This is a genomic window from Oerskovia enterophila, assembly GCF_044748475.1.
Taxonomy (GTDB): domain Bacteria; phylum Actinomycetota; class Actinomycetes; order Actinomycetales; family Cellulomonadaceae; genus Oerskovia; species Oerskovia enterophila.
The window spans coordinates 724,529-953,180 of the sequence record NZ_JBIVFZ010000002.1 but is presented as its reverse complement, the minus strand read 5'-3'; the positions used below and the strand labels follow the sequence as shown (position 1 = coordinate 953,180).

The window sequence follows — 228,652 nt, the reverse complement described above, 5'->3', positions numbered from 1 at the left end:
TCGCGGGGCTGGCCGTACCGGGCAGCCCCGCAGCGGCGCGCGCGAGGGCGCGTCTCGCACTGCTGGACCGCGCGCTGGGCTGAGGCGCGCGCTCGTGCGCGTGTGCCGTGAGGCGCTGACCCGACGCGCAGCGACGAGTGTCGCATCGTCGATCGGTTGTCAGAACCGGGCCGGTCGATACCCCGGTGCGCTTCTGACAGCTCGCCGGACCCGCCACCCGTGGCGTCGACACGCAGGACCGGCGACCCGCGCTCGAGCTGACACCGTGACTGCAACCCTCCTGCAACCCTGGCGCCCGTAGCGTCCTGACCAGCCCGGCGCAACGGTGCGCCACGGGCTGCGGACCGCGTCGGCCGGCAGGCAGCCGACACCACGCGGGCCGCGCACGGCACGGAGCACTGCAAGGAGGCAGACGCACATGACCGTCTACGCAGCACCCGGTACCCCCGGGGCGATCGCCGAGTACAGGTCTCGCTACGACCACTGGATCGGTGGCGAGTACGTCGCCCCGGCGAGCGGCCGCTACTTCGAGAACCCGAGCCCCGTCACGGGCCGCACCTTCACCGAGGTCGCGCGCGGCACGGCCGAGGACATCGACCGCGCGCTGGACGCCGCGCACGGCGCCGCCCGCACCTGGGGGAAGACCACGGCGACCGAGCGCGCCGTGATCCTCAACAAGATCGCCGACCGCATGGAGGCCAACCTCGAGGAGATCGCGGTCGCCGAGACGTGGGAGAACGGCAAGCCCGTGCGCGAGACGCTCGCCGCGGACATCCCGCTCGCGATCGACCACTTCCGCTACTTCGCGGGCGCGATCCGGGCGCAGGAGGGCTCGATCTCCGAGATCGACGAGGACACCATCGCCTACCACTTCCACGAGCCGCTGGGCGTGGTGGGGCAGATCATCCCGTGGAACTTCCCCATCCTCATGGCGGTGTGGAAGCTGGCCCCCGCGCTCGCGGCGGGCAACTGCGTGGTCCTCAAGCCCGCCGAGCAGACGCCCGCGTCGATCCTGTTCCTGATCGACATCATCGGGGACCTGCTGCCCCCGGGCGTCCTCAACGTGGTCAACGGGTTCGGGGTCGAGGCGGGCAAGCCGCTCGCGTCGAGCCCGCGCATCCGCAAGATCGCGTTCACGGGCGAGACCACGACGGGCCGGCTCATCATGCAGTACGCGAGCCAGAACATCATCCCGGTCACGCTCGAGCTGGGCGGCAAGTCGCCCAACCTGTTCTTCGAGGACGTGGCGCGCGAGAAGGACGACTTCTACGACAAGGCCCTCGAGGGGTTCACCATGTTCGCCCTCAACCAGGGCGAGGTGTGCACGTGCCCGTCGCGCGCGCTCATCCAGTCGTCGATCTACGACTCGTTCCTGGGCGACGCGATCGAGCGGACCAAGGCGGTCAAGCAGGGCAACCCCCTGGACACCGAGACCATGATCGGCGCGCAGGCGTCGAACGACCAGCTCGAGAAGATCCTCAGCTACATCGACATCGGCAAGGCCGAGGGCGCCAAGGTCCTCACGGGCGGCACGCGGGCGGAGATGAGCGGCGACCTCGCGGGCGGCTACTACGTGACGCCGACGATCTTCGAGGGCAAGAACTCGATGCGCATCTTCCAGGAGGAGATCTTCGGGCCCGTCGTCGCGGTCACGGACTTCGCGGACTTCGACGACGCGATCACGGTCGCGAACGACACCCTGTACGGCCTGGGCGCGGGCGTGTGGTCGCGCGAGGCCAACATCGCCTACCGGGCGGGCCGCGAGATCCAGGCGGGCCGCGTGTGGACGAACTGCTACCACGCGTACCCCGCAGCGGCGGCGTTCGGCGGGTACAAGGGCTCGGGCGTGGGCCGCGAGAACCACAAGATGATGCTCGACCACTACCAGCAGACCAAGAACCTCCTGGTCAGCTACTCGGCCTCGAAGCTCGGCTTCTTCTAGGCCTGGCGCAGGCCACCGCGTGCGGGTCCCGGGGAGTCCCTGGCCCGCACGCGGTGGTGCGCACCGTCCGGACCGTCCGCCACGAGGGAAGAAGGAACCATGCCCGACGACGTCACGCCCGCCCCGCATTTCGCCACACCGGGGGCGGTGGGGATCGTGCCGGGCGGGGCGGTGGGCGTCCCGGCCGGCGAGCCGCCCGAGCGGGTGACCCTCACCGAGGGCGCTGCCGAGCTCCTGGCACGGCTGCGCGTGCAGTACGGCGAGCTCATGTTCCACCAGTCCGGCGGGTGCTGCGACGGCTCGTCGCCCATGTGCTACCCGCAGGGGGAGTTCCTCACGTCGGACGCCGACGTGCACCTGGGGGACCTGGTGGTCACGGACTCGTACTCGGCCCTGGCCGACGTGCCCGACGCCCTGCCGCTCGGAGGACTGTCGGACGACCCTGCGCTCGTGGTGCCGCCGGGTCCCGCGGCGCCGGACCCCGGGCCGACGGCACCCCGAAGGGCGACGACGGTGCTGTCGGCCGCCGTCTCGGGGCACGTGCTGTCGGAGCCTGCGGGGGCACCGGGTCTCGCGGGCGACGAGACGCGGGCCGGGGGACCCACGTTCACCGTGCCGTTCTGGATGAGCCGCAACCAGTTCGAGTACTGGAAGCACACGCACCTGACGGTCGACGTTGTCCCGGGGCGGGGGTCGGGGTTCAGCGTCGAGGCGCCCGAGGGCGTGCGGTTCATGATCCGCTCGAGGCTGTTCTCGGACGAGGAGTCGGCGGCGCTCGAGGGCCAGGTTCTCTGACGGGTTGGCGGGCCCGAGTGCTCCGACGAGTTGTCAGAACTGATCCGGGCCATGCACTTGGCAGGTTCTGACAGGTAGCACGACCGAGGATTCGTTGTCAGAACTGAGCCGGGGCATACCCCGGCTCAGTTCTGACAACTCATCGGCGCCCGTGCTCCTCGTGGCTCATCAGGCCCGCGGCCCTCGCGACGCGCCCGGCGCCCAGGGCCGTACGTCCCCCGCGGACGGCGCCCGAACCCACCGCCCGGCGCCCCGGACCGTACGTCCCCCGCGCACGCCGCTCGCACCCGCCGCGCATCACACCTCGCCACCGTGCCCCTCCACCCGTCGCATGGCAGGGTTCCGACCATGACCCCCGAACCACCCGTGGCCTCGCCCGTCCCCGCCCGCGTCCCCGGCCGGGTCGTGCTCGCGTGCCTCGCGGCGGCCCTCGGCGGGCTCCTGTTCGGGTTCGACACCTCGGTCGTCAACTCGGCCGTCGGTGCGCTGAGCGAGCACTTCGAGCTGACCGCGAGCATGCGGGGCATGGTGGCCTCGCTGTCGCTGCTGGGCTGCGCGGTGGGGGCGTGGTTCGCAGGGTCGGTCTCGGAGCGCCTCGGGCGCGTCAAGGTCATGGTCCTCTCGGCACTCCTGTTCGGGGTCTGCGCGGTGCTCGCGGCCTTCGCCCCGTCGGTCGCTCTGCTGCTGCCCGTGCGCCTGCTCGCGGGGGTCGGGATCGGCGCGGCCTCGGTCATGGCCCCGGCCTACATCGCGGAGGTCGCCCCGGCGCGGGCCCGCGGGCGGCTCGGCGGGCTCCAGCAGCTCTTCATCACGATCGGGATCTTCGTGGCGCTCGCGGCCGGGCTCGCCATGGCCCGCGCGGCCGGCGGTGCGGCGCACGAGCTGTGGGGCGGCCTCCCGGCCTGGCGCTGGATGTTCCTCGCCGAGCTCGTCCCTGCTGCGCTCTACGCGCTCGCCGCGTTCCGCCTGCCCGAGTCGCCTCGCTACCTGGTGTCCCAGGGTCGCGAGGACGAGGCCAAGGCGGTCCTGCAGCGCCTCACGGGTGTCGGTGACCGCGAGGTCGACGACACGGTGCACCAGATCCGGGCCTCGATCGGTGAGCACGCGACGACGTCGCTGCGCGACCTGCGCGGCTCGGCGCTGGGTCTCAAGCCCATCGTGTGGATCGGGCTGGGCGTGGCCGCACTCATCCAGCTCAGCGGCATCAACGCGGTGTTCGTCTACTCGACGTCGCTGTGGGAGTCGGTGGGCTTCACCGAGTCGCGGGCCCTGACCATGTCGCTCGTGACCGCGGCGGTCAACATCGCCGTGACGGTCGTCGCGATCGGGCTCGCGGACCGGTTCGGGCGCCGCCCCATGCTCGCGGCCGGATCGGTCGGGATGGCGGTCTCGCTCGCGGTCACGGCCTTCGCGTTCGGGCACGCGACGACGTCGGCCTCGGGCGAGCTGGTCTTCCCGCAGGTGTGGGCCATGACCGCGCTCGTGGCCGTGAACCTCATGGTCGTCTCGTTCGGCCTGACGTGGGGGCCGCTCGGCTGGGTCCTGCTCGGCGAGATGTTCCCCCACTCGATCCGCGCGACGGCGCTCGCGGTCGCGACGGCCGTGCAGTGGTTCGTGAACTACGGCGTGACGCGCTCGTTCCCCGTCGTGAGCGAGTCGTGGGGGCTGCCCGCGACGTACGGGACGTTCGCGGCGATCTCGGCGTTCGCGGTGTTCTTCGTGCTGCGGTTCCTCCCCGAGACCAAGGGCCGGACCCTCGAGCAGATGGGGGACGGTGCCCGGGCGGGGTGACGTCCAGGATCTCACCCTGTCGGGCGCTTCCCGGGGCCCCGGCGGGAACCGTAGCGTTGGATCGGATACCTGGGGAGGGCCGCCGATGTTCACGCAGGTCATCGTGCACCGCCCCAAGGACGAGTTCCGGGGGGCGACCGTGGCGTACCTCCAGCGCGTGACCGGGGCCGCGCGGGAGCTCTCGGGCATCGTCGAGGCCGTGGTGTGGTCCGAGGGCGACGGCGAGCGGATCGTGGTCACCACCACGTGGGAGTCCCCCGCGGCCTTCGCAGCGGGCGAGGACGCGTTGTTCGACCTGATCCATGGCGTCCCGTTCACGGAGTGGATGCAGGAGCCTCTCGACGTCCTGCTCCTCGACGAGATCCCGCCACCCGCGGCCTGAGCACCGGGCAGGGGTTCGCGCCCGCCGGGCGCGGGCCTACCATTCCGTGCATGACGACGTCGCCCGCCCCGCCCGCCCCGCAGGACCCCACGGGGATCACCCCGGACACCAAGGACTGGACGTGGGTGCTCGAGCGCCCGTGCCCCGAGTGCGGATTCGTGTCGTCGAGCGTGGACCCGGACCAGGTGGGCCCCGCGGTACGCGCAGCCGTCCCGCGCTGGCAGGAGGTCCTGGAGCGTCCCGACGCGACGCTGCGCCCGGACGAGCACACGTGGTCCCCGCTCGAGTACGCGGCGCACGTGCGCGACGTGTTCGGCATCTTCGACGTGCGGCTCGCGTCGATGGTCGAGGGCGACGACCCGCAGTTCGCCAACTGGGACCAGGACGCCGCCGCGATCGCTGGCGACTACGCGAGCCAGGACCCGCAGGTGCTGTCGCGCGAGCTCGCGTTCGCGGGCGACCGGGTCGCGGGCCGGTTCGACGCCGTCGGACCCGACGACTGGGAGCGCCCGGGACGTCGCTCGAACGACTCGGTCTTCACGGTCCGCACGCTCGGGCAGTACTTCCTGCACGACGTGGTCCACCACCTGCACGACGTGGGCGCGCCGACCACCTGACGTCCGCCCGCGCGACCGTCAGGCCACCCGGCCCGCCCAGGCCAGGACGAGCCCCGTCGGCCCACCCGGCGTCCCGCGCACGACCCACGCCCGTAACCTCCCGGCATTCTTGGCGGTCGTCGCCCCGTCTAGCGTCACGTCATGACGCTTCCTCTGACGGGGTCGGTCCCCGAGATGTACAGCAGTGACCATCTGCTCGCGCTGCCGCGCTCGCGTGGCGTGGCGCGTCCGGGGATCGAGGCGCTCGCCACGGCCTGGTTCCCGGAGGCGGGGTGGGTCAGCGAGCCGTCGAGCGGTCCGGCGGAGCGTCCCATGGCGGGCGCCCGCTTCCGCGGCGTGGTGCCCGACGACGTCCGTCGCCCCGGGGTGCTGCGGCTCACCGAGGGCGTGGAGGTCGTGGGGCCGTTCGTGGTCCCGGCGCCGCAGTCGCTCGCGCTGGACCTGGCCTCGTCGGTCGCCGAGCTGTGGGCCGTGCGCGTCGCGCGCAGGTCGCGCGACCGGCTCCCGGCCGAGGTCGACGACCGCGACGGCCTTGCCCGGGTCTTCGCCGCGGGGCTCCCGGACGACGTGGAGCTGCGGGTGCTGCGGTGGATGGTGGCCGCTGCGCGCAAGGTCGGGGGCACGCTGTTCGTCGACGGCGCGGTGCCGCTCGCGCCCGAGCCCGCGGCCGCGGTCGACCTGACGCTCTACAGCGCGCAGGCCCTGACCCCTGATGCCGCGCTCGGCTCGTTCCAGACCGTGGTCCCGGGCGCGCGCGTCGTGGAGGTCGTGGAGCGCCCGGACCGTCTGGTCGACTACGCGCTCGACGGGGAGACGGCCTACGACGGCGCGCTGCGGGTCGTGGTGCGCAAGGTGGACGTGGTCCCGGCGGTGCTCGGTGCCCTGGACTGGCGCGAGTACGGTCCGTTCGCGTACCGCATGAGCTGGGTCCCGGCGGACCCGTACGAGCTCGAGGTCGAGGAGCCGTCGGGCCTGCACCTCATCGCGCGCTCGCGGATGCGGGCCTCGGTGGCCCGGCTCGCGTCGGTCCTGCAGGGGCGGGCGGCCGGCGTGCTCGTGGACGACGGCGGCTTCGAGGTGACGTCCGCGGAGGTGGACGAACGCATCGCGGCGGTGAGCACGGCCCGCTTCTGGGTGTGACCCGTCCCCAGAGTTGTCCACAGATTCTGTGCACAAGCCTGTGGGTAACTCCGTGAGACCGGGCCTCCGGTTGTGGACGAACCTGTGGTCTCGGCCCGGGCAGAAATACCTCGTGCGGAGGTCTTGCCGCGGGCCCCGGCACAGGACTAGAAACGACAGTGTTGGCTCCGACGGGTACGGACGAGGCAGCCCCGACGACGCTCTCCCGCACGGGAGGACGGACCGGCAAGGACGCTGGAACCACAACCCCGAGGGACCCTGGTCGACCGGAAAACGGTGGGACGTCTCGTGGCCGCAAGGCCCCGAGCTGCGGGTGACGACGCAGGTCTCCAGCGGACCGGAAGACCGATCGTGAGAGACACCTCCCAAGGAGACCGGGACGGACTTCGGTACGTCGCGGGGGAGGCGTCGAGCCGCGACGTCGACGCGGAGCCCGGCCGGCCTACCCCTGCGGCCGACCGCACAGGGCACACGGTCATCAGCGAGGCCCCCGGCAGCTGCCGGGGGCCTCGCTGAGTCCTGGCCCCCTCCCGCCGGGTGGGCCCCGGTCCGGGCGCGCGCCTACGCTCGACCCATGAGCAACCTCGAGACCCGGCCCCGCGAAGAGTTGTGCGCCGCGGGGAGCCACGCTCCGTCGTCGGGCACCCCCGGAACCTCGCCGCGCGTGGAGATCCTCGACCACCGCCAGGTCCCGCTCGGCGGGACCCGCGCCATGGACGTGCGCCGCACCCTGCCGCAGCGCGCTCGCTCGCTCGTGGGTGCGTGGTGCTTCCTGGACCACTACGGCCCCGACGACGTCTCGACCTCAGACGGCATGCAGGTGCCCCCGCACCCGCACACGGGCCTGCAGACCGTGAGCTGGCTCTTCGAGGGCGAGATCCTGCACCGCGACTCGGTCGGCTCGCTGCAGACCGTACGGCCGGGCGAGCTCAACCTCATGACGGCTGGGCGGGGCATCTCGCACTCGGAGGAGTCGCCCGCGGGCCTCCGGCCGCCTCTGCTGCACGGGGTGCAGCTGTGGGTCGCGCTGCCGGGGGACCGGCTCGGCGACGAGCCGTTCTTCGAGCACCATGGCGACCTGCCCCTGTGGAGCGGGCCGGGGGGTGAGCGGGTCCAGGTGCTCGTGGGTTCGCTGAGCGTGGGCGGCGTCGAGCTGCGGTCGACCGCGACGGTCTTCACGCCCCTGGTCGGGGCACAGGTCGACCTGCCCGCGGGGGCCTCGGTCCAGGTCGAGGTGGATCCGCGGTTCGAGCACGCGCTGCTCGTCGATGCGGGCGACGCGTCGTTCGAGGGCGTGCTGGTGCCTGTGGCCTCGCTCGGATACGTCGAGCCGGGGCGCTCGGTGCTGACCGTCTCGGCGGGCGAGCGCCCCGTGCGCGCCGTGCTGATCGGCGGCGAGCCGTTCGCCGAGGAGATCGTCATGTGGTGGAACTTCGTGGGGCGCTCGCACGACGACGTCGCGGCCGCCCGCGCGGACTGGATGGCGCAGGTCGAGGTCGTCCAGGACGACGGGGCGGACGTGCCCGTGCCCGGGGAGGGCGGCACGCGGTACGCCGCGGGGGCGTCGGGCCGCCGGTTCGGAGAGGTCGTGGGGTACGACGGCGGTCCGCTGCCCGCCCCCGTGCTGCCGGACATCCGGCTCGTGCCGCGCAGGCGGCCAGTCTGAGGTCGTCGACGAAGACGGCGGACGCCGCGATCAGGGCTGAGAGGTCAGACCTCGTTGGCGTGGCGTCGGATGAAGTCGGCCATGAGTGGGACCGTGAAATCGAGGATGCCTCGGTCGGGCGAGTAGATCAGCCCCTTCTTGATGAGCTCATCACGGAAGACGCTCAGGTCTGAGGGCTTCTTCTTGCCCATGCGGGACACAATGTCCGGCAGTGCGCTGGGGCCCGGATCTTCGGCCATCGCGGCCATGAGTTGCTTCTGCTTAGGCGTGGCCCGCTCCCAGCGTGACGCGAAGAGGCTCCGGTCGAGTTCGTCGGTGCCCAGCGTGATCGCGACCTCAGCATCGATCATCTGGATGGGGGATTCGGCCGCGCACTGCCAGACCTGGTCGCCGTAGACCTGGAGGAAGTAGGGATAACCGCGAGCCGATTCGAGTATCCGGGCGAGCGCCACTGGCAGGAAGTCCACACTTGCTGCGGCGGCTGGACCAGCCAGCGCTTCCTGCGCCTCTGCCGGGCTCAAGCGGTCGATGTTGCGGTAGTCGAACTGTCTCTCTGCATACGAACGCGCCTCGGCCAGGACCGCGGGTACGACAGGAAGGCCTGCCCGAAGACATAGAACGGCCAGTCGTTCTGAGCAGCCCGGTGCTGGGCCGCCAGGAGTGCAGTGAGCGTCGAGGAGTCGAGGTCCTGAATCTCGTCGACGAACAGCGCCATCCCGATGCTCTCGTCGCGTAGAGCCGGCACGACGTCGGCCACCAGGTCTTCGAGATCCATCTCGATGTTCCCGGAGTCAGCGCGTCCGGAGGTCTTGACGGTGAGGTCACCGCTGACCGGCCCGACACCTGCCTTGATGGAGAAGGACTCGATGGTGCTCAGCGCTTCCCTAACTATCAACGAACTCCTTATACAGTCAGATAGTTCCTGAGAAAGAGTCGGAGCTCATCATGTCCGGGCCAAGATCTCCTCGGTGACAGCAGGGCCGACGCCGCAGACCTACCGCTTCGCTCCTGGCCGCTCCGACGGGTCCCAGCCGGGCCGCGGCTCACGGGACGCCACGGCGGCGTCGCGCGAGCGGTACACGATGTAGGGCCGGAACATGTACGGCACGGGCGCCGAGAACGCGTGCACGAGCCGGGTGAAGGGCCACAGGATGAACAGCAGGTTGGCCGCGACGATGTGGAGCTGGAACGCGGCGGGCACGCCTGCCATGAGCTCTGGCTGCGGCTGGAAGTACCAGAGCGAGCGGAACCACGGCGAGATGGTCTCGCGGTAGTCGTACCCGTGGTTCGCGGCGAGGAGCTGGGTCTGGACGGTCGCCCACGTCCCGAGCACGATCGACGCCGCGAGGAACACGTACATGACCTTGTCCATGCGCGTCGTGGCGAGGAACACCGGGCCCGTGGTCCGCCGGCGGTAGATCAGGATGAGCAGCCCCGCGACGAGCACGAGCGCGGCGAGCGCCCCCATGTACGTCGCGACGAAGTGGTAGGCGCCCTCGCTAATCCCTACGGCCTCGGTCCACGTCTTGGGGATCACGAGGCCCATGAGGTGCCCGAGGATCACGAACAGCAGCCCGAAGTGGAACATGGGCGACCCGAGCCGCAGAAGCTTCTTCTCGTAGAGCTCGCTCGACCGCGTGGTCCAGCCGAACTTGTCGTAGCGGTACCGCCACACGGACCCGACGACGAACACCGCGAAGGTCACGTAGGGGAAGACCACCCACAGCAGGATGCTCCCCGTGCTCGCACCGTTCATCGTCGTACCTCCTCGGAGGGCGCCCCCGCGGGGGCGAAGGGTTCGAGCGGTCCCATGGCCGACAGCCCGACCATCTCGGTCGGCGGCCCGGAGGTCACGAGCTCGAGGTACCGCCGCTCGGTCTCGGCGTCGAGCGGGGGCAGGGTCAGGCACACGGCCTCGACCACGAGCGCGTACGGGCTCTCCATCGCGGCGAGCGCGGAGCGCAGCACCTCGATGCCCTGGCGGTGCGAGCCGAGCAGGCCCGCGGCGATGCGCTCCTCCTCGCGGGACCGGGCTCGCGCGGAGAACTCGAGGGCCATGGGGAGGTAGTCGGGCAGCTCCTCGCCGTCGACCTCCCACCCGGCCGCGCGGTAGGCCTGCACGAACCGCACGAGCGCCATGCCGCGCTTCCGGGTGTCCCCGGCGGCGTAGTACGAGAGGTACATCGAGCACTTGCGCTTGAGGTCGAACGTCGCGACGTAGCGCGCCTCGAGCGCCGCGGGGTCGCCGGCTTCGAGGTCGTCGAGGAACGCGCCGAGCCGCGCCCGGACCTCGGGAGGAAGCTGCCCGACGACGTCGCGCACCTCGCGCGCGGCGGCGAGCGTCCCGGCGTCGGGGTAGTCGAGCAGGAGCGAGGCGGCCATGTGGGTGGTGCGCCGCTGCGCGGGCGTGGCCCGGACCGGGGCGAGGGGCTCCAGGAGCGGGGTGCGCGCCGTCGGGCGGGGCAGGAACGTGGTCGAGGGCGACTTCGTGAACAGTCCCATCATCGGGCCGCCGTTCCGTCGTCGGACGTGTCCCGCCCGGGGCCCTCGGCCCCGTCGGGAGTGCCCGGCGGGAACAGGCCCGCGGGCCGGCCGTTGCCGTCCCAGTTGAGGAGGTTGACGCGCCCCGAGGTCGACGGACCGTTGGGGGAGTCGGCCGTCTGGCGTGCCTGCAGGACGTGGAAGTTCTCGACCGCGACGGGCACCGGTGTCCCGCTCGACGAGCCGAACGGCCCGGCGCCGCCCATGCCGCCCATCCCGGGACCGCCGTCGAAGTCGAGCGAGCAGCTGATCTCCTCGAGCTCGCGCGCGATCTCCTGGTGCGCCGTGGGGATGACGTAGCGGTCCTCGTACTTGGCGATCGCGAGCAGGCGGTACATCTCCTGGATCTCGGTGCCCGTCATGCCGACCGCGCGGGCGATGGCCTCGTTGGGCTCCTCGCCCAGGTTGATGTCGCGCATGTAGGAGCGCATCGCGGCGAGTCGGCGCAGCGTGCGCTCGACCGGCACGGTGTCGCCCGCGGTGAAGAGCCCCGCGAGGTACTCGAGCGGGATGCGGAGCTTGGAGATCGCCGCGAACAGGGTGCGCGGGTCCTCGCCGTCGTTGCCCGACGAGCCGACCACGTCGACCACGGGCGACAGCGGCGGGATGTACCAGACCATGGGCATGGTCCGGTACTCGGGGTGCAGCGGCAGCGCCACGCGGTACTTCTGGATGAGGGCCCAGATCGGGGAGGCCTGGGCGGCCGCGATCCAGTCCTCGGGGATGCCCTCGGCCCGGGCTGCGGCGACGACCTCGGGGTCGTGCGGGTCCAGGAACACCGAGCGCTGGGACTCGAGGAGCTCGTGCTCGTCCTCGACCGACGCGGCCTCGGTCACGCGGTCGGCGTCGTACAGGACCAGGCCCAGGTAGCGCAGGCGCCCCACGCACGTCTCGGAGCAGACCGTGGGCAGGCCGACCTCGAGGCGTGGGTAGCACAGCGTGCACTTCTCGGCCTTGCCGGTCTTGTGGTTGAAGTACACCTTCTTGTACGGGCAGCCCGTGACGCACATGCGCCACCCGCGGCACTGGTCCTGGTCCACCAGGACGATCCCGTCCTCGGCCCGCTTGTACATGGCCCCCGACGGGCACGACGCGACGCACGCCGGGTTGAGGCAGTGCTCGCAGATGCGGGGCAGGTAGAACATGAACGTCTGCTCGAACTCCGAGGCCACGTGCTCGCTCATGTGCTGCAGGATGGGGTCGTCCTGCATGGTCTCCTTGGACCCGCCCAGGTCGTCGTCCCAGTTGGCCGACCACTCGATCTTCATGTCCTCGCCCGTGAGCAGCGACTTGGGCTTCGCGACGGGGGTGTGCGGGCCCTGCGGGGCCGAGAGCAGCATGTCGTACTCGTACGTCCACGGCTCGTAGTACTCGTGGATCGAGGGGAGCTTGGGGTTGGAGAAGATCGTCGCGAGCTTCTTGGCCCGCCCGCCCGCGCGGAGCTTGAGCTTCCCGCGCCTGGTCCGGACCCAGCCGCCCTGCCACTTCTCCTGGTCCTGGTAGGTCCGGGGATAGCCGAGGCCGGGCCGCGTCTCGACGTTGTTGAACCACACGTACTCGACGCCCGTACGGTTCGTCCACGCCTGCTTGCACGTGACCGAGCACGTGTGGCACCCGATGCACTTGTCGAGGTTCATGACCATCGACATCTGAGCCATCACGCGCACGGTGCCACCTCCTGGTCGGATCGGTACGTCAGCGGACGGCGACGAGGGCCGGGACGCCTCTGCGGGGCGCCCATCAGTACGTCACGTCCTGCGAGCGGCGACGGATCGTCGTGACCTCGTCGCGCTGGTTGCCCGTGGGGCCCAGGTAGTTGAACGCGAAGGCCAGCTGCGCGTAGCCCCCGACGAGGTGGCTGGGCTTGAGCAGCACACGTGTCAGCGAGTTATGGATGCCGCCGCGCAGCCCCGAGGTCTCGGCGAGCGGGACGTCGATCGTGCGGTCGGTCGCGTGGTGCATGTAGACCGTGCCCTCGGGCATGCGGTGCGAGACCACGGCCCGGGCCACGACCACGCCGTTGCGGTTGTACGCCTCGATCCACTCGTTGTCGCGGACCCCGATCTTGTCGGCGTCGCGCGGCGACATCCAGACGTTCGGCCCGCCGCGCGAGAGCGAGAGCATGAACAGGTTGTCCTGGTACTCCGAGTGGATGGACCACTTGGAGTGCGGGGTCAGGTACCGCACCGCGACCTCGGCCTGGCCCTCCGAGCCGGGGTACCCGCTCGGGGAACGGTCGCCCAGGGGCGGGGAGTCGGGGAACAGGCGGTGCATGTCGAGCGGCGGCCGGAACACGGGCAGCTGCTCCCCGAGCTCGGTCATCCAGTCGTGGTCGAGGAAGAAGTGCTGGCGCCCCGTGAGGGTGTGCCACGGCTTGAGCCGCTCGACGTTGATCGCGAACGCGGTGTACCGGCGACCCCCGTGCTCCGAGCCGGACCACTCGGGAGAGGTGATGACCGTCGTCGGGCGGGACTGGACGTCGGGGAACGTGACGCGCTTGCCCTGCTCGTCGCGCGCGAGGTCCGCGAGCTCGACGCCCGTGCGCTTCTCGACGTGCTCGAACCCCTGGACCGCGAGGCGACCGTTGGTCGTGCCCGACAGCGCCAGGATCATCTCGCACGCGTGCGTGTCCTTGTCGAGCCGCGGGCGTCCCGCCGCGGGGCCCGAGGGCACGAGACCGTTCTTCTGCCCCAGGACCCGTACCTCCTCGCCGGGCGAGAACTGGACGCCCTTGGTGACCATGCCGAGCTTCTCGGTGAGCGGACCGAGCGAGGCCATACGGTCGGCGAACGCCGGGTAGTCGCGCTCGACCACGATCAGCTTGGGCATGGTCACGCCCGGGACCAAGGGACGGGACGCCGACCCCGCGCCCGAGTCGACGATCGTGCCGTGCGGCACGGACATCGCGTCCGGGGTGTCGTGCAGCAGGGGCGCGGCCACGAGGTCCCTGCGCACGCCCAGGTGCTCGACCGAGTACTCGCTGATCTTCCTCGCGATCGTGTGGAAGATGTCGAAGTCGGTGCGGGTCTGCCACGGCGGGCTGATCGCGGGGTTGAACGAGTGCACGAACGGGTGCATGTCGGTCGTGGACAGGTCGTGCTTCTCGTACCAGGTGGCCGCGGGCAGCACGACGTCGGAGAACAGCGTGGTGCTCGTCATGCGGAAGTCGAGCGTCGTGAGCAGGTCGAGCTTGCCGCGCGGCGCCTCCTCGGCCCACTCGATCGACTGCGGGCGCCGCCCCGGCGCGGACTCGTCCGCGAGCACCGCGGAGTCCGTCCCGAGCAGGTGCTTGAGGAAGTACTCGTTGCCCTTGCCCGAGGACCCCAGGATGTTGGCCCGCCACACCGTGACGCAGCGCGGGAAGTTCTCGGGGGCGTCGGGGGCCTCGACCGCGAACCTGAGCGCGCCGCTGCGCAGCTCGGAGACCACGTAGTCCGCAGGCTCGGCCCCGGCCGCCTCGGCCTGGTCCACGAGGTCGAGCGGGTTGCGGTCGAACGTCGGGTAGCTCGGCATCCAGCCGCGCTGCGCGGACTCGACCAGGCAGTCGGCCGTGGTCCGGCCCGCGAACATGCCCGAGCCCAGCGGTGTCGCGAGCGCGTCGGCGGGCAGCCCGTCGTAGCGCCACTGGTCGGTCGCGACGTACCAGAACGCCGTGCCGATCATCTGGCGCGGGGGCCGCGACCAGTCCAGGCCGCCCGCATACTGGGCCCATCCCGTGACGGGCCGGCACTTCTCCTGCCCGACGTAGTGCGCCCACCCGCCGCCGTTGACGCCCTGGCAGCCCGTCATGGTCGTCAGCGCGAGCATGGCCCGGTAGATCGTGTCGGCGTGGAACCAGTGGTTGGCGCCGGCGCCCATGATGATCATCGAGCGCCCGCCCGACCTCTCGGCGTTGTCCGCGAACTCGCGGCCGATCCGTGCGGCCGCCGCCGCCGGTACCCCCGTGAACTGCTCCTGCCACGCCGGGGTGCCGGGGGAGTCCGCGTCGTCGTAGCCCGAGGGCCACTCGCCGGGCAGGTCCAGGTCCTCGCGGTTCACGCCGTACCGGGCGAGCAGCAGGTCGAACACCGTGGTCACCAGGTGCCCGCCCACGCGCCGGACCGGCACGCCGCGCGTGACCGAGCCCGCGCCCCCCGTGTGCATGCCCTCGTCGCCCTGGTCGGGGTCGGGCGAGAGGTCGAAGCGCGGCAGGTCCACGCGCACGGTCTCGACCCGAGTGCCACCCGGGCCCGACGGCGCCGCTCCCGTCAGCGGGTCGGGCCCGGCGGACGTGTGGCCGTCCGCGACCGACAGCAGCGGTTCGACGCCCTCCAGGTCGAGGTTCCACTTCCCCTCGTCGGCCTCGCCGAACCGGTGGCCCAGCGTGCCGTTCGGGATCACGGGCGAGCCGTCGGCGTCGAGCAGCACTGGCTTGAAGGCCGCGTTCGCGGCGCTCGCGGCGCCCGGCAGGACGTCGTCGGCCAGGTCGGCCGCGGTGAGGAACTTGCCCGGCACGTAGGTGACGTCCCCCGCAGGGCGAGCGGCGCCGTCGGGCGCCGACGACGCCGGGCTCGGCGTGAGCGTCACGAGGAACGGCGAGTCCGTGAACCTCGTCAGGTAGTCCACGAACGGCGCCGTACGACGTTCCACGTGGAACTCCCGCAGGATGACGTGACCCATCGCGAGAGCCAGCGCGCCGTCGGTGCCGGGGTGCACCGCGAGCCACTCGTCCGCGAACTTGGTGTTGTCCGCGTAGTCGGGCGAGACCACGATCACCTTCTGGCCGCGGTAGCGCGCCTCGGCCATGAAGTGCGCGTCCGGCGTGCGGGTCACGGGGATGTTCGAGCCCCACATGATGCAGTACGAGGAGTTCCACCAGTCGGCCGACTCGGGCACGTCGGTCTGGTCGCCGAACACCTGCGGCGAGGCGACCGGGAGGTCCGCGTACCAGTCGTAGAACGACAGCATCGCGCCACCGAGCATCGAGATGAACCGGGACCCCACCCCGTGCGAGACCATCGACATCGCCGGGATGGGGGAGAAGCCCGCGATGCGGTCCGGGCCGTAGGTCTTGATCGTGTGGACGTGGGCCGCCGCGACGATCTCCGCGGCCTCGTCCCACGACGCCCGGACCAGGCCGCCCTTGCCGCGCGCCTGCTTGTACGCGCGCGCGGTCTCCGGGTCGCCCGTGACCTCGGCCCACGCCCTCACGGGGTCGCCCGTGCGGGCCTTGGCGTCCCGGAACGCGCGCAGCAGCACGCCGCGCACGTACGGGTACCGGACCCGCGTCGGCGAGTAGGTGTACCAGCTGAAGGCCGCTCCGCGCGGACAGCCGCGCGGCTCGTACTCGGGCGAGTCCGGGCCGACCGACGGGTAGTCCGTCTGCTGCGTCTCCCACGTGATGATGCCGTCCTTGACGTACACCTTCCACGAGCACGAGCCCGTGCAGTTCACGCCGTGCGTCGAGCGCACGACCTTGTCGTGCGACCACCGGTCCCGGTAGAAGACGTCGCCCTCGCGGCCCCCCTGGAGGAACAGCTGCCGCAGGTCGGGCGAGACCTCCCCGCGGCGCAGGTGCTTGCCGAGCCGGAGCAGCGCGTCCTCACCACCACCTCCGGGGGACTCAGGGCGTGCGGCGCCCGCAGCGCGGGCGGCGGTGCCCGGGCCGGGGACGGTGGACTGCGACATGCGACCTCCTGGGGCGAGCAGGACCGTGCGTGTACGTTCGTCTGCCTCGCAGTATGCCCAGGTCCGGTCGCTTCCGCCCGACGAGCACGGTTCCGTCGCCCCGCGCCGCGCGATTGTCTACGGTGCTCTCATGACCTCGTTCGACGGGCCCTCCGCGGGCTTCCCCCTCGCCCACCTGCCGGTCACCGTCGTCACGGTCTCCGACCGCGGCTCGCGCGGCGAGTCGACCGACCGGTCGGGCCCGCTCCTGGTCTCGCTCCTGGAGACGGGAGGTTTCGAGCGCGTCACGCTGCGTCTGGTGCCCGACGGCGTCGACTCCGTCCGCGACGCCCTCACCTCGGCGCTGGTCGAGGGGGCGCGCCTCGTGGTCACCACGGGCGGGACGGGCATCGGCCCACGTGACCACACGCCCGAGGGCACGGCCGAGGTCGTCGACCAGGAGCTGCCGGGCGTCGCCGAGGCGATCCGGCGTCGGGGCGCGACCGTGGTGCCCAGCGCGGTGCTCTCGCGCGGGATCGTCGGGACCGCGCCCGCCGCGCACGGGACGCGCGCGCTCGTCGTGAACCTGCCCGGGTCGCCGGGCGGGGTGCGGGACGGGTGGACCGTGCTCGAGCCGCTGCTGCCGCACGTGTTCTCGCAGCTCGCTGGCGGGGACCACTAGCTTCCCGCGACCGATCCTGGCCTCGAGCGCTGCCCCCGCCCGTGAGTGCGGAGAACTTGTCGTCCGGAGGCGTGATCGACGACAACTACTCCGCACTCAGCGCGTGGCCGAAGGCGGGTGGCCGTCAGCCGCCCGCGAAGGGCGGTAGCACGTCGACCTGCTGGTCGTCGGCCAGCGCGACGCCGTGGTCCGCCGTCCGCACGCCGCCCACGAGCACCGAGCAGCGCGGCAGCACCTCGGCGAGCGCGGGGTGGCGCGTGGTCATCGCGGCGAAGAGCTCGCCGACCGAGGCGCCCGGGAGCGACTCCGCCTCGATCCCGGCCGCCTCAGCGGCCCCCGCGAAGTAGCGGACCTGCGGCACGTCACGCCCTCTCGAGCGAGGGATCTGCCGGGCTCGCTGCGCCTTCGGCTCCAGTGGTCCCGGCGGGGTCGGCGGTCTCCTCGACGACCTCGTCGAGCGTCGCCTCGACGTCCCACGCGAGCGCGAGCTCGGTCGCCCGTTCCATGGCGTCCAGGCCGGGGTGGTCTGCCCCCTCGCCCGCCGAGAGCCCGGCGACGTACCCCGCGATGAACGTCGTCAAGGGTGCAGCGGGCCGTTCTACGCGGTGCGCGGCGTCCCGGGCCAGGTCGAGGATCGCTCCGATGTCCACCGCCTCGCGGTCCAGGTCGAACTCGTCGACGAGGGCGTCCACCCAACGCTCGAGGTTGCTCATGCCATGCCTCCCGATGATCCGTGCAGGTCGTGACTCGGAGTACTGCTCTGCGCGCGACGGTGCGCGTATGACTCCGCATCCTGCCACGTGTCGACGTCGGTGCTCAGGCCGTCCACGTCCTCGACCTCCAGGAGTCTCAGCCCTGAGACGAGGCGGCGGACGGGAGCGCCGTGCAGGCCAGACGAAGAGGGACCGCTCGCCGTCCCCGTGCGAGGGCCACCGGACGGGTCCCCACCGGACGGGTCCCCATCGGACGGGTCGCCGACCGGCACGTCGTGCGCGACGCGGGCCACCGCGGCGTCGAGCGCCTCGCGCCGGTACAGGCCCACGAGCCACTGGGCCTTCCCGCCTGCCGCGAGGTGCACGCCGTCGACCACGTCGCCGCTCGTGCCCGCCCGGGGCGCGCCGGCCACGCTCGCCACGAGCAGCGGCACGGCCTCCGCGGCGCGCGGGACGTCGCAGGCGAGGAGGAGGACCCAGGGGGCGGCGCCGTCGGGCAGGGCGGCGAGGCCCGCCGCGGTGCCCGCGACCGGACCGCCGAACGGCGGGTCCTCGCGCGTGAGGACGTACGCGTCGGAGGCCAGGTCGGCAGGCCCGACGACGACCGTCGCCCGCGCGTCGCGGGTCGCCGCGAGCACGTGGTCGAGCAGGCGGGCGCCGTCGACGACGAGCTGCGGCTTGGACGTGCCCAGGCGCCGGGCGCGACCCCCCGCGAGCACGACGGCGTCGAACGCGAGGACCTCCGGCGGTAGGGGGGTGCTCACACCGAGCGCACCCAGTCGCCCGACTTGCCGCCCGTCTTGGCCTGGAGGCGGACGTCGCTCAGCTCGACCGACTTGTCGAGCCCCTTGACCATGTCCACGACCGCGAGGCCGGCCACCGCGACGGCCGTGAGCGCCTCCATCTCGACCCCCGTGCGGTCCGCGGTGCGCACGGTCGCGCTGATCTCCACCCCGTGGTCCTGGACGTCGAGGTCCACGGTCGCGCCGTGCACCCCGATGATGTGCGCGAGCGGCAGCAGCTCGGCCGTCTTCTTGGCCCCCTGGATGCCCGCGATGCGCGCGACCGCGAGCACGTCGCCCTTGGGGACCTCGCCCGAGCGCAGCGCCGCGACGATGTGAGGGCCGCAGCGGACGACGGCCGTCGCGGTCGCCGAGCGGACGGTGGGCTGCTTGAGGGTGACGTCGACCATGCGGGCGTGGCCGCGCTCGTCGAGGTGCGTGAACTCGCTCATGCGATCACCATGACACGCACGGTGTCGCCCGGCCCAACCGCCTCGACCTCGGGCGGCACGACCGCGATCGCGTCGGCCCGGGTCAGGGCCGAGACGTGGTGGGCGCCGGGCCCGACCGGGGCCACGCCGTCGTCCCCGACGAAACGCACCGGGAGGAACTGCTGGCGCCCCGCGGGCGATCGCCACCCCTCCGCGGCGACGCGTTCGACGAGGGGCTCGGCCGGGTCGGGGTGACCCGCGAGCCGGCGAACCGCGGGACGCACGAACGCCCGGAACGACACGTACGCGCTCACGGGGTTGCCCGGCAGCCCGAGCATCGGGGTCCCGCGCCAGCGCGCCGCGGCCTGAGGCTTGCCGGGCTGCATGCCGACCGCGACCAGCAGGACGTCGGAAGGGCCCTGCGCCGGGGTGAGCGCCGCGTCCTGGGTACCGCTCAGGACCTCCTTGACCACGTCGAACGCGCCCGCGCTGACCCCGCCCGACGTGACGATCAGGTCCACGTGGGGAGCGACGTCGTCGAGCACCGCGCGCAGCGCCTCGGCCGTGTCCGGGACCGCCCCCACCCGCACCGGGACGCCTCCCGCGTCGCGCACGCACGCCGCGAGCAGGAGCGAGTTGGAGTCGGGGATCTGGCCCGGGCCGGGCGCGGTCCCCACCGGGACCAGCTCGCTGCCCGTCGACAGCACCGCGACGCGCGGGACGCGGTGCACGGCGAGACTCGCATGGCCCGCCGAGGCCGCCGCGGAGACGAGGCGCGCGGTCGTCGGTGCGCCCGCCGCGGCGACGAGGTCCCCGATCGCGACGTCCTCCGCACGGCGGCGGATGTTGGCGCGCGAGGGGGCGTCGACCTGGATGGTCGGGTCGAGGGGCGCACCGGGTGTGAAGCGACGCGTCGAGGTCCGCTCCACGGGCACGACGGCGTCGCACCAGTCGGGCACGGGCGCGCCCGTCATGATGCGGGTCGCCTCGCCGGGTGCGTGGGCGGGGCGGGTCGTGGGTGGGGCGTCGGCGGGGGTGGCGGGCGAGCCGGCCTCGGTGAGAGGGGAACCTGTCGGGGGCGTGGTGGACTGTCCGGCGGCCGGCCCGGGCGTGGGCACGGTCGCCGTCGGAGCCGCCGCGATGTCGCCCACGACCCGGAGCGTCACGGGTGACGCGGCGCTCGCGGTCGCAAGGTCCGCGCTGCGGACCGCGTACCCGTCCATGGCCGAGGCGTCGAAGCGGGGCACGTCGAGGAGCGAGCGGACGTCGTGCGCGAGCACGCGCCGCGCGGGGGTCCCGGTCGCGAGCGCGTCGAGGGCGACCTGCTCGGCGGCCAGCGGCGCGACCAGCGTCAGGACGTGGTCGCGGTACTCCTCGACCGAGTGCACTCGCCCGGCAGCCGTGTGGTCGGTGGGCGAGCGGCCCTCGGGACGGCTCGTCGAGCCCGTCGGCGGGTCACCGCCCGGCGTGGACGTGTTGTCAGAACGTGGCCGGTCTGGAGCCCGGTGGGCTTCTGACAACTCATCGGAGGGGTCCATGGGGACACCGTAGGCCGACGCGCCGGGTGAGGGGCCACGCCTGGCGGCACGGCGGACGAGGACCGTCCGAGGAGCGGGCCGTGCCGCTCGTCAGCCGCGCGTGCCGCGCCGCACCGGTCCCAGCGTGAAGAGCAGCGTGACGAGTGCCGTCACCGCGAGGGCCGCGAAGCCCAGGCCGTAGTCCCCGTTGAGCTGGTACACCGCGCCCATGATGAGCGGAGGGATGAACCCGCCGAGGCCGCCCGCCGCGCCCACGAGGCCCGTGACCGCGCCGACCTTGTCCTGCGGGGCCACCTTGGCCACGAGCTCGAACGTCGCACCCGACGACGCGCCGAGACCCGCGGCGAGCCCGAGGAACGCGACGGTCCCGAGCGGCACCAGGTCGGGCTGGAACGCGACGACCGCCGCGAGGACCGTCACGACCGCGAAGCACACGACCGACACGGGGATGCCGCCGAACCTGTCCGAGAGCGTGCCTCCCACGGGCCGCATCGCGACGGCGAGGACCACGAACCCCGCGGTCCGCGCGGCGGCGTCGGCGGCCGTCAGGTCGTAGGCGTTCACCAGGAAGGTCGGCAGGTAGACGCTGAACGCCACGAAACCGCCGAAGCCCACGGCGTAGAGCCACGAGAGCTGGAGCGTCGCGGGCAGCTTGAACGTGGCCCAGGTCCGCGCGAGGAAGTTCCCGTGCGCGGCAGGGACGCGGCCCGGGGCGTCGCGCACCAGGAGCCACGAGACCACCGCGTAGACGGCCAGGACGCACGCCACGAGCACGAACGGTGCGGTCTCGCCGTACGTGTCGGAGATCCGCACGGTCGTGAACGCCGAGATCGCGGTGCCGCCCATGCCGATCCCGAAGATCCCGATCGCCGTCCCTCGCCTCGCCGGCGGGTACCAGGCGTTGACGAACGGGACGCCGACCGCGAACGCCGTACCGCCCAGGCCCAGGAAGAAGCCACCCAGGATGAGCATCGGGTAGCTGTCCGCGACGAAGCCGATGAACAGCACCGGCAGGATCGTCGCTGCGCTGACCAGCGGGAACATGATCCTGGCCCCGTACCGGTCCGTGAGCGCACCGACCGGGATACGGCCGAGCGAGCCCACGATGACCGGCACCGCCACGAGCACCGACTGCTGCACGGCCGACAGTCCGAGCGCCTTGCTGTACGCGCCACCGAGCGGGCTGATGAGAGCCCATGCCCAGAAGTTCACCGCGAAGCCGATCGTCGCGAGCGTGAGCATCAGGGTCGCTGAGCCGCCGGGTGCGGCGCCCGTGGGCGTCGGGGTCCCGGCACCCCCTGCCGCGGGCGTCGCGTCCTTCCCGGGGCCGGGAGCCGCCGGCGGCGTCGCTGCTTCGTCGTGGTGCGTCACTGTGACTCCCGGGGTTCGGTCGCCCGTCCTTGGACGAATCGGTGGAGCTCGAGATTCCCGCGCGACCCACGCTAGCCGCGAGGGGGACGTGTCGCGCGGGCTGGCGGAGGCGCCGTCGGGCCCTACCGTGGTCTACCTGACCGCGGCCCGGCCGCTCGGTCCCCGCCCGCGCGGCCCGAGCGGCACCCGCGCCTCACCTGCCCGCACCGCACCACGAGAGCCCACCATGAACCTGCTGTTCCTCGGCGTGATCCTCCTGAACGTCTTCGCGTTCGCGCTCGTCCTCCTGCGCGCCCCGCTGTTCCGCACCGAGGTCTACCGGCCCATGCTGCTCAACATCGGGCTGTCGGTGCTGCCGGTGTTCGTGCTGACGTTCTGGATCGTCGGCGACCTGGCGCTCAGCGCGGCCGGTGCGTCGACGTGGCTCGTCGTGACCGTCGCGGCCGCCGGGCTCGTGGTCTGGCTGCTGCTCCTGCCCAACGCCGGGTACCTCGTGACCGAGCTCAACTTCAGCCACCGCAAGGACGGCGAGGACGTGCCGCTCTGGTACGACATCGTCGCGGTCCTGTCCCTCGCGATGTCCGGGGTCCTCAACACCGTGGTCAACATCTTCCTGGTGCAGATGTTCTACGCCGTGCTGCGCTACCCCGACGACCCCAAGCCGTTCGAGCGACCGGCATCCTGGTTGGTGGTCGCGGTGGTCCTCGTGCTCGTCTCGTTCGGCATCTACCTGGGTCGGTACATCCGGTTCAACAGCTGGGACCTGGCGCACCCGGTCGGCTTCCTCCGGAAGTTCCTCGGCTACTTCCGCGCCCCGGGCAAGGTGCGCGACGCGCTGCTCTTCAGCGGTCTGCACACGGTGTTCTTCGCACTCATCTACCTGGTCGTGATCGGCTCTCTCCTGGAGACCCTCACCGCTGTGGCGGGGTGAGCCACGGCAGCTCAGCGGGGAGGCTCGTTGCCGGGCTTGGGCGGTGAGTACGGTGCCGGACCCGTGTAGCGCTCGCCAGGGTTCCGGGTCAGCGCGCGCACGGTGAAGGCCGCCGCGACGAACCCTGCGCCCAGGTAGTGGGCCACCGACACGAGGGACGAGACCGGTTGGAGGATCGTCTGGAAGACGGCGCTCCCTGACGAGTAGACGAGCTCGGCGACGAGCTGCGGGAGCACGAGGTTGCCCACGACTCCGGCGACGATCAGTCCCACGCCCCACCAGAGGAGTGCGGTGGCGCTGAGCCTGGGGGGCATGGGCGGTCCTCTCGACGGGCGGGCCCGGCGGCGTCGCCAGGACGGGGCCGGCTCCGCCTCGACGCCGAGGTGGGTATCACCGGTGCGTGGACACTATCGGACGGGGTGCTGCACAGGGGCGCGCCGCGCGTCGAGGGCAGGACGTCAGGCCGACGGCGGCGCGACCGAGCCGCGGATGACCAGGTGGAGCGGGAGGACCGTGCGTGCGGGCTCGAAGCCGGTGGCAGCCCCTCCTGTGCCGGCCGACTCCTGCGCCTCCCGGCGGGCCATGGCCCGTTCGAGCGCGTCGACCGCGGAGAGCGCGAGCGCCGCGACCGGCTGCTCGAGGGTCGTGAGCTGCGGGCGCAGCCACTGGCCGATGCGGATGCCGTCGCAGCCCACGACCGACAGGTCCTCGGGGATGCGGATGCCGTGGAGCTCGGCCGCGCCGAGCATGCCGACGGCCACGATGTCGCTGCCGACGAACACCGCGGTGGGCGCGCTGCCCGGTCGGGTGAGGTACGGGAAGGTCGAGGCGCCGAACTGCTCGGTGTACGGGCCGTGGCGGATCAGGTCGGGGTCGGCCGTCAGCCCGGCGTCGGCCAGCGCGTCGAGATAGCCACGCTTGCGCTCCTGGGTCGTCGAGAGCTCGGACGGGCCCGCGACGTGCGCGATGCGGCGGTGCCCCTGCTGGATGAGGTAGCTCGTGGCCTGGTACGCGCCGCCGTAGTTGTCGACCGTGACGGTGTCCACCGCGAGGTCCAGGTCGATCTCCTCGTCGATCACCACGACCGGCAGGCCGTCCGCGACCGCGCGGGCCAGGCGCTCGTCGGTGCGGCTCATCCCGAGGTAGATGAGGCCGCCCAGGACGTCGGTCCCGCCGATGAGCGGGCTGAGGCCGCCGTTGCGCTCGCCGTGCTTGCCGGAGACGGCGACGACGAGGGGGATCTGGCGTGAGGCCGCGAGGTCGGCACACTCCTCGGCGAGCGTCGTGAAGAACGGGTTGGTGAAGTCGGGGACGACCAGGGCGACCACGCCCGTCCCGCGCGCGGGCGATCCCTGCGGGGGCGTGACCGACCGGGAGCCGCGCGCGGCCCGTCCCGGTGTGGCGCCGCGGTAGTCGAGCGCGGCCACCGCGGCGTCGATGCGCGCGGCGGTCTCCGGCTGGACGTTGAGCTGGCCGCGCAGGTAGCGCGAGGCCGTCGAGGTCGAGACTCCCGCGTGTTGCGCAACTTGCGTCAACGTCATGGTGTCCACCCCTCTGCTCGTGCGCCCGGCCGTCGGATGCTCCCAGAGCCTATCGCTGCGCTGGTCGTGGGCGCGTCCGCTGTCCAGGGAGCCCTGTGATCGTGCGGCGTCTCGCGGGGCCCGCGGGGTGGAGGGGCTCGTCCGACGGGTCGTCGGTTGACACGAGCCTGACGCACACCTAGGTTGTTGCGCAACAGCAACACAACATTGCGCAACGTCGCCGATGTGCGGCCGAGCCCGAACCGTCTTGAGGAGAACCGCATGAGCCGCGTGCTGCTTGCCGGAGAGTCGTGGATCAATGCCGCGACGGACTACAAGGGCTACGACGCCTTCCCGCACGCCCAGCTGGAGATCGGCTGCGCCAAGCTGCTCGAGGCGCTCGCCGCCGAGGGCCACGAGGTCACCCACCTGCCCTCGCACCTCGTCGCGACCGACTTCCCGTCGACGCTCGAGGAGCTCGACGCGTACGACGTCGTCCTGCTCTCGGACATCGGCGCCAACACCCTGCTCCTGCCGCCCGTCGTGTTCTCCGAGGGGCGCCCCTTCCCGAACCGCATCAAGCTCCTCGCCGAGTGGGTGCGTCGCGGCGGCGGCCTCATGATGGCCGGCGGCTACCTCAGCTTCCAGGGCTTCCAGGCCAAGGCCAACTACCACGGCACCGCGGTCGAGGCCGTGCTGCCCGTCGAGATCCTCCCGTACGACGACCGCGAGGAGACCCCCGAGGGCATCGGCGGCGTCCTGACCGAGGTCGAGCACCCCGTGACCGCGGGCCTCGACGCCGAGTGGCCCATCCTGCTCGGCTACCAGAAGCTCACGGCCAAGGCCGACGCGACCGTCCTCGCCACGATCGAGGGACGCCCGCTCGTCGCCGTGCGGACCGAGGGCGAGGGGCGCACGCTGGCCTTCGCGTCCGACATCTCCCCGCACTGGGCCCCCCGCGAGTTCATGGAGTGGTCCGGCTACCCGAAGCTCTTCGGCCAGGCCGTGACCTGGCTCGCGGGCTGATGAGCGCCGTCCCCGGGGGCGCCCCCGCTCATGCCCCCGAGATCACGGTCGTCGGCAGCCTCAACATGGACGTCCGGCTGACCGTCGACCGGATCCCGCGCTCGGGCGAGACGATCAGCGCGACCGGGCTCAAGCGCTCGCCGGGCGGCAAGGGGGCCAACCAGGCCGTCGCCGCCGCGCGGCTCGGCCGCCGCGTCGCGATGGTCGGGGCCGTCGGGGACGACGACGCGGGCCGCGAGATCACGGCCCGGCTCGTGGCCGAGGGGCTCGACGTCACGTCGGTCGGGACGTCCGAGGAGCCCACCGGCACGGCCGTGATCCTCTGGGAGCAGCCCGAGTCGACCATCGTCATCGAGGCGGGCGCCAACGCCGACGTGGACGAGTCGTTCGTCGACTCGCGGGACCCCGCGGTGCGAGCCGTCGCCGACGCGCAGGTCGTGCTGTGCCAGTGCGAGACGCCGCTCGGCTCGCTCGCCGCGGTCACGCGTCTCGCGACCGGGACCACCATCCTCAACCCGGCCCCCGCGATCCCGGTCCCCGCCGAGATCCGCGACCGGTTCGACGTCCTGGTCCCCAACCGGTTCGAGCTCGCGACCCTCGCGGGAGCGGACGAGGCCCCCGAGTCCCTCGCGGACGTCGTGGCCATGGTGCGCGGGCTCGCCTTCCCGGGCGACGTCGTCGTGACCCTCGGGGCCGACGGCTCGGTCGTCGTCCCCCGCGACGGGCTCCCGACGCCCGTGCCTGCGGTACGCGTCGACGCGATCGACACCACGGCCGCGGGCGACAGCTTCTGCGCAGCACTCGCCGACGGGCTGCTGCGTGGTGAGGACCTCGTCGGGGCAGCCCGCTGGGCTGCCCGCGTCGCGGCCGTCACGACCACTCGCGACGGGGCGATCGAGTCCCTGCCGCTCGCCGACGAGGTCCCTGCAGCCCTCCCGGAGGACGTCGCACCGGGGCAGTGACCCGCTCGGCCCAGCACGACCCGCACGACCGCACGACCCCCACCCAGCCCGACCACTCAGCGTCGACCCAGGGCTGGCCGTTCGATCGGTCCACCGATCCGACGTACCGTCGAAAGATGAAAGGCACGGCCAAGCAATGAAGCACACCACGCCGGAGACCGCCTCCCGCTCGGGAGGCGCCCAGACGGTCGCCCCGTCGTCCCAGCGCAGCAAGGTCAAGAGCACCGCGACCGCGCTCCTCGTCCTCGCGACCGTCCTGGCCGGGGCCCTGGGCCCCATGCAGGCGGCGGTCAACGGTCAGCTCGGCAAGACGATCGGCGACGGCCACGCGGCCGCCCTCATCTCGTTCGGCACGGGACTGGTCCTGATGTTCGTCATCGTGTTCGCGCGTCCCGTGACGCGTCGCGAGGCGCTCGCGATCCCGCGCCTCATCAAGGGCCGCACGATCCCGTGGTGGAACTTCCTCGCGGGCCTGTGCGGTGCGGTCATCGTCCTGTCCGAGGGCGTGACGGTCGGCGTCCTGGGTGTCGCGACGTTCCAGATCTCGCTCATCTCGGGTCTCGTCATCTCGGGCGTGATCTGTGACCGCCTGGGCGTCACCGCCTCGGTCAAGCAGCCGCTCACGTTCTTCCGCCTCGCGGGCGCGGTCCTCGCGATCGTCGCGACCGTCATCGTCATCTCGCCGAACTTCTCGGCCCCGCACACGATCGCCCTCGCGATCATGCCGTTCGTCGGTGGCCTCCTCGCCGGGTGGCAGCCTGCGGGCAACGCGGCCGTGGCCGACGCCACGGGCTCGATGCTGGTCTCGATCGGCTGGAACTTCCTGGTCGGCTTCACGGCCCTGGGCATCGCCTACGCGATCCGCGCCATGACCTCGGGTGTCGACTTCCAGCTCCCCGGCTCGTGGTGGATGTACCTGGGCGGACCGCTCGGCCTGCTCTCGATCGCGCTCATGGCGCTCCTGGTCCGCGGGCTGGGCCTGCTGCTCCTGGGCCTCGCGTCCACCGCAGGTCAGCTCGTGGGCTCGCTCCTCATCGACGCGGCCATCCCCTCGCTCGGTCACACGATCTACGCCGCCACGATCATCGGCACCGTGATCGCGCTGATCGCCGCGGTGATCGGCATGATCCCGTCGGGGAAGTCGCCGGAGACGACCGCGGACACCGCAGTGGCCGCCGCCGTCGGCGGTGGTGAAGCAGGAGAGGTGAGCCCGCGATGAACGTCACGCCGGTCGGGTTCGTCCAGACGGTCACCGGACCCGTCGCCGCGCAGGACCTGGGGCTGACCCTGCCCCACGAGCACCTGTTCAACGACCTCTCCGGTGTGCTCGACGCGCCGAGCTACGAGTTCTCCCAGGCCGTGGTCCGCGAGCCGGTGTCCGCATCGGTCGCCTGGGCGCTGCGCCAGGACCCGTACTGCTGCGCCGACAACATCGCCGACAAGCCGGTCGCGGCCGTCGAGGCCGAGATCCGCAGCTTCGCGGCCCTCGGCGGCCGGACCGTCGTGGACGCGACGTCGAGCGAGTCGATCGGGCGCAACCCCGAGCGCCTGGCGGACGTCGCGAGCCGCACGGGCCTCAACGTCGTCATGGGGGCGGGCGCCTACCTCGAGAAGTTCGAGGGCGAGCGCATCACGGTACAGGCCGTGGACGCGCAGGCCGCAGCGATCTCGCGCGAGCTCTCCGACGGCGTGCGGGACACGGGCATCCGCCCGGGCGTGATCGGCGAGATCGGCGTCTCGCCGGACTTCACCGCGGGGGAGCGGGCGTCGCTGCGGGCCTCGGCCCTGGCGCAGCTCGAGCACCCGCAGGTCGCGATGCAGATCCACCTGCCCGGGTGGCAGCGTCGCGCGCACGAGATCCTCGACCTCGTGCTCGACGAGGTGGGAGTGCGGCCGGAGAAGGTCGTGCTGTGCCACATGGACCCCTCGGCCGAGGACCCCGAGTACCAGCGGGCCGTCGCGGAGCGGGGCGTGTGGCTCGAGTTCGACATGGTCGGCATGGACATCACCTACCCCAAGGAGGGTGTCTCGCCCGACCCGCACACGACCGCGGGCGCGGTCCACCGGCTCGTCGACCTGGGGTTCGCGGGGCAGGTGCTCCTGAGCCACGACGTGTTCCTCAAGCAGATGTGGGTGCAGAACGGCGGCAACGGCTTCGCGTACGTGCCGACCGTCTTCACCGAGATGCTCGCCCGGCGCGGCGTCGAGCGCGAGGTGCTGCGTCGGCTGACGCACGACAACCCGGCGGCGATGCTGACGGCGTGACCGGGGGCGACGGTGTGACCAGGTGACCGCGAGGTAGAACGTGCTGCGCGAGGTAGTGCGCGGTGCGTTCTACCTCGCGCAGCACGTTCTACCTCGGCCCAGGCGTCCCCGCCCCCGTTCCCCGTCCCAGGCTTCCAACCCGGCCCGACGGCGGGGCGAGCGTCGAGCGGTCGGCGCGCGACGTCGTCGGGCCGTTGGAAAACTCGGCCCATGCGATTCCGGACGACGATCCTCCAGAGCGGCAAGACGGCCACCGGCATCCCCGTGCCCGACGACGTGGTTGCCGCGCTCGACGCGGGCAAGCGCGTCCCGGTGCGCGTCACGCTCGGCGGGCACACCTACCGCAGCTCGGTCGCGCCGTACCAGGGGCGGTTCATGATCGCGCTCAGCGCGGAGAACAGGGAGGCCGCCGGGGTGTCGGGCGGCGACGAGGTGGACGTCGAGATCGAGGTCGACGACGCACCGCGCGAGGTCACCGTGCCCGACGACCTCGCGGCAGCGCTCACCGCCGAGGCGCGTGCGGCGTTCGACGGGCTGTCGTTCAGCCGCCGGCGCGCGCTCGTCGAGCCGATCGAGGCCGCGAAGACCCCCGAGACCCGGCAGCGGCGGATCGACAAGGCCGTCGCGGAGCTGGCTCCCGGCGCGTAGGCCCCACGACGGAGATCCCGGGCAGGGCCGGGGCCGGGGCAGGACGACGGTCAGCCCCGGTCCCCGGGTGACCGCGAGGTAGAACGTGCTGCGCGAGGTAGTGCGCGGTGCGTTCTACCTCGCACAGCACGTTCTATCTCGGCCCGGGGGCCCCGCGCAGCACGCCCTACTTCGAGCCCGCCCCGCCACCCAGCAGCGCGAACGCGCTCTCCGCGGTGTCGACCAGCACCATCGGGTTCGCGAGCACGGCCGGGTCCGTGGCCGCGAGCTGCACGGTCACGACGTACGTGTCGCCCTCGGCGTCCTCCGCGAGCCACGAGCCCGCCAGGACGCCGGGCGCGCTGCCACCCTTGAACGCGACGTAGGGCCACGCCGTCGTGTCGACCTCGATGCCGGGGTTGGCCGAGAGCACCTCGCGCACCACGGGGTCCTGCTCGCCGCGGTCGTGCAACCAGACGTGCGCGGCGCACAGGTCCGACGACGTCGCGAACCAGTCGACGTCGTCCTGCCACACGGGCGTGGTCACTCCCGCGGGGTCGACGGCGAGGGGCCCGCCGGGCAGCGCGTCGAGCATCGCGCGCCGTCCCGCGGTGTCGGCCGCCGCCCACCCGGTGGCCTGCGACGGCGAGCCCCAGGCGATCGCGAACGCGTCGCGGGTCGTGAGGAACGGGGTGTTGAGCGACGGGTCGGCGTGCCCCAGCGTGGCCTGCGCGCGTTCGACGGCGTCACGCCCCACGGCCTGGACCAGCAGGTCGGTCGCGGTGTTGTCGCTGATCGAGATCATGAGCTCGGCCGCCTCGCGCACCGTGACCGCGGTGCCCGTGGGCGCGTCCTGGAGCTGCCCCGAGGGCAGGGACCGCACGTCGTCGGTCACGGTCAGCTCGTCGTCCCAGGTCAGCGTCCCGGCCTCGACGGCCTGCGACACCGCGCCCAGCACGTAGAGCTTGAAGATCGAGCCCAGCGGCAGCACCTCGTCAGGGTCCGAGCCGCCAGGGACCCCGTCGACCGCCTGGCACGTCCCGTTGTCCAGGACCTGGGCCACGAGCAGCGAGCTCTGCGCGTCCACGGCGTCGAGGCGTTCGCCCAGCTCGTCCCAGCTCGCCGCGGGGTCGCGGTGCGGGTCGTCGCCCGGGCCGAAGAACAGGGTCTCGATGCGGCTGTCCGCGTCGACACCGATCTGCATCGTGAAGAACTGCCCGCTCGCCCCGACGATCGTCAGCGCGGCCTGCTTCTCGCCCGCGTCGACCACGTCGACCGAGACCGGCACCCACTCCCGGTCCGCGCGGAGCTGGTCCAGCACGGGCACGAGCTGGGCGGCGGGCACCTGGTCCAGGAACGACCGGGCGAACCGCCGATCGAGCGCCGCGGCGTCGGGGGACGCGTCCGCGTTGAGCACCTCGAGCACCCAGGTGGCCGCCTTGCCGACCGTGCCGCCCGGCAGCGCGACCGCGGTCGGGGCCACGCTCGGCGTGGGCGACACCTCGGAGCCGTTCCCGGACGACGAGCACCCGGTCAGTGCGAGCCCCACGACGAGGAGGCCTCCTACGAGGGGTGAGCGACGGCGTCGGGCGGCAGGAGAGGAGGGCATCGAGACACCCTACGGAACATCCGTCACGCGGCGGGCGCTGACCCGCCGGAGCCGCCCGACCCCGGCCTCAGGACGCGCGGGCCGCGAGCCGCGTCACGACGCGCTTGGCCTCGCGCCCCGCGAAACGGCGGGCGAACACGCTCGCGGCCGCAGCGGCCGCGGCGAAGGTGACGGCGCTGATGATGCCGACCTCGGGGTCGTCCAGGTCCTTGGGGGCGTCGTGCCCCGTGGCCTTGGCCCACGCGAAGCTCACGACCTTCTGCGCGACCCAGCCCGCGGCCAGCGTCAGGGCGACGGTCGCGACCTTCTCGGTGAGGGTCTGCTCGTTCTCGGCCATGTGGACCTCCAGGTGAGGGTGAGGCGGGCGGGGCGCGCCGCGCGTCGTGAAGGTGCCCGACGGCGGAGCTCAGGTCCCACCGTAGCCGTCGCCCGGGGCGGGGCGCGCCCCGGGCGAGACCACACGCCGGACCCCTGCCTGCGCCGTCGGACCGCGGTGTAAAGTCGCAGGTGAACGACAGGGGAGCGCCGACCGCCCGGAGACAACGGGCAACAGGCGCTGAGAGTGCGGACCACCGCAGACCCTCGAACCTGATCCGGTTAGCACCGGTGGAGGAAGTCGGGCTTCTCCAGCCTCGCTCACGGGACCTCCCGTGCGCGAGGTCCCCCTCCTGTGACGTCCAAGGAGGACACATGAACACCATCAGTACCCGCCGCGGCACCGCCCGCACGATCGGCCTCGGCCTCGTCGGCGGGCTCAGCGCGCTTGCCCTCACGGCCTGTGCCGGCACGACCGACACGGGCGCGGGCGACACCTCGTCGAGCGCCGAGGCGAGCACCGTCACGCTCGTCACGCACGACTCCTTCAACGTGAGCGAGGACGTCCTCGCCGCGTTCGAGAAGGAGTCCGGGCTGACCGTCAAGCAGGTCGCTCCCGGCGACGGCGGAGCGCTCGTCAACCAGCTGATCCTGACCAAGGACGCGCCGCTCGGCGACGTCGTGTTCGGCATCGACAACTCGTTCGCGACCCGCGCGATCGACGAGGGCGTGCTCGAGCCCTACACGCCCTCGGGCCTCGCCGACTCGGCGACCCAGTACGCCGTGGGCGACGGCGAGCTCACCCCCGTGGACCTCGGCGACGTCTGCGTCAACGTCGACCACGCCTGGTTCACGGCAGCGGGGATCCCCGAGCCCGTGACGCTCGACGACCTGACCGAGCCCGAGTACAAGGACCTGCTCGTCGTGACCAACCCCGCGACGTCGTCGCCCGGGCTGTCGTTCCTGCTCGCGACCGTCGGCGCCTACGGAGAGGACGGCTGGGAGGGCTACTGGAGCAAGCTCAAGGACAACGGCGTCAAGGTCGCCGACGGATGGTCCGACGCCTACTACGTCGACTTCTCCGGCTCCGAGGGCAAGGGCCCGCGCCCCCTCGTGCTGTCCTACTCGACGTCGCCCGCGTTCACGGTCACCGAGGACGGCACCGAGACCACCACGGGCGCGCTGCTCGACACCTGCTTCCGCCAGGTCGAGTACACGGGCGTGCTGGCCGGGGCCAAGAACCCCGAGGGCGCCAAGAAGCTCGTCGACTTCCTCGTGAGCGACGCGTTCCAGGCCGACATCGCCGACAACATGTACATGTACCCGGCGGACGCGGACACCGAGCTGCCCGAGGGCTGGGCCGAGTTCGCGCCCCTGTCCCCGTCGCCCTTCGAGGTCGCCCCCGCCGACATCACGGCCCACCGTGACGAGTGGATCAAGGCGTGGACGTCGACGGTGATCGGCTGAGCACGATGCCCGTGAGCCGCGGCCTGCCCGCGGCCGTGCAGCGCGGCGGGCGGGTCCTCCTGTGGGGGCTCGCCGCCGGGCTGCCGCTGCTGTTCCTCGGGGTGTTCTTCGCGTGGCCCGTCGCGACGCTGATCGCGCGCGGGTTCGTCAGCAACGGCTCCCTCGACCTCTCCGGCTTCGCCGAGGTGTTCTCCGAGCCGCGGACCTGGCGGATCATCGGGCTGACGCTGTGGCAGGGCGTGCTCGGCACCGTGATCTCGGTGCTGCTCGGCGTGCCCGGCGCGTACGTGCTGTACCGGTGCCGGTTCCGGGGGTGCACGTTCCTGCGCGCGTTCGTGACCGTGCCGTTCGTGCTGCCGACCGTCGTGGTCGGGGTGGCTTTCCGCTCCCTGCTGGTCGAGGGCGGGCTGCTCGGGTTCCTGCGGCTCGACGGGACGTTCGGGGCGATCGTCCTGGCCCTCGTGTTCTTCAACTACTCGGTCGTGGTGCGGACCGTCGGCGGGCTCTGGGAGCACCTCGACCCGCGCGCCGAGGAAGCGGCTCGCGCCCTGGGCGCCTCGCCCTGGCGTGCGTTCCGGTCCGTGACGCTGCCGTCCCTGGCCCCGGCCATCGCGTCGGCCGCGTCGATCGTGTTCCTGTTCTGCGCCACGGCGTTCGGGGTCGTGCTCGTCCTGGGCGGGGTCCAGTACGGGACCATCGAGACCGAGATCTGGATCCAGACCACGCAGTTCCTCGACCTGCGCGCGGCCGCGGTGCTCTCGGTCGTGCAGCTCGTCGTGGTCGTGGTCGCGCTGAGCGTCGCCAACCGGACCCGCACCCGCCGCGAGCGCGCGCTCCACCTGTCCGCGGCGACGTCCGCCGCCCGGCCGCTGCGCCTGCGGGCCGACGCGGCCCCGCTCGCGGTGACCGCCGTCGTCGTGCTGGGCCTGATCGCCCTGCCGCTCGTCAACCTCCTCGTGCGCTCGTTCCAGACCCCCGACGGCTGGAGCCTCGCGAACTACGCGAACCTCGGCACGACCGGCGGCCGCAACGCCCTGAGCGTGACCGTGTGGGAGGCCACGGCCAACTCGCTTCGGACCGCCGCGATCGCGACGGTGCTCGCGGTCGTGATCGGCGGGCTCGTCGCGCTCGTCGTCTCGCGGCGTCCCCGGTCACGAACGGGTCGGCGGGCGATCAGCGCGCTCGACTCGGTCTTCATGCTCCCGCTCGGCGTCTCGGCGGTGACGGTCGGGTTCGGGTTCCTCATCACGCTCGACAAGCCGCTCGGCATCGACGTGGACCTGCGGACCTCGGGGCTGCTCGTGCCCATCGCGCAGGCGGTCGTCGCGATCCCGCTCGTGGTCCGGACCGTGCTGCCCGTGCTGCGCGCGATCGACCCGCGGCTGCGCGAGGCCGCAGCGACGCTCGGGGCGTCGCCCGCTCGCGTGTTCGCCGCGGTCGACGGACCCATCGCGGCCCGGTCGCTGGGCCTCGCGATCGGGTTCGCGTTCGCGGTGTCGCTCGGCGAGTTCGGGGCGACGTCGTTCCTGGCCCGGCCCGACGCGGCCACGCTCCCCGTGGTCATCTTCCGGCTCATCGGGCGGCCCGGGGCGGAGAACTACGGCATGGCACTGGCTGCGAGCGTCGTGCTCGCGGTCCTCACGGCAACGGTGATGATGGTGGCGGAACGCCTGCGCGGCGACCGCTCGGCAGGAGAGTTCTGATGGACGGAGCCACGGTGGTGGAGCGAACGACGGACGGCTCGGCTGAGCCGCACGTGCCGCACGACCCGAGCGGGAGCACGGCGGGCCGAGGACTCACGGTGCGCGACGTCGTCGTGCACTACCCCGACCCGGCCTCCTCGAAGGGCCCCGGGACGACGGCCGTGCGCGGCGTGAGCCTCGACCTCGCACCGGGCGAGGTGCTCGCCCTGCTGGGGCCGAGCGGCTGCGGCAAGTCGAGCCTCCTGCGCGCCGTCGCGGGGCTGGAGCCCGTCGCGGGCGGGAGCATCGCGTGGGACGGGCGTGACCTCGCGGGCGTGCCCGTGCACCGGCGCGGGTTCGGGCTCATGTTCCAGGAGGGGCAGCTCTTCCCGCACCGGGACGTCGCGGGGAACGTCGCGTTCGGGCTCCAGATGGCGGGCGTCAAGCGGTCCGCGGCGGCGGGCAGGGTGACCGAGCTGCTCGACGTCGTCGGGCTCGCCGGGTACGCGCAGCGGCCCGTCGCGACCCTGAGCGGTGGAGAGCGGCAGCGGGTCGCGCTCGCTCGCGCGCTGGCGCCCGAGCCGCAGCTCCTCCTGCTCGACGAGCCGTTGTCGGCGCTCGACCGGGGGCTGCGCGACCGGCTCGCAGGCGACCTGCGCGCAGCGCTCGTCGCGACCGGGACCACCGCGCTGTTCGTGACGCACGACCACGACGAGGCCTTCACCGTGGCCGATCGCGTGGCCGTCATGGACGCCGGCCGCCTGCTCCAGGTCGCGGCTCCCGAGGACCTGTGGCGCGCTCCCGCGTCGCGGCGGGTCGCGGAGTTCCTGGGGTACCAGGCGTTCGTGGCGCTGGGGTCGTCGCGGTCGCTGGGAGACTCTGCGGCGGACTTCGAAGCGGCTGATCCGTTGTCAGAACGTGGCCGGGGTATGGAGCGGCGTGGTTCTGACAACTTCTCGGCGGCGGGCGGCGAGCTGCTCGCGATCGGCCCGACGGGGCTCGTGCTCGTGCCCGGTGCCCACGCCACGGCCGCACCCGGTGCCCACGCCACGGATGAGTTGTCAGAACGTGGCCGGGGTACGGACCGGGGTGGTTCTGACAACTCATCCAGGGCGTGGTCCGGCACGGTCGTCCGCAGCGCCTTCCGGCGTGGGCGCACCGAGGTCACGGTCGACGTCGACCTGGGGGCCGGCCCGCAGCGCGTGGTCGCGCTCGGCATGCCGTCGGCGACACCCGTGCCCGACGGCGCCACGCACCACTCGTTCGCCCCCGCACCGGGGGAGTGGGTCCGGGTCGCGCTCGACCTCGCGGGCTGTGCGGTGGTGCCGACGGACTCGTAGCCCGGCGGACGTGGTCTGTCGCCATGAACCCGGCATCAGCACCACCCACCCTGCGACCACCCGTCCCCCGCGTTAGCGTCGAAGCATGAGCGATGCCACGATCGACCACGTGCCCGACCGTACCGAGGAGCACGGCGGCAAGGCCGCGAAGATCCTGTACAGGCCGTTCGGGCTGATCAGCTCGATCATCGGCGGCCTGGTCGCGGGCCAGGTCTTCAAGCAGGTCTACAAGCGGGTGTCTCCTGGCCACCGCAAGGACGCACCTACGCCGCTGCAGTCGGAGTACCCGCTGCGCGAGATCCTGATCGCCGCACTGATCCAGGGCGCGGTGTTCTCCGGGGTCAAGGCCCTGATCGACCGTGGCGGGGCGCGTGCCTTCCAGAAGTGGACGGGGGAGTGGCCGGGGGACTGAGCCACCCCGGCGCGTCGGCCCGGAGCACGCCTGGACGACGGCTCACGCGCCCCCGGCGTCCCGCACCAGCACGGCGAGCTGCGTCCGGTTATCGAGCCCCAGCTTGTCCAGGACGCTCGACACGTGCGCCTTGACGGTCGGCACGCTGAGGTAGAGCTCGCGCCCGACCTCGGCGTTGCTCGCGCCGCGCCCGACGGCGAGCGCGACGTCGCGCTCTCTCCCGGTCAGCCGGTCGAGCGACGCCCGGGCCCGCGCCCGCGCCTCGCCGACCGAGGCGGCCGAGGCCATGAGCCGCCGCGCGACGTCGGGGGACAGCACCGGTTCGCCGGCCGCGGCCGCGAGGACCGCTGCGGCGATCCGGGCCGGAGGCATGTCCTTGAGGAGGTAGCCGGCGGCGCCGGCGCGGAGCGCTCCGAGCACCTCGTCCTCGGTGTCGAACGTCGTGAGCACGACGACGGCGGGCGGGTTCGTCCGGGCGCGCACCCTGGCGGTCGCGGTGATCCCGTCGACCCGTGGCATCCGCAGGTCCATGAGGACCACGTCGAGGGGGTGGGCGTCGAGGAGGCCGGAGACCTCCGCGCCGTCGGCGGCCTCGCCGACGACCTCGATGCCCAGCGTGCCGTGCAGCATCATGCGCAGGCCGGACCGCACCAGGGCGTCGTCGTCGACGATGGCGATCCGTACGGGTCCGGTCATGAGCCCCACGGTAGCGACACCGTGAGCCGGAACCCGGCACCCTCCGGGAGCGGCCCGGCGAGCACCTCGCCGCGCAGCAGCCCGGCCCGCTCGCGGAGCCCGACGAGCCCGGTCCCCGTCCCCTGGAGCGAGGGCAGGTGCCCGGGGGCGGGACCGTCGTCGGACACGTCGACCCGGACCTCGCCCGGCACGACCACGACCGCGACGCGGACCGCGCTGCCGGGAGCGTGCCGTCGGGCGTTGGTCAACCCTTCCTGGACCGCGCGGAAGGTCGCTGCCTGCACGGTGGCCGGGACCGCGGTGAGGTCGCCGTCCAGCTCCCAGTCGACCGCGACGCCCGCGAGCCGGGACTCGTCGACGAGCCGTGCCACGTCGGCCGGCCCGGGAGCCGGGCGCAGGGCGTCGGGCTCTGCGCGCAGCACGCCCACCACGTCCCGCAGCTCCTCGAGAGCGGCGCTCACGCCCTCCCGGACCAGGCCGGCGGCACGGGCGACCTCCTCGGGCGGGGAGTCGGGCCGGAACTCGAGCGCCCCCGCGACGGTCGCGAGCAGCGACAGCCGGTGCGCGAGCGTGTCGTGCATCTCCCGGGCGATCCGCGTGCGCTCGGCGGCGCGGGCCTCCCGCACGCGCAGCTCCTGCTCACGCTCGGCCCGCCGTGCCCGCTCGCGCAGATCGGCGACGACCTGAGCCCTGGCCTGGGCGAACGCCCCCCAGCCGACGAGTGCGGCGTGCACCGCGGCGTCGCACAGCAGCCACCAGCCGAGCGGGAGGCCCGTCGGGCGCCACAGCGCCTGGACCGCGTGGCCCGCGAAGCCCGCCGCAGCGACGAGCACCGCGACACGCAGGGGCCGACGGCGGGCGACCTCGAGCGTCGCGACGGTGGATGCGGGCGTCGCCGCGGGGGACAGGGCTGCAAGTGCCGCCAGCACGAGGGCCGGCACCACGGGGTCGCCGAGCGCCGCCCCCGCGCCGCCCCGACGCCCGCGCGGTGTCCACCACAGGAGCGGGCTGAGGGCCACAGCGACCAGACCGACGACGACGTCCAGCACGACGCGCGGCCCGGGCTCGCCCGGCAGGGCTCCCCACAGCATCAGGGCGGTGAGGGCGCCGACGGCGAGCACGGCCCCGGTCAGCACGCCCCGGGAAGGGGCCCGCGGCGGAGAGCATTTTTCGGTCGGGTAGCTGTTCATGCCGCCACCCTAGGAACGGGCGCGCTGCTGTCACCACCGACTTTCGGAGGGGGGAGCGGGCCGTCGGTCGTGAGGGGGCGAGCCGTCGGGAGGGTCCGGCGAGGGAGGCCCGGGAGACACGGTGAGGACGTCGGCCGAGGGGTCGGCGCGGGCCCGGACGGGGCCCGATCGATCGGAGGGAGACGTCATGGATGCGTACCGGACAGCAACGAGCGGGGCGGCCGAGCGCACGGGCCAGGGGCGCACGAGGAAGGTGCCCGGATGGAGCGTGCCGCTGCTCGCCGCGGCGGCAGGGGTGGTCGTGTGGGGTGCCGGGACGGCGCTCGGCGTCGAGGCCGTCGTGCGGGGCGGAGCCGGTGACACGGTCATCGGACCGGTCTCCGTGGTCGTGACCGCACTGCTCGTCGGCCTCGCGGGCTGGGGCGTCCGTGCGGTGCTCCGACGGTTCGGCACGCCGCGGGCCGGGAGGACCGCAGGTGAGCGGACCTGGATGGTGACCTGCGGCGTCGTGCTCCTGGTGTCCCTGCTCGGTCCGCTGGGCGCGGCGAGCGTGTCCGCGACCGTGCTCCTGGCCGCGCTCCACCTCACGGTCGGGGCCGTGGTCGCGACGGGCCTGCGGCGCTGAGCCCACGTGGCCTGCGGCGCTGAGCCCACGTGGCCTGCGGCGCTGAGTCCACGTGGCCTGCGGCGCTGAGCCCACGCGGCCTGCGGCGCTGAGCCCACGCGGCCCGACGACGGCACGCCCCCCGCGCGCGCGACGCGCCGGGGTGCGTGCCACGGTGGGGAGGCAGGGACCGATGAGTTCGGCAGCGTCGCCCGGTCTCAGCAGACGTACCCGCAGACCCCCGAAGGGACCTCATCATGGCGAAGCTCGTCTCCACCTTGTTCAGCTCGCTCGACGGCGTCGTCGAGATCGACCCGACGTGGCACTTCCCGTACTTCGACGAGCACATGGGCGCCGCGGTCGACGAGGACTACACGGGCGTCGACACCCTGCTGCTGGGCCGCGTCACGTACGACAGCTTCGCGGGTGCCTGGCCCGGTCGCGAGGAGGCCGGCGAGGAGGACGCGGTGTTCGCCAAGCGGCTCGGCGACCTGCGCAAGGTCGTCGCGACCCGGGGCGACGCGGACCTCGGCTGGCGCAACGTGGAGAGGATCGACGGTGACCTGGTCGAGGCCGTGACCACGCTCAAGGAGACTCCGGGCATCGCCAAGGTCCTGGTCGCGGGGTCGATCTCGGTGGTCCGCCAGCTCCTCGCGGCCGGGCTCGTGGACGAGCTGAGCCTCCTGGTCCACCCGGTCGCGGCTCGCAAGGGCGAACGGCTCTTCGACGAGGGCGACACGATCTACCCCCTGCGGCTGCTGCGCTCCGAGGTCTTCCCCACGGGCGTGGTCCACCTGGTCTACGGGCCGGCCGAGCTGCCCGGGAGCGAGGGGTACGACGAGGCCAAGGAGCACGTGCCGGGCGAGGCCTGAGCCTGCTGGAGGGGTGCCGAGCACGAGGTTGCGGTCGTTCTGGGCGTCGGAACGACCGCAACCTCGTGCTCGGCCGTGTGCCTCGTCGGGCTGGATCGCCGGACGACGCCGACCCCATGGTTTGATTCGTCACGTGAACTCACAGTGGAGGTCCCTCCTCACCGTCGCCCTGCCCGGACTGCTCAGTGTGATGATCCTCGGTGGCTGCGCGTCACCGACCGACGATGACACCCAGACCGTCACCCCGAGCGAGGCGCCGGCCGCGGAATCCCCCGTGACCTCGGCGGCAGACGTCGCTGCCGCACCCGAGGACTGCGACCTGCTCGGGGCGGAGCAGGTCACGGCACTGGCAGGGCGGGCGTTGGACGGTCCACGCAGCGTGACGGTCGCAGGAGCCGACGGGATGCCGGCTTGCTTGTGGGGCGACTTCGAAGCGACGGCCGTCCAGGTCGCGCGCGTCCCAGCCGAGGACTGGGCCCAGCAGCTGCCCGCCGCGCTCGAACAGGCCGAGGCATCCGGGATGCTCGACGACGCCGAGAACACCCGCAAGATCCGTGAGGCGTCCGAGCTCATCAGCGCAGGTGGCAGGCTCGACGCGGGGCAGGCGTGCGCCATGTTCTCGACGATGCTCGAGATCTCGGGGACCGAGGCCGGGCTGAGCACGACGATCAACCTCGTGCTCGGCACCAGCAGTCCGAGCGTCAGCTCCGCTGCTCGAGGTACCACCCGATGAGCGCCTGCGTCGACGGGTCCTGCGCGGCCAGCGCGGCGGCGTCGCCCGTGACGGCCGGGGCGATCTCGTTCGCGAGCTTCTTGCCGAGCTCGACGCCCCACTGGTCGAACGAGTCGATGCCCCACACGACGCCCTGGACGAACGTGATGTGCTCGTAGAGCGCGATGAGCTGGCCCAGCACCGAGGGCGTGAGCGCGGGGGCGAGGATCGACGTCGTGGGGCGGTTGCCCGAGAACACGCGGGCGCTCACGAGGTCCTCCGCGGTCCCCTCGGCCCGGACCTCGTCGGCGGTCTTGCCGAACGCGAGGGCCTTGGTCTGCGCGAAGAAGTTCGCGAGGAACAGCGAGTGCACGTCGACGGGCTCGTCGCCCGCCGCGGTGTCGACGAGCGGGTGCGCGGGGTTCGCGACGGCGATGAAGTCCGCGGGGACCAGGCGCGTGCCCTGGTGGATGAGCTGGTAGAACGCGTGCTGGCCGTTGGTGCCCGGCTCGCCCCAGAAGACCTCGCCGGTCTCGGTCGTGACGGGCGACCCGTCCCAGCGCACCGACTTGCCGTTGGACTCCATGGTCAGCTGCTGCAGGTACGCCGGGAAGCGGTGCAGGTACTGCGCGTAGGGGAGCACCGCGTGCGTGTGCGCCCCGAGGAAGTTGACGTTCCACACGTTGAGCAGGCCCATGAGCGCGGGCACGTTCTGCTCGATCGGGGTGGTGCGGAAGTGCTCGTCGATCGCGTGGAATCCGGCGAGGAACTCCTCGAAGCGCGCCGGGCCGATCGCGATCGCGAGCGACGTCCCGATCGCCGAGTCGACCGAGTAGCGCCCGCCGACCCAGTCCCAGAAGCCGAACGCGTTGGCGGGGTCGATCCCGAACGCGGCGACCTTGTCGAGGGCCGTGGAGACCGCGACGAAGTGCTTGCCGACCGCGGCCGTCCGCGCCTCGTCCGAGTCGTCGAGAGCGTCGACCGCCGCGAGCTCGGTCCAGAGCCAGTCGCGCGCGAGGCGTGCGTTGGTCAGGGTCTCGAGCGTCCCGAACGTCTTGGACGCGACGATGAACAGCGTGGTGCGCGGGTCGAGGCCCGCGGTCTTCTCGGCGACGTCGGTCGGGTCGATGTTGGACACGAACCGGACGTCGAGGTCCTCGGCCTTGTAGGGCAGGAGGGCCTCGTAGGCCATGACGGGGCCCAGGTCCGAGCCGCCGATACCGATGTTCACGACCGTGCGCACGCGCTCGCCCGTGACGCCCGTCCACTCGCCCGAGCGGACCTTCTCCGCGAACGCGTAGACCTTGGCGAGCTCGCCGTGCACGTCGGCGTCCACGTCCTGGCCGTCGACCGTCAGCGCCGGCGAGGCTCCGGACGGCCGCCGGAGCGCGGTGTGCAGCACGGCGCGGTCCTCGGTCACGTTGATGTGGTCGCCGCGGAACATGGCGTCGCGGCGTCCGGCGAGGTCGACGTCCTGTGCGAGGCGCACGAGGAGCGCGATCGTCTCGTCGGTCACGAGGTTCTTCGACAGGTCGACGTGGAGGTCCGCGGCGTCGAACGTGAGGCGCGCGGCGCGGCCCGGGTCCTGGGCGAACCATGCGCGCAGGTCCGGGGTCAGGGTGGCCTGGTGGGCCGTGAGGTCGGCCCAGGAGGGAGTGGTGGTGGCGTCGATCGGCGGTGTGCTCGCAGTGCTCACGATGGTCTCGCTGCTCCCTGGTCGGTGGGGGTCTTCGGGGGTCGCCCGGGGTCTTGGCCGGACCCGACAACCGTAGGCTGCGACCTGCGGGGTTGTCCTGGTGGCTCACGGTGCGAGCGGTTGTGAGGTGCGGTGCCGGACAGTCGGGCGCGCCCGACGGCGGAGCGTCCGCCGGGCGCGCCCGTCGCCTCACGCAGGTGGCAGGGTCCGAGACCCCGCCGCGAGCGTCAGCCGAGGCGCTTCTGCCAGACGGCCGCGACGCCGACGGGCTCGAAGCCGAGCGCGACGTTGATCGCGAGCATGTGCTCGTTCTCCTGGGCGTTCCACGTGTTGATGCGGCGCTCGCCGGGGCGGCGTTCGGAGTAGGCGCGCAGGTTGGCGATCTTGACGAGCATCCCGAGCCGGTGGCCGCGGTGCTCGCGGAGCACGAGCGTGTCCTCCTGGAACGCGAAGGGCACGTCGGGGACGGGCATCTGCACCACCGAGAAGGCTGCGAGCGTGCCCGTGTGTGCGTGCTCGGCGACCGTGATCAGCACGTGCTGGTGCCGGCCGGCGAGGTCGCGCAGGTGGCTGCGGACGCGTGCGGCGTCCCAGGGGCTCTCCGCGACGTCGAGGCCCGCGTTGGGGATGTCGGTGCTCATGCGTGTCCACAGGATCGCGACCTGGTCCTCCCACACGGTGGGCACCTCGTCCCACCAGGTGTGCAGCCGGTAGTCGTCGTCGGCCGCCTCGGTGGACCGCGCGTGGAGCGCGTCGAGCAGGGTGGGGTCGACCGGGAGCCTCAGCACCGAGGCGCGCTCGACCTGCTCGAGCGTGAAGCCCCGCCCGAGCGCGAAACGTGCCGGGCGTGACGCGACGGGCACGCGGCCCGCGCCCGTCGGTGCGTCGAGGGCGTCGGGACCGGGGGAGGGCTCGGGAGAGTGGTTGCTGAAGGTGATGACCGTGGTCCGGTCCGCGGCGCGCGCGATCTCCTCGACCCGTGCCAGGAGGGTGTCGCCGATGCCCTGGCCCTCGAGCCCGGGGCGCACCATGAGCGTGACGTACGCGAGGTGCGTGTTGCTCACGGTCGCGAGGTTGACGATCGCGGCCCCGCCCACGTCGCGGGGGGCCGGGGCGGTGCCGTCGGTGAGCGGCCCGCCGTCGCCGGGGCCGTCGCCGCCGCCGTCGTCGTCGGCCGTCCCCGGAGCCTCTCCCGGAGCCTCTCCGGGGAGCGCGACGACCAGGATCTTGCGGTGGTACTCCTGCTGCTGGAGCGCCCCGTGGATCACGGGCAGGGGAGCCCACCAGTCGGTCCAGCCCCAGGTCGCGAGCTGCACGTCGTGCTCGATCTCGCTGTACGCCTGGTACGCCCAGATGTCGGGGTGCTCGAGCGTGGGCGGGACGGGAGGGGCGTCGACCGCGCGCCAGGTCGTGCCTGCGGGGGCCGCGGCCCCGGGAGAGGTCTCGGTGCTCGTCATGCGCCCACTCTTGCGCCCCGGGGTCCGCTCGGGCCAGACAATAACGACACATCGCCCCGTCGGTCAGGCGAGCCGCAGCTGCCACTCCGCGTCGACGCTCGCGACCTCGAACCCGAGCGCCTCGTTGATCGCGAGCATGTGCCGGTTCTCCTGCGCGTTCCAGGTGTGGATGCGCCGCGACGAGGGCCGCACGCGCGCGAGCTCGTCGAGCACCGCGATCTTGACGAGCATCCCGAGCTGGTGGCCCCGGTGCTCCCGCAGCACCAGGGTGTCCTCCTGGACGACGACCTCGGGCCGGTCGTGCGGGTAGGAGACCATCGAGAACCCGGCGAGCCGTCCGGTCGCGACGTGCTCGGCGACCGCGATGAGATACCCCTGCCCTCGGTCGGCGAACGACCGGGAGGCCGCGCGGACGCGGTCCGCGTCCCACGGGTCCTCCTCGAGGTCGAGCCCGCCCGAGGGGGCGTCGGTGCTCATGCGGGTCTCGAGCACGGCGAACTCGTCGATCCAGTCCTCGGGGACCGTGTCCTGCCAGAGGTGGACCCGGTACCGGTCGGCGGCGGCAGCACGGGCAGCCTCGCGCAACCGGGCCACGACGTCCTGGCGAGGAGGCAGCGAGATCGCCGAGTGCCGCATGACCTGCTCGAGCGAGAACCCGCGAGAGAGCGCGAAGCGGGTGCCCGGATCGTCGAGCGGGACGCGTCCGCTCCCGGTCGGCGACTCGAGCGCGCCGGGCCCCGCAGGGGGTTCGGGCGAGTGCGACGAGTCCGACAGGATCACGGTGCGTCCGGCCTCTCGCGCGATGCGCAGGCCCTCCTCCCAGAGCGCTGTACCCACGCCTTGGCCACGGTGGTCGGGGTCGACCCCCGCGTACACGATCGCGACGTGCGTGTTCCCCTTCTGGGGAAGGCCCACCATGCCGCGCCCGACGACGTCGCTCGCCGCCGGGGTCCGGTCCGGTCCGCCGCCACGGGGGCCGCGGGCTACCGCGACGAGCCGGACGGTCTTCTTGTACTCCTGCTGGGCCGTCATGCTGACGAGCGTGGTCGCGGCGTCGAGCGCGAGGTCGGTGTGCCCGTGGATCTCCCGGTCGACGGCCTCTCCCACACGGACGGTGCCGTGCACGCCCCACGCCTCGGGTGCGTCGAGCGAGTCCGGGACGGGCACGCGCAGGACGCGCCACGCCGTCGGGCCGGAGACCTGGTCCTCCGCAGGGGCCGCGGTCTGCGACGGGCCGCTCACGCGCCCACCCGCTTCTGCCAGCCCGCGTAGCCGCCGGCAGGCGTGAAGCCCAGGTCGATGTTGATCGCGAGCATGTGGTCGTTCTCCTCGGCGTTCCAGGTGTGGATACGTTCGGTCGCGGGTCGGCGCACGGCGAGCTCGTCGAGGTTCACGACCTTGACGAGCATCCCGAGGCGGTGGCCTCGGTGCTCGCGCAGCACAAGGGTGTCCTCCTGGAACGCGAACGCGGGGCGGTCCTTGGGGTAGGCGAGGACCGAGAACGCGGCGAGCGTGCCGGTCGGGACGTGCTCGGCGACCGTCATGAGCAGGCCGTGCTCCTTGCCGAGCAGCTCGTCGACCCAGATGCCCACGCGCTGCGCGTCCCACGGGTCCTCGCGGAAGTCGATGTCGCCCACCGGGGCGTCGGTGCTCATGCGCGTGAACAGCGTCCCGACCTGCTCGCGCCGGTCCGGGGGGACGTCGTCCTCCCACACGAGCGTGCGGTAGTCGGGTCCGGCTGCCTCGACAGCTCCCGCACGCAGGCCGTCCAGCAGGGTGGTGTCGACCGGCAGCGCCAGGATCGAGTGCCGCTCGACCTGCTCGAGGGCGTAGCCCTTGCCGGCGACGAAGCGCGGCCCGGGGGCGTCCGCAGGGACGCGCCCGGCGCCCGTGCGCGCCTCGAGGGCGCCCGGTCCGGGCGGCGGCTCGGTGCCGTGCTGGGTGTCCGTGAACAGGGTGGTGCGGCCCGCGTCGACGAGGATCTTCTCGCCCGTCTCCCACAGCGCGCTCCCGATCCCGTGGCGTCGGTGCGCGGGTCGGACCTGCACGGACAGCTCGCCCAGGTGCGTGTTGCTGCTGGCCGGCAGCGCGACGGCCAGGTGGCCGAGCACGTCCTGCGGTCGCGGGGTCTCGGGTGCGTCGGCGCGGACGGCGACGACGCGCTGCTTGGTCGTGTACCGCTGGCTGTTCATCCCGGCGAGGACGTCGCGCGCCTCGTCGGCGAGGTCGTCGTAGCCGTGGGCCTCGGTCGTGACCTCGGCCTCGACCTGGGCGATGCCGAGGTAGCCCCAGGCGTCGGGGGCGTCGAGGCTCGTGGGGTGCGGGGCCTCGAGGACGCGCCAGGTCGCCGTCGACTCGGTGGGGGAGCTCATGGTCCCAGCGTCCTCCGCGGGGTGGGAGCGGTCCACGGTATTTCGAGGGGTGCGTCCGCGTCACCGGACGGCCCGGCCCGTCGAGGGGCCGGGCCGTCCGGGGTGGTGCGGTGCGCCGCGGGGAGCCGCCAGGTGCCCGACGGCGGAGCGAGTGTCAGGCCTTCGACCTGCGGCCCGAGATCAGGCCCCAGATGAGCAGCACGACGAGCGAACCGATGAAGGCCCAGAACCACGTCGAGAAGGACCAGAACTCCTGGTTGGGGTCGGAACCGAAGGCCCTGCCGATGAATCCACCGACGAACGCCCCGACGACGCCGACGATCAGCGTCACGACCCAGCCTCCACTTGCCCTACCAGGCATGATGGCGCGAGCGATGGCTCCCATGATGAGGCCGATGACGATCCAGGACAGAATCCACATAGCCACTCCGTTCTCCGGGCGACGACCCGGACGGTGCGAGTGCGGCCGGGTGGCGTCGGTTCCCGTTCACCGTGGCACGGTTGCGCGGGGTTCGCACGCCCAAAGGCGACATTCGCCGCAGTGGCGCTCGGCGCCGTCGGGCGTGACGACCGGTCCCGCGCGGGACGGGAGCCGCCTACGCTGGGGTGGTCCGACGTCGGGAAGGGAAGTGACCATGCGGGTCGACAGCTGGCTCTGGGCGGTCCGCCTGACCAAGAGCCGATCGGTGTCCACGGCCGCGTGCCGCGCCGGGCACGTCAAGGTGAACGGGACGCGGGTCAAGCCCGCCGCGAACCTCAAGGTCGGCGACACCGTGACCTACCGCGGTGAGCGCGAACGGATCGTCGAGGTCGTCCAGCTCCTCACCAAGCGCGTCGGTGCGCCCGAGGCCGCGAAGGCGTACGTCGACCACAGCCCACCGGTGCTGCCGCGCGAGGCGGTGCCGTTCGTGCCGGTGCGCGACCGCGGGGCAGGGCGCCCGACGAAGCGTGAACGACGCGAGATCGACAAGCTGCGCGGGCGCGACCTGCCCCCGGTGGGCTGGGTCGACGAGGACGACTAGTCGACCCCGAACTCCATCGCGGCGCGGTCCAGCGCCTCGTCGAGCTCGGACGAGGACGTGCCGCGCGACGCGATGGCCTCGGCGCCGCCCTCGGGCATCTGGCCGATGAGCTCGGTCTGCCCCGTCCCGATCAGGGCCGCGTGCTGCGCGCCGACCATGCCGAGACCCGCGTACTGCTCGAGCTTGGCGCGCGAGTCGGCGATGTCGAGGTTGCGCATGGTGAGCTGGCCGATCCGGTCCGTGGGACCGAACGCCGAGTCCGTCGTGCGCTCCATCGACAGCTTGTCGGGGTGGTAGGAGAAGTTGGGGCCCGTCGTGTCGAGGATCGAGTAGTCCTCGCCGCGACGCAGGCGCAGCTTCACCTCGCCCGTGATCGCGGCACCGACCCAGCGCTGCAGGGACTCGCGGATCATGAGGGCCTGCGGGTCGAGCCAGCGGCCCTCGTACATGAGGCGGCCCAGGCGACGGCCGTCGTTGTGGTAGCTCGCGACCGTGTCCTCGTTGTGGATCGCGTTGACGAGACGCTCGTAGGCGATGAACAGCAGCGCCATGCCCGGGGCCTCGTAGATGCCGCGGCTCTTGGCCTCGATGATCCGGTTCTCGATCTGGTCGGACATGCCGAGCCCGTGGCGGCCACCGATCGCGTTGGCCTCCATGACCAGGGCGACGGCGTCGTCGAACTCCTGACCGTTGATCGCGACCGGGCGACCCTTCTCGAAGCGGATCGTGACGTCCTCGGTCGCGATCTCGACCGAGGGGTCCCAGAAGCGCACGCCCATGATGGGCTCGACGTCCTCGAGGCCCGTGTCGAGGTGCTCGAGGGTCTTGGCCTCGTGCGTCGCACCCCAGATGTTGGCGTCGGTCGAGTAGGCCTTCTCGGTGCTGTCGCGGTACGGCAGGTCGTGCGCCAGCAGCCACTCCGACATCTCCTTGCGCCCACCGAGCTCGGTGACGAAGTCGGCGTCGAGCCACGGCTTGTAGATGCGCAGGTTCGGGTTGGCGAGCAGGCCGTAGCGGTAGAACCGCTCGATGTCGTTGCCCTTGAACGTGGAGCCGTCGCCCCAGATCTGGACGTCGTCCTCGAGCATGGCCCGCACGAGCATGGTGCCGGTCACGGCGCGACCGAGCGGGGTCGTGTTGAAGTAGGAGCGCCCGCCCGAGCGGATGTGGAACGCGCCGCACGTGATCGCGGCCAGCCCCTCCTCCACGAGCGCTGCGCGGCAGTCGACGAGACGGGCCAGCTCGGCACCGTAGGCCATGGCGCGGCCCGGCACGGAGTCGATGTCCGGCTCGTCGTACTGCCCGATGTCGGCGGTGTAGGTGCAGGGCACCGCACCCTTGTCGCGCATCCACGCGACGGCGACGGAGGTGTCGAGACCCCCGGAGAAGGCGATGCCGACGCGCTCGCCGGCCGGAAGTGAAGTGAGTACCTTGGACACGACTCAAGTATATGCAGACGATTGCATATTCATGCAATTGGAACGGGGAGAGGGCCCGCCCGGGGCCGCCTGCTGATCCAGGCGGGCTCCGGACGGGCCCTGGCGATGCTCCCGCCGCCACGTTCTCCAGCGCGTCGACGGGACGGTCGTCACCTCAGCAGGCGCCGAGGTTCTTCCACACGCCCCACTGGCCGCTCGTGCCCGGGTTCTCGCCCGTGGTCCACCACTTGGCCTCGTACTTCGTGTTGTTGTAGGAGACGCGGGCGCCGCCCGTGTAGACCGAGCCCGCCGACCAGGCCGGGTCCGTGCACGTGCCGTTGCCGGTCGTGCCGCCGGTGGTGCCCGTCGGGTCGCCGCCCGTGGGGTTGCCACCGGTCGGGTCGCCACCCGTCGGGTTGCCCGTGGGGTCGCCGCCGACCGAGATGTCGACGCAGTTGTAGAACGCGTTGACGGTGTTGGACACGTTCCACCGGGCGAGCACGGTGTGGTTGCCCGCGGGCAGGTTCGTCAGGGTGTGCGAGATGTTGCTCGGCGGCTGTGCGCCACCCTGGCTGAACGTCTGGTGCAGCTTGCCGTCGACGAAGTACTCCCACGTGCTCGTGTTGTGGGCTGCCGTGAGCTTCCACTGGAACGTCACCGTCGAGCCGACGCTCTTGCGAGGCCAGGCCTTGCTGTTGTCGTCCAGGACGGTGAACCCGCTGCCGCCCGAGCACTGCATGGACCCCTTGGGGGCCTCGACGCTCTGGGGCTCGTACTGCACCCCGCCACAGCTGAAGGACACCGCGCCGGTCGCACAGTTGTCCTGCCGGCTGGGCGGGGACGTGATCCACCCGTGCGCCGAGGCGCTGGGTGCCACGATGATCGGGGCTGCGATCGCTGCCACTCCGAGGACGGCGGCGATCATCGCCGCGCGTAGTCGTCTCATGTTTCTCTTCTCGCTCTCCATGGAAGTCGGTAGGCCCCATTGCCGGGCGACCTACTCATGTCGAATCGGACATCTTCGACGCTAAGGAAAGAAACAGGCAGGCACAATCCGGTAAAGCACGTAGGGGGTCCTACGTATCGGGCATGCAAAGAAGTGGCGCCGTGCCAGGAGAATTCCTGGCACGGCGCCACTTCTGTGCGCTTCGTGCGCGGTACCTCACGCCCTCACGGGCATCGGGTCTCAGCAGGCGCCGAGGCTCTTCCAGGGGCCCCACTGCGCGCCGGCGCTGGGAGCCTCACCCTTGGTCCACCACTTGGCCTCGTAGACCTGGCCGTCGAGCGACACCTTGGTGCCGCCCGTGTAGACGGCGTTGGTGTCCCAGGCCGCGTCGGTGCACGTGCCGGGCGTGCCGCCCGTGGTGCCGCCGGTGGTTCCACCGGTCGTGCCGGTCTCGCCGCCCGTGGTGCCGCCGGTCGTGCCGGTCTCGCCGCCCGTGGTGCCACCGGTCGTGCCACCCGTGGTGCCGCCACCCTCGACCGTGATGTCGATGCAGTTGTAGAACGAGTTGACCGTGTCGGCCACGTTCCAGCGCGCGAGGATGGTGTGGTTGCCCGCCGGCAGGTTCGTCAGCGTGTGCGAGATGTCCTTCGGCGGCTGGGCGCCACCCTGGTCGTAGGTCTGGTGCAGCTTGCCGTCGACGAAGTACTCCCAGGTGCTCGTCGCGTGGTTCGCGGTGAGCTTCCACTGGATCTTGACCGACGAGCCGACCGTGGTGCGGGGCCAGGGCTTGCTGTTGTCGTCGAGGATCGCGTAGGCGCTGCCGCCGCTGCAGGTCGTGCCGCCGTGCGGGGCCTCGACGCTCTGCGGCTCGTACTTCAGGGTGCCGCAGTCGAAGGACACGGCGCCGGTCGCGCAGTTGTCCTGACGGCTCGGCGGGGAGGTGACCCAGCCGTGTGCAGAGGCGGCGGGCGCCAGCACCACGGGGGCGACGATGGCGGTCGCGCCGAGAACGGCGGTGATCATTGCCGCGCGAAGTCGTCTCATGTGCATCTCGCTTTCTTTGTGGCGGACGGCGAGACGCAGAGCCTCGGTCCACCTCGACCAGAACGGTGCGACGTTAGGTCAGCGGTCGTCGCGTCTTCAAACGGTCGGCAGGCGTACGGGAAACCACGTACCTGAACCCCCGTGCCGCGCGGAACGGCGACCTGGCGCGGCTGGTGAGCGGCGCCGTCGGGCAGATGAGAGGCGCATGAGAAGGAAATGGCCCCGAATCGTGTGGAGAACACCTATATGGAAGGAACGCCCGATATCGCGTGCCCCGACCTTTCACCCGCACCGTTCCCGTCATGAGAATGCGGCCCGGCGGTCTTAGCCAGTGCACGTGTCCCACGGCGCGTGCTCGGACGACGAGGGGACGATCATGTCGGGTGCACACACACGGGCGAGGAAGCCCAGGGCAGGGAGCCGGCTGCGCAAGAGTCTCGCGACCCTGCTCGCGCTCGTGCTGGGACTGGCGTCGGCGCTCGTCGTCGTGACCCCGGCAGCACAGGCCGCGACGGGCCCGACCGGGACGTCCGTGCGCGGCGCGCAGACCTTCTACACGTACGTCCGGGCCGGAGAACGCTTCACGGCCAGCTTCGCGAAGCTCTCGGCCGAGACCAGGACCTGGAACCCCGTCATCGTGGTCACCAGCCCGCAGGGCGAGGTCTCCCGATGCACCGCGATCACGCTCGCCGCCGCCGTGGGCACGACGTGCAACGTGAGCCAGGTCGCGACCTCGGCGACGGCCGGCGTCTGGAAGGTCGAGATCGCCAAGTCGGCCCCGGCCCAGACCGACCCGGCCGGACAGGTGCAGATGTCGTGGTCGATCACGGCCTCCACGGCGGGCGGCGCGGTGATCCCCGGGCGCACCTGGACCGAGTCCTTCCGGATGACCGACAACCTCAACCTGCCGATCCGCACGGCCGACCTGACCCTCTGGTACCAGACCGAGCACGGGTACACCTACAAGGTGGACCGTCGAGGGATCATGGGCATCGACTCCGAGTACTCGGCCAACGCGTTCGGCAACATCGACACGACCACGTGCGCCTCGGCCTACCGCAGCATCTTCACGAGCTCGAGCCTGATCCCGGCAGACCAGGGCCTGCCCTACCGGACGTCGTCCGCGGCGCGCGCCATGGGGTGCGACTTCTCGGCCTACAAGCTGTTCTTCGAGGCGCCCGCGACCGACCTGCCGGCGAGCGTGACGCTGCCGGGAGGCCAGACCACCTGGCTGCGGCTGGCCGCACCCGTGGCGCCCAGCATCGACGGGCCGACGTTCGTCCCCGCCGGGCCGGGCGCGCGGTCGGGCACGATCGACTTCAGGATCGACGACTTCGAGGGCAACGCGACGGTCCGGGTCGACGTGGACGACGACGGTGTGTTCGACGGCCCGCTCGACCGGGTGTTCCCCGTCGCGGCGCTCGACGCGCCGCAGTCCGTCGCCTTCGACGGCCTCGACGCCTCGGGTGCCGTGATCCCCACGAGCAGACCCCTGGCGTTCCGGGTGGAGATCGACCGCGTGGGAGAGATCCACTTCGTCGACGAGGACATCGAGATCTTCAACGGGGGCATCGCGGTCAACCGCATCAACGGCCCCCCGCAGAACGACGTCCGGCTCTTCTGGAACGACACGCCCGTCACCGACGTGCAGAACGACCCGCGCGCGAACGTCCGGTGCTCGACGACGCCCGTCGTCCAGGCGCTCGGCGGTCTCCCGAGCAGCGCGGGCGTCCACGCCTGGGGCGTCGGCACCTGCCCGACCAACACCATCTTCGGGATCAACCCGCCTCCCACGGACACCACGAACGGCGGCACCTGGGGCAACAACCGCGCGATCGACAACTGGGCCTACGCCGACACCGCGATCACCACGACCTCCGACCACCCCGGCTTCCTGCTCGCCAAGTCCTCGGACCCCGCGACGGGCTCGATCGTCAACCCCGGGGACGAGATCCGCTACACCGTCACGACCAGCCCGGTCGACTACGCCCACCCGGAGGAGGTCACCGACGCCCTCGAGGCGACGACGTGGTCGGGGCGCTACTCCGACTCGGTGAGCTCGGTCCGTGACGACGCCGACGTGCCGCTCGACGACCTCGTGTCCGCGCCTGCCTCGGGCAGCTCGACGACGGTCACGGGGGACGCCTGGACCTGGACGGGCACCGACATCCCGCTGTCGACGACGTCGGTCGCGACCACCTACACGGCGACGGTCAAGGCCGTCGGGAGCGGCGACGGCGAGCTGCGCAACGTGGCGTTCACGCACACGCCCCCCGAGCCGCCGAACCCTCCGACGACGTGCGAGCCGGGCACCTGCGGCACCACGGTGCACGACGTCCCCGGCTACCAGTTCACCAAGACCGCCGACCCGGTCTCGGGATCCTCGGTGCAGCCCGGCGACACCGTCACGTACTCCCTCACGGGTCGCAACAGCGGCGACACCCCGCTGACCGTGACGATCGCCGACGACCTCGCCGACGTGCTCGACGACGCGACCTACGTCGCCGGCTCGCTCGCGGCGTCGATCGACGGGGGAGCCCCCGTGCCGCTGGCGCTGGTCGGCTCTTCGTTCAGCTGGACCGGCGACCTGGCCGAAGGACAGACGGTCGTCGTCAGCTACCGGGTCACAGTCGATGCCGGCACCCAGGGCGAGACCCTCGACAACAGCGCGACCTCGACCGCCCAGCCCCCGACGGGGCCGGCGATCACGCCGCCGCCCGTCGTGACGACCCACCCGATCCCGGGCTTCGAGGTCTCCAAGACCGCGGACCCCGCGTCCGGGACCGACGTCCGACCGGGCGACACCATCACCTACACGGTCACGGGCACCAACACGGGGGCGACCCGTCTGGACCCGGTCGTCCTCTCGGACGACCTCGGCCGGGTCCTCCCGCTCGGGAGCCTCGGCGCCGTCACGGCCGAGGTCGACGGCGCGGCCGTCGCAGCCCCGGTCCTCAGCGGCACCACGCTCACCTGGACCGGTGCGCTCGACGTCGGCCAGGAGGTCGTCCTGACCTACGCCGTCACGGTCGCCGACGGCCTCACGGGCGGTCTGCTCCACAACGTCGTGACCGGCACCGCCCAGCCTCCGACCGGGCCCCCGATCACCCCGCCGGCCGTCGAGACCCAGCACCCCGTCCCGGGGTTCGCTCTGACGAAGAGCTCCGACCCCGCGTCGGGCAGCAGGGTCGCGGCCGGTGACCTCGTCACGTACACCGTGACCGGCACCAACACCGGCGACACCGTCCTGGATCCCGTCGAGATCACCGACGACCTGTCCGCGGTCCTGGACCGCGCTGCGGTCGAGGGAACCCCCAGCGCCTCGCTGGGTACGGCACCCGAGGTCTCGGGGACGACCCTGACCTGGACCGGGACGCTGCAGCCCGGCGAGTCGGTCGTCCTCACGTACGCGGTGCGGGTCGATGCCGACGCGCCGGCCGGGACTCTCCTGCACAACGTGGCCGACGGCTCCGCGACCCCGCCGACCGGTCCGCCGCTGACCCCTCCGGCGGTCGAGACCGAGCACCCGATCCCCGGCTTCGTGATCTCCAAGTCCTCGGAGCCGACCGCCGGGTCGACGATCCGGGGCGGCGAGTCCATCACCTACACCCTCACCGGGGAGAACACGGGGGCGACGACGCTCGACCCCGCGACCCTCACCGACGACCTCTCGGCCGTGCTCGGGCACGCGACCCTCGTCCCCGCCTCGATCACGTCCACGGCCGGCGACCTTCCCGTGCTGGACGGGACCACGCTCACGTGGACCGGCGCGCTCGCCCCGGGCCAGAAGGTCACGGTCGGCTACCAGGTGATCGTCGACCTCGACGTCGCCGCGGGAACGATCGTGCAGAACACCGTGACGGGCTCCGGCCAGCCGCCCACAGGACCGCCGATCGTCCCTCCGCCGGTCGTGACCGAGCACAGGGTGCCCGGCTTCACGCTCGAGAAGAGCTCGGACCCGGTGTCCGGGACCACGGTGTCTCCCGGTGACACCGTCACCTACACGCTGCGCGGCACGAACACCGGTGCCACGGTCCTGGACCCCGTCGTCGTCACGGACGACCTGGCGGCCGTGCTCGATCATGCCGACCTGGTCCCCGGGTCGATCACCTCGAACATCGGCGTCGTGCCGGAGCTCACCGGGACGACGCTCCGGTGGGAGGGCGTGCTGAACCTCGGCCAGCAGGTCGTCATCCAGTACACCGTCACGGTCGACACCGACGCCCCGGCAGGATCGGTCCTGCACAACGTCGCGACAGGCACCGCCACGCCGCCCACGGGGCCGCCGATCGTCCCGCCCCCGGTCGAGACCCAGCACCCGACCCCCGGGTTCGCCCTGACCAAGACGTCGGACCCGGCGTCGGGGACCACCGTCCGCGGCGGTGACACGATCACCTACACCGTGACGGGCACCAACACGGGCGAGACGCTCCTCGACCCGGTCGTCATCTCCGACGACCTCTCGGGTGCGCTCGACGACGGCGCGCTCGTCGAGGGCAGCCTCGAGGCGTCCATCGGCTCACCGGCCCTGACCGCGGACGGGTTCACCTGGACGGGACAGCTCCAGGTCGACGAGTCGGTCGTCATCACCTACCAGGTCGTCGTCGACGAGACGCACGACGACGGCGCGATCGTCCGCAACGTCGTCTCCGGGAGCGCGACCCCTCCGGGGGAGCCGCCGCTCACGCCTCCGGACGTCGTCACCGAGCACCCGACCCCGGGGTTCACGGTCGCCAAGTCGGCCGACCCGGCCTCGGGCTCCGACGTCCGGCCCGGTGACACGCTCTCCTACACGATCACGGGGACGAACACGGGAGCGACCACGCTCGACCCGGTCGTGATCGTCGACGACCTCTCGAAGGTCCTCGACAGCACGACGCTCGTCGACGGGTCGATCACCTCGAGCCGAGGAGCCGCGCCGACCCTGCAGGGGAGCTCTCTCACCTGGTCGGGCGCGCTCGGTGTCGGGCAGGACGTCGTGATCACCTATCAGGTCACGGTCGACGAGGACGCCGCCGGTGCGACGGTCCTCAACACGGTCGACGCCGGAGCGCAGCCCCCGACGGGGCCGCCGGTCACGCCGCCCGAGGTCACGACGCAGCACCCGGTGCCCGGGTTCTCGCTGGCCAAGGCCTCCGACCCGGTCTCCGGCCGGTCCGTCCAGGGCGGGGACTCCATCACCTACACCGTGACGGGCACCAACACGGGCGCCACGGTCCTGGATCCCGTCGCGATCTCGGACGACCTCTCGGACGTCCTGGACGACGCAGCGCTCGTCGAGGGTTCGCTCGCCGCGACGATCGACGGGCAGCCGGCCACGGCGCCGTCCCTGACGGGGACCGAGCTCCTGTGGACCGGCGTGCTCCAGCCGCAGCAGGTCGTGGTCGTCACCTACCGGGTGACGGTCGACGCGGACGTCCCCCCGGGGGCGCTCGTGAAGAACGCCGCCTCGGGAACGGCGACCCCGCCCACGGGTCCGCCCATCACCCCGCCCGAGGTCACGACGCAGCACCCGGTGCCCGGGTTCGAGGTCGCCAAGACCTCCGACCCGGCGAGCGGGACCGCCGTCCGCGCGGGAACCGTCATCACCTACACGGTCACGGGCACCAACACGGGTGCGACGCCGCTGAGTCCTGTCACGCTCCTCGACGACCTGTCGAAGGCGCTCGACAAGGCCACGCTCGTCGCGGGCTCGCCCACGGTCGCGATCACGGGCGACGGGAGCCAGGGCACGCAGCCCACGACCCCGACGCTCGTGGGCGCCGCGCTCTCCTGGCAGGGCGAGCTCGGCGTCGGGCAGACGGCGACCCTGACCTACCAGGTGCTCGTGAACGCGGACGTCCCTGAAGGGGCGCTCGTGCAGAACCGGGTCACGGGGACGGCCACGCCCCCGGTCGGGCCGCCGATCGCACCGCCCGAGGTCACCACCGAGCACCCCGTCCCGGGGTTCGTCGTGGCCAAGACGGCCGACCCGGCCGACGGGTCGACGGTCCAGCCCGGGCAGACCATCACGTACACGGTCACGGGCACCAACACGGGGGCCACGGTCCTGGACCCGGTCGTCGTCACGGACGACATGTCCGCGGTCCTGGACCACGCCGCGTACGTGGACGGCTCGGCGGCCGCGACGGTCGGCGGGGTGCCGGTCGAGGCTCCTTCGCTCGACGGCACGACCCTCACCTGGACGGGCGCGCTGCCCGTGGGGGCCGCGGTCACGCTCACCTACCAGGTGGTGGTCGACCAGGACGCCCCCGCGGGGACGACGCTCCGGAACCGTGCGAGCGGTCAGGGCACGCCTCCGACGGGTCCGCCGATCACGCCCCCGCCGATCCTGGTCCAGCACCCGACCCCCGGTTTCGCGCTGACCAAGGTGTCCGACCCGGGGTCGGGGGCCGACGTCCGGCCCGGGCAGACCATCACCTACACCGTGACGGGGGCCAACACCGGGGCGACGGTCCTGGCGCCGGTCGAGATCTCGGACGACCTGTCCAAGGTCCTGGACAGCGCGACCTTCGTCGAGGGTTCGCTCGCGGCGACGGTCGACGGCCAGCCGGCCACGGCGCCGTCCCTGGCGGGGACCGAGCTGACCTGGTCGGGGACGTTGCAGCCTCGCCAGGCCGTGACGCTCATCTATCAGGTGACGGTCGCCGAGGGCGCCGCGGGTGCTCTCGTCGAGAACACCGTGCGCGGTCAGGCGACACCGCCCACGGGTCCGCCCGTCACGCCGCCCGAGGTCACGACCGAGAACCCGGTCCCCGGGTTCGAGGTCGCCAAGACCTCCGACCCGGCGTCGGGCTCGACGGTCCAGGCCGGGCAGACCATCACCTACACGGTCACGGGTACCAACACGGGTGCGACGGTCCTGGACCCGGTGGTCCTGTCCGACGACCTCGCGAAGGTCCTGTCGGGCGCGACGTTCGTCGAGGGGTCGATCGAGGCCACGGTCGCGGGTGCTCCGGTCGACGGGGCGACGCTCCAGGGGACGGCGCTCACGTGGTCGGGGGCGCTGCGGCCGGGGCAGGCCGTGACGGTCACCTACCAGGTGAAGGTCGACGCAGGCGTCGGGGCGGCGACGGTCCTGAAGAACGTCGTGACGGGTACCGCGACGCCCCCCGTGGGGCCGCCGCTCACGCCGCCGCCGGCGACGACCGAGCACCGGACGCCGCCGCCCCCGGCGCCGGTCGCACCCCCTACGACTCCCGGGGAGTGGCTCGCGACCACGGGATCCACGGTGGGTCCGGTGCTCGCGGCGGCGTTGCTCATGACGCTCCTGGGCCTGGTGCTCGTCAGGGCCCGACGGCGCCGCTCGCCCGAGTGATCGGGTCCGCCCGGTAGCGGGTGCGGTGCGGGCGGGCGGGGTGCTCCCGAGAGGGGGCCCCGCCCGTCGTCGTGCCCGGCGGTGCCCTGGGAGAGCGGCGCGGCCCGCCCTGGGCGAGCGGCGCCGTCGGGCGGGGGACGAAAGTCCCTGACCCCCGGGACCGTCGTCCGTGGCCCGGGGCGGGCCGCGGACGCGAGGCTGGGAGCATGACGAACCGTGGAGAGAACCTGACTGCTGCCGTCGTCTACGAGTCGATGTTCGGGAACTGTGAGAAGGTCGCCCGCCAGATCGCCGCGGGCATGGCGACGGGCGTTCCCGTCAAGGTCGTCGACGTCGCGGACGCCGTGGCGGACCCCTCGCTCCTCGACGACGTCGACCTGGTGGTCGCGGGCGGTCCGACGCACTCCATGTCGATGAGCCGCCCGGGGACCCGGGCCGAGGCCGTCCAGCGCTCGGGCGGCACGGTGCCGGCCCGCAACGTCGGGCTCCGCGAGTGGTGCGTCGCGCTCCCCGACCACGCCGAGGGGACCGGCCCGCGCTGGGTCACGACGTTCGACACGCGCACCGCCCTGGGTCGCGCGATCCCGAGCTCGGCGTCGCGCGCCGCGGCCAGGATCATCACCCGCAAGGGCTACGAGATGCTCGTCCCGCTCAAGTCGTTCCTCGTCGAGGACGCGGCGGGGCCGCTGGTCGACGGGCACATGGAGCAGGCGTACGTGTGGGGCGAGTCGATCGCCGCGGCGCTGCGCGCGAAGGCGCCGCTCACGGTCTGAGACCGTGCGTGCAGGACGGCCCCACCAGCAGCCGAGCCCGGCCGGGGAAGACGGGCTCAGCCGCCGGTGGGGCCGTCGTGCTGCTGGAGCAGGCCCGTGACGACGTCGAGGATCACGGAGTCCTCCATGCCGAGCGCCCGTCCGTGGGCCACGAGCTCGGTCGCGTGCGCGGCGAACGAGCGCTGGTCGGCCTCCGAGGTGCCGTGCTCGGGCACGGCGACCACGGTCCCCGTGCGTCGCCGCGAGACGACGGCCCCGGTCGCCTCGAGCTCGCGGTAGGCGCGCTGGACCGTCCCGACCGAGATCCCCAGGTCGCGCGCGAGGTCGCGCGACGAGGGCAGGCGGTCGCCCGGGGTCAGGGCCCCGAGCGAGACGAGCGCGGTGATCTGGCTGCGGATCTGCTCGTAGACGGGGACGGGTCCTTCGAGGTCGACCGTGAGGGTCTTCATGCGGGGGACGGCTGGGGCGCCGCGGGAGCGGCCGGTGCGGGGTGGCGCGCGAGCACCGAGAGACCCGCGACGACCGAGGTGATCCCGATCGCCGTGGCGACCGCGAAGGCGACGAACGCGGCGGGGCTGCGGTCCGCCGAGAACAGGGCGAGGGACGCGAGGAGCATGACCGCGGCCGTGCCCAGCCCGACGAGGAGCTGCACGCCCGCGAGCACGTGCGCGGCGCTGAGGCGGCGCAGCGCGTCGTCCTCGGCGGCGGTCGCTCCGCTCACGACCGAGCGGCGCGAGACCAGCTTGAGGACGCCCAGCGTCGCGAGGGTCACGACGGCCAGCGCGACGAGCAGCGGCACCCCGTAGGGCCAGCCCGGGTACGGGCCCGAGCTCCCCGTGGACCAGCCGTCGGGCGAGACCTGGATGGGGGCGTCGACGGCGCGCCCGCCCTCGCCCGCGGTCAGACCGAACACCACGAGCCCGACGGCGGAGACCGCCACGGTCACGAGGAAGAGCGTCAGGCGCCACTCGCCCAGGGAGCGGACGCTGCGACGAGAGAGGGCCGCGGTCCGCACCGCGCCCTGGGTGCGGGGCCAGGTCAGCTCGCCCACGGCGCGGACGGCGAGCAGGAGCACGGCCGTGGCGGGCGGTGCGACGGCGAGCAGCAGGCCGGGGGTGTGCGTGCTGCTCGTGAGGTCCGCGGCGCCCACGGGGGAGAGGGCGTAGGCGATCACGAGCAGCGCGAGCAGGCCCGCGACGGCCGAGGTCGTCCGTTCGTGGGTCAGGGCGGCGTCGAGCACCTTGCGGGTCGGGTGCCGACGGACGCGGACGGAGCCGGCCAGGATCAGCACAGCGGCCGAGACGGCGCAGAGCGCGGCCAGGGCGGCGACGGGCGGACCGAACATGGGCACTCCTCCGACTGGATCAATGAATCATAGTATTGACTCATTGACGCCCAGGTGTCCACCCCGCCCGTCGTGGTCCCGACCGCGGGGTGCGCCTCGCCGCGTGGCTCGGCGCACCCCGCGGGCGTCACCAGGTCGAGGGCGCCGGGGGCGCGACGACCGGGGGCCGGTCGTCGCACGTGATGGTGTTCGGCAGCTCCCACGGCGCGAGCCACGGGCCGGTGGTCCCGCCCCCGTCGTTCCCGCCGAGGTCGGTCACCGTGAACTCGGAGCCCGTCGCCGGGAAGTTGAACGAGCCGCAGTTGTTGATGCCGACCGCCCCGACGTTCCGGGCGTCGACGTTCTCGAACGTCGCCGAGCCTGCGACCCGCGCGCTCAGGACCGAGGTGCCGGTCCCGTCGATCCGCGTGTCCTTGAAGTGGACGCCACGGATCGCGACCTGGTCCTTCACGGGCCAGTCGGAGACCAGCATGATCGCGTTGTAGGTGCTGTCGAGGAAGTGGTTGCCGACGACCTGGACGTCGGCGTCGATGTCGCGGTCGAGCGCGTAGAACCAGATCGCACCGAGCCCGATGTTCCAGTTGAGCTCGTACGTCCCGGACCGCACGGTCGTGTTGTCCGTGATCCGGAGGCTGCCCGTGAAGGGCTCGGCGCCGAACCGTGACCCGACGTGGAGCGCGCTGCCCTCGCGGACGGGGTCGGCGACCAGGTTCCTCGACACGGTGTTGTCGGTGCCGCCGTAGACCGCGATCCCGTTCGCGAGCGTCGGGGACTGGATCGTGTTCCGGTCGAACGTGTTGTTCGCGTTGGCGAGCTTCTCCGACCACATGGCCAGGCCGTCGTCGCCCGTGTTGCGGACCAGGTTGTTCGAGACGACCGAGCCGGTCACGCCGCCGTGGAAGTTGAGACCGTCGGCGATCTGGTCGGTGATGACGTTGTTCGTGACGCGCAGGTTGTCCATGGGGCCGTCGAACCACAGCCCCACCTTGGTCCGGTGGATGTAGAGCCCGTCGATCGTCGAGTCGCTCATGGCCCCGCCCACGCCGTTCACCTGGTCGGTGTCGATGCGCTCGCGGACGTCTCCCTCGATCGTGAACCCGGACAGGTGGACGTTGCGGCTCCCGCCATCCGCCGCGTCCTTGCCGTAGAAGCCCACCCCCGTGTGCACCGAGCCGTCGGGCGCGGGCGTCGCGAGCGCCGTCTCGCGGCCCTTGACGATCGTGTACCAGCTGCCCGCGCCCTGGATCGTCACGTCGTCGACCATGATGTGGCGGTTCACCTGGAAGGTGCCCGGCGGGACGTAGACGGGGAGCCTGGCCTTCTTCGCGAACGCGATCGCCTTGTCGAACGCGGCGGCCGAGTCGCGGCGACCGAACGGGTCGGCGCCGAACGCGAGCACGTTCGCGGCGCGCAGCGTGAGCTTCGGAGGGGCCACGACCTGCGAGTCGAGCAGGTCGATCACGGTCCAGGCGGCCTGGCTCCCGGCGGGGACGGTGAGCCGGACGGTCGAGCCGGCCGGGTAGGTCCTCGTCAGGAGCAGGCGCTGCTCGTCGTAGAAGTGCGTGGGCCGGAACGGCTTGGTGATCTCGGGGGCGGGGGTCGTGGCGGCCGGGACGCACGCGCACTCGGTGATCCACCAGTCGGGGTGCAGGAGGTCCGCGTCCGGGTCGTTCGTGAACGGGTACTGGTTGTAGAGCCACGAGTACTGCGAGGTGAGCGTCATGGTCCGGCTCGGGCCCCGGTCGACCGACACCGCGAGCGGCGCGGTGATCCCGCCGCCGCCCGGCGCGTCCGGGATCGAGTACCGAACGGTCAGAGCGTTGGCGGCCTTCGGCAGCGTGAACTCGACGTGCTGGCCCGGTGTGAGCCGGACGCCCGAGCGTCCCGAGGCCTCGGACGCGAGCGTGTAGGCGGTCCGGTCGGGGGTGAGGACGGTGCCGTTCGTGACGGCCGACTCGGCCTCCTGCTCGACGATCCCGAGGTCCGCGCCGCGGCCAGCGACGAGGTCCGGGGCCAGTGCCGCACGGGTCGCGGCGGGGCTCGGGGGGCGCGGGTCGCGGCCATGGGCGGACGCGCCGGCCGCGGTGCCGACCACGAGGCCGAGTGCGACGGTGAGCGCGGTGAGCGAGGTCAGGGGGGATCGGGTCCGCGCTCGTCCCCCGAGGGGGAGAGTGGGGCTGAGGTGTGTTCGTGTCATCGTCGACTCGACTTCTCTCGGGAAGGCGCTGCCTTCGCGGTGCAGGGCGTCCTCGCCCTGACGGTGAGCCCGAATCTATGGCCGAGCGCTCACCCGCGCAAGGGTTCTGCGAGAAGTTTTCGTGCTTCTGTCGATTTCTTGCGTCGATGCGGTGGTGACTACCCGCGACGGGTGATGCCCCGACCACCAGGTGCCGGGGAAGGTGGGGAGCACGATCCCTCGGCCACAGGAGACCACCATGAGCGACACCACCCCGCCGACCGCCCCCGACACCGTGGTCCTCGTCCACGGCCTGTGGATGACGCCTCGCAGCTGGGAGCACTGGGTCCCGTACTACGAGGCCAAGGGGTTCCGCGTGCTCACGCCCGGCTACCCGGGGTTCGAGATCGAGGTCGAGGCGCTGCGCGAGAACCCCGAGGTCATCGCGAGGCTCACGGTCCCCGAGACCGTCGACCACCTCGCCGGGATCGTCGAGGGCCTCGACAGGCCGCCCATCATCATGGGCCACTCGTTCGGCGGCACCCTGACCCAGCTCCTGCTGGCCCGCGGCCTGGGCGCGTCGGCCGTCGTGATCGACGCGGCGCCGACCGAGGGCGTGCGGGTCAACCCGCCGTCGCAGATCAAGTCGCTCTTCCCCATCCTCAACAACCCCGCCAAGGCGCACCGCGCCGCGGGGTTCACGCCCGAGCAGTTCCACTACGCGTTCACCAACACGCTCACGGCCGAGGAGTCCCGCGAGGTCTACGACCGCTACCACATCCCTGCTCCCGGGAGCTGGGTGTGGGCCTACGGGCTCATCGCCAACTTCAAGCCGGGCAAGCAGGAGACCTGGGTCGACTACGACGCCGACCGTGCACCGCTCCTGTTCATCACGGGCAGCGAGGACCACATCATGCCCGCGTCCGTGAACCGGTCGAACGCCCACAAGTACCACCGCTCGCCCGCGGTGACCGAGGTCCTGGACCTCGAGGGCCGTTCGCACTGGACGTGCGCCGAGCCCGGCTGGGAGGCCGTCGCGGACGCCGCCCTCGACTGGGCCGTCGCGCACGCCCGGGCGCCCCAGGCCGCGGGGGAGCCGGCCTGAGACGACCGACCACCTGCGCGAGGCCCCCGCCCGGCACGGGCGACGGCTACCGCCGGACCGTCGCTCCGAAGTCGGGCGGGCGCAGCGCGCGCGCGAGCTGACGGCGCGAGGAGACCCCGAGCTTCCGGAACGCCTTGCGCAGGTGGTAGTGCACGGTGTGCGGGCTGATGAACAGGTGCGCGGCGATCTCCGCGTTGGTCGCGCCCGTGGCGGCGAGCTCGGCCACGCTCTGCTCCTGCGCGGTCAGACCCGTCGTGGGGCGGTCGAGCGGGACCTGGGCCCGCCCCGTGACCGCAGCCAGCTCGCGGCGGGCGCGCGCCGCGAACGGCTCGGCGCCCATGCGCTCGAACAGGTCGAGCGCGGCGCCCAGGGCGACGGTCGCCTCGCGCCGGCGACGCCGTCGCCGCAGCCACTCGCCGTGCAGGAGGTGGGTCCGTGCGAGGTCGGCGACCGCGCGTGTCCGCGACAGGTGCCCGACGGCGTCACGGAAGTGGGCGTCCGCCTCACCGTCCTCCGCGAGGAGGGCTCGCGAGCGGGCGAGCACGCCCAGGCCCCACAGCGCCCCGCTCGCCAGGGTCACGTCGGCGAGCCGGGCGAGCGCGGCGCGGGCCGTGTCGTCGTGACCGCTGCGTCGTGCGGACTCCACGAGGTCCGGCAGGACGCGGATCCCGACCTGCAGGAACCCCTCGCGGGCGATCGCCGACGCAGCGTCGAACGCGGCGGCGTGGTCGCCGGCCGCGAGGTCGAGCAGCATACGGGCGGTCCGCGCCAGGCTCGCGGCCCCACCCAGGCCCAGGTGGTCCGCGGCCCCCTGCGCCTGGTCGATCCGCTCGCGCAGCGCGGGGGAGTCGGGACCGTGCCACGCGAGCAGCTCGACGTTGGCGAAGATCCGGGCTTGCTCCGGGCTGAGCCCCACGGCCTCGCGGAGCTCGTGGACCTCGGCCAGGAGGCGGTCGGCCGCACCGAGCTGACCCATCACGGTCTCGCACAGCGCGAGCACCCACAGGGCCGAGTCCAGGGCAGGGATCGCGCCGGCGGCCCGGGTCTGAGCGGCGGCCTGGCGCACGAGCTCGTCGCGAGCAGCGTCGTCCCACAGTGCCGTGGTCACGGCGACGGCCAGGAGGCCGTGCCGCTGGAACGTCTCGGAGGACGCCGCGCCGGGCGCACGCATCGACTCGACGGCGGCCCGCAGCGCGGGGACGCACCGGGCGTCGGGCGTCGTCGCGAGCGCTGCGAGCGCGCCCAGCAGGGTCGAGGCCATGTCGCTCGGCCGGTCGAGAGTCGTGTCGTCGGTGCTGTCGACCTCCTGGGCGCGTGCCTCGCGCGCGAGGTCCGCGAGGGTGTCGTCACCCGCCGCGCGCTCGGCGCCGAGGATCTCGCCGAACGCCGTGAGCAGCGCGTCCTGGGCAGCCGCCGGGTCCGTCGCGCGCAGCGTGCGCGCGGCGCGCAGGAAGAGGCCCGGGCTCTCGGCCGCGGCGTGCGGAGCCCCGGAGTACTTGCGGGCGACGGCCCGAGCGGTGAGGCACCGTGCGAGGACCGCCGGGGCGATGAAGTTCTCGTCCACCCCGTCCAGGAGGGCCAGCGCACGGACCGGCGACCCGGCGAGCGACGCGGCCTCGGCGGCCGAGACCGCGCGTCCGTCCCGCCGCGGACCTGGTGCGGTGAGCTCGACCGCGCGGGCGAGGAAGGCCGCGCGGGCCGCGTAGCCGCCTCGGGCGCGGGCACGCTCGGCGCCCTGCTCGAGCGCTGCCGCCACGCCCTCGTCAGGGCCGAGGGCTGCTGCCGAGAGGTGCCAGGCACGCTGGTCGACGTCGGCCGGCCTGTTCGTCACGGCGGCGAGCGCGGCGTGGGCGGCCCGGCGCTCGCTGCCGGTCGCGCCGCGGTAGACGGCCGACCGCACGAGCGGGTGGCGGAACGCGACGTGGCTCTCGACCGTCACGAGGCGGTCGCGCTCGGGCGCGTCGGAGGCGTCGTCGGGCAGGCCGAGGGCCTCGGCGGCGGCCCTGACGTATGCCGTGTCGCCCCCGGGCTCGGTCGCGGCGAGCAGGAGCCAGCGCTGGGTCGGGCGAGCGTACGCGCGAGTGTGCCGCTGGTAGTGGTCCTCGAGGTGGCTGCCGACAGGGAGGGGCGCGGAGAGCACCGCGCCGCCCGCGAGCTGAGCGGCGCTCAGCTCGCCGCTCAGGTCGAGCAGCGCGAGCGGGTTGCCGCCCGTCGCGGCGACGATCGAGTCGGCGACCTGCGGGTCGAGGGCCGTGCCCACCCGGGAGCGCAGGAGCGAGAGCGCCGCGTCCCGCGGGAGCCCTGCGAGGTCCACCGTGGGCAGGTCCGACACCGCGGCCGCGCCCGGCGTCCCGGCCCGGACCGAGAGGACCAGGGCCACCCGCTCGGCGCGCAGCCTGCGGCCCACGAACGCGAGAAGGTCGAGGGACTCGCGGTCGAGCCACTGCGCGTCGTCGGCGAGCACGAGGACGGGGGCGTCGTCGGACAGCGCGGCCAGGAGGGACAGCACGGCGAGGCTCACGAGGAACCGGTCCGGTGCGGGGCCCGACGACGTCCCGAGGGCCGTGCGGAGCGCGTCCGCCTGGGGAGCGGGGAGGCCCGCGATGCGCGACGCCCGGGGGAGGAGCGCGCGCTGGACGGCCGCGAAGGGCAGGTCCGTCTCGGTCTCGGTCCCCGTGAGGCGTAGGACGTCGAGGTCGCCCGCCGTGGCGGACAGCCGGTCGAGCAGGGCGGTGCGGCCCGATCCGGGCTCCCCCCTCAGGACCAGCACCCGGCTCGATCCCTGACGCACGGAGACCAGCAGGTCGTCGAGGACCTGCTTCTCGCGCTCGCGGCCGATCAGGGTCACGTCGCCCGGACGCGCGGACATGGCACCACATCCCTCGAGCCCCGCCGGAGGGCTCCGTCCACGGCACGGCGGGGGTCGGGACGCCCCTCAGCGGGACACTATCGGGTGAAGCGGGCTACGTCACCGGGAAGGGGTCGACGGGGCGCCGCGGGCTACCGGCGAGGCGGGGCGCCGAGCCCGGGGCGACTGCCGATCTCCTGGTACTCGGCAAGGACCCGACGTGCGGTGAGCTGCATCCACAGCCCGTAGGCGCTCGTGACGAGTGCCGCACCGAACCCGACGACGCCCCACGTCGTCTGCCACGGCGCTCCAAGGCTTGTGAGGTAGAGACCGATCCCGGCGACCACGAGCATCACGGTCCCGAGGTAGTAGTCGATCGTGCGGCCGAAGATCGCGGGCATGGGGTAGAAGTGCAGCGCGACGACCAGGACGACGGCCGGAAGAACCCACTCCCACCGTCCCAGCAGCCCCAGGACGACCACCGACGTGAGGATGAGGCCACCCTGGATGCTCCCGACGATCGTCATGCCCCGGGTGATGCGCGTGTCGACGGCACCGGTCGCGTGCGGGAGCTCGCGACCGAGCCGGACGAGGCGGGCCGCGCTCCGCGCGAGATGGACCGACCACGCGACGGCCGCGAGGAAGAAGACGAGGCCGGGCACGCCCCACGCGACCACAGGCCAGATCGCATAGACGGGGGTGAAGATCGCCATCGGGACGAGCCCCGACGCCGTGCCGGTGAGGATCGTCCCCACACGGTTCTCGAGATCGTCGTGCACTGCGGCCCCCTCGTCGCTGGATGATGTCCGTCGCAGTCTGTCGCATCCCGGTGCTCTGACGACGGCTCGACCACCCACCGGTCCGCGCGGCCCGGCATGGTCGAACCGCCGCGACGGCTGCAGGCTGCGGGGTTCGGACCTGTTTGTGCGGAGCCACCACCATTGTGGTGGCTCCGCAGAAACACAACCCGCCCCCGCAGGGTCGCGGACTCCGACGCCGGTCGTCGGTGCGAAGCTCTGACGCAAGCCGGGCGGCCCGGGCGGCCCGGGCGGCCCGGGCGACCCCGGCGACCCCGGCGACCCCGGTCGTCGGTCGACCGTCAGTCGACCGTCACGGCGTCGAGCACCGGGAGCCGCGCCGCGCGCAGCGCGGGCCAGCCCGCGGCCAGGACGCCGACGAGCACCGCGATGCCCACCATGGTCCCGAGCCCGGCCCACGGGATCGCGAGGGCGGTGAAGCCCGTGCTCGCGAACACGGTCGGCATCGCAGCGGCGAGCCCCACGCCCACCGCGAGCCCGAGGAGTGTCCCGAACACGGCCGTGAGCACCGACTCGATGACGATCGTCCCGGCGAGCTGCGACCGTCCGAGCCCGACGGCCCGCAGCAGCCCGATCTCACGCGTCCGTTCGATCACCGACAGCGCCAGGGTGTTGACGATGCCGAGGACCGCGATGACGATCGACAGCCCCAGCAGGGCGTAGAGGATCGTGAGCATCTGGTCGATCTGGCTCGCGAGCGCCGAGACGTACTCCTCGTCGTCCATGACCGACACGATCATGTACGGCTCGGCGGCCGCTGTGACCGCGGCGTCGAGCTCGGCCTGGGACACGCCGTCGGCCGCCTTGACCAGGAGCATGGTCGACATCTCCGCGGGGGCGACCGAGAGCTGCGCGAACACCGCGTCGGGCACGACGACCGGGACGCCCAGCGCGGGCGAGTCGAAGATCGACCCGATCGTGACGTCCACGCTGCCCTGCTGGGAGCGGAGCGTCAGCTCGTCACCCAGACCCCAGCCCTCGTCGGCCGCGGTCGCCTGGAGGACGCTGACCTGCCCGTCGGCGAGCGAGTCGAGGCTGCCCTCGACCGTCTCGGTCTGCCACGTGCGGCCGAACACCCCCGGGTCCACCCCGAGCACGAACAGAGGAGACGCGTCGGCAGCGTCCCCAGAGGACGACCCGACGAAGTACTGGTCGGCCGTGAGCGAGTCAGCCGCACCGACCTCGGGCAGCGTCGAGATGTCGCTCACGGCCCCCGAGGGGACCGTGCCCGTCGCGGACTCCACGACCAGGTCGGCCAGCGACTCGTCGGCCACGATGGACTTCATCGACGCCTGCATCGACACGGCCAGGACCGAGGCAGCACCGACGAGGGACATGCCGATCATGAGGGCGCTCGCGGTGCTCGCGGTGCGGCGTGGGTTGCGCGTCACGTTGCCGCGCGCCAGCGTCCCGAGGGGCTTGGCCCACGCGACGAACGGCGCCGACATGACGTGCAGGACGCCGCGCGCGACGACGGGCGCCAGCAGGAGCGTCCCCACGATCACCCCGACGGCCCCGAGACCGAGGAGCGCCCCGGTGCCCGCGGTCTCGTCGGCCGCCGCCTGGACGACCGCGACGACCACGGCGCCCACGCCCGCACCGGCGACGACCGCGCCCGCGATGCCACGAGCGCGGAGCGACCCGGCCTGGGCGGGGGAGTCGTCGCGCATGGCCTCGACCGGGGCGACGAGCGCTGCGCGTCGGGCCGGGAGGGCCGCCGACGCGACCGAGACGACCACGCCCAGCACGAGAGAGACCACGACGGTCGTCGCGTCGAGCGGGATGTCGCCCGCGAGCTCCATGCCCATCGACCCGAACATCGCCTTGAGCGCGGTGACGAGCCCCAGCCCGCCGAGCACCCCGAGCGTGCCGCCGAGCGCCCCGATGACCGCGGCCTGGACCAGGATCGAGGCGAACACCTGGAGCGGGGACGCCCCCACGGCGCGCAGCAGGGCGAGCTCGCGCTGCCGCTGCCGCACCGTCATCGCGAACGTGTTGGCGATGATGAACCCGCCGACGAACAGCGAGATGCCCGCGAAGACCAGCAGGAACGTCTCGATGAACCCGAGCTGCGACGCGATGTCCTCGCGGGCCTCGTCGCGAGCCGTATCGCCCGTGACGGCCTCGACGGGGGAGGTGCCGGTGACGGCGGACGCAGAGCTGTCGAGCGCGACCGTGATCCGGTCGGCGAGCTCCTGCTCGCCCACGCCGTCCTCGGCCAGGACCGAGATCGTCGAGACCATGCCGTCGGGCGCGAAGGCCGCCGCGGCCGTCGGCTCGTCGAAGAACACGATGCTCGCGCCCGCCATCGAGGCACCCATGTCCACGATCCCGGTCAGGGTCGCCTCGGCGACCTGTCCTGCGACGACGAGCGTGGTCGAGTCCCCTACCGTGAGGCCGCTGGCCTCGGCCGTGCCGGCCTCGAGCAGGAACTCCCCGGGGCCCGACGGCGCCGCGCCCTCCGCGATCGGCGTCGAGGGGTCGGTGGCCCGCCACGCGAGGCCGAACGTCGGCGCGCCCGTGGTGGGCGGCGGGGTGCCGTCCGCCCCGACGAGCACCAACGGACCGGTGTAGTCGGCGAAGGCGTGCGCGACGCCGTCGACCCCCTGGACCGTGTCCGTCAGGTCCGCCGGGATCGTGGTGCGGACCTCGCCCGCGCTCGCGTTCTCCTGCGTGAGCGCCGCGGAGTCCTCGCCACCGCGCAGGTAGACGTCGAACGAGGACCCGGCGTCGACGATCCCGTCGAACGTCGAGGAGAGCATCTCGCGCAGCGAGAACGTGCCCGCGACGAACGAGACGCCGAGCACGACCGCGAGGATGGACAGCCCGAGGCGCACGAGGTGCGCACGGACGTTGCGCAGGGCGACGCGCAGCATCAGGCGGCCGCCTTCTTGCGCGTGAGCGAACCCAGGACGGCGAGCACCGAGTCGGGCGTCGGGTCGGTGACCTCGTCGACGATCCGGCCGTCGGCCAGGAACAGGACGCGGTGCGCGTAGCTCGCCGCGACGGGGTCGTGCGTGACCATGACGACCGACTGGCCCAGGTCGTCGACCGACTCGCGCAGGAACGTCAGGACCTCGCGCGAGGACGTCGAGTCCAGGTTGCCCGTGGGCTCGTCCGCGAACACGACCGCGGGACGGGAGACCAGGGCGCGCGCGCACGCGACGCGCTGCTGCTGGCCGCCGGACAGCTCGCTCGGGCGGTGCGTGAGGCGGTCCGTGAGCCCGACGGCGTCGACCACCTTGGCGAGGTACGCCCGGTCCACGGGCTTGCGGGCGATGTCGAGGGGCAGCGTGATGTTCTCCTCGGCCGTGAGCGTCGGGACGAGGTTGAACGACTGGAAGACGAAGCCGAGCTGGGTGCGCCGCAGCTTCGTGAGCTGTCGCTGGTTCATGCCCGAGACCACCAGGTCGTCGACCACGACCGTGCCGGCCGTCGGGGAGTCGAGCCCCGCCATGCAGTGCATGAGGGTCGACTTGCCCGAGCCCGAGGGGCCCATGATCGCGGTGAAGCGGCCTCGCCCGAAGTCGACGTCGACGCCCGCGAGCGCGTGGACGGCCGTCGGGCCCTTGCCGTAGGTCTTGACCAGGCCACGGGCGGACGCGATGGTCGGCGCTGCCGCGCTCGGCGCGGCCCCGCTCGGCGCGGCCCCGCTCGGCGCGGGATCGCCCGAGACGGCGGTGGGGGACGTCGTGGTGCGGGACGGGGAAGGCATGGCGGGCTCGTCTCTGGAGGGTGCGCTGGGCTGTGCAGCGCCCCTGACGGAGCGAGCCGACGGGGCGATGAGCCCTGTCCGCGGTCACCCCTCCGAGCCGCTGGCACCATGCTGGCGCGCACGGCCCGTGCGGGGCATCGGGGATGCCCCTGAGACGAACCCTGAGAGTTTCCTGGGGATGGGCCTGGGCCGGACGTGCGGCGAGGCTCGGCTCAGACCCGCGGCCTACGGCGTCGGCGGGACCACCGGGTCGGCAGGCGGGGCGGGGTCCGCGGGCGGGGCCGGGTCGGCAGGCGGGGCCGGGTCGGCCGGGGCGTCGTTCTTGGGCGTCTTCTTGGGCGGCTTGGGAGCGGGCGCCTGTCCCAGCATCGCGGGGTCGGGGCCCGGGAAGCCGACGACCGGCGTGCCCTCGAGCGCGGTCTCCATGTAGGACCGCCACGTCGGTGCCGCGAGCGTCGAGCCGTACCACCGCTTCTCGTAGCGGCCGTTGATGCGCATGTAGCTCATCGAGACGTCGTTCTCGGCGTTGCCGATCCACACTGCCGTGACGAGCTGGGGCGTGTACCCGATGAACCAGGTGTGGTGGTTGTTGTTCGCGGTCCCCGACTTGCCTGCGCTCGGGCGGGAGAGCTGGGACTTCTTGGCCGTCCCCTGCGTCATGACGTTCTCCAGCGCGAACGTCACGGTGTTCGCGATCCGCGGGTCGACCGCGTTCGGGGTGCAGTTCGCCGAGGGGACCGGGAGGTCTGTGCCGTCGGCGCCGACGACGCGCGTGATCGCGATCGGTGCGCAGTAGGTGCCGCCGCTCGCGAACGTCGCGTAGGCCGCGGCCATCTGGAGCGGGGACGAGTTCTGGGTACCGATCGTCATGGTGGGCATGACGTGGATCGAGGACGCGTCGCCCTTGAGCTCGGACGTGATCGAGGGGCGCAGCCCGGCGTTCCATGCCATGTCCCGGACTCCGCACAGGTCCAGCTGCGACTCCATCGACGCGTACGCGGTGTTGACCGAGTTGAAGGTCGCACGCAGGACCGGGATCGACCCCTGGTCGGTCGACCCGTCCGAGTTCCCGGGGGACCACGGGATGCGGTCCAGGCGGGCGCACGAGGCGCTGAAGTCCCGGTTGGGCACGAACGTGCGCTTGTTCGCGTTGACCGTGTCGTTGAGCGTGTGGCCCGAGCGCAGCCACTCGGCGAGCGTGAACACCTTCCAGGTCGACCCGGGGGAGAAGCCCCGCGACGAGCCGTGGAGCTGGTCCGCGGAGTAGTTGATGGCCGTGGTCCCGGGGGCGGGTTCGCGGGCGACGTCGTAGGGCCGGTTCTGGGCCATCGCGAGGATCTTCCCGGTGCCGGGCTCCACCGTCACGAGCGCGTCCTCGAGGCCGCTCGGGTCCAGGGCGGGGACCGCTGCCGTGATGTTGGCCTCCGCGGCGGCCTGCAGGCGGGGGTCGAGGGTCGTGGTGATGTCCAGGCCGCCGCGGTAGAGCAGTGCCTGACGGTCCTTCTTGGTCTCGCCGAACGTGGGATCCGACGTGATGACCTTGGTGACGTAGTCGCAGAAGAACGCCGCACCGGCCGCTGTCTGGCACCCGGCCGAGATGGGCTGGACGTTGAGCGTCGCGGGCAGCGGGGTCGCGACCGCCTCGTCGTGCTCCTGCTGGGTGATGTACTCCTGCTCGAGCATCCTGTCGAGGACCCGGTTGCGACGCGCCTCGGAGTTTGCCGGGTTCGCCACGGGGTCGTACCTGGTCGGCGCGTTGGTCACCCCGGCGATGGTCGCGGCCTCGGCGATGCCGAGCTCGGAGGCGTGCTTGCCGAAGTAGTGGAGCGAGGCCGTCTCGACGCCGTAGACCCGGATGCCGAACTGCGCGATGTTCAGGTAGCCCTGGAGGATCTCGTCCTTGGTCATGACCGTCTCGAGCGAGATCGCGAGCTTGGCCTCGCGGGCCTTGCGGCCCAGCGTGTCGTCGCGGGCAGCGCGGACGGCGATAGGGTCCTCGTCGCGCACGGCCTGCTCGATCAGGACGTTCTTCACGTACTGCTGCGTCAGGCTCGACCCGCCCTGCGTGTCACCACCGGTGAAGTTGTTGATCGCGGCGCGGCTCACGCCTTCGGGGTCGAGCCCGCCGTGCTCGTAGAAGCGCTTGTCCTCGATCGCGACCACGGCGTGCTGCATGTGCTGCGAGACCTGGTCGAGCGGCACCACGATGCGGTTCTCCGTGTAGAACGTCGCGAGGAGCGTGGTCCCGTCGTTCGCGAAGACGCGTGACTTCTCGGAGAGCGGGCCGGGCTGCAGGTCGTCGGGGAGGTCGTCGAACAGCTGCGTGACGTCCTTGCTCACCGCGCTCGCGCCGGCAGCCAGCGGCAGCAGCAGGCCGGCCGCGAGGACTCCCCCCACAGCCGACACGAGCAGGAAGGCCAGGAGGAGCGCGAGCGCCTTGACGGCGTGCGGCTGCTGGCGGGGTCGTGTGGACTGGCCCATCTGCCGACTGTACGTCCGGCGGTGCGCCACGGCTCGGCGACATCACGGTCGTGACCTGGGCGTGACATGGGCGGTGCTGAATCGTCGGGCCGCACCCGGCCCGATCCTCCCCAGGCAGCGGACGACTCGTCGCCCTAACCTGGAGGTCGACCCGGGAGACGACATGCTCACGTCCCGCACGCCCCGAGGCCTCGACCGGCTCGTCAACTTCACGGACGCCGCGGTGGCCATCGCCATCACGCTCCTCGTCCTGCCCCTCGTCGATCTGGTGACCGACGGCAAGGAGCACCCGCTCCGCACTCTCCTGGAGGACGAGCGGGGGACGTTCCTCGCGTTCGCGATCAGCTTCGTCGTGATCGCGAGCTTCTGGACCGGGCACCACCGGGTGTTCGAGCACCTGCAGGACTACTCCCCGGCCATGCTCTGGGCCAACTTCCTGTGGCTCGCGAGCATCGTGTTCATCCCGTTCACGACCCAGCTGCTCGCCGACCAGGGCACCGACACCGCGCCCGTGAACGCGCTGTACATCGGGACCATGATCGTCACGACCGGGAGCCTGGCCCTGATCGAGGCCCTGGCGGTCCGGGACCCCTCCCTCCAGCGCGCCGAGATCCGCGGGCAGCTCGACGCCCGCGGCGCGCTCGTCGCGATCGCGCTGCTGCTCGTCGCGCTCGTGCTGAGCATCGTCGCGCCGGTCGTCGGGCTGTACTGGCTGTTCCTGCTCTTCCTCTCCGGGCCGCTGACGCGGTTGTTCCGGTCACGACGTCCCACGGAAGGGGCGGGCGTCGCGCAGGACGCCTCGGAGGAGCCCGGCCGCCAGGACTGACGAGCCGACGCCCCGGGCGCTAGCGTGACCTCGTGCCACTCACGCTCTGCGTCCTCCTCTGGGCCGTCGACGGTCAGGTCCGCTCCCTCGCACGCTACGAGGACGAGGTCCTCGCGCTCGTCCCGCGCCACGGCGGGCGCGTGCTGTCGCGGGTCCGGAGCATGCCGGGCGAGGACGCGGCCCGGCCCACCGAGGTGCAGGTCATCGAGATGCCCGACGACGCAGCGCTCGCCGCGTACATGGCGGACCCGGACCGCGTGGCGCTCGCGGACCTGCGGGACCGGTCGGTCGCACGGACCGAGATCGTGCGGGTCGAGCAGGTCGTCGGCTGACGGCCGGGAGCCGACGGCGACGGCTCGCTGTCGTCAGGCCCGGACCTGCGACGTGTCGCGGCGCAGGTAGCCCCATGCCAGGACCGCGCACACGACGCCGTTGACGAACCCGGCGAGGACGTCGGTCAGCGAGTGCATGCCGCGGTACAACCGGGCGAAGCCGACCGCGAACGGGACGAGCACCGCGAGGACCGTCAGCACGACCCGGAGCGCCGGGTTCTGCACGCGCTGCGCGAGGAGCGCGAGCGTGAGGTAGAAGGCCGTGGAGGCCCCCGTGTGGCCGCTCGGGAAGCTCGAGGTGGGCGGGGCGTGGTCGAGCATCTCGACCTCGGGGCGCGAGCGGCCCACGACGAGCGAGGACGTCAGGAAGACCAGGGCCTGCAGCGACACCGCGAGCGCGGGGACCAGGGCGAACCACCACTGCCGTGTGCGCCACCAGATCAGGGCGACCGCGAGCACGCAGGCGCCGATGATGAACTCGGTCGTCCCGATCGCGGACAGCATCTCCGTGACCGTGTCGAGGAAGGGGGTCCGCGCCGAGACGAGGGCCTGGTTGACCCTGGCCTCTCCCGGCAGGTTCTCGAGCGGGCCCTTGATGAGGAACCCCAGACCCACGACGGCGAGCCACAGCGCGGCGCCGGGAAGGAACGCCCGGAGGGCCAGGTCGCGGGCGACCTCACGGCCGGTCGGCCGAGAGGTGTCGAGCTCGTAACGGTGGACGAACGGGTGCACAGGGCCTCCAGCGGTGGTCGGCACGCGACGACTGAGGATCGGCGCGCGAGCGTCACCGGACATTACGTGCAGACCGGGCGACTCGCGCGTCGGGAGCGATCACGACGGCCGACGTGGCGGTGGGCGGTGGGCGGCGTTCGGTGCCGAGCATGCGGTTGTCGTCGTGATCCGGCGGGTTCTGGACGGCAACCGCATGCTCGACCCACGACAACCGCATGCTCGTCGCGCAGCCGGCTCCTGGGTAGGGTCGTCCGGTGCAGCCACCGAGCGAGGTCCTGGAGGAGTTCGGCGCCGTCGGCCCCGCGGTGAGGCTCGACGGCGGGCGGGGCGCCGCGTGGCGCGCAGGCGACCTGGTGCTCAAGCCGCTCGACGTGCTCCCGGCCGAGCTCGACTGGCTGCGGCGCCACGCGCCGGCGGGCAGCGACGACCTCCGGCTGAGCCTGCCCGCGCGGAGCCGGACGGGCGAGCTCGTCGTCGACGGCTGGACCGCGTTCCTGGTGCTCCAGGGCGAGCACGTCGCGGGACGGTGGGCGCAGATCGCCGACGTGGCGTGGCGGTTCGCGGAGGCGTTCGACGGCGCTGAGCGGCCGCCGTTCCTCGACGAGCGGACGCACGCCTGGGCTCGTGCGGACCGCCTCGCCTGGGGCGAGGACGCGGTGGAGGTGCCCGACGACGTCCCGCACCTCCCGGCGCTGCTCGCGGCCCGGCGGGTCGTCGCCGAACCGTCGACGATCGTTCATGGCGACCTCACGGGCAACGTGCTGTTCGCCGCCGGCCTGCCGCCTGCGGTCATCGACCTCACGCTCTACTGGCGGCCCGCGCGGTACTCGGTGGCGATCGTCGCCGTCGACGCCGTCTGCTTCGAGGGAGCGCCGCTGTCTCTCCTCGAGACGATCGACCCGGGGGAGGGCTTCGCCCAGCACCTCGTGCGCGCGCTGCTGTTCCGGATCGCGACGGACTGGTTCAACACGCTCCCGCTCGATGCGCACGACGTGTACGCGGCGACCGTGGAGCGGGTGCTCGACCTGGCGTCGCAGGGGCGCCGACCGTCGGGCAGGTCTGGAGTGCGGCCCGCGCCGCTGCGAGGATGCGTGGATGGCTGACGCGGAGACGTGGGACCTGCTCGACGAGCAGGGCAGTCCCACCGGGGAGGTGCACCGCCGAAGCGACCCGGGATGGCCCCTGGGCCGCTTCCACCTCATGGTGGCGACGTGCGTCGTCCGGTCCGACGGCCTGGTCCTGCTCACACGTCGCGCCGCGACCAAGACCTTTCCGTTCGCGTGGGAGATCCCCGGCGGCAGCGTGCTCGCGGGCGAGACCGGCGTTCAGGCGGCCGTGCGCGAGGTGCGCGAGGAGACGGGGCTCGTGATCGACGGGGAGGCCCTCACGCGGGTGGGCAGGGGGCCGCTGCCCACAGCGTTCCTCGACGTCTACGTCGCGGCCGTGCCCGGTCGCCCGCGGCTGGTCCTCGACCCGGCCGAGGTCGACGACGCAGCGTGGGTCAGCTGGGCCGAGGTCGAGGCGCAACGCGCCGCAGGAGGGATGCCTGCGCCCTGGGTCGGGAGCTTCGCCCCGCTCTGGCCCGAGCTCACGCGGGTTGTCGCGGAGGTGGCAGGCCGAGGGTGAGCCGCCGGGCCACCGAGGCGCGACCGGTCCACGAGCCAGTCGGTGGTGCAGGGGATCGGGGGAAGGGCGCGGTGGTGCGTCGGTCGTGGCCATGGCCGCACGTTCGGGCCTCGACCGGGTCGAGGGTCGAGGGACCCAACGGTCGGCGGTTCCGACCGGGGGGACAATAGGAGACAGCAATGTCTACCGAGATAGAGGAGTCCCCAGTGCCCCAGGGAACTGTCCGATGGTTCGACGCCGACCGAGGGTTCGGATTCATCGACCTCGGGAACGACGCCGAGGACCTGTTCGTGCACGCGTCGGAGATCGTCGGAGACGACGGAACGAGGCTGCTCCGGGAGGGGCAGATCGTCGAGTTCGAGATGGGCGAGGGCGACCGCGGCCCGCAGGCGCGTCGTGTCCGTGTCACAGGCGACCGGGCGGCAGACGCGCCCCTGGGCGTGCTGGGCACCGTCACCTGGTACGAGCCGACCAAGGGCTACGGCTTCGTCACGCCCGACGGCGGCGGCGCCGAGATCTTCGTGCACAGCTCGGCCATCGTCGGTGGCGGTGTGGTCTCGGAGGGGCAGCGGGTGGCGTTCCTCATCGTCGACGGGGAGAAGGGGCCGCAGGCGGACCACCTGCTGCCGCTCGCGGCCGAGGCCGCGCGGCCCGCGTCGGACGGCGCCGACGGCACCGTGTCCTGGTACGACGAGGTCAAGGGCTTCGGGTTCGTCGCGCCCGACTCGGGTGGCGGCGACGTCTTCGTCCACGTCAGCGCGCTCGGCTCGGGACTGACCGAGCTCTCCGAGGGCGATCGTGTTACGTACGACGTCGTCGACGGTGACAAGGGCCCCAACGCCCGCAACGTGCAGCTCGCGCGCGGCGGCGCGCGCGGCGCAGACCGCGGCCGGTCGAACGGCCCCGGGTCGTCCGGCGGGCCCGTGCGCGGCGGCGAGGGCACGGTCGCTCGCTACGACGAGGAGCGCGGCTTCGGCTTCATCACCCCCGATGACGGGGGCCTGGACCTGTTCGTGCACGTGTCGGTCGTGCGGGGTGACGAGGTCCTGGAGGAGGGCGACCGGGTCCGGTACAAGGTGCGTCAGAGTGACCGGGGACCGCAGGCGGACGCCGTCGAGCTGGTGTGAGCCGGGTGAGGGCGCCGCGAGCGGGGGGATGAGCGGCTCCAGGCGACCGGCCCCCTCGAACGACCACGGCGACCACCCCTCGCCGTGGTCGTTCGCGTGCGACACGACCTGCGTCGCCTCCTGGACGAGCCGTTCGACCCTGGGAATACTCCCCTCCAGGCCAAGGTTGAGCCTAGTGGACTCAAGTTCACGCCCCCGCCGCTTGCGTAGCGGCACGGACCGGCATAACTTGAGTGAGGACGACTCAACCGGCAGCCGGGTGGCGACACCCATCACCGGGCAGGGGAAGGTCCGGGCGAGCGCGCCACGACGCGCCGTCGGGCAGTGAACCGCCACGGGCTGCCGATCGAACGACACACACGTAGCAGCACACAGCAACACAACGGAGGCACGAACATGGCACGAGCGGTCGGAATCGACCTGGGCACCACCAACTCGGTGGTTGCCGTCCTCGAGGGTGGGGAGCCCACCGTCATCGCGAACGCCGAGGGCGCTCGCACGACCCCGTCGGTCGTCGCGTTCTCGAAGACCGGCGAGGTCCTCGTCGGCGAGATCGCCAAGCGTCAGGCGGTCACCAACGTCGACCGCACCATCACGTCGGTCAAGCGCCACATGGGCACCGACTGGTCGGTCGAGATCGACGACAAGAAGTACAGCGCGCAGGAGATCTCCGCGCGTGTGCTCGGCAAGCTGAAGCGCGACGCCGAGGAGTACCTGGGCGAGCCCGTCACGGACGCGGTCATCACGGTCCCGGCGTACTTCAACGACGCCGAGCGCCAGGCGACCAAGGACGCCGGGCAGATCGCGGGCCTCAACGTCCTGCGCATCGTCAACGAGCCCACCGCCGCCGCTCTGGCCTACGGCCTGGAGAAGGGCAAGGAGGACGAGCTCATCCTCGTCTTCGACCTCGGTGGTGGAACGTTCGACGTCTCCCTCCTCGAGGTGGGCAAGGACGAGGACGACTTCTCGACCATCCAGGTCCGCGCGACCTCGGGCGACAACCGCCTCGGTGGTGACGACTGGGACAACCGCATCGTCGAGCACCTCATCGCGCAGGTGAAGAACAGCTCGGGCGTCGACCTGTCCAAGGACAAGATCGCGCTCCAGCGTCTGCGTGAGGCTGCCGAGCAGGCGAAGAAGGAGCTCTCGTCCGCGACGAGCACCAACATCTCCATGCAGTACCTCTCGATGAGCGAGAACGGCCCCATCCACCTGGACGAGAAGCTCACGCGCGCTCAGTTCCAGCAGATGACGCAGGACCTCATCGACCGGACCAAGGCGCCGTTCCACGCCGTCATCCGTGACGCAGGCATCTCGGTCAACGACATCGACCACATCGTGCTCGTGGGTGGTTCCACCCGCATGCCCGCCGTGACCGAGGTCGTCAAGGAGCTCACGGGCGGCAAGGAGCCCAACAAGAGCGTCAACCCGGACGAGGTCGTGGCCGTCGGTGCCGCGCTGCAGGCAGGTGTCATCAAGGGCGAGCGCAAGGACGTCCTCCTGATCGACGTCACCCCGCTGTCCCTGGGCATCGAGACCAAGGGTGGCGTGATGACCAAGCTCATCGAGCGCAACACGGCCATCCCGACCAAGCGCAGCGAGGTCTTCTCGACCGCCGAGGACAACCAGCCGTCGGTGCTGATCCAGGTCTTCCAGGGTGAGCGCGAGTTCGCCCGCGACAACAAGCCGCTGGGCACGTTCGAGCTCACGGGCATCGCCCCGGCCCCGCGCGGCCTGCCGCAGATCGAGGTCACCTTCGACATCGACGCGAACGGCATCGTCCACGTCGGCGCCAAGGACCGCGGCACCGGCAAGGAGCAGAAGATGACCATCACCGGTGGCTCCGCGCTGCCGAAGGAGGACATCGACCGCATGGTCAAGGAGGCCGAGGAGCACGCGGCCGAGGACAAGAAGCGTCGCGAGGAGGCGGAGAACCGCAACCAGGCCGAGGCGTTCGTGTACTCGACCGAGAAGCTCGTCGCGGAGAACAAGGAGAAGCTCCCCGCTGAGGTCGTCACCGAGGTCGAGGCCGACATCGCGTCGGTCAAGACGGCGCTCGAGGGCACCGACGCGGAGGCCGTGAAGTCGGCCCACGAGAAGCTCCTGGCCTCGAGCCAGAAGATCGGCGAGGCGCTCTACGCCGCGGCGGAGCAGGAGCAGGCCGCGGGCAACCAGGGCGCGGCTGACGCCGACGCCGCTGCGGCCGCCGGAGCCCCGTTCGCGCCCGACGAGGACATCGTCGACGCGGAGATCGTGGACGAGGACGACAAGAAGTGACGAGCGACGCCCAGGGCCCCGAGGAGCTCGGCTCCGAGGACCAGCCCTTCCACTTCACGGACAAGCGCAAGGTGACCCCGGAGGGGCAGCCCAAGGAGGCTGCCCCCGAGGGGGCCGACGCCGGCTCGGCAGGGAACGAAGCCGAGCAGGACCCGCTGGCGGGGCTCGACTTCGAGCCCACCGGCGAGGCCGGGGACGACGCAGCCCTGCTGGCTGCGCAGTCCGAGGCGGCGGCCCACCTCGACGCGCTCCAGCGCGAGCGGGCCAGCTTCACCAACTACCGCAACCGGTCGCTGCGTGACCAGGAGGCCGCGCGCGTCAAGGGCGTCGAGGACGTCCTGGCCGCGCTCCTGCCGGTCCTCGACGACATCGACCGGGCCCGCCAGCACGGCGAGCTCGACGGGCCGTTCGTCGCGATCTCCGAGAAGCTCGACGCGAGCCTCGCGAAGTTCGGCATCGAGCGGTACGGCGTCGTGGGCGAGGAGTTCGACCCGAACGTCCACGAGGCGCTCATGCACCAGGTGGACCCGCAGGCCACGTCGGCCACGGTCAACATGGTCATCGAGCCGGGCTACCGGATCGGCGAGAAGGTCGTGCGCGCCGCGCGCGTCTCGGTCGTCGGGCCGGAGTAGGACGGTCGTGGGTGCCCGGTCCTCCGGGGCCGGGCGCCCACGTTCCCGGATGCCCGACGACGGAGCGCACCTTCCACGCGAAGGTGACGCTCCGCCGTCGGGCAGGCCGGGAGAGCAGGTCCCCCGGGGCCTGACGCACGACAGAACGACAGAACGAGCGAACGACTGAACGAACACCAAGACTTCAGAGACGAGACGACCACCGGCCCCCGGCCGGTGACACCACGAGAGGAGGCGCCTTGACCGGTCAGGACTGGATCGAGAAGGACTTCTACGCCGCGCTCGGCGTCCCCAAGGATGCCGACGACGCCGCGATCAAGAAGGCGTACCGCAAGCTGGCCCGTACCTACCACCCCGACCAGAACCAGGGTGACGCGAAGGCCGAGGCGAAGTTCAAGGAGATCGGCGAGGCCTACGCGGTCCTGTCCGACGCCGAGCAGCGCCAGCAGTACGACGCGATCCGTGCCATGGCCGGCGGGGGCGCCCGCTTCTCCGCAGGAGCCGGTGGACCGGCCGGTGGGGCCGGAGGGTTCGAGGACATCTTCGGCGGCATGTTCGGCGGCGGCGGCGGTAGCGGGGGAGGCCGCGTGCGGTACTCCACGCAGACCGGCGGAGGCGGAGGCTTCGAGGACATCCTCGGGTCGATGTTCGGCGGCGGAGGAGCCCAGACGGGCTTCCGCCCCAACGCGGCAAGGCCGCAGGCCGGTGCCGACGTGCACTCGTCCGCGACGCTCGGGTTCCGGCCCGCCGTCGAGGGTGCGACCGTCACGGTCTCGACCGAAGGTCGCACCGTCACGGCCCGCATCCCTGCCGGTGTGCGTGACGGCCAGAAGATCCGCCTGCGCGGCAAGGGCCGTCCGGGCGTCGCGGGCGGAGCGCCGGGCGACCTGGTCATCACGGTGCACGTCACGCCGCACCCCGTGTTCTCGGTCGACGACAAGCACAACCTGCGGCTCACGGTCCCCGTGACGTTCGCCGAGGCCGCGCTCGGCGCGACCATCGAGGTCCCGCAGCTCGACGGCAAGCCCGTCAAGGTCAAGGTCCCCGCGGGCACGCCCTCCGGGCGCACGCTGCGCGTCAAGGGCAAGGGTGTCAAGACCGCCAAGGCCACCGGAGACCTGCTCGTCACGATCCAGGTCGTCGTGCCGCAGAAGCTCTCGAAGGCCGCCAAGGAAGCGGTCGAGCAGCTCGCGGCAGCGACCGACGGCGAGAGCGACGTGCGTTCGGACCTGTTCGGACGCGCCGCGGAATAGCAGGACCCGCGCTCGACGAGGCCCCGCAGGCCTCGTCGAGCGCCACCCCCAGGAGCAGAATGGTGAGAGGAGGACGCATGGTCAGGAAAGAGTCCGGAGCGGCAGCGGCACAGGTGCCGTTCAACGCGTACGACGACGCCCCCGTGCTCGCCATCTCGCAGGCGGCGGCGCTCGCAGGGATGCACCCGCAGACCTTGCGCCAGTACGACCGGCTGGGGCTCGTGACCCCGCGCCGCACCATGGGGCGCGGGCGCCGGTACTCCCAGCGCGACGTCGCGAAGCTCCTCGAGGTGCAGCGGCTCTCCCAGGAGGAGGGCGTCAACCTCGCCGGGATCCGCCGCATCCTCGCGCTCGAGGAGCAGGTCGACCGGCTCGAGTCCCGGCTCGACGCGCTCTCGGCGCGGCTCGAGGGCGGGCGAGTCTTCGCCGCGGGGGTCAGCGGCGACGTGGTCATGGTCCCTCGCGGACGACGGGTCCGGCGAGGCAGCCCGGAGGACGCCGGGCGAACCGTCGCAGGGCAGGGCACGGAGACCCGGGCACTCGTCCTCTGGCGGCCCGGGCGCGGGGACTGACCGCGCCGAGACCCGCGTCGCGACGCGAGAGATGCCGAGCCGAACGCGATTCCCTTCGCATTTACGCGCGGTTCGTGTGACGTAAAAATGGCGGAATTCCGCCGAAGCGAGTGAGGCCTTGCTTCCTATACAAGGGCTGCATCAAGGAATACCGTGAAGGAAATGCACGGTTGATCTGCCCCTGTCCCTCGAGCAAGGAGAAGTCCCATGAGCAGCCTGATGGAGTTGCCCCAGGTCGTCGAGTGTTCGATCGACGGCTGCGGATACAACCACGAGCACGGCTGCCACGCCGGTGCCGTGACGATCGCCGCCCACGGCGGCGAGGCCGAGTGCGCCACGTTCATCCCGCTCACGGCCAAGGGCGGCCTCGAGAAGGTCATCGCCCACGTCGGCGCCTGCCAGCGCGGGGAGTGCGCCCACAACGAGTCGCTCGAGTGCAACGCCTCCTCGATCCGCGTCGGAGCCGGCCCCCTGGGCGCCGACCACGCGGACTGCCTCACCTACGCTCCTCGCTGAGCGAGTCCCAACCCCTCGCGCGACGTCCCCCCATCGCGCGATCCCCCCTCGACGCCCTCCTCGTCCCTCGCCGGACGACGGGGCGTCGAGGTGTGTCCGGGGACGCGGCACCTCGCGGGGGAACGTCTCTCAGCGCCCGAGCGCCTGGAGCAAGGACGCGGCTCCCGCGTGAGCGGTCGGGAGCGGCTCGACCCAGACGCGCGGAGGGCGCCGGAGCACCGCGGTGACGCCGTAGGAGAGCGCGGTGCGCTCGATCCGGTGCCGCAGCTCGGAGCGCAGCGGCTCGAGGTCCGCGCCGCGCTCGCACAGCGCGGCGTAGACGCCCCCGCCGAGCGTCGCGACGGGATGGCCCGTGCCGAACACCTCGGTGAAGATCTTGCCCATCGCTGCCGCGCGCGCGACCTTCTGCCAACCGTCGATCCGGTCGACCGCGACGTCCACGAGCAGCAGGCAGTGGGTGCGGGACGCGGGGCGCCCGCTGCGCTCGCCCGCGCCGTACGTCTCGCGCAGTCGTTGCACGAGGTACTCGGGGGTGGCCAGGCCAGAACGCGGGTCGGTCGTGAGCGGGACCAGGAGGCTCGGCTCGTTGCCTCGGACCCAGCCGGTGCTCAGAGCGCGCAGGGTGTCGAGCTCGGGCTGGGTGCCCCAGGCGCCGAACAGGCACGCGAGGTCGTCGATCGTCTCGCCCATGCTGATGCCGACGTGCCCCCGCGCCTCACCGAGCCGGTCGGCGGCAGGGGCCGTGGGGCGTCCGTCTGTCAGTGCCTCGGCCAGTGCCTCCACCGCAGGGTGGTACCAGTCGCCGGGGCGCAGCCAGACGGAGCCCATGCTCGCCGCCTGCCACTCGGCGAGCAGCGAGTCGACGGCTGGCTGGGGGTAGCCAGGTCGTAGGTCCATACCCATGAGACCCCTCAGGCCGACACTCATGACGCGATACCGACCGAGCACTTTGGTTTCATCCGCTCGGAGGTCCGGGCGGTTCGCGAGGATCGCCCCTCCGAGGATAGGACAAGCAACGCATATCGCCCGTGAGACGTTGAAAACACTGGGGTTCGTGACGTCTACTATGAGCGAGAGGAGCCTCAACTGCACGAGGCGCAGTCAGGGGCGAGGGAATGACCCAGGTCGAGACGTACGCGGACGGCGCTTCGACGAGCGACGCCGAGCTGATCACCGCCGTGCGCGGTGGTGACCACTCCGCGTTCGGTGCGCTCTACGAGCGGCACGCTGCTGCCGCCCGTACCGTGGCGCGCCAGTACGTCCACTCGTCCTCGGACGCGGACGACGTGGTCTCCGAGGCGTTCGCCAAGGTCCTCGGCATCCTGCAGACCGGCGGGGGACCCGACGTCACCTTCCGTGCCTACCTCTTCACGGTCGTCCGGCGCCTCTCGTACGACCTGGTCAACGGAGTCAGGCGCACCCAGCCGACCGACGACGTCGAGACCTTCGAGACCGCGTTCGGCCCCATGGCCTCGACCGAGGACCCGACGCTGCAGGGCTTCGAGCGGTCGATCGTGACCAAGGCCTACCGGGGCCTGCCCGAGCGGTGGCAGGCCGTCCTCTGGTACACCGAGGTCGAGGAGATGAACCCGGCTCAGATCGCGCCCCTGCTCGGGCTGTCGGCCAACGGAGTCTCGGCCCTCGCCTACCGTGCGCGTGAGGGCCTGCGTCAGGCCTACCTCCAGCAGCACCTGACGGGAGCGGCGAGCGAAGGGTGCGAGGTCGTCAACCCTCTGCTCGGCTCCTACGTCCGGGGAGGGCTCGCGAAGCGGGAGAACGCCAAGGTCGACGCGCACCTCGAGGGCTGTGGCGAGTGCCGAGGCCTCGTGCTCGAGCTCGGAGACGTCTCGCACGGCATGCGTGCGGTGATCGCGCCCCTGGTGTTCGGGGTCGCGGGACTCGGGCTGGTGGGGCACGCGCTCCCGGTCGTCGGGGGCGGTGCCGTCGCCGGCGGTGCGGGCGGAGCCGGCGCGGGTACCGGGGCCTCGGCGAGCGCCTCCGGGACGACAGCAGGGACGTCCGGGGGAGCCGCGGCAGGGGGGAGCGGCGCCGTCGGGGCTGGGGGAGGCGCAGCGGCGACGGCCGGGGCCGCCGGTGGAACCACTGCTGCAGGTGCCGGAGCGGGCGGGGCCGTGGCAGCCGCCGCCGGTGCGACCGGAGCCGTCGCTGCCGGATCGGGGGCGGCCGTGGCCGGCGCGACAGGGATCGCCGCCTTCATCGCAGCGTCACCGCTGATCGCAGCGGCCGTCGGCGTCGTGGCCATCGCGGCCGTGGGCGCAGGCGTCGTCGCGTTGAACGGCGGATTCTCGCCCGACACGCCGCCCAGCGCGGGAGCGAGCCCCGACCCGTCCTCGTCGCCGACCGACACGCCGTCCGGATCTCCGACGACCGCACCCACGCCCCCGAGCGCGGACCCCACGTCCCCCGCCAACCTGGCCCCCCTCGAGGAGGGCGACACCGGCTCGACGCCGCTGGCCGCGGGTGGGAACACCGGCGGAGGCGCAGCAGGCGGGACCGGCGGCGAGGCAGGTGGCGGCACAGGTACCGGTGGCGACCTGGCCGGCCCGGGGACGACCATCCCGGCGACCCCCCTCACCCCGGTGGACCCGGCGGACCCGGTCGCCCCGGCACCGGCCTCGCTCGACCTGGCCTTCGCGCCTCTCCAGCTCGCGCCCCGCGACCCGGAGGACCTGACGCTCACGGCCTCGAACACCGGGGGGACATCCGCCCAGGAGGTCGTCGTCGACGTCACGCTCCCGGCCAACGTCTCGGTCGTGAGCTCCACGGTCGTTGCCGGGCGGGGCGTGGTGCCCGTCCTGAAGGCCGCGGCGCTCCCGTGCGGCACGGCCGTGCCTCAGGGCGACGGGACCTCGCTCGTGATCTGCTCGGTCGGCGTGCTGGCACCGGGGGAGAAGAAGGAGCTCGTGGTCACGGTGCAGGCCTCCCGCGGAGGCACGTACAGCTTCGGCGGGTCGGTCCGGGGCAAGGGCCTGGCTCCGGTGACGAAGACCTACGCGCCGGCGCCGGTCCAGTCCTACGGTGCCGAGGTGGACCTTGCGGCGCCCGTCGTGGGAGAGCTGCTCAACCCTGGTGCTTCCGCGGTGCGGCTCTCGGCCCGGAACACCGGTGACGTCGACGCCCACGGTCTGACGTTCTCGGTGGGCAACCTCCCGTCCGGGAGCTCGGCCCGCGCCCTGACACCTGGCTGGTCCTGCGCACCGACCGGGTCGTCGACGACCTGCGCGGCGGGCGAGGGCGCTCCGCTCCCGGCTCCTGACGCGAGCGCGAGCGCCGGACCGGCCGTCGTGCTCGACGTCCAGCTCGTCGCCGACGGGAAGGCCGTGGCCTCGACGAGCAGCCTGACGTTCACGGCCTCGGCGAGCTCCGACGGGAAGTCCCCCCAGGACGCCGCGAGCGCACAGCTGCGGGTCGGCTCTCCGTGGGCCGGCGCGAGCGACGCGATCCCCGCGGGGGGCGGCGCGGCACCCCAGTGCGTCGGCGAGGGCGCGAGCACGGCCTCGGTCGTCCTGGCGGGCGTCACCAACACGACCGCGTACGACGACCTCCGGGTGCGTCTCGACGCTGTCGGTTCCGCGTCGCCCGTGGTCGCGCTGGCCCGCGGCACGAGGGCCGACCTGGCGCTGGAGGACGGGTACCGGTTCCCCGCGGGCACGGCGACCCTGACACTCACGACCACCGTCGCGGGGGCCGAGTACACCCGCACGGTCCCGGCGGGTGAGTTCAAGGCCCTCGACTGCTACCGGGTCCCGGACGGTGACTGGTTGGCCACTGCGACGGTCTCCACGGAGAACGTCGGGGGCACGGTCCGCCTCACGGGCTCTGCGACCAACACGTCGACGACCCCGATGGACGTGTGGATGCTCGCTCCGGCGGGGCTGGGGGACGTCGAGGACTCGGAGAAGGTGACGCTCGCGCCGGGCGCTACGGGCACGTTCACGATCGACACCGGGCGCGCCGCGATCGACGCCGGCAAGGTCAGCTTCCGGCAGTACCGTTGGGTCGAGGACAGCGACCCCGGCGACGGCAAGGGGTACGAGAACCCCGTCCCGCTCGTCGTGGAGTTCGGCAGGGCCGCCATCGCGCCCACGCACCCGGCGCCCGCCGTCGGCCAGTGCGTGTTCGACCCGAAGGCGCACTCGTCGTCGGCCCCTGTGACGCTCACGTTCGACAACTCGGCCTCGACGCTCCCCGTACCGTTCACGGTGACGGGCCGCGACGACCTCGCCCGGACGGTCGCCGCCGGACGGACCGAGACGGTCAGGACGAGCGTCGGTCCTGCGGGCGCGACGTTCACGGTCCTGGCCGACGGCGTCCAGCTCGCGAGCCACGCCGTCGCGGGCGTGAGCTGCTACGTGCCCGACTGGACGGTCAAGGCCTCCGCGACCTCCGGCGTCGTCGACCGCACGGTCCGCCTGACGGGCCGACTGACCAACTCCTCGAACGAGTCGATGCAGGTATCGATGGTCACCCCGTACGGCGCTGCCGGTGCGCCTGTCACGGTCGAGCCAGGGGCCACGGCCACGTTCACCCAGGACACGGGCAAGACCGAGGTCCCCGCGGGGAAGGTCGAGCTCCGGCAGTCGCGCACGGTCGACGGCAAGGCGTACACGAGCACCGCGACCGCAGGCTACGAAGCGGCTCGCTACGTGCCGGTCGTCATTGCCCCCGTCGTCGGTGCGCCCACGGTCGGTGCGTGCTGGTTCGAGGACAACGAGCAGCGCTCGTACCAGCCCGTCACGTTCGTGTACGACAACACCGCGTCGACCCAGGCCGTGACGTTCCACATCGAGGGTTCGGCCGCGGTCGTCCGCGACTCGACCCGCACGGTGCAGCCCGGGACGAGCATCCAGGTCAAGGCGCCCAGCGCGGGTGAGGGCGGCGCGACCTACCGCGTCGTGACCGACGCGGGGACGTCGTGGACCTTCCAGGTCGCCGGGAAGTCGTGCCTGCCCGCCTGGCAGTACGGGCAGTTCTACGTCAAGGGCGACCGCGTCGTGAGCCACGGCACGAACTACGTCGCGACGGTCTCCCATCTCTCCCTCTTCACCCCGCACACCCTCCTGGGGAGTGCGACGTGGGACGCGGAGTAGGCCCTCAGCCGCGCGGCCTCGCGGCCTGGGGCTCGCCGTCCACAGGCACTGCGAGCGGCGCCAGGTGGTAGGAGGCCAGGTCGGTCGCGGCCGTCGGTGCGCGTCCGTCGCCGAACGGTGACCCACCGAGCGCCTCGCGCCCGTGCGGGGTCAGCCATCCCGACAGGTCGGGGCCGTCAGGCACGATCCCGCTCGGGTTGAGCTGCGTGTGCACGCGGTAGTAGTGATGCTTGATGTGGTCGAAGTTCACCGTGTCGCCGAACCCCGGCGTCTGGAACAGGTCCCGCACGTAGGCCCACAGGACGCGGTCCTCGGTGATCTTGTTGCGGTTGGTCTTGAAGTGCCCGTGGTAGACCGCGTCGAAGCGCACGAGCGTCGTGAAGAGCCGCACGTCGGCCTCGGTGATGTGGTCGCCCACCAGGTAGCGGCGCTCCGACAACCGGTCCGACAACCAGTCGAGCCGTTCGAAGAGGATCCCGAACGCCGTGTCGTACTTCTCCTGCGAGTCCGCGAACCCCGCCCGGTAGACCCCGTTGTTGACGTCGAGGTAGACCTTCTCGGCGACGTCGTCGATCTCGTCGCGCCACGCCTCGGGGTACAGGTCGGGCGCGCCGGGGCGGTGGTACGCGGTCCACTCGGTCGACAGGTCGAGCGTGATCTGCGGGTAGTCGTTCGTGACGAGCAGCCGGGACGGGACGTCGACGACCGCCGGCACGCTCACCCCGCCGTCGTCCTCGGGGTCGCGCGCGAGGTAGTGCTCGGCGAGGAAGTGCGAGCCGAGCTCGGGGTCGATCCCGTCACGGTCGAGCGTGAAGCGCCACGACCGGGAGTCCTGGATCGGGTCGACGATCCCCAGCGAGATCGCGCCCTCGAGCCCCAGCAGCCGGCGCACGATGATCGACCGGTGCGCCCACGGGCACGCGAGGCTCGCGACGAGCCGGTAGCGGCCCGGCTCGACGGGCCAGCGCCCTCGGTCGTCGCCCTGACCGCCGGGCTGCGAGGTGCTGCTCGCCGCGATCCGGTCGGTGAAGTGCGGGCCGCGGCGCTTCCAGCCGCGCGGTACGGGGTTCGATCCGGTCGAGTCGCTCATGCTCCGAACCTACGTCGGTGGCCGGGGACGTGCAGCGATCCGGGTCACGGGGCGGGTGTGACGTCCGTCCGGACCGGGCGCAGACCGGACCCGACCACCCGGGACGTGCCGTCGTCGTGCACCTCGACGAGGACCGTGACCGACTGCGAGACCGTCCACCCCGACAAGCGGGCCCCGACGGGGACCGTGCCGATCGTCCCGGTCGTGGGCGTCGGCGCCGTCCAGCCTCCCGTGAGCGCGACGCTCTGCGTGCACTCGACCGACGCCATCGCGAAGATCCCCTGGGTGGACGAGGCCCAGGCCGGGGCGGGCTCCTCGAGCGTGCAGGCGCGCTGCTCGGTCCCGGCGTCGGGCGAGAGGTCGGGCAGGGGGAAGCCCTGGGTGTGCGCGGTCGCGAGCTGGTCGGCATCCGTCACGTCGAGCGTGGGGGCGGGCTGCCCGGTGCTCGCGTACGCGACCACGTCCTGGAGGGCGAGGCCCCCGCGGGCACGCGCGTCGTCGTCGGGCACGACGGCGGAGCCGCCCGAGAGCGCGGGCTGCGGCAGGGCGACGGCCGGGTCGGTCGCCAGCCGGTAGGTCAGCAGCCAAGGGTCGCCCTCGCCCGCGCGCATGAAGAACGTCGACTCGACGTACGCGCCCGTGGTGTCGCCGACCGCCGCGTCGCCCGGTGCGCTCAGCGAGTAGAACCAGTCCGCGGTGCCACGCTCCGGGGCGGCGAGCGTGCCCGCGGTCGAGGTGTAGGGCGCGACGGGCGCGGCCCCCTGCGCGGCCTGCGCGGCGTAGGCGAAGGTCGAGGCGCGCAGGCTCGGCCCCGTCTCGACGAGCGAGAGAGCAGCCGCGTCCCGGGCCGCGTTCGCGGTGTTCCGTGCCGAGGTGAGTCCCGCGAAGAGCGTGTCGGCCTCGGCGCGGGTCGTGACGGGTTCACGCACGGCGACAGAGGGCACAGCCGGTACCGCGGTGGCTCCGGTCCCGGTGCACCCCGTCAGGAGCACGAGCGCGACGCCTGCACCGAGGAGGGCGACGGACGGTCGGGCGGGCGGTGGGAGGACGGGCACGGCGGAGAGGACCTCGCGGGGACGGAACGGATGAACCGGTCCATCCAACCCCGGCCGGACGTCCCGGCCAAACCGGTCGTCGAGGCCCGGACGAGCTCCGGGGTGGTCTCTCGCACCGGAGCCGTGCTGCCGGGCCGCGCCGATCCCCCCACGGAATCACGAGCGCCCGACCCGGCAGCACCTGTCCTCAGGCGGCGTCCCCCGAGCCGCTGAGGACGACGTGGGTCTGCGGGTCGAACCGGTAGCCGAGCCCGCGGACGGTCGTGATGACGTGCTGGAGGCCGAGCTTCTCGCGCAGCCGCCGCACGTGGACGTCGATCGTCCGGCTGCCGTCGCGCACTGCGTCGGCTCCCCAGACGGTCGACAGGAGCTCCTCGCGGGTCACGACGCGGTGCGCCGAGCGGTAGAGGTGCGACAGGAGCTCGAACTCCTTGTACGTGAGGCGCTGGACCGAGCCGTCGACGGTGACCCGCCGACCGACCGGGTCGATCACGACGCGCGGGAACGGCGACAGGGCCGCGAGGCGGTCGCGGAACGCGTTGACGTCTCCGAGCGGGGCCAGGTCCGGTGCCGGGGTGGGCACCTCGGCGCGGCGGGCCGCGCTGCGCCCGCGCACCTTGCGTCGACCGTGGTCGACGAGCGGCTCGTGCGAGTCGGTCGCCGGTTCGGAGAGCGTCAGGGCCGTGTAGGTCTCGGCGGCCGGCAGCCATTCCCGGGCGAGCTCTCCGAGGGCCTCGGCGAGCTCGACGAGCTCGGCCTGCGGGTGCTCGCCCGACGCCGCGTCGACCCCGACGTACAGGACGAACCCGGGGTGGTTGCGGCGGTGCGCGGCGTGGGGCTGGGCGGTCTTCTGGGTCAGCGTGGTCATGCGAGGCTCCGTGGGTCTTCCCGCTCGACGGCGAGGAGCCGGAGCGGCGCCGACGAGGGTCGGCAGGGTTGTCAGGGGACTGAGCGAGTCAGGCCGGACAACAGACGCAGGAGGACATGCTGACGCTCGGGCGCCGGGTGGCACCGCGGAAGCTCAGCGAGGGGGTCACCAGGTGAGCATGGCAGCGGCACCGAGGGGCGCCAAGGGGAAGAACCGAGAATCTCACTCGGTGAGACACGAAAATGGGACGGATGTGGCGCCGTCGGGCATCGTCACGCAGGACGGGGCCGCCAGGTCCTCCCGGCGGCCCCGCTTCGTGCGCTCGGACGACGAACTGGTCAGACGACGCCGTACAGGCGGTCGCCCGCGTCACCCAGGCCGGGCACGATGTAGGCCTTCTCGTCGAGCCGCTCGTCGACCGCGGCCACGACGAGCTGGACGTCGACCCGGTCGCCGATCGCCTTCTCGAGGACCTCGATGCCCTCCGGGGCCGCGAGCAGGCACACCGCCGTCACGTCACGGGCGCCACGCTCGAACACGTAGTCGATCGCCGCGACGAGCGTCCCGCCGGTCGCGAGCATGGGGTCGAGCAGGAACACGTGGCGACCCGTCAGGTCGTCCGGGAGGCGGTTGGCGTACGTGACGGCCTCGAGCGTCTCCTCGTCGCGCTGCATCCCCAGGAAGCCCACCTCGGCGGTGGGCAGCAGGCGGGTCATGCCCTCGAGCATCCCCAGGCCGGCACGCAGGATGGGGACGACGAGCGGGCGGGGCTCGGCGATGCGGACCCCGACGGTCGTGGTGACCGGGGTCTCGACCTCGTGGGGCTCGACCCGGACGTCCCGCGTCGCCTCGTAGGCCAGCAGGGTCACGAGCTCGTCCACCAGGAGGCGGAAGGTCGGGGAGGCGGTGTCCTTGTTGCGAAGGACGGTGAGCTTGTGGGCGACCAGCGGGTGGTCGGCGACGTGCAGGCGCATGGTTCGAGGGTACCGCCCGGTAGCCTCGGGAGCATGGTCCCCGACGACGTCGCCCCCACCGCAGAGCCCGGCCCAGGAACGCCCGGCCCTGCGGGGCTCGACCTCCCCTGGGCGAGCGGGACCTTCCCGCCCGACACGGTCGCGGCCCGCCGCGCGGTCTGGGACGAGCTCATGGGGCTCGCGCTGCACGAGGCGACCCACGCGCTGGCGACGGGCGACGTGCCCATCGGGGCGCTCGTCGTCGGGCCCGACGGGCGTCTGCTCGGCCTCGGGCGCAACCGGCGCGAGGAGATCGGCGACCCCACGGCCCACGCCGAGGTGCTCGCGCTGCGTCAGGCCGCGGCGACGCTCGGCTCGTGGCGCCTCGAAGGGTGCACGCTCGTCGTGACGCTCGAGCCGTGCGCCATGTGCGCCGGGGCGACGACGCTCGCGCGGGTCGAGCGCCTCGTGCTCGGCGCCTGGGATCCCAAGGCGGGCGCGTGCGGCTCGGTGTGGGACATCGTGCGCGACCGGCGCAACCCTCACCGTGTCGAGGTCGTGGGAGGCATCCGCGACGTCGAGTGCGGCGACCTCATCCGGGAGTTCTTCGAGACGCAGCGCTGAGAGGCGAAGCGGGGCCGGCTCGTCCGGAGCCGGTGATGTTTACGTTGCCACGAATGCGGATGTTTACGTTGACATCGGTAATTCGTCACCCTAGCCTGACCGGATCAGGTCGCGGGGCGCGTCCCTCCAACGGTCGGCCGAGCCTCACGAACACGCAGAAGACGAACAGAGAGGTTCGCAGCATGCAACGTCGCATCACGCGGCTCGCCGTGGCACTCGTCACGGTCACGGCAACGATCGGGCTCACGACCACCGTCGTGACCCCGGCGACCGCCACGTCCACCGAGGAGCCCATCCCCGTGCTGACCGGCCCGGAGCTGTCGGCGTCGTGGGACGCGCCGCTCAGCACCCGCGGTCGGTACGTCGTCGACGCCGACGGGGACCGGTTCAAGCTCAAGTCCGCCAACTGGGACGGCGCTCAAGGGCACTGGAACGGCAGCGGCGACAAGAACGATCCCGCCAACCACAACAGCGGTATCAGCTACGACATCCCCATGGGCCTCGACCGGGTGCCGATGGCCACCCTCATGAGCGACTTCCACGGGCTCGGGCTGAACAGCATCCGGCTGTCCTTCTCGAACGAGATGCTCGGCATGACGGCCCCTGTGCCTGACGTCGCCGTGACAGCCAACCCCCAGCTGAGGGGCATGACACCGCTGCAGGTCTTCGACGAGGTCGTCGAAGCGCTCACGGCCGACGGGTTCGCCGTCATCCTCAACAACCACACGACGACGTCACGCTGGTGCTGCGGCGCCGACGACGGCAACTCCAAGCCCTACAGCAGCCAGACGATCGAGAAGTGGATCGGTGACTGGGTCATGCTCACCGAGCGCTACGCCGACAACCCCCGCGTCGTCGGCATGGACCTGCGCAACGAGGTGCGTCGCGACATCCTCGACGACCCCAACTGGGGCATGGGCGACAAGAACGACCTGTACAAGTCCTACCAGCAGGCCGGCATCGCCATCCAACGCGCGGACCCTGACGTGCTCGTCATCATGGAGGGCATCAACTTCCAGGGCATCCCGACCGACGTCACCTTCCACGACCGGCCGCACCTGAAGCCCGTGCGCAACCTGTCCAACACGCTGCTCTACCCCGACAAGATCGTCTACGCCGCGCACATCTACGGGTTCACCGGACCCCAGCACACGGGCGCGACCGGGCTCGGTGAGACCACGGACCTGCGGTACCGCGACATGACGGCGGCACAGCTCAAGGCCTCCGTCACGGAAGCAGCGCTCTTCGTCAACACGACCGGTCAGCACTACACGGCCCCCGTCTGGTTCAGCGAGTTCGGCACCACCGGTGCCGGACAGACGAACGAGAAGGAGAAGGCGTGGTGGGTCAACTTCACCGACATCCTCGTCGAGAACGACAGCGACTTCGCGGCCTGGCCCCTCGTGGCCCACGCCACGGACGACGGCAGCTTCGTCGACACCTTCTCGCTCCTCGCCTACAAGGCCGACGGCACCCGGCTGAGCATCGCCGACGACTGGCGCTACCCGCAGTGGAAGAAGCTCGTGACCTCGGACGGCAAGACCGGTCCCGTCGCTCCCGAGGTGCGCTGGAACATGCTCGGCAGCGGGAGCCACTCGCCCGACACGAACGCCTCGGCCCTCATGAACGACCGGCCCGACTGGGACCCGGGCCGGTGGAAGGGCAGCTGCCCCGACACGCAGCGCCTCGTGGGCGTCGCACGGAGCACCAACCGTGCGCTCTGCACCGACAACCTGCAGCCTGCGCTGACCACGACCCGCACGGTCGTGAGCAACGAGGCGTACGTGCAGGACGACTGGGCGAGCGGCTACGACAAGCTGCAGTGCCCCGCCGGGCAGATGGCCGTCGGCTACAGCCTGACGATCGGCACGGTCAACAAGTGGTCGACGTCGAAGCTGCTGTGCGCGCAGCCCGAGACCGCGCTGCCGTCGAACCAGGGCCGCAACGTCTGGTTCGACCAGGGCGACAACCGGCCGGCAGGCGGCGGCTCGACCGCGAGCGACTGGGCACCCGGCAGCTACAAGGGCCAGTGCCGCGACGGCGAGTACATCGCGGGCGTCGCGTTCACGTGGCGCTGGAACCACGGGGGCACGCCCGACGCGCTGCTCTGCAAGCCGCTCGGCTGATCGACGGCTGAGCAGCACGGGGACGACGTGGGGGCGTCAGGCGAGCGGTGGCAGACGGACCTCGTGCAGGACCTCGCCTGCGAGGTCGCGCATCGTGAGCACGAGCTCGTCGGCGCTCGCCTCGCCGTCGATCCACGCGGCCGCCTCGTCGGAGGCCGTGTCGGCGTCGGGCCCGCCGCTGATGAGCTGCGCGTACGGGAACTCCTCGGTCGCGGGGAGCGAGGTCTGGTAGTGCGTGTGCCCTGACACGACGATCTGGGCGCCCCACCCGACGAGCGCGTCGTGCCACGCGTCGCGGCTCATGCGGCTGAACCAGTCGTAGCCGTCGGCGTCGTAGTCGACGACGGTCTCGTCGATCCACCGCAGCGGGATGTGGCAGAACACCACGCGGTAGGGAGCGTCCGCGATCTCGGGACGAGCCGTGACCTCGCGCAGCCACCTGGCCTGCTCGGCGCGCAGCGGCTCGAACGCGACACGTCCCTCGAAGGTCGGGTGGGCGTCGGGCTTGTCCTCGCCCGTGTGCAGCACGACGCATGCGACCGGACCGATGCGGAAGGCCGTGAACGGCCGCCCCTCCGGCGTGGCGACGAAGTCCTCGAGCTGGTACGCCCACGTGCCGCGCACGTCGTGGTTGCCCACGACGACCGCGAGGGGGCGGCCGTCGCTCACGTCCAGGCCCGCAGGGTTCAGGACGGTCGTGGTGAACTCCGCGGGGTCCGTCCAGTCGTTGCAGAGGTCGCCGTTCCAGACGAGCACGTCGACCTCGGGCGTCGCCTCGTGCAGTGCCCTCAGGGTGTCGTCGCGCTGGTGGGTGTCGTTCCACACCGCGAAGCGCGCGTCCTCGGACGAACCGTCGAGCGTGCGCACCGACTTCCACGCGCTCTCGTGCCGAGGGGACGAGGCGTCGACGGCCTCGGTGACGGTCCTGACGCGCAGGCACGAGCCGTGCGGCAGGCCCTCGACCCGCACGCGCAGCACCCGGGCCCCCTGGGGCACCATGCCGAACGCGTCCCCCGACGCGGTGCCGCGCGAGCCGTCGTCGGACTCCCACTCGACCCAGCCGCGGCACAGCCGGCTCACGCCCCAGACGACCTCGAAGCCGTCGGAGCGTGGGGCCATCACGACGGGAGGGCTGGTCACGAGCGCGCCGGTCATCGTGCGTCCCCGAGGGTGAGCACGAAGCGGAAGCGTAGGTCGTCGTCGAACCACATGGTGAAGTTCGTCCCCCAGACGTTGTTGTGCAGGTTCACGTGAAGTCCTTCGTCGGGATCGGGCAGTGAGTTGTCGAAACGGAGGAGCGCGGGGCGCCCGACCGCGACGAGCGCCGCGTCGAGCGGGCGCAGCGAGAAGGTCCGCGCCGCGGTGTGGGTGACCTCGGCCACGGCGTGCAGGCTGCGGTTGCCGTTGCGCACGACCGACCGCGGGTCGACCGGCGTGTCGATCTTGGTCAGCCGCCAGTCGCCGGGCTCGGTGCGCGGGCGGAAGCCCAACCACCCTGCCTCGGGGAGACGGGAGGCATCCTTGCCGCGCAGGTCGAGCGTGATGCCGACCGGTCCGGGATCGCCCGGGAAGCGGTACGTCAACCGGATGTCGCGTGGCCCTCCCCACGTGTCGCACGCCGCGTCGGGCAGGGCGAGCTGCAGCGTCACGACCGTGCCCGTGCCGTCGGCCGAGCGTTCGCCCGCCACGACGCGCGGGGCGAAGGTCGTGGCCGGCAGCCTCTCGGCGATCGCGAGGCCGGGCTTCGACTGGTCGGGCACCGCCCACAGGGCGTTCTCGTCCATGTCGCGGCAGTACTCGCGCATCCACCGGGCCTCGTCGCGCTCGTCGAACGTCTCGTAGCGGTAGGCCGCGAGCGGGTGCTCGGGTCCCGCCCAGTCCGTCCCCGCGGGGTCGACGAGGGAGACGAGCGAGCCGTCGGGGCCGAAGCGGACCCGGTAGGCGCCGACGTCGAGCGTGGCGTCGAGGTCGACGTGCGTCCCGCTCGACCCCGTACCCGTGCCGAGGGCCGGGCGGGTCTCGGCGATCGCGGCCTCGGCCTCGGCCCGGCGCTCGGGCGAGAGGGCGGCGAGCGCGCGGTCGACGTGGGCCCGTTGCTCGGCCCACGAGCGTTCGAACGCCGAGTAGGCGAGGCCCTGCGGGCTCGGGTGCTCGGTGTACGCCCAGGCGTACTCGTCGAACGCGGCCGGGTTCCCGGACGGGTCGACGACGTCTGCCGCGCGGGCGCGCTCGAAGTCGGCCTTCTCGTAGCTCACGTAGTCGGGCAGGTAGGTCTTGAGGTCCTCGCCCCAGGTGTGCTCGGGCACGAGCAGCAGTCCGTCGCTGAACGCGTCGCACTCCTGGGTGCCCGGTACGAGCGCGCCCGAGGCGACCCACTCGGTGCGCAGCCGCAGCAGCGCCCGCAGCCGTGCGGTCTGCACGGGATCGCTCGCGACGCCGTGGATCCAGGAGTCGCCGATCTCCTGCTCGAGCACCGGCAGGGTCGCGCGGGCCGCGACCGCCTCCCGGCTGAACGCGTCGAGCGTCGAGGCGATCACCCGGGCGCCCGGGTACGCGGCCTGGAGCTCGGCGAACAGCGCCTCGACCTCGTCGACGGGCGGCGGTCCGAAGTTGTCGCCCGTGTGCGCGAGGTGGAGGGCCTCGGTGCCGCCGGGCACGACGGCCACACCCAGCTCGGTCGCCCCGTAGCTCTGCGCGTAGTTGACGACCACCTCGCTGCCGTCGGGAGCGCGCCAGACGAAGAACTCCGGCACCTCGGGCACCGCGGAGGCCCCGTTGACGCCCAGGTGCAGGAAGTCGAGCCCGCCGCGGGCGAGGAAGGGGACGAGGCCGATCGTGTGGCCGGGGACGTCGGTCATCTTCGCTGCTCGGGTGCGGTGGCCGAAGCGCGCGTCGAGCGACCGGCCGATCGCGATGCCGTGCTCGACGAGGCCGGCGTCCATGAGCTCGGTGTGGGTCGTCATCGGGAGCCCGTGCCAGGTCACGTGACCGGCCCGGACCGCTCGTTCCAGGGCTGCTCGTCCGTCGGCGTCGCCGAGCCGGAGCGCCTCGTGGATCAGCCAGGAACCGGTGGTCCAGACGAAGCGGGCCGCCCCGCCCCTGCGCGCGAGCTCCTCGGCCAGCGCGATGGCGCGCGGAAGGTACTCGTGGACGTACCGATCGGTGACGTTCGCGGCGGTGTCGGTGAACCCCAGGTCGAGGTGGGTCTTGAAGACGACGTGGACGGTGGTGATCGGTCCGTCGGTCGGGGGTCTGGTGCCCGGTTGGGCGAGGGGGGTCGCCAGCATTCGTTACTCCTTCGTGACGTGCGGTGGCTCCATGCTGTTTGCGTAAACATACTAGGTCCCACTATCTTCCTGGTAACGCAAACACCCACGAAGGAGTGCGGCCGCGCATGTCGAAGAAGTCATCCGTTCAAGAGGTGGGCGCCAGAGCGCACATCGCTCTGGCGCAGGGACCGGTCGAGCCGTCGACCGTGACCTCCGTGCACGTGCCGACGGCAAGAACCACAGCACCTCCACGGCGGCGCGTCCGCCGGGACTGGGCCGGCTGGTGGTTCGTCGGGCCGTTCATGCTGGTCTTCGCGCTCGTCTTCCTCGCGCCGTTGTTCTACGCGATCTATCTCAGCCTCTTCCGCGAGACGCTCATGGGTGGCAACTCGTTCGTGGGGGTGGAGAACTACGCACAGGCCCTGACCGACCCGAAGTTCTGGGAAGCCATGGGCAGGGTCGCGATCTTCCTGCTCGTGCAGGTGCCGATCATGCTCCTGCTGGCGCTGTTCGCAGCCCTCGCCCTCGACAGCGCCCGACTGCGCTGGGTGCCGTTCTACCGGCTGTCGATCTTCCTGCCCTACGCCGTGCCCGGGGTGGTTGCGGTGATGATCTGGGGCTACATGTACGGCTCGCAGTTCGGCCTCGTCGCCGACCTGAACCACTTCTTCGGGGTCGAGCTCCCGTCGCCGCTCGCGACGAACCTGATCCTGGTCTCGATCGGCAACATCGTCACGTGGGAGTTCGTGGGCTACAACATGCTCATCTTCTTCTCCGCGCTCAAGTCCGTGCCGCAGGAGCTCTACGAGGCCGCGGAGATCGACGGCGCCGGGACGTTCCGCACGATCTTCTCGATCAAGCTCCCGTCGATCCGAGGAGCCCTCGTCATCGCCACCGTCTTCTCGGTGATCGGTAGCTTCCAGCTCTTCAACGAGCCGTCGATCCTGCAGACCCTCGCGCCGAACTCGATCCCGTCCTACTACACGCCGAACCTCTACGCCTTCAACCTGTCGTTCGCCGGTTCGCAGTTCAACTACGCGGCAGCGATCGCGATCATCTCGGGAGTCATCACCATGGTAGTGGCCTACCTCGTCCAGCTCGGCGGCGAGAAGAAGGGGGCGGGGGCATGAGCGCCGTCAGTACCGGGCGCAGGCAGGGCCGCACGCCGAGCCGTCTCGCCAGCGGTCGGATCCCGGGGGACGAGTCGCGCCGTGCGAGGCCGAAGCCTCGGCACAAGCGTCCCTCGCTGCTTCTCGGCGTCCTCATGACGCTCATGCTCCTGTACTGCCTCGTGCCGCTGTGGTGGCTCGTCGTGAACTCGACCAAGACGATGGACTCCCTCTACGGATCGTTCGCGTTCTGGTTCAGCGGTGAGTTCTCCCTGTTCCAGAACATCGCCGACACCTTCACCTACCAGGACGGCATCTTCCTTCGCTGGCTCACGAACACGCTGTTCTACGTGGTCGTCGGCGCCGGGGGCGCTACGCTGCTCGCGACGCTCGCCGGCTACGGCCTGGCGAAGTACAGGTTCCCCGGTCGCAAATGGGTGTTCGCGATCATCCTCGGCGCGATGGCCATCCCCGGCACGGCGCTCGCGGTCCCGCAGTTCCTGCTCTTCAGCGGCCTCGGGCTGACGAACACGCCGTGGTCGGTGATCATCCCGGCGATGGTGAGCGCGTTCGGCCTCTACCTCGTGTGGGTGTACGCCCGCGACGCGATCCCCGACGAGCTGCTCGAGGCGGCACGCCTCGACGGTGCCGGGGAGATCCGCATCTTCTTCGTGATCGCGCTGCGACAGCTCGCGCCGGCGCTGATCACGGTGCTGATGTTCACGGTCGTCGCGACCTGGAACAACTACTTCCTGCCGCTCATCATGCTGAGCGACGCCCAGTGGTACCCGCTCCCCGTCGGGCTGGCGCAGTGGTCCGCGCAGTCGAGCTCGATCGGTGGCCAGGCCATCCCCCACCTCGTCATCACGGGATCGCTGCTCACCGTCATCCCCATCTCGGCGGCCTTCCTCTACCTCCAGCGCTACTGGCAGTCGGGGCTGACTGCCGGGAGCGTCAAGTAGTCCGGTTCATCCGGTACCAGAAATCGAACAACCAACCGCAAAGGAATCACCTCAATGAAGAGAATCTCCACTCGCCGGTGGGAGCGCCTCGGAGCCGTCGTCGGCACCGGTGCACTGCTCGTCGGAGTGCTGGCCGGCTGCAGCACCGGCACGGCCGGGACCGACAGCGGCTCGACCGACACCGACAAGGCGCTCGAGGGCGATGTCACGCTCACCTGGTGGACCTGGTCGGACGACACCCAGGTGATCGCGGACGGCATCTCGAAGGCCTACCCGAACGTCACGTTCGACGTCGTCAAGCTCGAGAACCCGGATGCGGTGGTCACGAAGCTGCAGAACGCGATCAAGGCGGGGAAGGGTGCCCCCGACCTCGTGCCGGTCGAGTACCAGACCCTCCCGCAGCTGACCCTCGGCAAGGCGCTCGCCGACCTGAACGGCTACGGTCTCGACACGTACGAGGACGGGTTTACGGCCTCGACGTGGAACGCCGTCAACGTGCAGGACAAGCTCGTCGCGCTCCCCATGGACTCGGGCCCGATGGTCATGATCTACAACAAGGACATGTACGACAAGGCCGGCGTGACGGCCGCACCCACGACGTGGGACGAGTTCGCTGCGGCGTCGCAGGCGATCCACGCGGCGGACCCCGAGGCCTACATCGCGAACAGCGGTGACGCGGGCTTCTTCACCAGCATGATCTGGGCCTCGGGCGGTCAGCCGTTCCGGACCGACGGCGAGAACGTCACGATCGATCTGCAGGACGAGGGCACCAAGAAGTTCGCCGACTTCTGGGGCGAGCGGCTCACCGCCGGCGAGCTCTCCGGCCTCTCGACCTGGTCGGACGAGTGGTCCAAGGCGCTGACCCAGGACAAGCTGGCGACGCTCCTCATGGGCTCCTGGATGATCAGCGGGATGGACGACTACGGTCCTGCGGGCAAGTGGCGCGTCGCCCCGGTCCCGTCGTGGGACGGTCAGCCGGCCTCGGCCGAGAACGGCGGCAGCGGACTGGCCGTGACCGAGCAGAGCGCGAACAAGGCCGCCGCGGCGGGCGTCCTCAAGTACCTCGCCGACGGTGAGGGTCGCGCGCTGCTCAACACGACGGGCTTCCCGTCGACGGTCGCGGACCTCGCGAACCCCGAGTTCCTCGACTTCCCGTTCGAGAACTACGCGGGCCAGCCCGCCAACCAGGTCGGCGCGGCCTCGGCGGCGTCGGTCGTCACCGACTGGCAGTACCTGCCGTACCAGGGCTACGCCAACAACGTGTTCGGCGACTCGGTCGGCAAGGCCCTGGGCTCGAACGGCGACCTCAACGCGGCCCTCCTCGAGTGGCAGGAGACGCTCGTCGCGTTCGGCAACGAGCAGGGCTTCAACGTCAACGAGTAGCGCACCGACCGCACCATCCCGCGGGGCTGTCGCCGTCACGGCGGCCGCCCCGCGGGCCATTCCACGACCTACAGGATGATGCATGCCCAGCTTCGCCATCGGCGAGACGGACTTCCTTCTCGACGCCGTCCCCTTCCGCGTCCTCTCGGGCGCGCTGCACTACTTCCGCGTGCACCCCGACCAGTGGGGCGACCGGATCCGCAAGGCACGCCTCATGGGGCTGAACACGATCGAGACGTACGTGCCGTGGAACGAGCACGCGCCGGTCCGAGGCGAGTTTCGCACCGGCGGACAGCTCGACCTCGGCCGCTTCCTCGACCTCGTGCACGCCGAGGGAATGCGCGCCGTCGTGCGTCCGGGCCCGTACATCTGCGCCGAGTGGCACGACGGGGGACTCCCCGGATGGCTCGTCGCCGACCCGGCGATCACGCTGCGCTCGAGCGATCCCGCGTACCTCGAGGCGATCGGTGAGTACCTCGAGAAGGTCTACGCGATCGTCGGGCCGCGCCAGGTCCAGCACGGCGGGCCTGTCGTCCTCGTGCAGATCGAGAACGAGTACGGGGCCTACGGTGCCGACCACGAGTACCTGCGGCGTCTGACGTCGATGACCCGCGCCCTGGGGATCGACGTGCCGTTGACCACGGTCGACCAGCCGACCGACGAGATGCTCGCGAACGGCGGTCTCGACGAGCTGCACCGGACGGCCTCGTTCGGTTCGCGCGCGACCGAGCGTCTCGCGGACCTGCGCCGCCATCAGTCGACCGGACCGTTGATGTGCTCGGAGTTCTGGTGCGGCTGGTTCGACAGCTGGGGCGAGATCCACCACACGACCTCGGCCGAGGAGTCGGCGCGCGAGCTCGACGAGCTGCTCGCGACGGGAGCCTCGGTCAACATCTACATGTTCCACGGCGGCACGAACTTCGGGTTCACGAATGGCGCGAACGACAAGGGCACCTACCGGCCCATCGTGACGTCGTACGACTACGATGCACCGCTCGCCGAGGACGGCACCCCGACCGAGAAGTACTGGCGCTTCCGCAAGGTGATCGCGAAGTACGCGCCCGTGCCCGACGAGGTCCCCGAGGAGCGGGTCGACGCCCCGGTGCTCGAGGTGCGCTTCGACCGTTCCGTGCCGCTCTGGTCCGTCCCGGTCATCGACGCGCAGACCTTCGACCACCTGCCTGATGCGACCGAGCTCGGCTCGACGCGGGGGTTCACCTGCTACTCGACCACGGTCGAGCACGGAGGGCTCCTCACGTTCACCGAGGTGCGGGACCGCGCCCAGGTCTTCCTCGACGGCGTGCCGGTCGGGACGCTCGACCGTGAGCTCCACGAGAAGATGACCCCCTTGCCCCGCGAGGACGGCGGCCGGATCGCCGTCCTCGTCGAGAACCTCGGCGGCGTGAACTACGGCCCGCGGCTGGGCGAGCCCAAGGGGCTCATGGGCCCGGTGACGCTCGACGGCGTCGAGATCGCGGAGTGGGTCGCCGGGCGGGTCCGTCTCGACGACCTCGGGCCGATCCGGGAGGCGCTCTCCCGCGCGGGTGACGGGACAGGAACGGACGCCCGTCGGCGCGGGGACGGGAGCCCGGCGGTCTGCGGACCGGCGTTCGTGCGTGGTTCGTTCGTGCTCGACGAGCCGGCAGACCTTCACCTCGACCTGCGCGGGTGGGGCAAGGGCGTCCTGTGGGTCAACGGCGTGAACCTCGGCCGCTACTGGAGCCGTGGGCCGCAGCGCACCTCGTACGTCCCGCTGCCTGTGACCCGGGCCGGGGAGAACGAGGTGCTGGTCTTCGAGACGATCGGCGCCGCCCCGGCGACCGCGCAGCTCGTCGCCCGCCCCGAGCTCGGACCGACCGAGGCGTGAGGATCCCCGTGGGGCTAGCTGCGAGCCGGCCCCGTGCTCGCGCGGACCACGAGCCGCGTCGGTACCAGGACCTTCTGCGTACCGTTCGGGTCGCCGTCGATGATCGAGAGCAGCAGCTCCGTCGCCTGCCGACCCACGGCGTCGAAGTTCTGGTGCACGGTGGTCAGCGCCGGCCAGTATGCGGCCGCGTCGTCGGTGTCGTCGAAGCCGACCACGCTGACGTCGTCGGGCACCTTCCAGCCGTGCGCATGGATGGCGTGCATGGCTCCGAGCGCCATCTGGTCGTTGCCCGCGAACACGGCTGTCGGTGGCTGGGCGGAGCCGAGGAGGTCGCGCATGCGCTCCATCCCCGAGGTCGCCGTCCAGTCGCCGACGACCACCGGGCGCGGCTCGAGCCCGGCGTCGGACATGATCTGGCGGTAGGCGGCAGCTCGGCGCTTGGCCGAGAAGGACGTCGCCGGTCCGGAGATGTGCGCGATGTCGCGGTGCCCGAGGCCGAGCAGGTGCTCGAGCGCGATCCGAGCACCCTGCTCCTGGTCGGTGTCGACGATCGTGTACGGCAGCTCGGCGTCGGAGTCGACGATGACGAGGGGGAGGTCCGCCGTGAGCTTCAGCTCGTCGAGCGAGTCGAGCTCGGCCGACATCACGAGGATGATGCCGTCGACGGCCTGCTCCTCGAGCCGGCTGAAGGCGCCCGCGACCTCGAGCTGCGTCGGGTCCTCGACGGGCAGCAGCGTGGTCGTGTAGCCGGCGGCCTCGCAGGCCTCGGCGATGGCGTTGAGCGTGCGCTCGGTGCCGAGCGTGGCGAGGTTGAAGGTGACGAACCCGATGCTGCGGAACCGGCCCGACTTGAGGATGCGAGCAGCGCTGTTGGGCCGGTAGCCGAGCGCCTGCATCGAGACGCGTACGCGCTCTCGCGTCGAGGCCCGGACGTTCGTCTGCCCGTTCGCGACGCGCGAGACGGTCTGTGCGGAGACCCCCGCGTGCTTGGCGACGTCGTTGATCGACGCACGCGGTCTGGACGAGGGCTCGGCACTCGGCGATGTGTTCGATGAGGACGTCATGGTGGCGCAAACACTAGCGGAATTCTGCCGTTCCGTCCTCCCTCGTCCTGAAACTGCCAACAACCTGTACGACCACCCGAAGAGAGGTCCCCGATGACCACCGACCGACCCGTCCATGGCCTGCTCCTGCGCTCCGGCGGAGTCGCCCTCGCGCTCGATCTCGCCGACGGCGCCCTTCCCTCCGTCGTGCACTGGGGGGCCGACTGTGGCCCCCTCGACGAGCGCGGCTTCGACTCCGTGCGCAGGTCCGCGGTCCTGCCCGTGGGTGCGAGCGAAGTCGACGTCCCCGTGCGGGTCGCGGTCCTGCCGGAGCACACGCGCGGCTGGATGGGCCGCCCGGGCCTCAGTGGGTCGCGCGCGGGCACGGCCTGGTCGCCACGCTGGCGCACGACGTCGGCGCTGCTCGACGGGCGCGAGCTGCTCGGGCCCGCGGCCCACGCGGTCGTCGACCACGGCAGCGGGACGCTCGTCGTCACGGCCGTCGACGACGACGCCGAGCTGAGCCTCGAGCTCACCGTCGAGCTGTCGGTCGCAGGGACCGTGCGCCTGCGCGCGGAGGTCGAGAACACGGGTGAGGGGCACTACCAGCTCGACGAGCTGCTGCTCTGCCTGCCCACCCCGACCGAGGCGAGCGAGATCCTCGACCTGGCCGGACGGTGGGGCGGCGAACGGGCGCCCCAGCGCAGCACGGTGACGGTCGGTGCGCACCGCAGAGAGGGCAGGCGCGGCCGGACCGGGCTCGACGCGGCGACCGTGCTCTCGGTCGGCACGCCGGGGTTCGGCTTCGGTCACGGCGAGGTCTGGGGGGTGCACACCGGGTGGTCCGGCAACCACGTCCACCAGGTCGAGCGGGTCCTGAGCGGCGAACAGCTGATCGGCGGAGGGGAGCTGCTGCTGCCGGGCGAGGTGCGCCTCGCCCGCGGCGAGCGGTACACGAGCCCCTGGGTCCACGGCTTCTACGGGGCAGGCCTGGACGACGCGGCACGGCGCACGCACCGGTACCTGCGCTCGCGCCCGCAGCACCCGACCTCGCCCCGCCCCGTCACGCTCAACGTGTGGGAGGCCGTCTACTTCGACCACGACCTCGACACCCTGCGGGAGCTCGCCGACCGTGCGGCCGAGCTCGGCGTCGAGCGCTTCGTGCTCGACGACGGGTGGTTCGGCGGGCGGCGCGACGACCGCGCGGGCCTGGGGGACTGGTACGTCTCGCCCGACGTGTGGCCCGACGGGCTGCACCCGCTCGTCGACCACGTGCGTGGCCTCGGCCTGCAGTTCGGGCTGTGGTTCGAGCCCGAGATGATCAGCGTCGACTCCGAGCTCGCACGCGCGCACCCCGAGTGGATCATGGCGACCGGAGGCCGGTTGCCGGTCGAGGCGCGCCACCAGCAGGTCCTGAACCTTGGGATCCCCGCGTGCTACGCCCACGTCCGCGACGCGATGTGCGCGATCCTCGACGAGTACGACATCGCGTACATCAAGTGGGACCACAACCGCGACCTGGTCGACGCGGGCTCCGGGCCCGACGGGCGTCCGGGGGTGCACGAGCAGACCCTCGCCTTCTACCGGCTCGTGGACGAGCTGAGGTCCCGCTACCCGGGCCTGGAGATCGAGTCGTGCTCCTCGGGCGGCGGCCGGGTCGACCTCGGTGTGCTGGAGCGCACCGACCGCGTCTGGGCCTCCGACGACAACGACCCCCTCGAACGTCAGCAGATCAACCGGTGGACGGGCCAGCTCGTGCCCCCCGAGCTCGTCGGGGCCCACGTCGCGTCGGGCGCCTCGCACACCACGGGCAGGGTCCAGGCGCTGTCCTTCCGGGCGATCACCGCGCTGTTCGGGCACCTCGGGGTCGAGTGGGACCTGCGGGCGGCGAGCGCGGCCGAGCTCGCCGAGCTGGCCGGGTGGATCGCGTTCCACAAGGAGCACCGCGCGCTGCTGCACGGAGGAGAGGTCGTGCGCCTCGACCATCCTGACGCCTCTCTCGCACTGCACGGCGTCGTGGCGGCCGACGGCTCGGAGGGGCTGTACTCGTACGTCTCGCTCACGCGGGCCGCCGTGGCGAGCCCGGGGCGGATCCGGCTCCCGGGGCTCGACGCTACCGGGACCTACCGCGTCGAACCGGTCCTCGTCGGCGGGGTCCCGCACGGCGCCGACCCGGCACCCTGGTGGGACGGCGGGCCGCTCACCCTGAGCGGTCCGGTCCTGGCCACCGTGGGCGTGGTGATGCCCGCGCTCCGGCCCGAGCAGGCCGTCCTGCTCCACGCGGTGCGCGTGGCCCACGGCGCCGGCCCGGTCGGTGCCGGCTCCGAGGGCGGGGACGTGCCGGCGGAAGCGGAGTGACCGGGTCGGTCGTCGCCGTCGTCCTCGGTGCTGCGGTCCTGCACGGCACCTGGAACGCGATCGCCAAGGCCATCCCCGCCCGGCTCGTCTGCTCGACGCTCATCGCGCTCGTGTACCTCGTGGTCGGAGGAGCGGCCTGCCTGGTGCTGCCGCTCCCCGACCGGGAGGCGTGGCCGTACCTCCTGGTCTCGGCCGCCGTGCAGACGCTCTACCTCCTGCTGCTCACCGCGGCGTACGCGAAGTCGGAGTTCGGGAGCGCCTACCCCCTCACCCGCGGCATCGCGGTGCTCGGCATCACCCTCGTCTCGACGGTCTTCCTCGGGGAGGTGATGACCGCGGCGCAGCTCGGGGGCGTCGCGGTCGTCGCGCTGGCGCTGCTCACGCTCGCGTGGGCGCCCAAGGGCCGCGCGAGCGCGACCGGCACGCTCATCTCGGTCGTCGTCGGCCTCACCATCACGGCGTACTCGGTGCTCGACGGCGTCGGGGTGCGCCTCTCGGGCGAGCCGCTCGGCTACGCAGCATGGCTGTTCCTGCTCCAGGGGGTCTCGATCCCGCTCACGTGCCTGCTGCTGGCGCGGGACAAGGGCGAGTTCGTGCGAGGGCTGCGCACGCACGCACCGATGGGGGTGCTGGGCGGCGTCCTCTCGCTCGCGGCCTACACGATCGTGGTCTGGGCGCAGTCGATCGCACCGCTCGCGGTCGTCTCGGCGCTGCGCGAGACGGGCGTGCTCGCGGCCGGAGCGATCGGCTTCCTCGTGTTCCGTGAACCGCTGAGCGCACGGCGCGTCACGGCGACGGTCTGCGCCGTCGTGGGCATCGTGGCGATCCGGCTCGGTGCCTGAGGGGACCTCCGGCCGAGAAGTGAGCAGATGCCCCTGGATCGAGCGATCCAGGGGCATCTGCTCACTTCTCGGCGCGGGCTCCACGCGAAGCCCCCGGCGCGAGACGGCCCGTCAGAGCCTGTCCGCGAACTCCTCGAGCGTCTCGGAGACGCCGGCCTCGAGCTTGATCGTCGCGAGCGGGTCGCCCCGGGTCGCGCCGCGGTTGACGATCACGACGGGCTTGTCGGTCTTCACGGCGTGCTTGACGAACCGCAGCCCGCTCATGACGGTCAGCGACGAGCCCGCGACGAGCAGCGCGTCCGCGGCGTCGACCATGGCGTAGGCCCGCTCGACCCGCTCGCGCGGCACGTTCTCGCCGAAGTACACGATCTCCGGCTTGAGCATGCCGCCGCAGAACTCGCACGCGGCGGGTACGAAGTGCGCGGTCGACTCGATGACCGCGTCGGCGTCGGGAGCGGTCTCGACGTCCTCGAGGTCGCCGATGCTCTCGAGGAAGTGCGGGTTGAGCTCGGTGAGGCGGTCGGCCAGGTGCTCGCGCGAGACGACGCGCGCGCACGACAGGCAGATCACGCGGTCGTAGCGCCCGTGCAGGTCGATCACGTTGCGCGAGCCCGCGTCCTCGTGGAGCAGGTCCACGTTCTGCGTGATGATCCCCTCGAGGATGCCGCGTTCCTCGAGCCGCACGAGAGCCTTGTGCCCGCCGTTGGGGTGCGTGCGGTGCACGCGCTGCCAGCCGACGTGGTTCCGCGCCCAGTAGTGACGGCGGAAGGCCTCGTCGCCGACGAACTGCTGGTACGTCATGGGGTTGCGCGGGGGAGAGTCGGGGCCGCGGTAGTCGGGGATGCCCGAGTCCGTCGAGATGCCCGCGCCGGTCAGGGCGGTCAGCCGCTTGCCGCGCAGGAGGTGCAGGACGTCGTCGGTCGTCGGGGTCGTGGCAGGGGTCTCCGGTAGCACCGTTCGAGCGTACGACGCGTGCCTGAAGATCGGGTGAATCTCCCGAACGGGCCTCGGTGGGGCGAGGTGTAAAACACCTGTTGACGGGGCAAAAGGGACGCCTCGGGGACCGGTAGGAAACTTATTGGTTAAGGGTCTTGGCAAAGGTTCTCAGCACGGCTAATGTGCGAGGCGTCCGAACAAAGTTCCGGGCGTGCCCGGAGGAGAGCAACGAGGCCCTTCATGCAAGACACACCCACGCGCCGGCTCGCGCCGGTGGCGATCGCCGCAGCAGCGGTGCTCGCGGCATCCGTCCCGGTGGCCCCCGCTGCCCAGGCCGTCGCGACCCAGTCCGTCGCTTCTGCCAAGCCCGCTGCGACGACCGCGGGCCCCGACGACATCAACGGCTACCGCAGCGTCGGCTACCTCATGGCCGACAGCCCCGTCACGCGCGACTTCCACGTCGCGAACCTCGTGTCCTCGGGCGCGATCAAGGACCTGACCCACCTCAACTACGCGTTCGGCAACGTCACGACCGACCTGGTGTGCGACATCACCGAGGAGCCCGGCGAGGGTGACGCGCAGAACGACTTCCTGCGCCTCGTCCCCGCCAAGAGCTCCGTGGACGGCAAGGCCGACAAGCCCGGCCAGGCGCTCGCGGGCAACTTCAACCAGCTCCGCAAGCTCAAGGAGGTCAGCCCGGACACCAAGATCCTCGTGTCGCTGGGTGGTTGGACCTGGTCGGACAACTTCTCCGAGGCCGCCTCGACGGCCGAGGGGCGCACCCGGCTCGTCGACTCGTGCCTCGACATCTACATCAAGGGCAACCTGCCCCAGATCGGTGACAAGGGCGGCCCGGGTGCTGCGGCCGGCATCTTCGACGGCATCGACATCGACTGGGAGTGGCCTGTCACGGGCGGCGAGACCGCCAACGCACGTCCCGAGGACAAGGAGAACTTCCTGCTCCTCATGGAGGAGTTCCGCTCCTCGCTCGACGCGCTGGGCGACCAGGACGGTGAGGACTACCTGCTCACGGCGTTCGCGCCGGCCGGCGGCTGGAACGCGGGTCAGGGCGGCTGGCTCGACAAGCGCTTCTTCGCGTCGGTCGACTTCCTCAACGTCCAGGGCTACGACTTCCACGGCGGCTGGGTCCCCGACAAGACCGGGCACCAGGGCAACCTGCACCCGGACGGCACCGAGAACTGGGGCCTGGGCCTCGACGGCGCCATGGGCATGTACGTGAACGCCGGGGCGGACCCCCAGCAGCTCAACGCGGGTCTCGCGGCGTACGGCCACGGCTGGTACGGCGTCGAGGACGGCAGCGCGGCCTGGAAGCCTGCTGAGGGCTACGTCGGCACCAAGACCTACGCCGAGCTGCGCACGTTCGGCAAGGCGTTCTTCGACCCGACGGTCGGCGCGTCGTGGCGCTACGACGGCGACCAGTGGTGGAGCTTCGACGACCCGGCGTCGGTCAACGCCAAGGCAGAGTGGCTCGCGGTCCAGGGGTACGGCGGGGCCATGTGGTGGGACCTGAGCGGTGACTACAAGAACGAGCTCGGCGGGACGCTCGGCTCGACCCTGCGCGCCTCGACGCCCGGACCCGGGGTCGACGCGCAGTGCGCCGCGCCGTGGTTCGGCTCGGGCGTCTACAGCTCGGGTGACGTCGTCTCGCACGACGGCGCCGAGTACAAGGCCAAGTGGTGGACCCGCGGTACGGCTCCGGCAGCGACCTCGGGCAGCCCGTGGCAGAAGATCGGCCCGTGCGGCACGGCCCCCGTGGTCGAGGTCGTCAAGTGCGCCCCGGCGTTCTCGCTCGAGGCGACCTACACGGGCGGCGCCGTCGTCTCCCGTGCGGGCGTCAACCACACCGCCCAGTGGTGGACCCGTGGCGAGGTGCCCGGGAGCAACGTCTGGGGTGCGTGGGACGCGGGTCAGCCCTGCTCGGCATGACCTGCGTGACGGCGGTCTGACCGCCGCGCTGCACCGCAGCACCGTGTCGTGGGCCGTTCCATGACAGGGGGAGAGGGGTGCCGCACCGTCGGGTGCGGCACCCCTCTCGTGTCGTCCTGTCGGGTGTCCCGTGCCTACGGCCTGCGGACGCGCGTGCCCGACGGCGTCACGTGCCGCTCGTCGTCGCCTCGCCCGTGGCGTCGGTCGAGTCGCCGGCACCGGGTCGGCGTCCTCCGCCACCCATGCCTCCCGTGCCGCCGCCCGCGAACTCACCCGCGGTGGCCGTCGCGACCTGCGTGGCGCCGTCGGTGCTGCCGTCCGACGAGAGGCCCGTCGTGTCGGGCGAGCCGAGCGTGCCGCCCGCCTGGACGACGTACGCCGCCCCCGTCGTGATCTCGGGCGACGAGTAGACGATGTTCTCCGTGTCCTTGGTGACCTCGTAGGACACGAGGGTCGTGCCGTCGTCGGACAGGACGTGGACCACGGTCCCGGCCGCGGCCGTCTGGTCGAGGTTCGCCGCGACCCAGCCCTGCGACGAGTCGGTGTCCGGGGCGACCGCCATGCCCGAGCTGCCCGCGGCGAGCAGCGTGCCGCCCGAGACCGTGAACGCCCCGGCGGTGTCGAGCGCGCCGTTGCCCGCGTTCGTCGGGCCCTGGACGACGGTCGTGCCGCCCGTGATCTCGATCGTCCCGTTGCTGTCGAGGCCGTCTCCGCCCGCGTCGACCACGAGCGTGCCGCCCGTGATCTTGAGCCAGTAGTCGCCCGTGTCGGCGCTCTCGCCTCCGGGTGCACCGCCCTGGCCGCCGGCCTGACCACCCGGGGCTGCGCCGTCGGGCATCTCGCCGTCGGGCATCGCGGGAGGCTCGCCCGCCGTACCGTCGCCCGGGGCGGCGCCGTCGGGCATGGCCGGCATCTCGCCGTCGGCCGGGGGAGTGAAGTCGTCGGGCATCTCGCCGTCGCCCGCGGGAGCGCCCTGGGGTGCGGTGCCGTCCTGGGTGGTGCCCGCCGCGGTGTCCGACGTGCTGCTCGTCCCGCCTGCGGCGTTCACGCCGTCGTCGGACGACGTGATGTCGACGTCGCCGCCCGCGAGCGTGATGGTCGCCCCCTCGAGGCCCTCGACCGACTCGGTGACCGTGAGGTTGCCGTCCGCGACGGTGACGTCGCCGTCGGCGTGGACGCCGTCGTCGCCCGAGGCGAGCGTGATGTCCCCACCGGAGACGGACACCGCGCCGTTCGAGTGCAGGCCGTCGTCCGCGGCGTCGACGCGCACGTCGGCGCCGCCGCCGACCACGACCCCCACGTCGCCCTTGATGCCCTTGGCGGACGCGTCCTCGGCCACCTCGGCGCCCGCGCCCCCGGCGGCGGCGATCGTCACGGTCGCGTCGGAGACGATCGCGTCGGTCTCGGCCTGGATGCCGTCGTCGCCCGCCGTGAGGTCGACCGTGCCGCCGAGGACCGCGACGTAGCCCATGGTCTCGTCGTCGGCGTTGGTCGACTTGAGACCGTCGGCGACCGCAGTGACGGAGACCGACGCGTCGCCCGTCACGACCAGGTAGTCCTTGCCGCGGACGCCGTCGTCGGCCGCGTCGACCGTAAGGACGCCGCCCGCGATCACCAGGCCGTCCTTGCTCACGATCCCGTCGGTCGAGGCGCTGACCACGTCGAGCGACCCGGTGCCGCCGATCGTCAGGTCGGCGGAGGAGAACAGGGCGCCGTCGGGCTCGTCGGTGCTGCCGTCGCCATCGGCATCGACAGCCGCCCCCGTCGCCTCGAGGTGGTTCGTCGAGCCGTCGGCCAGGACGACGACGGCGCTCGCCGCGTCGTCCACGACCAGGGCCGAGGTCGTCGAGCTCGTGACGCTCGCGCCGTCGAGCACGAGGCGCACCACGCCGTCGCCCGACGAGGCCACGACGAGCTGCCCGTCGGTCAGGTCCCCCGTGACGCGGTAGGTGCCGGCCTGGGTGATCGTGACGGTCGAGCCGTCCACGCTCACGCCGTCGCCGTCCGCCTGGGCCGAGTCGCCGTCGAGCGAGATCGCGACCTCCTCGGACTCGTCCCACGCGAGGTCCTCGTCGTCGGCTCCCGAGGAGTGCGGCTCGGCGTTCGCGGCCATGGCCTCCTCGGGAGTCAGGCCCGCGACGGCGGACGACGCGGTGGTGGCGGACGCGGCGTCGCTCGTGGTGGCGCTCGTGCTCTCGCCGGCGTCGGCCGAGCAGCCGACGAGCGCGGCGGCGGTGAGCGTGGCGGTCAGGACCGCGGTGGTGACGGTGGTCGGTCTGCGAAGTCGCATCAGGTGCTCCTGTCGTGAGAGGTGGTCAGGGAGGGCTCGACGTAGCGGCGGATGACGCGCCGCCACGGCGTGCCCGGCAGGTCGGGGCGGAGGACCGCCAGACCCGTGCCGTACTTGGAGATGCGCTGCGGCCGGTGGCCGCTGCGCCAGAGGAGGTGGTCGAGGCACGACGGCGTCGACCCGGTCTTGGTCTCGACGACGACGAGGTCGGGGACCGCCGCGGTGCGACCCGAGGGCGTGCCCTCGTCGAGCAGCCACGTGAGGTCGCTGTCGAGCGTCGCGCGGGCGGCTGGTGCTCCCTGCGCGCCGCCGGGGAGGAAGAGCGTGGTGCGCCGGTAGCGGGTCACGAGCCCGGCCGCGAGCGGCAGGTCGGCGGCCGCGGGGATCGCGGCGTCGTCGAGCGTCGCGGACACGAAGCGGCGGCCGTCGCCGAGCGCGCACCTGGCGTCGGGCTCGTGCTCGACGCGCTCCTTGACGGTCGACCCGCGGGCTGCACGCGTCTTGACCTCGAGCCACGCCTCGCCCGAGTCCAGGTAGGTCCGGGTGCGGACCTTGAACCGGCGGCGGCGCCGGTGGGCCGCCAGGTGGTAGCTCGTGAGATCGGGGGTGTCGAAGTACACCGACTCGTACGCGAAGTCGCGGCGGCCGTCGATGTCGAGGACCCGCACGCCCGGCTCCCGCTCGACCAGGTCGGCGAGCACCGCGCGCGCCTCGGCCCGGTGCAGGACGTACTTGCGGTCGATCCGGGTCTGGAGCGAGGCCGACTCGACGAGCTCGTCGAGCGAGATGGGGGCGAACCCGGCGTGAGGTGCGGCGAGGGTGTCGGGCGTGGCGCCGTCGGGCAGGAGCGTGGTCATGCCGGCACCTGCCCTGCGCTCGCGGCGCCCGGGAGGGAGGCCGCAGACGGTGTGGCGTCGCTGCTCGCGATGACGCCGCCGCCCGGGGCGACCTCGTAGCGGACGTCGACCAGGGTCGTGTCGTTGACCAGGTCGAGGCGCTGGACCGAGGCCGAGTGGACGTGCGCCCCGAGGAGCTGCTCGAGGTAGGCGACGAGGCCGACCTCGTCGGGAAAGGCGCGGTCGAGCAGGATGACCTGGCTGCGGTGGCGGCGCAGGAGTCGCGGGTGGTCCGCGACCGCCATGACCACGAGGATCAGGGCGCTGCCCGCGACGCCGAGCCAGCCCGCGCTGGTGCCGAGCCCGCCCAGGAGACCCAGGGCGAGGGCGGCGAAGTAGTAGGCGACCTCGTGCTGGGACAGTTCGGTCGACCGCAGGCGGATGATCGACAGGACACCGAAGAGGCCGAGTCCCAGGCCCGCGCCGACCGTGCTGCTCGCGAGCGTCGCGGCGACCGCGAGGACACCCACGTTGACGCCCAGGTAGGCGACGACCAGGTCGCGGCGCCGGTGGCGCGGGAAGTAGAGGCCGAACGTCAGGACGAGCACGGCGACCAGGTCGACGAGGTACAGCGCGAGCTGTGGGGGCTGGGTCACGGGTGACCTCCAGTTGACGGGGAAGTGAGCTCCTCCAGTGAGCCGTCCGAACCTGTGAGGTCCCTATGACCCGGGGTAGCCGGGGATATGAGTTCGGGACGCGGCGTCGGTGCCCGACGGCGGGCCCGGCGTCGGGCGTGCGACGGCGCCTCCCTCGGGTGCCGGCAGGCGCGCGGGGTGCCCGATTCGGTCCAGGCGCCGCGAGCGGGTATCCTTCTGCAGCCGGGACTTCCCGGCTGGGTAGCGTGTCCGAGTGGCCTAAGGAGCACGCCTCGAAAGCGTGTGTGGGTGAAAGTCCACCGTGAGTTCGAATCTCACCGCTACCGCAGTGACGAAGGGCCCCGACCAGTGGTCGGGGCCCTTCGTCGTTGGTGCTTGCCTGGCCCGCGATCTCGCGCCACCTGCTGCGTGTCGTGGCGGCGCGTGCGGGACGCTCGTGCCCTGTCCGTCTCCCGGGGGAGGGTGTGTTGTTCGTGCAGTCACCACAATTGTGGTGGCTGCGCGAACAACACACCCCACCTCCCCGGCCATCGCCCGGACTCACCCCGTCGGAGCCCGTCCGGACCTGGCGAGTCGTGCGCACCACGCCATCGGGTCGAGGCCCGTCACCGTCCGCGGCGCCAGCCCCGCCGAGACCGACCGGCCCCACGGGCCCATTGGTGGAAGAGTGTCCCCGTGACTTCGAATGACGCCGAGCGCCCAGACGACCAGCCGAGACCGTCGGGCGCCTTCCCTGGCGCGCCCGACGTCGAGTCGGTCTTCCCCGAGGGCCAGGCGCCCAGCGGCGAGCCCGGCGACGGCTCCGCGGGGGCCCCGGCTCCGGGCGCAGCCGTGAGGACTCGCCGCCGCTGGTCGTTCGCGCGCGAGGTCGGCGTGATCGTCGTCGCGGCCCTGGTCATCTCGTTCCTCATCAAGACCTTCGTGGTCCAGCCGTTCGTCATCCCGAGCGAGTCGATGGAGAACACCCTCATCAAGGACGACAGGGTCCTGGCCTCGCGGTTCGTCCCGCGCTTCCTCGACATCAACCGTGGCGACGTCGTGGTCTTCAAGGACCCGGGCGGCTGGCTCGCGAGCCAGCCGCAGCAGGAGTCGACGGGCCTGGTCAAGGCGGGCGAGACGTTCCTGACCTTCATCGGCATCCGTCCGGTGGACGCGGGCGAGCACCTCATCAAGAGGGTCATCGGGCTGCCCGGGGACCACGTGACGTGCTGCGACGCGCAGGGCCGCGTCTCGGTCAACGGCGTCGCGATCGACGAGACGTACATCAAGCCCGGCTCGATCCCCAGCGAGATCGAGTTCGACGTGGTCGTGCCCGAGGGCTCGCTGTTCGTCCTGGGCGACAACCGGCAGAACTCGGGCGACTCGCGCTACAACACGGACAAGCCCGGGAACGGGTTCGTGCCGATCGACAACGTCGTGGGCACCGCGGTCGCCAAGGTGTGGCCGCTCGACCGGGCGTCGCTCATGCGCAACCCGGGGAGCGTCTTCGAGGACGTCCCGGAACCCTGAGCAGACTCACCCGCTCAGGCCGAGCGCCGCGGCACGTCCTCCCCTAGCGTGGTGGGACGGCCCACGCTCGGAAGGACTCTTCGTGTCACTGCGTTCTGCTCGTCCTGTCGGAACGGTGCGCCGGGCGGCGCTCGGCGCGGGGGCGGTGGTCGCGGCACTGGCGCTGGTCGCCGGGTGCACGGGATCACCGGGGCCCACGGAACCGGGCCCGACGGCGGAGCGCCCCACCGGGGACGTCTCACCCTCGGAGGAGCCCACGCCCGAGGAGCCGACCCCCACGCCCACGCCGACCCCCACGCGGGCGGCGTCGAACGTCCCGCTCACGAAGCTCGCGCCCGGCGAGAACCCGCCGCAGTTCATCATCTTCTCGTTCGACGGCGCCGGGTGGCACGACCGGTGGACCGAGTTCCGTGAGGCAGCGGCCCAGGTCGACGCCCGGTTCACGGGATTCCTCACGGGCATCTACCTCCTGACCGACGAGCACCGCGACGCCTACACCGGACCGGGGCACGCGCCGGGCAAGGCGTCGGTGGGGTTCGGCGGGGACGCGGCCACGGTCACGACCCTCGTGGGCGACCTCAACGCTGCCTACCTGGAGGGCCACGAGATCGGCACGCACTACAACGGGCACTTCTGCGCCGACAACCCGCCCGGTGGCGGGGACTGGACCACGGCCGACTGGAACAGCGAGCTCGACCAGTTCTTCGGCTTCTGGAACGACTGGCAGGAGATCAACGGCCTCCAGGACACGCCACCGCTCGAGATCCCGGCCTCCGAGGTCACGGGCGGCCGGACACCGTGCCTCGAGGGCAACTGGGACCAGATCGCCCCGGCGTGGGCCGCGCACGGGCAGACGTACGACTCCTCGATCCCCGGCAGCGGCATCGCGTGGCCCAAGCAGGAGTACGGCGTGTGGGAGTTCCGGATGCAGACGACGAGCTCTCCGACGCTCGGCAACGTCATGGCCATGGACTACAACTTCTGGTACAAGTTCAACAAGGCGCAGAACCAGCCCGAGCGTGCCCCCGAGATCCGCGCCGCGGTCCTCGAGACGTACCGGCACATGTACGACGTCGCCTTCAACGGCAACCGCGCGCCCGTGCTCGTGGCCAACCACTTCAACCAGTGGAGCGGCAACGCGTTCAACCCGGCGGCCAAGGACTTCATGCTCGAGGCGTGCGGCAAGCCCGAGACCATCTGTGCCACGTACCAGGACGTCATCGCGTGGATGAACGTCCAGGACCCGGCGGTGCTGGCCGAGCTCCAGGCGCGTCCCCCGGTCTCGTAGGGCGCGGGTCGTGGCGAGCAGCGCGGGGCTCCTCCTGCACCGGGTCGGTGACGGGGGAGAGGTCGAGGTGCTCGTCGGGCACATGGGCGGTCCGCTGTGGGCGCGCAAGGAAGAACGCGCCTGGACCATCCCCAAGGGCGAGCACGACCCCGACGAGGACCCGCACGCCGCGGCGGTCCGCGAGTTCACCGAGGAGCTCGGGTCCGCTCCGCCCGAGGGGCCGGAGATCGACCTGGGGCAGATCAGGCAGCGCGCGGGCAAGACCGTGCGCGCCTGGGCGCGCCGCGCCGACTTCGACGCGAGCACCGCGACGAGCAACACGTTCGAGATGGAGTGGCCGCCGCGGTCGGGCCGGACGGCGTCGTTCCCGGAGCTCGACCGGGTCGCGTGGGTGCCGCTCGCGCGGGCGCGCGAGCTCGTGGTCGCGGGGCAGGTCGAGCTGCTCGACCGCCTCGCGGAGGCGCTCGCCCGGTCCTGAGGCGAGACCGTGCGAGCCGGCTCAGGCGTGGTCCGGCAGCGTCCGCAGCAGGTACCGCTCGGCCGAGCCGGCGTGCTGGGCCAGGTCCCACAAGGTCGAGGACGCTGCGCCCGAGGTCTCGGGGGCCGTGCCGTCGGCCCCGTTCCCGCCCGTCGGGTCGTCGGGGCTCAACGCCTGGAGGACCTGGTCGAGCTCGCCGCGGTTCAGCTGCGCTGCGTCGGCCAGGACGGTCAGGTCGCGCAACCCGTTGCGCAGCGTGTCGAGCTCGGCGAGCTGCCTGTCGTCGAGCCGGTCGCGGTCGGGCACCAGCTCGTCCTGCAGGCGGACGGCGTCCCGGAGCAGGGCGATCTCCTCAGGCTGCTGTGGACCGGACCTCTCCGACGAGGCACGGAGCGCGGTCGCGGTGGCCTCGGTAGCGGTCTCGATACGTCGTCGCAGAGGTGGGGGCCGGAAGCCCGGGATCACGGCGAAGCCGAGGACCACTCCGACCAGCACCGCGCTCAGGGTGAGCACCACGTACTGCGTCAGGAGGTCGACCGCGTTCAGGTCACGGGTCACGGAGTTGAAGCCGACGCTGACGACGACCATGAACGCGCCGCCCAGCGCCGGGCGGGTGACGATGTACCACAGCCCCAGGCACAGGGCGACGACCGCGACCAGGGTGAGGTAGCGCGACGGGACGACCAGCAGGACCACCGCGACCGTGAGCGAGCCGGAGACCAGACCGACGATCTTGTTCCTCGTCTTGGCCACGGTGCCGCTCCAGCTGGTCTGAAGGATGCTGAAGGTGGTCAGCAGCGCGGTCGAGACCAGGGGGTCGCCCCGCTCCAGGCCGGACGTGATCAGCAGCATCAGCAGCACTGCGAGCGCAGTGCGGAACGCGTGCCGGAACTGGATGGACTGCAGCCTGGCCGCGGGGTGCAGCACCGCGTCCTGGAGCTGGTGGCGCCGGTCCCGATCGAGCGTGACCGTGGCGGTGTCACGCTCCTGGATCGCCTGCCCGACGGAGTCCAGGGCGCGCGCTGCGTCGGTGAAGGGGGGCTCGGTGACGGCTGATGCCTGCGAGGGCGACGGTGCCTTGACGGGCTCGCCCCGCCGGGGCTTGGCCTTCATCTCCTCGGCCAGCTCGTGAGCCCGCTCGCGGAGCACGGTGTCGTCGGGATCGCCCGCCGCGGTGAGGTGTGCCGTGTGCAGGGCGAGGCGGTAGCGCGAGGCACCCTCGAGCGCGTCCGCGAGCCAGCGCTGCCTGCCGTCGCTGAGCCAGGTGCTGAACGCGGTGGCGGTGGCGCTGCTCGGATCGTCGGCGACGAGCACCGCGGCGACCTGTTCGCGGGTCTGCTTGGACGGGTCCGAGATCCCCATCAGGATGCGCAGGACGAGCGCCACGGCGACCCCCGCGACGGCCGCCGCGATCACCTGCCGATGATCGGCCCCACCCATCGGTGCGTAGCCGTAGCCGAACACCGTGGTCATCCCGAGCCCCATCCCCGCGTTGCCGAAGCGTGGGCCGAGCAGGGGGAGGAGCGCGGCCACGAACACGAGCACCACGACGAGCGCGATCGCCGCGGGGCGCGAGGTCTCGGCCACCAGGCGCGGGACGGCTGCTGCGAAGATCAGCAGCGGGCCCATCACCGCAGCGATGCGGAGGTCGGCCCGGAGCGGACCGCCCATGAAGGCCACCAGCGCGAACATGCCCGTCAGGCCGCCGATGATCCCCACCGGGCCGGCTCCCCACGCGTCGGCGAGCAGCACGGAAGGGAGGACCACGATGATCATCAGCACGATCAGCATCGGGCTGCCCGGGGGACGCTTGGGCGCCTCGGCCTTGTTCGAACCCTTCACGGGCCCTCCTGGAAGGTCGGTCGGGCGGTTCTCCCCTCGACGGTACGGCGGAAGTGCAAGGGCTGCCTGGGCGGAAGAGGCGCTCGCCCGCCTCTGAGGGGCCCGACGACGCAGCGCGCCCCGGGCGACCACCTCACCGCGCGAGGTGGTCGCCCGGGGCGCGCTGCGCCGTCGGGCAGGAGGTCACTCGGGGAGGCCCGAGACCCCCGTCAGCTCGTTGGGGACCACGTCGAGCGTGGTGCTCGCGTAGACCTTGCCCGACTCGACGTCGACCGCGTGCACGGCCTTCGTGGCGGGGTCCGTCACGTAGGCCGTGTGGTCGAGCACGAACAGCGTGGGGCGCGGGGCCTGCCAGTCGTCGGGCTCGGTCCACGCGTCGATCACCGCGATGGTGCTGGTGACCGCCCCCGAGGCGGGGTCGATGACGCGCAGCGCGCCGTCGGTCCCCAGGACGAGCGCCTCGCCGTGCGGGCCGCGGCCGAGCGAGCGGAACGTGTAGCTCGCGCCCGTGTCGACCAGGGTGATCTGCCGGCTCACGGTGTCGACGAGCGAGACGCGGGTGGGGCGCTCGAGCTCGGCGTCCGGGTCGGACTTGTAGTCGCCCAGGACCACGGGCGACTCGTCCGAGCCCGCCTGGTTGCCGATCCGGCCGTAGGCGTCGGGCGACGCGATCTTGGTCAGCTCCCCGCCCGCGTAGACGACCACGCCGTCCTCGCAGCCCACGACCACGGCCTCGTCGGACGCGACGGCCTCGCCGTGCACGCCCGGGCAGGCGTCGGTGCGCGCGACCTCGTGGCGACCGCTGTCGAGGACCACGACGCTCGACCGCGAGTCCTCGGTGCCGTCGGTGACGAGCAGGTCGCCGCTCTCGAGCTCGACCGCGACGCCGTGGTGCGGGGACGGGGTCGTGTACGTCGTGGTCTCGGGGTCGCCGTCCGCGAGGTCGTGCGGGTCGAACGACTCGACGAGCCCCGAGCCGTCGTTGAACAGGACCGTGCGGCCCGCGTGGCGGACCACGTGGCCGGGGTGGTTCGCGGCGAACTCGGTCTGCGTGAAGGCCGGCTCGGAGGTGTAGAAGTGCGAGTGGTTGCCGTGCGGCTCGCCCCACGTGCCGAGGTCGAGGACCCGGAAAGCGTCACCTGCGGAGACGATCACGTGGCGCTCGTCCCCCGCGGGGTTGATGCGCGTGAAGCCGTCGACCGGGAGGTCGGCGACCTGCTCGAGGCTCGTGCCGTCGAGGACGACGATCCCGCCGTCGTAGGTCAGGGCGATGCGCGGGGTGTCGGTCGCGGCCTCGGTGCCGTGGCCGCCCTCCTCGTGCTCGTCGTGGTCGTGGCCGTGCTCGGACGCGTCGGACGACGCGGCGGGGGAGGCCTCGTCCGTGGCGCAGCCGGCGAGCACGGCGGCGGGCAGGGCGAGGGCGATCCCCAGGGCGAGGTGGCGGTGTCTGGTGCTGGTCATGGCGTCACGGGACCCCGGCGGGTCCCACCGTCCTTCCGGTAGGTGTGGGCTGCGGCGCAGGGAGCGCGCCGAACTCGCACACCGTAGCAGAGAATGAGAACCGCTCTCATTATCAACTAGAGTGGGTGCTACCGGGGTGGGGCGCTGGGGCCCGACCCGCCCGCGCCTCGACCTCGTCATGCGTCCCGCGTGAGGAACCGCCACGAACCCAGGACGCCGACGACCGCCACCCAGGCGAGCGCGACGAGCGTCGCCGTCGGCCCGTCGAGCGTGCTCGGGCCCGCGTCGTACCAGGCCGACGCGGCGCGGTCCGGCAACCAGCGCGCGTGCTCGGTCGCGCCCGCGAGCAGCGGGGACACGACGAGCACCAGCGCGAGGACGCCGACGAGCGCGGGCACGAGGTGACGCACGACCAGCGCCACGGCGTGCGAGAACACCCCGATGACGACCAGGAACGCCGCGGCCCCCAGGAGCGGGCCCGCTCCGGCGCCGCCCGTCGCGGCGGGTGCGTCGAGGAGGTGCTGCGTGACTGCGGACGCGGCCAGGCAGGCGCCGAGCACCGAGACCGCGGTGAGCCCGACGGCGCAGATCGCCGCGACGCTCTTGCCCGCGACGAGGAGCCCGCGCCGCGGGACTGCGGTCAGGGTCGTGGCGACCTGGCGACCGGCGTGCTCCTGGGAGACCGGCAGCACGCCGACGAGCACGAGGCCCGCCACGGCGAAGGGCACCGTGCGGAGCGTGGGATCGAGGGCCGTGACGGGCAGGCCCTGGTCGGCGGCCGCACCCGCCTGCGCGGCGGCGATCAGGGCTCCGACCACGGTGGTCCCGACGACCGCGAGGACCGCGCCGGGCAGCGTGCGGAGCTTGTCGAGCTCCGCGGCGACCACGGACGCCAACCCCCTGGCGCTCACGCGTCCCGCCGTGAGAACACGGTGCCCGCGACCGCGAGGAGCGCCAGGGCCCACGCGGCCATCACGAGCGCACCGGGACCGGGCGACAGGCCGCCCGCGACGGTGTCGACGTCCCCGAAGAGCCTGCGGCCGGCCATGTCGGGGAGCCAGTGCGCGAGCGGCGTGAGCATCGTGAGCAGGAGCGACACCGACACCAACGAGCTGTTGACCACGAGCACCAGGAGAGGGACGACCCCGCTGCGCGTGAAGACCGTGACCGCCAGGGCCAGGAGCGCCGTGAGGGTCCAGTAGAGGGCCGCGCCGAGGCAGCGCCGGACGGCCTCGGCGAGCGGGACGGTCGCGGTCGCGGCGTCGGCGATGATCGCCTCGGCGAGTGCGACGCTCGCCGGGACCGCCACGACCGCCGTGGCGATCACGAGCAGGACGACCGCGGTCACCTTCGCGACGAGGACGCTCGCGCGCCGCGGGACGGCCACGAGCGTCGTGCCGATCTGCCGACCGCCTCCGGCGTCGGGGCTGTTCGCGGTGTACTCGCTGCTCACCGCGATCACGCCGATCACGACCGCGCCCACGGTCCCGATCGGCATCGCGGCGAACGCCGTGTCGAACGCGGAGCCGTAGCCCGTGTCCTCGGGACGTCCGGCGACGAGCGCGTCGCGGACGCCGACCGCGTTGAGCAGGGTCAGCGCGGCCGTCCCGAGGACGGCGACCGCAGCCCCGGTCCACACCCCGGGCAGCGCCAGCATCTTCTGCAGCTCGGCGACGAACACGTTCCACCCCCTCACCGGACCGTCCCCTGTCCGTCGCTCGTGAGCGCGAAGAAGGCGTCCTCGAGCGTGTCGTAGCGGTGGGTCACGTCGGCGAGCGTCCCGTCCGCGACGACCCGACCGCCCGAGATGACCACGAGGTCGTCGGCGATGTCGGCCACCTCGCCCATGAAGTGGCTCGACAGCAGGACCGTGCCGCCGTGGTCCGCGTGCGCACGGAGCAGGCCACGGATCCACCGGATGCCCTCCGGGTCGAGCCCGTTGACGGGCTCGTCGAGGACGAGCGCCTCGGGTTCGCCCAGGAGCGCGCACGCGAGCCCCAGGCGTTGTCCCATGCCGAGGGAGTAGCGCCCCACCCGTGTCCGGGCGGAGGCCGTGAGCCCTACCTGCTCGAGCACCTGGTCGACGCGCCTCTGCGAGATCCCGTTGCTGCGCGCGACCCAGGAGAGGTGGTTGCGGGCCGTGCGGGAGCGGTGCGCTCCGGAGCCGTCGAGCATCGAGCCGAGGGTGCGCAGCGGGTCGCGCAGCGACCTGTACGGCTGCCCCCCGACGAGGGCACGACCCTCGTCGGCCCGGTCCAGGCCGAGGAGGATGCGCAGGGTCGACGACTTGCCGGCTCCGTTGGGCCCGAGGAAGGCGGTCACGCGGCCCGGCCGGGCCTCGAAGGCGACGCGGTCGAGGACGGTGCGGGGACCGTGGCGTTTGACGAGGTGCTCGATCTTCAACATGCCCACAGTCCAGCCGCCAGGAGCGCGCGGGGCATCGGACCGGAGGCCGGACCTGGGGTCCGGGCCTCGGCCCGCGGTCTCTCGGACCGTGGGCCGATGTGCGTCCGGCGGCGCGTCCCTAGACTCCGGTGGATGGAGACGACCGCCCGACCCGTGCTGCGATCCCGCGTCTGGCCGATCGCGGGCGGTCTCGTCGCGGCCCTCGTGCTCGGCCTGGCGACGCTCGGCGTCGGTCGCCCTGTCGAGACCCTCGCCGTCCTGCTGGGTGCGACCGCGGTCGCGGCGGGCGTGCTGGCCTGGGCCCTCGTCCGTTCCCGGCGCGAGCGACGTGCCTTCGAGGACGACCTGACGGGCTGGGCGGCGGAACGGGCCGCTCAGGCCGAGAGGCTGCGCATCGCACGAGACCTGCACGACCTCGCCTCGCACGGGCTGGGGCTCATCACGGTGCGTGCGGCGTCGGCGCGCACGGTGCCAGGGCCGGGCGGCGATGCCGAGCGGGCCCGCGCCCTGGCCGACATCGAGCGCGCGGGCCGGGACGCGACCACCGAGCTGCGCAGGATGCTCACGGTCCTGCGCGGACCGGGCGACGAGGTCCCGCTGTGTCCGGCGGAGACGCTCGCCGACCTCCCGCGCGTCGTCGCGACCGCGCGGGGCGCGGGCCTCGACGTCGCGCTCGACGCCGAGGAGGTCGTGGCCTCGGCAGGGGCGGGCCTCTGCGTGTGCACGGTGGTCCGTGAGGCCCTCGCCAACGTCCTGCGTCACGCGGGGCAGACGCGTGCCTCGGTCGTCCTCGGCCGCGACGCCGAGGGCTTGCGGCTGGTCGTCGAGGACGACGGGCCCGTCGTCGGGTGGGAGCCCCACCCGGGGGCGGGGATGGGGCTCGCAGGCCTGCGCGAGCGGGTCGAGTCGCTCGGCGGCTCTCTCGTCGCGGGGCCCTCCTCCCGAGGTTTCCGCGTGACGGTCGTGCTGCCGGACCCGGCCCCGCCGGCCGCCGGCCTGCTGGGACGAGCGCAGTCGTGACGGTGCCGGTACGGGTGCTCGTCGTGGATGACCAGCCCCTGATACGTCACAGCCTGCGGCTCGTGCTCGACGGTGCCGACGGGCTCACGGTCGTGGGCGAGGCGGGCTCGGGCGAGGCCGCGGTGGAGGCCGCGCGCCGGACCCGCCCCGACGTCGTCCTCATGGACGTCCGCATGCCCGGCGGTGACGGGATCGATGCGACGCGCCGGATCGCGGCCGACCCCGACCTCACGTCGACCCGCGTCCTCGTGCTCAGCATGTTCGAGCTCGACGAGTACGTCCACGGGGCCCTGCGCGCAGGCGCGAGCGGGTTCCTGCTCAAGGACGCCGAGCCCACGAGCCTCGTCGACGCCGTCCGGCGTACGCATGCCGGCGAGTCGCTGTTCGCCCCGGCCGTCCTGGCGCGGATCGTCGGGCACTACCTCGACGGTGGGCCGCAGCGCGGGGCCGTGGCGCCGGAGCTCCTCACCAGCCGGGAGGTCGAGGTGCTCGCGCTCGTGGGCCGTGGGCTGTCCAACCAGGAGATCGGGCGGAGGCTGACGATCTCCATGGGCACCGTCAAGACGCACATCGGCAACCTGCTCGCCAAGCTCGTCGCCCGCGACCGTGCCCAGCTCGTCATCGCGGCGTTCGACCACGGCCTCGTGACCGCCGAGCGCCCTGCGCCTGGGAGAGGCCCCGGTCCCGCGTGAAGGGGCGGTCGGCCATCAGCGGTCAGGCGTTCGCCACGGGCCCGGGGTCTGGCTGTGGCGCGTGCGGCTCGGCCACGACGGTCGACGCGACGGTTCCCGCTGCCCCTCGCCCCAGCCGCACGAGCTGGACCACGGCCCCGACGAGCAGGACCACGAGCGCGAGGTTGCGCACGGCCGCGACCAGGACGACCCAGGGCTCCCCGACCATGAACTCGTCGTACGCGACCGGGTAGAGGAGCTGCGTCAGACCAGCGGTGCCCAGGACTGCCAGCGCGGGCGCCGACCAGACGGAGCGGGCCCCCGGCCCGGCGAGCGCGATCGCGACGGCTACGGGAGGCCCGATCCACGCGACGAACTGCGGCGATCCCACCTTGTTGAAGACGATGAGGCTCAGCAGCAGCGCCGTCACGGACAGGAGGAACACGTCGGTGCGGACCTCGGGGCGCCGCCGCACGGCCCACCAGGACAGGGCCGCGATCGTGAGCACCGCGACGGGCAGCAGCACGTCGAGCAGCCGTCCCGTCACCGCGGTGCCGGGGCCGTAGATCTCGAGCGTGCGGATGTCCTGGTTCATCCAGACCCGGAACCGGGGGTCTAACAGCCGCAGGACGCTGAACGGGGTCGCGAACACCGACTCCGACTGGAGGCCCCGCGCGTCCTGGGTCCCGAACACCCCGAGCACCCGTTTGCCCGCTCCGCCCGCGAGGGCGAGCGCGACGACGACCGCGCTGACCGCCGCGCCCGGGAGCACGACCGTGCGCAACGGGCGCTTCGCGGTCGTCAGGAGCGCCACGACCACGGCCCCGGGGGCGATCTTGACCCAGGCGCCGAACGTCGCGATCGCGGTCGCCACGGCCGGGCGGCGTACCGCGAGCGCGAGCGTGATCACGAGGAGGGCCGCGGCGACGCCGTCGAGCCTGCCCAGGAAGATGGGGCCGAGCGCGACGAGGAACGCGAGCCACCACCAGGCCGCGACACGGCCACGCCCCGGCAGCCGCGCGAGGAACCACAGCGCGAGCGCGTCCAGCGCGACGATCAGCACGAGGAACTGCGCGTAGTACGCCTCGAACGACGTCCCCACGAGAGCGGGGGCAGAGACCGGCACGAGCGCCCCGACCGGGTAGACCCAGTCGTAGTCGAGCACGGGCCAGATCCCGCGGTCCCAGCCTGCGCGCGCCCAGACCCGGTAGAGCTGCACGTCGCCGGAGATCCGGTACCCCCAGCTCAGGGCATCGACGACGAGCCAGGCGTGCACGAGCACGAAGCCCGCGACCAGGGCCCACGGCGAGCGCAGGGCCCAGGCGAGGAACCGGCGTCCGGTCGAGGCGGGCCGGGCGGCGGAGGTCTCGGGCACGGGCTCATCGTCGCACGACGGCGCCACTCACCCGGGGGGCGCGACACGCCCTGGACGCCGCACGCCGTCGGGCACGAAGAAGCGGCCCGGCCGGAGGCGAAGGGGACCTCCGGGCGGGCCGCCGGTCGCGCGATGAGGCAGCACCGCGCGACGCGAGGGGAAGGACTCAGGCGCGCAGGATCAGCGCGTCCCCCTGGCCGCCGCCGCCGCACAGCGCGGCGGCGCCCACGCCACCCCCGCGGCGCTGGAGGGCGAGGGCCAGGTGCAGGGCCAGGCGCGCGCCCGACGCGCCGACCGGGTGACCCAGGGCGATCGCGCCGCCGTCGGCGTTGACGACCGCGTGATCGATCCCGAGGTCCTCGACCGACTGGAGCGCGACGGCCGCGAAGGCCTCGTTGATCTCGACCAGGTCGAGCTCGTCGGCCTTCATGCCCTCGCGCTCGAGCGCATGCTCGATCGCGCGGGCGGGCTGGGAGTGCAGCGAGCTGTCGGGGCCCGCGACCTGGCCGGCCGACCGGATCTCGGCCAGCCACGTGAGGCCGCGCGAGACCGCGAAGGCCTTGCTGACGACCACGACCGCCGCGGCGCCGTCGGACAGCGGGGACGACGAGCCGGCGGTGATGGTGCCGTCCGCGACGAACGCGGGACGCAGGCGGGCGAGCGCCTCGACCGTGGTGCCGGGACGGATGCCCTCGTCGTCGGCGACGACCACGGGCTCGCCCTTGCGCTGCGGGACCGTGACCGGGGCGATCTCCTCGGCCAGGCGCCCTTCCGTGCGGGCCGCGGCCGCGAGGGCGTGCGAGCGGGCAGCGTACTCGTCCTGCTCGGCGCGGCCGATGCCGCGCGTGGTGCAGCCGCGGTCGGTGGCCTCGCCCATGATCTGACCGTCGAACGGGTCGCGCAGGCCGTCGTGCGTGAGCGAGTCCGCCATGGTCACGTCTCCGAACGCGAAGCCCTTGCGCGAGCCGAGCACGAGGTGCGGCGCGTTCGTCATGGACTCCTGGCCGCCCGCGACGACGACCGACGCCTCGCCGGTGCGGACCAGGCGCGCCGCGTCGATGATCGCGGTCAGGCCCGACAGGCACAGCTTGTTGATCGTGACCGTGGGGACGTCCCAGCCGATCCCGGCCGCGATCGCGGCCTGACGGGCCGGACCCTGGCCGCCGCCCGCCTGGATGACCTGGCCCATGATCACGGCGTCGACGTCGGAGGCCGCGACGCCCGCGGCGTCGAGCGCGCCGCGGATCGCGTGCGCGCCCAGCTCGTTCGCCGACAGGGACGCGAGCGCACCCTGGAAGCGCGTGAACGGCGTGCGCGCACCGTGCAGGAGGACGGGGACGTGGGCGTCGTTGCTCATGAGGTGCTCCGTGGGGGAAGGGGACCCGGCGCCGTGCGTGTCAGGTGAACGAGGAGGTCCGGTACGGCGCCGGGTGGTCTTGTGGTGTCGACGGGTGGCCGCTGCGGGCCAGGTGTGGCAGGAGAGGGTGCGGCGCTCCCGGTACGGGGAGCGCCGCCGGTGAGGGGCTACACGAACGCCGAGACGCCCGTGATGTCGCGACCCACGATGAGGGCCTGGACGCTCTCGGTGCCCTCGTAGGTGTGCAGGGCCTCGATGTCCGCGAAGTGCCGCGCGACGCGGTTCGCGAGGAGGATGCCGTTGCCGCCCAGCATGTCGCGCGCGCTCGCGGCGATCTCGCGCGCGCCGCGCGTGCTCGTGTACTTGGCGATCGACGCCTGCGGGCCGGAGAGCTGCCCGGCCTCGTCGAGGCGGGTCATCTGCGCGACCAGGAGCTGCATCTGGGTGAGGGTCGAGAGCATGCGGGTCAGCCGCTCCTGGACCATCTGGTTGGCCGCGAGCGGGCGGCCGAACTGGACGCGCTGCGTGGCGTAGGCGACGGCCGTCTCGTAGCAGGCGGTCGCGTGCCCGACGGCGGACCAGGCCACCCCGAGACGGGTCGCCTGGAGCACGCGGCCGGTGTCCTTGAACGACCGCCCGCCCGGGAGCATGGCCGAGGCCGGGACGAACACGTCGGTCAGGACGATGTGGGCCTGCCAGATCGCGCGGAGCGAGACCTTGCCCTCGATGGTCGTGGCCGCGTAGCCCGGGGTGTCCTGGGGCACGAGGAACCCGTGCACCTGGTTGTCGCCCTCGTCGCCGACAAGTCGCGCCCAGAGCACGGTGATGTCACCGCACGACCCGAAGCCGATCCACTTCTTCTCGCCGTCGATCACGAAGCCCTCGACGCCGTCGCGGGTCTCGCGGCGGGCCGTGGTCTCGAGCGAGACCGAGTCCGAGCCGTGCGTGGGCTCGGTCAGGGCGAACGCGCCGAGCTTCTCGCCGCGCGCGAGCGGGCCGAGCCACTCGGCCTTCTGCTCGTCCGAGCCGAGGAGCTGGATCGAGCGCAGCGCGAGGCCGCCCTGGACACCGCAGATGGTCGCGACCGAGCCGTCGCCGCGCGACATCTCCATCTCGGCGAGACCGGCGCCCATGAGGCTGATCCGCGGCGCACCGGGGACGTCGACGCCGTCGCGCAGGAAGTCGAGCTCGCCCATGCGCTTGGCCAGACCGAACGGCACCTCGGCGCGCTCCCAGTACCCGTCGATCACGGGCAGGACCTCGTCCTGGACGAACGTGCGGACCCGCTGCTGCAGGTCGCGGTCGGCATCGGTCGCGTCCGAGAACGCGCCGGCGTAGTCGATGCCGAGCGGCTGCGAGAGGTCGTAGTCCGGCTCGGTCACGTTCTGGCGGACGGGGTTCTCGATCGTCATGGGGGATGCTCCCGGTGTCGGGCCGGACGTCGGTGTCGGGCGATTCCCCCCATGGTGCGTGATATCCCGTCTCAGGTCAAGAGACGGGGTATCACGGGCGGGCCCGGTGCCCGGCCTGACCAGGGGGAGCGCTCAGGCCCGCGCAGCCCCGGCGATGTTCACGAGCCAGCTCACGCCGAACCCGTCGACGCACATGCCGAACGCGTCTCCCCACGGCGCGACCTCGAGCGGCACGGTCACGCTCCCGCTCGACGAGAGCTTGTCCCAGTAGCCGCGCAGCTCGGCGTCGTCGGACTGCTCGCCGCTCAGCGAGATCGAGAAGCCGGCGCCGGTCGGGACCTCCATCGAGCTCGGGGTGTCCGCGGCCATGAGGACCAGGCCGGTGGGGGACTCGAGCTGGGAGTGCATGACCTTGTCGGCGTCGGCAGGGTCCTCGGAGGCCTGGAAGTCGGCGAACGTGCTGATCGTCACCTCGCCGCCGAACACGTCGCGGTAGAACTCGATCGCCTGCCGTGCCTCGTCGCGGAAGTTCAGGTAGGGGTTGAGTCGCGTGACCATGATGGTGTCGCCTTTCCCGTCGCGTCCTCGCGTCATCGGGCCGGAAGTGGTGCGCCCGGCGCGAGCAGGGCGCACCTTCGAGTATCCGCCCGGCCCACCCGGACGCAAGGGGTGGCTTCAGGGGGGGGTGGCGGGGGCGCTCGCCGTGACCTCCAGGGCCTTGGAGCGCCGGTCGATGCGCCACCACACGAAGAACCCGACGAGCGTGAACGCCCCGTAGAACACGTACATGAACGCGGACGCGTAGAAGCCGGCGTCGACCAGCAGGGGCACGCCCACCACGTCGACGGCCACCCAGATCAGCCAGAACTCGACCCATCCCTTGGCCATGCCGTACGTCGCGAGCAGCGAACCCATGAAGATCCAGGCGTCGGCCCACACGGGCTCGTAGGACTCGAGCATCCGGAAGATCGGGGTCAGGACGAGCGTCCCGCCCACGAGCGCCACGACGAGGAACGTTCGTTGCCGCCACGTGGCCCATCGTGGTTCGACCGACACCCCGTGGCTGTCCGCGTCGAGACCGGCCGCGTCCTGGTCGAGGCGCGCACGGGTGCGCCGCCACTGGACCCACCCGTACACCGACACGACGACGAACATGACCTGGCGCCCGGCCTGGCCGAGGAGGTTGACAGGGTTGGGCGTCGCGAACACCGCTCCGAGGAACACCGTGAGGAGCAGCAGGTTCCCGACGATCCCCACGGGCCATGCCCAGATCTTGCGCCGCATGCCGCCGAGCGCGGAGGCCAGGCCGAACCCGTTGCCCACGATCTCGCGCCACAGCAGGTGCTGGCCGCCGATCGTCAGCTGCGCGTCGAAGAGCGCGTGGAGCAGGTCCATCGATGTTCCCTCGTCCCGGGCACGTCGGCTCCGGGGTGAGGGCGGGCGTCGGGTCGGGGGAGCCCTGTCCGGGCTGCCCGACGGCGGCGCTCACCACGGCGAGACCGGTCCGGACGGTCGGGGGTGGGCACGACGATCACGTCGCGCTCAGCCCGGCCGGGGACGGCCGCGCCGCACGTGCTTCCTCCCATCCGGACTTTCACCGTCGGTCCTGGAGTTCCACCAGGTCAACCGCGCGTGGGCGCGGGTCGCGGACTGTCACCGCCGGCTCGGAATTGCACCGACCCCGGAGCACGTTCGTGCGTACTGCTTGCTGTGTGCTGCAACCGCAGATGCTACCCGTGCATTCCCGGGCTCATCGGTGCTGAGCCGAGTGCGTGGTTCGGCTGCGACACGCCCGGCGAGTCGCAGCCGAATCAAGCACCCAACGCGTCGCGCACGGCCTGGGCCACCTCGTCGGGGTCGGCGTCGCCGTCGAGCACGGTCACCACGACGCGGCGGGTCGGTGCGGTGCCGGCAGCAGCGGGGGCAGCCCGGTCGGCCTCGCCCGCCGTGATCTCGGTGCCTACCGTGCCCACCCTGCTCTCGGCACCTGCCGTGCGCGCCGGTGCAGGCGACGTGGACGCGGTGGTGGGCTCCGCCGTCGGGCCCGCGGGGTTGCGCGCCGCGCGGCGCAGGTCCGCGAACGCCTCCTCGAGCTCGGGGCGCAGGTCCTGGTCGGGGTCGCGCAGCCAGCGGCGCAGGATCGCGTTGTGCACCGCGACGACCGACGCCGCGAACGCGACCGACGCGGTCGAGTGCCGGGTGTCGGCGGGCAGGGTGTCGCGCAGGTAGGACGTGAACGCGCGCTCGTAGCGGTGCGTGGTCACGAGCTCGCGGTCGCGCAGCGCCGGCACGTCCTGCAGGAGGCGGTGCCGTGCGACCGACGTCTCGCGCTGGCCCACGTGGTGGTCGAACACGAGCCGTGCCGCCTTGCACACCTCGACGTACGGGTCGACGTTCTCGAGCTCCTCGGGGGTGACGCCGCGGGCGGCGGGCCGGGTCTCCCCGAGGAGGACCACGACGGCGTCCAGGAGCAGCTCGTGGTCCGCGAAGACCACGTCCTCCTTGGAGCGGAAACGGCGGAAGAACGTGGCCCGGCTGATCTGCGCGGCGTCGGCGATGTCCTCGACGGTCGTCTGCTCGTAGCCCTTCCGGGTGAACAGCTCGATCGCCGCGTCGACCGCCTGCGCGTGGGTGTTGCTTCGTGCGGCACTCATGAACGGGACGGTACACCGCGCGCAGCGGGCGGGGCATGCTGCGGCGGGGCCGTGGGAGAGCGCTGCTCGTCAGTCGGTCGGTGGGGCACGTCGCCCGAGGATCGGCGGTCGGTCGCCGCGCGCGGTGCTGGCGGGTTGGCGGCTGTCGCCGCGCGCCGGGCCCGACGGCGTCGCTACAGTGACGAGAGAGGCGGCGACAGGCCGACGCGACCCGGAGGCGACGCGGATGACTGACGGTGACGAGACGCGGGCAGCCGGCTCCGACGACGGAGCCGAGGGCGGCGCGGGCGAGCAGGCCGCGCGGTCGTGGAAGAGCGTCGACCACCACGCCCAGCGCGACAACCTGGGCGACCGGTTCGCGCGTGGTGGTCCCGCCGACTTCCTGTACGGGGCCGTGGTCTCGGGGTTCATGCTCGCGGTCTCGAGCACGCACGACGCGTCGAGCGACTTCGTGATGCTCGCGGTGGCCGGTGTGCTCGTGGGGTACTGGGCAGCGCACGTGTACGTGTCGGCGATCGGCGGGCGGTTCCGCGACACCGACCACACCATCACCGAGCGCCTGAGGCTCGCGTCGTCGGACGAGGTGTGGGTGCTGATCGGCGGGGTGCCCGCGCTCGGGGTCTTCCTCGTGGGGAGGGTGTTCGGGCTGGACGTGGTGGACGCTGCGCTGATCGCGCTGTGGTTCACGGTGCTGATGCTCGCGGTCGTCGGCCACCTCGCGGCGCACCGGGCCGGCGTCCGGGGGTGGGCGCTGACGGTCGAGACCGTGGTCGCTGGTGCGTTCGGCCTGCTCATCATCGGGTTGAAGACGCTGCTGCACTGAGGTGCTGCCGGCGAGGCCGGTCGTGTGCCTGGAGGTCTCGCCGGTCCGAGCGACGCCCGGGCCTCGGTGCTCCCGAGGTCGTCGTCTGCGCAGCCACCACAATTGTTGTGGCGGCAGAGAAAACACACCCGGGGGTAGCGCCTGACGTACCCGGCGCACCTGCCCGGCGCACCCGTCACCAGCGCCCGGGCGGACGCTACGCCGCGGCCCGCACCAGCTCTCCGCACGCCAGCTCGACCGCGAGCGTGTTCCCCGGTGGGGCGAGCGGGCACGCCCACGCCGGGTCGTAGGCGCACGACGGGTTGTACGCGAAGTTGAGGTCGACGACCAGGGGTGCGTCGCCGTCGGGCACGGGACGGGACGACGCGGAACCCAGGTCCGCGCCCTTGATCGTGTCCAGCAGGTACCGCCCGCCGCCGTACGTCGCGGGCGAGCGGTCCTTGACCGGCACGAACAGACCGCCCCCGTACGACCGCAGCGCCCACACGTCGAGCGACCCCAGGCCCGGGAGGTCGAGGCGCCCGACACGCTCGAACGGCACCACGCCGTCGGTGCCCGTGGGGACGTCGAGCCGTGCGGCGTCCGGCGTGCCCCGCGCTGGGTCGGGCACGAGCGGCACCTCGAACCGCATCGCGGCGTCGTACGGACCGACCGGGAGACCCGTGAAAGCGGCACGGTCCTCGGGCAGGAGCGGCGAGGCCGGGTGCTCGGCCAGGAGGTCGTCGCGCGACGCGACCCAGTACTCGTGCGCGGCGGCGGGGTCCTCGACCGCCAGGTCGCGGACGCGCGCGTACAGGTGCTGGACGCGGCGGCGCCAGTCGACGACGTGCAGCTCGGTGATCATCTGGCCAGGGTGCCAGGCCGCGCAGGGACCGGCACGCCGTCGCCCCCGGTCGCCCCGGCCTAGAAGACCGGCAGGAGTCTCAGCCACCCGAACGTGAACCGGAACGGCGAGCTCACCCCGGCCCACAGCACTCCCCACGCCCCCGCACGGTGCCGGACGGCCTCGACGACGTCGAGCGGCTGCCACACCGGCAGGGGTGCTCAGTGGTGCAGCCGGTAGAACCGGAAGAAGCTGAACCCCTCGATCGGCAGGACCTCGACGCGCTCGAACCCGGCGTCGAGCGCGTACCGCTCGAGCGTCGCGGGCCGCATGACCGTGCCCGTGCCGACCGACGGCGACGACGACAGGCCGTCCGGCAGGCACACGAACTGGCTGAACCCGTACATGAGCCGCTCCACCTCGTCCCCCGGCGCAGTGAACTCCTGGGCGACGGCCTCGTCCATGACGACCACGGCGCCGTCGGGCAGGACGGCCCGACGGACCGCCGACAGGACCTCGACCGGGCGCGGCATGTCGTGCGTGCACTCGAACGCGAAGGCCGCGTCGAGCGGGGCGTCCGCGGGCAGGGCCGCGGCGTCGGCGGCGTGGAACGCCACGCGGTCCGCGACGCCCGCCGCCTCAGCGTTCGCGCGCGCCATCTCGACCGAGGGGCCGTCGATGTCGTACCCGTCGAACCGGGCCTGCGGGTAGGCGCGCGCGAGCGCGACCGTCGACCACCCGGCGCCGCAGCCCACGTCCGCGACCCGCGCGGTGGGCCGCGACAGGATCGCGTGCAGGTCAGGGACCCGGCCGAGCGCGCCCGCGAGCTCGTGCTCGAACCACGGCCGGTTGAGGTCGGCCTGCGCCTCGCGCGCGTCCGGCCCGAGCCGCCCCCACGAGACCCCGCCGCCGTCGCGGTACGCGCCGAGCAGCTCGTCGAACGTGCGCCCCACGGCCGCGAACAGCCGGGGCAGCGGCGCCAGGTACGCGAGGCTGTGCTCGTCCGTCAGCACCTCGGCCGGGCCGGGCGGCAGGGCGTAGCGGCGGGCCGCCGCCTCCGTGACGAGAGGGCCCGACGACGGAGGCACGCCCTGCGAGGAGCGGTCCGGCTGGGTCGTGGGCTCGGCCGAGGGCTCGCGCCCGGGAGCGACGGTGAGGACGCCCGCGACCGCCTGCCCCTCGAGCCACTCGCGCGCGTAACGCTCCTGCGTCCCCGTCCGGGTCGCGAGCTCGGCCGAGGTCGCGGGCCCGTCCGTCGCGAGGGACCGGTACCAGCCCAGCCGGTCGCCGAGGTACACCGAGAAGACGTCGAGAGCGCCGAGCGCCGACGCGAACAGCCGCTCGGCGAACTCGTCGGCTCCCGGACTCTCTCCGGTCGGCTCGCCGGAGGTGCCGAGCGGGACCTGGGGTGTCGTGGACATGAGTGCTCCGTCCGTCGAGGACACGGCGCTCGCGGTCGTCGGCGACGCGCGGACGCACGGACCACCTCCAGCCTAAATCCGTTGCGCCCCCGTGGGAGCATGCACAGCATGCTGGTCACCCTCACGACGACCGCCGGCGCGCCGGCCGGGTCCGCCCTGCCCAGGATCGCCCCGCCCGGAGACGCTGCGCCAGCGATGCCCGTAGAAGGGACGCCCGCACCACCGATGACGGACGCGACCGACCTCGGGTACCTGCTGCACAAGCACCCCGCCCGGGCCCAGTCGTTCGACCTCCCCGTCGGCACGGCGCACGTCTTCTACCCCGAGGCCGACACCGCGCGCTGCACGGTCGCGCTGCTCCTCGAGGTCGACCCCGTGGGGATCGTGCGCAACAAGCGGTTCGGCGGACGCGACGCGTTCTCGCTCGCCCAGTACGTCAACGACCGCCCCTACGCCGCCTCCTCGATGCTCGCGGTCGCGCTCGGCGCGGTGTTCCGGACGGCGATGACAGGCCGCTGCGACTCCCGGCAGGCGCTCGCGGACTCCTCGATCCCGCTCGAGATCCACGTCCCCGCGCTGCCCTGCCGCGGTGGCGCGGGGCTCGCCGAGCGCCTGTTCGGGCCCCTGGGTTGGACCGTCGACGCCACGCCCGAGCCGCTCGACCCGACAGTGCCCGAGTGGGGCGACTCGCGCTACGTCGACCTGCGCCTGACCGGGACCGTGCGCCTCGCCGACGCCCTGCACCACCTGTACGTCCTGCTGCCCGTGCTCGACGACGCCAAGCACTACTGGGTCACGGGCGACGAGGTCGACAAGCTGCTGCGCGCGGGCGAAGGATGGCTCGCCGAGCACCCCGAGCGCGACCAGATCATGCACCGCTACCTCGCGCACCAGCGCCGGTACGTCGAGGACGCGACCGACCGCCTCGTGACGCTCGACGGCGGCCCGCTGCCCGCCGATGCCGACGCCGGGGCCGAGTCCGAGGAAGCCCCGGCCGAGGGCGACGTCACCGCCGCGGGGAGCGACGCCGTCGGGACCAGGGCGCCCACGCTCGCTCGGCAGCGCGCCGAGGCCGTGGTCGCGGCCCTGCACGAGGTCGGGGCGCGCAGCGTCGTCGACCTCGGGTGCGGCGAGGGCGCTCTGCTGCGCCTCCTCGTCGCCGACCGCCGCTTCACGCGGCTGCTCGGCACCGACGTGGCCGCGCGCGAGCTCGAGCGGGCCGCGACCCGCCTGCGTCTCGAGGACGCGAGCGACGCGGAGCGCGAGCGCGTGCAGCTCGTGCAGTCCTCGCTCACGTATCGCGACGAGCGGATCGCGGGCTTCGACGCCGCGGTGCTCATGGAGGTGATCGAGCACGTCGACCCGCCGCGTCTGGGCGCGCTCGAACGCGTCGTGTTCGCCGAGGCACGGCCGGGGACGGTCGTGGTGACGACGCCGAACGTCGAGTACAACGCGCTGTACCCCACGCTCGAGGAGCACGGCCACCGTCACACGGACCACCGGTTCGAGTGGACGCGGGCCGAGCTCCAGGCCTGGGCCGGTGGCGTCGCGCACCGCCACGGCTACGCGGTCACGTTCCGCGACGTCGGGCCCGAGGACGTGGGGCCGCGCGGGCTGGGCTCGCCGACGCAGATGGCGCTGTTCACCCGATCGACGGAGGTAGGGGCATGACCACCGAGCAGCACGTGACCAGCGGGGAACCCCGCGTCCTGACCGTGCCCGAGCTCTCGCTCGTGGTGCTCGTCGGTGTGTCCGGGTCCGGGAAGTCGACGTTCGCGCGCGAGCGCTTCGCCCCCTTCGAGGCCGTGTCCTCGGACTTCTGCCGAGGCCTCGTCTCGGGGGACGTCAACGACCAGTCGGCCACCGCCGCGGCGTTCGAGGTGCTCGACACGATCGTGAGCAAGCGGCTCGAGGCGGGGCACCTGACGGTCGTCGACGCGACCAACGTGCAGTCCGCAGCGCGCAAGAGCCTCGTCGCGCTCGCGCGGGCGCACGACGTCCTGCCCGTCGCGATCGTGCTCGACGTGCCCGAGTCCGTCGCGATCGAGCGCAACCGCTCCCGCCCCGACCGCGACTTCGGCGACCACGTCGTCAAGCGTCAGCGCCAGGCGCTGCGCTCGTCGCTCAAGTCCTTGAGCCGCGAGGGCTTCCGCAAGGTCCACGTGCTGCGCGGCGTCGACGAGATCGCCCACGCCACGATCTCCCGCGAGCCCCTGCTGAACGACCTCCGCGACCAGACCGGGCCGTTCGACGCGATCGGCGACGTGCACGGCTGCCGCGCCGAGCTCGAGACCCTGCTCACCGAGCTGGGCTACGTGATCGAGCGCGACGAGGCCGGTCGCCCGGTCGACGCCGCCCACCCCGAGGGCCGGCGCGCGGTGTTCCTGGGCGACCTCGTCGACCGCGGACCGGACTCGCCGGGCGTCCTGCGCCTCGCCATGGGCATGGTCCGTGCGGGCCACGCGCTCGCCGTACCCGGCAACCACGAGCACAAGCTCGTGCGCGCGCTCTCGGGGCGCAACGTGACGGTCAGCCACGGGCTGGAGACGACGCTCGCGCAGCTCGCTGACGAGCCCGAGGAGTTCCGCCGGGACGTCGAGACGTTCTGCCGTGACCTGGTCTCCCACCTGGTGCTCGACGGCGGGCGGCTCGTGGTCGCGCACGCGGGGCTCAAGGAGTCGTACCACGGGCGGGCCTCGGGTCGGGTGCGCAGCTTTGCGCTCTACGGCGACACGACGGGGGAGACCGACGAGTTCGGGCTGCCCGTGCGCTACCCGTGGGCGAACGAGTACCGCGGTCAGGCCGTTGTGCTCTACGGGCATACCCCCACGCCCGACGCCGAGTGGGTCAACAACACGATGTGCCTCGACACGGGCTGCGTGTTCGGCGGCAAGCTCTCCGCGCTGCGGTACCCGGAGAAGGAGCTCGTCTCGGTGCCCGCGGCCCAGGTCTACTACGAGCCCGCGCGCCCGTTCCTGCCCGACGCCGGGAGCGACGCGGCAGGTGCCGAAGGGGCTCTCCGGCAGCGCGACCCCGACGTCCTCGACGTGACCGACGTGCTCGGCCGGCGCTCGGTCGTGACGGGCACGCGGGGCAGGATCACGGTCCCCGAGGAGAACGCCGCGGGCGCGCTCGAGGTCATGAGCCGGTTCGCGGTGGACCCGCGCGCGCTGCTGTACCTGCCGCCGACCATGAGCCCGGTCGCGACGTCGCGTCTGCCCGGCTACCTCGAGCACCCCGACGGTGCGTTCGCGGCCTACGCGAGCGACGGCGTCGGGCAGGTCGTGTGCGAGGAGAAGCACATGGGTTCGCGCGCCGTGGTGCTGGTGTGCCGCGAGGCGTACGGGGCCTCGGCGTGGCGCTTCGGGGTCGACGTCCAGCCGGGCGGGCGCGGCGTCGCGCACACGCGCACGGGTCGCCCGCTCTTCTCCGGCCCGACGGCGGAGGCTCTCCTCGAGCGCGTCGCGAAGGCCCTCGACGGGGCCGGGGTGTGGGACGAGCTGGGCGCCGACTGGGCCCTGCTCGACGCCGAGATCCTGCCGTGGTCGGCCAAGGCGGACCAGCTCATCCGTGACCAGTACGCGAGCGTCGGGGCCGCGGCCCGGGCCGTCATGCCGCCCGCGCTCGCTGCGCTGGACGCAGCCGCCGCGCGCGGCGTCGACGTCGAGGGGCTGCGGGCGCGGACGGCGTCGCGGGCCGAGGACGCCGAGAGGTACACCGAGGCGTATCGCCGCTACCGGTGGCCCGTCGACGGGCTCGACGGCGTCCAGCTCGCCCCGTTCCAGGTGCTCGCGAGCGGTGCGGACGGTTCCGCCGCCCCGACGGTCGACGGCGTTCCCGCTCCGCTCGACGGCGTTCCCGCCCCGCTCGACGGCCCGGGGGCGGACGTCGCGCCCGCCCCCGGCACTGCGACCGGCGCCACGTACGCGACCCGTGACCACCTGTGGCACCTGGGGATCGCGGACCGCCTGGTCGAGGCCGACCCGGTGCTCTTCCGGCCCACGCGTCGTCTCGTGGTCGACCTCGCCGACGAGGCCTCGCGCGCCGAGGGGGTCCGCTGGTGGGAGGAGATGACCGAGGCGGGCGGCGAGGGGATGGTCGTCAAGCCGCTCGCGAACCTCGTGCGCGGGCGCCGGGGGATCGTCCAGCCGGGGCTCAAGGTCCGGGGCCGCGAGTACCTGCGGATCATCTACGGGCCCGAGTACACCCAGGAGCACCACCTCGAACGGCTCCGCGACCGGTCGCTGGGGCGCAAGCAGTCGCTCGCGCTGCGCGAGTACGCGCTGGGTCTCGAGGCCGTCGAGCGCGTCGTGGCGGGCGAGCCGCTGTGGCGCGTCCACGAGGCAGTGTTCGCCGTCCTGGCGCTCGAGTCGGAGCCGGTCGACCCGCGGCTCTGAGCCGCGCGGGACGGGCCGTGACGCGCCAGGACCCGCGTGACCTCGGGGTCACGCGGGTCCTGACGTGTCAGCTGGTCAGCCGGTCAGCCCAGGGTCGCGAACGAGCTGAGCGCGAGCGCGGAGAACAGCGCGATGGCCACGAGGACCGAGCCGGCCACGAGCCAGCCGTTCGCACGGTCGGACGGGTCGCTCGTCGCACCCGGGCGACGCGACTGCGGGGCGGGCGCTCCGTCGTCGGGCAGGGAGGCGGGACGCGAGTCGTCCGGGCGCTGCGACGAGCGCGCACGGCGCGCGGTCGAGTCGTGGCCGCGGAGTGCGACGCGGATCGGCGCCGAGGTCGTGACCTGCGTGGTCATGGTTCCTCCCCAGGGAAAGTTGGCCGCCCTCGCTGTCGCGGGGCGTGCCACCAGTCTCTGCGGGGGAGGGGTACCGGCACATCGGCCCTCCGAACCATCCTCGGCGAGGGCCTCGTCCTCCCGGAGGATGACGGGCGCCCGTCGGATGGGGGACATCCCCTCCGGGACGCCCCTGAGGGGCAGGCCCGGGTCGCGCGGCGGGTCGCGCGAGGCAGGTGCCGAGACTACCGCGGGGCGTTGCGCTGGTGGTCGATCCGCTGGAGGTAGCGGATCTCGCGGAAGCCCACGGCGACCGCGACGAGCAGCGGGAACCACGCCCACGTGCGGCCCCGGAGCAGCGAGAACAGGCTCACGAGCCCCACCACGGCGCACCCGAGCACGGTCAGGACGCTCGCCCAGCGGATGTTCTTCATGCGGTCGTCCTCGGTTCGCTCGTGCGGGTCGTCGGTGCGGGTGCTCAGGACGGAGGAGCGCTCCGCGCCGCGAGGACCACGCCCTCGACGCTGCGGACCGCCATGCGCAGCGCGTCGCTGCGCGACGCACCGTCCTCGGTCATGACCGACCAGGCGTTGAACAGTGTCCACCACACCGTGCGCTGGTTCCAGGAGACGGTCAGGGTGGGGTCGAACGCGCCGTCCTCCTGGCCTCGTGCGAACAGGGCACGGACGGGGGCCTCGGCCGCCTCGCTCTCCTCCCAGAACGCCTCGTCCTCGGCGAGCGAGGCCTCGTGGAACAGGAGCATGTACCAGGGGCCCAGGTCGAAGTACTCGATCACGAGCCGTCGCAGCGCGGCCGCGGGGTCGCCGTCGTCGAGGCGCGCGGCACGGATCGCGGCCCGCGTGCGGTCGAGAGCCTCGGTGCCGACGGCCCGGATGAGGTCCGCGCGCTCGGGGAAGTAGCGGTGCAGCGTGCTCCGGCCGACCTGCGCGGCCTGGGCGACCTCGCCGAGCGAGGCCGAGGCGTTGGTGCTGAACACCTCGACGGCCGCGTCGAGGATCGCGCGCCGGGTCCGGGCGCGGGCGCCCGTCGCGGGGGCCTCGGGGGTCGCCGGCGTCGCGGCGGCGGGAGCGTACGTGCTCGCCTCGCGCGGCGCGGCGGCGGTGTCGCTGGCTGTCACGTGCTCAGCGTATCCGCGAACGGGTGAGACGTCTCTTGTCTGAAATGAGACACGCATGTTCCACTGGTCGCATGGCCGCCACCGCCCCCGCGTCGACCGACCCGACCACCGAGACCCCGCAGGCCCCTGCTCCGAAGGGGCCGCTCCTTCCACGCCTCAAGGTCCTGTGGACCTTCGTCCGGCCCCACCGACGCACGCTCGCGCTCGGCCTGGTCCTCGGGCTCGGGACCACGGCCGCGAGCCTCGCGACCCCCATGGTCACCAAGCGCGTCCTCGACACGCTCGGCACGGGGGTCTCGCTCGCGCCGGCCGTCGGGCTGCTGATCGGGCTCCTGCTCGTGGGGCTCGTCCTGGGGCTGTGGCAGTGGATCCTGCTCGGCACGCTCGCCGAGCGCGTGGTGCTCGACGCCCGCACCTCGATGGTGCGCCGCTTCTTCCGCGCCAAGGTCGGGGCGCTCGGGTCGCGCCCCACGGGAGAGCTCGTCACGCGCGTCACGTCGGACACGGTGCTGCTGCGCGAGGCCGCGTCGTCGAGCATCGTCAACCTGGTCAACGCGGTCGTCGGGCTGGTCGGGACGATCGTCCTGATGGCCGTGCTCGACACGGTCCTGCTCGGCACCACGCTCCTCGCGATCGTGATCATCGGCGTGCTCGTGGGGTCGCTCATGCCGCGCATCGCCAAGGCACAGGAGCAGGCGCAGGAGTCTCTCGGCCGGCTCGGCGGCGTGCTCGAGGGCGGGCTGCGCGCGCTGCGGACCATCAAGGCGAGCCGCGCCGAGCAGCGCCAGATCGACCGCGTGGTCGACGACGCGCGCGACGCGGCCCGGCACAGCGTCCGGTCGGTGCGCACCGAGGCCGTCGCCTGGACCATCGCGGGCGGCGGCATCCAGCTCGCGATCATCGTGATCCTGGCGCTCGGCGCATGGCGCGTCGACCAGGGCCTGCTCGCCGTCTCGAGCCTGGTCGCGTTCCTGCTGTACGCGTTCCAGATCGTCGACCCCGTCACGAGCCTCACGCAGAACGTCAGCCAGCTCCAGGCCGGCATCGCGGCCGCGGGCCGCATCCGCGAGGTCGAAGCCATCGAGATCGAGGAGCCCGAGCGGGCCTCCACCCCGTCCGGGGACGCACCCGGGCGAGGCGCGGCGGGAGGCCGCGTGCCGTCGTCGGGCCGGGGGAGCGCCCTGCCCGACGGCGCCGCGCACCCCGCGCACCCCGCCCCGGACCAGGCGGGGGAGACGCCCGTGCTCGCGTTCCAGGACGTGACCGCGCGCTACCTGCCCGGCGGCGAGCCCGTGGTCCGAGACCTCACGTTCGACGTCCCCCGGCGCGGTCAGGTCGCGATCGTCGGCCCTTCGGGGGCGGGCAAGACCACGACGTTCTCGCTGCTCCTGCGCTTCCTCCAGCCCGAGTCCGGCACGCTGCTGCTCGACGGGCGGCCCTACGACGGCTACACGTTCGACGAGGTGCGCTCGCGCATCGCCTACGTCGAGCAGGAGACGCCCGTCGTGCCCGGCACGATCCGCGAGAACCTGCGCCTGTCCGACCCCGACGCGACCGAGGACGCCATGTGGGACGCGCTCGCCAAGGTGCGCCTCGACGCCAAGGTCCGCTCGCTCGAGGACGGGCTCGACACCTCGCTCGTCGGCACCACGGTCTCGGGCGGCGAGCGCCAGCGCGTGGCGCTCGCGCGTGCCGTGCTGCACGCCCCCGAGGTCCTGCTGCTCGACGAGGCGACCGCGCAGGTCGACGGGCTCACCGAGGCCGCGGTCCACGCCGTGATCGAGGACCTGTCGCGCGAGCGGGCCGTCGTGACGATCGCGCACCGGCTCTCGACCGTGATCGACGCCGACCAGATCCTCGTCATGGAGGACGGCCGCGTGCGGGCACGAGGCACGCACCACGAGCTGCTCGCGTCCGACGAGCTGTACCGCGACCTCGTGGCCGCGCTCCGCATCTCGACCGAGACGCGGAGCGCCGAGCGCGAGACGCCCGGGGTCGTGACCGGGGCCGGCGGGGCGGTCGAGGGCTGAGCGTGGCCGCTGCAGGCGGGCAGGCGGGGCCGGGCTGCCGCAGGGGCCGGTCGGCCCCGCCTACCGTCCCCGGTTGCGTCAGCCGAGCTGCGCGAGGCCCTCGGTCGCGATCCGTTCGAACGTCGCCCGGTCGGCCGCGAACTGCGAGTCCGCGATGGGCCAGTGCAGCACGATCTCGGTGATCCCCCGGTCACGGTAGGCGGCCGCGGTCTCGACGAACGCGTCGACCGAGTCGAGCGGCCGGTCAGGCGTGAAGCCCGTCAGGAGGATGCGCTCGGTGGTGCTCGGGTCGCGCCCGGCCTCGGCGCACGTCGCCTCGAGCCGGGCCACCTGGGCGCCGACCGCCGCGCGCGACGCGGCCGGGGTGCCGTCCGTCCCGACGTGGTCGTCACCCGTCGTGACCCACGCCTGGCCGTAGCGCGCCGCGAGACGCAGGCCTCGCGGGCCGGTCGCGGCGATCGCGAACGGGACGCGCGGCTCCTGGACCGGTCCGGGGATCGTCCGGGCCTCGTGCGCGCGGTAGTGACCCTCGTCGTGCGTGACCGCGGGCTCGGTCAGCAGACGGTCGAGCAGCGCGGTGAAGTCCCGCAGCCGGTCCGCGCGCTCGCGAGCCGACCAGCCCTCGCCGCCCAGGACCGTGGCGTCGAACCCCGTGGTCCCCGCGCCGAGGCCGAGCGTGATGCGCCCGCCCGACACGTCGTCGAGGGTCATGAGGTCCTTGGCGAGCGTCACGGGCTCGCGGAAGTTCGGCGAGGTCACGAGGGTCCCGAGCCGGATCCGCTCGGTGACGGCGGCCGCGGCCGCGAGCGTCGGCAGCGCGCCGAACCAGGGGCCGTCGCGGAAGCTCCGCCACGACAGGTGGTCGTACGTGTAGGCCGCGTGGAACCCCAGGTCCTCCGCGCGACGCCAGACGTCGCGGCCCTCGGACCAGCGGTAGATCGGCAGGATCACGGTGCTCAGTCGCATGCCTCGACCCTACGGTGCCACGTGCGGAACGTGCGGTGCGGGGAAGAGCGCCGACGTGTGATCTGCTGTCCTGAGTCCGATCCACGCATCACCGGAGGTTCCCATGGCCGTCGTCGTCAACGTCTCCCACCGCTACCCGCGCACCGGGTCGCGCGACGAGCAGCTCGCGGTGGTCCGCGGTGACTGGCCCGTCCCTGAGGTCGACACCGCCGAGGCCTTCGCGGACTCCGACGACGCGCAGGAGCTCCTCGACGCCGCCGACGTCCTGGTCGCCGCGGCGAGCAACGAGATCGTCGACGTCCAGCGCATCACGGGGCTCCAGGTCGACGAGGGCGGGCACGTCCGGTTCGAGACCGCCGACGAGCCCGCGCTCGCCGGGCTCGTGGGGCGGCGCCTGCGCGTCGGGGCGGCCTGGGAGCCGGGCGAGAGCTGGCCCGTCAAGCTCGTCGAGGCGTCGCGCGACCTCATGGAGTACCTCGACCTCGCGGCACCGGTCGGCGGGGCGGTGTCCGAGGCGCAGGCCTCGACCGACGAGCACGAGGCGTCGGAGGCCGGCCGTGCGTCCGACGCGCCCCATGCGGCGGGCGCACCGGGGGCCGACGCCACGCGCGAGCTCGGCGGCTTCCGTCTCTCGCTGACCGACGACGGCGACCTCGTGGTCGTCGCGCCGCCGGGGCGCTCGGTGACCGTGGTCGCCGCGCAGGTCGGCTGAGGCGCCGCGGGCCCCGGGCCCGCTCTCGGCACCCCCGGCGACGTGGCAAGGTGGAGGACATGACGATCGACCTCCGCATCTTCACCGAGCCTCAGCAGGGCGCCACCTACGACGACATCCTCGCGGTCGCACGCGCCTCGGAGGAGCTCGACTTCGACGCGTTCTTCCGTTCCGACCACTACCTCGTCATGGGCGACGGCGACGGGCTCCCGGGCCCGACCGACGCGTGGACCACGCTCGCGGGGCTGGCGCGCGAGACCAGCCGCATCCGCCTCGGGACCCTCGTGACCTCGGCGACCTTCCGGCACCCCGGGGTGCTCGCGATCCAGGTCGCGCAGGTCGACCAGATGTCGGGCGGTCGCATCGAGCTGGGACTGGGGGCGGGCTGGTTCCCGCAGGAGCACACCGCGTACGGCATCCCTTTCCCGGCCAAGCGGTTCGGGATCCTCGAGGAGCAGCTCGCGGTCGTCACAGGCCTGTGGGAGACCCCCGTGGGGGAGAAGTTCAGCTTCGCGGGCGAGCACTACACGCTCACGGACTCGCCGGCGCTGCCCAAGCCCGTGCAGAGCCGCATCCCGGTGATCATCGGTGGGCACGGCCCGCGCCGCACCCCGGCGCTCGCGGCGCGCTACGCGACCGAGTTCAATGTCGCGTTCCCCGACCCGGGCGTGCTGGGCGACCGCATCGAGAACGTCCGCGTGGTCTGCCAGGACGCGGGCCGCGACCCCGACGACCTGATCTACTCCGCGGCCTTCGTGGTGTGCGTGGGCAAGGACGAGGCGGAGTTCCGTCGTCGCGCCGCAGCGATCGGTCGTGACCCCGAGGAGCTGCGGACGAACGGCATCGCGGGCACCGTGGCCGAGGCGGCGGACAAGCTCGCGGCCATGAGCGAGGACGGGGCGACCCGCTTCTACCTGCAGGTCCTGGACCTCGCGGACCTCGACCACCTGGAGCTCGTCGCGCGTGAGGTCAGGCCGCAGCTGAGCTGAGCGCCCACTCCGGCCCGACGGCGGAGCGCACCTTCGTGGAGAAGGTGCGCTCCGCCGTCGGGCGTCCGGGGGCGGCCGGTGGTGCGCGCGTGCGAGAGGGCTGTGGGACGGGGCTGTCCACGGCGTACCGGTCGGTCACGGAGCGGGCGTACCGGGCAGTACCCTTCCCTTCGGCACTTCACCAAAACTTCACGATCGGAGCCCCCTCATGGCAGCACTCGGCTGGAAGATCCACGGAGACGGGAAGCGCGTCGAACCCGGCGCCGTGGTCAGCACCGACGAGCGCCTGAGCTGGCCTCGCACGATCGGGATCGGCATGCAGCACGTCGTCGCGATGTTCGGCGCGACGTTCCTGGTCCCGCTCCTGACGGGCTTCTCGCCCGCGACGACGCTGTTCTTCTCGGCGATCGGGACCATCGGGTTCCTGCTGATCACGCGCAACCGGCTCCCCAGCTACCTCGGGTCGAGCTTCGCGTTCATCGCCCCCATCACCGCGGCGAGCGCCTCCGGGGGCCAGTCCGTCGCGGTCGGCGGGATCCTGGTCACGGGCCTGGTGCTCGCGCTCATCGGCGTCGTGGTGCACTTCGCCGGGCCCCGGTGGATCGACGTGACCATGCCGCCCATCGTGACCGGCACGATCGTCGCGCTCATCGGCCTCAACCTGGCGCCCGCCGCGTGGAACAACTTCAAGGTGTTCCCCGTGACGGCGTTCGTCACCCTCGCCTCGATCATCCTCATCACGGTGCTCTTCAAGGGCATCATCGGTCGCCTCGCGATCCTGCTGGGCGTGATCATCGGCTATGTCGTCGCGACGATCCGCGGCGAGGTCGACTTCGCCCCGGTGTCGGACGCCTCGTGGCTCGGCCTGCCCGAGTTCGTGACCCCGACGTTCGACGTCGCCGTCCTGGGCCTGTTCGTCCCGGTCGTCCTGGTGCTCGTCGCAGAGAACGTCGGCCACGTGAAGTCGGTCGCGGCCATGACGGGCAAGAATCTCGACGACCTCACGGGCCGTGCGCTCTTCGCCGACGGTCTCGCCACGACGTTCGCGGGCATCGGCGGTGGGTCCGGCACCACGACGTACGCGGAGAACATCGGGGTCATGGCCGCGACGCGCGTCTACTCGACCGCGGCCTACTGGGTCGCGGGCGTGACGGCGCTGGTCCTGAGCATGTCCCCGAAGTTCGGGGCGCTCATCGCGACGATCCCTGCGGGGGTCCTGGGCGGGGCGACGACCATGCTCTACGGCATGATCGGCATCTTGGGGGCGCGCATCTGGGTGCAGAACAAGGTCGACTTCTCCGACCCGGTCAACCTCACGACCGCGGCCGTGCCGCTCGTCGTCGGCATCGCGAACTTCACCTGGGTCATCGGGGACGTGACGTTCGAGGGCATCGCGCTCGGTACGGCGTCGGCGCTCGTGATCTACCACGTGATGCGCAACATCGCCCGGTGGCGCGGGACGTCGCAGGAGCCCGCGAGCCCGGCGTCGGTGCCGGGAGGCGAGGAGATGGCGGACCGCTGACGGCCTGCCGTTGACGGCCAGCCGGGTCGCCGGGCGCCGGGTCGCTGGCCGTCGACCGACCGCCGTTGACCGCCAGCCGGGTCGCTGGCCGCCGGCGTTCGCGGTGGACCCGGTGCGCACGCGGGTACCCCGCCGTCCGCGAGATGCGGCCAACGGGGGTCTGGGAGAAATCCTGACCCCCGTTGGCCGCATCTCGTGCGTGGCGGGTGGAGGGAGGTGCTCGACGAGCCGCGGGTTCGGTGCCCCCGAGGTCGGGGAGGTTGCCTGGCGCGCCGCGGGTTCGGTGCACCAGCGGCCAGGGGGGTCGGTGCCCCCGCGGGTCGGAGCGTGAGAGGACTAGAGCTTCAGCCCCAGCACGTAGCCCTGCGGCACCGGCAGGCGCTCGAAGCCGAGGTGCTCGTAGAACCCGATCGCCGACGCGTTGGTCTCCGAGACGCCCAGGTGCACGCCCGGGACACCGCGCTCACGCAGCGCGTCGAAGAAGGTCTCGAGGAGTCGGCGGCCGTTCCCCCCGCCCTGGGCCGGCGGGAGCAGGTCCACGTGGAGGTGGGCCGGGTACAGGTCCACCACGTCCTGCTCCGCGGGTCCGCGTGAGTGGATCTGCGCGACGAGCCCGTGGTCCTCCGAGCCCGCAGGGAACGAGTCCAGAGGGTAGCGTTCGCGCAGCTCCGGCCACCACTCACGCTCGCAGCGCGCCTCGAACTCCCGGGTGTCCGCGGTGCCGATCACGTAGCCGACAGCTCCCGTGCCGTCGTCGACCACGAACGCCAGGTCCGGCTCGAGCGCCAGGTAGGCACCGAGGTAGACCTCGCCGAGCAGGCGGGGGTCGCGGTACCTCGCGGTCGCGTCACCACCGTCGGCTCCTGTCCGCAGGCAGATGTCGTACAGGCGCTCGACCTCGGCGGGGTCGGTGACGCGAGCGGGGCGGAGGGGGAGCGAGGCCATCGTTGCAGCGACCGTTCAGGAGCAGGGACGAATCAAAGACCGGGCCAGACAGTAGCGCCGAACCCTGTACGGGGCCAACGCATTCCCGGCAGGGACGCGAGGCGCCCGGGCGTCAGCCTTCGGCAGGGGCATCCTCGGCAGGAACCTCTTCGGCGGGCACGTCGGCTGCGGGCACCGGCGGGACGTAGGTGGCCCGCGGCGTGAGGGTCTCGACCGCGACGCAGTCCTTGCGGCTCTCGAGCGGGATGGTGCCGTCGAGGCCGACGAGCTCCTCGTCGACGAGGTTCTCGAAGTCCTTGCCGAGCACCACGTCGACCGAGGCGTCCGCCCGGTCGTCGAGGACGAGCACAGGGGACGGGTAGTGGGCCGCGAGCGTGTATGCCTGCGCCACCCCGGCCAGGCCGTACGAGATCTGTGTGACGTTCTGCGTGGTGTTGGTGCCGTCCGGGTTCTCGAGGTCTCCCAGCAGGACGACCGTGAAGCCGCGGTTGGCGAGGATCTCCTTGTTGGCCGCGCCGAGGCCGCCCTTCCCGGTGCCGTTGAAGACGCGGACCTGGACGTCGGCGTACGCGACGGGCAGCGTGCCCTCGGGCAGGCAGGGGGACTTGACGTCGGTGAGCTCGTCGTCGACCTGGATGGTGGTGAAGCCCTTGTTGAAGGGGGCGTCGACGGCGCCCGTGTACACGGCCAGCGCGCCGATGCCGATGATCACCAGGAAGGCGACGAGCAACCCGAAGATCACGGCCTGGCGTTCGTGCATGCGCCGTCGTCGGACGGTACGGGAGGTGTCGGGGCCGGGCTGCGTGGTCACGCCAGCAACCTACCCGACCGCAGGGGCGTTGAGCATGAGCACACGGGCGTGCAGGATCGCGCGTTGCTGCAGAGCCGCCCGGACGGCACGGTGGAGACCGTCCTCGAGGTAGAGGACACCCTGGTACTCGACGACGTGCGCGAAGAGGTCCCCGTAGAACGTCGAGTCCTCCGAGAGGAGAGTCTCCAGGTTCAAGGTGCCCTTGGTCGTGACGAGCTCGTCGAGCCGCACCTGGCGGGGTGGGACGCTCGACCAGTCCTTGGGCGTCACCAACCCGTGATCGGGGTACGGGCGCCCCTCGCCGACGGCCTTGAAGATCATGCGGGCCAGTCTAGGGCGGGGGCCGAGCGCCCGGCGCTGGATGTCCCGCGGTGGCCCACAACTCCACAGGCCCCGCACATCCGGTCCAGGTACGGGCCGGGTCTCCCGTCGCGCTCACGCACCGCTCACGTCCCGGCGCCCGAACCCGACGTAGGCGACCGCGAAGAGCGCCGCGGCCACTGCCGTCAGTGCGAGCACCGGGCCGAGCGCGAACGGGTCGAGGGGGACCTGGGGCACGTGCGTGAAGGGCGACAGGTCGCGGACCCACTGCGGCAGGCCGAGGAGATCGCCCAGCTGCCCGACGACGAGCACGAGCGTCACGATCCCCCAGCCCAGTGCGACGAGCCGCGGCCACCACCCGTAGAGGACCAGCACGAGGCCCGCGACGACGAGCGCCGCCGGGACCTGCACGAGCCCGGCTCCGACGGCGTCCGCGAACGCGCTGCTCCACCCGCCCGACACCAGCGCGTGCCCCAGGCCCGTCATGAGCCCCGACCACAGCGGGACCGCGACCACCCCCGCGACCGTCATGACCACCGAGGCCGACAGGTAGCGGGTCCGCGAGACCCCGGTCGCGAGCACCAGCTCGGCTCGCCCGGACGTCTCCTCGGCGTGCAGCCGTGAGACCGACGTCACCGCGAACGCCGCGGCCGCGATCCCGACGAACCCCATGATCGCGACCTGGAAGACCTGCGCGAGAGCGCCCGCCCCGCCGAGCTGCTCGATGATCTGCTGCATCTGCGGCGACGACCCGGCGATGTCGTCGACCGAGTCCAGGAGAAACCCGACCAGCAGGCAGTAGGCGCCCACGCCCAGCGCCCACGATGCGACGCCCGGGAGCTGGAGCCGGCGCGTGATCGCGAGGGGGCTCGTCAACGAGGCCGACCCGGCGGGCCCCGGGCGCGGTTGCACGAGCCCTGCCCCGAGGTCGCGACCGAGCGACGTGCGCGCCGAGACCGCGACGCACACGACGAACAGCGCGAGGCACAGCAGCGCGGGCCCCACGGCGTTCGCCCCGAACGGGTCGATCTCCTGGACCCAGCCCACGGGCGAGACCCAGTGCAGCCAGTCGGCCGACGCCTCGATGTCGGCCACGCCGCGCAGCGCGTACCCCGCGACGAGCAGCAGCACGCCGATCGTGTTCGCGGTCCGCGAGGACGTGGCGACCTGCGCACAGACCGCCCCGATCCCCGTCCCTGCCAGGCCGAGCGCAGCGAACTGGAGGCCGAACGCGACGGACGAGACGCCGTCGGCTCCTTGGGCCACGAACATCGCGGCCATGAGAGCGCCCGTGAGCACCGACATCCCGGCCGCGACGAGGACGCCCGTCGCGAGCGGCGCGAGCGGTCCCACCCGGGCTGCGCGCACGAGCTCGAGCCGTCCGGTCTCCTCCTCCTTGCGTGTGTGGCGCACCACGGTGAGCACCGCGAGCACGCCCAGGACGAGGATCATGAAGAGCCCCACGCGCCACGCCGTGGTCGAGGCGACCGACCCGGTGTGCTCGAGCGGGCCCAGCAGCGCCAGGAACGCACTGTTGGTACCCATGCTCGCGGCGAGCTCGTCGCGCTCGGCCTGCGTCCCGTAGACGGTCGCGACCGACGAGTACGTCACCGCGACCATGAGCAGCACGACGACGACGTACACGGGCAGGACGACCCGGTCGCGCCGCAGCGCGAGCCGCACGAGCGACCCCGTCCCGGCGAGCGCGCGGCGCAGCGACAGGGGCGGGGCGCCCACGCGGAGGGTGGTGGCCTCCGGGCCGGCGGGAGCGAGCGCGGTCATCGCCCGTCCTCGCCCTCGAGCAGGGCGAGCTCGTCGCCGTACTGCCGCAGGAAGAGCTCCTCGAGCGAGGGGGGCTCGATCGTCAGGCCGTGCGGCTCGAGGTCCGCGAGGGCGTGCGTGATGTGGGGGAGTGCGTCGTCGTCGACGTGGAAGGTCAGGTGCGTCCCGTCGACGGTCAGGTCGTGCACGCCGTCGAGCGCGGCGAGCGCAGCGGTCGAGGGGGCTCCTGGACCGACGGTCACGACGACCTTGGAGCGCGTGAGGTGCCGCAGCTCGCGCAGGGTCCCGGACTGCACGGCCCGGCCGCCTCGGATGATCGTCACGGTGTCGCACAGCGCCTCGACCTCGGCCAGGATGTGGCTCGAGAGCAGGACCGACGTGCCGCGTGCGGTCGCCTCGCGCACGCAGTCCTGGAAGACGGACTCCATGATCGGGTCGAGGCCCGACGTCGGCTCGTCGAGCACGAACAGCTCGGCGTCGGCGCTCAGCGCCGCGACCAGCGCGACCTTCTGCCGGTTGCCCTTGGAGTAGGTCCCGGTCTTCTTGGTCGGGTCGAGCTCGAACCGCTCGAGCATGCGGGCCTTGCGGCGCTCGTCGACGGCCGCGCCGCGCAGTCGCAGCAGCAGGTCGATCGTCTCGCCGCCCGAGAGCTGGGGCCACAGCGTGACGTCGCCCGGGACGTAGGCGAGGCGCCGGTGGAGGGACACGGCGTCGCGGAACGGGTCGCCGCCCAGCAGGGTCGCGGTGCCCGAGTCGGGGCGCAGGAGGCCCAGCAGGACCCGGATGGTGGTGGACTTCCCGGCGCCGTTGGGTCCCAGGAAGCCTGCGACCTCTCCGGCGCGGACGGTCAGGTCCAGGCCGTCGAGGGCCCGGGTCGTGCCGAAGGACTTGTGCAGGTCGTGGATCTCGACGGCCGGTCCGCGGGTCGTGGAGGAGGCGGGGGTCGTCCGTGCGGTCGTGGTCATGGTTCCTCGTCGAGGAGGCGTGGGCTGGGGAGGGGAGAGGCGGGTCCGGGCCGCCGGCGGGCGGGGGACGTCCGTGCCCGACGGCGCAGCTCGCCGGGGCGAGCGGGTGGCGGTCCGCACAGGTCGGAGAGGGCTACGGGTCCGGCGCCGAGGGGGCGGGCTCACCGGGCGGCGGCTCGGCGTACCGGAGGTACGCGTCGAGGAGCGTGCGGTCGGTCAGGAAGCCATGGGTGAAGAGCTCGATCGACGGCAGGCCCATGCGGTCGACGTAGCCACGGACGATCGCGCCCGTGTCGGTGGGGTCCGTCGGCGGGTGGAGCGTGAGGTCGAGGAGGATCGTGCCGAGCGACTGCGTGACGAGGTACCGCGCACGCGCGGTCTCGTCGAGCGAGGGCCTGATGGTGCCGGCGGCGACGCCGTCGGCGATGTACGCGGCGGCGTCCTCGACCATGCTCTCGACGAACGAGCGGGCGAGGTCGCCGCCCTCCTGGAGGCTGCGCAGCACGTAGCCGAGGACCGGGCCGTACTCCTCGACCGACGAGAGCTGTGCGAGGACGTCCATGGGGCTGCCTCGGGAGCCCGTCTCGTCGCCCAGGACGTTGCGCTTGTTCTCCCGGATCAGGGCGAGGACGTGCTCGTCGCACGCTCGCCGCAGGCCGTCCTTCGATCCGAAGTGATGGATGACGAGGCCCGCGCTGACCCCGGCGTCGGCGGCGAGCGTGCGCAGCGGGACGCGGAAGCCCTCGCTCGCGAAGCGGGCCAGGGCCGCGTCGCGGATGCGAGCGCGAGCCGTGAGGTCCGAGGGGTCGGCCGCGGGCTCTGCCGCGTCGACCGCGGGGGTGCGCGATGGTGCTGAACGCATGTTCAACACGCTAAACACTTGTTCAGCCCGGTACAAGAGGGGCAGGCGTCAAGGAGTCGTCAAGGTCGACAGGGATGCGGGTCCGCCGCAGGGATGACGACCGAGCCCTTGCGCGAGGGGTGCGAATCAGGGACGGACCAGGGGAGTCCCCGATGTGCGCGCGACGAGGCCCGGCGTACCGTCGAAACATGAGCCACATCCTCGCCAGACCGCGCCGCGGTGCCGTGATCGCCGGCGTCTGCGCGGGCCTCGCCCGCCGCTTCGACATCAGCCCGACGCTGGTCCGCGTGCTCGCGGTCGCGTCCTGCATCCTGCCGGGACCGCAGATCCTCCTGTACATCGTGCTGTGGATCGTCCTCCCGCGGGACCCGGAGTGAACCGACCCTGACGAGAAGAGGTCCGTCGTGACCTCGCTCTGAGGGTTTTGTCCAGTGCCGCAGCATCGTGGCACCATCCGAGGGTGCGCTCCCACCCGACTCGAACCGCCCTGCTGCCCCTTGCCCTCGGCCTCGTCGTCGCGGCGCTCGCGGGATGTGCCTCGTCGGCGTCGCCCGTCGCCACCGCGGACGAGACCCCAGCGGCTCCGGCCGCGGGTCCCGCTCCGACGTTCGACAGCGCGACGACCGAGGGAGCGCTGCTGCTGACCGCGGCATCGGAGCTCGACGAGGCGATCCTGCCCGCGGGCTTCCGCTACGTCGAGACCGTCGACATCGACCTCTCGGGGTCCACGAGCTCGATCTACGTCCAGGGTCAGCCCGAGGAGCAGGGTCCCGGTCTGTACGTCCACGCGGTCCCCGAGGGCGTCGACGTCGAGTACCTCGGCGACGACTGGGCACCCGAGCCGGTCCCCGAGCTCTCGGTCGACCTGGCCGTGACCGTGGTGTCCGACCCGGAGGGGGAGGAACGGTCGGTCGTGTCGATCGAGGCGCCCCCTGCCGGGACGGTGCGGCTCATCGGTGACGGTGTGGCCCGTGACGAGCTGATCGGGATGGCGGGGAGGCTGCTCGACAGCCTCGGCGACGAGGGCTGACGACTCGACCGCACCCCGGGCGCGGCGGTGGCGCAGCGACGCCCTCTAGAAGATCCAGCCGACGACCGTCCCCGCGCCGATGATCACGAGAGCGACGAGGGCGACGCCCAGGATCAGGCAGCCGACGGCGAAGAGGTCCCGCCACCAGGGGTCACCCGCCTCGCGACCGCGATCCGACCAGTCGAGCGTCCTGCCGGCCTTGGCCTCGGCGCGGCCACGGACGTCGAGGAGCCGCAGCCGTGCCACCTCGGTGGTGGCGGCCTCCTCGGAGGAGCGCCAGCGCAGCGCGCGCATGATCCGGACCGGGTCATTGCCACAGGCGCGCTCGAACGCGGCCACCTCGCCCTCGTCGCGATGCTCGCTCAGGTACGACCACCGTCCGGCCTCGACGAGGTCGCCGTCCAGGCGGCAGACGTCGGCGAGGCGTTCCCGCGCGTCGAGCCGGTGCGGCAGGCTCCGGACCAGGCTGCTCAGCCTCGTGCGCGCCATCGTGACGTCGCCGACGCGCAGGTCCTCCTCGACCCGTGCCAGGGTCCGTTCCACGGTCATGGGGTGACTCTAGGGCCTGGCTTCCCGCGCCCTGTCCACCGGAGTCCGTGCTCGACGAAGGGCCCGCAGCGCACGCTGCGGGCCCTTCGTTCTGCGGAGGATGGGGGATTCGAACCCCCGAGGGCTTTTAACCCAACACGCTTTCCAAGCGTGCGCCATAGGCCACTAGGCGAATCCTCCGTGCTGCAGCGTCGACCCACGCGGGGCGTCAGGCAGCGTGTCGAGAATACCGGACGGACGCCCAGCGGCCGAATCGGGCCGCTGGCCCCCGGGCTGGCGCGGTTCTGGGGCCTCGCGGCAGGTGGCGAGGAGGGATGTGCCGGGGGCCGGTTTCTGACGACCGCCCGTCCTGGGCTAGGCTGGGTCCAGACCCCTCGTGCGGCACTATCTCACTGAACTCCCCCAGGGCCGGAAGGCAGCAAGGGCAGGTGGGCTCTGGTGGGTGCACGGGGGGTCCTTGCATGTCCGGACACCGCCGCAGCCTGTTCCGGACCTCGGCCTCGAGCCATGCCCGACGACGGCGCTCGCCTCGGACGGCCAGGTGTGGCCTGCGCCACACCGCATGGGTGGAAGAGCCGCAAAACGGTACAAACTTCCGTCGATGGACCAGGATGCGGACGAATTTCCGTCCAGCATCTGGAATATCGACCGATGCAGTGGTTTTGGGACGCCGAGCGTGCGCATCATGGAGCCATGACCCGCCCCACGAGCACCGAGCTCACGACGCACCGCGCAGCCCCCTGCTGCCGAATGTCGTGTCGCTCCGTCCTGCGTGGCGCCGGTCGAATGTGCTGTCAGCTCTGACCTGACCCCAGCACCGCACCACCCGCCACGAGTGCAGCCCGGAGACGACCGGAGCCCGCGCCGGAGCGCCCTGCTCATCCCTTCCTGACCACCGACCACCGGTGACGTGTCCTCGCGACCCGTGACCCGCCGTCGGGCAGGAGGACGTTCCACCCGTCACCCCCGTCACCACCACGACGCCCCCACGGACGCCCCGCGACAACCGCCGGCGCCCGTCACCGGAAGGACAGACCATGCTCCGCAAGAACCTCACCCTCGCTGCGATCGCGGCCACCGCAGCCCTCACGCTCGGAGCGTGCGCCACGACCCCCACCGACAGCGGTGCCTCGGCGAGCAGCGCCGACGACGTCGTCAAGATCGGCGTGGTCGGCGCAGCCGACGACAAGTGGGCCGTGTTCGAGAAGGTCGCCAAGGAAGAGGGCCTGAACATCGAGATCGTCGACTTCGGCGACTACCAGCAGGCCAACCCGGCGCTCGCGCAGGACCAGATCGACCTCAACCAGTTCCAGCACCTGCAGTTCCTCGCTGGGTACAACGTCGAGGCCGGGGACGACCTCCAGCCGATCGGCGCCACCGCGGTCTACCCGCTCGCGCTCTACTCGTCCAAGCACACGGCGCTCGAGGACATCCCCGCGGGCGGCGAGATCGCGGTCCCCAACGACGCGACCAACCTCGCCCGCGCGCTCCTCGTCCTCCAGGAGGCCAAGCTCATCGAGCTCAAGGACGGCGGCAGCTCGCTGTCGACCGAGGCCGACGTGCTCCCGTCCTCCAAGGTCAAGGTCACACCGGTCGACGCCGCGCAGACCGCGATCTCGCTCCAGTCCGTCGACGGCGCGATCATCAACAACGACTTCCTCGAGGACGCCGGCCTCAAGCCCGAGGACGCCCTGTTCCAGGACGACCCCGACTCGTCGGCCTCCGAGCCCTACATCAACGTGTGGGTCGCCCGTGCCGCGGACAAGGACGACGAGACGCTCCTGAAGATCGCCGCCCTCTCGCAGAACGAAGAGGTCATCGCCGCAGAGAAGAAGGCCTCGGGCGGCACCGCGGTCATCAAGGACAACTCGCCCGCCGACCTCCAGGAGATCCTCGCGGGGATCGAGGAGAACTACCGCGCCCAGGGCTGAGCCCTCGGCGTGAGCCACCGGTGCCCGACGGCGTCACTCACCTGACGTCGTCGGGCACCGGCGTGCTCCCGCCCGCCCCGGGCGATGCACGCGCTGCTCTCGCCCGCGGGCCCCGGAGCCTGTTGGATGAGAGCTGTCCGCACGCGCTGGCCGCACGGCCACCAGGCCGCAGCCCCTCCGCACCCCGTCGGCCCACGGCTCTCACGAGGAGCCCGGTCGCCCCACCCCCGCACGAGAGGTTCCTCCGTGAGCACCACCTCGGACACGATGGTCCGTTTCCGCGACGTGACGAAGGTCTTCGGGACCGGTCCGTCCGCCGTGGCGGCCGTCGACGGCGTCACCCTGGACATCGAGGCGGGTGAGATCTTCGGCGTCATCGGCTACTCGGGCGCGGGCAAGAGCACGCTCGTCCGGCTCATCAACGCGCTCGAGCCCGTCACGTCGGGCAGCGTCGTCGTGGACGGGGACGAGGTGAGCGCGCTCTCCGAGCGCGAGCTGCGTCCCGTGCGCGCGAGCATCGGCATGATCTTCCAGCAGTTCAACCTCTTGTCCTCACGGACCGTCGCCGGGAACGTGGCCTACGCGCTCAAGGTCGCGGGCTGGGACAAGCCCCGGCGCGAGGCCCGCGTCGCCGAGCTCCTCGAGTTCGTAGGGCTCTCCGACAAGGCCAAGGCCTACCCGTCGCAGCTCTCGGGCGGGCAGAAGCAGCGCGTCGGGATCGCCCGCGCGCTCGCCACGTCGCCCAAGCTCCTGCTCGCGGACGAGGCGACGAGCGCCCTGGACCCCGAGACGACGCGTGACGTGCTCGCGCTGCTCCGCCGCGTCAACGCCGAGCTCGGCGTGACGATCGTGGTCATCACGCACGAGATGGACGTCGTGCGCTCGACGTGCCACCGCGTCGCGGTCATGGAGCACGGCAAGGTCGTCGAGGTCGGCGAGGTCTACGACGTGTTCTCCTCGCCGCAGGCCACCGCGACCAAGAAGTTCGTCGGGACGGCGCTGCGCGACCGGCCCGGCCCCGAGGCGCTCGAGCGCCTGCGTCGCCGGCACCCCGGGCGCCTCGTGACCGTCGGGGTCCACGAGGACGGGACCTCGGGCGCGAGCCTGACGCGGCTCCTGCGAGAGCACGGGCTGGACGGCTCCGTGGTGTTCGGCGGGATCTCCGAGATCGGGGAGCGGCCCTTCGGCTCGCTCACGCTCGAGCTCGCGGGGGACGACGCCACGATCGCGGCCTTCCTCACCGAGCTCGCGGCGACCACCGACGTCGTGGACCTCGGGACCGCCGCGGACCCGCGCGACGACCCGCGCGTCGTGGCCGGGGCGAGCGACGAGTCGGGCGAGGCCGACGACGTGACCGGGGCTCCGCCGTCGGGCCGTGCCGACGAACCCGACCCGCGCGACGCGTGGCAGAGCGAGAGGTGGCCCGGGACGGGCAGCACCGGGATCTCAGGGCTCGGCCGCCCCGGCACCCAGGGAACCCAGCCCGGTGACTTCGGCAACGAGCCCGGCACGTTCGGAGGCAAGCGATGAACCGCGACTGGTCCACCCTGTGGCCGATCCTGCTGTCCTCCCTGGGCGAGACGCTCTACATGGTCTCGATCGCGCTCCTCGCGGGCGGGATCGGCGGCCTGGTCCTGGGGCTCGCGCTCTACTGCACGCGCAAGGGCAACCTGCTGGCGAACAGCGTGGTGTTCAACGTCCTCAACGTGCTCGTCAACATCGTCCGACCCATCCCGTTCATCATCTTCCTGACGATGATCTACCCCGTGACGCTCGCGGTCGTCGGGACGACCATCGGCACCGAGGCGTTCATCCTGCCGCTGTCCGTCATGACGGCGTTCGGGACCTCGCGCATCGTCGAGCAGAACCTCGTGAGCATCGACCCGGGCGTGGTCGAGGCCGCGCGCGCCATGGGCGCCTCGCCGTGGCGGATCATCCGGACGGTGCTCATCCCCGAGGCTCTCGCGCCGCTCATCCTGGGCTACACGTTCATCTTCGTGGCCGTGATCGACATGTCGGCGATGGCCGGCTACATCGGCGGTGGCGGCCTGGGCGACTTCGCGATCCGGTACGGCTACCAGCGCTACAACTGGGCCGTGACGGCCGTGACGGTCGTCGTCATCATCGTGATCGTGCAGGTCGTGCAGTTCTTCGGCAACTGGCTCGCGCGCAAGGTCCTGCGGCGCTGAGGCGCCGCCGTCGGCGGGCCGACGCTCCGTCGACGGACCGACGGCGGGGCCCCGGGCAGCACACCTGGGGACCCGCTGTGCGGGCTGTCAGCCACGCCGTCTAGAGTTGCCGGGGTGAGCACCGCCCTGTACCGCCGCTACCGGCCAGAGACCTTCGCCGAGGTCATCGGGCAGGACCACGTCACCGGACCCCTGCGGCAGGCACTGCGCAGCGGACGCGTGAACCACGCCTACCTCTTCTCGGGCCCTCGTGGCTGCGGCAAGACGACCTCGGCGCGCATCCTCGCCCGCACCCTGAACTGTGCGCGCAACACCGAGGAGACGCCCATCGACACCCCCTGCGGGGAGTGCTCGTCGTGCATCGAGCTCGCGCGCGGAGGGTCGGGCAGCCTCGACGTCATCGAGATCGACGCGGCCTCGCACAACGGTGTCGACGACGCACGAGAGCTCCGCGAGCGCGCCACCTTCGCGCCCGCTCGGGACCGGTACAAGATCTTCATCCTCGACGAGGCCCACATGGTCACGCCGCAGGGCTTCAACGCGCTCCTCAAGCTGGTCGAGGAGCCGCCGCCCCACGTGAAGTTCATCTTCGCGACCACCGAGCCGGACAAGGTCATCGGGACCATCCGGTCGCGCACGCACCACTACCCTTTCCGGCTGGTCCCGCCGGACGTCCTGGGTCCGTACCTCGAGCAGCTCTGTGCCGCGGAGGGCGTGACGATCGGCACGGGCGTCGTGCCCCTCGTGGTCCGCTCGGGCGGCGGCTCGGTGCGTGACTCGCTGTCCGTCATGGACCAGCTCATCGCGGGCGCGGAGGCAGGGAACGTCGACTACGAGCGCGCCGTGGACCTCCTGGGCTTCACGCACGCCTCGCTGCTCGACGACGTGGTGGAGGCCCTCGCGGCCCGCGACGGCGCGAGCATCTTCCGGGTCGTCGAGCAGATCATCACCACGGGGCACGAGCCGCGACGCTTCGTCGAGGACCTGCTCGAGCGCCTGCGCGACCTGATCGTCATCTCGGTCTCGGGCGGTGCTGCGGACGCGGTGCTGCGCGACGTCCCCTCGGACCAGCTCGAGCGCATGAAGGCCCAGGCGCAGCACCTCGGTGCGGCCGAGCTCTCGCGGGCGGCGGACCTGGTCAACGCAGCGCTCACCGAGATGAGCGGCGCCACGTCCCCGCGCCTGCACCTCGAGCTCCTGTGCGCGCGCCTCCTGCTCCCCGGGGTGGACGACGGCGCAGCGGGGCTCGCAGCACGCATCGACCGGTTGGAGCGTGGCGGGCTGGGAACCGCCGGCCTGGCCCCGGTCGCGTCCGCGCCGCGGTCCGGCGGCCCCGAGGGACTCGTCGCCGCAGCGCCGCGAGGCCCGCGGGTCGAGGAGGACGCCCCGGTCGCCCCCGTCAACGGGTTGAGCGGTGCCGCGGCCGCGCGAGCCGCGCTCCAGGCGCGCAAGAGCGGGGAGGTGGCCGCGGCGGCTGGGGCGCCTGCTGCTGCGCCGGTCGCTCCTGCCGCGCCCGCTGTGGTGGCGCCGGCCGCTGTCCCTGCTGCTGCGCCGGTCGCTCCTGCGGTCTCGGTGCCGGCCGAGGCCGCCCCCCAGGCCGAGGAACCCGTCGGCGCGAGCGAGGCGGTCGCCCCGGCGACCGACGACCGACCGGTCGTGGTGCCCGTCGGCGACGCCCATGCGGAGAGGCCTGCGGATGACGTGTCCCCGGTCGCCGACGCTTCCGGCGTCGCCGAGCCCGCAGGTGATGCGACGCCCGCCGCTCCGCTCGATGCCGTCGAGGACGGGACGGAGCAGGGCGTGCCTCGCGCAGCCGCTCCTCTCGCCCCGGTCGCCCAGCCCGTCTCGCCCGCCGTGGAGGCTCCCGCCCAGCCCGAGGTCACGGCACCTTCGGCCGGTGCCGGTGCCGGTGCCGGTGCCGGACAGGCTTCGAGCGACGGCGACGCGCTCAGCACCGACGCGTTGCGCCGTCGCTGGCCCGAGGTCCTCCAGACCCTCAGCTCGAGCCGCGTCACCTGGTCCCTCGTGAGCGCCAACGCGCAGGTCGGCGAGCTCACGTCGGACACGCTGTACCTCGCGTTCCAGACGCCCGCCCTCGCGCGGACCTTCTCCACCTCCCGGCACACGGGCGCGGTCCAGGAGGCCGTCTACCAGACGCTCGGGTTCCAGGTCCGGGTCGAGGCCCGCCTCGACGAGGGCGGAGGTTCGGTGCCCAGCGGTTCGGCGCCTGCCGCGCCCCCGGCTCCACGCCACGACGACCTGTCCGTCGCAGGGCCGTCGGGCCCGGCCGACGTGTCCGGGCACGAGGCCCCCGGCGGGCAGGGCTCGTCGGGGTCCGGCGGGGACGGGCCCTCGGGGTCGTCGGCTCCTGCTCCGGCCTCTGATCGCGTCGGCATCGTCGCAGCGCCGACAGCCACGAGTGCCCCTGCTGCTCCGCAGCACCCGGGCGAGGCAGCCCCGCAGCACGAGCAGCGGAGCAGCGTCGCGGTCCAGGAACGCCCAGCTCCGGCCACCGCGCCCGCCGCGCCCCCGGCTCCGCGCCACGACGAGCCGCCGGTCGTCAACGCGGCCGACGAGGCCTGGCTCGCGGGAGCCTCCATGACCGAGCCGCCGGCAGACTTCGACGAGGGCCCGGAACCGCCGCCCGCGGACGTGAGGCGAGCTGCGCCGTCGGGCAACCGGCAGACGCTGCGCGCGCCCGCCGCGCCCAGCGCCCCGACCCCCGCGCCCGCGGGACCCCCGCCCGGCGTGCGGGAGTCCCGCCGCCAGACGCTCGAACGCCAGGCCGCCGAGCAGAAGGCGCGGCAGTCCTCGGCCCGCGTCGCGATCTCGATCGAGGACGACTCGCCCTCGGACGACGACCCGGACCTGGCGTCGTCGGGCCTGGTCGGTGCCCCGCTCGTGGCGCAGCTCCTGGGCGGCGTCGTGATCGACGAGACCATCGACACCGGGCTCTGACCGTGAGTCCGCGCGGCGAGCTCCACCACGTCGAGCTCTGGGTCAAGGACCTCGACACCGCGGAGAGCTCGTGGGCGTGGCTGCTCGACGAGCTCGGGTACACGCGGTTCCAGACGTGGGCCACGGGGCAGAGCTGGCTGCGCGGGGCGACGTACATCGTCCTCGAGGCGAGCCCCGCGGTCCGTGGCAAGGATCACGACCGCATGCGCCCCGGGGTCAACCACCTGGCGTTCACGGGTGGTCGGCGCAGCGAGGTCGACGACCTCGTGGCCCGTGCCGCCGAGCACGGGTGGAGCCTCATGTTCGCCGACGCCCACCCGTACGCGGGCGGGCCCGACCACTACGCGGCCTACCTCGAGAACGAGGACGGCTTCGAGGTGGAGATCGTCGCGGACGAGAACTGATCGGTCGGGACTACTCCTCCGCCGCCGGGGAGGCCAGCGCGCTGCGCACGGACGAGGCGATCGCTCGACTCCTGAGCGCACTGTCGGTGTGCATCTGCCGGACCTCGGCGGGCAGCCGTGGGTCGTTCGCGATCGAGTCCTCGACCGGTGCGTCGCGCTCGAGCTGGTCGACGATCAGCTGCCACTCGTCGAGGGTGAGGCGCAGCGTGGACCGCTGGCCGACGGCAGGCCATCGAGAGAAGCCCTCGACGGTCGACGGCCAGTCGGGCAGCTGGTCCCAGCCTGCTTGACGGATCGAGGTCGCGGCATGTTCGACACGAGGATCTCCGCCGACGCGCTCGCAGGCCGCCACGTTGTCGAGCATGCCGTCGATGAGGAGCCAGTCCACGGTGGGGAGGGTGAGCGGAATGCTGTCGTCGGCGGTGACCATCGGGCAAGGGTAGCGGTCGCGGCGGCCCGGACCGTGGGCGGCGACCCGTAGGCTGGGGATGTGTATGAAGGCGCGGTCCAGGACCTGATCGACGAGCTCGGCCGACTCCCCGGGGTCGGTCCCAAGAGTGCCCAACGCATCGCGTTCCACCTCCTCGCGGCAGACGCCGCGGACGTGCGACGGCTCGCCGACGCGCTGACCGAGGTCAAGCTGCGCGTGCGCTTCTGCGAGGTCTGCGGCAACGTCGCGGAGGGCGAACGGTGCCGCATCTGCCTCGACCCCCGACGCTCGGCCGCGGTCATCTGCGTCGTGGAGGAGCCCAAGGACGTGGTCGCGATCGAGCGCACGCGCGAGTTCCGGGGCAAGTACCACGTGCTCGGCGGGGCCATCAACCCCATGGACAACGTGGGCCCTGACGACCTGCGCATCCGCGAGCTGCTCACACGCCTGGCCGACGGCGAGGTGCAGGAGGTCATCCTCGCGACCGACCCCAACGTCGAGGGCGAGGCCACGGCCACCTACCTGACACGCATGCTGTCCCCGATGGGGCTGCGGGTCACCCGCCTCGCGTCCGGCCTGCCCGTGGGTGGAGACTTGGAGTACGCGGACGAGGTCACGCTGGGGCGGGCCTTCGAGGGACGGAGAGTCGTCAGTGGTTGAGATCAGCGAGGCCCTGGGGTCCGACCTCCGGTCGGTCGCAGCCTCCGTGTCCGCGCAGGCCCGCACGTTCCTCACCACCACGGCAGAGGTCGCCTCGGGTGCCGCTCCCGAGGCCGCGATCCCCCTCCTGCTGCTCGCCACGTCGGACATGCTGGCCGCCGGTGCGCGGCTCGGCGCCATGATGGACGTCGTCCCGGACCAGCGGTTCGAGCCCGACGCGGGCCCCGAGACCGACCTCGACCCGCTGCGCGAGGCCCTCGCTCAGCTCCTCGACGGTCTCGACGAGTACCCGGAGATCGTCGACCCCGTGCTGGGTGCCGTCGTCAGCCAGGCGTACGTGTCCGGAGACATCGCGTGCATCGCCGAGGCGCTCGCCAAGGGTCTCCAGCACTACGACTCGGGCCAGGAGCTCGAGGCGCTGTGGTGGTGGCAGTTCTCCTACCTGTCCCTGTGGGGAGAGCGTGCCGCGAGCGCGCTGCGCGTCCTGCAGATGGTGCTCGCTCACCTGCGCCTCGACGTCGAGGACGACGTCGCGGCCGAGGCGGAGTACGACGCGCTGCAGTCCTGACGCCCCTCTCGCCCGGGGTGTCGTCGCTTCGGTGCCCCCTCCGCCGTCGTGCAAGACTTCCGTGTGACCTGGGACCTCGCCGCGACGCTTCCTCTCGTGGCGCACGCGCCTCTCGCCGCGGGCGAGGGGATCGTGCTGCCGGGCTCGGGCGGGCTCGAGCTCGACCTCCTGACGATCGCCCTCCTGGTCCTCGCGGGCCTGACCGCGGGCTGGATCGACGCGGTCGTGGGCGGGGGAGGGCTCGTCCAGCTCCCTGCGCTGCTGCTCGTGCCGGGCATCAGCCCGGTCCAGGCCCTCGCGACGAACAAGCTCGCGAGCATCATGGGCACCTCCGTGAGTGCGACGACGTACTACCGGCGGGTGGGTCCCGACCTGCGGACCGCCGGTCCCATGGCGATCGCGGCTCTGTTCGGGGCGATCGGCGGCGCGGCGCTCGCGTCGAAGATCCCCGCCGAGCTGTTCAAGCCGATCATCCTCGTGGTCCTGATCGCGGTGGCGGTCTACACGATCGCCAAGCCCAGGCTCGGGCACACGACGAACCTGCGCTGGGAGGGCAACGGGCACCGGTGGGCCGCGGCCGGGATCGGGCTCGTGATCGGGTTCTACGACGGGCTGCTCGGGCCCGGGACGGGGACGTTCTTCGTCATCTCGCTCGTCAGCATCCTGGGGTACGCGTTCCTGCCGGCCTCCGCGCTCGCGAAGATCGCCAACTTCGCGACCAACGCGGGCGCGCTCATCTTCTTCGTCCCGTACGGCGCGGTGCTGTGGGGGCTGGGGCTCGCGATCGGGGCCGCGAACCTGCTGGGCGCGTACATCGGGGCGCGCATGGCCGTGGCCAAGGGCAGCGGGTTCGTGCGGGTCGTGTTCGTGGTCGTGGTGGGGGCGCTCATCTGCAAGCTCGGGTACGACGTCGTCACGAGCCTCGGGGGGTGACCTCGCCCGACGCCGGGTCGGGCCGGGTGCTTGCCGACGGCTGCCGAGAACGAGGTTGCGTTCGTTCTCAGGCTCAGAACGACCGCAACCTCGTGCTCGGCACCCGGTAGCCAGCATCCCCGCAGGTCAGCGACCGGCACCGGCCCGGACCGTTCGCATCCTGAGCCCCCTCCCGCCGTCCACGGGCGCCGGGCTATCATCGACCGACTCGTAAAACACCCGGCGGGCCGTTGAGAGAGACGGAGGCCGGCGACGTAACGGAGCAGGCTAGTGGCACTTGTCGTGCAGAAATATGGTGGCTCGTCGGTAGCTGATGCGGAGAGCATCAAGCGGGTGGCGAAGCGCATCGCAGAGACCAAGCGGGCCGGACATGACGTGGTCGTCGTGGTCTCGGCCATGGGTGACACGACGGACGAGCTCATCGATCTCGCCCAGCAGGTCACCCCCCTTCCCCCCCAGCGCGAGATGGACATCCTGCTCACGGCAGGCGAGCGCATCTCGATGTCGTTGCTGGCGATGGCGATCAACAACCTCGGCGTCAAGGCCAAGTCGTTCACGGGCCAGCAGGCCGGCGTGATCACGGACGCCGTGCACGGCAAGGCGCACATCGTCGACGTCGTGCCGCACCGCATCCGCGAGACGGTCGAGAAGGGCTCGGTCGCGATCGTCGCCGGGTTCCAGGGCGTCACGCAGAGCACCAACGACGTGACGACCCTCGGTCGTGGCGGCTCGGACACCACGGCGGTCGCGCTCGCGGCCGGCCTGGGCGCCGACGTGTGCGAGATCTACACCGACGTCGACGGCGTGTTCACCGCGGACCCGCGCATCGTGCCGACGGCCCGCAAGATCGACCGCATCTCCTACGAGGAGATGCTCGACATGGCGGCGAGCGGGGCCAAGGTCCTGGTGCTGCGCTGCGTCGAGTACGCGCGCCGCTACGACGTGCCCATCCACGTCCGTTCGTCGTTCTCGACGAAGCCGGGGACCATCGTGTCGAACGACGCGCGCCCCGTGCCCAACGTCCCCCAGCAGGCTCCCGGCCACCCGGCCGACAACGAGGCAGAGGTCATCATGGAAGATCCGATCATCTCCGGCGTCGCGCACGACCGCAGCGAGGCCAAGATCACCGTCGTGGGCGTCCCGGACGTCCCGGGCACGGCCGCCCGCATCTTCGAGGTCGTGGCCGGTGCCGGCGCGAACATCGACATGATCGTCCAGAACGTCTCGGTCGCGGCCACGGGCCTGACCGACATCTCGTTCACCCTGCCCATGGACGACGGCGCGCTCGCGACCACGGCCCTGGACGCCGTGCGCGAGGAGATCGGGTTCGCGTCGCTCCAGTACGACGACCAGATCGGCAAGGTCTCGCTCATCGGCGCGGGCATGAAGTCGAGCCCGGGCGTCTCGGCGCGACTGTTCGGTGCGCTGCGTGACGCGGGCATCAACATCGAGATGATCACGACGTCCGAGATCCGTATCTCGGTCGTCACGCGGGCCGACAGCCTCGACGACGCGGTGCGGGCCATCCACACCGCGTTCGAGCTGGACGGCGAGAGCGAAGCAGTCGTCTACGCCGGCACCGGCCGTTGAGCGAGGAGACCACCATGAGCAACCAGAACTCTGCAGGCCTCGTCGTCGGCGTCGTCGGGGCGACCGGTCAGGTGGGCGCCGTCATGCGCCGCCTGCTCGAGGAGCGCGACTTCCCCGTCGCGCAGATCCGCTACTTCGCCTCGGCGCGCTCCGCGGGCAGCACCCTGCCCTGGAAGGGTGAGGACGTCGTCGTCGAGGACGCAGCCACGGCCGACGTCTCGGGCCTCGACATCGCCCTGTTCTCCGCGGGCGGCGCGACGTCCAAGGCGCAGGCCGAGCGCTATGCCGCGGCGGGCGTCGTCGTGATCGACAACTCCTCGGCGTGGCGCATGGACCCGGACGTCCCGCTCGTCGTGTCCGAGGTCAACCCGGAAGCGATCCACGAGGCGCGCAAGGGCATCATCGCGAACCCGAACTGCACCACGATGGCCGCGATGCCGGTCCTCAAGCCGCTCGCGGACGAGGCCGGTCTCGAGCGCCTGATCGTGGCGACGTACCAGGCGGTCTCTGGCGCGGGGCTGGCCGGTGCGGCCGAGCTGCGCGACCAGGCGGTCGCCGGGGCCGAGCAGGACCTCACGGGCCTGGTGCACTCGGGCAGCGCTGTCTCGTTCCCCGCGCCGGACAAGTTCCCGCGCAACATCGCGTTCAACGTGGTGCCGCTCGCCGGGTCGATCGTCGACGACGGCGAGGAGGAGACCGACGAGGAGAAGAAGCTCCGCAACGAGTCGCGCAAGATCCTGGGTCTTCCCGACCTCCTGGTCGCGGGCACGTGCGTGCGCGTCCCGGTCTTCACGGGCCACTCGCTCGCGATCCACGCCGAGTTCGGCCAGGCCATCACTCCGGACCGTGCGCGCGAGCTGCTCGCGGCGGCCCCGGGCGTCGAGCTCTCGGACGTCCCGAACCCGCTCGAGGCCGCTGGTGCGGACCCGTCGTTCGTGGGCCGCATCCGCACCGACCAGAGCGTGCCGGGAGGACGTGGCCTGGTGCTGTTCGTCTCGAACGACAACCTTCGCAAGGGTGCCGCGCTCAACGCGGTGCAGGTCGCGGAGCTGGTCGCGGCAGACCTCACGAGCAAGGCCGCTGCCTCGGCCTGACTCGTGCTGCCGGGACGGGCGGGAGGCTGAGGTCTCCCGTCGGTCCCGCTGGTCCGGCGACGGGCCAGGCACCGCGGTGCCCGACGGCGCCCCTCACCTTCCGGTGGGCGGGCGCCGTCGGGCTGTGCGCACGTGCGTGGAGCGCCGCCGAGAAGTGAGCTGTGGCCCTTGATCCCACCGGATCAGGGGCCACAGCTCACTTCTCGGCGGCGTTGCCTCTTGCGCACACCCAGGGTTCTATGGTTCATTACTCATGTAACGAACCATAGAACGTGCGATCGGCGAGAGGATGGGCCCCATGTTCGACGGACCTGAACCCATCTACCTGCAGATCGCCCAGCAGATCCGCGCCCAGATCCTGAGCGGAGACCTCGCCGAGGAGGAGCAGGTCATGTCGACCACCCAGTACGCGACGACCTTCCGCATCAACCCCGCGACCGCCGCCAAGGCGTTCGCAGGGCTGGTCGACGAGGGAGTGCTCTACAAGCGGCGCGGCGTCGGCATGTTCGTCGCCTCGGGAGCCCGCGAGAAGCTGCTCGCCGAGCATCGCGACCGCTACTTCGCCGAGGTCCTGCGCCCCGCTCTGGTCCAGGCCGACCTGCTGGGCATCACGCCCGCCGAGATCGTGGACCACGTCCTCGGCCGCGGTCCCCAGGACCGCCCCACCCCGACGGGAGAGACCCCATGACCGCCCCCACCAGCCCCGACCCGTTCGGCGTCGAGCTCCGGGACGTGACGCTGAGCTTCGGCAAGGGCGAGAAGCACCCGGCGCTCGACGGCCTGAGCCTCCAGATCCGTCCCGGCACCATCACGGGACTTCTCGGCCGCAACGGCGCGGGCAAGACGACAGCCCTGTCGCTGATCGCCGCCATGCGCCGCCCCGACGCCGGGACCGTGCTGGTCGACGGCGAGGACCCGTTCGAGAACGCCTGGGCCATGGCCGGCACGCAGCTCGTCCGCGAGAGCGGCGACACGATCTCGGCGACCAAGGTCGCCGACAGCCTGGGGTACTACGCCGAGATGCGCGAGCACTGGGACGCGGACCTCGCGGCCCGTCTGGTCGACCTGTTCGAGGTCGACCTGCGCAAGAACCCCGAGGACCTCTCGCGCGGCAAGCGGTCGGCGCTCGGGGCGGTCATCGGGCTCGCGTCCCGCGCGCCGCTGACGATCTTCGACGAGGTGTACCTCGGCATGGACGCGCCCAGCCGGTACGCGTTCTACGACGCGCTCGTCGAGGACTACACCGAGCACCCGCGCACGATCGTCCTGTCGAGCCACCTGATCGACGAGGTCGAGCGGATCTTCGAGGACGTCGTCATCGTCGACCGGGGGCGCGTGCTCCTCGCGGAGAGCGTCGAGTCCGTCCGGAGCAGGGGAGTGAGCCTCACGGGCTCGGCGGCCGCGGTCGAGTCGTTCGTGGACGGCCGCCGCGTGCTGGCCCGGCAACGCCTGGGCGGCACGGCCCAGGTCACGCTCTTCGGCACGCTCGACGACGCCGAGCGGGCCGCTGCGACCGAGGCGGGCCTCGAGCTCGGCGCGGTGCCCTTGCAGGACCTGTTCGTGCACCTGACCCGGGAGGAGCGATCATGACCGAGAACCTGACGGGCCCCACGGCCCTCACCAGCCGGGAGGCGCAGCGTGCTGCGGTGCGCCGTACGGCCGAGAGACGGTCGCTGCGCACCGCGACGTGGTCGATGTCCGCGGGGACCTGGCAGATCGGTGCGTGGTTCTGGGTGATCGTGCTGATCATCGCGGGCATCATCGGCTACGTCGAGGTGCGCACCGACATCCTCGACGGCAGCGTGATCGACGGCGTCGTGAGCGGGTCGGCGAAGTTCTTCCTGTTCGTCATGGGCATCATCGCGCCTATCGCGAGCATCGCGGTGCACGTCGCGGCGGGTGGCACGCGCCGGTCGTTCATCCGTTCGACCTGGTGCACGGCCGTGATCCTGGGGCTCACGTTCGCCCTCGTGGCGGCGGTCCTGGGCTACGTGGAGTGGCTCGTCTTCCGGGCGCAGGGCTGGTCGCCCGAGCTCGACCGGGCCCAGCTCTACGTCGACGGTGGCCAGGTCGGTACCGCGTTCCTGGTGCAGGCGTTCTTCTGCAGCGTGTACTGGCTCTCGGGCGCGGCCATCGGCATGGGGTACTACGGGTTCGGGGTGTGGCGCGGGACGTTCGCGATCCCGCTCTTGCTGATCCCCGTGGTCCTCGTCGAGCTCGCGTTCCAGAGCGGCTACTTCGGCAGGCCGTTCGCCCAGGCCGTCGGCCTGGCCGACGCGCAGGTCCTCACCGCGGTCGTGGGTGGCCTCGCGGCCCTCGCCGCCGCGGCTTTCGCGTTCCATCTCGTCACGCGGTCCGTGGCGATCGCCCCCGTCACGACCTGACGGCCCTGGCGTCCCCGACGCCTTCTGCGCGGCGTGACCCACAGCGGGGACCGGCGCACCCACCACAACGCTCATCCCGTCCGACGGACGGCGCCCGGTCCACCGGTGCGCCGCCCGGTGGGCGAGCACACCCTCAGGGAGGGCACCATGACCACCGCACATCCCGCCCCGTCCGTCCCGCCCGCGTCGTCGACGCACCGGTCGCGCTCGGCGCGCACGCTGCCCGACGGCGCCGCACCGGCCATCGAGGTCGTCGCCCTCCGCAAGGCGTACGGGAGCAACGTCGCCGTGCGCGACGTGAGCCTCGCCGTCGGGCCGGGGGAGATCTTCGGCATCCTCGGCCCCAACGGGGCCGGCAAGACCACGACCGTCGAGTGCCTCGCCGGGCTCCGGCAGGCCGACTCCGGGACCGTCCGGATCCTCGGCAGGGACCCGCAGAAGGACCCGGCCTCGGTGCGCGAGCTCCTGGGAGTCCAGCTCCAGGAGGCCGAGCTCAACGACCGCATGACCGTTGCCGAGGCGCTGCGGCTGTACGCGTCGTTCTACGAGTCGCCCGCCGACACGAGCGAGCTCCTGGACCTGCTCGACCTCACGCCGCACCGCGACCAGCAGTTCGCCAGGTTGTCGGGCGGCCAGAAGCAGCGGCTGTCGATCGCGCTCGCACTCGTGGGGAACCCGCAGGTCGCGATCCTCGACGAGCTGACCACGGGTCTGGACCCGCAGGCCCGCCGCGCCACGTGGGAGCTCGTCGAGCGGGTGCGCGACCGCGGCGTGACGATCCTGCTCGTGACCCACTTCATGGACGAGGCCGAGCGCCTGTGCGACCGGCTCGTCATCATCGACCAGGGAGTCGTGGTCGCGGCCGGTTCGCCGGCCGAGCTCATCGAGTCGGTCGATACCACGCGCGTGCTGCGCCTGCGGGTCGAGCCCCACGAGGAGGCCGACGTGCTCGAGATCCTTGCCGGGCTCGCGGACGTCCAGGACGTGGCGCGCGAGGGCCACGAGATCGAGGTGACCGGGACGCGGCGGGTGCTGCCCGCCGTCGTGCTGGCCCTCGCCGAGGTGGACGTCGTGCCCGACGTCCGGACCGTGACGCGCTCGCTCGAGGACGTGTTCGTGCACGTCACGGGCAGGACCTACGACCACACGGGGGCGACGGGCCCCGCACCGACCGACGACCGGTCCGACACCGAGGGAGCAGCACGATGACCACGCAGACGGCACGACACCCGCAGGTGGCAGCGCCCCGGCGTCGAAAGATCGCGGGCACCGGGTGGCACGGCCTGCGGACCCTGACCCTGACCGAGGCCCGCCTGCTGCTCCGCGACCCGGGGACGGTCTTCTTCGCGCTCCTCTTCCCGACCGTGCTGCTCGTGGGGGTGGGCTTCGCGATCCCCGGCATGCGCGAAGTCATCACCGACGCCCCGCCGCCCTGGGGAGGGCTGACCGCCGTGGCGGTCTACGTGCCCGTGGCGCTCGCGACCGCGGTCGCGACCGTCGCGCTCACGACCATGCCGGTGTACTTCGCGACGTTCCGCGAGAAGGGCGTGCTGCGCAGGCTCTCGACCACGCCCATGAGGCCGCAGGGGCTCATCGGGGCCCACGTGGTCATCAACCTGGTGACGGTCTGCGTCGCGGCGCTGCTCGCGGTGCTCGTCGGGAGCCTGGTGTTCGACCTCGCGGCGCCCGCGAACCCGGCCGTCGTCGGGGGGAGCTTCCTGCTGGGGATCCTGTCGATGTTCTCGCTCGGGATGCTCATCGCGTCGCGCGCCGGGAAGGCGAGCACCGCGTCGGCGATCGGGATGACGCTCTACTTCCCGATGCTCTTCCTCGCGGGCATGTGGACGCCCGGGCCGATCATGCCCGAGGTGCTCCGCACGATCGGTGGGTACACGCCGCTCGGCGCTGCGACGCAGGCCATGACGACGGGCTGGTTCGAGGACGGCGTGCCCCTCTCGCAGCTCGTGGTCATGGCTGTGTGGACCGTGGTGCTGCTGCCGCTCGCGGTGAAGCTGTTCCGCTGGTCGTGAGGCGACCGCGGAGCTCGCGCACATCGCGGGGCGCCCGGTGCGTGGGTCCTGCCGGGCGGCCCCGCACACCGGGCTACCGGACGAAGAAAGGTCCCGCGGTCGGGTCCGCGAGGTAGCCCAGGGTGTGGCCGAGACGCTCGCTCGTCGAGGCGGCGAGGTCGGCCGGCAGGTCGTCGGGGGCGAACCACGCGACCGCGAGGGACTCGTCGTCGGCCACGTGGGCCGCTGCCGCCGCGGCGGGGGAGACCGGGCGGCACAGGAAGCACAGGTCGAGGTACTGCGAGCGGTCGCCGTTGGGGTACTCGACGGCCGGGGTCACCGTGACCCCGGTCAGGGCGTCGACCCGGACGGTCACGCCGGTCTCCTCGAGGACTTCGCGCGCGAGACCGACCGCGGGGTCCTCGCCCGGCTCGAGGATCCCGCTCACGATCGCCCACTGCCCGGTGTCGGCGCGCTGCCCCAGCAGGAGACGTCCGTCGTCGTCGATCACGACGCCCGAGACCCCCGGCATCCACAGGAGGTCGGTCCCGACGTGGGAGCGGAGCGCGGCGACGAACTCGGGGATCGGCATGGACCGAGCGTAGACGGCGCGTACCGACGGCGCGCTGACCGCGTGCCGGCCGCCTGCGGGGCCGGCGCGACCCCGAGCACTCCCGACCGGAGTCTGAGACGGCCCTGCCGGTCCCCGAAACGGCTGTGCTACGGTCGTCGGGTGAACACGGTTCGTTGGTATTGGCGCTTTACGCTGGCTCCTGGAGGGGCCGAGCGGGCGTTCGCCTGACCAACCTTCCCCGGAGCCAGCACAGGGCCTTGGACGCAGACCGCGTCCGGGCCCTTCGTCATTCAGACGGGCCGACTCCGGACACAGAGCAGGCCGCACGGCTCCGTCTGAGTCACCTTCAGATCAGGAGCCCTCGCATGACCGCCACGACCTCGACCGCCGTCTCCGCGGAGACCGTCGACGAACGTCACCCCGAGACGGTCACCTCCGCCACCGGCGCAGGTGACACCATGGAACGCGTGACCTCTCACCCCGAGTACGAGCTGCAGGCGCCCACGAGCGACCTGCGCATCCGCGCCCTCGACCCGCTGCCCGCCCCCGTCGACATGCTCGCCGAGCTTCCCCTCGGCACGGCCCGCGGTGACCTGGTCACCCAGTCGCGCCGTGAGATCCGCGACGTCCTGGCGGGGGACGACGACCGCCTGCTCGTGATCGTCGGCCCGTGCTCGGTCCACGACCCCGAGGCAGCGCTCGACTACGCGCACCGCCTGGCGGCCGTGGCCAAGGACCTGTCGGAGGACCTCGCGATCGTCATGCGCGTGTACTTCGAGAAGCCGCGCACGACGGTCGGTTGGAAGGGCCTCATCAACGACCCCGACCTCGACGGCACGCACGACGTCAACCGCGGCCTGCACCTCGCCCGCGAGGTCCTGCTCGGTGTCCTCGACGCGGGTGTCCCCGCGGCGACCGAGTTCCTCGAGCCCACGAGCCCGCAGTACATCGCGGACGCCGTCTCGTGGGGCGCGATCGGTGCGCGCAACGTCGAGAGCCAGGTGCACCGCCAGCTCGCGTCGGGCCTGTCGATGCCGGTCGGCTTCAAGAACGCGACCGACGGTGACATCCAGATCGCGGTCGACGGCTGCATCACGGCGGCGAGCGAGCACACGTTCTTCGGTACGGACGGGGCGGGCCGCGCGGCCGCGGTCGAGACCGCGGGCAACCCGGACTGCCACATCATCCTGCGCGGTGGTCGCAGCGGCCCCAACTACGGGCCCGACGACGTCGCGTCCGCCCTGCGCGTGGCCGCGTCCTCGGGCCTGGGCGGGGCCGTCGAGCACGGCCTGGTCATCGACGCGAGCCACGGCAACTCGGGCAAGGACCACGTGCGGCAGGCCGAGGTCGTGCGCGAGGTCGCGACGCGCATCGCCGAGGGCGAGGCCGGCATCACGGGCCTCATGATGGAGAGCTTCATCGTGGCGGGGGCGCAGGCGCCGGCTCCGCGCGGGCTCGTCTACGGCCAGTCCGTGACGGACAAGTGCATCGACTGGGACACCACGGCCGAGCTGCTCGGCGAGCTGGCCGAGTCGGTGCGGGCGCGCCGGGCGCTCTGAGCCACCGCACTCCTTGGCACGACCGACGGCCGCTCTCCCCACGGGGAGGGCGGCCGTCGTGCGTGCTGAGTCGGTGCGACCGTGCGGTGGTGCGACCGAGCCCGGGCGCGAGCGCGCCCCGACATCGCGGGTCAGGACGAGGAGCGGACCCAGTCGCCGACCACGACGCGCGCGCCCTCGAGGATGTCGACGCCCGACTCGGCGCCCGGGACGTCCGTCACGCGAAGGCGCGCCTCGTCGGCGCCCGGCACGGTCGTGACGAGGACGCTCGTCGTCTGGTCGGGGTCGTTGGCCGTCGACATGGCGCCCCACCGGAGCTGCGAGGTCGCGACACCTCCGGGCGGCACGACGATCCGGACCGGGCTCTGCCCGGGGATCTCCGGCTCGGACAGGACGTCCGGGACAGTCCCCGAGGCGCGCAGGAAGCTCAGCCCGGGGCGCCCGTCGAGCGCGCACGGTGCGTCGGTGACGTTCTCCGCGGTGACGGTGAGGAAGCGCGACCCGGCGGCGGCGTCGAACCCGGTCACCCCTGCTCGGAGGTCCTGCCCGGTGCAGGGCGGGACCCCGTCGGCGGCCGCGGCCGCGGCGTCGGCCTCGTCGTTCGCGGGGTCTGTGCTCACGAGCTCTCGGTCCGAGACGAAGCCGGACTCGGACGTCTCGCTGCCGTAGACCGTGAAGGCGATCGCGCTGCCCAGGAGGTCCGCCTGGCCCGAGGCGCGCAACCAGTCCGCGACGGGTGCCGGCGGGCCGTCGACGTAGACGGTGAGCAGCGGGACGGGGTTGCCCGTGGGGGACCTGACCTCGTAGACGGCCTGGTTCGACTCGCCGCGCGACCCCGCCTCTGCCAGGAGCTGGACGGCGGGCAGGGGTGGCGGCACGGGGTCGACGCCCGCGGTGTACAGGACCCCGTAGCCGTCGGTCGAGAGGGAGTTCAGCGGCCGTGCGAGGGTGCCCGCGACCTCGGCCAGCCCGGGGAGCGCGGCCGGGTCGCGGCCGCTGACCGCCGCGTTGTCGGCCGTGAGGTGGACCGAGGTGGCTCCTGCGTCGAGGAACGCCACGGCATCGTGGACGACGGGGTCTCCCGGGCCCGTGGGTTCGAGCGTCAGCGTCGCCTTGGTGCCGGGCAGCGTGTCGACCACGGTGACCGTGGGCGGCCCGCTGAGCCCCGAGCCGGCGAGGACACCGTAGACGGCGTCGACGGTCGCCTGGGTGTCCTCGGGGGTCCGGAAGTTCTCGAGGTCGATCGTCACCGCAGGGGAGGGCGGTGGCACGTTCTCGAACATCTCCTCGTCGAAGACCTGGATCGTGGCGGACTCGACACCCTCGATCGCCCCGAGATCCCGCTCGAGGTCTTCGCGGATCTGGGCGTCCTCGGACCGGGCGGGATCGGCAGCGGCCTCGCGCTCGTCCCCCTGCTCAGCGGCCCGGACGTCGCCGCGGGCCGTGGCCCAGAGCGCGAGCGCGACGAGCACCACGAAGAGCACCGCCACGACGACGTAGAGGGGATGGAGCCGGGTGGGCTGCGGCGTCTCGGTCACCCCGTGAGGGTAGCGGCAGCCCCCGACCGACCGGCGACCCATCCGCAGGCCCGAGCGCGACGAACCTTGGGTGCCTCAGCCGTCGCGGATGCAGTGCACCTGCGGACGTCCCGCCCGTGCGCCGCGGCGGGGAGCCTGGGGCAGACTGGTCGGGTGCCACCCGTGAGGACGAGCGAGCCCGATGCTCTCGATGCCGCGCTCGCCGCGTGCGCCGGGGGTGATCCGGCTGCGTTCGCGCCGGTGTACGACGCCCTGGCGCCGGCCGTGTTCGGCACGGCGCTCGGCGTGCTGCGAGACCACGACCACGCGGCCGAGGTGACCCAGGAGGTGATGATCGAGGTGTGGCAGACGGCGGTGCGTTTCGACGCCTCCCGGGGTTCGGCCCGGACGTGGGTCGTCACGATGGCCCGACGGCGAGCGGTGGACCGGGTGCGGTCCGAGCAGTCCCGCCGGGTCCGGGACCAGAAGGACGTCGACGGAAGGTTCGCCGGAGGAGGGCACGACGTCGTGGCCGAGGAGGTCGAGCAGCTGATCGAGTCGGCCGCGGTGCGCCGGTGCCTCGGGAGCCTCACCGAGACGCAGCGCGAGTCGGTCGTCCGGGCCTACTTCGGTGGGCTGACGTACCGCGAGGTCGCGCTCGAGCTGGGGGCGGCAGTGCCGACCGTGAAGTCACGGATCCGTGACGGGCTCGTGCGCCTGCGTGACTGCCTGGGGGTGAACCGTGGTTGACGACGACACCCGCGACACCGGCCAGACCGGAGACACCCGCGACACCGGGTCGGGGCCCGGAGGACCGGGCGCGGACGACCCGCGCGACCTGCTCGCGGCCTACGCGCTCGACGCGGTCGACGACCTGGACCGCCGCGTGGTCGACCGGCTGCTGACCACGGACTCCGACGCGCGCCGCGAGCTCGACGAGCACCGCGCGGTGGTCGCGGCGTTCACGGTCGACACGCCCCCGCCTGCTGGGCTCCGCGACCAGGTGCTCGAGCGCGTCGCGTCGACGCCCCAGGTCGCGGCCGTCCAGGCCGGTCGGGCTGACGCACGCCCGGGCCGTTCGGCTCGGCCTCCCCGCCGGTGGGCCGTCGTCGCGGCGGTCGCCGCCGCGGTCGTGGCGGTCGCGGTCCCGACGACGCTCGCGGTCCAGGCCCGGCAGGAGCAGGTCCGGCTCCAGACGCAGGCCGACGCCGTCGCCTCGATGCTCGCCGACCCCGCTGCGGAGATCGTCCGTGGCGAGATGGTCGGGGGCGGGGACGCGAGCGCGCTCGTCTCGGGCGACCGCGTGCTGTTCTCGGTCTCGGACCTGCCGCAGGCCGGGGCTGCCGAGGACTACCAGCTCTGGCTCGTCGAAGGGGACCGCATGGTCTCGGCCGGGGTCTTCGACGCACGGGACGGCTCGGCCGCTCTGCTCGTCGAGGCCGCCGGGAGCGCGGGAGTCGCGGTGACGCTCGAGCCTGCCGGCGGGTCGCCGCAGCCGACGAGCGACCCCTTGGTCGTCCTCGAGACCTGATGCTCGATCTCGGATAATTTCCGACCCGAATTCCGGCCGCAATGCCCGCTCTCGGGTAATTGCTTGGTCCGATTCCGGATATATGCCGGGGTTTGTCAAAGCCTAGGTATTGGTGATGCAATACGACGCGTTCCCACCCCGTGTCGTTCGTGCGACGTCGCATCTCGGCATCACCCCGGAAGGAATCCACCACCCGTGAAGAAGCTCCTGGCGAGCACGGCAGCCTCGCTGCTCGCCCTCGGCGGACTGGTCGCCACCGCGGCCCCCGCCTCCGCCCACACCCCGCAGGTCTCCGCGACCTGCACGGGCCTCGACGTCTCGCTCAAGGCCTACTCCGCCAAGGACAACTCCGTCACCGTGAAGGTCGACGGAAAGGTCGTCAAGAACGAGACCTTCCAGCGCTCGTACTCGACCTCCTACACCTTCCCCGACTCGTCGGTCGCCCACTCGTGGGAGATCGACGTGCGTGCCTCGGACGGCAAGAAGTACGACTACGCGCAGCAGGGCAAGACCACGCCGTGTGCCTCCTCGCCCACGCCGGGCAACGAGGTCGGCATCTACGTCTACCAGAAGACCGATCCCGCGAAGCCTGCCGCGTGGGAGAACTCCGGCCCCCAGACGCTCGTCGACCACAAGCCGGGGACCGACTGGTACACCACCTTCCCGTCCGACCTGCCCCGGGAGGTCTGCGGGGACGGGTGGGCCGTCCAGCAGGACAGGATCCGCCAGGACGGGACGTTCGACTGGCCAGAGACCATCACCCCGCCGAAGTCCGCGCTGGGCAAGGTGCTGACCGGCTCCAAGCACCACGACCTCGACGACCTCGTCGAGGTCCCGGAGTGCGCCGAGGAGACCCGGCCCCCGGTCGAGCCCGAGACACCTGCGGTCCCGGAGCCCGAGGAGCCGGCCCTGACGATCGTGCCCCCGGTCGCACCGACCATCCGCGAGGTCTGCGGCACCGACGACGAGCGCTTCGTCCTGCCCGAGAGCACCGACCAGATCAGCTACACGCGGACCGAGGGCGCGATCGTCGCGCACCCGGCCGACGGCTTCGCTCTCGGTGAGTCCGCGGGGTACGTGCTGGCCGCGGACGGTGCGAGCGCGTCCTTCGCGCTCGACCTGGAGCCCGCCGTCGAGGACTGCGCCCTGACCCCCGGTGACATCGGCGCGGTCTGCGAGGCCGACACGCCCTACCTCGGCTACGAGGTCTTCCTGCCCGAGGGGTACCAGGCCGACAGCGACCGCCCCCTGAGCATCACGTTCCTGAACCCCGGCGAGGGCGAGGACTACACGGTCGAGGGGCTGCCGCTCGACGGCAGGATCCTGTGGCCCGGCGCGTCCGCGGACGAGCCCCGCGCGTGGCCCGGCTGGGAGCGGCAGTCCGACGGCACCTACGTCGAGACCGACGGCAACTACGCCTGGACGCGGTCGGACGTCGAGGTCCTGTTCCAGGTCAACCCGGACTACTCCACGACGGTCCGCTACCCGGAGGGCACGGCGTCGTGCGCCAACCCGCCGGCCGCAGCAGCTCCTGGGCCCGTGAGTGCCGAGGCGCCGAGCGGTCCGTCGCTCGCCGCGACGGGAGCCACGGCCGGAGCAGCCGGGTTCCTCGCGCTCCTGCTCGTCGGTGGCGGTGCTGCGCTCGTGTGGGCGCGCCGCCGGGCGAACGGCTGACCGCTGACGCGCTGAACCGCAGCAGGACTGCCCGCCCCTGAGGGCCGGGCGCACAAGAGGAGCCGGTCGCTCGGGGCATCCCGTCCGGAGCGACCGGCTCCTCGTCCGTGTCCCCGTGCATCTACTGGTGGGCCGGCCGCCGCGGCACGGGGACAACCGCGGCGGTCGGCGTCGGGGGTCACATGGTCGGCATGAGGACCGTGTCGATCAGGTAGACCGTGGCGTTCTGCGTCATGACACCGCCACAGATCACGCTCGCGTCGTCGACCTTGAGGTCGTCCCCCGAGCCCGTGACGGTCACGGTCCCGCCCTCGACGGTCTCGTGCTCGCCGACGACCTGGTCCGGGGTCAGCTGTCCGGGGACCACGTGGTAGGTCAGGATCGAGGTGAGCGTGTCGGAGTCGGTCTTGAGGCTCTCGATGGTGGCCGGGTCGATCTTCGCGAAGGCGTCGTCGACCGGCGCGAACACCGTGAACTCGCCGCCGTTGAGGGTGTCGACCAGGTTCACGTCGGGGTTGAGCTGTCCGCTCACCGCGGCCGTGAGGGTCGTGAGCAGGGGGTTGTTGGACGCCGCGACCGCGACGGGGTCGGTGGACATGCCCGTGACGGAGCCGGCACCGTCCGGGACCTGCTCGGCGTAGGCGGCACAGCCGGGACCCACGAGGTTGGCCGCCGGGTCCACCTCGGGGGTCATGGCGTCCTCGGACATGTCGTCGCTGGGCATCGTCGTCTCGGCCGCGCTCGAGGTGTCGTCGCTCCCCGAGTCGGAGTCCGAGCTGCAGGCCGACAGGCCCAGGACCGCCAGGGTCGCGACGCCGACCACGGCGTACGAGGTACGGGTTCGAACGTTCATCGGTCTCTCCTCGTTGTCGTCGCCCCGTCAGGTGCGGGGCGTCTTGGAGGAGGTTCGGAGCCCGGGCGAGGGTGGATGGGTCCGATCTTCTCGCCGTCGCCGCGCGGTGGTCCGACGGCCCCTCGACCCATCCCGCGGGGACGCGGCGCCGAACCCCGGCCATGGAAACCCTCGTCCTCATCGGTCTGCTCGGTGGCCTCATCACCGGCATCTCGCCGTGCATCCTCCCCATGCTGCCCGTGATCTTCTTCGCTGGCGGGGTGCAGGGCGCCCGCGGCGTCGCACCTGCAGCTTCCACCGTGCCCGACGACGGAGCCACCACCGAGGTCCGGTCGCCCTCGGCGGAGGACGGGTCGGCAGCGCCGTCGGCCGCGCTCTTCGCGGGTGCTCCGGGTGCCGTGACGGTGGGTGCGCGCGGGCAGGTCGTCACGGCCGTCCGTCCGCCTGCCTCCCGGGCACCGGGTGCGCCGTCGAACCCGGCCACGGCGGACGTCTCCCCGCCGGCGGACGGCGAGCGGCGCCGTCGGGCCGGGGGCGGCGCGGACGCCCAGGGCGCCGCGGGCCGGGGCGCTCGCCGCTCGTGGCGCCCGTACCTCGTGATCGCGGGGCTCGTCGTGAGCTTCAGCGTGTTCACCCTGCTCGGCTCGCTGCTCCTCGGGGCGCTCGGCCTGCCGCAGGACCTCCTGCGCTGGGTGGGCCTGACGCTGCTCGCGGTGATCGGCGTGGGCATGATCGTGCCGCGGTTCGAGGAGGTGCTCGAACGACCGTTCCAGAGGATCGCGGCGCTCGGTGCGGGACGAGGGACGCGCAGCCAGGACCGCGGGGCGTTCGTGCTGGGCCTGGGGCTGGGGGTCCTGTACGTCCCGTGCGCGGGACCGGTCCTCGCGGCCATCACGGTCGCGGGCGCGACGGGGAACATCGGGCCGGAGACCATCGCGCTCACCGTGTCGTTCGCGGTGGGCGCGGCGATCCCGCTGCTGGTCTTCGCGCTCGCGGGCCGTCGGGTCGCGGAGCGGGTCAAGGCCTTCCAGCGCCACGCACGGGGGATCCGCGTGGCGGGCGGCGTGGTCATGATCGCGCTCGCGGTCGGGCTCGCGTTCAACCTGCCCGCCTACCTCCAGCGCGCGCTGCCCGACTACACGGGCAGCCTCCAGGAGCGCGTCGACGCGTCCGGGACGGTGCGCGAGGCGCTCGACCTCGGTGGGATCGTCACGGACGAGAACCGTGGGCTGTCGAGGTGCTCGAACGGCGCCTCCGAGCTCGAGGACTGCGGTCCGGCGCCGGCGCTGCGGGGGATCGACACGTGGTTCAACACACCCGGCGACCGGCCGCTCGTGCTCGACGGCCTGCGCGGCAAGGTGGTCCTGGTCGACTTCTGGGCCTACTCCTGCATCAACTGCCAGCGCGCGATCCCGCACGTGAACGCCTGGTACGAGCAGTACAAGGACGTGGGCGAGGGGTTCGAGGTGATCGGGGTGCACACGCCCGAGTTCGCGTTCGAGCGCGAGACGCGCAACGTCGTGGCGGGGGCCGACGACCTGGGCGTCACGTACCCGGTCGCGCAGGACAACTCCTACGCGACCTGGACCGCGTACCGGAACCGCTACTGGCCCGCGCAGTACCTGATCGACGCCGACGGGACCGTGCGGCACATCCGGTTCGGCGAGGGCGGGTACGAGGACACCGAAGGGCTGATCCGCGAGCTCCTCGCGGACGCGAACCCGGGCGTCACGTTGCCGGCCGCGACCTCGGTCGAGGACGGGACACCCGACGGCGCGACGACCCCGGAGACGTACCTCTCGGTCGGCAAGGTCGGCAACTACGCGGGCGAGCCGCGCTACGCCGCGGGGGAGCAGGCGTTCACGCTCACCCAGGACCAGGCTTCCGACACGTTCTCGCTGGGCGGGACGTGGGACGTCGACTTCCAGGGGGCGACCGCGGTGTCCGAGGGTGCGCGCGTGCGGCTGGCCTACCGCGGCACCGACGTCTTCACCGTCCTGGGTGGCCAGGGCACCGTCGTGGCGACCGTCCGCGACGCAGACGGGGAGGTCGTCGAGCGGCGGGACATCGCGGTCTCGGGGAACCCGACGCTCTACCCGGTGATCGAGGGGGACGCGCCGAGCGAGGGGACGGTCGAGCTCGGGGTCCCGGCGGGGATGCAGGTCTTCACGTTCACGTTCGGGTAGGAAGCGTCCGGACTGAGACCGCCCGTTCCATCTGCCGACCCTCCGGGGACGCATAGATGGAACGGGCGGATCATCGAAGGGTGCTGACCCTCACCGAGAACCTGTCCGAGCAGTCCCGAGCAGCTCGCACCAAGGTCGAGGGCACCCGGCACCCCTGGCGCTACCTGGTGGCCGCGATGCTCGCCGGGGCCTACATCGGGGTGGGCGTAGTCCTCATGGTCGCCACGGCCGGGCCGTTCCTCGCCGCGGGGGCGCCGGCCGAGCGGCTCGTGGCCGGTGGCGTCTTCTCGGTCGCGCTGACCCTGGTCGTCTTCGCGGGGGCCGAGCTCAGCACCTCGGCCATGATGATCCTGACCCAGGGAGCGGTGACGCGGACGATCCCGGTGCGCTCCGCCGTCGGGACGCTGCTGTTCTGCTTCGGCGGGAACCTGCTCGGGTCCATGCTGTTCGGGTGGATGGTCGTCCAGTCGGGGATCCTGCACACCAACGCCGCCGCGGGCGAGATGATCGCGTCGATGCTCGCGGGCAAGTCGCACGAGACCGGCGGTCAGCTCTTCTTCCGCGGCGTCCTGTGCAACGTCCTGGTGTGCGCGGCGATCTGGGCGTGCGGTCGCCTCCGGTCGGAGGCCGGCAAGGCGATCGTCATCTTCTGGGCGATCTTCGCGTTCATCTCCTCGGGGTTCGAGCACGTGGTCGCCAACATGACCACGTTCAGCATCGGCCTCTTCAGCCCCGAGATGCTGACGACGTGGGGCCAGTTCGGACGGAACCTGCTGTTCGTCGGGCTCGGCAACCTGGTCGGGGGAGCGGTCGTGGTGGGCCTCGGCTACGCGGCCGTGGCCGGACGCCGGCAGCCCGCGGCCCCGGACGCCGGTGCGGTCCCAGGACCTCTCCACGAGGTGGACGAGGCCGCGGAGACCGTGCCCGTGCCGATGGCCGAGGGGTCCGTCCGTCTCACGGAGCGGACGCCCCGCGGGGTCTAGTTGCCCCGGAATTCCGGGGATCGCACCTCCTTGAGCACGGAGAAGATGCGCAGATGGGGAGAATCCGGTAGCGGATCCTCCGCGACGTGTCGGAATTCACTGCCAGACGTGGCATGATCCCCGGTCATGGGCATCAGGACGGTCTCGGATCTGACGCAGGTCGACGATCCTGCGTGGCCCACGCTCGCCCGGATGTTCCAGCGGCCCGGCGTCGAGGTCCTTGCGCCGCCCGAGTGGGCGCCCGAGGTCCTGTACCGCCTCCAGATCACGACGCGCTCGACGCTCGGGGCGCTGGCCCTCTACACCGGCGGCGTCCTGGTGGACCACGGCTGGCTCCGGCTCCTCGGCGGAGGCGCGTACGGACTCCCCGACCTCGCGACGATCAACGGCCTGGGCACCCCGGAGGAGGGGGCCGTCGCGCCCCAGAGGCTCGTCGTCGCGTTCGACGTGCTCGGCGGGACGTTCGCGGTCAACGGCGGCGGCCTGCCCGGCCCGCTCGGGGACGTGCACTACTTCGCCCCGGACACGCTCGAGTGGCACGTCCTGGGGTTCGGCCTCGGTGCCTTCGCGGAGTGGGCCGTGAGCGGCGGGCTCGCCGAGTACGTGGCCGACCTGCGCTGGCCGGGTTGGGTCGACGACCTGGAAGCGCTCCCGCCGAGCCAGGGGCTCAGTGTCTATCCGCCGTTGTGGTCGGGCCAGGGGAGCGGATCGACCAAGCGCAGCCCGGTCCCGCTCGACGGCCTCGCCGCATGGCACCAGGAGCTGGGAGAACGGATGACCCCGTTCGCCGACGCGGCAGCCGAGGGAGAGACGGGCCCCGGCGTCCGCTGACGGCAGTGGACGCCACCGTTGCGCAGGCACGTCGCGCGGTCTGGTCCCGGAGGGGTGAGCGGTCCTCACAGCGGACCTCCGGACTCCGGCCTGCGAGAGCGCAGTGGTGGGATCTGGTCAGACGACGTCGACGTAGACGACCTCGATGGCGTTGTTGCCGTAGCCGAGCCGGTTCCACGGCGGTACGTCAGGTTGCACGTTCCCCGCTGCATCGGTCGCCCTGACGCGGAGCGTGTGGCGCCCGACCGCGGCATCCTCCCAGTCGAACGACCACTCCTGCCAGTGGTACGGGCCCGTCGGCGGAGCGAGGTGGGCCTCGCGCCACTCGCCAGCACCCGTGAGGCTCACCTCGACACGTGCGATGGGGCCGGTCCCCGACCAGGCCTTTCCGCGCACCTCGACGGCGCCCGCGGGCACGGTCGATCCAGCAGCGGGAGCAGTGACGCGCGCCCTGACGCGCATGAGGTCGACGGGTTCCGGGGCCCGATCGGCCCACTCGTAGATGTAGTGCCCCGTCTGGAACTCGCCGACGTACGGCTCGGTCAAGACGTCGATGCGCTGGAGCCACTTGACCGACGCCACGGCATACCAGTGCGGCACGACGATCCGGAACGGCGCACCGTGGTCCTGGCCGAGGGGTTTGCCGTTCATCTCGTACGCGATGAGGATCTCGGAAGCCGGATCGGCGACGTGGTCCAGCGGCAGGGAGCGGACGAAGTGCATGTCCTCGGTGTCGGTCTCGGCGAGCACCGCGGCCAGGTGGTAGGCGCCGTGATCAGCGCCCTCGAACCGTACGTCGACGCCGTCGTCGTGCGGCCGCGCCTGTGCCAGCACCTCGTGCAGCAGAGCACCCTTCCAGCGGGCGGTCGAGACGGCGTAGTCACCCCATGGCTCACCGGTGGGCAGTGGACGCATCTCGAGGCGTCCGTTGCCGGCGCACTCGAGCGTGACCGCGCGTTCGTGCGCGGGGAAGGCACGAAGGTCCTCGAGCGTGAGGGTCAGCGGGTGCTCCACCGCGCCGCCGATCTCGAGCCTGCCGTCGTGCTCGGGCAGCGAGAAGTTGCTGCGCACGTAGTGGAGCTCGGTCGGGGTGATCTCCTCGGTGAGCGCCGCGGGCGGCGCCTCCGCGTTGTACGGCGCTGGGTTGATCATCTGCAGCGCGGCGCGCGCACGGATGACCTCGTCGGGAATCGTCATGGCTCTGCCTCCTCGTAGGCCGGGTTCAGTAGTCGGCGTCGCGGAAGACCGGGTCTCGGCCCTCGTTGAAGGCTCCGATGCCCTCGATGCGGTCGGGGTGCACGGCCGAGCGCCAGTGCGCGTCCATCATGATGGCGATCGCCTGCTCCACGGGCTGCCCCTCACCGAGCTGTACGGCCCGCTTGACGGCTTGGACCGCCGTCGGGGAGTTGCCGGCGATCTTCTCCGCGATCCGAGCGGCCGCGGCCGCCAGGTCGTCCTGGTCGTGGACCTCGTTGACCATGCCGAGCCGGTGTGCTTCGGCCGCGGAGATCGGGTCGCCGGTCATGAGCATCTGCAGTGCCCTGCCCGGCCCGAGCATGCGTGGCAGGAACACCGGGGAACCGCCGCCGGCCGAGAGGCCGAGCATCGCCTCCGGCTGCCCGAACGTGGCGTTCTCGGAGGCGATGATGAAGTCGCAGCTCTGGGCGAGCTCGCACCCGCCGCCATAGGCGATGCCGTTCACGGCGGCGAAGAGCGGCTTGCGCAGCTGCCGCACGGTGTACAGGGTTCGATCGAAGGCCTGGCGCTGGCGAAGCCAGTCCTCCTTCGTCATGCTCCTGCGCTGTCGGAGGTCGCTGCCGACGGAGAACGCGCGCTCGCCGGCGCCCGTGAGCACGACGACGCGCACGGCGGTGCGCACGGCGATCGTCTCGACGACCTCGGTCAATCGAGCACCCATCTCGGTCGTGATCGCGTTGTCGGCGTGCGGCCGGTTGAGCGTGACCACGGCGATCTGGTCGTCGTGCTGGTACTCGACGAGGACGGAGGACTCGGGTTCGGGGGCGTCTGCGGCCGGTGGGGCGAAATCGAGAGCCTTCCAGCGGTCGGTACCCTCGGGGGTCGTGCTCATGGCGTGCTCTCCTCGGTCGAGACGGAATGCGGCAGCTCAGCCAGCCAACGCATGGCCGAGAGGCTCGGGGCGAAGCAGTACTCGCCCCCACGCGTGATCACGAACGGCGGAAGGTCCTGCAGGCGGCGTCGGATCGGTCGCCGGGGGATCGTGAAGGTGCTCGCGTGGTGCGAGGAGCCGACGATCGGGTCCGCCTCGCCAGGGGCACCGATGAAGATCCCGTCGTTGAGCCACTGGGTCTTGACGAACTCGAACTGCCGCTTGATGTGGGCGCCGGCGAACACGAAGATGATGCCGCGGTCTGCTCCGTCGTCCTCCAGCTCGCCGTCGGGGAGCATCGGGCCGTAGCTCGTGCCGCGCCGGATCATGCGGTGCAGGCGCACGTCCGTGCTGCCGTCGTCGGCGAGCGCGTCGCGCGGGTTGGCGCGTCGTGCGTGGGCGCCGACCGGGCACTTGAAGCCACGAGGGTCGTCGCCGTAGAGAAAGACGTTGTTCCGCTGCGGATCGCTGCCGAGCTCGGGGTCGTCGACGTCGGGCGTCACGGCCAGCGGGGCTCCGCTCTGCCAGCGTCCGACCATCTTCGCGCCGAGCAGCGCCTCCTCTTCACGGTTCGTCGCCCGCGCGCGGAGGTACTGCCGGTAGGCCGCCACCTTGGTGTGCAGCTTCCGGAAGACGACGTAGGTGCCGTTGCGGCCCAGGATGTCGGGGCTCGGCATCGGCGGCAGCCCGCCGGTCTCGTCGGGATAGCCGAGGATGATCTCGCCGGCCTTGAGCGGCGGTTCGTGCGGGTTCGACGGCGCCCTGCCGCTGCCCTCGACGGCCGGCTGGCCGATCCCGTCCTTGAAGCCGAACGAGGTGCGCCCGGTCGGGAGCTGATAGCAGTCCTGCCGCCAGACGACCGTGATGCCCTCCAGCTCCTGGTGGGCGAGGCGAGCCTTCTCGGCGACGGCCTCGAGTCGTTCAGCGTCGGGGGAGATGACCGCGATGGCGATGTGGACGTCAGGAGTGCCGAGCGGCTTCTCCCAGTTCTCAGGACTGCTCTCGCCGATGTCTCCCAGGTGCTCCGCCCGCGCGGCCATCCCTTCACGGAACTCCGGCGCGAAGCTGTCGAGGGAATCCTGAGGAACTCCGAGCGCCTTCAGCCCGTGGTAGGTGAACGCGACGGTGAACCAGGCGTCGTTGGCGGGATCGAGCGACTGCGTCCCCGAGCTCAGGAGGGCTGTCAGCCGCCGGACGAGCTCCTGGCCGTCGGCGCGGTCGTCGATGCGCAGCATCAGGTAGGCGCCGACATAGGGGGAGGGGCGCTCGTGCAGGGCGCCACTCTGGATGTCATCGAGCTCGAGCGTGACGCTCCCCGTCTCAGCCATGCTCAGTGGTGCTCCGGCTTCTCTGGCGGACGGGGGTTGGGAGCCGAGAGGTACGGGAAGGTCTGCGAGGCCGGCCGGGACGAGCCGTCCACCCCGTCGCGGATGATCGGTCCGTTGCCGGCGTTGATCAGTGTCGTGAAGAACACGTCCATCACGTCGTCGTTGATCGTGCGCCCTCCGCAGGTCGCGTGGGCTCGTCCCCTGCGGGAGGCGAGCTCGATCTCGAGGAACGAACCCTTCTCCTGGTAGGGCTTGGAGAGATCGATGACCAGGTAGTCGGCGAGCACGAGCTCGGTGAGCGGATGGACGCCGTCGTTCGTCGGCCAGTCGGTCTTGCCGTCGAGGCTGTCCCAGAACGCGAGGTTGGCGTCGAGCCGTGCCCGGTAGGCGCCTTCGTAGCCGTGCTGGATGTGGAACGCGTCCTCCATGTTGTAGAGGTCGCGGATCTCGAGGTCCTGATTGACCCGATCGAACTGCATCGGCCCGAGCATCAGGTTCTTCACCTCGGGTCGCCCGACGCGCTCGATCCGGACGTTGAACACGCCGCGCGTCAGGGTCTCGGCGACGACGCCGACCAACGTGGCGCCGCCCAGCAGCGCAGGGTCGATCTCGACGACGAGTCCCAGGACGTTCTTGCCGTCCATGTAGATCGAGCCGCGTTCCGCGAAGGCGAGCTCGCCGATCGCGACGGTCTTCAGCGCCGCGGGGGCGTCGAGGATGAACGGATCCCAGCGCGCACCGGCGAAGACCCGCACGCCGTGCGCGGAACCGCCGTCCTCGTCGTTGACGCGGAACGACACGGTCTCGCCGGAGGGGGTGGTGCAGGTGCCCTCCTGCTCGAACGGCTGGCCTTCGGCGCTGGTCGGCGGAGAGAAGACGCAGTCGAACACGAACTCCTCGGCATCGTGCTCCGGGCCTGCGGAGAACGGGGCGTGGTCGCCGGGCGCGGCTGCCGTGAGGGGCCGCACCCGGAACCGGTAGATCAGGCCTTCCGAGAGGGCGTCGGAGATCTTGGCGAACGGCAGGGTGTTCATCACGAGAACGAGGTGCTGCGGCCGGTCGGGGCTCGGGAACGCGAAGACGTCGGTGATGTCGGCGATCGAGTTGGCCAACGCCCGCGGGCCCGAGATGTGATCCGACACCTCAGTCTCCGGCCTCGTCGAGGAGCGGCCGGAGTGCCGGGTGCTGCAGCGCGGCCGCGGCGTCGGGGTGATCGAGCACCTTCTGGAAGGCCGCGTTCACGCGCTGCGCCTTCAGGATCTCCTTCACCGTGCCGGGGTAGTTGCGTGCGTAGGCGGCGGCACGCTCCTGCGCTCCGAGGATGAACGCCTTCTCGGTGGCGAGGTCCGGCAGGCCGTTGTAACCCTCGGTGTGCCTGAAGATGAGGTCGAAGAGCGCGAGCGTCGGGCCGGAGTTGAAGAAGTCGTCCATGTAGGCGTCCCAGGGACCGTCGAAGCTGGTGATGAAGGCGAGTCGCGTGTCGTCGTCGAAGAGCACGAATCGTGCCTCGTGAATCGTCTTGATCGCCATGCCGTAGTCGCCGGGAAGATACCCCGGGGTCTGTTGCAGGTCGTCGAGCGCTGCCCGGAGCGGCTCGCTCTGGCCGGGCTTGACGTGGAAGAACAGGCTGAACTCACTCGTGGGTCCGACGCTGCGGCCAGCAGTTGTACTCACCTTCGGTTCCTCCTTCGCTGAGGTTTCTTCAGCGTTCCACGGCTTCCTGGTGTCCACATCACGCAGATGGGGTGAGGCCACCTGAGGCCAGCCGGCCCTGTGTTGTATACAAGTACGCAGGTGCTGTGGCACGATGGCCGCATGCCCAGCGCTCCGACGACGACGTCGCCCCCACCGCGCGACGAGCCACTCGCCGCCGTCCGCCGACAGTCCGGCGCGCGCGCGGTCTACGACCTCCTGAGGGCCCGGATCATCGATGGCACCCTCGCTGCGGACGCACGTCTCACCGAGCCCGTGCTCTCCTCTCAGCTCGGCGTCAGCCGGACACCCGTCCGCGAGGCGCTGCGTCTCCTCCAGGCCGAGGCACTCGTCGTCGAGCAGCCCACCGGGGGAGTGCGCGTCGCGCCGCTCGCGGTCACCGACCTCCACCGCGTCTACGACGTCCGCTCCCGTCTCGAAGGGCTGCTCGCGCGGGACGCGTGCGAACGCGCACGGCCTGCCGACGTCCAGCACCTCGCTCGCCTCGTCGATCTCATGGACGCCGTGCGTGACCACGAGGACGAGGTGCTGCGCATCGGCGCCCAGTTCCACGGCGAGATCGAGTCGCTCGCCGACAACCGCTGGTGCTCCGCGCTGCTGCGCCAGATCCGCGGGCACGTCGACCGCTACCGTTCGCTGTCTGCGCGCGAACGCGTCGGGACGACCGACCACGTCGACGAGCACCGCGCGGTGGCCCGCGCCATCGCGAGCGGCGACCCGGACGCGGCCGAGCGCACCATGCGCGAGCACATCGAGCGCAGCGCGGCCATGGCTGCCAAGGCCCTGGGCGAGGCGCCACCGCCCGGCTGACGACGCCGCGAGCCTCACCGGCCCCCCCCGCCGACCGCACCCGCACCCCCAGCCCGCGCGGCGCCGTCGGGCAGGACGCCCACCCGACGCACCCCGACGCACCGCACCCGACCACCGGAGGCACCGATGCCCACGACCCACCACCTGCGGACCCACCGCTCCGCGGAGAACCTCGCCCGCACCGACCAGCTCGCGTGGAAGCTCGCCGAGCTCGCGACCGACCCGGTCGAGGTGCCGGACGAGGTCGTCGAGATGATCGTCAACCGCGTGATCGACAACGCGGCCGTCGCGGCCGCGAGCCTCACGCGCCCGCCCGCCGTCGCAGCCCGCGGGCAGGCCCTCGCGCACCCGTACGAGCCCGGCGCGACGGTCTTCGGGACCTCGCTCGCGACCCGCACGAGCCCCGAGTGGGCCGCCTGGGCCAACGGCGTCGCGGTCCGCGAGCTCGACTACCACGACACGTTCCTCGCGGCCGAGTACTCGCACCCGGGTGACAACATCCCGCCGATCCTCGCGGTCGCCCAGCACGCAGGCTGCGACGGCGCGGCGCTCGTGCGCGGCATCGCGACGGGCTACGAGATCCAGGTGGACCTGGTGCGAGCCATCAGCCTGCACGCCCACAAGATCGACCACGTCGCGCACCTGGGCCCGTCGGCAGCGGCAGGGATCGGGACCATGCTCGGGCTCGACACCACGACGATCTTCCAGGCGATCGGTCAGGCCCTGCACACCACGACCGCGACGCGGCAGTCTCGCAAGGGGCAGATCTCGACGTGGAAGGCGTACGCGCCGGCCCTCGCGGGCAAGGTCGCGGTCGAGGCGGTGGACCGGGCGATGCGCGGGCAGACCTCGCCCGAACCGATCTACGAGGGCGAGGACGGCGTCGTCGCGTGGCTGCTCGACGGCCCCGAGGGACGCTACGACGTCGTGCTGCCGTCGCCCGGCGAGCCCAAGACCGCGATCCTCGACACGTACACCAAGGAGCACTCGGCGGAGTACCAGTCGCAGGCGCTCATCGACCTGGCGCGCGCGCTGCACGCCGAGCACCCGTGGCTCGCGGACCCGGACAACATCGTGAGCATCGTGATCCACACGAGCCACCACACGCACTACGTGATCGGCTCGGGCGCGAACGACCCGCAGAAGTACGACCCGACCGCATCGCGCGAGACGCTCGACCACTCCATCCCCTACATCTTCGCGGTCGCGCTCCAGGACGGCGGGTGGCACCACGTCGACTCCTACACGCCCGAGCGCGCCGGTCGCGCCGACACGGTCGCGCTGTGGGGCAAGGTCACGACGGCCGAGGACCCCGAGTGGACGCGCCGCTACCACTCGGTCGACCCGGCCGAGAAGGCGTTCGGTGGTCGCGTCGAGATCGAGCTGGCCGACGGCGGGCGGATCGTCCGCGAGATCGCCGTCGCCGACGCGCACCCGCTCGGCGCACGCCCGTTCGCCCGCGCGCAGTACGTCGCCAAGTTCCGGCTGCTCGCGGACGGCGTGCTCGAGCCCGCCGAGATCGAGCGCTTCCTCGACCTCGCGCAGCGCCTCCCGTCGCTCACGCCCGCCGAGGTGCGCGAGCTCTCGATCGTCGCGCGGCCCGGGCTGCTGGACGCGGTCCCGGTGCCCACGGGCATCTTCGAGCTGGGTCGCCCCTCGCAGGGCGCCGCAGGCGGCGAGCCCGACGGCGGCGCGCACCCAGGCGCGTCCGGCACCCCGGTAACGGGGCGCCCGGGCGGAGGGCCGGCCGGGAGCGGGCCCGGGGACGGCTCGGCCTCCTGGACCATGCGCGACGTGACCGACGAGGATCCCGGCACTGCCGGCTCTGCTGGTTCTGCCGACCCGACCCCCGCAGGAGGCAACTGATGCTGTACTCGCACGTGACGCCGTCGGACAAGCGGGCCGCGCTGCGCGCCCGGCTCGCCGCCGGTGAGCTGCTCCAGCTCCCCGGTGCGTTCAACCCGCTCTCGGCGCGGCTGATCGAGGACAAGGGCTTCGACGGCGTGTACATCTCGGGGGCCGTGATCTCCGCGGACCTCGGGCTGCCGGACATCGGCCTCACGACCCTCACCGAGGTCGCGACGCGTGCGGGGCAGATCGCGCGCATGACGAACCTGCCCGCGATCGTCGACGCCGACACGGGGTTCGGCGAGCCCATGAACGTCGCGCGGACCATCCAGACGCTCGAGGACGCGGGCGTCGCGGGCTGCCACATCGAGGACCAGGTCAACCCCAAGCGGTGCGGCCACCTCGACGGCAAGGCGACCGTCGACCTCGAGACCGCGACCAAGCGGATCCGCGCCGCGGTCGACGCCCGGCGCGACCCGAACTTCCTCGTCATGGCGCGCACCGACGTCCGGGCGAGCCTCGACGGAGCAGCGGGCCTCGCGACTGCGATCGACCGGGCCAAGGCGCTCGTCGACGCGGGAGCCGACGCGATCTTCCCCGAGGCCATGCGCGACCTCGCCGAGTTCGAGGCCGTGGCCTCCGCGGTCGACGTGCCCGTGCTCGCCAACATGACCGAGTTCGGCAAGTCCGAGCTGTTCACGCGAGACCAGCTCGTGTCCGTCGGCGTGCAGATCGTCATCTATCCCGTGACCCTCCTGCGTAGCGCGATGGGGGCCGCGGAGCGCACGCTGGACGTGATCCGGGAGACCGGGACGCAGGACGGGGTGGTCGGCGAGATGCAGACGCGCGCGCGGCTGTACGAGCTGGTGGACTATGCCGGCTACAACCACTTCGACACCGAGATCTTCACCTACCGGCCGTAGGGCACCCCGGTACTGCAGCACATGACCCCGCATCACGAAGGAGTGAGCACATGACCACCAGCACCCCCGCGCAGGTCCCCGACGGCACCGAGGCCCGCGCGACCGCCCCGGGCACGGCGTCCCCGGCCCCGGAGATCCGCAAGGGCCTCGCGGGCGTCGTCGTCGACACGACCGCCGTCTCCAAGGTCAACCCCGACACGAACTCGCTGCTGTACCGGGGCTACCCCGTCCAGGAGCTCGCGGCCCGCAAGAGCTTCGAGGAGGTCGCCTACCTGCTGTGGCACGGTGAGCTGCCGACGCCCGAGCAGCTCGCCGAGCAGACCGCCGTCGAACGGGAGAACCGGGCGCTGCCGGGTGAGGTCCGCAACGCGATCCTCGAGCTCCCCACGAGCTGCCACCCCATGGACGTGTGCCGCACTGCCGTCTCGGTCATGGGCGCGCACGACCCGAGCGCCGAGGACTCGTCCCCCGAGGCCGAGCACGCCAAGGCCCTGCGGCTGTGGGCCATGATGCCCGCGGTCGTGGCCCTCGACCAGCGACGCCGGCGCGGCCAGCAGATCGTCGACCCCGACGAGGACCTGGGCTACGCCGAGAACTTCCTCCACATGACGTTCGGCGAGGTGCCCGACGCGTGCGTCGTGCGTGCCTTCGAGGTCTCGATGGTCCTGTACGCCGAGCACTCGTTCAACGCCTCGACGTTCACGGCCCGCGTCATCACCTCGACCCTCTCGGACCTGCACTCGGCCGTCACGGGGGCGATCGGCGCGCTCAAGGGCCCCTTGCACGGTGGGGCCAACGAGGCCGTCATGGCGACGTTCGCCGAGATCGGGACCGCCGACCGGGCAGCCTCCTGGCTCGACGAGGCCCTGGCCGGCAAGCGCAAGATCATGGGGTTCGGCCACCGCGTCTACAAGAGCGGCGACTCGCGCGTGCCCACCATGAAGAAGACGCTCGACGACCTGGTCGCGCACCTCGGCACCGACGAGGCGACCGCGCTCGACGAGCTGTACGACGCGCTCGAGGCCGCGATGACCGAGCGCAAGGGCATCCTGCCGAACCTCGACTACCCGACGGGCCCCGCCTACCACCTCATGGGGTTCGACACCCCGACGTTCACGCCGCTGTTCGTCGCCGCGCGCGTCGTGGGCTGGACTGCGCACGTCGTCGAGCAGCGCGCCGCGAACGCCCTCATCCGGCCGCTCAGCCAGTACGTGGGGCAGGCGCAGCGCGCGGTGCCGTAGGGCGCGGGGCGCCTCGCGTGCCGGGTCGGTCAGGCGCGGAACGCCCTGAGCGCGTCCCGGTCGACCGGCCCCTCGGCCCGGACGATCTCCTCGACCCGCTCCATCTGCTCCCAGGTGTTGACGGCCGTCCCCGCCTGGACGCGGTCGTCCGCGACCCAGAACGCGACGAGCTCGCTGTCCTCGAGCGACCCGCTCACGACGACCTCGGTCTCGGCCGGGTCCTCGACGAACCCCAGGTACTCCATGCCCACGTCGTACTGGTCGGAGAAGAAGTACGGGAGCTTGTCGTAGGGCTCGCGCGAGCCCAGCACGGCGCGCGCGGCGTGGGGCCCGGTCTCGAGGGCCACCGACCAGTGCTCGACGCGCAGCGGGCGCCCGTAGCGCTGCGAGGGGACGCTCGCGATGTCCCCCGCGGCCCACACGTCCGGGGCGGACGTGCGCAGGGTCGCGTCGACCGCGAGCCCGCCACCGAGCGACCGGTCGCGCAGCGCGACGCCCGCGGCCTCGGCGAACCCGACGTTGGGCGTCACGCCCACGCCGACCACGACGACGTCGGCCGCGACGTGCGTCCCGTCCTCGACGTCCACGCCCGTCACCCGCCCCTCGCTGCCGGTGATCCCCACGACCTGGGCGTTGCGGTGCAGGTGGACCCCGTGGTCCGCGTGGACCTTGCCGTACATCTCGCCGAGCAGCGGGCCCAGGACCCGGCCGAGGGGATGCACCGAGCGGCCGACGACCGTGACGTCGAGGCCCAGGGTGCGCGCCGAGGCCGCGACCTCCATCCCGATCCAGCCGTCTCCCACGACCGCGAGCCGTCCCGCCCCCTCGCGGGCCGAGGCCTCGAGCGTCGCGGCCAGCAGGTCGGCGTGCTCGATCGTGCGCAGGTAGTGGACGCCCTGGAGGTCGGCACCGGGGACGGCGAACGAGCGGGGCGTCGAGCCCGTCGCGAGGAGCAGGCGCGAGTAGGGCAGGACGGTGCCGTCTATCAGCGTCAGCGCGTGGCCGGCGACGTCGATCGCCGCTGCTCGCGTGGCCGTCCTCAGGTCGACGTGGTGGTCGGTGTACCAGTCCTCGGGCAGCGGGAACAGGACGTCGCGCTCGGCCTCGCCGCGCAGGTAGTCCTTGGACAGCGGCGGCCGTTCGTAGGGCCGGTGGGGCTCGCTCGAGACGACCACGAGGTCGCCGTCGTACCCCTCGGCGCGCAGCGTCTCGGTGGCCTTCGCGGCGGCCAGCCCACCTCCGACGACGACGATCGGCTCCTCGGCCATGACGACTCCTCCGGTGCGTGGTGCGGGGGCCCTCAGCGTGTTCAGCGCCCTGCCCAGGACGACGGCTCCTCGCGAGGACGGGACCGTTTCATCGTGTCACCCGAGCGGGCCGGGCGCAGCGGGGGCGAGGGTGACCGGCTGGGCACCGGATGACCGTCACCCTCGGCGGACGGGCTCGTCACCGCCGGCGGGCGCAGGGGTGCGGGAACGACGAAGGCCCGGAGTCCAGTGGACTCCGGGCCTTCGTGCTGGTCGGGGTGACAGGATTCGAACCTGCGACCTCGTCGTCCCGAACGACGCGCGCTACCAAGCTGCGCCACACCCCGATTGCTCCTGTTGCGTCAGATCGGTCAGGGGTCCTCGAAAGGTCCCGCCAAACCTGCGCGCTGGAGCCTGCCTAGAATAGCGGACGTTTGCCCCTGGGACGAAACCGCTGCCTCAGCGTGCGGTCAGCGTCACGATCGTGGCCTCCGGGCGGCACGCGAACCGGAACGGTGCGTAGGGCGACGTGCCTGCTCCGGCCGAGACGTTGAGCCAGGTCGAGTCCTCGCCGCCGGGGGCGTCGGGGCGGGCTCCGGGCCAGCCGTGCAGGCCCTTGGCCCGCCCGCGGTCCAGGTCGCAGTTGGTCACGAGCGCTCCGTAGAAGGGGACGCAGAGCTGGCCGCCGTGCGTGTGGCCGGCGAGGATGACGTCGGCGCCGTCGTCGTGCATCTGGTCGAGGACGCGCACGTAGGGCGCGTGCACCACGCCCATCCGCAGGCCCGACGGCGCAGCGGCCGTCCCGGAGCTGCCCCCGGCCCGCTCGGGTGCGGCCGGGAAGACGTCGCGGTCGAGGTGCGGGTCGTCGACGCCCACCAGGTCGATGTGCAGACCGCCGACATCGACCGCGTCTCGACGGTTGGTGAGGTCGATCCACCCGGCCGTGGACATCGCGGCAGCGAGCTCGGCGGCAGGGAGCTTCGGAGGGTCGATCTTGTGGAAGATCCGCGCGTCGGGCAGGAGGTAGCGAGCCGGGTTCTTGGGCGAGGGGGCGTAGTAGTCGTTCGACCCCATGACGAAGGCCCCCGGCGTGCTGCTCAGGAGCGGCTCGAGCGCGTACAGGAGCGGCTCGAGCGAGTCGAGGTGCGCCATGTTGTCGCCCGTGTCGACCACGAAGTCGGGGCGCAGCGCGGCGAGCGACCGGACCCACTCGATCTTGCGCTCCTGGCTGGGCGTGAGATGCAGGTCCGAGAAGTGCAGGACCCGCAGGTCGGCGTGCCCCGGCGGGAGCACCGGGACCGTGACCTCACGCAGCGTGAAGAGCTTGGTCTCGACATGGGCGTAGGCGAGCCCCCCGGCACCGACCGCGGCGAGCGCGCCGAGACCGACCAGTGCGGGGTGCACGCGGGACCGGGTCAGCCCTCCTCCTCGGGGGGCGTGGCGCCGTCGCCGTTCCCGCCGCCGTCGCTGTTCCCTCCACCGTTGTCGCCCGAGCCGTTGCCACCGTTCCCGGACCCGTTGCCCTGGCCACCGCCGTTGTTGCCGGACCCGTTGCCGCCGCCGGTGTTCCCGGAGCCGTTGTTGCCCGAGCCGTTGCCACCGTTCCCGGACCCGTTGCCCTCTCCGGTCGTGCCGCCGTCGGTCTTGGGTGGTGCCTGGACCTTGCCGAGGAGCTTGGGGTCCGGACCCGGGAACTCGACGACCGGCGCGCCGTCGAGCGCTACCGTCATGTAGTTCTTCCACATGGGGGCCGCCAGGTCGGAGCCGAACCACCACTGCCTGCCCACACCGTTGATGTAGAAGCGACCACGTCCGTTGCTCCGCATCTGGACGTCCGTCTCGGCGTTGCCGATCCAGACGGCGGTGGCGAGCTGGGGCGTGTAGCCCACGAACCAGTTGTGCGTGTTGAGCTGGGCGGTCCCGGTCTTGCCCGCGCTCGGCCGGTCGGCGAGCTGGGACCTCTTGCCCGAACCCTGCGTCATGACGCCCTGCAGTGCGTACGTGACCGTGTTGGCGACGGCCGGGTCCAGGGCGCTCGGGTTGCAGTTCGCCGAGGGGACCTCGATCTCCTTGCCCGACTGGTCGACGACGCTCGTGATCGCGACGGGCTCGCAGTAGGTGCCCCCGCTCGCGAAGGTCGCGAACGCGGCCGCCATCTGCAGCGGGGAGGAGTTCTGGGTACCGATGATCATGGAGGGACGGACCTCCACCTCGCCCTTGTCCCTCGTGAGCGACGGGGCGAAGCCCACGGACTTCGCGGTGTTCGCCACTGCGCAGAGGTCGAGCTTGCTCGCCATGTCGGCGTACGCGGTGTTGACCGAGTTGATCGTCGCGGCCATGGCGGTCATGCTGCCCTTGCCCTGACCGTCGGAGTTGTTGGGGTTCCAGGGCTCGCCGACGTTGAGCTTGGTGCACGACGCCGTGAAGTCCCGACCCACGTTCCACTGGCGCCGGTTCGCGTTGACCGTCTCGTTGAGGGTGTGCCCTGCGTTCAGCCACTCGGCGAGCAGGAAGGGCTTCCAGGTCGAGCCGGGGGAGAACCCGCGCGACGAGCCGTGCGCCTGGTCCGCGCTGTAGTTCTGGGCCGTGGTGCCGGGAGCGGCCTCGAGTGACGCGTCGTAGGGCCGGTTCTGGGCCATCGCGAGGATCTTCCCGGTGCCGGGCTCGACCGTCACGAGCGCGTTCTCGATGCCGCTGGGGTCGGTCGGGGGGATCGCCGACGTGACCTCGGCCTCGGCTGCGGTCTGCAGGCGGGGGTCGAGCGTCGTGACGATGTCCAGGCCACCGCGGTAGAGCAGGGCCTGTCGCTCCTGGGGCGTCTCGCCGAAGATCGGGTCCGACGTGATGACCTTGGTGACGTAGTCGCAGAAGAACGCGGCACCGTTGGCGGCCTGGCACCCGACAGTGACGGGCTGGACGTTGAGGGTGTCGGCCAGCGGGGTCGCGACGGCCTCGTCGTGCTCCTGCTGGGTGATGTAGTCCTGCTCGAGCATGCGGCCGAGCACGAGGTTGCGGCGCTTCTCGGAGTTGACCGGGTTGGACACCGGGTCGTAGGCGCCCGGTGCGTTGGTCACGCCCGCGATGGTCGCGGCCTCGACGATGCTGAGGTCGGCGGCGTGCTTGCCGAAGTAGTGCTGGGAGGCGGTCTCGACGCCGTAGACCCGGATGCCGAACTGCGCGATGTTCAGGTAGCCCTGGAGGATCTCGTCCTTGGTCATGCGCTTCTCGAGCGAGATGGCGAGCTTCGCCTCGCGGGCCTTGCGCTCGATCGAGCTCTCCTTGACGGCCTCGACCGCGATGGGGTCGTCGTCACGCACCGCCTGCTCGATCAGGACGTTCTTCACGTACTGCTGCGTCAGGCTCGAGCCGCCCTGCTTGGCGCCGCCCGTGGCGTTGTTGATGGCAGCACGCGTGGTGCCCTCGATGTCGACCCCGCCGTGCTCGTAGAAGCGCTTGTCCTCGGTCGCGACCACGGCGTTGCGCATGTGCACCGAGACCTCCTCGAGGGGGACGACGATGCGGTTCTCCGTGTAGAAGGTCGCAAGGAGCGTGGTCCCGTCGTTCGCGTAGACGCTCGACTTCTCGGAGAGCGGTCCCGGCTCGAGCTCGTCAGGGAGCTCGTCGAAGATCTGGACGCTGCTGTCCGTGAGCTGGCTCGCGCCGGCCGCGAGCGGGATCAGCAGGCCCGCACCGAGGACTCCACCGACCCCTGAGACGAGGACGAACGCCAGCAGCAGGGCGATGAGCTGATAGGCGTTGACTTGTCGACGGGGACGCGCAGGGGAGGCCATGGCCCAAGCCTACGGGAGGGCGCCGACGCTTCCCGGGCGTTCTCACCCCTGCCCGGTGTGCGGGTTGTGTAAGCATCCGCGGGCCAGGATGCGGAGCATCCGTGACCGCAGGACGGGGCCTCTCCAGACCTCGGCGTGCCTCCGCACGACCCGGGATCCTGGACCTCGACGAACGTCACGGCGCGCTGACCGGACCGGCGATCCCCGCTACGCTCGGTCGCATGGCAACCACCTGGGAGTACGCGACCATCCCCCTCATCATCCACAACACCAAGGCTGTCCTCGACCAGTGGGGCTCCGACGGCTGGGAGCTCGTCCAGGTCGTCACCGGCCCCGACGGCAACGGGCTCGTGGCCTACCTCAAGCGCCCGACCAGCGGGCAGTAGTGGCGACGAGCATCGCGGCGCGCCTCGCGGAGCTGGGCATCACCCTGCCCGACGTCGCCGCGCCCGTCGCCGCGTACGTCCCTGCGGTGCGCACGGGGCGGTACGTCTACACCTCGGGCCAGCTGCCGTTCGTCGACGGCGTGCTGCAGGTGACCGGCAAGGTCGGTGAGGGCGACGGCCTCGTCGCCTCGGCCGACGCCGCGGTGCTCGCCCGCACCTGCGCGCTCAACGCGCTCGCGGCCGTGCACGCGCTCGTCGGCAACCTCGACCAGGTGGCCAGGGTCGTCAAGGTCGTGGGCTTCGTCGCGAGCGACCCGTCGTTCACGGGGCAGCCGGCCGTCGTCAACGGCGCGAGCCAGGTCCTCGGCGAGATCTTCGGCGAGGCGGGCGTGCACGCGCGCAGCGCGGTCGGCGTCGCGGTGCTCCCGCTGGACTCGCCGGTCGAGGTCGAGCTGGTCGTGGAGCTCGCGGACTGACCCGTCCTTGCGAGCGCGCAGCACGGGGCGTTCCGCACGAACAGCAGCACGACGAGAGGCCGGTCGGGCCGACCCCGGAAGGGGTGGTCCGACCGGCCTCCGGTCGTTGCAGGGGCGCGCTCAGCGGGCGCGACGCTCCAGGCGGTCCACGTCGAGCAGCACGACGGCACGGCCCTCGCGACGGACCCACCCGCGGGTCGCGAAGTCGGCCAGGGCCTTGTTCACGGTCTCGCGGGAGGCGCCGACGAGCTGGGCCAGCTCCTCCTGGGTGAGGTCGTGCGCGACGCGCACGCCTTCCTCGGTCTCCTCGCCGAATCGGGTCGAGAGGTCCAGGAGCGCCTTGGCGACTCGGCCCGGGACGTCGGAGAAGACGAGGTCCGCGAGGGTCTCGTTGGTGCGGCGCAGGCGGCGGGCCAGCGCGTTGAGCAGGTGCTTCGCGACGCTCGGGTGCTTCTCGATCCACTCGATGAGCTGCTCGTGGCGGAGCTCGTAGAGGAGCGCGTCGGAGACGGAGCTCGCCGTGGCCGTGCGGGGGCCCGGGTCGAAGAGCGAGAGCTCACCGAACATCTCGCCCGGCCCGAGGATGGACAGGAGGTTCTCCCGGCCGTCGTTCGAGCGTCGGCCGAGCTTGATCTTGCCTTGTGCGATCACGTACAGCCTGTCGCCGGGCTCGCCCTCGCGGAACAGTACGTCCCCACGGGTGAGCTCGATCTGCTGCATCGAGTCGAACAGCGTCCGGGTCTCTTCGCGGTCCATGGTGGCGAAGAGGGGGGCGGAGAGCACTACGTCGTCGTCCACGCGATGTCCTTCGGGTGTTGAGCGGACTTTCCCGGCATGTGCCCGTCTGCATCGGCGGAGTTCGAGCGAACCGGTACTCGTGATTCCTCCCACAAGTCTGCCTCATGCGCGCAACTTGAGACGCCACCGCCTGGGACCGGCCTGCGTCGATCCTGTGGGAGGGGTGTGTGGGTGGGGCCGAGTAGGCTGCCCAACGTGACCTCTTCGGGTGGTACCTCGCGTCCTGCTCCCTCTCCTTCGCCCGCGCCGCCTCAGGCTCCGGCGGGTTCCTCCGCCGAGTCACGCCTCGCGCTCGTCCGGCGTGCTCGGCGCACCAACCGCGAGCTGGCGGAGACGTACCCGGACGCACGGTGCGAGCTCGACTTCACCACGCCCCTCGAGCTCCTGATCGCGACCGTGCTCTCGGCGCAGACGACGGACAAGCGGGTCAACCTCACCACTCCCGAGCTCTTCTCGCGCTACCCGGACGCCGCCGCGTACGCCGCGGCAGACCGTCTTGACCTCGAGGACGTCCTGCGCCCGCTCGGGTTCTTCCGGGCCAAGGCGCAGGCCGTGATCGGGATCGGTCAGGCGCTCGTCGAGCGCTACGGGGGGCAGGTCCCCAAGAAGCTCGACGACCTGGTGACCTTGCCCGGGGTCGGGCGCAAGACGGCCAACGTCGTGCTGGGCAACGCGTTCGGGATCCCCGGCCTGACGGTCGACACGCACTTCGGGCGCCTCGCGCGCCGGCTCGAGTGGACCTCGGAGGAGGACCCGGTCAAGGTCGAGACCGAGGTCGGCGAGCTGATCGAGAAGCGCGAGTGGACAATGCTCTCGCACCGCCTGATCTTCCACGGGCGCCGGGTCTGTTTCTCGCGCAAGCCCGCGTGCGGGGCCTGCACCATCTCGCACCTGTGCCCGTCGTACGGGATCGGCGAGACGGATCCTGTGGTCGCGGCGACCCTGGTCAAGACCGACTGAGCGCCCGTCCGGCGGCCGGGAGGCCGCCGTCGTCGTCTCCTGCGTGACTCAGCCCTGCGTGGTGGGCAACCAGTCCAGCAGGAGGCGCGTGACGTCGTCGGGCGCCTCCTCGGGGAGGAAGTGCCCCGCCTCCTCGAGGACCTCGAAGCGCAGGCTGCGCGAGACCGCCGCGGCGTCCGCGTCGGTGAGCTCCCGACGCAGGAACCCGTCCGCCCCGCCGTGGACCTGGAGGGTCGGGACGTTGAGCGGGCGGCGCAGCGCGCTGCGGTAGCGACGCCCGTCGGGCCGGGGGGTGGAGCGCACCGACCAGCGGATCGCCTCCATCGCGGAGTGTGCCGCGAACGGGATGCGCATGACGGTCGTATAGGTCTCGACCGCCTCCGGGGAGAGCGGCGAGGCCGCACCGTCCGCGAGGACGCGCGCGACCAGGTCGTCGCGGGTCAGCGCGCGCTCGGGCAGCGTGGGCAGCTGCGCGAAGGCCAGGTGCCGCTGAGCGACGGGCGTGAGCAGGCGGCGACCCGAGACGTGCACGTGCGAGGGGTGCGGCGCGGCGAAGGCCGCGACACCTGCGGTCACGGCGGGCTGGAGCGCGGCCATGGCCCAGGCGAGCCCGCCTCCGCTCCCGTGCCCGACGACGACGGCGCGATCAGCACCGAGCGACCGGACGACGCCCGCGACGTCGCGCGTGCGGGTCGGGGCGTCGTACCCGATCGGCGGCTTGTCGGAGGCACCCGTACCCCGCAGGTCCATGGCGGCCACGCGGTAGCCCGCCTCGCCGAGGGCCTCGAGCTGGTGGCGCCATGCCCACCAGAACTGCGGGAAGGAGTGCAGCAGCAGCACGAGCGGCGCGCTCGAACCCCCTCCGCGGGACTCCGGTCCCGCGAGGGCGACGTGGAAGCGCGCACCGTTGGCAGGCACGAACTCGTGCCGCCAGGGGCCGTCGACGAGTGCTGCGGAGAAGTCGCTCGAGTCGGTCGTCACCCGGACGAACTTACCTGGTCCTCCGCGAGGGCGGACTCGTCCGTGGGCTGGGCGGCGTCCGGCATCTCGGCGGACTGGGCCCGCCGGTCCTTGGGTGGGTCGAACCGGTAGCCGACGTTGCGGACGGTGCCGATGAGCTGCTCGTGCTCGGGGCCCAGCTTGGCGCGCAGGCGCCGCACGTGGACGTCGACCGTGCGTGTGCCCCCGTAGTAGTCGTACCCCCAGACCTCCTGCAGCAGCTGGGCCCGCGTGAAGACGCGGCCCGGGTGCTGCACCAGGTACTTGAGGAGCTCGAACTCCTTGTAGGTCAGGTCGAGCGGGCGCCCGCGCAGCCTCGCGGTGTACCCGCCGGCGTCGATCGCGAGCTCGCCCGCCGAGATCTCCTGCGGGGCGTCCTCGGCCCGACCGTGCGCCGAGCGCTCGACGACCAGCCGGAGCCTGGCCTCGACCTCGGCAGGGCCCGCCGACTCGAGCAGCAGGTCGTCGGCCCCCCACTCGGCCGTCACGACCGTCAGGCCGCCCTCGGTGAGGACGAGCACGAGCGGCACCGCGAGACCCGTGGCGCGCAGCAGGCGGCACGTGGTGCGCGCTGCGACCAGGTCACGACGCGCGTCGAGCAGCAGGACGTCCGAGTCCGGCGCGTCCACCAGAGCCGACGGCTCCATGGGCAGCACCCGTATGCGGTGCGACAACAGTCCCAGCGCAGGCAGGACCTCGACGGACCCACCTGTCGCCGGTGTCAGGATCAACAGCTCTGCCACCGACGCACCTCCTCCCAGTGACCTTCGAGAAGGCCGGAATCATTACCGTAGCGCGTTGAACAGACGTCAACGGGGTGACCAGGGCCTTTCTGCTGTTACAACCTTGTTTCGTGTTCGCCGCCGCGCGTCATCTGGGAGACTCATGTTCGTGCTCAGCCTCTCCGGACCCGGTGCCGCTCGCTCCCTGACGCAGGGAGAGTGCGCCTAGTGGGTCTCTCCTCACGCGCCGTCGCCACCGCGGTGGTGGCCGCCGCGGTCGCCGTCGCAGCCTTCTTCGGGCTCCTCCCGCTCACCCTCGCGTCCGCGGCGCTGGCCGTCCTCGTGGCGATCGGGTGGCCGTCGCTGCTCAACCAGCCCGCCCCCGGCGGGTCCGGCCTGGTGATCGGTCTGACCGGGGTCGGGGCCGTCGCTGCGGTCGCCGCGACCGAGGGCGAGCCCTCGTTGCGCAACCTGCCGCTCGTGCTCGCGATGGGGGTCGTCCTGGCGTTCGTCGCCGAGATGCTCCGCCGCGACGGACGGCCACGCCTGGTCGAGTCCCTGCTGGGCACGGTCAGCGGGCTCGTGGTCGCCGTCTCCGCCGCCGGGTGGATCGCGACGGACCGCACCGATGCCGGCGCAGCCCTCGTCGTGACGTGCGCGGCGACGCTGGCCGTCGCCTCGGCGGTCTCTGCGCTGCCCGTGCCGGGCTGGTGGAACACGCTCCTGACCCTCGCGGCGTCGATCGCCGCCGGCGGCGCCCTGGCGTGGGCGCTCCCCGAGGTCGTGACCGTCAACGGGCTGTGGACCGGGGCGGTCTCGGGACTCCTCGTCGCAGCCCTGCACGCGCTGTTCGACCAGCTGCCGGCCCTCGAGCGCAGGGCTGCCGCGCTTGCTGCCATAGTGCTTCCGGTGACGGTCGGGGGCATCCTGGTCTTCGTGGTGGGTCGGGTCCTCGTGGGCTGACCTGCCCGGCTCTCTCCGGACGCACCGCAGACGGACGACGGGAAGGTCGAACCATGGTCTGGCGCATCGTGATCCTCCTCGCGCTGCTCGGCGCGAGCGTGCTCCTCGGCGTGTGGTGGCAGCGCCGGCAGGGAGTGGTCCGGCTCCGGGACGCCCAGCCCGCTGCCGCGGTCGACTGGTCGGCCCGCGGGATCGTGCTGGGGGACCACCGGACGTTCGTGCAGTTCTCGTCGGAGTTCTGCTCGCCCTGCCGTCACACGGCCAGGGTGCTCGACGAGGTCGTCGCGGCCCGCACCGACGTGACACATCGTGAGATGGACGTCGACGAGCACCACGACCTCGTGCGAACGTTCGGCATACTGCGCACGCCGACGGTGCTCGTCCTGGACCCGGCCGGTCGCGAGGTCGCCCGCATGAGCGGCAGCGTGAGCAGGGCGCACGCGCTCGAGGCGCTCGACGTGCCGGCGGGTTCGGTCGCCTGAGCGGGCCGTGCCGCTCGATCGTCCTGCTGAGAACCCTGTTGAGAAGCCCGCCCGAGGCCCCGCTGACGGCCCGTCCCACCGAGGAGCCCGCATGTCGCACGAGTCCACCCCCGCAGTGAGCGCGCCACAGGGCATCGACCCGCGAGGTCCCCGGGTCGGGGCAGGGATCACCGCGCTGCTGCTCGCGGTCACCCTCCTCCTGGGTTCGTCCGAGGCCGCGCTGTGGGTCCTGACGTTCATCGCTCTGAGCTTCCTGCTCGGGACGCTGCGCGGGGCGCAGGGCACGTGGCAGGGATGGGTCTTCAAGACCTTCGTCCAGCCTCGCCTCGGCCCGACGGCGGAGCGCGAGGACCCGCGTCCCCCTCGCTTCGCGCAGGGGGTCGGGTTCGTCATCACCGGGGTCGGCGTGGTCCTGGGCTTCACGGTGTCCCTCGTGGCAGTGCCGATCGCCGCGGCTCTCGCTCTCGTCGCGGCGGTGCTCAACGCGGCGTTCGGGCTGTGCCTCGGGTGCGAGATGTACCTGCTGATCCGCCGGTTCGCGCCCGCTCGCTGACGCTCCGCGCCGCCTCGTCGCTCGTGCCGGTGGCGGGTCGGACCGGCGCGCGCGACGTCTCGGCGCGCGTGCGTGCGCAGCGTAGGGTCGAGCGGTGCCAGCACAGCCCAGCCCCGTGACCACCGTCCCGCCCAGGATCAAGAGGCTGCGTGCCGGGGTCAGGACGCCCGGCGACGCTACAGTTCTCGGGGCCGAGGAACGCCGCCACGACGAGCGGTTCGAGGGTGCGGACCTGTCCCACGCGGACCTCTCGGACATCACGTTCGAACGTTGTGACCTCGTCGGGCTCTCGCTCCACCAGGCCGACCTGCGCGCCGCGACGTTCAGCGAGTCGCGGCTCGAGAGGATCGACGCGCCCGTGCTCAGCGCACCGCGCTCGGTGTGGCACGACGTGGTCCTGGACGGTTCGCGGATCGGGTCGGCCGAGCTCTACGAGTCGGGGTGGCGGTCGGTCGAGCTCGTCGACTGCAAGCTCGGCTACGTCAACCTGCGGGGCGCGACGGTCCGCGACCTGCGGCTCACGCGCTGCACGGTCGACGAGCTCGACCTGACGAACGCCCAGGCCACCCGGGTCGCGTTCGAGGACACGGCGGTCGACCACCTGGTCCTGGCGAGCGCCCGTCTGGTGCACGTCGACCTGCGCGGCGCGGCGCTGCGCCGGATCACGAGCATCGAGAGGCTTGCCGGGGCGACGGTGAGCCCGGCGCAGCTCGTGGACCTCGCTCCGCTGTTCGCGGTCGAGCTGGGGATCCGGGTCGAGGGCTGAGGGCTCGGGGCTCGGTGAGCTGTCGCAGCGCGGCTCGATGAGTTGTCAGAACGTGGCCGGGGTATCGCCCGGCTCAGTTCTGACAACTACGCCGGGGCCGACGGGCCGACGGGTCGACGGGCCGGGGGGGCGGTCGCCTGCGTGGGCGCCGCCAGGTCCCTGAGCCAGCTCGGCAACTCGGCAGCTCGGCAGCTCGGCAGCTCGGCAGCTCGGCACCGCCGCCGCACTCCCTCAGTAGACCAGCGCCTGCGCCCCCGGGCGCAGCGTCTCCTCGACGAACACCGCGGCCCCCGCGATCCGCACGCCGGGCAGCAGGTCTGCCTCGGTGATGCCGCGTCGTACCGCGCACTGCGTGCAGACCGTGACGGTCCCGGCCTCGAGGATGACCGCGAGCAGGTCCGGCAGCGCCGCCGCGTGCTCGAGCTCGAGCTCGCTCGCGCGCCCCGGCAGCCCGAACCACGCGGACTCCCCGGTCAGCCACACGCTCACCTCGACCCCCGCGGCGACGGCCGCGGCAGCGACCGTGAACGCCTGGTTGGTCGCCTCGGGGCGTTCGAGCCCCGAGGTCGTCTTGACGACCAGGGAGCGCTGGGAGGGGACGGTCGTGGGCTGCGGCAGGGTGGGCTCGGTGGTCACGTGCGCGAGCCTAGAGGCCGGAAGGTAGGATCGGCGACATGTCCACGCATGCACTCGAGCTCATCTTCCTGGGACTGCTGATCGCCGCGACCGTGACCATCACGTGGTTCGCCGGGTTCGTCGTCTACAAGCTGTACCAGGGTCAGCGCTGACCTGATCGTCACGCCGGGCGTCCGTCGCCCGACGGGACCCAGGTCCCCTCTCCCTGTCGTCACCCACCGGTCCACGGGACCGGCACCGCCGGAGGTACCACCAGATGGCTTTCGCGTTCCCTGAGGGGCTCGCCCCCGAGGCCTACCCGCTCGCATGGCTCGTGGGTTCGTGGCGCGGCGAGGGGGTCATCGCCTACCCGGGCATCCCCGAGACACCATTCGTCCAGGACGTGACGTTCGACCACGACGGCGGCCCCTACCTGCGCTACGAGTCGACGATCCGCGTCCTCGAGACGGAGGTCCCGGAGACCGTGCCAGAGTCCTGGACCGCGGACCAGCCTGCCGACCCCGAGGCCGACCCGTCGAGCGACTCGACCGAGCCGAGCACCGAGGGCCACCTCGCGCCCGGGCGGATCTGGTCCACGGAGACCGGGTATTGGCGCGTGTCCCCGGAGCGCCCCGAGGGCCTGCCCGAGGACAAGTCCGCGATCGAGGTCATGATCGCGGACCCGTCGGGACGCATGACCCTGTACCTGGGCGTGGTCGGCAACGGCCGCGTGGACCTGTCGAGCGACGCCATGGTGCGCACCTCGACGTCCGCCGAGGTGTCGGCGTCCAACCGCCTGTACGGCAACGTGCAGGGCCAGCTCATGTGGGTCTGGGAATTGGCGGCCTTCGGTCAGTCGTTGCAGTCGTATGCGTCGGCGAAGCTGGACCGCCTGTAGCCCGTCCGACGTGTGAGGTACGGCCGTCGCCACCGCGCGGCCGGACGGACGTGCGCGCCCACCGCGGCGCCGAGGAGGTTGTTCGATCGTGACTGCTGGCACCGAAGACGCACCCCAGGCCGAGGCCCCCACCCGGACGAGCCCGCTGCTGGCTCGCCCCGGTGCGGTCGCAGGCTCGGGACCGGACGCGGGTGTCGCCTGGCACTACGGCGACCCCACGGGTGAGCAGCGTGCGCTCGAGGCGGGCGGCGCCGTCGTCGACCTCTCGCACCACGGCGTGGTGCGCGTCAAGGGTCCCGACCGCCTCACCTGGCTGAACTCGATCACGTCGCAGAACCTGCTGGGGCTCGCCCCCCGGACCTCGACCGAGCTGCTCGTCCTGAGCCCCCAGGGGCACGTCGAGCACTCCGCAGGCGTCGTGGACGACGGCGAGTCCACGTGGCTCGTGACCGAGGGGTCGCACGCCCCGACCCTCGCGGCCTGGCTCGACCGCATGAAGTTCGCGCTGCGCGTCGAGATCACCGACATGACGGACGAGATCGCGGTGCTGGGCGAGCCCCGTGACGCAGAGGGCGCCGAGGGCGAGCCCGTCACCTGGCGCGACCCCTGGCCGCGCACCGCGCCCGGAGGTACGCGCTACGGCCCGGCGGACGACGAGCACCCCGGCGCGCACCGTGCGTGGCGGCTCGTCCTGGTGCCTCGTGCCGAGCTGCCCGACGCCGTCGCGTCCCGCGAGGCGGCCGGCTGGCGGCTGGCAGGGACCTGGGCGAGCGAGGCCCTGCGCGTCGAGGCGTGGCGTCCTCGTCTCGCGAACGAGGTGGACCACCGCTCGATCCCGCACGAGCTCGACTGGCTCCGGACCGCGGTCCACCTGAACAAGGGCTGCTACCGCGGGCAGGAGACGATCGCGCGCGTGCACAACATGGGTCGGCCCCCGCGCCGCCTCGTGATGCTCCACCTCGACGGCTCGGGTCACCTGCTGCCCGTCGCGGGTGCCGAGGTCCGGCTTCCAGGCGAACCCGGCCCGGACGGGGTCGCGTCCCCGGGGCGCCCGGTCGGCAACGTGACGTCGGTCGCGCGGCACCACGAGCTCGGTCCCATCGCGCTCGCGGTCCTCAAGCGCAGCGCCCCCGAGGACGTCGAGCTCGTGGTCGACTGCGACGGCGGCGCCGTGGCGGCTGCCCAGGAGGTCGTCGTCCCGGGCGAAGGGGTCTCGGTCGACCGTCCGGCCCCGCGCGGTCCCGTGGCGCGCGGGATCACGCCCCGCGGGCAGGACGCCCCCCGGAGCATGATCTGATGACCGCGTCGCGGCCTGCCGCTACCACTGCATGGACTGACACCGGGTTCCGCCGGGTCGCCGAGACCCGGTGAGCAGGAGCACATGACGCAGTCGCGGGACGCCTCCGACGGGACGGCGCTGCCGGAGCCGGGGGCCGTCGAGACGGCTCGCAAGGCGTTCCGGCGGCTGCTGCTCCGCGCCCGGCTCCGCCAGGGGCGCTCCCGGGTCCGGGCGGCGTTCTGGCCCATCATCCAGGCCTCGCTCGCGGCCGGGATCGCGTACGGGATCGCGCACTACGTGTTCGGTCACCCGTACCCGTTCTTCGCACCCGTCTCGGTGTGGGTGTGCCTCGGGTTCAGCCTGGACCGGCAGGTCCGCAAGGTGGGCGAGCTCGCGATCGGGGTCGCGGTGGGCGTGGGCCTGGGCGACCTGATCGTGCACTTCATCGGCTCGGGGTGGTGGCAGGTCGCGGTCGTGCTCGCGACCTCGGCCCTGGTCGCTCGCTTCATCGACCGCGGTGCTCTGCTGGCGACGCAGGCGGGAGTGCAGGCGATCGTCATCGTGGGGCTTCCCGCCGCACAGACGGGCGGCCCCGGCGGGCGGCTCGTGGACGCCCTCGTAGGCGGGGCGATCGCCCTGCTCGCCGCGACGCTGACGCCGGGGGACCCACGCCGTCGACCCCGCATCCTGGGGGACGAGGCGACCACCGAGCTCGCCGAGACGCTCGAGCTGCTCGCGCGGGGGTTCCGCTCGGGCGACGTGGACGACCTGGACGCCGCGCTCGTGCGCGGCCGGGCGTCCGAGCCGGCGCTCGAGGAGTGGCAGGCCACCGCGACCAGCGCCCAGGAGCTGTCGCGCGTGAGCGCCGTGGGTCGCAAGCACCGCGCCGAGCTGGGCGACCTCGAGCGCAAGGCGGTCCTGGTCGACCGGGCGATGCGCAGCGTCCGGGTGCTCGCACGCCGTTCCCGCCCGGTCGCCGGACCCGAGCACGACCTCCTGCCCGTCGCGGCCATCGTCGACCGGTACGCGGCGGGGACCCGGGTGCTGGCCGAGGCCATCGGGGCGGGCAAGGACCCGGTCACGGCTCGCGAGATCCTCGCGGAGACGGCCGCCGCGGCGGACCCGAGGACCGTGGGCGCGGGCGACTGGCAGGTCCAGTCGCTCGTCATGCTCCTGCGGTCCCCGATCGTCGACACGCTCGAGGCCGCGGGGATGTCGCCGCGCGAGGCGCGCGAGGCGCTCACCGAGCTCTGAGCGGCGCCCCGAGGTCCGCGAGATCCGATCGCGTGGAGGTCTACGCAATCCGGGCACGTGCCGGTACCTTCAGGGGATGGAGGTTTCCGTCAGCGCCCTGCGGGCCGAGCTGAAGTCGTGGATCGAGCGGGCACGTGACGGAGAGGACGTGGTGATCACCGAGCGCGGCATCCCCGTGGCGCGGCTGAGCGCGGTGGGGAGCGCGGACCTCATCACGTCGCTGACCAGGGACGGGCTCCTGACGCCGGCCACCGAGGAGCGCCCTGTCCACACGCCGCCGGCACGCCCGGCCGCGAAGCAGTCGGCGATGTCGGGCCTCGTGCGCCGCATCCGACGCTGACCGGCGGTCCCCGTGGCACTGGTCTACTTCGACGCGAGCGCGCTCGTGAAGCTGTGCGTGGCTGAGCCTGGCTCCGAGCTGGCCAGCGCGCTCTGGAACCGCGCGGACGTGGTCACCACGAGTCGGCTGTCCGACACCGAGGTCCGGGCGGCCCTCGCCGCGGGGGAGCGTTCGGGGGTCCTCGACGCGGCCGAGCGGGCAGAGGCGCTCGCGACGTGGGACCTGCTGTGGCCCGCACTGCACCTGGTCGAGGTCTCCCCGGGCATCCTGGACCGCGCGAGCGCCCTCGCGGGGGCTGACTGTCACGCGCTGCGCGGGGCCGACGCCGTCCACCTGGCCTCGGCGCTGACGCTGCGGCACGACGACGCGATCTTCGCGGTGTGGGACGAGCGGGTGGCCGCGGCTGCCCGCGCGGAGTCGCTGCGCGTCCTGCCGTAGGCTCGGAGCGTGATCAGCTTCGGTGGAGCCCAGTTGTTCGTCCTCATCATCCTCGCGGTCGTGGTGTTCGTCGCCCAGGCGGTCGCGCTCATCGATGCGCTCCGGCGTCCCGCGAACGGGTTCACGGCCGAGGGAAAGCTCACCAAGCCGATCTGGTCGGCGATCCTGGGCGTCGCGGCGGCGATCGGGTTCCTCGGTCTGCCGCCGATGATGTGGACCAGCACGAGCTTCTTCAACCTCATCGCGCTCGTCCCCGCCTTCATCTACCTGGTCGACGTGCGCCCGCGGCTGAAGCCCTACGGGTTCGGGCGCGGTACGGGAGGCTCCGGCGGGTCGCGCGGCGGCCGTCCGGGCGGGTGGTGACCCCCGTGCTGCGCTCGGCCGCTCCGCTCGCCGAGGTGGTCCGGGGCGACCTGGTCGAGTCCGTGCACCTGGGCCACCTGGTCACGCTCGATGCGTCGGGTGGTGTCGATCTCGCGGTGGGCGACCCGTCGACCGTGATCTGGCCCCGCTCGTCGGTCAAGCCGTTCCAGGCCGTCGCCATGCTCCGTCACGGGCTGTCGCTGCCGCCGCGCCTCCTGGCGCTGGCCGCCGCGAGCCACAACGCCGAGGACTTCCATCTTGCGGGTGCACGCGAGATCCTCGCGGGGGCGGGCCTCGACGAGTCCGCACTGCGCAACACCCCGGACATGCCCGTGTACCCGCCTGCCGCGTTCGCCTGGCAGGAGCAGGGCAACGGGCCCGCGTCGATCACGCAGAACTGCTCGGGCAAGCACGCCGCGATGCTCGCGACCTGCGTCGCGGCGGGCTGGGACACCGAGACGTACCTCGATCCTGCGCACCCGCTGCAGGTCGCGATCCGCGAGACGCTGCTCGAGCTCACGGGCGACGACGCGTCCGGGCTCCACGTCACCGTGGACGGCTGCGGCGCCCCGTTGTTCTCGACGACCTTGCAGGGCATGGCCCGGGCCTTCGGCCGGCTGGCCGGTGCGCCCGTCACCGATCCGACGTCGCCCGAGGCCCAGGTCGCCCGTGCGATGTCCTCGTTCCCGGAGATGGTCGGTGGGACCGGTCGGGATGCGACCGATGTGATGCGGGCCGTCCCCGGGCTCGTGGCCAAGGACGGCGCGGACGGCGTGTACGGGGCCGGGCTGCCCGACGGTCGTGCGCTCGCGTTCAAGGTCCTCGACGGGTCGCCGCGCCCGCGGCCCGCGGTGCTCGTCGCCGCGCTCGCGGCGCTCGGTGCGGGCGATCTCCTCGGCGCCGACGCCGCCGCGCTCGACCGCCTGGGCCGCACCCCGGTCCTGGGCGGGGGAGCGCCCGTGGGCGAGGTGCGCGCCGCGTTCTCTGCGGGCCGCGCCTCATGAGGGCCCTCGTGCAGCGGGTCACGCGCGCGAGCGTGAGCGTGGCAGGGGAGGTCGTGGGCCGGGTGGAGCGGCCGGGCCTGGTCGCGCTCGTGGGCGTGACGCACGACGACGGGCCCTCGCAGGTCGAGCTGGTCGCGCGCAAGATCGCCGAGCTGCGGATCCTGCGCGACGAGCGGTCGGTGCTCGACGAGAGGGCCCCGGTCCTCGTGATCAGCCAGTTCACGCTCTATGCGGACACCAAGAAGGGCCGACGGCCGTCGTGGAACGGCGCGGCGAAGGGGGACGTCGCGGAGCCGCTCGTCGCTGCCGTGGTCGCCGAGCTGCGCGCCAAGGGGGTCGAGGTCGCGACGGGGGTGTTCGGCGCGGACATGCAGGTCGAGCTCGTCAACGACGGGCCCGTGACGATCCTGGTCGAGGCGTAGCGGCAGACGTTCGAACAGCTACCATTCGTACCGTTTCGAGGTCTTCGCATGGTTTCTACGGGAAATCCCTTATGTGACCGCTGTGAACCATGTGGAACACCCGTACATCTTTCGTGCACGAGCCTGGTTAGGTTCGAGGAGTTCAGCATCTGGGGCTCCGGAACGGACCGGGGCCAGCAGCACGGAAGACGAAGAGGCCTCCCTTTGCACGCAACTCGAACCACTCCTTCACGGGCGCGCCGCCGCGCGGTCGGCGCCGTGGTGTCCGCGACGACGCTCGCGCTCGTGGCGACCGGCATGGTCGCGGCGGGCAGCGCGACGGCAGCTCCCGCTGCCCCCGCGGCAGCCAGCCCCAACGGCGAGAACGACATCAACGGCTACCGCAACGTCGGCTACTTCATGTCGTGGGCGCCCGAGAACTACGGCTACACGGTCAAGGACTTCCAGGAGTCCGGCCAGGCCGACCAGATCACGCACGTCAACTACGCGTTCGGGAACATCCACCCGACCGACCTCTCGTGCTTCATCTCCGACAAGGTGGGCACGCCCGAGGTGGGCGGCAACGACGGTGCGGGTGTCGCGGGCGCAGACTTCGTCGACGCGGTCAGTGCCGAGGACTCGATCGACGGGGTGGCGGACACGTCCGACCAGGCCCTCGCCGGGAACTTCAACCAGCTCCGCAAGCTCAAGGAGCAGAACCCCGACACCAAGGTGCTCGTGTCGATCGGTGGCTGGACCTGGTCCAAGTTCTTCTCGAAGGCCGCCGCCACGCCCGAGTCGCGCGAGAAGCTCGTGTCCTCGTGCATCGACCTGTACCTCAAGGGCAACCTGCCCGTGATCGACGGTCGTGGCGGCCCGGCCGCCGCTGCGGGCGTCTTCGACGGGATCGACATCGACTGGGAGTGGCCCGGAGCGCCGGACTGGTCGCAGCACCCCGAGAACCACATCGACCCCGTCAACGACAAGGCGAACTTCACGGCGCTGCTCGCCGAGTTCCGCAAGCAGCTCGACGAGTACGGCGCGTCGCAGGGCGAGGAGTACCTCCTCTCGGCGTACATCCCCGTGAACCCGACGGTCATCAACGCGGGCTGGGACGCCCCGGCGATCTTCGAGTCGCTCGACTACGGCAACATCCAGGGCTACGACCTGCACGGCGGATGGTCCCCGAACCTGGCCGGGCACCAGTCCAACCTGCACGACGACCCGACGTTCTCGGGGGACATCTCGGTCGAGCAGGGTGTGGACGTGTACCTGAGCCGTGGCGTCGACCCGCAGCAGATCACGGTGGGCATCCCGGCGTTCGGGCGCGGCTGGACCGGCGTCGAGGACGGCGGCACGAGCGGCGCCTGGCAGTACGCCACGGGCGTGGCCCCCGGCACGTTCGAGGCCGGCAACAAGCAGTACTTCGAGCTGCGTGACCTGGGCACCGAGTACTTCGACGAGGCGACGGGTTCGTCGTGGCGCTACGACGGCAACGAGTGGTGGTCGGTCGACACCCCGCGCGCGGTCGAGTTCAAGGCGAAGTGGGTCGCGGAGAAGGGTCTCGGCGGCTCGATGTGGTGGGACCTCGCGGGCGACTACGAGGACGAGCTGGTCGGCACCGCGGCGGACGTCTACCGTGCGTCGCCGAGGGGCCCGGTCGACTCCGGGGCCGCCGGCGGCTGCTTCCCCGCGTGGAGCGCGGCGGGCACCTACACCGCGGGCGACGTGACGTCGCACGAGGGCGTCAACTACCAGGCGAACTGGTGGGTCCACACCAACGCTCCGGGCACCGAGACGTACTGGAGCCCGTGGCGTGTGGTCGGCGCCTGCGTCTGACCTGACGCGAGCCCTGCGCACCCGACGCCGTCGGGACCATGACCTGCCTGTCATGGTCCCGACGGCGTCGGCGCGTCCGGACGTGCCGAGCCCGGCAGCCCGGGTCCGGTGCAGACACCCGGGCCGCCCGGCCGGACAGGGACCCACGCGCGGCGTGCCTGGGTACGTGCAGGGTGCGAGCGGTCAGCGCAGCCAGCCTCGCCGCTTGATGTAGACGAGCGGGATCACGGCCGCGACGAGGGTCACGAGCACGATCCACGGGAAGCCGAGGTCCCACTCGAGCTCGGGCATGCGCGTGAAGTTCATGCCGTAGAACGACGTGATGAGCGTCGGGGGCAGGAACACGGCCGTGATGATCGTGAAGACCTTGACGATCTGGTTCTGCTTGACGTCGAGCGAGGTCATGATCGCCTGCTGCAGGTAGCGGACCTTGTCGTGCTCGAAGCTCGCGTGCTCCTTGACGCCGTCGATGTCCGCGATGAGGGTCTCGACGAGCCCGGCGAGCACGGGGTCCGTGTCGGCGATCTCGCTGCGCAGGTGCCGCGCGGCGCGCGCGAGCGAGAGCTGCGACTCCTGCGTGCTGGAGACGATCTCCTCGGCCCGGTTCATGCGCGAGATGGTGCCCTGCATGTCGGTCACGCCGATCTCCCGCCCGCGTCGGTCGTAGCCCAGCGTGGCCTCCTCGATCTGGTCCGACATCTCCTCGAGCAGGTCGCTCGCGTGGTGGATGACGCGCTCGGCGGCCTCGTTCAGCGCGTACACGAGGGCGTACATGACGCCGTAGGACGACTGGACGAGCCGCGGCGTGCGCCGCATCCGCGCGATGGCCTTGTCGAAGATCGGGTAGTGCCTCGTGGGTTGCAGGGTCGCGACGCGGTCGGGGGACAGCGCGAACACGAGCGTCTCGCGGGCGATCCGTTCTCCCTGCCGGTACGTCGCGACGACGGGCAGGTACACGTGCTCGTCGGTCTCCCAGACTCGCCCGCCGGCGACCGCGAAGTCGACCCCCTCGTCGCAGGCGTGCTGGAGCGCGGCGGGGTCCTGGGACGCGACCTGGAGCCAGTGGCGGCGCAGCGTACGGGGGTCGAAACGCTGTCCCGGGGCGGGGGAGGGGCGCGTGGTCGGCGTGAGCGGGGCCCCGTGCGTGCCGGGGGCCTCGAGCAGGGTGGGCGGCGTGGTGGTCACGGGGTCACCTCCTGCACGGTCCCGCGGCCCGACGACGTCGCGCCGTGTCCGGTGGTCGAGGTCACCGCGGTGGTGGGGGCCTCGGGAGCCGCGTCCGCACGGGAGGCCACGAGGTGGGTCCCGAGCAGGGCCGTGCAGATGAACAGGTAGAGGCCGATCGTGAAGGTGATCGACTGTCGTTCGAGGTTGGGTCGGGCGGGTGCGGGGTCGCCGCGTCCTGCACGAGGGTGCGGCACGCAACCGCTGAGCGTGGCGGGGCGTGCAGTGCTGAGGTGGGTCGTCGTCGACATGCTGGTCCTTCCCGGCGCCGTGCTCTCGACGGTGCCGACCGGACGCCGGGCCCGACGGCGCGCCGGAGCGCGGGGTCGAGGAGCGGCGGGGGAAACGGTGCACGGAGCGCACTGGCGACCGCCCCCGGAGGGCCCGCCGGAAGGGCTGACGAAGGTCAGCGGGCAGGACGAAGGGGTGCGAACGCGCAGTGCGGGGATCTATGACTGCTGCCGTCCTGCATCGCTCTCACCTCCTTCTCATCTGCTTCTGGTTCCGTGCACGTACTGAGGTACCGAGCTTTCGGCAGTCAGGACGGAGGGACGAGGTCACCCTAGACCTGGTCTCAGGTGGCGGCAAGCCACCACGGGGGAAACCGTCGAGGATACGCACGGGTAACAGCACAGGATGCCTGGCTTTACGTCGGGTTGTTAACATTCCTGAGAGTCGTCCGGCCATCGTTGCCCCGGACGGGAGGGTCTGACATGCCAGCCAGCCAGCAAGACTTCCTGACCTCAGAGCAGGGACGCACGTCCCGCGCGGCCGCCGAGCACCGGCCTGAGCGGCTCTCCTCGCGCAGGGCGGAGATCGATCTCGCGTTGGCCGCCGTCGCGGACGGCCGCGGCGCCTTCGTGTGGTCGGGCGAGCCCGGCATGGGAGCGAGCACCACGCTCGAGCTCGTCCACGAGGCGCTCCACGAGACGCGGGGCCCCCATGCGCCCCTCGTCCTGCGGGTCGCGCAGAGCGTCGGTCCCCAGCGTTCGGGGGGAGCGGTGCGGTCGATCGTCTCCCAGCTGGCCCAGGCGACGGGGCACGACGTCCCCGACCGCCTGGTGCGCCCGCTCGACGTCGCGGACCCCGAGTACGGGTATCTCCCGGAGGTCGGCGCCGTGGCGCTCGCCGAGTACCTCGAGGAAGCGGTCCCGGACCGGACGGTCGTGCTGCTCGCCGACGACCTCCACCTCGTCGACGAGATCAGCCGGGCCGTGATCCTGGGGCTCGTGGCCCAGCGTCGCGCCTCGCTCGTGCTGCTCGCGACGTCGGTCCCGGGCGGGTTCGAGCGCCCGCTGCCGTACCCGGTCGAGGTGCGCGAGCTCGCGCCGCTCGGGCCCGCCGAGGCCCTGCACCTCCTCCTCGTCGAGGAGCGGCTCTCCGTGGCCCCGCACGTCGCCGCGAGGCTGTCGCGGCACCTCGCGGGGAACGCTGCGGCGATCTCGCAGACCGCCCGGACGCTCTCGACCGAGCAGCTCGCGGGGACCGCGATCCTGCCGGACCCGTTGCCGCCGGTCCCCGCGGTGCGCAGACTGCTCGGCGACCGGCTCGCCGAGCTCGCGCCCGAGGAGCTGCGGGCGCTGCTGGTCGCGGCCGTCGCGGTCGTCGAGCGCACCGACATCCTCCTCGCTGCCTCGGGCCTGAGCATCGAGGAGGTCCTGGACGGTCCCCTCTCGGGGCACCTGTCGCTGGTCTCGGGGAGGTTCGCGTTCACGGACCCCCGCGTCCGGTCGCTCGTGCACGGCGAGGCCCGGCTCGCGGACAAGACCGCCGCGCACCTGCGCCTGGCCACGGTCCACACCGCGGTCGACGAGCAGGACATCGCGACCTGGCACACGGCGCTCGCGACCCTCGCGGGGGACGCCGCGCTGGTCCCCGGCTTGGTGTCCCTCGCGCAGCGGCTGCTCGACCGGGGTGACGTCGTCTGGGCGCACGAGGTGGCGCGCGAGGCCGCCAGCCAGGCCACGGGGCACGAGCGCGGGGAGGCGTACGTCCTCGCGGGCACCGCGGCGCTCCAGTCCGGGCACGTGCACGACGCCGCGGACTGGCTGCGACGGGCCGCCCGCTGCGACGGGACCGTGAGCGCGGCCCGGATCCTCGGCCCGCTGGTCGTCGCGCTCACGCACGTCCAGGGGCAGGTGCCCGACGACGTGATCGCGCCCTACCTCGCGCTCGCCGACACCGACGACGCGTGCACGTGCTGCGTCGACCGGGACGGGAACCCGCGCGAGGCCGCAGGGAGCTGTGAGATCGGGGACGTCGTGCGGGGGCTGACGAGCGCCGCGACGCTGCACGCCGAGCGTGGCGACGGCGTCGCAGCCGCCCAGGCGTTCGACGCGGCCAAGCGCCTGGCCCGGCGCTGTACGCAGGGCGTCGGGGGACTGGACATCACCCGGGCCTGGCTCGCGAACTACGGGGTCGGGGAGCGCGGCGAGGGGCCGTGCGCTCCGGGCTCGGGCCTCACCGCGGAGCAGGAGGCCTACTCCCAGGTCAGTCGCGCCTTCTCGCTCGCCGACGAGGACGCGCTCGACGTCGCGGGCCAGGCGCTCGCGAGCGCGGTCGCGAACCTCGCCCCGGTGCACTCCGGGGGCCGATGGTTCGACACCCCGTCGGGGGCCGTGACCCCGTACGTCGAGGCGCACCTGCGTCTCGCTCAGGTCCTGGTCCACTTCTGGTCGGGGAACATCACCAAGGCGCGCCGCGAGCTCGAGGAGGCGGCCTTCCGGCTCCCGGTCGGTCTGCCGTTCGCGGGGACCGGGGTCGCGGTCGCACGGCGCCTCGACATGGCGGTCCACGGGAGCGTCGGGACGCTCGCGACGGCGCTCGAGGAGACGTGCTCGTGCCCGACGTCGCGCCCCGTCCGGCTCGGCCTCCTGGTCGACCGCGCCATCGGGGCGTCGTTCGCGCGGCACCACACCCAGGCGGCGACCCTGCTCGAGCTCGCTGCGGAGACCGACCGGCGCGACTGCGCGCACATGCTGCACCTGCCGGGCATGGACGACGTCGAGGCGTGGGTGCTCGCGGGACGGCCCGACGCAGCCGAGCGCGCCCTGGCCCGGCGCAGGGTCGAGACCAAGGACCTCTCCCCGGCGAACCGGGTCGCGACGCTCGCCCGCGCGGAGATCGCCCTGGCGCGCTCGGAGGACGCGGTCGTGCTGCGCGACGCGGTCGCGTCGGCGGGTCGTGGCATCGCGTCACCGTTCGAGCACGGTCGGACCGAGCTGTGCCTGGGGCGCGCCCTCACCCGGTGGGGGGACCTGCCTGCCGCGCACGAGCACCTGCTCTCGGCGGTCGAGCTCCTCACGCAGTCGGGCGCCCGGGCGTGGGCGCGGCAGGCGCAGGAGGAGCTGGGCCGGGTCCTCGCGCTCCTCGACGACGGTCTCGCGACGCCCGACGCCAGGGTCACCGCGGCCCCGCCCGGCGGTCCCGGCGCCCCCGGGGGCGCCGGGACCGGGACGGGAGCGACGTCGTCGGGCCTGGGGAGGCCACGGCTCGCCGCACGCGAGAGCGACGTGTCCGACGACGCGCTCGACGAGCTGCGCGGGCGATGGTCCGACGAGCTGACCGAGCGGGAGCTCGACGTCGCGCTCCTCGTCGTGCAGGGCGGCTCCAACCGTGAGGCGGCGGATCAGCTCTATCTCTCCGTCCGGACGGTCGAGGTGCACCTGGGACGCGTCTTCCGCAAGCTCGGGGTGCGCTCACGGGTCGAGCTCGCGGTGCTCGCGCACCGCGTCGGACGCTGAGGGTACGTACGTCCGCGGGCAGTACGTACGGGGGAACACCTACGCGACCTCGTGTATGTACGCGAGATGAACAATGTGGGAAACGCTGATTCACGAGGGCGTGCGCGCTCCCTAGGGTCGGGGTGTTCCTGGGCAACGACGTCCGGGGTCACCGGGCACAGAGCCCCCACCCAGTGAGGCAGACACATGCGACTGAGAACCCCACGAGGCCGCGCGAGGAAGGTGGCCGCGGGACTGACCGCGACGGCCATGCTCGCCGCGTCCCTGGTCGCCGGCACCGTCGCCGCGACCGCCGCCCCCCTCCCCGCAGCCACCACGACCGCCACCTCGGGCGACAGCGCGATCAACGGCTACCGCAACGTCGCGTACTTCACCCAGTGGGGTGTGTACGGGCGTGACTTCAAGATGAAGGAGCTCCAGGACTCCGGCGCCGCCGCCGACCTGACGCACCTCAACTACGCGTTCGGCAACATCCACCACCAGACGCTCACGTGCTTCGAGGCCAACAAGGCTCAGGGGACGGGACCCAACGGGTCCGACGGCGCGGGCGACGCGTGGGCCGACTACGGCATGGGCTACACCGCGGCCAACTCGGTCGCAGGCGTGGCCGACGCCTGGGACCAGCCGCTCGCCGGCTCGTTCAACCAGATCAAGCAGCTCAAGGCCAAGAACCCGCAGCTCAAGGCCATGCTCTCGATCGGCGGCTGGACCTGGTCCAAGAACTTCTCCAAGGCCGCCGCGACCGACGCGAGCCGCAAGAAGCTCGTGTCCTCGTGCATCGACCTGTACCTCAAGGGCAACCTGCCCGTCGTCGACGGCCGCGGCGGCCCCGGTGCGGCGGCAGGCGTGTTCGACGGCTTCGACATCGACTGGGAGTGGCCCGGCTCGCTCAACGGCGAGGTCGGCAACATCGTCGACGTCGCGAACGACAAGGCGAACTTCAAGGCGCTCCTCAAGGAGTTCCGCACCCAGCTCGACGCGTACGGCGCCACGACGGGCAAGCACTACCAGCTCAGCGCGTTCCTCCCGGCCAACCCCGACGACATCGCGTCCGGCGGGTGGAACGACCCGGAGAACTACCAGTACCTCGACTTCGGGAACATCCAGGGCTACGACCTGCACGGTGCCTGGAACAAGACCCTCACGGGCCACCAGGGCAACCTGTACGACGACCCGACCGACACGCGCCCCGCGAACAAGCGGTACAGCGTCGACAAGGCCGTCAAGGCGTACCTCGACAACGGTGTGCCGGCCAAGCAGCTCACGGTGGGCCTCGCGATGTACGGGCGTGGCTGGAAGGGTGCGACGTCGTCGGCGCCCTGGGGCGTCGCGACCGACGCAGGGCCCGGCACGTGGGAGGCCGGCAACGAGGACTACGACAAGCTGAAGAACCTCGGTACGGGGTACTTCGACCCGGTGTCCGTGGCCTCCTGGCGCTACGACGGCAACCAGTGGTGGAGCTTCGACGACCCGAGGTCCGTCGGTGTGAAGGGCGACTACATCGCCACCAAGAAGCTCGGCGGGGCCATGTGGTGGGACCTCACGGGCAACCAGGACGGCTCGCTGCTCAAGGGGCTCGCGACGAAGTTCCGTGCAGCCCCGGCGGGACCGGTCACGGGCGGCTCGACCGGTGGCGACCCGACGGGCACCGACCCGACCGGGACGGACCCGACCGGGACGGACCCGACCGGGACGGACCCGACCGGGACGGACCCGACGGGCACCGACCCGACCGGGACCGACCCGACGGGCACCGACCCGACCGGGACCGACCCGACCGGCGGGACGGGGACGGCGTGCGCGCCGGCCTGGTCCGCGAGCAGCCCCTACAACGGCGGCGCGACGGTCTCTCACAACGGCAAGAACTACAAGGCCAAGTGGTGGACCCTGAACGAGACCCCCGGCACGGCCGGGAGCCCCTGGGAGCTCGTCGCCGCGTGCGGCACGACCGACCCGACGGGTGGCACGACCGGCGGCACCACAGGTAGCACCGGCGGCACGACGGGCACGGGGACGTGCACCGCCCCGGCCTGGTCCGCCTCTGCGACCTACTCCGGCGGCGCGACCGTCTCGCACGCGGGCCAGAAGTACACGGCCAAGTGGTGGACGCAGAACAACGTCCCCGGTGCCGAGCAGTACGGCCCGTGGCAGGCGCTCGGCGCCTGCTGAAGCCGAGCCGGGGGCGGGCAACCCCGCCCCGCCCCCGGCTCACCCCCCGACCCCCGCCGAGGACCGACGCCGGACGAGGCTCCGTCATCGGTGGGTACCACGGAGCGGTTCCTCCGCTGCCGGGCCCGGGGTCCGGCGCGCAAGGAGAGCTCCTCGCGCTCGACCGGCTCCGGGCTCGGCCCTCCGCCTCCCGCAGGGCGAAGCTCTGCGGCCCTCTGCGCTTCATGCACACCGTGTGTCGCGCTCCGCACAACGAAGGCAGATTCATGCACGTGAAACTCACCGGGCACCGCGCTCGGGTCGGCGCGGCCCTCGCGACGACCGCAGCGTTGCTCGCGACGATGGTCGTCACGGCCACCGCCACGTCCTCGGCGGCAGCCACCGCCTGCGCGCCGGCGTGGTCCTCGACGGCCACCTACACCGGGTCCGCGACCGCGTCGTACGACGGCGTGAACTACCGGGCGAAGTGGTGGACGCAGGGCAACGTCCCGGGCACCGAGACGACGAGCCCCTGGGAGTCCCAGGGCGCGTGCGGCACGCCGGACCCGACCGGCACGCCGGACCCGACGGGCACCCCCGACCCGACGGGCACCCCCGACCCGACGGGCACCCCCGACCCGACCGGAACGCCGGACCCCACGGGGACGACCACACCCCCCGTGACCCCGGTGACGGGCCACGAGGCGTGCCGTCCCGACGGCATGTACAAGACCCCTGGCGTCGACGTGCCCTACTGCGACGTCTACGACGCCGACGGCCGGGAGAAGCTCCCCAACGGGCTCGACCGCCGCGTGATCGGCTACTTCTCGAGCTGGCGCACGGGCACCAACGGGCAGCCGCGCTACCTCGCGAGCGACATCCCCTGGAACAAGCTCTCGCACATCAACTACGCGTTCGCCCACGTGGGTGCGGACAACAAGATCTCGGTCAACGCTCAGGCAGCAGGCAACCCGGCGACGGGCATGACCTGGCCGGGCGTCGCCGGTGCGGAGATGGACCCGACCCTGTCGTACCAGGGGCACTTCAATCTGCTCGCCAAGTACAAGAAGGCGAACCCGGGCGTCAAGGTGATCCCCGCCGTCGGCGGCTGGGCCGAGACGGGTGGCTACTTCGACGCCGACGGCAAGCGCGTCGCATCCGGTGGTTTTTACACCATGACCGAGTCCCAGGCGAAGATCGACACGTTCGCGGACTCGACGGTCGCGTTCATCCGTCAGTACGGGTTCGACGGCATCGACATCGACTACGAGTACCCCACGTCCAACAAGGGCGCGGGCAACCCGGACGACTTCGCGTTCTCGGACGCCAAGCGCGGCCAGCACTTCCAGGGCTACGTGAACCTGCTCAAGACGCTCCGCGAGAAGCTCGACAAGGCGGGGGCCGAGGACGGCGAGTACTACATGCTGACGACCGCGACGCCGTCGTCGGGATGGCTGCTGCGCGGCATGGAGGCCTACCAGGTCGTCCAGTACCTCGACTACGTCAACCTCATGTCCTACGACCTGCACGGTGCGTGGAACGAGCACGTCGGCGGCAACTCGCCGCTGTTCGACGACGGCAAGGACCCCGAGCTCACGGCCGCGGGCGTCTACACGGCGTACCAGGGCATGGGCTACCTCAACGGTGACTGGGCCGCGCACTACTTCCGCGGCGCGATGCCCGCGGGTCGGGTCAACCTCGGCGTCGGCTTCTACACCCGTGGCTTCCAGGGCGTCCAGGGCGGCGTCGACGGCATGGGTGGCAAGGCGGTCCCGCCGGCAGGGTTCTCGTGCCCGGCGGGCACCAACGGCAAGTGCGGCTACGGGGCCGAGGGCGTCGACAACCTCTGGTTCGACTCCGACCCCATGGGCAACGCGGTCCCGGCGGGCGTGAACCCGATCTGGCACGCGCTCAACCTCCAGAAGGGCATCGCGGGTGACTACGCGGCCTCCTACAAGGTCCCGACGGCGGTCACGGGCTCGTACGTGCACCACTTCGACCCGGTGACCAAGAACGAGTGGTGGTGGAACGCGAGCAAGAAGGTCTTCCTCTCGGGTGACACGACGCAGGCCATCGGCGCGAAGGCCGACTACGTCGCGGACACCGGCCTCGGCGGCATCATGATCTGGGAGCTCGCGGGCGACTACGGCTACAACTCGGCCAAGGGACAGTACGAGATCGGCCAGACCATGGTCGACCTCATGCACTCGAAGCTGAGCGCCACCACCGCCTACGGGGCCACCAAGGCCAACGCCGACCGCGTCATGCCGAAGCAGGCGATCGACATGAGCATCGACTACACGCAGTTCGCGCTCGGGGACAGCAACTACCCGATCAACCCGAAGGTCGTCTTCACCAACAGGTCGAAGACCGACATCCCGGCGGGGGCGACCATCTCGTTCCAGTACGGGACGACCGACACGGGCGAGATGAGCGACTGGTCCGGCATGAAGACCGCGACCGTCACGAAGGGGCACACGGGGCCGAACGTCGGCGGGCTCAAGGGCGACTTCCACACCGCGCAGTTCACGGTGCCCCTCGGCGGGATCCCCGCGGGCGGCAGCATCACGAACCAGCTGAAGTGGACCATGCCGATCGCGCAGTTCTCCAACGTGATCGTCACGATCGGCGGCGTGTCGTACTCGACGACGTACGACTACCCGCGGGGCGTCACGGTCGTCGAGCCCACCGGCGGCACCACGGGTGGTTCGACCGGCGGCACCACCGGTGGTACGACGGGTGGTTCGACCGGCGGGACGGGGACGTGCCTCGCGCCCGCCTGGTCCGCGACCGAGACGTACACGGGCGGCAAGGTGGTCAGCCACTCCGGGCGCACGTGGGCGGCGAAGTACTGGACCCAGGGCGAGGCTCCCGGCTCCCAACAGTGGGGTGCCTGGTCCGACAGCGGCGCGTGCTGACCCCCTGAGGTCGTCGTCGATCCCGCGGTCGCTCGGGCAGGGGCTCTGACCAGCCCGTCCGGCCGCGGGGTCGACAACCGGGGTACGGGTTTCCCCGTACCCCGCCGGCAAGGATGTGGGATTCCCTCATCTCCGTCCCGGCCCGGCATCAGTAGCGTGAAATCGTCCGAGGCCCCGGCGCGACTCTCCCCAGTGGGTCGCGCCGGGGCCGACCTACATGAGTGAGGCAGTACCCCGTGCACAAGCTCCAGCCGAATCTTCTTCCGGCCGCACCTGAGGCCGCCGTCGCGGCGCCTGCCCAGCCTGCCCGACGACGTCGCACCGGCCGTGCGCGCCTCGTCCCGATCGCGGGGGTCGTCCTGGGGGTAGGGCTCCTCGCGTCGGCCTGCACCGGTGGCTCGTCCGACAAGGCCACCGCGGACACGGACCCTTCGGGTTCTGGTCCTGCTGCCGCCGAGAACCACGACGAGCACGAGGGCCAGCACACGAACACCGTGGACGTGGGCCCGCTCGCGCTCTTCGCCGCCGACTACTGGTCGATCGTGCAGCCCTCGGAGGGGTTGACCCAGGTGCGTGCTGGGGGCTGCCCCGAGGGTGAGGCGTGCCCGAGCTTCGACGTCCTCAGCGGCGACGCGGTCGGTGAGATCGACACGACGCAGGCCTACGTCCCCGAGGGGGCGTTCTGCCCGGGCCCCGGCAAGCTCGAGGTGGGGGCGTCGAAGGAGACCAGCACGCTCGACGTCGAGATCGACGGCGCCAAGGGCACGCTGACGCGCTTCGACCTCAGCTGCGTCGACGCGGCCGGCGCCGAGCAGATGACGGTCGAGCAGCTGCAGTGGTTCATCCCGGAGTCGCCCAACGGCCCCACGCTGATCGCCGACCGGTGGGCCTTCGAGGGCCTCGAGTCGCGCCTTTACGCGGGCACCTGGGCGACCGCGTCGGCCTAGCCGAGGCCAGTCCTGGTCGTTGCACGCACGAAGGCCCCCGGTGGTGATCACCGGGGGCCTTCTTGCTCTGCGGGGTTCGTCAGGCGTTGCCCTTGCGACCGCGACGGGCGACGAGCACGAGGCCGCCACCGACGAGCAGGAGGGCTGCGCCGATGCCGACGAACTTGCCGACCGTGGCACCGGTCTCCGCCAGGCCGCCCTGGGACTCCGAGACGTTGGCCACGGTCGTGACCTTCCCGTCGACGGTGGTTCCCGGGGGAGGCGTCGTCTTGCCCGGCGGGTTCGTGTTGCAGTTCGGGCTGGACGGCGGGTAGGCCACGGAGACCGTGGTCTCAGGGTTGACCTGGAACAGGACGTCGACCGTGGGGCGGACCCAGCCGAAGCTGCCGCCCTCGACCCATTCGCCGTCCTCGAACACCCAGCCCGGCCATCCGGTGGGTTCGCCGGCGGAGTTCACGGTAGCCCCGGGCCACAGGACACGCCCAGAGAGGGGCAGCCCGGCCTGGACGACGTTCTCGCCCGACGGGTTGAGCCACGTGATGGTGACGGTCTCGTTCGGCGTGCCCGTCACGTCGACGTCGTACACGAGATAGGGCACGTCGCCGTCGCACACGGGCTGGAGAACCGTGAGGTCGATCGTCGGGGGTGGCGTCGTCTCGACGTAGTCGCCGGTGGTCGGGGTAGGGGCGGGGGTCTCGCTGGAAGCGTTCGCCGCGGGGCCGACGAGAGCCGTCGCACCCACGAGCCCTGCGACGACGAGTCCTCGCGCCCAGAGTGTGGTCCTTGATGTGCTCATGGCGTCATCACCAGTCTTGTTCGTGGCGGTCGATGAATGGAGGGTCAAAGCGTCAGTACCGTCAATGGACCCTGGCTTGTCAGGGTATCGACTATCAGGTGCCAGATGGACGGGTGTCCGGGGTGAAAACCTGTCGGCGGAGAATTGTTGCTCCGCCGTGATCTTTTCCGTCACCCGCAGACCGGCACCTCGATGGTGGCAAGGCCCCCCTGACGGATGGTCGGAGTCGACCAGACGTCGATCTGCCGGGTGTCCGACGAGGTGCTCGTCCCACCTGTCCCGCCGCTCGTGACCGTGAACATGACGCTCGTGCTCTGTCCCGGGGAGAGCTCGCGCTGGAGCATCGCGACGGCGCGGCCGTGATTCTCCACGACCTTGCTGCCGGTCAACGTCCCGTCGGCGGTCGTGTTCACGATGCGTCCACCGCGCGGCGGGTAGAGGAAGAGGTCGGTCCGGATGTTTCCCGGCGGTGTCCCGGAGATCCCGCCACCGGTCACGTACCAGGGCAGGTCGGTCGCGGCGTCGGCGGGGGCGTCGGACGTGAGGTCCACGCGGAAGGTGTCGGAGCGCCCGGACGCGGTGCACTCGCTCGACACGTGCTGGACGCTCGAGTCGAGGTAGTAGTCCATCTTTCCTGCGGTCGCGTCGTTGAAGAAGACGCCGACGGTGTCCGCGGCCCGCTCGGAGGAGTCGATGTCGCCCGAGACGATCGTGTCCGTGAGCAGCTCTTGCTCGTCCTCGTGCGCCGACCACACGAGCATGCGGTGCTCGCTCGATGCTCGTTGAAGAGCGCTGAGCAGGCTCGCCGGATCGGTGCTCCCCGACAGGGCCACCGACAGGACCGACGACGCGACGGCCGCGAAGAACGCGTCGGTCTCCTCGCCGGGATCGAGCTCTGCGTAGGCGTCCGAGAGGAGGGTCGAGACGGCGTTGCCGGCGTCGATGGTGGTCCCTGCGACGTCGACCGGCCCGGTCGCCTCGAGCAGGTAGGACAGCGCGACGGGGTCGAGCGTGAGGACGCCGTCGACCTCCTGCCCCTGCGACGCCGTCCACATGTCGGCGCTCAGACGGGCGGCCGTGGGGAAGTCGGGGGTGAGGACGGTGTCCTGGACGTACGTCGCCAGGTTCGGACCGAACAGGTTCTCCTCGGCGGGGGTCAGGGGCCGGATCCCTCCGGGGAACGGACCCACGGCACTGGTCGAGGCCTGCCCGCCGAGCGTGATGGTCCCGTTCTCGGTGCCGATCAGGGCGAACGCGCCGGGGATGCCACCCGGCGCGCGGAGCTCGGCGCTGTTGAGGGCCATGACGAGGTAGGTCCGCGGCCCCTCGGCACCGAGCATCGCGGGCAGGAGGGTCGTGGTCCGGTGCGCGGTCGTGACGAGCCCGTCGAGCGTGTCGACCTTGTCCTGGAGGTCGACCACCGGCCCGGCGAGCTCGTCGTGCAGGTCCGCGACGTCGAGCGCGTCGACACGGTCCACGACCGCGGTCATGGTGCCCGCCGCGGACTCGATCTGCGGGGCCGCGGCGGTGAGCGGCGCGAGGTCGACCGTGCCGTCGTGCACCTGGACCCCGCCCTCGGACACCGTGGCCGCGGCGGCTGCGAGCGGCGGGAGCACCTCCTGGGTGATCTCGTCGAGCGCCCAGGCCGCGGTCGAGAAGGCGCGGACGTCGGCGCCGAAGAACGGTGCGCGACCTGCGAGCCACCACAGCGGGCCGTCGGTGCTGGCGCGCGCGTCCGCGGTGAGGGGCTGGACCTCGGCCAGCGCAGCCTCGGCAGCGCCCCCGTCCCCCGAGCGCAGCGCCTCCTCGACCGCCGGGACCTTCTCGATCGCCTCGGTGAGCGAGGAGCGGGCCGCGAGCGCGTCGCGCGCCAGGAGTGCTCCGCACACGAGGAGCGCGACCAGCAGGAGGAACAGGGAGAGGATCACCCACCCTGCCGTGCGCCCCTTGCGCTTCGTCGGACGGGTGGCGGTCTGCGGCGTCGGGACGGCGGCGTCGGGGGCGCTCATGTGCCCAGGGTAGAGGCATGATCGTGGCAGGCACGTGGCAGGCACGTGGCAGGCACGTGGCAGGCACGGGACACGTGCCGGTCGTGGTGCAAGGAGTCGCCCGGCCACGACACAGGGAGGGTGATGATGCCGGCGATCCCACCTGGAGCCCCTGTGACGCCCCCGCCCCGCGACGACGCCTGGTTCGAGGCGCTGTTCACCGCGCACACGACGGCGGTGTACCGGTACTTCCGTCGCCGCCTGCCCGCCCAGGGAGGCGGGGCCGGACCGGACGCCGAGGACCTGACGGCCGAGGTCTTCGCGACCGCGTGGCGTCGACGGGCAGACCTCCCCGAGGACGCCGAGCTCCCGTGGCTCTACCGCACGGCCGGGTTCGTCCTCGCGAACCACCGGCGCAAGATGCGCCCGGTCCTCGTGGCCGACGTCCCCGAGGAGCCCGACGACGTCGACCCGATGTCGCTCGCGCTCGGTGACGACCACGTCCGTCGGGTGCTCGGCGTGCTCTCGCCCCGTGACCGGCGCATCCTGCTCCTCAACGCCTGGGACGGTGTCTCCGGGGACGAGCTCGCCGAGATCCTCGGGGTGAGTCGGGGCGGCGCCGACGCGGCGCTGTCGCGGGCCAGGTCGCGCCTGCGCGAGGCCTGGGCCGCGCAGGCCCGGGCAGGCGACACGGGTGAGGTGCCGGTCGCGCAGGTCCGTGCCCGGACGGCTACGCCGACGCTTCGCCCGGTGCAAGACCCGGAGCGCTGACGACACAGACGGGGTAGAGGATCCGGGCCCCCGGATCGACGAGCTGGAGGCTCCCGATGAGCACCGACGACCGCACCCCCGGACAGACCCCCGAGCCCCGCGACGAGGCGTACGAGCGTGTGCGTGACGCCGACCCGGCCGCGACGGCGACCCCTGACCTGGGGGCCATCGCGGCCAAGGACGAGACGGTCCGCGCGCACCTGTCCGGCACGTTCGGCGCCTCGGGCGCGAGCGAGACCACGGCCCGGGCGGGGGGCGCGACGGCGGACGCCGACCTGCCCGACGAGCTGGCTGTGCACCGTGCGCGGCGGCGGCGCCGCTTCCCGCTCACGGCCGCTGCCGCGGTCGCCGGGGTGCTCGCGTTCGGCGTGGGCGGGTACGCCCTGGGGAGCGCGGGTTCGGGTACCTCGGACTCCACGGCCTCGACCGCGGACGCACCCATCACCCTGCAGGCGCCCGCGACCGAGCAGGGTGCGGCGTCGAGCATGGCGGCCGACAGCAAGATGAGCGGTCTCGGGTTCGGCGGGTTCGGTGGTCGCACGGTGTTCACCGCGTCGGGGCTCGGGACGGACGGCGGCTCGGCCCCCGCGTGGGCCCTCGACGCGGCCGGCGTGTTCTCGGCCGAGTCCGCGGCCAGGGTCGCCGCTGCGCTGGGTGTCACGGGCGAGCCGCGCCAGGAGTACGGGGCGTGGGTCGTCGGGGCGAACGACGGCACCGGGCCCGGGGTCACGCTCCAGCCCGACGGTCAGGCGAGCGTGTCGTTCAACGACCCGACCAAGGA

199 protein-coding genes, 3 tRNA genes, 1 other RNA gene, 1 pseudogene and 2 riboswitches (2 of these 206 cut by a window edge) are annotated in these 228,652 nt (G+C 72.3%); of the genes and pseudogenes, 110 read left to right on the top strand and 94 right to left on the bottom strand.

Going from position 1 to position 228,652, the window contains the following annotated elements:
* The 8 genes from ACIPWA_RS08750 to ACIPWA_RS08710 form a co-directional block, all read left to right on the top strand.
* Positions 1–83, top strand: partial view of a transcriptional regulator gene (locus tag ACIPWA_RS08750; RefSeq protein ID WP_400289476.1) — the 3' portion only. Its footprint begins 1,279 nt before the window's first position; 83 of the gene's 1,362 nt are visible here — the last part of the coding sequence; the start codon falls outside the window, past its left edge; it ends in the stop codon at positions 81–83.
* Between the two features lie 335 nt (positions 84–418).
* The gene (adh, locus tag ACIPWA_RS08745; protein WP_400289475.1) at positions 419–1,942 is read left to right on the top strand and encodes an aldehyde dehydrogenase; all 1,524 of its coding nucleotides are present in this window, start codon (positions 419–421) and stop codon (positions 1,940–1,942) included.
* Between the two features lie 99 nt (positions 1,943–2,041).
* Positions 2,042–2,737 (top strand): DUF779 domain-containing protein, encoded by a 696-nt coding sequence (locus ACIPWA_RS20365; RefSeq protein ID WP_449870626.1) that lies wholly within the window; start codon positions 2,042–2,044, stop codon positions 2,735–2,737.
* Positions 2,738–3,085: 348 nt separating this feature from the next.
* Positions 3,086–4,528, top strand: a complete 1,443-nt coding sequence (locus ACIPWA_RS08730) for a sugar porter family MFS transporter (protein ID WP_400289472.1) — start codon at positions 3,086–3,088, stop codon at positions 4,526–4,528.
* A gap of 85 nt (positions 4,529–4,613) precedes the next feature.
* Positions 4,614–4,910: an antibiotic biosynthesis monooxygenase gene (locus tag ACIPWA_RS08725; RefSeq protein ID WP_056644741.1), complete on the top strand. Its 297-nt coding sequence runs from the start codon at positions 4,614–4,616 to the stop codon at positions 4,908–4,910.
* A 50-nt stretch (positions 4,911–4,960) separates the two neighbouring features.
* Positions 4,961–5,527 carry a DinB family protein gene (locus ACIPWA_RS08720; RefSeq protein WP_400289471.1) on the top strand — a complete coding sequence of 189 codons (567 nt, stop codon included), beginning with the start codon at positions 4,961–4,963 and terminating at the stop codon, positions 5,525–5,527.
* A gap of 141 nt (positions 5,528–5,668) precedes the next feature.
* Positions 5,669–6,667, top strand: coding sequence for a hypothetical protein (locus ACIPWA_RS08715; protein WP_400289470.1), 999 nt, complete (start codon positions 5,669–5,671; stop codon positions 6,665–6,667).
* 574 nt (positions 6,668–7,241) lie between these two features.
* A complete protein-coding gene (locus tag ACIPWA_RS08710) occupies positions 7,242–8,333 on the top strand; it encodes a pirin family protein (RefSeq protein ID WP_400289468.1) in 1,092 nt (363 codons plus the stop codon).
* Between the two features lie 44 nt (positions 8,334–8,377).
* Here ACIPWA_RS08710 and ACIPWA_RS08705 read toward each other — a convergent pair whose 3' ends face one another.
* The 6 genes from ACIPWA_RS08705 to ACIPWA_RS08680 form a co-directional block, all read right to left on the bottom strand.
* A complete protein-coding gene (locus tag ACIPWA_RS08705) occupies positions 8,378–8,854 on the bottom strand; it encodes a hypothetical protein (protein WP_400289467.1) in 477 nt (158 codons plus the stop codon).
* Complete coding sequence (locus ACIPWA_RS08700; RefSeq protein ID WP_400289466.1) at positions 8,851–9,228, bottom strand: hypothetical protein; 378 nt, start codon at positions 9,226–9,228, stop codon at positions 8,851–8,853. The genes ACIPWA_RS08705 and ACIPWA_RS08700 overlap by 4 nt, the downstream gene beginning before the upstream one ends.
* 99 nt (positions 9,229–9,327) lie before the next feature.
* Positions 9,328–10,089, bottom strand: coding sequence for a respiratory nitrate reductase subunit gamma (narI, locus tag ACIPWA_RS08695; RefSeq protein WP_056644751.1), 762 nt, complete (start codon positions 10,087–10,089; stop codon positions 9,328–9,330).
* Complete coding sequence (gene narJ / locus ACIPWA_RS08690; RefSeq protein ID WP_400289465.1) at positions 10,086–10,838, bottom strand: nitrate reductase molybdenum cofactor assembly chaperone; 753 nt, start codon at positions 10,836–10,838, stop codon at positions 10,086–10,088. Before narJ ends, narI begins: the two co-directional genes overlap by 4 nt.
* Complete coding sequence (gene narH / locus ACIPWA_RS08685; protein ID WP_068710256.1) at positions 10,835–12,541, bottom strand: nitrate reductase subunit beta; 1,707 nt, start codon at positions 12,539–12,541, stop codon at positions 10,835–10,837. The genes narJ and narH overlap by 4 nt, the downstream gene beginning before the upstream one ends.
* Positions 12,542–12,614: 73 nt before the next feature.
* Entirely contained in the window at positions 12,615–16,541 is a 3,927-nt protein-coding gene (locus ACIPWA_RS08680) for a nitrate reductase subunit alpha (protein WP_400289463.1), read from the bottom strand.
* 130 nt (positions 16,542–16,671) lie between these two features.
* Here ACIPWA_RS08680 and ACIPWA_RS08675 point away from each other — a divergent pair, with 130 nt between their 5' ends.
* Positions 16,672–17,202 carry a MogA/MoaB family molybdenum cofactor biosynthesis protein gene (locus tag ACIPWA_RS08675; protein WP_056644758.1) on the top strand — a complete coding sequence of 177 codons (531 nt, stop codon included), beginning with the start codon at positions 16,672–16,674 and terminating at the stop codon, positions 17,200–17,202.
* Positions 17,203–17,326: 124 nt separating this feature from the next.
* Here ACIPWA_RS08675 and ACIPWA_RS08670 read toward each other — a convergent pair whose 3' ends face one another.
* The 6 genes from ACIPWA_RS08670 to ACIPWA_RS08645 all read right to left on the bottom strand — a co-directional run bounded on the left by ACIPWA_RS08670 (position 17,327) and on the right by ACIPWA_RS08645 (position 22,037).
* The gene (locus tag ACIPWA_RS08670; protein WP_068710255.1) at positions 17,327–17,563 is read right to left on the bottom strand and encodes a MoaD/ThiS family protein; all 237 of its coding nucleotides are present in this window, start codon (positions 17,561–17,563) and stop codon (positions 17,327–17,329) included.
* A 1-nt stretch (position 17,564) separates the two neighbouring features.
* Positions 17,565–17,915 carry a DUF6457 domain-containing protein gene (locus ACIPWA_RS08665; protein WP_400289462.1) on the bottom strand — a complete coding sequence of 117 codons (351 nt, stop codon included), beginning with the start codon at positions 17,913–17,915 and terminating at the stop codon, positions 17,565–17,567.
* Positions 17,912–18,679 (bottom strand): molybdenum cofactor guanylyltransferase, encoded by a 768-nt coding sequence (gene mobA / locus ACIPWA_RS08660; RefSeq protein WP_400289461.1) that lies wholly within the window; start codon positions 18,677–18,679, stop codon positions 17,912–17,914. Before mobA ends, ACIPWA_RS08665 begins: the two co-directional genes overlap by 4 nt.
* Positions 18,676–19,149 carry a cyclic pyranopterin monophosphate synthase MoaC gene (gene moaC, locus ACIPWA_RS08655; protein ID WP_056644764.1) on the bottom strand — a complete coding sequence of 158 codons (474 nt, stop codon included), beginning with the start codon at positions 19,147–19,149 and terminating at the stop codon, positions 18,676–18,678. Before moaC ends, mobA begins: the two co-directional genes overlap by 4 nt.
* The gene (locus tag ACIPWA_RS08650; protein WP_400289460.1) at positions 19,146–20,666 is read right to left on the bottom strand and encodes a molybdopterin molybdotransferase MoeA; all 1,521 of its coding nucleotides are present in this window, start codon (positions 20,664–20,666) and stop codon (positions 19,146–19,148) included. The genes moaC and ACIPWA_RS08650 overlap by 4 nt, the downstream gene beginning before the upstream one ends.
* 90 nt (positions 20,667–20,756) lie before the next feature.
* Entirely contained in the window at positions 20,757–22,037 is a 1,281-nt protein-coding gene (locus ACIPWA_RS08645) for an MFS transporter (protein ID WP_235534078.1), read from the bottom strand.
* A gap of 226 nt (positions 22,038–22,263) precedes the next feature.
* Here ACIPWA_RS08645 and ACIPWA_RS08640 point away from each other — a divergent pair, with 226 nt between their 5' ends.
* Entirely contained in the window at positions 22,264–22,968 is a 705-nt protein-coding gene (locus tag ACIPWA_RS08640) for a DUF1361 domain-containing protein (RefSeq protein ID WP_400289459.1), read from the top strand.
* An 11-nt stretch (positions 22,969–22,979) separates the two neighbouring features.
* Here the strand turns inward: ACIPWA_RS08640 and ACIPWA_RS08635 are convergent, their stop codons facing one another.
* Together ACIPWA_RS08635 and ACIPWA_RS08630 are read right to left on the bottom strand one after the other, a co-directional pair.
* Positions 22,980–23,282 (bottom strand): hypothetical protein, encoded by a 303-nt coding sequence (locus ACIPWA_RS08635; RefSeq protein WP_400289458.1) that lies wholly within the window; start codon positions 23,280–23,282, stop codon positions 22,980–22,982.
* 144 nt (positions 23,283–23,426) lie between these two features.
* Positions 23,427–24,509 carry a LacI family DNA-binding transcriptional regulator gene (locus ACIPWA_RS08630; protein ID WP_400289457.1) on the bottom strand — a complete coding sequence of 361 codons (1,083 nt, stop codon included), beginning with the start codon at positions 24,507–24,509 and terminating at the stop codon, positions 23,427–23,429.
* Between the two features lie 261 nt (positions 24,510–24,770).
* Between ACIPWA_RS08630 and ACIPWA_RS08625 the strand changes: the two genes are divergently transcribed.
* From ACIPWA_RS08625 to ACIPWA_RS08605, 5 genes are all read left to right on the top strand, one after another.
* Positions 24,771–25,514: a glutamine amidotransferase gene (locus ACIPWA_RS08625; RefSeq protein WP_056644776.1), complete on the top strand. Its 744-nt coding sequence runs from the start codon at positions 24,771–24,773 to the stop codon at positions 25,512–25,514.
* Positions 25,514–26,476, top strand: a complete 963-nt coding sequence (locus ACIPWA_RS08620; RefSeq protein WP_400289456.1) for a ribokinase — start codon at positions 25,514–25,516, stop codon at positions 26,474–26,476. The genes ACIPWA_RS08625 and ACIPWA_RS08620 overlap by 1 nt, the downstream gene beginning before the upstream one ends.
* Before the next feature lie 136 nt (positions 26,477–26,612).
* On the top strand, positions 26,613–27,695 hold the full coding sequence (locus ACIPWA_RS08615; RefSeq protein ID WP_400289454.1) for a DMT family transporter: 1,083 nt from the start codon (positions 26,613–26,615) through the stop codon (positions 27,693–27,695).
* Positions 27,692–28,741, top strand: coding sequence for a phosphotriesterase family protein (locus tag ACIPWA_RS08610; protein ID WP_056644783.1), 1,050 nt, complete (start codon positions 27,692–27,694; stop codon positions 28,739–28,741). Before ACIPWA_RS08615 ends, ACIPWA_RS08610 begins: the two co-directional genes overlap by 4 nt.
* A 210-nt stretch (positions 28,742–28,951) precedes the next feature.
* Complete coding sequence (locus ACIPWA_RS08605; protein ID WP_056644786.1) at positions 28,952–29,389, top strand: YdeI/OmpD-associated family protein; 438 nt, start codon at positions 28,952–28,954, stop codon at positions 29,387–29,389.
* Between the two features lie 166 nt (positions 29,390–29,555).
* Here the strand turns inward: ACIPWA_RS08605 and ACIPWA_RS08600 are convergent, their stop codons facing one another.
* Positions 29,556–30,977, bottom strand: coding sequence for a serine hydrolase (locus tag ACIPWA_RS08600; RefSeq protein ID WP_400289452.1), 1,422 nt, complete (start codon positions 30,975–30,977; stop codon positions 29,556–29,558).
* 67 nt (positions 30,978–31,044) lie between these two features.
* Complete coding sequence (locus ACIPWA_RS08595; protein ID WP_191802764.1) at positions 31,045–31,314, bottom strand: DUF4235 domain-containing protein; 270 nt, start codon at positions 31,312–31,314, stop codon at positions 31,045–31,047.
* 169 nt (positions 31,315–31,483) lie between these two features.
* Positions 31,484–31,609: riboswitch (TPP riboswitch) on the top strand.
* Positions 31,610–31,667: 58 nt separating this feature from the next.
* On the opposite strand from ACIPWA_RS08595, the gene ACIPWA_RS08590 reads away from it, so the two are divergent.
* The 4 genes from ACIPWA_RS08590 to ACIPWA_RS08575 all read left to right on the top strand — a co-directional run bounded on the left by ACIPWA_RS08590 (position 31,668) and on the right by ACIPWA_RS08575 (position 36,193).
* On the top strand, positions 31,668–32,759 hold the full coding sequence (locus ACIPWA_RS08590) for a thiamine ABC transporter substrate-binding protein (RefSeq protein WP_400289451.1): 1,092 nt from the start codon (positions 31,668–31,670) through the stop codon (positions 32,757–32,759).
* A 5-nt stretch (positions 32,760–32,764) separates the two neighbouring features.
* Complete coding sequence (locus ACIPWA_RS08585; RefSeq protein WP_400289675.1) at positions 32,765–34,462, top strand: ABC transporter permease; 1,698 nt, start codon at positions 32,765–32,767, stop codon at positions 34,460–34,462.
* Positions 34,462–35,781 carry an ABC transporter ATP-binding protein gene (locus ACIPWA_RS08580; RefSeq protein ID WP_400289450.1) on the top strand — a complete coding sequence of 440 codons (1,320 nt, stop codon included), beginning with the start codon at positions 34,462–34,464 and terminating at the stop codon, positions 35,779–35,781. Before ACIPWA_RS08585 ends, ACIPWA_RS08580 begins: the two co-directional genes overlap by 1 nt.
* 85 nt (positions 35,782–35,866) lie before the next feature.
* Positions 35,867–36,193 (top strand): DUF4235 domain-containing protein, encoded by a 327-nt coding sequence (locus tag ACIPWA_RS08575; RefSeq protein ID WP_056644797.1) that lies wholly within the window; start codon positions 35,867–35,869, stop codon positions 36,191–36,193.
* Positions 36,194–36,235: 42 nt separating this feature from the next.
* Here ACIPWA_RS08575 and ACIPWA_RS08570 read toward each other — a convergent pair whose 3' ends face one another.
* On the bottom strand, positions 36,236–36,889 hold the full coding sequence (locus ACIPWA_RS08570; RefSeq protein ID WP_400289449.1) for a response regulator: 654 nt from the start codon (positions 36,887–36,889) through the stop codon (positions 36,236–36,238).
* Positions 36,886–38,079, bottom strand: a complete 1,194-nt coding sequence (locus ACIPWA_RS08565) for a sensor histidine kinase (RefSeq protein ID WP_400289448.1) — start codon at positions 38,077–38,079, stop codon at positions 36,886–36,888. The genes ACIPWA_RS08570 and ACIPWA_RS08565 overlap by 4 nt, the downstream gene beginning before the upstream one ends.
* 187 nt (positions 38,080–38,266) lie before the next feature.
* On the opposite strand from ACIPWA_RS08565, the gene ACIPWA_RS08560 reads away from it, so the two are divergent.
* The 3 genes from ACIPWA_RS08560 to ACIPWA_RS08550 all read left to right on the top strand — a co-directional run bounded on the left by ACIPWA_RS08560 (position 38,267) and on the right by ACIPWA_RS08550 (position 40,288).
* Positions 38,267–38,704 carry a DUF6069 family protein gene (locus ACIPWA_RS08560; protein ID WP_400289447.1) on the top strand — a complete coding sequence of 146 codons (438 nt, stop codon included), beginning with the start codon at positions 38,267–38,269 and terminating at the stop codon, positions 38,702–38,704.
* A gap of 236 nt (positions 38,705–38,940) precedes the next feature.
* Positions 38,941–39,555: a dihydrofolate reductase family protein gene (locus tag ACIPWA_RS08555; RefSeq protein WP_056644805.1), complete on the top strand. Its 615-nt coding sequence runs from the start codon at positions 38,941–38,943 to the stop codon at positions 39,553–39,555.
* Between the two features lie 274 nt (positions 39,556–39,829).
* Positions 39,830–40,288 carry a hypothetical protein gene (locus ACIPWA_RS08550; RefSeq protein ID WP_400289446.1) on the top strand — a complete coding sequence of 153 codons (459 nt, stop codon included), beginning with the start codon at positions 39,830–39,832 and terminating at the stop codon, positions 40,286–40,288.
* Here the strand turns inward: ACIPWA_RS08550 and pgi are convergent.
* From pgi to ACIPWA_RS08525, 5 genes are all read right to left on the bottom strand, one after another.
* A complete protein-coding gene (pgi, locus tag ACIPWA_RS08545) occupies positions 40,257–41,963 on the bottom strand; it encodes a glucose-6-phosphate isomerase (protein WP_400289444.1) in 1,707 nt (568 codons plus the stop codon). The two genes, ACIPWA_RS08550 and pgi, sit on opposite strands and share 32 nt — an antisense overlap.
* 227 nt (positions 41,964–42,190) lie before the next feature.
* Entirely contained in the window at positions 42,191–43,420 is a 1,230-nt protein-coding gene (locus tag ACIPWA_RS08540; protein ID WP_400289441.1) for an N-acetyltransferase, read from the bottom strand.
* A gap of 63 nt (positions 43,421–43,483) precedes the next feature.
* The gene (locus ACIPWA_RS08535; protein WP_400289440.1) at positions 43,484–44,662 is read right to left on the bottom strand and encodes a GNAT family N-acetyltransferase; all 1,179 of its coding nucleotides are present in this window, start codon (positions 44,660–44,662) and stop codon (positions 43,484–43,486) included.
* A complete protein-coding gene (locus ACIPWA_RS08530) occupies positions 44,659–45,792 on the bottom strand; it encodes a GNAT family N-acetyltransferase (protein ID WP_400289438.1) in 1,134 nt (377 codons plus the stop codon). The genes ACIPWA_RS08535 and ACIPWA_RS08530 overlap by 4 nt, the downstream gene beginning before the upstream one ends.
* A 154-nt stretch (positions 45,793–45,946) precedes the next feature.
* Positions 45,947–46,213, bottom strand: a complete 267-nt coding sequence (locus tag ACIPWA_RS08525; RefSeq protein WP_056644819.1) for a GlsB/YeaQ/YmgE family stress response membrane protein — start codon at positions 46,211–46,213, stop codon at positions 45,947–45,949.
* Between the two features lie 214 nt (positions 46,214–46,427).
* Here ACIPWA_RS08525 and ACIPWA_RS08520 point away from each other — a divergent pair, with 214 nt between their 5' ends.
* Positions 46,428–46,814 (top strand): RNA-binding S4 domain-containing protein, encoded by a 387-nt coding sequence (locus tag ACIPWA_RS08520; RefSeq protein ID WP_068626931.1) that lies wholly within the window; start codon positions 46,428–46,430, stop codon positions 46,812–46,814.
* Here the strand turns inward: ACIPWA_RS08520 and argG are convergent.
* From argG to ACIPWA_RS08505, 3 genes are all read right to left on the bottom strand, one after another.
* Entirely contained in the window at positions 46,811–48,253 is a 1,443-nt protein-coding gene (argG, locus tag ACIPWA_RS08515; protein ID WP_068710236.1) for an argininosuccinate synthase, read from the bottom strand. The two genes, ACIPWA_RS08520 and argG, sit on opposite strands and share 4 nt — an antisense overlap.
* Positions 48,254–48,407: 154 nt before the next feature.
* Positions 48,408–49,178 carry a lytic polysaccharide monooxygenase gene (locus ACIPWA_RS08510; RefSeq protein ID WP_068710235.1) on the bottom strand — a complete coding sequence of 257 codons (771 nt, stop codon included), beginning with the start codon at positions 49,176–49,178 and terminating at the stop codon, positions 48,408–48,410.
* Between the two features lie 240 nt (positions 49,179–49,418).
* A complete protein-coding gene (locus ACIPWA_RS08505; RefSeq protein WP_235534077.1) occupies positions 49,419–50,201 on the bottom strand; it encodes a lytic polysaccharide monooxygenase in 783 nt (260 codons plus the stop codon).
* Positions 50,202–50,598: 397 nt separating this feature from the next.
* Between ACIPWA_RS08505 and ACIPWA_RS08500 the strand changes: the two genes are divergently transcribed.
* Positions 50,599–57,540, top strand: coding sequence for a DUF7927 domain-containing protein (locus ACIPWA_RS08500; protein WP_400289436.1), 6,942 nt, complete (start codon positions 50,599–50,601; stop codon positions 57,538–57,540).
* A 206-nt stretch (positions 57,541–57,746) separates the two neighbouring features.
* Positions 57,747–58,313, top strand: coding sequence for a flavodoxin family protein (locus tag ACIPWA_RS08495; RefSeq protein ID WP_083201534.1), 567 nt, complete (start codon positions 57,747–57,749; stop codon positions 58,311–58,313).
* A 56-nt stretch (positions 58,314–58,369) separates the two neighbouring features.
* Here ACIPWA_RS08495 and ACIPWA_RS08490 read toward each other — a convergent pair whose 3' ends face one another.
* The 3 genes from ACIPWA_RS08490 to ACIPWA_RS08480 all read right to left on the bottom strand — a co-directional run bounded on the left by ACIPWA_RS08490 (position 58,370) and on the right by ACIPWA_RS08480 (position 61,855).
* The gene (locus ACIPWA_RS08490; protein WP_068626922.1) at positions 58,370–58,762 is read right to left on the bottom strand and encodes a GntR family transcriptional regulator; all 393 of its coding nucleotides are present in this window, start codon (positions 58,760–58,762) and stop codon (positions 58,370–58,372) included.
* Positions 58,759–59,658: a hypothetical protein gene (locus ACIPWA_RS08485; protein ID WP_400289434.1), complete on the bottom strand. Its 900-nt coding sequence runs from the start codon at positions 59,656–59,658 to the stop codon at positions 58,759–58,761. Before ACIPWA_RS08485 ends, ACIPWA_RS08490 begins: the two co-directional genes overlap by 4 nt.
* A 127-nt stretch (positions 59,659–59,785) precedes the next feature.
* The gene (locus ACIPWA_RS08480) at positions 59,786–61,855 is read right to left on the bottom strand and encodes a glycosyl hydrolase family 28-related protein (RefSeq protein WP_400289432.1); all 2,070 of its coding nucleotides are present in this window, start codon (positions 61,853–61,855) and stop codon (positions 59,786–59,788) included.
* Between the two features lie 238 nt (positions 61,856–62,093).
* Here ACIPWA_RS08480 and ACIPWA_RS08475 point away from each other — a divergent pair, with 238 nt between their 5' ends.
* Positions 62,094–62,939, top strand: a complete 846-nt coding sequence (locus tag ACIPWA_RS08475) for an alpha/beta hydrolase (protein WP_400289429.1) — start codon at positions 62,094–62,096, stop codon at positions 62,937–62,939.
* A gap of 46 nt (positions 62,940–62,985) precedes the next feature.
* On the opposite strand, the gene ACIPWA_RS08470 is transcribed toward ACIPWA_RS08475, so the two are convergent.
* The 5 genes from ACIPWA_RS08470 to ACIPWA_RS08450 all read right to left on the bottom strand — a co-directional run bounded on the left by ACIPWA_RS08470 (position 62,986) and on the right by ACIPWA_RS08450 (position 72,801).
* The gene (locus ACIPWA_RS08470) at positions 62,986–65,808 is read right to left on the bottom strand and encodes a helix-turn-helix transcriptional regulator (RefSeq protein WP_400289428.1); all 2,823 of its coding nucleotides are present in this window, start codon (positions 65,806–65,808) and stop codon (positions 62,986–62,988) included.
* Positions 65,809–65,939: 131 nt separating this feature from the next.
* On the bottom strand, positions 65,940–66,566 hold the full coding sequence (locus ACIPWA_RS08465) for a hypothetical protein (protein WP_400289425.1): 627 nt from the start codon (positions 66,564–66,566) through the stop codon (positions 65,940–65,942).
* A gap of 320 nt (positions 66,567–66,886) precedes the next feature.
* A complete protein-coding gene (locus ACIPWA_RS08460; RefSeq protein WP_400289424.1) occupies positions 66,887–69,481 on the bottom strand; it encodes an ABC transporter permease in 2,595 nt (864 codons plus the stop codon).
* The gene (locus ACIPWA_RS08455) at positions 69,481–70,320 is read right to left on the bottom strand and encodes an ABC transporter ATP-binding protein (RefSeq protein ID WP_400289423.1); all 840 of its coding nucleotides are present in this window, start codon (positions 70,318–70,320) and stop codon (positions 69,481–69,483) included. Before ACIPWA_RS08455 ends, ACIPWA_RS08460 begins: the two co-directional genes overlap by 1 nt.
* A gap of 225 nt (positions 70,321–70,545) precedes the next feature.
* On the bottom strand, positions 70,546–72,801 hold the full coding sequence (locus tag ACIPWA_RS08450; protein ID WP_400289422.1) for a transglycosylase domain-containing protein: 2,256 nt from the start codon (positions 72,799–72,801) through the stop codon (positions 70,546–70,548).
* 163 nt (positions 72,802–72,964) lie between these two features.
* Between ACIPWA_RS08450 and ACIPWA_RS08445 the strand changes: the two genes are divergently transcribed.
* Both ACIPWA_RS08445 and ACIPWA_RS08440 read left to right on the top strand, forming a co-directional pair.
* Positions 72,965–73,627: a TMEM175 family protein gene (locus tag ACIPWA_RS08445; RefSeq protein ID WP_400289420.1), complete on the top strand. Its 663-nt coding sequence runs from the start codon at positions 72,965–72,967 to the stop codon at positions 73,625–73,627.
* 32 nt (positions 73,628–73,659) lie between these two features.
* A complete protein-coding gene (locus ACIPWA_RS08440) occupies positions 73,660–73,959 on the top strand; it encodes a DUF1330 domain-containing protein (RefSeq protein WP_068627631.1) in 300 nt (99 codons plus the stop codon).
* Between the two features lie 33 nt (positions 73,960–73,992).
* Here ACIPWA_RS08440 and ACIPWA_RS08435 read toward each other — a convergent pair whose 3' ends face one another.
* Positions 73,993–74,715: a phosphatase PAP2 family protein gene (locus ACIPWA_RS08435; RefSeq protein WP_400289418.1), complete on the bottom strand. Its 723-nt coding sequence runs from the start codon at positions 74,713–74,715 to the stop codon at positions 73,993–73,995.
* A gap of 230 nt (positions 74,716–74,945) precedes the next feature.
* Here ACIPWA_RS08435 and ACIPWA_RS08430 point away from each other — a divergent pair, with 230 nt between their 5' ends.
* From ACIPWA_RS08430 to ACIPWA_RS08395, 8 genes are all read left to right on the top strand, one after another.
* Positions 74,946–75,794: a TIGR02569 family protein gene (locus tag ACIPWA_RS08430; RefSeq protein ID WP_400289416.1), complete on the top strand. Its 849-nt coding sequence runs from the start codon at positions 74,946–74,948 to the stop codon at positions 75,792–75,794.
* Positions 75,787–76,317, top strand: a complete 531-nt coding sequence (locus tag ACIPWA_RS08425) for an NUDIX domain-containing protein (RefSeq protein WP_400289415.1) — start codon at positions 75,787–75,789, stop codon at positions 76,315–76,317. The genes ACIPWA_RS08430 and ACIPWA_RS08425 overlap by 8 nt, the downstream gene beginning before the upstream one ends.
* Before the next feature lie 206 nt (positions 76,318–76,523).
* Positions 76,524–77,444: a cold-shock protein gene (locus ACIPWA_RS08420; RefSeq protein WP_400289673.1), complete on the top strand. Its 921-nt coding sequence runs from the start codon at positions 76,524–76,526 to the stop codon at positions 77,442–77,444.
* A 396-nt stretch (positions 77,445–77,840) separates the two neighbouring features.
* Positions 77,841–79,721 carry a molecular chaperone DnaK gene (gene dnaK, locus ACIPWA_RS08415; protein ID WP_191805354.1) on the top strand — a complete coding sequence of 627 codons (1,881 nt, stop codon included), beginning with the start codon at positions 77,841–77,843 and terminating at the stop codon, positions 79,719–79,721.
* Positions 79,718–80,353 (top strand): nucleotide exchange factor GrpE, encoded by a 636-nt coding sequence (gene grpE, locus ACIPWA_RS08410; RefSeq protein WP_400289414.1) that lies wholly within the window; start codon positions 79,718–79,720, stop codon positions 80,351–80,353. Before dnaK ends, grpE begins: the two co-directional genes overlap by 4 nt.
* 239 nt (positions 80,354–80,592) lie before the next feature.
* Positions 80,593–81,606: a DnaJ C-terminal domain-containing protein gene (locus ACIPWA_RS08405; protein ID WP_400289413.1), complete on the top strand. Its 1,014-nt coding sequence runs from the start codon at positions 80,593–80,595 to the stop codon at positions 81,604–81,606.
* Positions 81,607–81,683: 77 nt separating this feature from the next.
* Positions 81,684–82,178 carry a heat shock protein transcriptional repressor HspR gene (locus ACIPWA_RS08400; RefSeq protein WP_068627637.1) on the top strand — a complete coding sequence of 165 codons (495 nt, stop codon included), beginning with the start codon at positions 81,684–81,686 and terminating at the stop codon, positions 82,176–82,178.
* Positions 82,179–82,385: 207 nt separating this feature from the next.
* Positions 82,386–82,694 carry a DUF1540 domain-containing protein gene (locus tag ACIPWA_RS08395; RefSeq protein ID WP_056644890.1) on the top strand — a complete coding sequence of 103 codons (309 nt, stop codon included), beginning with the start codon at positions 82,386–82,388 and terminating at the stop codon, positions 82,692–82,694.
* Positions 82,695–82,823: 129 nt separating this feature from the next.
* Here the strand turns inward: ACIPWA_RS08395 and ACIPWA_RS08390 are convergent, their stop codons facing one another.
* Positions 82,824–83,591 (bottom strand): hypothetical protein, encoded by a 768-nt coding sequence (locus tag ACIPWA_RS08390; protein WP_400289411.1) that lies wholly within the window; start codon positions 83,589–83,591, stop codon positions 82,824–82,826.
* A gap of 218 nt (positions 83,592–83,809) precedes the next feature.
* Between ACIPWA_RS08390 and ACIPWA_RS08385 the strand changes: the two genes are divergently transcribed.
* Complete coding sequence (locus tag ACIPWA_RS08385) at positions 83,810–87,805, top strand: sigma-70 family RNA polymerase sigma factor (RefSeq protein ID WP_400289410.1); 3,996 nt, start codon at positions 83,810–83,812, stop codon at positions 87,803–87,805.
* 4 nt (positions 87,806–87,809) lie between these two features.
* On the opposite strand, the gene ACIPWA_RS08380 is transcribed toward ACIPWA_RS08385, so the two are convergent.
* From ACIPWA_RS08380 to upp, 4 genes are all read right to left on the bottom strand, one after another.
* Entirely contained in the window at positions 87,810–88,895 is a 1,086-nt protein-coding gene (locus ACIPWA_RS08380; RefSeq protein ID WP_400289408.1) for a glutathione S-transferase family protein, read from the bottom strand.
* A gap of 44 nt (positions 88,896–88,939) precedes the next feature.
* Positions 88,940–89,824, bottom strand: a complete 885-nt coding sequence (locus ACIPWA_RS08375) for a DUF8094 domain-containing protein (RefSeq protein WP_139107760.1) — start codon at positions 89,822–89,824, stop codon at positions 88,940–88,942.
* Positions 89,825–90,137: 313 nt separating this feature from the next.
* Complete coding sequence (locus ACIPWA_RS08370; RefSeq protein WP_056644905.1) at positions 90,138–90,818, bottom strand: winged helix-turn-helix domain-containing protein; 681 nt, start codon at positions 90,816–90,818, stop codon at positions 90,138–90,140.
* Positions 90,819–91,156: 338 nt separating this feature from the next.
* On the bottom strand, positions 91,157–91,792 hold the full coding sequence (gene upp, locus ACIPWA_RS08365) for a uracil phosphoribosyltransferase (protein ID WP_056644908.1): 636 nt from the start codon (positions 91,790–91,792) through the stop codon (positions 91,157–91,159).
* Between the two features lie 171 nt (positions 91,793–91,963).
* Between upp and ACIPWA_RS08360 the strand changes: the two genes are divergently transcribed.
* Positions 91,964–92,395: a nucleoside deaminase gene (locus ACIPWA_RS08360; protein ID WP_030153537.1), complete on the top strand. Its 432-nt coding sequence runs from the start codon at positions 91,964–91,966 to the stop codon at positions 92,393–92,395.
* 182 nt (positions 92,396–92,577) lie between these two features.
* Entirely contained in the window at positions 92,578–94,521 is a 1,944-nt protein-coding gene (locus ACIPWA_RS08355; RefSeq protein ID WP_400289407.1) for a glycoside hydrolase family 5 protein, read from the top strand.
* Positions 94,522–94,557: 36 nt separating this feature from the next.
* Here the strand turns inward: ACIPWA_RS08355 and ACIPWA_RS08350 are convergent, their stop codons facing one another.
* Entirely contained in the window at positions 94,558–95,661 is a 1,104-nt protein-coding gene (locus ACIPWA_RS08350; protein ID WP_400289405.1) for a metallophosphoesterase family protein, read from the bottom strand.
* Positions 95,662–95,672: 11 nt separating this feature from the next.
* Positions 95,673–97,808 carry a DUF5054 domain-containing protein gene (locus tag ACIPWA_RS08345; RefSeq protein WP_400289404.1) on the bottom strand — a complete coding sequence of 712 codons (2,136 nt, stop codon included), beginning with the start codon at positions 97,806–97,808 and terminating at the stop codon, positions 95,673–95,675.
* 107 nt (positions 97,809–97,915) lie between these two features.
* On the opposite strand from ACIPWA_RS08345, the gene ACIPWA_RS08340 reads away from it, so the two are divergent.
* The 4 genes from ACIPWA_RS08340 to ACIPWA_RS08325 all read left to right on the top strand — a co-directional run bounded on the left by ACIPWA_RS08340 (position 97,916) and on the right by ACIPWA_RS08325 (position 103,111).
* On the top strand, positions 97,916–98,920 hold the full coding sequence (locus ACIPWA_RS08340) for a carbohydrate ABC transporter permease (RefSeq protein ID WP_400289403.1): 1,005 nt from the start codon (positions 97,916–97,918) through the stop codon (positions 98,918–98,920).
* Entirely contained in the window at positions 98,917–99,861 is a 945-nt protein-coding gene (locus ACIPWA_RS08335) for a carbohydrate ABC transporter permease (protein ID WP_068625497.1), read from the top strand. Before ACIPWA_RS08340 ends, ACIPWA_RS08335 begins: the two co-directional genes overlap by 4 nt.
* A gap of 54 nt (positions 99,862–99,915) precedes the next feature.
* A complete protein-coding gene (locus ACIPWA_RS08330; RefSeq protein ID WP_068625496.1) occupies positions 99,916–101,244 on the top strand; it encodes an ABC transporter substrate-binding protein in 1,329 nt (442 codons plus the stop codon).
* 82 nt (positions 101,245–101,326) lie between these two features.
* Positions 101,327–103,111, top strand: coding sequence for a glycoside hydrolase family 35 protein (locus ACIPWA_RS08325; protein WP_400289402.1), 1,785 nt, complete (start codon positions 101,327–101,329; stop codon positions 103,109–103,111).
* Between the two features lie 14 nt (positions 103,112–103,125).
* Here ACIPWA_RS08325 and ACIPWA_RS08320 read toward each other — a convergent pair whose 3' ends face one another.
* Positions 103,126–104,175, bottom strand: a complete 1,050-nt coding sequence (locus tag ACIPWA_RS08320) for a LacI family DNA-binding transcriptional regulator (protein WP_400289401.1) — start codon at positions 104,173–104,175, stop codon at positions 103,126–103,128.
* A gap of 93 nt (positions 104,176–104,268) precedes the next feature.
* Between ACIPWA_RS08320 and ACIPWA_RS08315 the strand changes: the two genes are divergently transcribed.
* Both ACIPWA_RS08315 and ACIPWA_RS08310 read left to right on the top strand, forming a co-directional pair.
* Positions 104,269–106,512, top strand: coding sequence for an alpha-galactosidase (locus tag ACIPWA_RS08315; RefSeq protein WP_068625493.1), 2,244 nt, complete (start codon positions 104,269–104,271; stop codon positions 106,510–106,512).
* Entirely contained in the window at positions 106,509–107,354 is an 846-nt protein-coding gene (locus ACIPWA_RS08310; RefSeq protein ID WP_400289399.1) for an EamA family transporter, read from the top strand. The genes ACIPWA_RS08315 and ACIPWA_RS08310 overlap by 4 nt, the downstream gene beginning before the upstream one ends.
* Positions 107,355–107,465: 111 nt before the next feature.
* Here ACIPWA_RS08310 and ACIPWA_RS08305 read toward each other — a convergent pair whose 3' ends face one another.
* Positions 107,466–108,308, bottom strand: coding sequence for an NAD-dependent protein deacetylase (locus tag ACIPWA_RS08305; RefSeq protein ID WP_400289398.1), 843 nt, complete (start codon positions 108,306–108,308; stop codon positions 107,466–107,468).
* Between the two features lie 222 nt (positions 108,309–108,530).
* Here ACIPWA_RS08305 and ACIPWA_RS08300 point away from each other — a divergent pair, with 222 nt between their 5' ends.
* Complete coding sequence (locus ACIPWA_RS08300; RefSeq protein WP_400289397.1) at positions 108,531–110,237, top strand: glycosyl hydrolase family 18 protein; 1,707 nt, start codon at positions 108,531–108,533, stop codon at positions 110,235–110,237.
* Between the two features lie 166 nt (positions 110,238–110,403).
* Here the strand turns inward: ACIPWA_RS08300 and ACIPWA_RS08295 are convergent, their stop codons facing one another.
* From ACIPWA_RS08295 to ACIPWA_RS08285, 3 genes are read right to left on the bottom strand one after another with little or no spacing between them, the layout of a single operon-like run.
* Positions 110,404–112,527 carry a carbohydrate-binding domain-containing protein gene (locus ACIPWA_RS08295; protein WP_400289395.1) on the bottom strand — a complete coding sequence of 708 codons (2,124 nt, stop codon included), beginning with the start codon at positions 112,525–112,527 and terminating at the stop codon, positions 110,404–110,406.
* Entirely contained in the window at positions 112,527–113,384 is an 858-nt protein-coding gene (locus tag ACIPWA_RS08290) for a polyphosphate polymerase domain-containing protein (protein ID WP_400289394.1), read from the bottom strand. The genes ACIPWA_RS08295 and ACIPWA_RS08290 overlap by 1 nt, the downstream gene beginning before the upstream one ends.
* Positions 113,381–114,019, bottom strand: a complete 639-nt coding sequence (locus ACIPWA_RS08285; RefSeq protein WP_400289393.1) for a DUF4956 domain-containing protein — start codon at positions 114,017–114,019, stop codon at positions 113,381–113,383. The genes ACIPWA_RS08290 and ACIPWA_RS08285 overlap by 4 nt, the downstream gene beginning before the upstream one ends.
* Before the next feature lie 239 nt (positions 114,020–114,258).
* Between ACIPWA_RS08285 and ACIPWA_RS08280 the strand changes: the two genes are divergently transcribed.
* From ACIPWA_RS08280 to ACIPWA_RS08265, 4 genes are all read left to right on the top strand, one after another.
* Positions 114,259–114,345: transfer RNA gene (locus tag ACIPWA_RS08280), tRNA-Ser, on the top strand.
* Between the two features lie 349 nt (positions 114,346–114,694).
* The gene (gene lepB / locus ACIPWA_RS08275; RefSeq protein ID WP_400289392.1) at positions 114,695–115,528 is read left to right on the top strand and encodes a signal peptidase I; all 834 of its coding nucleotides are present in this window, start codon (positions 114,695–114,697) and stop codon (positions 115,526–115,528) included.
* 82 nt (positions 115,529–115,610) lie between these two features.
* Positions 115,611–116,816 carry a polysaccharide deacetylase family protein gene (locus ACIPWA_RS08270; RefSeq protein WP_068625487.1) on the top strand — a complete coding sequence of 402 codons (1,206 nt, stop codon included), beginning with the start codon at positions 115,611–115,613 and terminating at the stop codon, positions 116,814–116,816.
* 10 nt (positions 116,817–116,826) lie between these two features.
* The gene (locus ACIPWA_RS08265; RefSeq protein WP_056644960.1) at positions 116,827–117,294 is read left to right on the top strand and encodes an NUDIX hydrolase; all 468 of its coding nucleotides are present in this window, start codon (positions 116,827–116,829) and stop codon (positions 117,292–117,294) included.
* A 21-nt stretch (positions 117,295–117,315) separates the two neighbouring features.
* On the opposite strand, the gene ACIPWA_RS08260 is transcribed toward ACIPWA_RS08265, so the two are convergent.
* From ACIPWA_RS08260 to ACIPWA_RS08240, 5 genes are all read right to left on the bottom strand, one after another.
* The gene (locus ACIPWA_RS08260) at positions 117,316–119,136 is read right to left on the bottom strand and encodes an FUSC family protein (RefSeq protein WP_068710170.1); all 1,821 of its coding nucleotides are present in this window, start codon (positions 119,134–119,136) and stop codon (positions 117,316–117,318) included.
* 183 nt (positions 119,137–119,319) lie between these two features.
* The gene (aztD, locus tag ACIPWA_RS08255; RefSeq protein WP_400289389.1) at positions 119,320–120,597 is read right to left on the bottom strand and encodes a zinc metallochaperone AztD; all 1,278 of its coding nucleotides are present in this window, start codon (positions 120,595–120,597) and stop codon (positions 119,320–119,322) included.
* Between the two features lie 176 nt (positions 120,598–120,773).
* Positions 120,774–121,508 (bottom strand): hypothetical protein, encoded by a 735-nt coding sequence (locus ACIPWA_RS08250; RefSeq protein WP_400289388.1) that lies wholly within the window; start codon positions 121,506–121,508, stop codon positions 120,774–120,776.
* A complete protein-coding gene (locus ACIPWA_RS08245) occupies positions 121,505–122,293 on the bottom strand; it encodes an ABC transporter permease (RefSeq protein WP_400289387.1) in 789 nt (262 codons plus the stop codon). The genes ACIPWA_RS08250 and ACIPWA_RS08245 overlap by 4 nt, the downstream gene beginning before the upstream one ends.
* Positions 122,290–123,003 carry an ABC transporter ATP-binding protein gene (locus ACIPWA_RS08240; protein ID WP_056644971.1) on the bottom strand — a complete coding sequence of 238 codons (714 nt, stop codon included), beginning with the start codon at positions 123,001–123,003 and terminating at the stop codon, positions 122,290–122,292. Before ACIPWA_RS08240 ends, ACIPWA_RS08245 begins: the two co-directional genes overlap by 4 nt.
* Before the next feature lie 132 nt (positions 123,004–123,135).
* Between ACIPWA_RS08240 and ACIPWA_RS08235 the strand changes: the two genes are divergently transcribed.
* The gene (locus ACIPWA_RS08235) at positions 123,136–124,023 is read left to right on the top strand and encodes a sensor histidine kinase (RefSeq protein ID WP_400289386.1); all 888 of its coding nucleotides are present in this window, start codon (positions 123,136–123,138) and stop codon (positions 124,021–124,023) included.
* A gap of 23 nt (positions 124,024–124,046) precedes the next feature.
* Positions 124,047–124,715 (top strand): response regulator, encoded by a 669-nt coding sequence (locus tag ACIPWA_RS08230; protein ID WP_400289385.1) that lies wholly within the window; start codon positions 124,047–124,049, stop codon positions 124,713–124,715.
* A 22-nt stretch (positions 124,716–124,737) separates the two neighbouring features.
* Here ACIPWA_RS08230 and ACIPWA_RS08225 read toward each other — a convergent pair whose 3' ends face one another.
* The 6 genes from ACIPWA_RS08225 to ACIPWA_RS08200 all read right to left on the bottom strand — a co-directional run bounded on the left by ACIPWA_RS08225 (position 124,738) and on the right by ACIPWA_RS08200 (position 131,492).
* On the bottom strand, positions 124,738–126,069 hold the full coding sequence (locus ACIPWA_RS08225) for a hypothetical protein (RefSeq protein ID WP_400289384.1): 1,332 nt from the start codon (positions 126,067–126,069) through the stop codon (positions 124,738–124,740).
* A gap of 166 nt (positions 126,070–126,235) precedes the next feature.
* A complete protein-coding gene (locus tag ACIPWA_RS08220; protein ID WP_400289383.1) occupies positions 126,236–127,426 on the bottom strand; it encodes an acetyl-CoA C-acyltransferase in 1,191 nt (396 codons plus the stop codon).
* 167 nt (positions 127,427–127,593) lie between these two features.
* A complete protein-coding gene (locus tag ACIPWA_RS08215) occupies positions 127,594–128,838 on the bottom strand; it encodes an acyl-CoA dehydrogenase family protein (RefSeq protein WP_056644984.1) in 1,245 nt (414 codons plus the stop codon).
* A 132-nt stretch (positions 128,839–128,970) separates the two neighbouring features.
* Entirely contained in the window at positions 128,971–129,396 is a 426-nt protein-coding gene (locus ACIPWA_RS08210; RefSeq protein WP_400289381.1) for a VOC family protein, read from the bottom strand.
* A 117-nt stretch (positions 129,397–129,513) separates the two neighbouring features.
* The gene (pnuC, locus tag ACIPWA_RS08205; protein WP_400289380.1) at positions 129,514–130,233 is read right to left on the bottom strand and encodes a nicotinamide riboside transporter PnuC; all 720 of its coding nucleotides are present in this window, start codon (positions 130,231–130,233) and stop codon (positions 129,514–129,516) included.
* A 173-nt stretch (positions 130,234–130,406) separates the two neighbouring features.
* Positions 130,407–130,532: riboswitch (FMN riboswitch) on the bottom strand.
* A gap of 117 nt (positions 130,533–130,649) precedes the next feature.
* On the bottom strand, positions 130,650–131,492 hold the full coding sequence (locus ACIPWA_RS08200) for a TetR/AcrR family transcriptional regulator (RefSeq protein ID WP_400289379.1): 843 nt from the start codon (positions 131,490–131,492) through the stop codon (positions 130,650–130,652).
* A 226-nt stretch (positions 131,493–131,718) separates the two neighbouring features.
* Between ACIPWA_RS08200 and ACIPWA_RS08195 the strand changes: the two genes are divergently transcribed.
* Complete coding sequence (locus tag ACIPWA_RS08195; RefSeq protein ID WP_056644994.1) at positions 131,719–132,315, top strand: hypothetical protein; 597 nt, start codon at positions 131,719–131,721, stop codon at positions 132,313–132,315.
* A gap of 196 nt (positions 132,316–132,511) precedes the next feature.
* Here the strand turns inward: ACIPWA_RS08195 and ACIPWA_RS08190 are convergent, their stop codons facing one another.
* From ACIPWA_RS08190 to ACIPWA_RS08180, 3 genes are read right to left on the bottom strand one after another with little or no spacing between them, the layout of a single operon-like run.
* Complete coding sequence (locus tag ACIPWA_RS08190) at positions 132,512–133,159, bottom strand: DUF1684 domain-containing protein (protein ID WP_400289377.1); 648 nt, start codon at positions 133,157–133,159, stop codon at positions 132,512–132,514.
* Between the two features lie 59 nt (positions 133,160–133,218).
* Positions 133,219–133,347 (bottom strand): hypothetical protein, encoded by a 129-nt coding sequence (locus ACIPWA_RS08185; RefSeq protein WP_269452554.1) that lies wholly within the window; start codon positions 133,345–133,347, stop codon positions 133,219–133,221.
* A gap of 12 nt (positions 133,348–133,359) precedes the next feature.
* Positions 133,360–134,559, bottom strand: a complete 1,200-nt coding sequence (locus tag ACIPWA_RS08180) for a methyltransferase domain-containing protein (protein WP_400289375.1) — start codon at positions 134,557–134,559, stop codon at positions 133,360–133,362.
* A 195-nt stretch (positions 134,560–134,754) separates the two neighbouring features.
* Here ACIPWA_RS08180 and ACIPWA_RS08175 point away from each other — a divergent pair, with 195 nt between their 5' ends.
* Both ACIPWA_RS08175 and ACIPWA_RS08170 read left to right on the top strand, forming a co-directional pair.
* Entirely contained in the window at positions 134,755–136,230 is a 1,476-nt protein-coding gene (locus ACIPWA_RS08175) for a 3' terminal RNA ribose 2'-O-methyltransferase Hen1 (protein ID WP_400289671.1), read from the top strand.
* On the top strand, positions 136,227–138,956 hold the full coding sequence (locus tag ACIPWA_RS08170; protein ID WP_400289374.1) for a polynucleotide kinase-phosphatase: 2,730 nt from the start codon (positions 136,227–136,229) through the stop codon (positions 138,954–138,956). The genes ACIPWA_RS08175 and ACIPWA_RS08170 overlap by 4 nt, the downstream gene beginning before the upstream one ends.
* Before the next feature lie 83 nt (positions 138,957–139,039).
* On the opposite strand, the gene ACIPWA_RS08165 is transcribed toward ACIPWA_RS08170, so the two are convergent.
* The 3 genes from ACIPWA_RS08165 to ACIPWA_RS08155 all read right to left on the bottom strand — a co-directional run bounded on the left by ACIPWA_RS08165 (position 139,040) and on the right by ACIPWA_RS08155 (position 140,429).
* Entirely contained in the window at positions 139,040–139,312 is a 273-nt protein-coding gene (locus tag ACIPWA_RS08165) for a hypothetical protein (RefSeq protein ID WP_068625474.1), read from the bottom strand.
* A gap of 224 nt (positions 139,313–139,536) precedes the next feature.
* Complete coding sequence (locus ACIPWA_RS08160; RefSeq protein WP_056645005.1) at positions 139,537–139,725, bottom strand: hypothetical protein; 189 nt, start codon at positions 139,723–139,725, stop codon at positions 139,537–139,539.
* A 44-nt stretch (positions 139,726–139,769) separates the two neighbouring features.
* Positions 139,770–140,429, bottom strand: a complete 660-nt coding sequence (locus tag ACIPWA_RS08155) for a TetR/AcrR family transcriptional regulator (protein ID WP_400289373.1) — start codon at positions 140,427–140,429, stop codon at positions 139,770–139,772.
* Between the two features lie 71 nt (positions 140,430–140,500).
* On the opposite strand from ACIPWA_RS08155, the gene ACIPWA_RS08150 reads away from it, so the two are divergent.
* Complete coding sequence (locus tag ACIPWA_RS08150) at positions 140,501–142,459, top strand: ABC transporter ATP-binding protein (protein ID WP_400289371.1); 1,959 nt, start codon at positions 140,501–140,503, stop codon at positions 142,457–142,459.
* Between the two features lie 78 nt (positions 142,460–142,537).
* On the opposite strand, the gene ACIPWA_RS08145 is transcribed toward ACIPWA_RS08150, so the two are convergent.
* Positions 142,538–143,425: an LLM class flavin-dependent oxidoreductase gene (locus tag ACIPWA_RS08145; RefSeq protein ID WP_400289370.1), complete on the bottom strand. Its 888-nt coding sequence runs from the start codon at positions 143,423–143,425 to the stop codon at positions 142,538–142,540.
* A gap of 103 nt (positions 143,426–143,528) precedes the next feature.
* Here ACIPWA_RS08145 and ACIPWA_RS08140 point away from each other — a divergent pair, with 103 nt between their 5' ends.
* From ACIPWA_RS08140 to ACIPWA_RS08130, 3 genes are all read left to right on the top strand, one after another.
* The gene (locus ACIPWA_RS08140; protein ID WP_400289369.1) at positions 143,529–144,137 is read left to right on the top strand and encodes a hypothetical protein; all 609 of its coding nucleotides are present in this window, start codon (positions 143,529–143,531) and stop codon (positions 144,135–144,137) included.
* A 65-nt stretch (positions 144,138–144,202) separates the two neighbouring features.
* On the top strand, positions 144,203–145,126 hold the full coding sequence (locus tag ACIPWA_RS08135; RefSeq protein ID WP_197487150.1) for an LLM class F420-dependent oxidoreductase: 924 nt from the start codon (positions 144,203–144,205) through the stop codon (positions 145,124–145,126).
* A 208-nt stretch (positions 145,127–145,334) separates the two neighbouring features.
* Positions 145,335–146,648, top strand: coding sequence for a uracil-xanthine permease family protein (locus ACIPWA_RS08130; protein ID WP_400289368.1), 1,314 nt, complete (start codon positions 145,335–145,337; stop codon positions 146,646–146,648).
* Positions 146,649–146,984: 336 nt separating this feature from the next.
* On the opposite strand, the gene ACIPWA_RS08125 is transcribed toward ACIPWA_RS08130, so the two are convergent.
* The 6 genes from ACIPWA_RS08125 to ACIPWA_RS08100 all read right to left on the bottom strand — a co-directional run bounded on the left by ACIPWA_RS08125 (position 146,985) and on the right by ACIPWA_RS08100 (position 152,334).
* Positions 146,985–147,593, bottom strand: a complete 609-nt coding sequence (locus tag ACIPWA_RS08125; RefSeq protein WP_400289367.1) for a GNAT family N-acetyltransferase — start codon at positions 147,591–147,593, stop codon at positions 146,985–146,987.
* 112 nt (positions 147,594–147,705) lie between these two features.
* Positions 147,706–148,404: a LytR C-terminal domain-containing protein gene (locus ACIPWA_RS08120; RefSeq protein WP_400289365.1), complete on the bottom strand. Its 699-nt coding sequence runs from the start codon at positions 148,402–148,404 to the stop codon at positions 147,706–147,708.
* A gap of 9 nt (positions 148,405–148,413) precedes the next feature.
* The gene (locus tag ACIPWA_RS08115) at positions 148,414–148,725 is read right to left on the bottom strand and encodes a type II toxin-antitoxin system VapB family antitoxin (RefSeq protein ID WP_056645031.1); all 312 of its coding nucleotides are present in this window, start codon (positions 148,723–148,725) and stop codon (positions 148,414–148,416) included.
* A gap of 114 nt (positions 148,726–148,839) precedes the next feature.
* Positions 148,840–150,507 carry an ABC transporter permease gene (locus ACIPWA_RS08110; protein ID WP_400289364.1) on the bottom strand — a complete coding sequence of 556 codons (1,668 nt, stop codon included), beginning with the start codon at positions 150,505–150,507 and terminating at the stop codon, positions 148,840–148,842.
* On the bottom strand, positions 150,504–151,472 hold the full coding sequence (locus tag ACIPWA_RS08105; protein WP_400289363.1) for an ABC transporter ATP-binding protein: 969 nt from the start codon (positions 151,470–151,472) through the stop codon (positions 150,504–150,506). The genes ACIPWA_RS08110 and ACIPWA_RS08105 overlap by 4 nt, the downstream gene beginning before the upstream one ends.
* Before the next feature lie 133 nt (positions 151,473–151,605).
* The gene (locus tag ACIPWA_RS08100; RefSeq protein WP_400289361.1) at positions 151,606–152,334 is read right to left on the bottom strand and encodes a TetR/AcrR family transcriptional regulator; all 729 of its coding nucleotides are present in this window, start codon (positions 152,332–152,334) and stop codon (positions 151,606–151,608) included.
* 188 nt (positions 152,335–152,522) lie between these two features.
* On the opposite strand from ACIPWA_RS08100, the gene ACIPWA_RS08095 reads away from it, so the two are divergent.
* Positions 152,523–152,711, top strand: a complete 189-nt coding sequence (locus ACIPWA_RS08095; RefSeq protein ID WP_056645039.1) for a PspC domain-containing protein — start codon at positions 152,523–152,525, stop codon at positions 152,709–152,711.
* 83 nt (positions 152,712–152,794) lie between these two features.
* Positions 152,795–153,364 (top strand): hypothetical protein, encoded by a 570-nt coding sequence (locus ACIPWA_RS08090; RefSeq protein ID WP_400289360.1) that lies wholly within the window; start codon positions 152,795–152,797, stop codon positions 153,362–153,364.
* A 45-nt stretch (positions 153,365–153,409) separates the two neighbouring features.
* Here ACIPWA_RS08090 and ACIPWA_RS08085 read toward each other — a convergent pair whose 3' ends face one another.
* Complete coding sequence (locus tag ACIPWA_RS08085) at positions 153,410–153,913, bottom strand: DUF6584 family protein (RefSeq protein WP_400289359.1); 504 nt, start codon at positions 153,911–153,913, stop codon at positions 153,410–153,412.
* Between the two features lie 94 nt (positions 153,914–154,007).
* Positions 154,008–154,093: transfer RNA gene (locus tag ACIPWA_RS08080), tRNA-Ser, on the bottom strand.
* A gap of 185 nt (positions 154,094–154,278) precedes the next feature.
* On the opposite strand from ACIPWA_RS08080, the gene ffs reads away from it, so the two are divergent.
* The 6 genes from ffs (at position 154,279) to ACIPWA_RS08050 (ending at position 161,395) form a co-directional block, all read left to right on the top strand.
* Positions 154,279–154,375: signal recognition particle sRNA small type (gene ffs, locus ACIPWA_RS08075), an RNA gene on the top strand.
* 575 nt (positions 154,376–154,950) lie between these two features.
* The gene (locus ACIPWA_RS08070) at positions 154,951–155,844 is read left to right on the top strand and encodes a MetQ/NlpA family ABC transporter substrate-binding protein (protein WP_056645045.1); all 894 of its coding nucleotides are present in this window, start codon (positions 154,951–154,953) and stop codon (positions 155,842–155,844) included.
* Between the two features lie 246 nt (positions 155,845–156,090).
* Positions 156,091–157,374 (top strand): methionine ABC transporter ATP-binding protein, encoded by a 1,284-nt coding sequence (locus ACIPWA_RS08065; RefSeq protein WP_400289358.1) that lies wholly within the window; start codon positions 156,091–156,093, stop codon positions 157,372–157,374.
* Positions 157,371–158,033 carry a methionine ABC transporter permease gene (locus ACIPWA_RS08060; RefSeq protein WP_056645046.1) on the top strand — a complete coding sequence of 221 codons (663 nt, stop codon included), beginning with the start codon at positions 157,371–157,373 and terminating at the stop codon, positions 158,031–158,033. Before ACIPWA_RS08065 ends, ACIPWA_RS08060 begins: the two co-directional genes overlap by 4 nt.
* Before the next feature lie 114 nt (positions 158,034–158,147).
* Positions 158,148–160,991 carry a DNA polymerase III subunit gamma and tau gene (locus ACIPWA_RS08055; protein ID WP_400289356.1) on the top strand — a complete coding sequence of 948 codons (2,844 nt, stop codon included), beginning with the start codon at positions 158,148–158,150 and terminating at the stop codon, positions 160,989–160,991.
* A gap of 2 nt (positions 160,992–160,993) precedes the next feature.
* Positions 160,994–161,395 carry a VOC family protein gene (locus ACIPWA_RS08050; protein WP_400289354.1) on the top strand — a complete coding sequence of 134 codons (402 nt, stop codon included), beginning with the start codon at positions 160,994–160,996 and terminating at the stop codon, positions 161,393–161,395.
* A gap of 10 nt (positions 161,396–161,405) precedes the next feature.
* Here ACIPWA_RS08050 and ACIPWA_RS08045 read toward each other — a convergent pair whose 3' ends face one another.
* Positions 161,406–161,825, bottom strand: a complete 420-nt coding sequence (locus ACIPWA_RS08045; protein WP_400289352.1) for a hypothetical protein — start codon at positions 161,823–161,825, stop codon at positions 161,406–161,408.
* Positions 161,826–161,885: 60 nt separating this feature from the next.
* Between ACIPWA_RS08045 and recR the strand changes: the two genes are divergently transcribed.
* From recR to ACIPWA_RS07995, 10 genes are all read left to right on the top strand, one after another.
* On the top strand, positions 161,886–162,485 hold the full coding sequence (gene recR / locus ACIPWA_RS08040) for a recombination mediator RecR (protein WP_056645051.1): 600 nt from the start codon (positions 161,886–161,888) through the stop codon (positions 162,483–162,485).
* Positions 162,478–163,053, top strand: coding sequence for a DUF5063 domain-containing protein (locus ACIPWA_RS08035; RefSeq protein ID WP_056645053.1), 576 nt, complete (start codon positions 162,478–162,480; stop codon positions 163,051–163,053). The genes recR and ACIPWA_RS08035 overlap by 8 nt, the downstream gene beginning before the upstream one ends.
* 135 nt (positions 163,054–163,188) lie before the next feature.
* Entirely contained in the window at positions 163,189–163,986 is a 798-nt protein-coding gene (locus ACIPWA_RS08030) for a TSUP family transporter (protein ID WP_068625501.1), read from the top strand.
* A gap of 270 nt (positions 163,987–164,256) precedes the next feature.
* Positions 164,257–165,576, top strand: a complete 1,320-nt coding sequence (locus tag ACIPWA_RS08025) for an aspartate kinase (RefSeq protein WP_056645058.1) — start codon at positions 164,257–164,259, stop codon at positions 165,574–165,576.
* A 14-nt stretch (positions 165,577–165,590) separates the two neighbouring features.
* The gene (locus ACIPWA_RS08020) at positions 165,591–166,670 is read left to right on the top strand and encodes an aspartate-semialdehyde dehydrogenase (protein WP_068625459.1); all 1,080 of its coding nucleotides are present in this window, start codon (positions 165,591–165,593) and stop codon (positions 166,668–166,670) included.
* Between the two features lie 298 nt (positions 166,671–166,968).
* Positions 166,969–167,358 carry a GntR family transcriptional regulator gene (locus ACIPWA_RS08015; protein ID WP_056646520.1) on the top strand — a complete coding sequence of 130 codons (390 nt, stop codon included), beginning with the start codon at positions 166,969–166,971 and terminating at the stop codon, positions 167,356–167,358.
* A complete protein-coding gene (locus ACIPWA_RS08010; protein WP_400289349.1) occupies positions 167,355–168,260 on the top strand; it encodes an ATP-binding cassette domain-containing protein in 906 nt (301 codons plus the stop codon). Before ACIPWA_RS08015 ends, ACIPWA_RS08010 begins: the two co-directional genes overlap by 4 nt.
* On the top strand, positions 168,257–169,054 hold the full coding sequence (locus ACIPWA_RS08005; RefSeq protein ID WP_354511497.1) for a hypothetical protein: 798 nt from the start codon (positions 168,257–168,259) through the stop codon (positions 169,052–169,054). Before ACIPWA_RS08010 ends, ACIPWA_RS08005 begins: the two co-directional genes overlap by 4 nt.
* 147 nt (positions 169,055–169,201) lie before the next feature.
* Positions 169,202–170,263, top strand: a complete 1,062-nt coding sequence (locus ACIPWA_RS08000; protein ID WP_400289347.1) for an ABC transporter ATP-binding protein — start codon at positions 169,202–169,204, stop codon at positions 170,261–170,263.
* Positions 170,260–171,084, top strand: coding sequence for an ABC transporter permease (locus ACIPWA_RS07995; RefSeq protein WP_400289346.1), 825 nt, complete (start codon positions 170,260–170,262; stop codon positions 171,082–171,084). Before ACIPWA_RS08000 ends, ACIPWA_RS07995 begins: the two co-directional genes overlap by 4 nt.
* 73 nt (positions 171,085–171,157) lie before the next feature.
* Here ACIPWA_RS07995 and ACIPWA_RS07990 read toward each other — a convergent pair whose 3' ends face one another.
* Positions 171,158–171,655, bottom strand: a complete 498-nt coding sequence (locus tag ACIPWA_RS07990) for an NUDIX hydrolase (RefSeq protein ID WP_056760753.1) — start codon at positions 171,653–171,655, stop codon at positions 171,158–171,160.
* Positions 171,656–172,095: 440 nt separating this feature from the next.
* Between ACIPWA_RS07990 and ACIPWA_RS07985 the strand changes: the two genes are divergently transcribed.
* On the top strand, positions 172,096–173,196 hold the full coding sequence (locus ACIPWA_RS07985; RefSeq protein WP_056646523.1) for a 3-deoxy-7-phosphoheptulonate synthase: 1,101 nt from the start codon (positions 172,096–172,098) through the stop codon (positions 173,194–173,196).
* Positions 173,197–173,327: 131 nt separating this feature from the next.
* Here the strand turns inward: ACIPWA_RS07985 and ACIPWA_RS07980 are convergent, their stop codons facing one another.
* Complete coding sequence (locus tag ACIPWA_RS07980) at positions 173,328–174,734, bottom strand: DUF4232 domain-containing protein (RefSeq protein WP_400289344.1); 1,407 nt, start codon at positions 174,732–174,734, stop codon at positions 173,328–173,330.
* Positions 174,735–174,887: 153 nt separating this feature from the next.
* Between ACIPWA_RS07980 and sigK the strand changes: the two genes are divergently transcribed.
* The 3 genes from sigK to ACIPWA_RS07965 all read left to right on the top strand — a co-directional run bounded on the left by sigK (position 174,888) and on the right by ACIPWA_RS07965 (position 177,918).
* Complete coding sequence (gene sigK / locus ACIPWA_RS07975) at positions 174,888–175,463, top strand: ECF RNA polymerase sigma factor SigK (RefSeq protein WP_400289342.1); 576 nt, start codon at positions 174,888–174,890, stop codon at positions 175,461–175,463.
* A complete protein-coding gene (locus tag ACIPWA_RS07970) occupies positions 175,456–176,244 on the top strand; it encodes an anti-sigma factor (RefSeq protein WP_400289341.1) in 789 nt (262 codons plus the stop codon). The genes sigK and ACIPWA_RS07970 overlap by 8 nt, the downstream gene beginning before the upstream one ends.
* Positions 176,245–176,439: 195 nt before the next feature.
* On the top strand, positions 176,440–177,918 hold the full coding sequence (locus tag ACIPWA_RS07965) for a hypothetical protein (RefSeq protein WP_400289340.1): 1,479 nt from the start codon (positions 176,440–176,442) through the stop codon (positions 177,916–177,918).
* Between the two features lie 178 nt (positions 177,919–178,096).
* Here the strand turns inward: ACIPWA_RS07965 and ACIPWA_RS07960 are convergent, their stop codons facing one another.
* Complete coding sequence (locus ACIPWA_RS07960; RefSeq protein ID WP_056645081.1) at positions 178,097–178,771, bottom strand: fasciclin domain-containing protein; 675 nt, start codon at positions 178,769–178,771, stop codon at positions 178,097–178,099.
* Positions 178,772–178,932: 161 nt separating this feature from the next.
* On the opposite strand from ACIPWA_RS07960, the gene ACIPWA_RS07955 reads away from it, so the two are divergent.
* From ACIPWA_RS07955 to ACIPWA_RS07945, 3 genes are all read left to right on the top strand, one after another.
* Positions 178,933–180,957 carry a cytochrome c biogenesis protein DipZ gene (locus ACIPWA_RS07955; protein ID WP_400289339.1) on the top strand — a complete coding sequence of 675 codons (2,025 nt, stop codon included), beginning with the start codon at positions 178,933–178,935 and terminating at the stop codon, positions 180,955–180,957.
* 80 nt (positions 180,958–181,037) lie between these two features.
* Positions 181,038–181,940 (top strand): formate/nitrite transporter family protein, encoded by a 903-nt coding sequence (locus ACIPWA_RS07950; protein ID WP_400289337.1) that lies wholly within the window; start codon positions 181,038–181,040, stop codon positions 181,938–181,940.
* A gap of 126 nt (positions 181,941–182,066) precedes the next feature.
* Complete coding sequence (locus ACIPWA_RS07945) at positions 182,067–182,771, top strand: DUF2625 family protein (protein WP_056645087.1); 705 nt, start codon at positions 182,067–182,069, stop codon at positions 182,769–182,771.
* Between the two features lie 117 nt (positions 182,772–182,888).
* Here ACIPWA_RS07945 and ACIPWA_RS07940 read toward each other — a convergent pair whose 3' ends face one another.
* From ACIPWA_RS07940 to ACIPWA_RS07920, 5 genes are read right to left on the bottom strand one after another with little or no spacing between them, the layout of a single operon-like run.
* Positions 182,889–183,968 carry a sulfite oxidase gene (locus tag ACIPWA_RS07940; RefSeq protein WP_400289334.1) on the bottom strand — a complete coding sequence of 360 codons (1,080 nt, stop codon included), beginning with the start codon at positions 183,966–183,968 and terminating at the stop codon, positions 182,889–182,891.
* Between the two features lie 25 nt (positions 183,969–183,993).
* Positions 183,994–184,860 (bottom strand): enoyl-CoA hydratase/isomerase family protein, encoded by an 867-nt coding sequence (locus tag ACIPWA_RS07935; RefSeq protein ID WP_400289332.1) that lies wholly within the window; start codon positions 184,858–184,860, stop codon positions 183,994–183,996.
* Positions 184,857–186,227, bottom strand: a complete 1,371-nt coding sequence (locus ACIPWA_RS07930; RefSeq protein WP_400289330.1) for a Dyp-type peroxidase — start codon at positions 186,225–186,227, stop codon at positions 184,857–184,859. The genes ACIPWA_RS07935 and ACIPWA_RS07930 overlap by 4 nt, the downstream gene beginning before the upstream one ends.
* 2 nt (positions 186,228–186,229) lie before the next feature.
* Entirely contained in the window at positions 186,230–187,369 is a 1,140-nt protein-coding gene (locus ACIPWA_RS07925; RefSeq protein WP_400289328.1) for a DUF4331 family protein, read from the bottom strand.
* A 1-nt stretch (position 187,370) separates the two neighbouring features.
* On the bottom strand, positions 187,371–187,901 hold the full coding sequence (locus ACIPWA_RS07920; RefSeq protein WP_400289326.1) for a hypothetical protein: 531 nt from the start codon (positions 187,899–187,901) through the stop codon (positions 187,371–187,373).
* A gap of 141 nt (positions 187,902–188,042) precedes the next feature.
* Between ACIPWA_RS07920 and ACIPWA_RS07915 the strand changes: the two genes are divergently transcribed.
* The 4 genes and pseudogenes from ACIPWA_RS07915 (at position 188,043) to ACIPWA_RS07900 (ending at position 192,762) form a co-directional block, all read left to right on the top strand.
* A complete protein-coding gene (locus ACIPWA_RS07915; protein WP_056760726.1) occupies positions 188,043–188,750 on the top strand; it encodes a GntR family transcriptional regulator in 708 nt (235 codons plus the stop codon).
* A gap of 126 nt (positions 188,751–188,876) precedes the next feature.
* Positions 188,877–190,391: pseudogene (locus tag ACIPWA_RS07910) on the top strand (MmgE/PrpD family protein); the annotation flags it as partial.
* A gap of 224 nt (positions 190,392–190,615) precedes the next feature.
* Positions 190,616–191,521: a methylisocitrate lyase gene (prpB, locus tag ACIPWA_RS07905; protein WP_400289324.1), complete on the top strand. Its 906-nt coding sequence runs from the start codon at positions 190,616–190,618 to the stop codon at positions 191,519–191,521.
* A 50-nt stretch (positions 191,522–191,571) separates the two neighbouring features.
* Positions 191,572–192,762, top strand: coding sequence for a bifunctional 2-methylcitrate synthase/citrate synthase (locus ACIPWA_RS07900; RefSeq protein ID WP_082618090.1), 1,191 nt, complete (start codon positions 191,572–191,574; stop codon positions 192,760–192,762).
* Positions 192,763–192,791: 29 nt separating this feature from the next.
* Here the strand turns inward: ACIPWA_RS07900 and ACIPWA_RS07895 are convergent, their stop codons facing one another.
* The 4 genes from ACIPWA_RS07895 to ACIPWA_RS07880 form a co-directional block, all read right to left on the bottom strand.
* The gene (locus ACIPWA_RS07895; protein WP_400289321.1) at positions 192,792–194,030 is read right to left on the bottom strand and encodes an NAD(P)/FAD-dependent oxidoreductase; all 1,239 of its coding nucleotides are present in this window, start codon (positions 194,028–194,030) and stop codon (positions 192,792–192,794) included.
* Between the two features lie 249 nt (positions 194,031–194,279).
* A tRNA-Pro gene (locus ACIPWA_RS07890) sits at positions 194,280–194,356 on the bottom strand.
* 112 nt (positions 194,357–194,468) lie between these two features.
* Positions 194,469–195,413, bottom strand: coding sequence for a metallophosphoesterase (locus ACIPWA_RS07885; protein ID WP_400289319.1), 945 nt, complete (start codon positions 195,411–195,413; stop codon positions 194,469–194,471).
* Positions 195,414–195,424: 11 nt separating this feature from the next.
* A complete protein-coding gene (locus ACIPWA_RS07880) occupies positions 195,425–197,800 on the bottom strand; it encodes a transglycosylase domain-containing protein (RefSeq protein ID WP_400289317.1) in 2,376 nt (791 codons plus the stop codon).
* Between the two features lie 221 nt (positions 197,801–198,021).
* Between ACIPWA_RS07880 and ACIPWA_RS07875 the strand changes: the two genes are divergently transcribed.
* On the top strand, positions 198,022–198,186 hold the full coding sequence (locus tag ACIPWA_RS07875) for a DUF4177 domain-containing protein (protein ID WP_169834232.1): 165 nt from the start codon (positions 198,022–198,024) through the stop codon (positions 198,184–198,186).
* Positions 198,186–198,662, top strand: coding sequence for a RidA family protein (locus ACIPWA_RS07870; RefSeq protein WP_400289315.1), 477 nt, complete (start codon positions 198,186–198,188; stop codon positions 198,660–198,662). Before ACIPWA_RS07875 ends, ACIPWA_RS07870 begins: the two co-directional genes overlap by 1 nt.
* 120 nt (positions 198,663–198,782) lie before the next feature.
* On the opposite strand, the gene ACIPWA_RS07865 is transcribed toward ACIPWA_RS07870, so the two are convergent.
* A complete protein-coding gene (locus tag ACIPWA_RS07865; protein ID WP_056645111.1) occupies positions 198,783–199,460 on the bottom strand; it encodes a Crp/Fnr family transcriptional regulator in 678 nt (225 codons plus the stop codon).
* A gap of 186 nt (positions 199,461–199,646) precedes the next feature.
* On the opposite strand from ACIPWA_RS07865, the gene nth reads away from it, so the two are divergent.
* Positions 199,647–200,420: an endonuclease III gene (gene nth, locus ACIPWA_RS07860; RefSeq protein ID WP_400289667.1), complete on the top strand. Its 774-nt coding sequence runs from the start codon at positions 199,647–199,649 to the stop codon at positions 200,418–200,420.
* 48 nt (positions 200,421–200,468) lie between these two features.
* Here the strand turns inward: nth and ACIPWA_RS07855 are convergent, their stop codons facing one another.
* Positions 200,469–201,401, bottom strand: coding sequence for an alpha/beta fold hydrolase (locus ACIPWA_RS07855; RefSeq protein ID WP_400289312.1), 933 nt, complete (start codon positions 201,399–201,401; stop codon positions 200,469–200,471).
* Complete coding sequence (locus ACIPWA_RS07850; RefSeq protein WP_056645117.1) at positions 201,398–202,162, bottom strand: winged helix-turn-helix transcriptional regulator; 765 nt, start codon at positions 202,160–202,162, stop codon at positions 201,398–201,400. Before ACIPWA_RS07850 ends, ACIPWA_RS07855 begins: the two co-directional genes overlap by 4 nt.
* A 207-nt stretch (positions 202,163–202,369) precedes the next feature.
* Between ACIPWA_RS07850 and ACIPWA_RS07845 the strand changes: the two genes are divergently transcribed.
* From ACIPWA_RS07845 to ACIPWA_RS07830, 4 genes are all read left to right on the top strand, one after another.
* On the top strand, positions 202,370–203,104 hold the full coding sequence (locus tag ACIPWA_RS07845; RefSeq protein ID WP_068626511.1) for a hypothetical protein: 735 nt from the start codon (positions 202,370–202,372) through the stop codon (positions 203,102–203,104).
* A gap of 53 nt (positions 203,105–203,157) precedes the next feature.
* Positions 203,158–203,586, top strand: coding sequence for a thioredoxin family protein (locus ACIPWA_RS07840; RefSeq protein WP_056645120.1), 429 nt, complete (start codon positions 203,158–203,160; stop codon positions 203,584–203,586).
* 91 nt (positions 203,587–203,677) lie between these two features.
* The gene (locus ACIPWA_RS07835; RefSeq protein ID WP_400289309.1) at positions 203,678–204,139 is read left to right on the top strand and encodes a DUF4395 domain-containing protein; all 462 of its coding nucleotides are present in this window, start codon (positions 203,678–203,680) and stop codon (positions 204,137–204,139) included.
* A 94-nt stretch (positions 204,140–204,233) separates the two neighbouring features.
* Positions 204,234–204,905, top strand: coding sequence for a pentapeptide repeat-containing protein (locus ACIPWA_RS07830; RefSeq protein WP_400289307.1), 672 nt, complete (start codon positions 204,234–204,236; stop codon positions 204,903–204,905).
* A gap of 231 nt (positions 204,906–205,136) precedes the next feature.
* Here the strand turns inward: ACIPWA_RS07830 and ACIPWA_RS07825 are convergent, their stop codons facing one another.
* Positions 205,137–205,541 carry a DsrE family protein gene (locus tag ACIPWA_RS07825; protein ID WP_400289305.1) on the bottom strand — a complete coding sequence of 135 codons (405 nt, stop codon included), beginning with the start codon at positions 205,539–205,541 and terminating at the stop codon, positions 205,137–205,139.
* 256 nt (positions 205,542–205,797) lie between these two features.
* Between ACIPWA_RS07825 and ACIPWA_RS07820 the strand changes: the two genes are divergently transcribed.
* The 9 genes from ACIPWA_RS07820 to ACIPWA_RS07780 all read left to right on the top strand — a co-directional run bounded on the left by ACIPWA_RS07820 (position 205,798) and on the right by ACIPWA_RS07780 (position 213,336).
* Positions 205,798–206,418, top strand: coding sequence for a heme-binding beta-barrel domain-containing protein (locus ACIPWA_RS07820; RefSeq protein ID WP_056645126.1), 621 nt, complete (start codon positions 205,798–205,800; stop codon positions 206,416–206,418).
* Between the two features lie 88 nt (positions 206,419–206,506).
* Positions 206,507–207,715, top strand: a complete 1,209-nt coding sequence (ygfZ, locus tag ACIPWA_RS07815) for a CAF17-like 4Fe-4S cluster assembly/insertion protein YgfZ (RefSeq protein ID WP_400289303.1) — start codon at positions 206,507–206,509, stop codon at positions 207,713–207,715.
* An 84-nt stretch (positions 207,716–207,799) separates the two neighbouring features.
* Positions 207,800–208,951: an FUSC family protein gene (locus tag ACIPWA_RS07810; protein ID WP_082849241.1), complete on the top strand. Its 1,152-nt coding sequence runs from the start codon at positions 207,800–207,802 to the stop codon at positions 208,949–208,951.
* Between the two features lie 76 nt (positions 208,952–209,027).
* The gene (locus ACIPWA_RS07805) at positions 209,028–209,291 is read left to right on the top strand and encodes a type II toxin-antitoxin system Phd/YefM family antitoxin (RefSeq protein WP_056645128.1); all 264 of its coding nucleotides are present in this window, start codon (positions 209,028–209,030) and stop codon (positions 209,289–209,291) included.
* 12 nt (positions 209,292–209,303) lie between these two features.
* Positions 209,304–209,729 carry a type II toxin-antitoxin system VapC family toxin gene (locus ACIPWA_RS07800; RefSeq protein ID WP_400289300.1) on the top strand — a complete coding sequence of 142 codons (426 nt, stop codon included), beginning with the start codon at positions 209,304–209,306 and terminating at the stop codon, positions 209,727–209,729.
* A 9-nt stretch (positions 209,730–209,738) separates the two neighbouring features.
* Complete coding sequence (locus ACIPWA_RS07795) at positions 209,739–210,092, top strand: DUF2516 family protein (RefSeq protein WP_400289297.1); 354 nt, start codon at positions 209,739–209,741, stop codon at positions 210,090–210,092.
* On the top strand, positions 210,089–211,096 hold the full coding sequence (locus ACIPWA_RS07790) for an asparaginase (protein WP_400289666.1): 1,008 nt from the start codon (positions 210,089–210,091) through the stop codon (positions 211,094–211,096). Before ACIPWA_RS07795 ends, ACIPWA_RS07790 begins: the two co-directional genes overlap by 4 nt.
* Complete coding sequence (gene dtd, locus ACIPWA_RS07785; protein WP_400289295.1) at positions 211,093–211,518, top strand: D-aminoacyl-tRNA deacylase; 426 nt, start codon at positions 211,093–211,095, stop codon at positions 211,516–211,518. Before ACIPWA_RS07790 ends, dtd begins: the two co-directional genes overlap by 4 nt.
* A gap of 204 nt (positions 211,519–211,722) precedes the next feature.
* On the top strand, positions 211,723–213,336 hold the full coding sequence (locus ACIPWA_RS07780) for a glycosyl hydrolase family 18 protein (protein ID WP_400289293.1): 1,614 nt from the start codon (positions 211,723–211,725) through the stop codon (positions 213,334–213,336).
* A gap of 183 nt (positions 213,337–213,519) precedes the next feature.
* Here ACIPWA_RS07780 and ACIPWA_RS07775 read toward each other — a convergent pair whose 3' ends face one another.
* Positions 213,520–214,521, bottom strand: coding sequence for a CorA family divalent cation transporter (locus ACIPWA_RS07775; RefSeq protein WP_056645132.1), 1,002 nt, complete (start codon positions 214,519–214,521; stop codon positions 213,520–213,522).
* Complete coding sequence (locus ACIPWA_RS07770) at positions 214,518–214,811, bottom strand: hypothetical protein (RefSeq protein WP_400289290.1); 294 nt, start codon at positions 214,809–214,811, stop codon at positions 214,518–214,520. The genes ACIPWA_RS07775 and ACIPWA_RS07770 overlap by 4 nt, the downstream gene beginning before the upstream one ends.
* Positions 214,812–215,273: 462 nt before the next feature.
* On the opposite strand from ACIPWA_RS07770, the gene ACIPWA_RS07765 reads away from it, so the two are divergent.
* The 4 genes from ACIPWA_RS07765 (at position 215,274) to ACIPWA_RS07750 (ending at position 224,316) form a co-directional block, all read left to right on the top strand.
* Positions 215,274–218,303, top strand: a complete 3,030-nt coding sequence (locus tag ACIPWA_RS07765) for a helix-turn-helix transcriptional regulator (RefSeq protein WP_400289288.1) — start codon at positions 215,274–215,276, stop codon at positions 218,301–218,303.
* A 186-nt stretch (positions 218,304–218,489) separates the two neighbouring features.
* Positions 218,490–220,472 carry a glycosyl hydrolase family 18 protein gene (locus ACIPWA_RS07760; protein WP_400289286.1) on the top strand — a complete coding sequence of 661 codons (1,983 nt, stop codon included), beginning with the start codon at positions 218,490–218,492 and terminating at the stop codon, positions 220,470–220,472.
* Between the two features lie 266 nt (positions 220,473–220,738).
* Positions 220,739–223,369 (top strand): glycosyl hydrolase family 18 protein, encoded by a 2,631-nt coding sequence (locus ACIPWA_RS07755; RefSeq protein WP_400289284.1) that lies wholly within the window; start codon positions 220,739–220,741, stop codon positions 223,367–223,369.
* A 236-nt stretch (positions 223,370–223,605) separates the two neighbouring features.
* Positions 223,606–224,316 carry a hypothetical protein gene (locus tag ACIPWA_RS07750; protein WP_400289283.1) on the top strand — a complete coding sequence of 237 codons (711 nt, stop codon included), beginning with the start codon at positions 223,606–223,608 and terminating at the stop codon, positions 224,314–224,316.
* 79 nt (positions 224,317–224,395) lie between these two features.
* Here ACIPWA_RS07750 and ACIPWA_RS07745 read toward each other — a convergent pair whose 3' ends face one another.
* Both ACIPWA_RS07745 and ACIPWA_RS07740 read right to left on the bottom strand, forming a co-directional pair.
* Positions 224,396–225,112 (bottom strand): peptidase, encoded by a 717-nt coding sequence (locus tag ACIPWA_RS07745; RefSeq protein ID WP_400289281.1) that lies wholly within the window; start codon positions 225,110–225,112, stop codon positions 224,396–224,398.
* Positions 225,113–225,282: 170 nt separating this feature from the next.
* The gene (locus ACIPWA_RS07740; RefSeq protein WP_400289279.1) at positions 225,283–227,121 is read right to left on the bottom strand and encodes a DUF4012 domain-containing protein; all 1,839 of its coding nucleotides are present in this window, start codon (positions 227,119–227,121) and stop codon (positions 225,283–225,285) included.
* A gap of 153 nt (positions 227,122–227,274) precedes the next feature.
* On the opposite strand from ACIPWA_RS07740, the gene ACIPWA_RS07735 reads away from it, so the two are divergent.
* Positions 227,275–227,871, top strand: coding sequence for an RNA polymerase sigma factor (locus ACIPWA_RS07735; RefSeq protein ID WP_400289277.1), 597 nt, complete (start codon positions 227,275–227,277; stop codon positions 227,869–227,871).
* 56 nt (positions 227,872–227,927) lie between these two features.
* On the top strand, positions 227,928–228,652 hold the 5' portion of the coding sequence (locus tag ACIPWA_RS07730) for a hypothetical protein (protein ID WP_400289276.1). Its footprint extends 709 nt past the window's final position; the window shows 725 of its 1,434 coding nt (coding positions 1–725); it begins with the start codon at positions 227,928–227,930; the stop codon falls past the right edge of the window.

Coding starts and splice junctions, on each gene's coding strand:
- adh (WP_400289475.1), top strand. CDS start 419: ATGACCGTCTACGCAGCACCCGGTACCCCCGGGGCGATCGCCGAGTAC.
- ACIPWA_RS20365 (WP_449870626.1), top strand. CDS start 2,042: ATGCCCGACGACGTCACGCCCGCCCCGCATTTCGCCACACCGGGGGCG.
- ACIPWA_RS08730 (WP_400289472.1), top strand. CDS start 3,086: ATGACCCCCGAACCACCCGTGGCCTCGCCCGTCCCCGCCCGCGTCCCC.
- ACIPWA_RS08725 (WP_056644741.1), top strand. CDS start 4,614: ATGTTCACGCAGGTCATCGTGCACCGCCCCAAGGACGAGTTCCGGGGG.
- ACIPWA_RS08720 (WP_400289471.1), top strand. CDS start 4,961: ATGACGACGTCGCCCGCCCCGCCCGCCCCGCAGGACCCCACGGGGATC.
- ACIPWA_RS08715 (WP_400289470.1), top strand. CDS start 5,669: ATGACGCTTCCTCTGACGGGGTCGGTCCCCGAGATGTACAGCAGTGAC.
- ACIPWA_RS08710 (WP_400289468.1), top strand. CDS start 7,242: ATGAGCAACCTCGAGACCCGGCCCCGCGAAGAGTTGTGCGCCGCGGGG.
- narI (WP_056644751.1), bottom strand. CDS start 10,089: ATGAACGGTGCGAGCACGGGGAGCATCCTGCTGTGGGTGGTCTTCCCC.
- narJ (WP_400289465.1), bottom strand. CDS start 10,838: ATGATGGGACTGTTCACGAAGTCGCCCTCGACCACGTTCCTGCCCCGC.
- ACIPWA_RS08680 (WP_400289463.1), bottom strand. CDS start 16,541: ATGTCGCAGTCCACCGTCCCCGGCCCGGGCACCGCCGCCCGCGCTGCG.
- ACIPWA_RS08675 (WP_056644758.1), top strand. CDS start 16,672: ATGACCTCGTTCGACGGGCCCTCCGCGGGCTTCCCCCTCGCCCACCTG.
- ACIPWA_RS08665 (WP_400289462.1), bottom strand. CDS start 17,915: ATGAGCAACCTCGAGCGTTGGGTGGACGCCCTCGTCGACGAGTTCGAC.
- moaC (WP_056644764.1), bottom strand. CDS start 19,149: ATGAGCGAGTTCACGCACCTCGACGAGCGCGGCCACGCCCGCATGGTC.
- ACIPWA_RS08650 (WP_400289460.1), bottom strand. CDS start 20,666: ATGGACCCCTCCGATGAGTTGTCAGAAGCCCACCGGGCTCCAGACCGG.
- ACIPWA_RS08640 (WP_400289459.1), top strand. CDS start 22,264: ATGAACCTGCTGTTCCTCGGCGTGATCCTCCTGAACGTCTTCGCGTTC.
- ACIPWA_RS08635 (WP_400289458.1), bottom strand. CDS start 23,282: ATGCCCCCCAGGCTCAGCGCCACCGCACTCCTCTGGTGGGGCGTGGGA.
- ACIPWA_RS08630 (WP_400289457.1), bottom strand. CDS start 24,509: ATGACGTTGACGCAAGTTGCGCAACACGCGGGAGTCTCGACCTCGACG.
- ACIPWA_RS08625 (WP_056644776.1), top strand. CDS start 24,771: ATGAGCCGCGTGCTGCTTGCCGGAGAGTCGTGGATCAATGCCGCGACG.
- ACIPWA_RS08620 (WP_400289456.1), top strand. CDS start 25,514: ATGAGCGCCGTCCCCGGGGGCGCCCCCGCTCATGCCCCCGAGATCACG.
- ACIPWA_RS08615 (WP_400289454.1), top strand. CDS start 26,613: ATGAAGCACACCACGCCGGAGACCGCCTCCCGCTCGGGAGGCGCCCAG.
- ACIPWA_RS08610 (WP_056644783.1), top strand. CDS start 27,692: ATGAACGTCACGCCGGTCGGGTTCGTCCAGACGGTCACCGGACCCGTC.
- ACIPWA_RS08605 (WP_056644786.1), top strand. CDS start 28,952: ATGCGATTCCGGACGACGATCCTCCAGAGCGGCAAGACGGCCACCGGC.
- ACIPWA_RS08600 (WP_400289452.1), bottom strand. CDS start 30,977: ATGCCCTCCTCTCCTGCCGCCCGACGCCGTCGCTCACCCCTCGTAGGA.
- ACIPWA_RS08595 (WP_191802764.1), bottom strand. CDS start 31,314: ATGGCCGAGAACGAGCAGACCCTCACCGAGAAGGTCGCGACCGTCGCC.
- ACIPWA_RS08590 (WP_400289451.1), top strand. CDS start 31,668: ATGAACACCATCAGTACCCGCCGCGGCACCGCCCGCACGATCGGCCTC.
- ACIPWA_RS08585 (WP_400289675.1), top strand. CDS start 32,765: ATGCCCGTGAGCCGCGGCCTGCCCGCGGCCGTGCAGCGCGGCGGGCGG.
- ACIPWA_RS08580 (WP_400289450.1), top strand. CDS start 34,462: ATGGACGGAGCCACGGTGGTGGAGCGAACGACGGACGGCTCGGCTGAG.
- ACIPWA_RS08575 (WP_056644797.1), top strand. CDS start 35,867: ATGAGCGATGCCACGATCGACCACGTGCCCGACCGTACCGAGGAGCAC.
- ACIPWA_RS08570 (WP_400289449.1), bottom strand. CDS start 36,889: ATGACCGGACCCGTACGGATCGCCATCGTCGACGACGACGCCCTGGTG.
- ACIPWA_RS08565 (WP_400289448.1), bottom strand. CDS start 38,079: ATGAACAGCTACCCGACCGAAAAATGCTCTCCGCCGCGGGCCCCTTCC.
- ACIPWA_RS08560 (WP_400289447.1), top strand. CDS start 38,267: ATGGATGCGTACCGGACAGCAACGAGCGGGGCGGCCGAGCGCACGGGC.
- ACIPWA_RS08555 (WP_056644805.1), top strand. CDS start 38,941: ATGGCGAAGCTCGTCTCCACCTTGTTCAGCTCGCTCGACGGCGTCGTC.
- ACIPWA_RS08540 (WP_400289441.1), bottom strand. CDS start 43,420: ATGACGAGCACCGAGACCTCTCCCGGGGCCGCGGCCCCCGCAGGCACG.
- ACIPWA_RS08530 (WP_400289438.1), bottom strand. CDS start 45,792: ATGAGCTCCCCCACCGAGTCGACGGCGACCTGGCGCGTCCTCGAGGCC.
- ACIPWA_RS08525 (WP_056644819.1), bottom strand. CDS start 46,213: ATGTGGATTCTGTCCTGGATCGTCATCGGCCTCATCATGGGAGCCATC.
- ACIPWA_RS08520 (WP_068626931.1), top strand. CDS start 46,428: ATGCGGGTCGACAGCTGGCTCTGGGCGGTCCGCCTGACCAAGAGCCGA.
- ACIPWA_RS08510 (WP_068710235.1), bottom strand. CDS start 49,178: ATGAGACGACTACGCGCGGCGATGATCGCCGCCGTCCTCGGAGTGGCA.
- ACIPWA_RS08505 (WP_235534077.1), bottom strand. CDS start 50,201: ATGATCACCGCCGTTCTCGGCGCGACCGCCATCGTCGCCCCCGTGGTG.
- ACIPWA_RS08500 (WP_400289436.1), top strand. CDS start 50,599: ATGTCGGGTGCACACACACGGGCGAGGAAGCCCAGGGCAGGGAGCCGG.
- ACIPWA_RS08495 (WP_083201534.1), top strand. CDS start 57,747: ATGACGAACCGTGGAGAGAACCTGACTGCTGCCGTCGTCTACGAGTCG.
- ACIPWA_RS08490 (WP_068626922.1), bottom strand. CDS start 58,762: ATGAAGACCCTCACGGTCGACCTCGAAGGACCCGTCCCCGTCTACGAG.
- ACIPWA_RS08485 (WP_400289434.1), bottom strand. CDS start 59,658: ATGTTCGGTCCGCCCGTCGCCGCCCTGGCCGCGCTCTGCGCCGTCTCG.
- ACIPWA_RS08480 (WP_400289432.1), bottom strand. CDS start 61,855: ATGACACGAACACACCTCAGCCCCACTCTCCCCCTCGGGGGACGAGCG.
- ACIPWA_RS08475 (WP_400289429.1), top strand. CDS start 62,094: ATGAGCGACACCACCCCGCCGACCGCCCCCGACACCGTGGTCCTCGTC.
- ACIPWA_RS08470 (WP_400289428.1), bottom strand. CDS start 65,808: ATGTCCGCGCGTCCGGGCGACGTGACCCTGATCGGCCGCGAGCGCGAG.
- ACIPWA_RS08460 (WP_400289424.1), bottom strand. CDS start 69,481: ATGCTGCGCGTCGCCCTGCGCAACGTCCGTGCGCACCTCGTGCGCCTC.
- ACIPWA_RS08455 (WP_400289423.1), bottom strand. CDS start 70,320: ATGCCTTCCCCGTCCCGCACCACGACGTCCCCCACCGCCGTCTCGGGC.
- ACIPWA_RS08450 (WP_400289422.1), bottom strand. CDS start 72,801: ATGGGCCAGTCCACACGACCCCGCCAGCAGCCGCACGCCGTCAAGGCG.
- ACIPWA_RS08445 (WP_400289420.1), top strand. CDS start 72,965: ATGCTCACGTCCCGCACGCCCCGAGGCCTCGACCGGCTCGTCAACTTC.
- ACIPWA_RS08425 (WP_400289415.1), top strand. CDS start 75,787: ATGGCTGACGCGGAGACGTGGGACCTGCTCGACGAGCAGGGCAGTCCC.
- dnaK (WP_191805354.1), top strand. CDS start 77,841: ATGGCACGAGCGGTCGGAATCGACCTGGGCACCACCAACTCGGTGGTT.
- ACIPWA_RS08400 (WP_068627637.1), top strand. CDS start 81,684: ATGGTCAGGAAAGAGTCCGGAGCGGCAGCGGCACAGGTGCCGTTCAAC.
- ACIPWA_RS08395 (WP_056644890.1), top strand. CDS start 82,386: ATGAGCAGCCTGATGGAGTTGCCCCAGGTCGTCGAGTGTTCGATCGAC.
- ACIPWA_RS08390 (WP_400289411.1), bottom strand. CDS start 83,591: ATGGACCTACGACCTGGCTACCCCCAGCCAGCCGTCGACTCGCTGCTC.
- ACIPWA_RS08385 (WP_400289410.1), top strand. CDS start 83,810: ATGACCCAGGTCGAGACGTACGCGGACGGCGCTTCGACGAGCGACGCC.
- ACIPWA_RS08380 (WP_400289408.1), bottom strand. CDS start 88,895: ATGAGCGACTCGACCGGATCGAACCCCGTACCGCGCGGCTGGAAGCGC.
- ACIPWA_RS08370 (WP_056644905.1), bottom strand. CDS start 90,818: ATGACCACGCTGACCCAGAAGACCGCCCAGCCCCACGCCGCGCACCGC.
- upp (WP_056644908.1), bottom strand. CDS start 91,792: ATGCGCCTGCACGTCGCCGACCACCCGCTGGTCGCCCACAAGCTCACC.
- ACIPWA_RS08360 (WP_030153537.1), top strand. CDS start 91,964: ATGGGGCTCGCGCTGCACGAGGCGACCCACGCGCTGGCGACGGGCGAC.
- ACIPWA_RS08355 (WP_400289407.1), top strand. CDS start 92,578: ATGCAACGTCGCATCACGCGGCTCGCCGTGGCACTCGTCACGGTCACG.
- ACIPWA_RS08345 (WP_400289404.1), bottom strand. CDS start 97,808: ATGCTGGCGACCCCCCTCGCCCAACCGGGCACCAGACCCCCGACCGAC.
- ACIPWA_RS08340 (WP_400289403.1), top strand. CDS start 97,916: ATGTCGAAGAAGTCATCCGTTCAAGAGGTGGGCGCCAGAGCGCACATC.
- ACIPWA_RS08335 (WP_068625497.1), top strand. CDS start 98,917: ATGAGCGCCGTCAGTACCGGGCGCAGGCAGGGCCGCACGCCGAGCCGT.
- ACIPWA_RS08330 (WP_068625496.1), top strand. CDS start 99,916: ATGAAGAGAATCTCCACTCGCCGGTGGGAGCGCCTCGGAGCCGTCGTC.
- ACIPWA_RS08325 (WP_400289402.1), top strand. CDS start 101,327: ATGCCCAGCTTCGCCATCGGCGAGACGGACTTCCTTCTCGACGCCGTC.
- ACIPWA_RS08320 (WP_400289401.1), bottom strand. CDS start 104,175: ATGACGTCCTCATCGAACACATCGCCGAGTGCCGAGCCCTCGTCCAGA.
- ACIPWA_RS08315 (WP_068625493.1), top strand. CDS start 104,269: ATGACCACCGACCGACCCGTCCATGGCCTGCTCCTGCGCTCCGGCGGA.
- ACIPWA_RS08300 (WP_400289397.1), top strand. CDS start 108,531: ATGCAAGACACACCCACGCGCCGGCTCGCGCCGGTGGCGATCGCCGCA.
- ACIPWA_RS08295 (WP_400289395.1), bottom strand. CDS start 112,527: ATGCGACTTCGCAGACCGACCACCGTCACCACCGCGGTCCTGACCGCC.
- ACIPWA_RS08290 (WP_400289394.1), bottom strand. CDS start 113,384: ATGACCACGCTCCTGCCCGACGGCGCCACGCCCGACACCCTCGCCGCA.
- aztD (WP_400289389.1), bottom strand. CDS start 120,597: ATGACCAGCACCAGACACCGCCACCTCGCCCTGGGGATCGCCCTCGCC.
- ACIPWA_RS08240 (WP_056644971.1), bottom strand. CDS start 123,003: ATGTTGAAGATCGAGCACCTCGTCAAACGCCACGGTCCCCGCACCGTC.
- ACIPWA_RS08235 (WP_400289386.1), top strand. CDS start 123,136: ATGGAGACGACCGCCCGACCCGTGCTGCGATCCCGCGTCTGGCCGATC.
- ACIPWA_RS08220 (WP_400289383.1), bottom strand. CDS start 127,426: ATGAGCAACGACGCCCACGTCCCCGTCCTCCTGCACGGTGCGCGCACG.
- ACIPWA_RS08215 (WP_056644984.1), bottom strand. CDS start 128,838: ATGACGATCGAGAACCCCGTCCGCCAGAACGTGACCGAGCCGGACTAC.
- ACIPWA_RS08210 (WP_400289381.1), bottom strand. CDS start 129,396: ATGGTCACGCGACTCAACCCCTACCTGAACTTCCGCGACGAGGCACGG.
- pnuC (WP_400289380.1), bottom strand. CDS start 130,233: ATGGACCTGCTCCACGCGCTCTTCGACGCGCAGCTGACGATCGGCGGC.
- ACIPWA_RS08200 (WP_400289379.1), bottom strand. CDS start 131,492: ATGAGTGCCGCACGAAGCAACACCCACGCGCAGGCGGTCGACGCGGCG.
- ACIPWA_RS08195 (WP_056644994.1), top strand. CDS start 131,719: ATGACTGACGGTGACGAGACGCGGGCAGCCGGCTCCGACGACGGAGCC.
- ACIPWA_RS08190 (WP_400289377.1), bottom strand. CDS start 133,159: ATGATCACCGAGCTGCACGTCGTCGACTGGCGCCGCCGCGTCCAGCAC.
- ACIPWA_RS08180 (WP_400289375.1), bottom strand. CDS start 134,559: ATGTCCACGACACCCCAGGTCCCGCTCGGCACCTCCGGCGAGCCGACC.
- ACIPWA_RS08175 (WP_400289671.1), top strand. CDS start 134,755: ATGCCCGTAGAAGGGACGCCCGCACCACCGATGACGGACGCGACCGAC.
- ACIPWA_RS08170 (WP_400289374.1), top strand. CDS start 136,227: ATGACCACCGAGCAGCACGTGACCAGCGGGGAACCCCGCGTCCTGACC.
- ACIPWA_RS08165 (WP_068625474.1), bottom strand. CDS start 139,312: ATGACCACGCAGGTCACGACCTCGGCGCCGATCCGCGTCGCACTCCGC.
- ACIPWA_RS08160 (WP_056645005.1), bottom strand. CDS start 139,725: ATGAAGAACATCCGCTGGGCGAGCGTCCTGACCGTGCTCGGGTGCGCC.
- ACIPWA_RS08150 (WP_400289371.1), top strand. CDS start 140,501: ATGGCCGCCACCGCCCCCGCGTCGACCGACCCGACCACCGAGACCCCG.
- ACIPWA_RS08145 (WP_400289370.1), bottom strand. CDS start 143,425: ATGCGACTGAGCACCGTGATCCTGCCGATCTACCGCTGGTCCGAGGGC.
- ACIPWA_RS08140 (WP_400289369.1), top strand. CDS start 143,529: ATGGCCGTCGTCGTCAACGTCTCCCACCGCTACCCGCGCACCGGGTCG.
- ACIPWA_RS08130 (WP_400289368.1), top strand. CDS start 145,335: ATGGCAGCACTCGGCTGGAAGATCCACGGAGACGGGAAGCGCGTCGAA.
- ACIPWA_RS08125 (WP_400289367.1), bottom strand. CDS start 147,593: ATGGCCTCGCTCCCCCTCCGCCCCGCTCGCGTCACCGACCCCGCCGAG.
- ACIPWA_RS08115 (WP_056645031.1), bottom strand. CDS start 148,725: ATGATCTTCAAGGCCGTCGGCGAGGGGCGCCCGTACCCCGATCACGGG.
- ACIPWA_RS08110 (WP_400289364.1), bottom strand. CDS start 150,507: ATGACCGCGCTCGCTCCCGCCGGCCCGGAGGCCACCACCCTCCGCGTG.
- ACIPWA_RS08105 (WP_400289363.1), bottom strand. CDS start 151,472: ATGACCACGACCGCACGGACGACCCCCGCCTCCTCCACGACCCGCGGA.
- ACIPWA_RS08100 (WP_400289361.1), bottom strand. CDS start 152,334: ATGCGTTCAGCACCATCGCGCACCCCCGCGGTCGACGCGGCAGAGCCC.
- ACIPWA_RS08095 (WP_056645039.1), top strand. CDS start 152,523: ATGAGCCACATCCTCGCCAGACCGCGCCGCGGTGCCGTGATCGCCGGC.
- ACIPWA_RS08085 (WP_400289359.1), bottom strand. CDS start 153,913: ATGACCGTGGAACGGACCCTGGCACGGGTCGAGGAGGACCTGCGCGTC.
- ACIPWA_RS08070 (WP_056645045.1), top strand. CDS start 154,951: ATGCTCCGCAAGAACCTCACCCTCGCTGCGATCGCGGCCACCGCAGCC.
- ACIPWA_RS08060 (WP_056645046.1), top strand. CDS start 157,371: ATGAACCGCGACTGGTCCACCCTGTGGCCGATCCTGCTGTCCTCCCTG.
- ACIPWA_RS08045 (WP_400289352.1), bottom strand. CDS start 161,825: ATGGTCACCGCCGACGACAGCATTCCGCTCACCCTCCCCACCGTGGAC.
- ACIPWA_RS08020 (WP_068625459.1), top strand. CDS start 165,591: ATGAGCAACCAGAACTCTGCAGGCCTCGTCGTCGGCGTCGTCGGGGCG.
- ACIPWA_RS08015 (WP_056646520.1), top strand. CDS start 166,969: ATGTTCGACGGACCTGAACCCATCTACCTGCAGATCGCCCAGCAGATC.
- ACIPWA_RS08010 (WP_400289349.1), top strand. CDS start 167,355: ATGACCGCCCCCACCAGCCCCGACCCGTTCGGCGTCGAGCTCCGGGAC.
- ACIPWA_RS08005 (WP_354511497.1), top strand. CDS start 168,257: ATGACCGAGAACCTGACGGGCCCCACGGCCCTCACCAGCCGGGAGGCG.
- ACIPWA_RS08000 (WP_400289347.1), top strand. CDS start 169,202: ATGACCACCGCACATCCCGCCCCGTCCGTCCCGCCCGCGTCGTCGACG.
- ACIPWA_RS07995 (WP_400289346.1), top strand. CDS start 170,260: ATGACCACGCAGACGGCACGACACCCGCAGGTGGCAGCGCCCCGGCGT.
- ACIPWA_RS07990 (WP_056760753.1), bottom strand. CDS start 171,655: ATGCCGATCCCCGAGTTCGTCGCCGCGCTCCGCTCCCACGTCGGGACC.
- ACIPWA_RS07985 (WP_056646523.1), top strand. CDS start 172,096: ATGGAACGCGTGACCTCTCACCCCGAGTACGAGCTGCAGGCGCCCACG.
- ACIPWA_RS07960 (WP_056645081.1), bottom strand. CDS start 178,771: ATGAACGTTCGAACCCGTACCTCGTACGCCGTGGTCGGCGTCGCGACC.
- ACIPWA_RS07955 (WP_400289339.1), top strand. CDS start 178,933: ATGGAAACCCTCGTCCTCATCGGTCTGCTCGGTGGCCTCATCACCGGC.
- ACIPWA_RS07945 (WP_056645087.1), top strand. CDS start 182,067: ATGGGCATCAGGACGGTCTCGGATCTGACGCAGGTCGACGATCCTGCG.
- ACIPWA_RS07940 (WP_400289334.1), bottom strand. CDS start 183,968: ATGACGATTCCCGACGAGGTCATCCGTGCGCGCGCCGCGCTGCAGATG.
- ACIPWA_RS07935 (WP_400289332.1), bottom strand. CDS start 184,860: ATGAGCACGACCCCCGAGGGTACCGACCGCTGGAAGGCTCTCGATTTC.
- ACIPWA_RS07930 (WP_400289330.1), bottom strand. CDS start 186,227: ATGGCTGAGACGGGGAGCGTCACGCTCGAGCTCGATGACATCCAGAGT.
- ACIPWA_RS07915 (WP_056760726.1), top strand. CDS start 188,043: ATGCCCAGCGCTCCGACGACGACGTCGCCCCCACCGCGCGACGAGCCA.
- prpB (WP_400289324.1), top strand. CDS start 190,616: ATGCTGTACTCGCACGTGACGCCGTCGGACAAGCGGGCCGCGCTGCGC.
- ACIPWA_RS07900 (WP_082618090.1), top strand. CDS start 191,572: ATGACCACCAGCACCCCCGCGCAGGTCCCCGACGGCACCGAGGCCCGC.
- ACIPWA_RS07895 (WP_400289321.1), bottom strand. CDS start 194,030: ATGGCCGAGGAGCCGATCGTCGTCGTCGGAGGTGGGCTGGCCGCCGCG.
- ACIPWA_RS07880 (WP_400289317.1), bottom strand. CDS start 197,800: ATGGCCTCCCCTGCGCGTCCCCGTCGACAAGTCAACGCCTATCAGCTC.
- ACIPWA_RS07875 (WP_169834232.1), top strand. CDS start 198,022: ATGGCAACCACCTGGGAGTACGCGACCATCCCCCTCATCATCCACAAC.
- ACIPWA_RS07840 (WP_056645120.1), top strand. CDS start 203,158: ATGGTCTGGCGCATCGTGATCCTCCTCGCGCTGCTCGGCGCGAGCGTG.
- ACIPWA_RS07835 (WP_400289309.1), top strand. CDS start 203,678: ATGTCGCACGAGTCCACCCCCGCAGTGAGCGCGCCACAGGGCATCGAC.
- ACIPWA_RS07820 (WP_056645126.1), top strand. CDS start 205,798: ATGGCTTTCGCGTTCCCTGAGGGGCTCGCCCCCGAGGCCTACCCGCTC.
- ACIPWA_RS07810 (WP_082849241.1), top strand. CDS start 207,800: ATGACGCAGTCGCGGGACGCCTCCGACGGGACGGCGCTGCCGGAGCCG.
- ACIPWA_RS07805 (WP_056645128.1), top strand. CDS start 209,028: ATGGAGGTTTCCGTCAGCGCCCTGCGGGCCGAGCTGAAGTCGTGGATC.
- dtd (WP_400289295.1), top strand. CDS start 211,093: ATGAGGGCCCTCGTGCAGCGGGTCACGCGCGCGAGCGTGAGCGTGGCA.
- ACIPWA_RS07770 (WP_400289290.1), bottom strand. CDS start 214,811: ATGTCGACGACGACCCACCTCAGCACTGCACGCCCCGCCACGCTCAGC.
- ACIPWA_RS07765 (WP_400289288.1), top strand. CDS start 215,274: ATGCCAGCCAGCCAGCAAGACTTCCTGACCTCAGAGCAGGGACGCACG.
- ACIPWA_RS07760 (WP_400289286.1), top strand. CDS start 218,490: ATGCGACTGAGAACCCCACGAGGCCGCGCGAGGAAGGTGGCCGCGGGA.
- ACIPWA_RS07755 (WP_400289284.1), top strand. CDS start 220,739: ATGCACGTGAAACTCACCGGGCACCGCGCTCGGGTCGGCGCGGCCCTC.
- ACIPWA_RS07745 (WP_400289281.1), bottom strand. CDS start 225,112: ATGAGCACATCAAGGACCACACTCTGGGCGCGAGGACTCGTCGTCGCA.
- ACIPWA_RS07740 (WP_400289279.1), bottom strand. CDS start 227,121: ATGAGCGCCCCCGACGCCGCCGTCCCGACGCCGCAGACCGCCACCCGT.